The organism is Gardnerella sp. c12Ub_1 (assembly GCF_055804375.1).
Map to the genome: position 1 here is coordinate 1,211,097 of NZ_JANUZC010000001.1, position 230,686 is coordinate 1,441,782.

The 230,686-nt window shown below is 44.2% G+C and carries 199 protein-coding genes, 11 tRNA genes and 1 riboswitch (1 of these 211 running past the window's edge); of the genes, 162 read left to right on the plus strand and 48 right to left on the minus strand.

Annotated features, from left to right (window positions below):
• A protein-coding gene (gene clpB, locus NYP65_RS04710; RefSeq protein WP_473410693.1) for an ATP-dependent chaperone ClpB crosses the window boundary here: on the minus strand, positions 1-2,322 show its 5' portion. 273 nt of this gene lie to the left of the window's left edge; 2,322 of the gene's 2,595 nt are visible here — the first part of the coding sequence; its start codon is at positions 2,320-2,322; the stop codon falls past the left edge of the window.
• 230 nt (positions 2,323-2,552) lie between these two features.
• Here clpB and NYP65_RS04715 point away from each other — a divergent pair, with 230 nt between their 5' ends.
• The gene (locus NYP65_RS04715; protein WP_473410694.1) at positions 2,553-3,368 is read left to right on the plus strand and encodes a fumarylacetoacetate hydrolase family protein; all 816 of its coding nucleotides are present in this window, start codon (positions 2,553-2,555) and stop codon (positions 3,366-3,368) included.
• 38 nt (positions 3,369-3,406) lie between these two features.
• On the opposite strand, the gene NYP65_RS04720 is transcribed toward NYP65_RS04715, so the two are convergent.
• The 3 genes from NYP65_RS04720 to NYP65_RS04730 form a co-directional block, all read right to left on the minus strand.
• Positions 3,407-4,207: a YggS family pyridoxal phosphate-dependent enzyme gene (locus NYP65_RS04720; protein WP_473410695.1), complete on the minus strand. Its 801-nt coding sequence runs from the start codon at positions 4,205-4,207 to the stop codon at positions 3,407-3,409.
• 34 nt (positions 4,208-4,241) lie between these two features.
• A complete protein-coding gene (locus tag NYP65_RS04725; protein WP_473410696.1) occupies positions 4,242-5,291 on the minus strand; it encodes a glutamyl-Q tRNA(Asp) synthetase in 1,050 nt (349 codons plus the stop codon).
• Positions 5,292-5,471: 180 nt separating this feature from the next.
• A complete protein-coding gene (locus NYP65_RS04730; protein ID WP_060785810.1) occupies positions 5,472-6,203 on the minus strand; it encodes an MIP/aquaporin family protein in 732 nt (243 codons plus the stop codon).
• 150 nt (positions 6,204-6,353) lie between these two features.
• Here NYP65_RS04730 and NYP65_RS04735 point away from each other — a divergent pair, with 150 nt between their 5' ends.
• The 3 genes from NYP65_RS04735 to NYP65_RS04745 all read left to right on the plus strand — a co-directional run bounded on the left by NYP65_RS04735 (position 6,354) and on the right by NYP65_RS04745 (position 9,556).
• Positions 6,354-6,527, plus strand: a complete 174-nt coding sequence (locus NYP65_RS04735; protein ID WP_165845223.1) for a hypothetical protein — start codon at positions 6,354-6,356, stop codon at positions 6,525-6,527.
• Positions 6,528-6,809: 282 nt separating this feature from the next.
• Positions 6,810-9,047: an RNA degradosome polyphosphate kinase gene (locus tag NYP65_RS04740; RefSeq protein WP_004131519.1), complete on the plus strand. Its 2,238-nt coding sequence runs from the start codon at positions 6,810-6,812 to the stop codon at positions 9,045-9,047.
• A gap of 326 nt (positions 9,048-9,373) precedes the next feature.
• Positions 9,374-9,556 carry a hypothetical protein gene (locus NYP65_RS04745; RefSeq protein ID WP_004131521.1) on the plus strand — a complete coding sequence of 61 codons (183 nt, stop codon included), beginning with the start codon at positions 9,374-9,376 and terminating at the stop codon, positions 9,554-9,556.
• A 114-nt stretch (positions 9,557-9,670) separates the two neighbouring features.
• Here the strand turns inward: NYP65_RS04745 and NYP65_RS04750 are convergent, their stop codons facing one another.
• Positions 9,671-10,666: an FKBP-type peptidyl-prolyl cis-trans isomerase gene (locus NYP65_RS04750; RefSeq protein WP_415680894.1), complete on the minus strand. Its 996-nt coding sequence runs from the start codon at positions 10,664-10,666 to the stop codon at positions 9,671-9,673.
• A 284-nt stretch (positions 10,667-10,950) separates the two neighbouring features.
• On the opposite strand from NYP65_RS04750, the gene NYP65_RS04755 reads away from it, so the two are divergent.
• The 5 genes from NYP65_RS04755 (at position 10,951) to NYP65_RS04775 (ending at position 15,665) form a co-directional block, all read left to right on the plus strand.
• Complete coding sequence (locus tag NYP65_RS04755; RefSeq protein ID WP_116689298.1) at positions 10,951-12,894, plus strand: hypothetical protein; 1,944 nt, start codon at positions 10,951-10,953, stop codon at positions 12,892-12,894.
• A 21-nt stretch (positions 12,895-12,915) separates the two neighbouring features.
• The gene (locus tag NYP65_RS04760; RefSeq protein ID WP_473410785.1) at positions 12,916-13,935 is read left to right on the plus strand and encodes a DUF8094 domain-containing protein; all 1,020 of its coding nucleotides are present in this window, start codon (positions 12,916-12,918) and stop codon (positions 13,933-13,935) included.
• A gap of 75 nt (positions 13,936-14,010) precedes the next feature.
• Positions 14,011-15,039 carry a tetratricopeptide repeat protein gene (locus NYP65_RS04765; RefSeq protein WP_004132260.1) on the plus strand — a complete coding sequence of 343 codons (1,029 nt, stop codon included), beginning with the start codon at positions 14,011-14,013 and terminating at the stop codon, positions 15,037-15,039.
• A gap of 96 nt (positions 15,040-15,135) precedes the next feature.
• Positions 15,136-15,390, plus strand: a complete 255-nt coding sequence (locus NYP65_RS04770) for a hypothetical protein (protein ID WP_004131529.1) — start codon at positions 15,136-15,138, stop codon at positions 15,388-15,390.
• A 2-nt stretch (positions 15,391-15,392) separates the two neighbouring features.
• A complete protein-coding gene (locus NYP65_RS04775) occupies positions 15,393-15,665 on the plus strand; it encodes a hypothetical protein (protein WP_004131531.1) in 273 nt (90 codons plus the stop codon).
• A 56-nt stretch (positions 15,666-15,721) separates the two neighbouring features.
• Here NYP65_RS04775 and NYP65_RS04780 read toward each other — a convergent pair.
• A tRNA-Met gene (locus tag NYP65_RS04780) sits at positions 15,722-15,795 on the minus strand.
• Between the two features lie 380 nt (positions 15,796-16,175).
• Here NYP65_RS04780 and atpB point away from each other — a divergent pair.
• The 11 genes from atpB to NYP65_RS04835 all read left to right on the plus strand — a co-directional run bounded on the left by atpB (position 16,176) and on the right by NYP65_RS04835 (position 26,540).
• Positions 16,176-17,036 carry a F0F1 ATP synthase subunit A gene (gene atpB, locus NYP65_RS04785; RefSeq protein ID WP_004131532.1) on the plus strand — a complete coding sequence of 287 codons (861 nt, stop codon included), beginning with the start codon at positions 16,176-16,178 and terminating at the stop codon, positions 17,034-17,036.
• A gap of 90 nt (positions 17,037-17,126) precedes the next feature.
• Positions 17,127-17,360 (plus strand): ATP synthase F0 subunit C, encoded by a 234-nt coding sequence (gene atpE / locus NYP65_RS04790; RefSeq protein ID WP_004105752.1) that lies wholly within the window; start codon positions 17,127-17,129, stop codon positions 17,358-17,360.
• A 60-nt stretch (positions 17,361-17,420) separates the two neighbouring features.
• Entirely contained in the window at positions 17,421-17,963 is a 543-nt protein-coding gene (locus tag NYP65_RS04795) for a F0F1 ATP synthase subunit B (RefSeq protein WP_004131533.1), read from the plus strand.
• An 84-nt stretch (positions 17,964-18,047) separates the two neighbouring features.
• On the plus strand, positions 18,048-18,629 hold the full coding sequence (locus NYP65_RS04800) for a F0F1 ATP synthase subunit delta (RefSeq protein WP_004131534.1): 582 nt from the start codon (positions 18,048-18,050) through the stop codon (positions 18,627-18,629).
• A gap of 16 nt (positions 18,630-18,645) precedes the next feature.
• Positions 18,646-20,322, plus strand: a complete 1,677-nt coding sequence (gene atpA / locus NYP65_RS04805; protein ID WP_004131535.1) for a F0F1 ATP synthase subunit alpha — start codon at positions 18,646-18,648, stop codon at positions 20,320-20,322.
• 3 nt (positions 20,323-20,325) lie between these two features.
• On the plus strand, positions 20,326-21,330 hold the full coding sequence (locus NYP65_RS04810; protein ID WP_004131536.1) for a F0F1 ATP synthase subunit gamma: 1,005 nt from the start codon (positions 20,326-20,328) through the stop codon (positions 21,328-21,330).
• Between the two features lie 6 nt (positions 21,331-21,336).
• Positions 21,337-22,824, plus strand: coding sequence for a F0F1 ATP synthase subunit beta (gene atpD, locus NYP65_RS04815; protein ID WP_004133619.1), 1,488 nt, complete (start codon positions 21,337-21,339; stop codon positions 22,822-22,824).
• A gap of 2 nt (positions 22,825-22,826) precedes the next feature.
• Entirely contained in the window at positions 22,827-23,141 is a 315-nt protein-coding gene (locus NYP65_RS04820; RefSeq protein WP_004131539.1) for a F0F1 ATP synthase subunit epsilon, read from the plus strand.
• Between the two features lie 295 nt (positions 23,142-23,436).
• Positions 23,437-25,308, plus strand: coding sequence for a hypothetical protein (locus NYP65_RS04825; protein ID WP_473410697.1), 1,872 nt, complete (start codon positions 23,437-23,439; stop codon positions 25,306-25,308).
• Between the two features lie 342 nt (positions 25,309-25,650).
• Positions 25,651-25,962 carry an Abi family protein gene (locus NYP65_RS04830; RefSeq protein WP_263053128.1) on the plus strand — a complete coding sequence of 104 codons (312 nt, stop codon included), beginning with the start codon at positions 25,651-25,653 and terminating at the stop codon, positions 25,960-25,962.
• Between the two features lie 80 nt (positions 25,963-26,042).
• On the plus strand, positions 26,043-26,540 hold the full coding sequence (locus tag NYP65_RS04835) for an Abi family protein (RefSeq protein WP_257983661.1): 498 nt from the start codon (positions 26,043-26,045) through the stop codon (positions 26,538-26,540).
• Between the two features lie 140 nt (positions 26,541-26,680).
• On the opposite strand, the gene NYP65_RS04840 is transcribed toward NYP65_RS04835, so the two are convergent.
• The gene (locus tag NYP65_RS04840) at positions 26,681-26,983 is read right to left on the minus strand and encodes a HigA family addiction module antitoxin (protein ID WP_473410698.1); all 303 of its coding nucleotides are present in this window, start codon (positions 26,981-26,983) and stop codon (positions 26,681-26,683) included.
• Entirely contained in the window at positions 26,955-27,242 is a 288-nt protein-coding gene (locus NYP65_RS04845) for a type II toxin-antitoxin system RelE/ParE family toxin (RefSeq protein WP_020758781.1), read from the minus strand. The genes NYP65_RS04840 and NYP65_RS04845 overlap by 29 nt, the downstream gene beginning before the upstream one ends.
• Positions 27,243-27,536: 294 nt before the next feature.
• On the opposite strand from NYP65_RS04845, the gene NYP65_RS04850 reads away from it, so the two are divergent.
• The 11 genes from NYP65_RS04850 to NYP65_RS04900 all read left to right on the plus strand — a co-directional run bounded on the left by NYP65_RS04850 (position 27,537) and on the right by NYP65_RS04900 (position 43,372).
• Positions 27,537-28,580, plus strand: a complete 1,044-nt coding sequence (locus tag NYP65_RS04850) for an FAD:protein FMN transferase (protein ID WP_473410699.1) — start codon at positions 27,537-27,539, stop codon at positions 28,578-28,580.
• Positions 28,581-28,824: 244 nt separating this feature from the next.
• Positions 28,825-30,429: a type I restriction-modification system subunit M gene (locus tag NYP65_RS04855; protein WP_473410700.1), complete on the plus strand. Its 1,605-nt coding sequence runs from the start codon at positions 28,825-28,827 to the stop codon at positions 30,427-30,429.
• A complete protein-coding gene (locus NYP65_RS04860) occupies positions 30,426-31,568 on the plus strand; it encodes a restriction endonuclease subunit S (protein ID WP_020758068.1) in 1,143 nt (380 codons plus the stop codon). Before NYP65_RS04855 ends, NYP65_RS04860 begins: the two co-directional genes overlap by 4 nt.
• A gap of 38 nt (positions 31,569-31,606) precedes the next feature.
• Positions 31,607-34,918 (plus strand): type I restriction endonuclease subunit R, encoded by a 3,312-nt coding sequence (locus NYP65_RS04865; RefSeq protein WP_473410701.1) that lies wholly within the window; start codon positions 31,607-31,609, stop codon positions 34,916-34,918.
• A 301-nt stretch (positions 34,919-35,219) separates the two neighbouring features.
• A complete protein-coding gene (locus tag NYP65_RS04870; RefSeq protein ID WP_473410702.1) occupies positions 35,220-36,986 on the plus strand; it encodes an FTR1 family iron permease in 1,767 nt (588 codons plus the stop codon).
• A 74-nt stretch (positions 36,987-37,060) separates the two neighbouring features.
• The gene (locus NYP65_RS04875; protein ID WP_473410703.1) at positions 37,061-37,693 is read left to right on the plus strand and encodes an iron transporter; all 633 of its coding nucleotides are present in this window, start codon (positions 37,061-37,063) and stop codon (positions 37,691-37,693) included.
• Positions 37,694-37,798: 105 nt separating this feature from the next.
• Positions 37,799-39,070 carry a Fe-S-containing protein gene (locus NYP65_RS04880; protein ID WP_473410704.1) on the plus strand — a complete coding sequence of 424 codons (1,272 nt, stop codon included), beginning with the start codon at positions 37,799-37,801 and terminating at the stop codon, positions 39,068-39,070.
• 12 nt (positions 39,071-39,082) lie between these two features.
• A complete protein-coding gene (locus NYP65_RS04885) occupies positions 39,083-40,486 on the plus strand; it encodes an ABC transporter permease (RefSeq protein ID WP_473410705.1) in 1,404 nt (467 codons plus the stop codon).
• Positions 40,476-41,777, plus strand: a complete 1,302-nt coding sequence (locus NYP65_RS04890) for an ABC transporter permease (protein ID WP_473410706.1) — start codon at positions 40,476-40,478, stop codon at positions 41,775-41,777. Before NYP65_RS04885 ends, NYP65_RS04890 begins: the two co-directional genes overlap by 11 nt.
• A 112-nt stretch (positions 41,778-41,889) precedes the next feature.
• Positions 41,890-42,684 carry an ABC transporter ATP-binding protein gene (locus NYP65_RS04895; RefSeq protein WP_473410786.1) on the plus strand — a complete coding sequence of 265 codons (795 nt, stop codon included), beginning with the start codon at positions 41,890-41,892 and terminating at the stop codon, positions 42,682-42,684.
• A gap of 55 nt (positions 42,685-42,739) precedes the next feature.
• Positions 42,740-43,372, plus strand: coding sequence for an FMN-binding protein (locus tag NYP65_RS04900; protein WP_473410707.1), 633 nt, complete (start codon positions 42,740-42,742; stop codon positions 43,370-43,372).
• 128 nt (positions 43,373-43,500) lie between these two features.
• Here NYP65_RS04900 and NYP65_RS04905 read toward each other — a convergent pair whose 3' ends face one another.
• Positions 43,501-46,791: an InlB B-repeat-containing protein gene (locus NYP65_RS04905; RefSeq protein WP_346284182.1), complete on the minus strand. Its 3,291-nt coding sequence runs from the start codon at positions 46,789-46,791 to the stop codon at positions 43,501-43,503.
• A gap of 78 nt (positions 46,792-46,869) precedes the next feature.
• Here NYP65_RS04905 and NYP65_RS04910 point away from each other — a divergent pair, with 78 nt between their 5' ends.
• On the plus strand, positions 46,870-47,247 hold the full coding sequence (locus tag NYP65_RS04910; protein ID WP_308299570.1) for a DUF3800 domain-containing protein: 378 nt from the start codon (positions 46,870-46,872) through the stop codon (positions 47,245-47,247).
• Between the two features lie 128 nt (positions 47,248-47,375).
• Here the strand turns inward: NYP65_RS04910 and NYP65_RS04915 are convergent, their stop codons facing one another.
• Positions 47,376-47,612 carry a hypothetical protein gene (locus tag NYP65_RS04915; RefSeq protein WP_032813307.1) on the minus strand — a complete coding sequence of 79 codons (237 nt, stop codon included), beginning with the start codon at positions 47,610-47,612 and terminating at the stop codon, positions 47,376-47,378.
• Positions 47,613-47,871: 259 nt separating this feature from the next.
• Between NYP65_RS04915 and NYP65_RS04920 the strand changes: the two genes are divergently transcribed.
• Positions 47,872-48,219 (plus strand): hypothetical protein, encoded by a 348-nt coding sequence (locus NYP65_RS04920; protein ID WP_018631966.1) that lies wholly within the window; start codon positions 47,872-47,874, stop codon positions 48,217-48,219.
• A 26-nt stretch (positions 48,220-48,245) separates the two neighbouring features.
• On the opposite strand, the gene NYP65_RS04925 is transcribed toward NYP65_RS04920, so the two are convergent.
• Positions 48,246-48,749, minus strand: coding sequence for a hypothetical protein (locus NYP65_RS04925; protein ID WP_018631968.1), 504 nt, complete (start codon positions 48,747-48,749; stop codon positions 48,246-48,248).
• Positions 48,750-48,941: 192 nt separating this feature from the next.
• On the opposite strand from NYP65_RS04925, the gene NYP65_RS04930 reads away from it, so the two are divergent.
• Positions 48,942-49,682, plus strand: coding sequence for a response regulator transcription factor (locus tag NYP65_RS04930; RefSeq protein WP_020759145.1), 741 nt, complete (start codon positions 48,942-48,944; stop codon positions 49,680-49,682).
• Complete coding sequence (locus tag NYP65_RS04935; protein WP_060785828.1) at positions 49,676-50,908, plus strand: sensor histidine kinase; 1,233 nt, start codon at positions 49,676-49,678, stop codon at positions 50,906-50,908. Before NYP65_RS04930 ends, NYP65_RS04935 begins: the two co-directional genes overlap by 7 nt.
• A 194-nt stretch (positions 50,909-51,102) precedes the next feature.
• Here NYP65_RS04935 and NYP65_RS04940 read toward each other — a convergent pair whose 3' ends face one another.
• The 3 genes from NYP65_RS04940 to NYP65_RS04950 are packed head-to-tail and all read right to left on the minus strand — an operon-like array spanning position 51,103 to position 53,459.
• Positions 51,103-52,275, minus strand: a complete 1,173-nt coding sequence (locus NYP65_RS04940; protein WP_004133576.1) for a sensor histidine kinase — start codon at positions 52,273-52,275, stop codon at positions 51,103-51,105.
• Between the two features lie 34 nt (positions 52,276-52,309).
• Positions 52,310-52,963: a response regulator transcription factor gene (locus tag NYP65_RS04945; protein WP_004131589.1), complete on the minus strand. Its 654-nt coding sequence runs from the start codon at positions 52,961-52,963 to the stop codon at positions 52,310-52,312.
• A 34-nt stretch (positions 52,964-52,997) separates the two neighbouring features.
• Complete coding sequence (locus tag NYP65_RS04950; RefSeq protein WP_004131591.1) at positions 52,998-53,459, minus strand: hypothetical protein; 462 nt, start codon at positions 53,457-53,459, stop codon at positions 52,998-53,000.
• A gap of 415 nt (positions 53,460-53,874) precedes the next feature.
• On the opposite strand from NYP65_RS04950, the gene NYP65_RS04955 reads away from it, so the two are divergent.
• The 3 genes from NYP65_RS04955 to NYP65_RS04965 all read left to right on the plus strand — a co-directional run bounded on the left by NYP65_RS04955 (position 53,875) and on the right by NYP65_RS04965 (position 56,083).
• Positions 53,875-55,326 carry an ATP-binding protein gene (locus NYP65_RS04955; RefSeq protein WP_415691421.1) on the plus strand — a complete coding sequence of 484 codons (1,452 nt, stop codon included), beginning with the start codon at positions 53,875-53,877 and terminating at the stop codon, positions 55,324-55,326.
• A 219-nt stretch (positions 55,327-55,545) separates the two neighbouring features.
• Complete coding sequence (locus tag NYP65_RS04960) at positions 55,546-55,815, plus strand: type II toxin-antitoxin system RelB/DinJ family antitoxin (RefSeq protein ID WP_018631986.1); 270 nt, start codon at positions 55,546-55,548, stop codon at positions 55,813-55,815.
• Positions 55,808-56,083 (plus strand): type II toxin-antitoxin system RelE/ParE family toxin, encoded by a 276-nt coding sequence (locus NYP65_RS04965; RefSeq protein ID WP_012913985.1) that lies wholly within the window; start codon positions 55,808-55,810, stop codon positions 56,081-56,083. The genes NYP65_RS04960 and NYP65_RS04965 overlap by 8 nt, the downstream gene beginning before the upstream one ends.
• Positions 56,084-56,270: 187 nt before the next feature.
• On the opposite strand, the gene nrdF is transcribed toward NYP65_RS04965, so the two are convergent.
• The 4 genes from nrdF to NYP65_RS04985 all read right to left on the minus strand — a co-directional run bounded on the left by nrdF (position 56,271) and on the right by NYP65_RS04985 (position 60,568).
• Positions 56,271-57,350, minus strand: a complete 1,080-nt coding sequence (gene nrdF, locus NYP65_RS04970; RefSeq protein ID WP_473410708.1) for a class 1b ribonucleoside-diphosphate reductase subunit beta — start codon at positions 57,348-57,350, stop codon at positions 56,271-56,273.
• Between the two features lie 82 nt (positions 57,351-57,432).
• Entirely contained in the window at positions 57,433-59,661 is a 2,229-nt protein-coding gene (gene nrdE, locus NYP65_RS04975) for a class 1b ribonucleoside-diphosphate reductase subunit alpha (protein ID WP_473410709.1), read from the minus strand.
• 84 nt (positions 59,662-59,745) lie between these two features.
• The gene (nrdI, locus tag NYP65_RS04980) at positions 59,746-60,246 is read right to left on the minus strand and encodes a class Ib ribonucleoside-diphosphate reductase assembly flavoprotein NrdI (protein ID WP_115794051.1); all 501 of its coding nucleotides are present in this window, start codon (positions 60,244-60,246) and stop codon (positions 59,746-59,748) included.
• A gap of 70 nt (positions 60,247-60,316) precedes the next feature.
• Complete coding sequence (locus tag NYP65_RS04985; RefSeq protein ID WP_004133561.1) at positions 60,317-60,568, minus strand: glutaredoxin family protein; 252 nt, start codon at positions 60,566-60,568, stop codon at positions 60,317-60,319.
• A gap of 426 nt (positions 60,569-60,994) precedes the next feature.
• On the opposite strand from NYP65_RS04985, the gene gndA reads away from it, so the two are divergent.
• Positions 60,995-62,455 (plus strand): NADP-dependent phosphogluconate dehydrogenase, encoded by a 1,461-nt coding sequence (gndA, locus tag NYP65_RS04990; protein ID WP_346284185.1) that lies wholly within the window; start codon positions 60,995-60,997, stop codon positions 62,453-62,455.
• A gap of 71 nt (positions 62,456-62,526) precedes the next feature.
• Here the strand turns inward: gndA and NYP65_RS04995 are convergent, their stop codons facing one another.
• The 5 genes from NYP65_RS04995 to NYP65_RS05015 all read right to left on the minus strand — a co-directional run bounded on the left by NYP65_RS04995 (position 62,527) and on the right by NYP65_RS05015 (position 69,893).
• Complete coding sequence (locus tag NYP65_RS04995; protein ID WP_004131609.1) at positions 62,527-63,864, minus strand: ATP-binding protein; 1,338 nt, start codon at positions 63,862-63,864, stop codon at positions 62,527-62,529.
• A gap of 262 nt (positions 63,865-64,126) precedes the next feature.
• Positions 64,127-64,948 (minus strand): 6-phosphogluconolactonase, encoded by an 822-nt coding sequence (pgl, locus tag NYP65_RS05000; protein ID WP_415702749.1) that lies wholly within the window; start codon positions 64,946-64,948, stop codon positions 64,127-64,129.
• A 42-nt stretch (positions 64,949-64,990) separates the two neighbouring features.
• Positions 64,991-65,977 carry a glucose-6-phosphate dehydrogenase assembly protein OpcA gene (locus NYP65_RS05005; RefSeq protein ID WP_473410710.1) on the minus strand — a complete coding sequence of 329 codons (987 nt, stop codon included), beginning with the start codon at positions 65,975-65,977 and terminating at the stop codon, positions 64,991-64,993.
• Positions 65,974-67,554 (minus strand): glucose-6-phosphate dehydrogenase, encoded by a 1,581-nt coding sequence (zwf, locus tag NYP65_RS05010; protein ID WP_367301896.1) that lies wholly within the window; start codon positions 67,552-67,554, stop codon positions 65,974-65,976. The genes NYP65_RS05005 and zwf overlap by 4 nt, the downstream gene beginning before the upstream one ends.
• Positions 67,555-67,610: 56 nt before the next feature.
• Positions 67,611-69,893 carry an acyltransferase family protein gene (locus NYP65_RS05015; protein ID WP_473410711.1) on the minus strand — a complete coding sequence of 761 codons (2,283 nt, stop codon included), beginning with the start codon at positions 69,891-69,893 and terminating at the stop codon, positions 67,611-67,613.
• Positions 69,894-70,534: 641 nt separating this feature from the next.
• Here NYP65_RS05015 and NYP65_RS05020 point away from each other — a divergent pair.
• On the plus strand, positions 70,535-71,029 hold the full coding sequence (locus NYP65_RS05020; protein ID WP_004105658.1) for an inorganic diphosphatase: 495 nt from the start codon (positions 70,535-70,537) through the stop codon (positions 71,027-71,029).
• Positions 71,030-71,221: 192 nt separating this feature from the next.
• Here NYP65_RS05020 and NYP65_RS05025 read toward each other — a convergent pair whose 3' ends face one another.
• Positions 71,222-71,947, minus strand: coding sequence for a hypothetical protein (locus NYP65_RS05025; RefSeq protein ID WP_020759198.1), 726 nt, complete (start codon positions 71,945-71,947; stop codon positions 71,222-71,224).
• 203 nt (positions 71,948-72,150) lie between these two features.
• On the opposite strand from NYP65_RS05025, the gene NYP65_RS05030 reads away from it, so the two are divergent.
• From NYP65_RS05030 to brnQ, 6 genes are all read left to right on the plus strand, one after another.
• Positions 72,151-72,966, plus strand: coding sequence for a winged helix-turn-helix domain-containing protein (locus NYP65_RS05030; RefSeq protein ID WP_473410712.1), 816 nt, complete (start codon positions 72,151-72,153; stop codon positions 72,964-72,966).
• Positions 72,967-73,060: 94 nt separating this feature from the next.
• Positions 73,061-73,687 carry an endonuclease III gene (nth, locus tag NYP65_RS05035; protein ID WP_128813805.1) on the plus strand — a complete coding sequence of 209 codons (627 nt, stop codon included), beginning with the start codon at positions 73,061-73,063 and terminating at the stop codon, positions 73,685-73,687.
• A gap of 124 nt (positions 73,688-73,811) precedes the next feature.
• A complete protein-coding gene (locus NYP65_RS05040) occupies positions 73,812-75,395 on the plus strand; it encodes an ABC transporter substrate-binding protein (protein ID WP_473410713.1) in 1,584 nt (527 codons plus the stop codon).
• A 69-nt stretch (positions 75,396-75,464) separates the two neighbouring features.
• The gene (gene valS, locus NYP65_RS05045) at positions 75,465-78,239 is read left to right on the plus strand and encodes a valine--tRNA ligase (RefSeq protein WP_473410714.1); all 2,775 of its coding nucleotides are present in this window, start codon (positions 75,465-75,467) and stop codon (positions 78,237-78,239) included.
• 118 nt (positions 78,240-78,357) lie between these two features.
• Positions 78,358-80,154, plus strand: coding sequence for an arginine--tRNA ligase (argS, locus tag NYP65_RS05050; RefSeq protein WP_427898086.1), 1,797 nt, complete (start codon positions 78,358-78,360; stop codon positions 80,152-80,154).
• Between the two features lie 230 nt (positions 80,155-80,384).
• On the plus strand, positions 80,385-81,941 hold the full coding sequence (gene brnQ / locus NYP65_RS05055) for a branched-chain amino acid transport system II carrier protein (protein WP_347343766.1): 1,557 nt from the start codon (positions 80,385-80,387) through the stop codon (positions 81,939-81,941).
• Positions 81,942-82,200: 259 nt separating this feature from the next.
• Here brnQ and NYP65_RS05060 read toward each other — a convergent pair whose 3' ends face one another.
• Positions 82,201-82,548, minus strand: coding sequence for a phenylpyruvate tautomerase MIF-related protein (locus NYP65_RS05060; RefSeq protein ID WP_018620267.1), 348 nt, complete (start codon positions 82,546-82,548; stop codon positions 82,201-82,203).
• Positions 82,549-82,685: 137 nt separating this feature from the next.
• Here NYP65_RS05060 and NYP65_RS05065 point away from each other — a divergent pair, with 137 nt between their 5' ends.
• The 9 genes from NYP65_RS05065 to NYP65_RS05105 all read left to right on the plus strand — a co-directional run bounded on the left by NYP65_RS05065 (position 82,686) and on the right by NYP65_RS05105 (position 92,876).
• Positions 82,686-83,195: a GtrA family protein gene (locus NYP65_RS05065; RefSeq protein WP_018620272.1), complete on the plus strand. Its 510-nt coding sequence runs from the start codon at positions 82,686-82,688 to the stop codon at positions 83,193-83,195.
• A 23-nt stretch (positions 83,196-83,218) separates the two neighbouring features.
• Positions 83,219-83,851 (plus strand): histidine phosphatase family protein, encoded by a 633-nt coding sequence (locus tag NYP65_RS05070; protein WP_115794035.1) that lies wholly within the window; start codon positions 83,219-83,221, stop codon positions 83,849-83,851.
• 91 nt (positions 83,852-83,942) lie between these two features.
• On the plus strand, positions 83,943-84,890 hold the full coding sequence (locus tag NYP65_RS05075; protein WP_473410715.1) for a hypothetical protein: 948 nt from the start codon (positions 83,943-83,945) through the stop codon (positions 84,888-84,890).
• 27 nt (positions 84,891-84,917) lie between these two features.
• Positions 84,918-86,480 carry a glutamate--tRNA ligase gene (gltX, locus tag NYP65_RS05080; protein WP_473410716.1) on the plus strand — a complete coding sequence of 521 codons (1,563 nt, stop codon included), beginning with the start codon at positions 84,918-84,920 and terminating at the stop codon, positions 86,478-86,480.
• A 181-nt stretch (positions 86,481-86,661) separates the two neighbouring features.
• Positions 86,662-86,734: transfer RNA gene (locus NYP65_RS05085), tRNA-Glu, on the plus strand.
• Between the two features lie 40 nt (positions 86,735-86,774).
• Positions 86,775-86,846, plus strand: a tRNA-Gln gene (locus tag NYP65_RS05090).
• Positions 86,847-87,690: 844 nt separating this feature from the next.
• A complete protein-coding gene (locus tag NYP65_RS05095; protein WP_004133527.1) occupies positions 87,691-89,136 on the plus strand; it encodes a metallophosphoesterase family protein in 1,446 nt (481 codons plus the stop codon).
• A gap of 98 nt (positions 89,137-89,234) precedes the next feature.
• Complete coding sequence (gene murA / locus NYP65_RS05100) at positions 89,235-90,593, plus strand: UDP-N-acetylglucosamine 1-carboxyvinyltransferase (RefSeq protein ID WP_004133526.1); 1,359 nt, start codon at positions 89,235-89,237, stop codon at positions 90,591-90,593.
• 189 nt (positions 90,594-90,782) lie between these two features.
• Complete coding sequence (locus tag NYP65_RS05105) at positions 90,783-92,876, plus strand: serine/threonine protein kinase (RefSeq protein WP_473410717.1); 2,094 nt, start codon at positions 90,783-90,785, stop codon at positions 92,874-92,876.
• Positions 92,877-92,926: 50 nt separating this feature from the next.
• Here the strand turns inward: NYP65_RS05105 and NYP65_RS05110 are convergent.
• A tRNA-Ala gene (locus NYP65_RS05110) sits at positions 92,927-92,999 on the minus strand.
• Positions 93,000-93,124: 125 nt separating this feature from the next.
• Positions 93,125-93,820 carry a DedA family protein gene (locus tag NYP65_RS05115; RefSeq protein ID WP_004131648.1) on the minus strand — a complete coding sequence of 232 codons (696 nt, stop codon included), beginning with the start codon at positions 93,818-93,820 and terminating at the stop codon, positions 93,125-93,127.
• A gap of 195 nt (positions 93,821-94,015) precedes the next feature.
• Here NYP65_RS05115 and NYP65_RS05120 point away from each other — a divergent pair, with 195 nt between their 5' ends.
• The 20 genes from NYP65_RS05120 to rplA all read left to right on the plus strand — a co-directional run bounded on the left by NYP65_RS05120 (position 94,016) and on the right by rplA (position 116,260).
• Positions 94,016-94,672, plus strand: coding sequence for a teichoic acid transporter (locus tag NYP65_RS05120; protein WP_473410719.1), 657 nt, complete (start codon positions 94,016-94,018; stop codon positions 94,670-94,672).
• Between the two features lie 120 nt (positions 94,673-94,792).
• A complete protein-coding gene (gene rpsO / locus NYP65_RS05125; protein WP_004131651.1) occupies positions 94,793-95,062 on the plus strand; it encodes a 30S ribosomal protein S15 in 270 nt (89 codons plus the stop codon).
• Between the two features lie 480 nt (positions 95,063-95,542).
• Positions 95,543-98,302: a polyribonucleotide nucleotidyltransferase gene (locus tag NYP65_RS05130; RefSeq protein WP_473410720.1), complete on the plus strand. Its 2,760-nt coding sequence runs from the start codon at positions 95,543-95,545 to the stop codon at positions 98,300-98,302.
• 125 nt (positions 98,303-98,427) lie between these two features.
• Positions 98,428-99,291, plus strand: a complete 864-nt coding sequence (locus tag NYP65_RS05135; protein ID WP_165845225.1) for an aldo/keto reductase — start codon at positions 98,428-98,430, stop codon at positions 99,289-99,291.
• Positions 99,292-99,430: 139 nt separating this feature from the next.
• The gene (locus tag NYP65_RS05140; RefSeq protein ID WP_004133522.1) at positions 99,431-100,396 is read left to right on the plus strand and encodes a purine nucleoside phosphorylase YfiH/LACC1 family protein; all 966 of its coding nucleotides are present in this window, start codon (positions 99,431-99,433) and stop codon (positions 100,394-100,396) included.
• 35 nt (positions 100,397-100,431) lie between these two features.
• Positions 100,432-101,115 (plus strand): pyroglutamyl-peptidase I, encoded by a 684-nt coding sequence (locus NYP65_RS05145; protein WP_004133521.1) that lies wholly within the window; start codon positions 100,432-100,434, stop codon positions 101,113-101,115.
• Between the two features lie 106 nt (positions 101,116-101,221).
• A complete protein-coding gene (locus tag NYP65_RS05150; RefSeq protein WP_004133520.1) occupies positions 101,222-102,613 on the plus strand; it encodes a hypothetical protein in 1,392 nt (463 codons plus the stop codon).
• Between the two features lie 157 nt (positions 102,614-102,770).
• A complete protein-coding gene (locus NYP65_RS05155; RefSeq protein ID WP_004133519.1) occupies positions 102,771-104,105 on the plus strand; it encodes a C1 family peptidase in 1,335 nt (444 codons plus the stop codon).
• A 427-nt stretch (positions 104,106-104,532) separates the two neighbouring features.
• Positions 104,533-105,717 (plus strand): 3-deoxy-7-phosphoheptulonate synthase, encoded by a 1,185-nt coding sequence (locus NYP65_RS05160; protein ID WP_473410721.1) that lies wholly within the window; start codon positions 104,533-104,535, stop codon positions 105,715-105,717.
• Positions 105,718-105,883: 166 nt separating this feature from the next.
• Positions 105,884-106,375, plus strand: a complete 492-nt coding sequence (locus NYP65_RS05165) for a hypothetical protein (RefSeq protein ID WP_060785842.1) — start codon at positions 105,884-105,886, stop codon at positions 106,373-106,375.
• A 40-nt stretch (positions 106,376-106,415) separates the two neighbouring features.
• Positions 106,416-107,117: a 5'-methylthioadenosine/S-adenosylhomocysteine nucleosidase gene (mtnN, locus tag NYP65_RS05170; RefSeq protein WP_346284195.1), complete on the plus strand. Its 702-nt coding sequence runs from the start codon at positions 106,416-106,418 to the stop codon at positions 107,115-107,117.
• A gap of 273 nt (positions 107,118-107,390) precedes the next feature.
• Positions 107,391-108,602: a phosphate ABC transporter substrate-binding protein PstS gene (gene pstS, locus NYP65_RS05175; protein WP_346284237.1), complete on the plus strand. Its 1,212-nt coding sequence runs from the start codon at positions 107,391-107,393 to the stop codon at positions 108,600-108,602.
• A gap of 82 nt (positions 108,603-108,684) precedes the next feature.
• Complete coding sequence (gene pstC / locus NYP65_RS05180) at positions 108,685-109,647, plus strand: phosphate ABC transporter permease subunit PstC (protein ID WP_473410722.1); 963 nt, start codon at positions 108,685-108,687, stop codon at positions 109,645-109,647.
• Positions 109,644-110,669 (plus strand): phosphate ABC transporter permease PstA, encoded by a 1,026-nt coding sequence (gene pstA / locus NYP65_RS05185; RefSeq protein WP_473410723.1) that lies wholly within the window; start codon positions 109,644-109,646, stop codon positions 110,667-110,669. Before pstC ends, pstA begins: the two co-directional genes overlap by 4 nt.
• A gap of 79 nt (positions 110,670-110,748) precedes the next feature.
• A complete protein-coding gene (pstB, locus tag NYP65_RS05190) occupies positions 110,749-111,528 on the plus strand; it encodes a phosphate ABC transporter ATP-binding protein PstB (protein WP_004131665.1) in 780 nt (259 codons plus the stop codon).
• A 294-nt stretch (positions 111,529-111,822) separates the two neighbouring features.
• The gene (locus tag NYP65_RS05195) at positions 111,823-113,217 is read left to right on the plus strand and encodes an NCS2 family permease (protein WP_473410724.1); all 1,395 of its coding nucleotides are present in this window, start codon (positions 111,823-111,825) and stop codon (positions 113,215-113,217) included.
• Between the two features lie 438 nt (positions 113,218-113,655).
• Entirely contained in the window at positions 113,656-114,177 is a 522-nt protein-coding gene (rplJ, locus tag NYP65_RS05200) for a 50S ribosomal protein L10 (protein ID WP_473410725.1), read from the plus strand.
• Between the two features lie 96 nt (positions 114,178-114,273).
• Positions 114,274-114,657 carry a 50S ribosomal protein L7/L12 gene (gene rplL / locus NYP65_RS05205; protein ID WP_004112006.1) on the plus strand — a complete coding sequence of 128 codons (384 nt, stop codon included), beginning with the start codon at positions 114,274-114,276 and terminating at the stop codon, positions 114,655-114,657.
• Positions 114,658-115,117: 460 nt separating this feature from the next.
• Positions 115,118-115,549 carry a 50S ribosomal protein L11 gene (rplK, locus tag NYP65_RS05210; protein WP_004112010.1) on the plus strand — a complete coding sequence of 144 codons (432 nt, stop codon included), beginning with the start codon at positions 115,118-115,120 and terminating at the stop codon, positions 115,547-115,549.
• 15 nt (positions 115,550-115,564) lie between these two features.
• Entirely contained in the window at positions 115,565-116,260 is a 696-nt protein-coding gene (rplA, locus tag NYP65_RS05215) for a 50S ribosomal protein L1 (protein ID WP_004118314.1), read from the plus strand.
• Between the two features lie 85 nt (positions 116,261-116,345).
• Here rplA and NYP65_RS05220 read toward each other — a convergent pair whose 3' ends face one another.
• Together NYP65_RS05220 and NYP65_RS05225 are read right to left on the minus strand one after the other, a co-directional pair.
• A complete protein-coding gene (locus tag NYP65_RS05220) occupies positions 116,346-117,443 on the minus strand; it encodes a helix-turn-helix domain-containing protein (RefSeq protein WP_473410726.1) in 1,098 nt (365 codons plus the stop codon).
• Positions 117,444-117,499: 56 nt separating this feature from the next.
• On the minus strand, positions 117,500-119,491 hold the full coding sequence (locus tag NYP65_RS05225; protein WP_473410727.1) for a DUF6020 family protein: 1,992 nt from the start codon (positions 119,489-119,491) through the stop codon (positions 117,500-117,502).
• A 408-nt stretch (positions 119,492-119,899) separates the two neighbouring features.
• Between NYP65_RS05225 and NYP65_RS05230 the strand changes: the two genes are divergently transcribed.
• From NYP65_RS05230 to NYP65_RS05255, 6 genes are all read left to right on the plus strand, one after another.
• On the plus strand, positions 119,900-122,338 hold the full coding sequence (locus NYP65_RS05230; protein WP_415696554.1) for a hypothetical protein: 2,439 nt from the start codon (positions 119,900-119,902) through the stop codon (positions 122,336-122,338).
• Between the two features lie 272 nt (positions 122,339-122,610).
• Positions 122,611-124,374, plus strand: coding sequence for a SpaH/EbpB family LPXTG-anchored major pilin (locus NYP65_RS05235; RefSeq protein WP_473410728.1), 1,764 nt, complete (start codon positions 122,611-122,613; stop codon positions 124,372-124,374).
• A gap of 369 nt (positions 124,375-124,743) precedes the next feature.
• Complete coding sequence (locus tag NYP65_RS05240) at positions 124,744-125,631, plus strand: class C sortase (protein WP_473410729.1); 888 nt, start codon at positions 124,744-124,746, stop codon at positions 125,629-125,631.
• A 198-nt stretch (positions 125,632-125,829) separates the two neighbouring features.
• On the plus strand, positions 125,830-127,326 hold the full coding sequence (locus NYP65_RS05245) for an FHA domain-containing protein (RefSeq protein WP_473410730.1): 1,497 nt from the start codon (positions 125,830-125,832) through the stop codon (positions 127,324-127,326).
• An 18-nt stretch (positions 127,327-127,344) separates the two neighbouring features.
• Positions 127,345-131,196, plus strand: coding sequence for a helicase (locus tag NYP65_RS05250; protein ID WP_473410731.1), 3,852 nt, complete (start codon positions 127,345-127,347; stop codon positions 131,194-131,196).
• Positions 131,193-131,396 (plus strand): hypothetical protein, encoded by a 204-nt coding sequence (locus tag NYP65_RS05255; protein WP_004131677.1) that lies wholly within the window; start codon positions 131,193-131,195, stop codon positions 131,394-131,396. The genes NYP65_RS05250 and NYP65_RS05255 overlap by 4 nt, the downstream gene beginning before the upstream one ends.
• 39 nt (positions 131,397-131,435) lie before the next feature.
• Here the strand turns inward: NYP65_RS05255 and NYP65_RS05260 are convergent, their stop codons facing one another.
• Entirely contained in the window at positions 131,436-132,164 is a 729-nt protein-coding gene (locus NYP65_RS05260; RefSeq protein WP_004131678.1) for a hypothetical protein, read from the minus strand.
• Positions 132,165-132,522: 358 nt separating this feature from the next.
• Entirely contained in the window at positions 132,523-132,699 is a 177-nt protein-coding gene (locus tag NYP65_RS05265) for an FmdB family zinc ribbon protein (RefSeq protein WP_004131679.1), read from the minus strand.
• 236 nt (positions 132,700-132,935) lie between these two features.
• Between NYP65_RS05265 and NYP65_RS05270 the strand changes: the two genes are divergently transcribed.
• The 10 genes from NYP65_RS05270 to fdxA all read left to right on the plus strand — a co-directional run bounded on the left by NYP65_RS05270 (position 132,936) and on the right by fdxA (position 140,041).
• The gene (locus tag NYP65_RS05270) at positions 132,936-133,961 is read left to right on the plus strand and encodes a hypothetical protein (protein ID WP_473410732.1); all 1,026 of its coding nucleotides are present in this window, start codon (positions 132,936-132,938) and stop codon (positions 133,959-133,961) included.
• A 156-nt stretch (positions 133,962-134,117) separates the two neighbouring features.
• Complete coding sequence (groES, locus tag NYP65_RS05275; protein WP_004131681.1) at positions 134,118-134,411, plus strand: co-chaperone GroES; 294 nt, start codon at positions 134,118-134,120, stop codon at positions 134,409-134,411.
• Between the two features lie 211 nt (positions 134,412-134,622).
• Entirely contained in the window at positions 134,623-135,717 is a 1,095-nt protein-coding gene (gene hisC / locus NYP65_RS05280; protein ID WP_248901379.1) for a histidinol-phosphate transaminase, read from the plus strand.
• A 195-nt stretch (positions 135,718-135,912) separates the two neighbouring features.
• Positions 135,913-135,994 (plus strand) — tRNA-Tyr (locus NYP65_RS05285).
• Between the two features lies 1 nt (position 135,995).
• Positions 135,996-136,067, plus strand: a tRNA-Thr gene (locus NYP65_RS05290).
• A gap of 4 nt (positions 136,068-136,071) precedes the next feature.
• A tRNA-Met gene (locus NYP65_RS05295) sits at positions 136,072-136,145 on the plus strand.
• A 50-nt stretch (positions 136,146-136,195) separates the two neighbouring features.
• Positions 136,196-136,366, plus strand: a complete 171-nt coding sequence (rpmG, locus tag NYP65_RS05300; RefSeq protein WP_004114322.1) for a 50S ribosomal protein L33 — start codon at positions 136,196-136,198, stop codon at positions 136,364-136,366.
• Positions 136,367-136,453: 87 nt separating this feature from the next.
• On the plus strand, positions 136,454-137,737 hold the full coding sequence (locus tag NYP65_RS05305) for an FAD-binding protein (RefSeq protein WP_032839354.1): 1,284 nt from the start codon (positions 136,454-136,456) through the stop codon (positions 137,735-137,737).
• Positions 137,738-137,949: 212 nt separating this feature from the next.
• On the plus strand, positions 137,950-139,581 hold the full coding sequence (locus tag NYP65_RS05310) for an APC family permease (protein ID WP_032839356.1): 1,632 nt from the start codon (positions 137,950-137,952) through the stop codon (positions 139,579-139,581).
• 139 nt (positions 139,582-139,720) lie between these two features.
• Positions 139,721-140,041, plus strand: coding sequence for a ferredoxin (gene fdxA / locus NYP65_RS05315; RefSeq protein WP_004131685.1), 321 nt, complete (start codon positions 139,721-139,723; stop codon positions 140,039-140,041).
• Here the strand turns inward: fdxA and dinB are convergent.
• A complete protein-coding gene (dinB, locus tag NYP65_RS05320) occupies positions 140,038-141,369 on the minus strand; it encodes a DNA polymerase IV (RefSeq protein ID WP_473410733.1) in 1,332 nt (443 codons plus the stop codon). The genes fdxA and dinB overlap by 4 nt on opposite strands.
• Before the next feature lie 114 nt (positions 141,370-141,483).
• Here dinB and NYP65_RS05325 point away from each other — a divergent pair, with 114 nt between their 5' ends.
• From NYP65_RS05325 to NYP65_RS05530, 42 genes are all read left to right on the plus strand, one after another.
• Positions 141,484-142,422 (plus strand): EamA family transporter, encoded by a 939-nt coding sequence (locus NYP65_RS05325; RefSeq protein WP_248901376.1) that lies wholly within the window; start codon positions 141,484-141,486, stop codon positions 142,420-142,422.
• Between the two features lie 119 nt (positions 142,423-142,541).
• Positions 142,542-142,628: transfer RNA gene (locus NYP65_RS05330), tRNA-Ser, on the plus strand.
• 359 nt (positions 142,629-142,987) lie between these two features.
• Positions 142,988-146,521 carry a peptidase gene (locus tag NYP65_RS05335; RefSeq protein WP_473410734.1) on the plus strand — a complete coding sequence of 1,178 codons (3,534 nt, stop codon included), beginning with the start codon at positions 142,988-142,990 and terminating at the stop codon, positions 146,519-146,521.
• A 229-nt stretch (positions 146,522-146,750) separates the two neighbouring features.
• A complete protein-coding gene (locus tag NYP65_RS05340) occupies positions 146,751-147,044 on the plus strand; it encodes a metal-sensitive transcriptional regulator (RefSeq protein WP_004131689.1) in 294 nt (97 codons plus the stop codon).
• Between the two features lie 102 nt (positions 147,045-147,146).
• On the plus strand, positions 147,147-147,788 hold the full coding sequence (locus NYP65_RS05345; protein ID WP_018627602.1) for an IMPACT family protein: 642 nt from the start codon (positions 147,147-147,149) through the stop codon (positions 147,786-147,788).
• Between the two features lie 112 nt (positions 147,789-147,900).
• On the plus strand, positions 147,901-148,602 hold the full coding sequence (locus NYP65_RS05350) for an AbrB family transcriptional regulator (RefSeq protein WP_101889563.1): 702 nt from the start codon (positions 147,901-147,903) through the stop codon (positions 148,600-148,602).
• Between the two features lie 91 nt (positions 148,603-148,693).
• The gene (gene malQ, locus NYP65_RS05355; protein WP_473410787.1) at positions 148,694-150,862 is read left to right on the plus strand and encodes a 4-alpha-glucanotransferase; all 2,169 of its coding nucleotides are present in this window, start codon (positions 148,694-148,696) and stop codon (positions 150,860-150,862) included.
• Between the two features lie 302 nt (positions 150,863-151,164).
• On the plus strand, positions 151,165-151,614 hold the full coding sequence (rplM, locus tag NYP65_RS05360) for a 50S ribosomal protein L13 (protein ID WP_004131693.1): 450 nt from the start codon (positions 151,165-151,167) through the stop codon (positions 151,612-151,614).
• 20 nt (positions 151,615-151,634) lie between these two features.
• Positions 151,635-152,123, plus strand: a complete 489-nt coding sequence (gene rpsI / locus NYP65_RS05365; RefSeq protein WP_004131694.1) for a 30S ribosomal protein S9 — start codon at positions 151,635-151,637, stop codon at positions 152,121-152,123.
• Between the two features lie 376 nt (positions 152,124-152,499).
• On the plus strand, positions 152,500-155,205 hold the full coding sequence (gene adhE / locus NYP65_RS05370; RefSeq protein ID WP_020973232.1) for a bifunctional acetaldehyde-CoA/alcohol dehydrogenase: 2,706 nt from the start codon (positions 152,500-152,502) through the stop codon (positions 155,203-155,205).
• Between the two features lie 380 nt (positions 155,206-155,585).
• Positions 155,586-155,894 (plus strand): 30S ribosomal protein S10, encoded by a 309-nt coding sequence (rpsJ, locus tag NYP65_RS05375; RefSeq protein WP_003808013.1) that lies wholly within the window; start codon positions 155,586-155,588, stop codon positions 155,892-155,894.
• Positions 155,895-155,909: 15 nt separating this feature from the next.
• Positions 155,910-156,560, plus strand: coding sequence for a 50S ribosomal protein L3 (gene rplC / locus NYP65_RS05380; RefSeq protein ID WP_004116043.1), 651 nt, complete (start codon positions 155,910-155,912; stop codon positions 156,558-156,560).
• Between the two features lie 5 nt (positions 156,561-156,565).
• Positions 156,566-157,231, plus strand: coding sequence for a 50S ribosomal protein L4 (gene rplD, locus NYP65_RS05385; protein ID WP_004133440.1), 666 nt, complete (start codon positions 156,566-156,568; stop codon positions 157,229-157,231).
• 5 nt (positions 157,232-157,236) lie between these two features.
• Positions 157,237-157,533, plus strand: a complete 297-nt coding sequence (rplW, locus tag NYP65_RS05390) for a 50S ribosomal protein L23 (protein ID WP_004114354.1) — start codon at positions 157,237-157,239, stop codon at positions 157,531-157,533.
• Positions 157,534-157,567: 34 nt separating this feature from the next.
• A complete protein-coding gene (gene rplB, locus NYP65_RS05395) occupies positions 157,568-158,398 on the plus strand; it encodes a 50S ribosomal protein L2 (RefSeq protein WP_004114355.1) in 831 nt (276 codons plus the stop codon).
• Positions 158,399-158,413: 15 nt separating this feature from the next.
• On the plus strand, positions 158,414-158,692 hold the full coding sequence (gene rpsS, locus NYP65_RS05400) for a 30S ribosomal protein S19 (RefSeq protein ID WP_004114357.1): 279 nt from the start codon (positions 158,414-158,416) through the stop codon (positions 158,690-158,692).
• A 16-nt stretch (positions 158,693-158,708) separates the two neighbouring features.
• Positions 158,709-159,068, plus strand: a complete 360-nt coding sequence (rplV, locus tag NYP65_RS05405) for a 50S ribosomal protein L22 (RefSeq protein WP_004131697.1) — start codon at positions 158,709-158,711, stop codon at positions 159,066-159,068.
• A 2-nt stretch (positions 159,069-159,070) separates the two neighbouring features.
• Entirely contained in the window at positions 159,071-159,886 is an 816-nt protein-coding gene (gene rpsC / locus NYP65_RS05410) for a 30S ribosomal protein S3 (protein WP_004131698.1), read from the plus strand.
• 4 nt (positions 159,887-159,890) lie between these two features.
• Entirely contained in the window at positions 159,891-160,310 is a 420-nt protein-coding gene (gene rplP, locus NYP65_RS05415; RefSeq protein ID WP_004114362.1) for a 50S ribosomal protein L16, read from the plus strand.
• Positions 160,310-160,561 (plus strand): 50S ribosomal protein L29, encoded by a 252-nt coding sequence (rpmC, locus tag NYP65_RS05420; RefSeq protein ID WP_473410735.1) that lies wholly within the window; start codon positions 160,310-160,312, stop codon positions 160,559-160,561. Before rplP ends, rpmC begins: the two co-directional genes overlap by 1 nt.
• 2 nt (positions 160,562-160,563) lie before the next feature.
• On the plus strand, positions 160,564-160,830 hold the full coding sequence (gene rpsQ / locus NYP65_RS05425; RefSeq protein ID WP_004114365.1) for a 30S ribosomal protein S17: 267 nt from the start codon (positions 160,564-160,566) through the stop codon (positions 160,828-160,830).
• 90 nt (positions 160,831-160,920) lie between these two features.
• Complete coding sequence (rplN, locus tag NYP65_RS05430) at positions 160,921-161,289, plus strand: 50S ribosomal protein L14 (protein WP_004114366.1); 369 nt, start codon at positions 160,921-160,923, stop codon at positions 161,287-161,289.
• A 1-nt stretch (position 161,290) separates the two neighbouring features.
• The gene (rplX, locus tag NYP65_RS05435) at positions 161,291-161,626 is read left to right on the plus strand and encodes a 50S ribosomal protein L24 (protein ID WP_004114367.1); all 336 of its coding nucleotides are present in this window, start codon (positions 161,291-161,293) and stop codon (positions 161,624-161,626) included.
• Complete coding sequence (rplE, locus tag NYP65_RS05440) at positions 161,623-162,195, plus strand: 50S ribosomal protein L5 (RefSeq protein WP_004114368.1); 573 nt, start codon at positions 161,623-161,625, stop codon at positions 162,193-162,195. Before rplX ends, rplE begins: the two co-directional genes overlap by 4 nt.
• Before the next feature lies 1 nt (position 162,196).
• On the plus strand, positions 162,197-162,382 hold the full coding sequence (locus NYP65_RS05445; protein ID WP_004114370.1) for a type Z 30S ribosomal protein S14: 186 nt from the start codon (positions 162,197-162,199) through the stop codon (positions 162,380-162,382).
• An 80-nt stretch (positions 162,383-162,462) separates the two neighbouring features.
• Positions 162,463-162,861, plus strand: coding sequence for a 30S ribosomal protein S8 (gene rpsH, locus NYP65_RS05450; protein WP_004131699.1), 399 nt, complete (start codon positions 162,463-162,465; stop codon positions 162,859-162,861).
• A gap of 16 nt (positions 162,862-162,877) precedes the next feature.
• Complete coding sequence (rplF, locus tag NYP65_RS05455) at positions 162,878-163,417, plus strand: 50S ribosomal protein L6 (RefSeq protein ID WP_004133436.1); 540 nt, start codon at positions 162,878-162,880, stop codon at positions 163,415-163,417.
• Position 163,418: 1 nt separating this feature from the next.
• On the plus strand, positions 163,419-163,790 hold the full coding sequence (gene rplR, locus NYP65_RS05460) for a 50S ribosomal protein L18 (protein ID WP_004114376.1): 372 nt from the start codon (positions 163,419-163,421) through the stop codon (positions 163,788-163,790).
• Complete coding sequence (rpsE, locus tag NYP65_RS05465; RefSeq protein WP_004131701.1) at positions 163,787-164,515, plus strand: 30S ribosomal protein S5; 729 nt, start codon at positions 163,787-163,789, stop codon at positions 164,513-164,515. Before rplR ends, rpsE begins: the two co-directional genes overlap by 4 nt.
• Positions 164,515-164,697: a 50S ribosomal protein L30 gene (gene rpmD / locus NYP65_RS05470; protein ID WP_004131702.1), complete on the plus strand. Its 183-nt coding sequence runs from the start codon at positions 164,515-164,517 to the stop codon at positions 164,695-164,697. Before rpsE ends, rpmD begins: the two co-directional genes overlap by 1 nt.
• 2 nt (positions 164,698-164,699) lie before the next feature.
• Complete coding sequence (rplO, locus tag NYP65_RS05475) at positions 164,700-165,155, plus strand: 50S ribosomal protein L15 (protein WP_004131703.1); 456 nt, start codon at positions 164,700-164,702, stop codon at positions 165,153-165,155.
• A 211-nt stretch (positions 165,156-165,366) separates the two neighbouring features.
• The gene (gene secY, locus NYP65_RS05480) at positions 165,367-166,707 is read left to right on the plus strand and encodes a preprotein translocase subunit SecY (protein ID WP_004131704.1); all 1,341 of its coding nucleotides are present in this window, start codon (positions 165,367-165,369) and stop codon (positions 166,705-166,707) included.
• Between the two features lie 66 nt (positions 166,708-166,773).
• A complete protein-coding gene (locus tag NYP65_RS05485; protein WP_004131705.1) occupies positions 166,774-167,334 on the plus strand; it encodes an adenylate kinase in 561 nt (186 codons plus the stop codon).
• Positions 167,335-167,481: 147 nt separating this feature from the next.
• The gene (gene infA, locus NYP65_RS05490; protein WP_004105485.1) at positions 167,482-167,700 is read left to right on the plus strand and encodes a translation initiation factor IF-1; all 219 of its coding nucleotides are present in this window, start codon (positions 167,482-167,484) and stop codon (positions 167,698-167,700) included.
• A 21-nt stretch (positions 167,701-167,721) separates the two neighbouring features.
• Positions 167,722-167,835 carry a 50S ribosomal protein L36 gene (gene rpmJ, locus NYP65_RS05495; RefSeq protein ID WP_003842636.1) on the plus strand — a complete coding sequence of 38 codons (114 nt, stop codon included), beginning with the start codon at positions 167,722-167,724 and terminating at the stop codon, positions 167,833-167,835.
• 144 nt (positions 167,836-167,979) lie between these two features.
• Complete coding sequence (gene rpsM, locus NYP65_RS05500; protein WP_004105472.1) at positions 167,980-168,357, plus strand: 30S ribosomal protein S13; 378 nt, start codon at positions 167,980-167,982, stop codon at positions 168,355-168,357.
• A gap of 79 nt (positions 168,358-168,436) precedes the next feature.
• Positions 168,437-168,835, plus strand: coding sequence for a 30S ribosomal protein S11 (rpsK, locus tag NYP65_RS05505; protein WP_004105468.1), 399 nt, complete (start codon positions 168,437-168,439; stop codon positions 168,833-168,835).
• 79 nt (positions 168,836-168,914) lie between these two features.
• Positions 168,915-169,910 (plus strand): DNA-directed RNA polymerase subunit alpha, encoded by a 996-nt coding sequence (locus tag NYP65_RS05510; RefSeq protein ID WP_004131706.1) that lies wholly within the window; start codon positions 168,915-168,917, stop codon positions 169,908-169,910.
• Between the two features lie 78 nt (positions 169,911-169,988).
• Complete coding sequence (gene rplQ / locus NYP65_RS05515) at positions 169,989-170,423, plus strand: 50S ribosomal protein L17 (RefSeq protein WP_004131707.1); 435 nt, start codon at positions 169,989-169,991, stop codon at positions 170,421-170,423.
• A gap of 151 nt (positions 170,424-170,574) precedes the next feature.
• Positions 170,575-171,876, plus strand: coding sequence for an Mbeg1-like protein (locus NYP65_RS05520; protein ID WP_116692308.1), 1,302 nt, complete (start codon positions 170,575-170,577; stop codon positions 171,874-171,876).
• A gap of 51 nt (positions 171,877-171,927) precedes the next feature.
• Complete coding sequence (gene truA / locus NYP65_RS05525) at positions 171,928-172,839, plus strand: tRNA pseudouridine(38-40) synthase TruA (protein WP_020759423.1); 912 nt, start codon at positions 171,928-171,930, stop codon at positions 172,837-172,839.
• A gap of 103 nt (positions 172,840-172,942) precedes the next feature.
• Positions 172,943-173,028, plus strand: a tRNA-Ser gene (locus NYP65_RS05530).
• A 314-nt stretch (positions 173,029-173,342) separates the two neighbouring features.
• Here NYP65_RS05530 and NYP65_RS05535 read toward each other — a convergent pair.
• Positions 173,343-174,284: a hypothetical protein gene (locus tag NYP65_RS05535; protein ID WP_102704886.1), complete on the minus strand. Its 942-nt coding sequence runs from the start codon at positions 174,282-174,284 to the stop codon at positions 173,343-173,345.
• Positions 174,285-174,540: 256 nt separating this feature from the next.
• On the opposite strand from NYP65_RS05535, the gene nusA reads away from it, so the two are divergent.
• The 5 genes from nusA to ribF all read left to right on the plus strand — a co-directional run bounded on the left by nusA (position 174,541) and on the right by ribF (position 181,917).
• Positions 174,541-175,587, plus strand: a complete 1,047-nt coding sequence (gene nusA, locus NYP65_RS05540) for a transcription termination factor NusA (protein WP_004131711.1) — start codon at positions 174,541-174,543, stop codon at positions 175,585-175,587.
• Between the two features lie 256 nt (positions 175,588-175,843).
• On the plus strand, positions 175,844-178,741 hold the full coding sequence (infB, locus tag NYP65_RS05545) for a translation initiation factor IF-2 (protein WP_427898057.1): 2,898 nt from the start codon (positions 175,844-175,846) through the stop codon (positions 178,739-178,741).
• A gap of 1 nt (position 178,742) precedes the next feature.
• Positions 178,743-179,333, plus strand: a complete 591-nt coding sequence (gene rbfA, locus NYP65_RS05550; RefSeq protein WP_346284216.1) for a 30S ribosome-binding factor RbfA — start codon at positions 178,743-178,745, stop codon at positions 179,331-179,333.
• On the plus strand, positions 179,326-180,549 hold the full coding sequence (gene truB / locus NYP65_RS05555) for a tRNA pseudouridine(55) synthase TruB (protein ID WP_415691448.1): 1,224 nt from the start codon (positions 179,326-179,328) through the stop codon (positions 180,547-180,549). The genes rbfA and truB overlap by 8 nt, the downstream gene beginning before the upstream one ends.
• Positions 180,550-180,654: 105 nt before the next feature.
• Entirely contained in the window at positions 180,655-181,917 is a 1,263-nt protein-coding gene (gene ribF, locus NYP65_RS05560; protein ID WP_172539745.1) for a bifunctional riboflavin kinase/FMN adenylyltransferase, read from the plus strand.
• Here ribF and NYP65_RS05565 read toward each other — a convergent pair.
• The 3 genes from NYP65_RS05565 to NYP65_RS05575 all read right to left on the minus strand — a co-directional run bounded on the left by NYP65_RS05565 (position 181,903) and on the right by NYP65_RS05575 (position 184,723).
• Positions 181,903-182,727, minus strand: coding sequence for an amino acid ABC transporter ATP-binding protein (locus NYP65_RS05565; RefSeq protein ID WP_115794007.1), 825 nt, complete (start codon positions 182,725-182,727; stop codon positions 181,903-181,905). The two genes, ribF and NYP65_RS05565, sit on opposite strands and share 15 nt — an antisense overlap.
• Positions 182,727-183,677, minus strand: coding sequence for an amino acid ABC transporter permease (locus tag NYP65_RS05570; protein ID WP_102704752.1), 951 nt, complete (start codon positions 183,675-183,677; stop codon positions 182,727-182,729). The genes NYP65_RS05565 and NYP65_RS05570 overlap by 1 nt, the downstream gene beginning before the upstream one ends.
• Positions 183,678-183,853: 176 nt before the next feature.
• Positions 183,854-184,723 (minus strand): ABC transporter substrate-binding protein, encoded by an 870-nt coding sequence (locus NYP65_RS05575; RefSeq protein WP_128832008.1) that lies wholly within the window; start codon positions 184,721-184,723, stop codon positions 183,854-183,856.
• A gap of 396 nt (positions 184,724-185,119) precedes the next feature.
• Here NYP65_RS05575 and NYP65_RS05580 point away from each other — a divergent pair, with 396 nt between their 5' ends.
• Positions 185,120-185,971 carry a 5'-methylthioadenosine/S-adenosylhomocysteine nucleosidase family protein gene (locus tag NYP65_RS05580; RefSeq protein WP_004131719.1) on the plus strand — a complete coding sequence of 284 codons (852 nt, stop codon included), beginning with the start codon at positions 185,120-185,122 and terminating at the stop codon, positions 185,969-185,971.
• Between the two features lie 22 nt (positions 185,972-185,993).
• On the opposite strand, the gene NYP65_RS05585 is transcribed toward NYP65_RS05580, so the two are convergent.
• The 4 genes from NYP65_RS05585 to radA all read right to left on the minus strand — a co-directional run bounded on the left by NYP65_RS05585 (position 185,994) and on the right by radA (position 191,116).
• Positions 185,994-186,539 (minus strand): cupin domain-containing protein, encoded by a 546-nt coding sequence (locus NYP65_RS05585; RefSeq protein ID WP_473410736.1) that lies wholly within the window; start codon positions 186,537-186,539, stop codon positions 185,994-185,996.
• Between the two features lie 51 nt (positions 186,540-186,590).
• Entirely contained in the window at positions 186,591-188,012 is a 1,422-nt protein-coding gene (locus NYP65_RS05590; protein ID WP_004131721.1) for an amidohydrolase family protein, read from the minus strand.
• A 91-nt stretch (positions 188,013-188,103) separates the two neighbouring features.
• Positions 188,104-189,645, minus strand: a complete 1,542-nt coding sequence (locus NYP65_RS05595) for an adenosylhomocysteinase (RefSeq protein WP_050543403.1) — start codon at positions 189,643-189,645, stop codon at positions 188,104-188,106.
• A 19-nt stretch (positions 189,646-189,664) separates the two neighbouring features.
• Positions 189,665-191,116 (minus strand): DNA repair protein RadA, encoded by a 1,452-nt coding sequence (radA, locus tag NYP65_RS05600; protein WP_473410737.1) that lies wholly within the window; start codon positions 191,114-191,116, stop codon positions 189,665-189,667.
• 91 nt (positions 191,117-191,207) lie between these two features.
• Here radA and NYP65_RS05605 point away from each other — a divergent pair, with 91 nt between their 5' ends.
• The gene (locus NYP65_RS05605) at positions 191,208-191,840 is read left to right on the plus strand and encodes a hypothetical protein (protein ID WP_004131724.1); all 633 of its coding nucleotides are present in this window, start codon (positions 191,208-191,210) and stop codon (positions 191,838-191,840) included.
• A gap of 170 nt (positions 191,841-192,010) precedes the next feature.
• The gene (locus tag NYP65_RS05610) at positions 192,011-192,100 is read left to right on the plus strand and encodes a 30S ribosomal protein bS22 (protein ID WP_004268639.1); all 90 of its coding nucleotides are present in this window, start codon (positions 192,011-192,013) and stop codon (positions 192,098-192,100) included.
• 200 nt (positions 192,101-192,300) lie between these two features.
• On the opposite strand, the gene rpiA is transcribed toward NYP65_RS05610, so the two are convergent.
• The 4 genes from rpiA to NYP65_RS05630 form a co-directional block, all read right to left on the minus strand.
• Positions 192,301-192,999, minus strand: coding sequence for a ribose-5-phosphate isomerase RpiA (rpiA, locus tag NYP65_RS05615; protein WP_004131725.1), 699 nt, complete (start codon positions 192,997-192,999; stop codon positions 192,301-192,303).
• Between the two features lie 139 nt (positions 193,000-193,138).
• Positions 193,139-194,173 carry a ribonuclease H family protein gene (locus NYP65_RS05620; RefSeq protein ID WP_473410738.1) on the minus strand — a complete coding sequence of 345 codons (1,035 nt, stop codon included), beginning with the start codon at positions 194,171-194,173 and terminating at the stop codon, positions 193,139-193,141.
• Positions 194,174-194,258: 85 nt separating this feature from the next.
• A complete protein-coding gene (gene pgm, locus NYP65_RS05625; protein WP_101896494.1) occupies positions 194,259-195,932 on the minus strand; it encodes a phosphoglucomutase (alpha-D-glucose-1,6-bisphosphate-dependent) in 1,674 nt (557 codons plus the stop codon).
• A 30-nt stretch (positions 195,933-195,962) separates the two neighbouring features.
• Positions 195,963-197,096, minus strand: a complete 1,134-nt coding sequence (locus NYP65_RS05630) for a diacylglycerol/lipid kinase family protein (RefSeq protein WP_004133407.1) — start codon at positions 197,094-197,096, stop codon at positions 195,963-195,965.
• A 301-nt stretch (positions 197,097-197,397) separates the two neighbouring features.
• On the opposite strand from NYP65_RS05630, the gene NYP65_RS05635 reads away from it, so the two are divergent.
• The 5 genes from NYP65_RS05635 to NYP65_RS05655 all read left to right on the plus strand — a co-directional run bounded on the left by NYP65_RS05635 (position 197,398) and on the right by NYP65_RS05655 (position 206,119).
• Positions 197,398-198,918: a L,D-transpeptidase gene (locus NYP65_RS05635; protein WP_004131729.1), complete on the plus strand. Its 1,521-nt coding sequence runs from the start codon at positions 197,398-197,400 to the stop codon at positions 198,916-198,918.
• Entirely contained in the window at positions 198,902-200,212 is a 1,311-nt protein-coding gene (locus NYP65_RS05640) for an App1 family protein (RefSeq protein WP_004131730.1), read from the plus strand. Before NYP65_RS05635 ends, NYP65_RS05640 begins: the two co-directional genes overlap by 17 nt.
• 95 nt (positions 200,213-200,307) lie before the next feature.
• Positions 200,308-202,866 carry a S9 family peptidase gene (locus NYP65_RS05645; protein WP_116689367.1) on the plus strand — a complete coding sequence of 853 codons (2,559 nt, stop codon included), beginning with the start codon at positions 200,308-200,310 and terminating at the stop codon, positions 202,864-202,866.
• A gap of 30 nt (positions 202,867-202,896) precedes the next feature.
• Positions 202,897-203,616 carry a Crp/Fnr family transcriptional regulator gene (locus NYP65_RS05650; protein WP_004131732.1) on the plus strand — a complete coding sequence of 240 codons (720 nt, stop codon included), beginning with the start codon at positions 202,897-202,899 and terminating at the stop codon, positions 203,614-203,616.
• Positions 203,617-203,713: 97 nt separating this feature from the next.
• The gene (locus tag NYP65_RS05655) at positions 203,714-206,119 is read left to right on the plus strand and encodes a transglycosylase domain-containing protein (protein WP_115761525.1); all 2,406 of its coding nucleotides are present in this window, start codon (positions 203,714-203,716) and stop codon (positions 206,117-206,119) included.
• Between the two features lie 38 nt (positions 206,120-206,157).
• On the opposite strand, the gene NYP65_RS05660 is transcribed toward NYP65_RS05655, so the two are convergent.
• Entirely contained in the window at positions 206,158-207,312 is a 1,155-nt protein-coding gene (locus tag NYP65_RS05660) for a quinone-dependent dihydroorotate dehydrogenase (RefSeq protein WP_115761526.1), read from the minus strand.
• A gap of 493 nt (positions 207,313-207,805) precedes the next feature.
• Between NYP65_RS05660 and NYP65_RS05665 the strand changes: the two genes are divergently transcribed.
• The 3 genes from NYP65_RS05665 (at position 207,806) to NYP65_RS05675 (ending at position 211,451) form a co-directional block, all read left to right on the plus strand.
• Entirely contained in the window at positions 207,806-209,851 is a 2,046-nt protein-coding gene (locus NYP65_RS05665) for an ABC-F family ATP-binding cassette domain-containing protein (protein ID WP_473410739.1), read from the plus strand.
• An 87-nt stretch (positions 209,852-209,938) separates the two neighbouring features.
• Positions 209,939-210,703: a ribonuclease PH gene (gene rph, locus NYP65_RS05670; protein ID WP_473410740.1), complete on the plus strand. Its 765-nt coding sequence runs from the start codon at positions 209,939-209,941 to the stop codon at positions 210,701-210,703.
• A gap of 64 nt (positions 210,704-210,767) precedes the next feature.
• Positions 210,768-211,451, plus strand: a complete 684-nt coding sequence (locus NYP65_RS05675) for a non-canonical purine NTP pyrophosphatase (protein WP_004133394.1) — start codon at positions 210,768-210,770, stop codon at positions 211,449-211,451.
• 69 nt (positions 211,452-211,520) lie between these two features.
• Here NYP65_RS05675 and NYP65_RS05680 read toward each other — a convergent pair.
• Positions 211,521-211,601: transfer RNA gene (locus NYP65_RS05680), tRNA-Leu, on the minus strand.
• A 36-nt stretch (positions 211,602-211,637) separates the two neighbouring features.
• Positions 211,638-211,710: transfer RNA gene (locus NYP65_RS05685), tRNA-Thr, on the minus strand.
• Between the two features lie 335 nt (positions 211,711-212,045).
• Here NYP65_RS05685 and pgi point away from each other — a divergent pair.
• From pgi to NYP65_RS05730, 9 genes are all read left to right on the plus strand, one after another.
• Positions 212,046-213,740, plus strand: a complete 1,695-nt coding sequence (gene pgi / locus NYP65_RS05690; RefSeq protein ID WP_060785875.1) for a glucose-6-phosphate isomerase — start codon at positions 212,046-212,048, stop codon at positions 213,738-213,740.
• Positions 213,741-213,905: 165 nt separating this feature from the next.
• Positions 213,906-214,066: riboswitch (M-box (ykoK) riboswitch) on the plus strand.
• A 113-nt stretch (positions 214,067-214,179) separates the two neighbouring features.
• Positions 214,180-214,347: a hypothetical protein gene (locus NYP65_RS05695; protein WP_240612198.1), complete on the plus strand. Its 168-nt coding sequence runs from the start codon at positions 214,180-214,182 to the stop codon at positions 214,345-214,347.
• Positions 214,348-214,463: 116 nt separating this feature from the next.
• The gene (locus NYP65_RS05700) at positions 214,464-216,212 is read left to right on the plus strand and encodes an ABC transporter permease (RefSeq protein ID WP_004131741.1); all 1,749 of its coding nucleotides are present in this window, start codon (positions 214,464-214,466) and stop codon (positions 216,210-216,212) included.
• A gap of 114 nt (positions 216,213-216,326) precedes the next feature.
• A complete protein-coding gene (locus NYP65_RS05705) occupies positions 216,327-217,859 on the plus strand; it encodes an ABC transporter ATP-binding protein (protein ID WP_473410741.1) in 1,533 nt (510 codons plus the stop codon).
• A gap of 257 nt (positions 217,860-218,116) precedes the next feature.
• Positions 218,117-218,485, plus strand: coding sequence for a 50S ribosomal protein L19 (rplS, locus tag NYP65_RS05710; protein WP_004127473.1), 369 nt, complete (start codon positions 218,117-218,119; stop codon positions 218,483-218,485).
• Positions 218,486-218,520: 35 nt separating this feature from the next.
• Positions 218,521-219,474 (plus strand): signal peptidase I, encoded by a 954-nt coding sequence (gene lepB / locus NYP65_RS05715; protein WP_427898037.1) that lies wholly within the window; start codon positions 218,521-218,523, stop codon positions 219,472-219,474.
• Between the two features lie 76 nt (positions 219,475-219,550).
• Positions 219,551-220,234 (plus strand): ribonuclease HII, encoded by a 684-nt coding sequence (locus tag NYP65_RS05720; protein WP_116285552.1) that lies wholly within the window; start codon positions 219,551-219,553, stop codon positions 220,232-220,234.
• A gap of 338 nt (positions 220,235-220,572) precedes the next feature.
• Positions 220,573-223,158: an ABC transporter ATP-binding protein gene (locus tag NYP65_RS05725; protein WP_473410742.1), complete on the plus strand. Its 2,586-nt coding sequence runs from the start codon at positions 220,573-220,575 to the stop codon at positions 223,156-223,158.
• Complete coding sequence (locus tag NYP65_RS05730; RefSeq protein ID WP_415704470.1) at positions 223,142-223,915, plus strand: HNH endonuclease family protein; 774 nt, start codon at positions 223,142-223,144, stop codon at positions 223,913-223,915. The genes NYP65_RS05725 and NYP65_RS05730 overlap by 17 nt, the downstream gene beginning before the upstream one ends.
• A 126-nt stretch (positions 223,916-224,041) precedes the next feature.
• On the opposite strand, the gene serS is transcribed toward NYP65_RS05730, so the two are convergent.
• Positions 224,042-225,328, minus strand: coding sequence for a serine--tRNA ligase (gene serS, locus NYP65_RS05735; protein WP_004131752.1), 1,287 nt, complete (start codon positions 225,326-225,328; stop codon positions 224,042-224,044).
• Between the two features lie 105 nt (positions 225,329-225,433).
• On the opposite strand from serS, the gene trxA reads away from it, so the two are divergent.
• The 4 genes from trxA (at position 225,434) to NYP65_RS05755 (ending at position 230,326) form a co-directional block, all read left to right on the plus strand.
• Entirely contained in the window at positions 225,434-225,793 is a 360-nt protein-coding gene (trxA, locus tag NYP65_RS05740; protein WP_018619632.1) for a thioredoxin, read from the plus strand.
• 179 nt (positions 225,794-225,972) lie between these two features.
• Positions 225,973-226,977 carry an aggregation-promoting factor C-terminal-like domain-containing protein gene (locus NYP65_RS05745; RefSeq protein WP_004131757.1) on the plus strand — a complete coding sequence of 335 codons (1,005 nt, stop codon included), beginning with the start codon at positions 225,973-225,975 and terminating at the stop codon, positions 226,975-226,977.
• Between the two features lie 213 nt (positions 226,978-227,190).
• The gene (locus NYP65_RS05750) at positions 227,191-228,849 is read left to right on the plus strand and encodes an MDR family MFS transporter (RefSeq protein ID WP_415680947.1); all 1,659 of its coding nucleotides are present in this window, start codon (positions 227,191-227,193) and stop codon (positions 228,847-228,849) included.
• A gap of 685 nt (positions 228,850-229,534) precedes the next feature.
• Positions 229,535-230,326 (plus strand): DeoR/GlpR family DNA-binding transcription regulator, encoded by a 792-nt coding sequence (locus NYP65_RS05755; RefSeq protein ID WP_016636371.1) that lies wholly within the window; start codon positions 229,535-229,537, stop codon positions 230,324-230,326.
• The last annotated feature ends 360 nt before the right edge of the window (positions 230,327-230,686 follow it).

Sequence of the window (230,686 nt, forward strand, 5' to 3'; positions counted from 1 at the left end):
CTCTTCGCGGCTCAACGGATGGAACATAACAAGCTCATCCAAACGGTTGATGAACTCTGGCTTAAACTCAGCGTGAACAGCGTTCATAACAGCCTTGCGTTTAGCAGCATCGTCCAAGCCTTCTTGCACAAGGAATTGCGAACCCAAGTTTGATGTCATAATCAAAATCGTATTCGTAAAATCAACCGTTCTACCCTGACCGTCAGTCAAACGACCATCGTCCAAAACCTGCAACAAAACGTCGAATACTTCTGGATGCGCCTTCTCAACTTCGTCAAAAAGCACTACAGAATACGGACGCCTACGCACAGCTTCAGTAAGCTGGCCGCCTTCCTCGTAGCCAATGTATCCAGGAGCAGCACCGATTAGACGAGAAACGGAGGCCTTTTCCATGTACTCGCTCATATCAATGCGAACTATTGCGCGCTCGTCGTCAAACAAAAAGTCAGCAAGAGCCTTTGCAAGCTCCGTCTTACCAACGCCAGTAGGGCCCAAGAACAAGAAGGAACCGGTTGGGCGATTCGGGTCTGCAATTCCAGCACGGCTTCTGCGCACAGCATTCGCTATAGCCTGAATTGCTTCACTTTGACCAACCACACGCTTAGAAAGCTCCTTTTCCATGTTGAGTAGCTTCTCATTTTCGCCTTGCATCAAGCGGCCAACAGGAATGCCAGTCCATTCGCTAACGACTCCAGCAATAGAATCGGCATCAACCTGGTCTGGAACCATCGGCTCTTTCGCTTCACTCTTAGCATTAGCAGCCTCGGACTCCGCTTCTTCCAATGCTTTTTGAATGCTTGGGATTTCGCCATACAAAATACGGCTTGCTTGTTCCAAGTTGCCTTCGCGCGTGAATTTGTCGGCTTCTACGCGCTTAGCGTCGAGTTGCGCTCGCAAATCACCAACCTTATTGTGACCGGCCTTTTCCGCATCCCAACGCGCCTTCAAACCAGCAAGCTTTTCGCGCGAGTTTGCCAATTCTTCTTGCAACTTTTCTAAGCGTTCGCGCGCAGCAGCATCTTCCGCCTTCTTTAATTGCATTTCTTCCATTTCAAGACGCGTAACTTTGCGCTGCAATTCGTCGATTTCTTCTGGCTGAGAATCAAGTTCCATACGCAAGTGAGCTGCCGCTTCATCCACCAAATCAATCGCCTTATCTGGAAGCTGTCTGCCAGTAATATAGCGGTTTGAAAGCGTTGCTGCAGCTACGATTGCATCGTCACTAATCGTCACCTTATGATGCGCTTCGTAACGTTGCTTAAGTCCGCGCAAAATCGTCACCGTATCTTCAACAGATGGCTCGCCAACGAATACTTGCTGGAATCTGCGCTCAAGAGCGGAATCCTTTTCAATATGCTCGCGATACTCGTTAAGCGTAGTTGCACCAACCAAGCGCAGCTCACCTCGCGCAAGCATTGGCTTAAGCATATTGCCAGCATCCATTGAGCCTTCTGCAGATCCTGCTCCAACAACAGTGTGAATCTCGTCAATAAACGTAATAATTTGACCGTCTGATTGTTGAATTTCCTTCAACACTGCCTTTAAGCGTTCCTCAAACTCGCCGCGATACTTCGAACCTGCAACCATCGAAGCCAAGTCGAGACTGATAAGACGCTTGTTTTGCAAAGTTGTAGGCACATCCCCTGCAACGATTCGCTGAGCCAATCCTTCTACAACTGCCGTTTTGCCAACGCCCGGCTCGCCAATTAGCACAGGATTGTTCTTCGTGCGGCGAGAAAGAATCTGAATCACGCGACGAATTTCCTGATCTCGCCCAATCACAGGGTCAAGCTTTCCCTCGCGAGCGCGCGCAGTCATATCAACAGAATATTTTTCAAGCGCTTTGTAGTTGCCTTCCGCGTCTGGGCTTGTAACTTTCGCACCACCGCGTACAGTTGGCACAGCCTTGCGCAACGCATCTGCAGAAACATTGTGCTTTTTGAAAATATCCGCAACAGCATTCGGCGCGCTTGCAACCATGCCAACAAGCATGTGCTCCGTAGAAACGTATTCGTCTCCCATTGCGCGCATCTCTTTTTCTGCCTGGCTTAGCGCAGCCAAAAGCTGACGACTTGCATCTGGCTTAGTCGTAGTTGAGCCAGTAGATGAAGGCAATGCCACTAATGCATTGCGAATTTCAGCACCGATTTGTTGCGCGTCCGCCCCCGCCTGAGCAATAAGCGCGCGTACCACTCCATGCTCTTGGCGAAGTAAGGCATCTGCCAAATGTAACGTATCAACTTGCGCATTGCCAGCTGCCGCCGCGCTTTGCACAGCATCGCTTAATGCATCTTGCGCTAAGGTTGTAAACTTTTGTTCCATATTTACCCCCATTTGCACCGCTATTCTGCGGATTTTAGGTGATTTGCGTGCGATTTTTGCAATTACACTCAAACCACATTCTGTCAATTTCTAAAACTTGAGTCTACTACACTCAAGTTTTGTTTTCAAGATGTTTGTGGCGTTTCCTTATACAACGGTTGCTTGCGACTTTTCCTAAGTATTTTTCTAAGTATTTTCCTAAGTATCAAATATGTCGTAATCTTAAAAATATGAGAATTGCACGTTTTTCCTATAATGAAGTTCCTCAATACGCTTTCGTTCAAAAAGATGAAGCAGACGGCAAGGATTATTTAGTAGCTCTAGAAGGCCATCCACTAAGCCCTCAAGGAGTTAAACCAACAGGTAAGCGCTACGAGTTAGACGCCGACGGCGTGCGTCTGCTTGCACCAGTGATTCCTTCAAAAGTCTACGGATTGGCAAAAAACTACGATACGCGTTCTGCCGAAGAGCGCGCATCTTCTGCTGCGGCCGCGTCGCATACGGCTGCAGACATGGTGATTTTTACAAAGCCGAGCACATCTGTAATAGGACCTGACGATCCGATTGTTATTCCTGCTTTTTCAAACGATATGAATTTTGAGCCAGAAGTGGCTGTTGTTATGAGCAAAATCGCCAAAAATGTGTCGGCAGTTGCTGCAATGGACTACGTTTTTGGCTTTACATGTGTAAACGACGTAACTTTGCGCGATTGCGCAGGTAGCGACCCAATGTTTACGCGCGCAAAGGGCTTCGACACTTCTTGCCCACTTGGTCCATGGATTACAACCGAGCTAAATTGGCGCGATTCCCATATATCCTTTACGCTTAATGGCAAAGATGTGCCAGAGGCGAGCGGCACTACAGCACGATTGATTCATAGCATTCCACAGCAAATCGCTGCAATTTCAAGCTTCTCAACGCTTCTTCCAGGAGATGTTATTTTGACTGGAACGCCGTATCCTGCAGGAACTTTGCACGCTGGCGACGAAGCGATTGTGCACGTAGATGGCATTGGTTCGCTTCGCAATGTGATTATGCATGCGTAACTAAAATCATCAATTTGACTTAAAACTTTGACTTAATACTACACAAATGCGCGCGGGCCAAAGATTGCCGAACCGATTCGAACCATCGTCGAACCTTCGGCAATCGCCCACGCAAAATCGCCGGACATTCCCATTGAAAGCTCTAATTTTGCAGAGTTTCCATCATGATCTTGCGCTAGTTGTTCACTCACGCAATCTCTAATTTCTCGCAATTTTGCGAAACCACTTCTCACTATTTTTTCATCATTCACGCGCGCTCCAAGCGTCATTAATCCGCGCAAATTAAGCGATGGCAAACTAGATATAGCGAGTGCTTCGTCAATCGCACGTTCTGGAGCGCACCCAGATTTCGTAGCTTCTCTCGAAACGTTCACTTCCAGCATAACGTTTGTGCAAAGTCCCAAATTTTGCGCGCGAGCAGATATTTTTTGTGCAAGATCAATGCCATCAACCGACTGAATCCCATTTGCAAGCGGCAAAACTTTGTTTATTTTATTGCTTTGCAGCTGACCAATTAAGTAGAGCGGAATTTCGCCGTTTACACCAACGCTTAAGCCTTCTTTAGCAGCTTCCTTGCGTAAAATCTCGGCTTTTGCAACAATTTCTTGCGGTCGATTTTCCCCAATTACGCGCACTCCAGCTTTAAGCGCCGCCATAATCTCGCCAACATCTCGCGTTTTAGTTGCAGCAAGCAGCGTAACAGACCCAGCTTTGCGCCCGTAACGCGATTCGGCTTGAGCAATGGTGTCTTGCACGATGTGCACGCCGTCGGCAATTTGACGCGTACGAACACAATCAACCTCAGTATTCGCTAAATCTTTTTGCGTCATATATGCCATTTATTGCCCCAATCTATCAGTCTAAATACATAGTTTAGTCGAGGAAGGGCACGGATTTGTCGGCTAGGTTTGCGCGAACAGAATCCCACGGCGTGTCAAAGTTTTCAAACAACGCAAGCGCATCGTTTGCGCTCATATCTACAGGCTGATTTTGACCAGGATTCCTGTATCCCAAAAGATACATGCAATAGCCAATCATGCGCTCGGCACTCCAGCCAGATTCACGAAGCGCACCAACGTCTAGCGAGTGCTTACTTTTTGCGAGTCGCTCGCCTTGAGCGTTATCAATTAGTGGCAAATGCGCAAATCGTGGCTGCACATAATGCACGCCATGAGCCGCAAAAAATCCCGATTTTTCTAACAGCTCACCAATCCAAATTTGAAGCGCCGCCGAACGCAGCAAGTCGCGTCCGCGCACAATATCATTTACTCCGCTCAAAACATCGTCAACAACAACAGCAAGCTGATAAGAAAAAACGCCATCCGCGCGGCGAATCACCATATCTCCCAAATCGCGATTAATGTTAAACGATTGCGCGCCAAAAATCGCGTCTATAAAACTCACATTTGCTTGCGGCGAATCAGCCGATGGAACAGCAAGTCGCAAAGAATGTTGCTGATTATTTTGCAAACGCTTTTCGATTTGCGCCAAGCCTTCCGCGTTTTTGCGAAGATTTCTGCACGTACCCGGGTAGCGTATAAAGCCGTCGCCTTCTTGCGGCGCTGCAATTGCGCGAATATCGGAACGCGAGCAAAAACAAGGGTAAATCAGAGAATTTCCGTCGTCGTCTTGCAAAGATTCTAGCGCCTCAAGAGCTTCTTGGTAGATTTCAGTGCGCTCATGCTGATAAGTCGGCTCTCCAACCCAATCAAGACCAGCCCAATGCAAATCGTCAATAACTCGCGCGCTGGCATCCTTCGGCATTCGCGCAATATCAAGATCTTCCAGACGCAAAATCATGCTTCCACCTTGCGACTTTGCAGAAAGCCAAGCAGCCAACATTGCTACCATATTGCCAATATGCATGCGCCCAGAAGGAGTGGGGGCAAAACGTCCAATTGCAATAGTTGACTTCGAAAACATTATTCCGTCTTTCTTAATACCTTTAATACCTTTTTTAATAAGCACAAGCTTGCAAAACATAAACTTGTAAAATAAGAAGCGCGTAACGCATTCATACTAGCATTACGCGCTTCTTACAACCGCAATTAACCGTAATTAATCGCAATCAACCGCAATCAATAACAGTTAAAAACAACCGTTTTACGCAAATAGCGACTTAAACATAAGTACGCCCAAAATTGCGCCAGCAATAGGAGCAACCACTGGAATCCACGCCTCACCCCAGCGAGAAGAACCCTTGTGTGGAATTGGCAAAATGGCGTGAAGTAAGCGCGGCATAAGGTCTCGAGCAGGATTCAAAGCAGGACCAGTAGGACCGCCCATAGAAGTCACCAATCCCCAAACAACAAAGCCAACTACGATTGAAGCGCCAGCCAAATTCTTCTCTCCCCAAGGAGAAGTTAGGCAGCAAAGAGCTGCCAAAACAAGCACGAGCGTGCCAAAGAATTCGTTTAGGAAGTAGTTAAGCTTGTTATTGTAAGCATCCGTAGTGCAGAAAGTGCCAAGAATCGCCTCTGGCTCTTCTGTCTCGTTGTAATGTGGCAAATAAGTTACGTATACAATAAGCTGACCGACCAATGCACCCAAAAGCTGAGCCACAATATAAGGTGCAACATTTTGCCAAGGGAACATGCCATTTACGGCTTGTGCAATTGTCATAGCAGGATTTATGTGTGCGCCAGAAATTCCGCCAAACATGAGCACTGGGAACATAACGCCAAAACCATAGCCCATAGCAATGTTTAACCAGCCTGCGTGATGACCTTTAGTGTTTTTAAGTTCAACATTGGCAACAGCTCCATTGCCAAAAATCATAAGAATGGCAGTTCCAATAAACTCGGCTGCCAACATTACTGTAAATGAATGTTGCATGGTCCTTCGATCCTTCTTAATTGTTTTGCTGCTACATAATAAATCATTTTCAAAGAAGCTAAGAAAATGAATTTCAACAATATTGTTTCAGCAATTGTTCTTTGATAGTTTCCCCTAAGAGCCAGACAGTGTGAGGAGCATGGTGCGTGCATGCGTGTAGTGGGAGACTTAGCAGACGGCGGCGAACTAAAATCCACATCAAAAGAGGCTCACCACCTTGGCGAGCCTCTTGTTTACAAAAACAATCTTGCGGATTCATCTGCACAACATCCTCGTTGCAACGGTAAAAGTCTTAAGTATCCGTCCAACGTAATTGGAATCTAACATCCATACATTTTTGTGGGTTACCGCTCTTTTAATTTGTTCTTGTGATTATTATTATCACAACTTTTTACTCAAGAGTAAAGTGCAAAATTGCTTTTGTTAACATATTGTAATTAGTGTTCATTCGCACATAAAAAATAGATGGTTTTGCATCATTTTGTGAACATGCAATGGTTGTCATGTTCAAATGCGTTCGCATATTGAAGATATCGGCGTGTCGAGCACTAGCCACCGCCGACACTCAGTCGCGCACATCCCTTACAGCGCATACAATTACGGAGTATGGTACAAATTTTTGACGCTCCCTCAAAGGCGATTTTGCGCGGCCAGATTGCAGAGCACATCGCCGAAGACGAAAAGGCAGAAAAACGTGAAGCTCGTGAGGGCGAGCTACCGTTGCCAAAAGATCGCTTCTTTGACCGCGAGCTTAGCTGGTTAAAGTTCAATCGTCGCGTGCTTGAGTTAGCGCAAAATACCGATTTACCACTTCTTGAACGCGCTAACTTTGCAGCCATCTTTGCCTCCAACCTAGACGAGTTCTTTATGGTTCGAGTTGCAGGCTTAAAGCGCAGAATCGACTCAGGAATCGCAGTAACCGCTGCAAGTGGGCTTAGTCCACGTCAACAATTGCGCGCGATTAGCGAGGTTACGCATCGTCGTCAAGATGAGCATGCGCATTATGTTATTGACCACATTTTGCCAGAGCTTGCTAAGCAGCGCATTGTTATGCTCAGTTGGGATAAGCTTACGCAATCCGAAAAAGATAGGCTTTCAGACTATTATCGCAAGCAGGTTTTCCCAGTATTAACGCCACTTGCGGTGGATCCTGCTCACCCGTTCCCATATATTTCTGGCAAGTCAATCAACTTGGCTGTTATTGTAGAAAATCCAAATTCTGGAAAGTCGCATTTTGCTCGCGTAAAGATTCCAGATAATTTGAATCGTCTTGTTCCAGTTGATGATTTAACAGACGAAGAAGGCCGCGAAGAGCGCTACGGATTCATTACTATGGAAAAGTTGATTGCAGCGCATTTGGAATCGCTTTTCCCAGGCATGATTATTAAGGAAGCTCGCTCATTCCGCGTTACGCGTAACGAAGATATTGACGTTGAGGAAGACGATGCAGAAAACTTGCTCAACGCTATGGAAAAGGAGCTTTTGCGCCGCAGGTTCGGACCGCCTATTCGTCTTGAGATTTCCGACGAAGCTAGCCCATTCTTATCGCAGCTGCTGGCTAATCAATTGCGCGTAAGCCCAGAAGAAGTCTATCGTTTGCCTTCGCCGCTAGATATGACGGTTCTTTTTGAATTGCAAGCGTTGGATCGCCCAGATTTGAAGTATCGTCCGTTTATTCCTACTACAAATCGTCAGATTGCAGAAGTGGAAACTAGCCACGCGCAAGATATTTTCGCTTCGATTCGTGAGCACGACATTTTGTTGCATCATCCTTACGATTCGTTCTCTACGTCTGTTCAAGCGTTCTTGGCGCAGGCGGCGGCGGATCCAAAGGTGCTTGCAATTAAGCAAACGCTGTACCGCACGTCTAGTAATTCGCCGATTATCGACGCTCTCGTAGACGCGGCTCACGCTGGCAAGCAGGTTCTTGCGCTGGTGGAGATTAAGGCGCGATTCGACGAAGATGCCAACATTGCTTGGGCACGTAAGCTTGAGCGTGCAGGCGTTCACGTTGTTTACGGCATTGTTGGATTGAAGACGCATTGCAAGCTTTCGCTTGTGGTTCGCCAAGAAGCCGAAGGATTGCGACGCTATTGCCACGTTGGAACTGGCAACTACAATCCTAAGACGGCTCGCCTTTACACAGATTTGGGCTTGCTTACTTGCGATCCTGTAGTTGGTCAAGATTTGACTCGCTTGTTTAATCAGCTTTCGGGTTATGCTCCAAAGTCTAGCTTCCATCGCTTGCTTGTAGCTCCTCGCACAGTTCGAACTGGCATTATTGAGCGAATCCGCAGGGAAGAGGCGGCGGCTCTTGCTGGAAAAGAAGCGTGGATTAAGATTAAAGTCAATTCTGTTGTTGACGAAAAGACGATTGACGCTTTGTATCGTGCGGCTCAAGCTGGCGTAAAGATTGACATTGTGGAGCGTGGAATTTGCTCGCTAAAGCCTGGCATTGAAGGCTTGAGCGAGAATATTCGCGTTCGCTCTATTCTTGGCAGATTCCTTGAGCACAGCCGAATCTACGCTTTTGCTAATTCTTGCGGTCCGCAAATTGGCGACGGCCCTGCAAGCGGACCAGAAGTGTGGATTGGCTCGGCAGATCTAATGCACCGCAACCTTGATAGGCGCGTTGAAACGCTGGTTCGCATAAGCGCCCCAGACCAGGTGGAAGCGTTGATTCAGTACATTGACTTGCAAATGGCGGATTCAACGGTTTCTTGGTGGATGGATGGCGACGGCACTTACACGTTGCATTCTCGCGATGCAGAAGGCAGGCCATTGGTAGATAGCCAGGAATACTTGATTCGCACGCATACGCGTAAGCCGCGCGGTGTTAATTAGCTTACGATTAGCCAAAAGCCAGGGCATTTAGCTCTGGCTTTTTTGCTTCTACTGCCTTCGCGCTTTGCCCAAGATTTGTTACATTTGTCTCGGCGGTGAGACGTTTGTAACGCTGGCGGTTTCCCGACTTTGTACCAAATTTGGCAAATAGTTCGCGCGTTACAGCGCGCTCACGTCTTCGCCGCGCGTAAAGTCCACTGGACTTTACGTTTGAGCGGCTCAGCGCTCTATTCCTCACGGCTATTAGTAGCCGTTCGGCTGATTTGGCGCATAAAGTCCACTGGACTTTATGCCTTAAGCCAAATCACGCTTTGAAGGAGCTTGAAATGCGTTATGCAATTTTCAAGCTCAGTCAAAGCGCTTTTCGCGCTACGCTCAAAGCGCTCAGGCAGGTCGTGTCGTTCGCGCGTTACAGCGCGCTCACGTCTTCGCTTGCGTTGAAAGCACACCGTGCTTTCAACTTTGAGCAAGCTCAGCGCTCCGAATTACCTTTTCGCGCTACGCTCTAAGCGAAAAGGCAGGTCGGAGCGCGTACAAAAATGCCGCGCAAGATTTATTCAAGCGCGGCATAACATTAATCGCAGTTTAATCGCAAGTTAACTTGCAACTGAATTCGCAACTAATCACGAAGCGTAGAGAATATCTACAACAAAGTAAAGCGTTGAATTTGCAGGAATCGTTACGTTTCCTTTTGCGTCCTTCTTGTCTTCTTTGCCATATCCATCTTCTGGCGGAATTACCAAAAGAACTTGTGATCCAACTTTCTTTCCAGCTAAGCCTTTAGTCCATCCTGGAATAACTTGACCAGCCAGCGAGAAGTCTGCAGGAGTGCCGCGCTTCCATGATGAGTCAAATTGGTACAATTTTCCGTCTTTGTCTGTAGTCCATCCAGTGTAGTGAGCGGTTACTGTGCTTTTTTCGGTAACCACTTTGCCGTTGCCCTCAATCAAAGTTTGAGAAATTAGCTTTCCATTTGGCACGTAGTTATTCTTATCTAATGACGGTGCGCCAGACTTATCAAGAGTTACCTTCGGCAGATTTTGCGGAATATCTTTGACCTTGTTGCCTGTTGCGCGATCAAGAGTTTTCATTGCAGAAACAAGAGTTAACACCATTACGTACGCGTCTTGCTTAGTTTGTGGATTTGCAGGAATTCCAAACGCAATCGTGGAATTAATCTTCCTGCCCTTAAGCAGCGTGTAGTAAGACTTGCTAGTAACACCCTTTTTAACAACAATTGAGCAGTCTGGCTTTCCTTGCTTCCATGTGTTCATAAGCTCTTTGCCGCTTTTAGCGTTGTATACAATGCCATTAGCGCATACGCGACTATTTTCTGGGATTTTAGTGCCATTTCCATCTTGCAAAATGGCGTAAGAATTTGGCTTAACATCTATAGGTGCTGTTAACTCAACCTTTGGCTGCTTTCCTAAAGCTCCGCTAGCCTTAACGCCACTTAAAACGCTCATTCCAGCTGCGTTTGCTTCGCTACTTGCTGCGCCATTGCTTGACTCGCTGTTTGCGCTACAAGATGCTAATCCAAAGCACATGGCAATTGCGCTCGCAGTACAAATTACTCGAGTTATAACTGATTTAGTCAAATTTAATTTGGTTTTTGTCATAAGTTTAAGACTATAACTTGCATGTGATTTTGGTGTGATTTAACTAGCGATTTGTGTGCGATTTTAGTGTGATTTAACTAGCGATTTTAGCGCGATTTAAGAGCGATTTAGTCGCAATTCCAGCGTGATTTATTGCGCAAAACATCAAACCTTATAAAAGATTAGTAAAGATTGTAGAATAGATAGCAGTGGATAAAATATAACGAATTTAGAATTACGTTAATAAGTTTGTGCGCGTGCGGGGTGCCTAATTGGCGGCGTGCCAAGCTTAAGAAAGAGGTTTGATGCAACGTCCTACAAAACGAGCTAGGTTTATGCGAGGAGTAGTGGCCCCAATTTTTGGCCTTCTTGCTGCTCTTAGTATTGTTCTTGGTGTGCTTAACGCAACTGTTTGGAAGCCAAGCTCTATTGTTTCGGCGCATGCAAACGTGTATGGGTCTAGATACATTGTTACAGATCCAGGCGTTTTGAATCTTGTTGACTATAGAGTAAAGATTAGCGTTGCGGCACTAAATAGTCGCAAGCCGATTTGCGTTGCAGTTGGCTTAGCTAAAGATGTTCGTGGATGGACTAAGGGTTATTCCGTTCAGCGAATAACGGGCCTTAATAACTGGAGTAGTCTTTCTACCGATGTTATGAAGGCAGACGATAATGCGCGTGTAGATAGCGCAAAAACGGCCGATTCTAAGGTTTCTAAAGACGTTTCTAAAGATGCTTCTAAAGACGTTGATTTTAAGGATTCCGATTTATGGACTAACGCCACTTGCCAAATGGGTTTGGCAAAGTTGTTTGTAAATGCTGCCGACTTTGAGCAAGTGGGGAATGCGGCGGATTTAGCGTTAAAGCAGGAGTCGCAAGAGCAAAATAGTGCGCAAAGCAATGCTCAAAATGGCGCGCAATCGCAGACTTCTCATCAAAAATTGTCGTCGGAGTTGCAATCAAAAATTGCACGCAGGGTTCTTATAATCGATCTTGGTAAGAATTCTCCCGAAGCTTTTGTTGAATTGCGTTGGCGCAGGCATAATCTTCCTGATTTTGCTACTCCTATGTATTTTGTAGGAGCGTTGTTTATTTTGCTATGTGGCCTTTCGGCTTCTGTGTTTGCAATGGCTCCGCATCGCAGGCGAAACAAGCGACTTGTTGCAAGCAGAACGGGATTGATTAGTGTTGAAAACAATAGCCAAGAAGAAGTTAAGTTCTCGGAGGCTTTGGCTGGAACAATAGCTGGCGTTTTTGGTAGCAATAAAGACAAAAAGTCTAAGCATAAAGTGGGCTCTGGTGCGCATGCGCGTCACGGAGTTCACGCAAGAACGCGTACAACAAAGTCGCAAGCCGCTGGAGATTCTTCTATAAGCGTAAAGTCTGGTCTAAATTCTTCCCCTACTGCGGCTTTAGACGAAACAACTGTTATTTCTAAAGATGATTTGCAAGCTTATTTTGCAAGGCTTGCGAGCGAGTCGGGTTCTGATTTTAAGGGCGATTTTGCAGCAGGGAATAATTCTGCAGGGAATAACGTTGCAGGGAATAACGCTGCGGAGAATAATGCAGCGGAGTCTTTCGACTTGTCTAGCGCGAATCAGTCGGAGCAATCGAAGGATTTGCATGAATCTGCGGAATCTAGCGAATCTAGCGAATTTAGAAATTCGGGAATTGCAGGGAAGTCTGGAAAATCACAAAAATCACAAGGCGCATCTAAATCACAAACTGGGTTTGCAAAAAAGCGCTACAAGAAGGAATCGTATAAGGATCGCAAGAATCGCAACGATTGCAAAGAAAATTTTGCTGACGACTCCAAGAAGACCAATCGCGGTGAACATAAAAATCGAGATGGCATAATGGATGCAGAGTATCGTAAAGACAACGATAATCGTAAGCGCGATAATCGCATTGGCGAAAATCTTGGCAAATCGTCGGAGGCTGGCGATTCGAGTAGCGCAAAGCCTGGTGAAGCAAGGCGCAAGTCGCGCAACCAGTTTAACCAGCGTGACAACAGAAGCCAAAATCGTGGCAAAAATCGCAAGTATAAAGGCTCAGAGAATCGCACGAGTGGCTATGCAAGTGGCGGAAATACCAACGGCAACAAGGTCAGCAATAACGCCAGCAATAATGCCAATCGTGGTGCAAATGGCTCTAATAATGCTAGCCATCAAAATGGCAGCCGCCAAAACGGTCCTCAAAATGGTTCCCAAAGTGGCTCCTCAAAACCTTCAAAAAACCGCAAAAAGTAACGTATTTTGGAAAGTGTGACTATGTTTTATGCGCATAAAATCAAGCACTACGCGCGTTTTGCGTGTGCTTCGGTAATTGCTTCGGCAATGTGCCTTACGCTTTGCGCTTGCGAAGGCCAAGTTCCTAAGGCTGCAGAAGGCTCTAGCGTTAAAGAGCTTCCAGACGTAACTCCAATCAAAGAAAAAGATATACGTTTAAGAGTTTTGCGCTCTTTAGAAAAAGCTAACGAAGAGAAAAACGCAAGTAATCTTGCGGAATACATGAGTGGCCCTTCGGCTCTTGTGCGCGCAAGTGAGCTGGCGATTGCTGCAAAAACGGGCAAGCTAGATGCAAAAACCACTATTCCGCGTGAAGTTGCTCAAACAATTGTGCCAACAAACGCAAGTTGGCCGCGCGATTTAATGACAATTACCACAACAACAAAAGACCAGCAGTCTAAACGTTTGTTGGTGATTCGCCAAGATAGCGCGCGCTCAAATTACAAGCTTTGGGCTGTTGCAAGGCTTTTCCCTGGTGTGCATTTGCCAAAATTCCCAGTTCCTTCAATCGGAGCTTCTATGGGCAAAGCTAATGATTCGGGGCTTGTTATGTCTCCACACGCGGCTGTTACAGCGTATGCGGATGTTTTGCAAAGGGGAGAATCGAGCAAGTTTGCAAAGTATTTTGCTAATGATTATTTGCGATCAAAACTAAGCGAGCTTTCTAAAACAGTTCAAGCTGGAATGGAGCGAAATAAGGGATCTCAAGAACAAGTTTTTACTCCTGTAACAAACCAGATTAGCGTTATGCGCGCAAGCGATGGGAGTGATTTGGTTATTGCTCGCATTGATTCAGTTTGGACTAGAAAAGCTGGAGAAGGCCGCGAATCTAGGCCAGCTTCCGACGAAGAAAAAGCGTTATTTGGGGATTCTAAAGCCACTTCTACAATGCGCGTAACTTATGTGAACGTTGTTGCTATGGTTGTACCTCCTGCTGGCTCGGATGCAAAGATTATTCCTGTTGGGGCGGAGCGTCAGCCTATAAAGGTAGAGGCGTTGTAGAAGCGCCTTAGGCTTTCTGTAATGCGTTTAACGTTTTAGAGATATCTGTAAAGCAATATAAGCAAAAGAGGAAATATGGTTGATTCACAATCTATGGGCATGAATCCAGGCGGATTTTCGCTTGCTGGAGCAGTAGACTTAGAAGGCGTAAAGCGCAAAGCGGAGGCTCTTGCAAAGCGCGAAGCTGCCGAAAAATCTGGCAAACCGCAGTCTAAAATTCCGCTTGCAGGCGGATACGTGATTGATGTTAACGATCAAACTTTCCAGGCAATGGTTCAAACTTCCGTAAGTTTTCCAATTATTTTGCTTGTTTGGCAAAAAAGTGACGAAACTTCTTACGACTTAGCGCAAAAGCTTGCGGATTCTGTTAGCGCCTTAGATGGCAGAATGCAACTTGCGCGAATTGATGCGGATGAAAGCCCATCGATTGCTCAAGCTTTGCGTGCGCAGCAGCTTCCAGCTGTATATGGATTGGTTGGGGGCAGGCCAATGCCTATTTGCCAAGGATTGCCTAGTGAAGATGAGTTGAATCAGATTTGTAGTGCCATTTTGCCGCAATTAGTTAAAGTTGCGGAAAAGTCTGGTGTTGCTGGAACGGCTCCTTATGTTGATTCGGCATATTCTGGTGTAGACGATAATTCTGCGGATTCTGGCGACTCTGCGAATTCTGGCGATTCTGCCAATTCTTCCAGCATTCCACCTGAGCACAAAATTGCACACGATGCAGCTATGAATGGCGATTATGCTCTTGCTGCGCGCGAGTATGAAAAAGTATTGCAAGCTAATCCGAATGACGAATTGGCATCTCGTGAGCGCGCTAAGGCTTTGCTTCTTAGCAGAAATACGAATACAAACGTGGAGGCTGTGCGCAAGGCTGCTGGCGATAATCCTGGCGATGCTTCCGCTCAGCTTGCTGTAGCAGATGTAGATATGATTGACGGCCACATTGACGATGCTTTTGGCAGGCTTCTTGATTTTCTTGCTTCTCACAAAGATTGCGCAGAGGTGATTAAAGACCGCATGCTTGAGTATTTTGCAATGCTTCCAGCTGGCGATGAGCGCTTGAATCGCGCTCGCCGCCGTCTAGCGATTCTCCTTTATTAATACATCAGATATCTTGTATTACTTGAGTAATTTTTTGGTAATACCTCGGTGATAATCTAGTATCAATAGTCTTCGGCTTATGCGAGGTGTTTGTGAATGAGGGTTTATATATTGCCGCGCGTTCATAAGAGGCATCCAGAACTCACTGATGAAGATGTTCTTACAGCATTTCATAGTGTAATGATTGATGCACGCAGAGATAATGAAACCTGGGTATGTATTGGTCTTGATTCTCGTGGTAGAAATGTTGAGATTGTATACAAGCAGATTGGTGAAGATGTGTTGATATATCACGCAATGACTCCGCCAACTAAAAAGATTAAAATTGAGTTAGCTAAAAGAAGGTATTGAAAATGAACGAAGAGAGTCTACTAAGAAAATTTGGAATGACATCCGAGCAAATTGACAAGGATGTTGAGATTTTGGAAGATGAGAACCAAGATGATGGAGTAATAGGACCTGTATATTATGGGCTACATATGGCCTCTGCACAAGATGAACCTTTAGTTAGTATGACAATAAAACTACCTAAAGCGCAGCTTGAAAGCATAACAAAAGCTTCGAAAAGTTACCATATAAGCAGAAGTGAATATGTTCGCAGAAAGCTTGCAGGAGCTGTTAGTTAGTAAAAGAAAAGCCAAGATTCGCATTCGTGAGAAATATGCGATTCCTGGCTTTCTAGTAGCGGGGCATGGATTTGAACCATGGACCTCTGGGTTATGAGCCCAGCGAGCTACCGAGCTGCTCCACCCCGCGTCGGCTACTTTTAGCAGCTCTATCTACGATAGGGGCAAATTTGGATTTGTCAAGTCTTCGGCGTGTTTCTCGCATAATTTTATCGCGCAAGCAGTTTAATTTTAAACAAATGTGGAGTATAATAAACAAGTGACTAAAGCGAGTTATTAAGAATTTGCGTACTTGATATAATCGCAACACTCGTTAATAATCAGCAATATAACTCAAATATAACTCAAATGTACAAACTAAGAGTAGAATCAGCTTTTTAGAGATATATTTTCGTTTCGCACATATGTCAACGAATGAATTTACAGGATTTACGGTTTTACAAACTAGCTTGTGAATAACTTTATACTTAATGCAACTGTATTGTAAAAGAGTCCTACAAGGAGGCACGAATGAGTGGAGCTATCGAAGTTTTAGCGAAAGCTGCGCATATAAATGTTGCGGCGTTGCTAGCTTCAGCAAAGCCAGAGATGCCAAGCATTAATGACTTTTTGCCGCCAGAGATTTTATTCCAAGGCACACCTTTTGCCATGAATCGAATTATTATGGTGCGTCTTATTATGGCCGTAATCGTTATGATTATTTTTGGCATTGGAGCAGCCCGCGCAAAAGTGGTTCCAGGAAGATTCCAAAGCGTGCTAGAAATTCTAATGGACTTTGTGCGATTTAACATTGTGTACGAAATGATTGGCGAAGAGCGCGGAAAGCGTTATGTGCCAATGATTACAACCCTTTTTATAACAATATTCTTCTTTAATCTTTGCTCAGTTATTCCAGGCTTAAATATGGCTGCAACCGCAACTATTACAGGGCCATTAGTGTTTGCTCTTTGGGTTGTGTGCCAATACTTAATCACTGGAATTAGAGAAAAAGGATTCTTAACGTTCTTCCGCGAATCCTTGTTCCCAGCAGGAGTGCCATGGCCGATTTACTTTATTCTTACGCCATTGCAGCTGCTGGAATTATTGATTGTGCGACCACTTTCGCTTACAATCCGTTTGTTTGCGAATATGATTGCTGGCCATTTGCTGGTGGCCACTTGCCTAGTATTCACCAACTTCTTTGTGGTGGATTCCAGCAATAAACTCCTTGCCTTAGGCGGTGCATTATGGCTGCTTGGTGGCATTCTGTTTACAGTATTCGAAATAATAGTCGCAGGCTTGCAGGCGTTTATTTTTACAGTTCTTGCATCTGTGTATATTTCGGAAAGTTACCCCGAGAAAGAAGAAAAATCTGCTGTTGCTGTTGCATAGATAGTTAAAACTAATTAAAGCAAACAAATAAATCAGGTTTAATAATCTTAGGGTTTATAACTGGTTACTGTTCCTAAAGAAAGGAAACCAATGAATAGTATCATCGCTCTCGCAGGATTGACGGGCAACCTTAGCATTCTCGGCTTTGCCGTTGCTACTCTTTCCCCTGCTATCGGAATGGCAATGGTTGTATCCAAGGCTATGGAATCCACTGCACGTCAGCCAGAAGTCGGCAACCGTATTCAGTTGTTCATGTTTATTGGCTTGGCATTCATCGAGGTTCTGGGCTTGCTCGGATTCGTTGCCTACATTATGGGAAGCTGAACCGAACGAAACAACTCGTTCCAACGCATACAAGTGTTGAAAGAATAGAAAGGACAAGCCATGGCATATGCAGCCGAAACTAATAAACTGGCGTTGTTCTTGCCGGAGCCTTACGACGTTATATGGTCGCTGGTTATTTTAGTTGTTCTTGCAGCGTTTTTCTACAAGTTCGTTATGCCTAAATTCCAGGCAATTCTTGATGAGCGCGCAGAAAAAATCGAAGGCGGAATGTCTAAAGCAGCCAACGTGCAGCGTGAAGCTGATGAGCTAAAGAGCCAGATGGAAGAAGAACTCGCCCAAGCTCAAGCAGATGCTGCGAAGACTCGCGAACAGGCTCGTGCACAAGCTTCCAAGATTGTTGATGAAGCAAGACAGCGTGCAGAGAAAGATGCTGCGAAGATTATTAGTGAAGCTCAGCATTCCATTGAAGCTCAGCATAAGCACGCCATGACTAGCCTCCAAGGAGAAGTCTCGGTACTCGCTGCGGCGTTAGCTGGAAAGATTCTTGCTTCTAAGCTAGATGACGATACCGTAGGCTCCAAAATCATTGATCATGTGATTGATGAAGTAGGAGACGTTAAGGATTCGGCGCAAAACAAGTAGTCAAAGCAAGCTTTCACTAAGTCTTAAGTTTTATGTCTTAGTGTTGCTAATGCTACTTAGTTTTGCATAAATGAGGAGGTACGGATGCCAGAAAAGGCATCGCGAGTAAGCGAAAACTTATCGCGTTCTTCGCTTGCGCAAGCCATTTCAGACGCTCATGACGAAGCTCAGCGCATATCTGATGAGCTTTCAACAATGATGGATACGATCGAAAAGTATCCAGAGCTTTCTGATGCCATTACCGATCCAAATAGGTCTTCGGAAGATAAGTCTCGCTTAATCGACGAGCTTATTGGAGGTAAGGCGCATCCCGTTGTTTTGCGCATTATGCACTACCTGGTGGGAACTTGGCACGGTGGCGCAGAAAGTGGCAAGACGGGCAGCTTTGGCGGCGCATGGTCTGGTTTTGAGCGCGAAGCAGGCGAAACTTTGGTTACTGTTACAACCGCTCAGCCTCTTACGGATAAGCAAATCAAGCGTTTGATTGAGATTTACAGCAATAAGTTGGGTCATCGTGCGTACATAAACCCAATCGTAGATCCAAACGTGCTTGGTGGAATGCGTATACGTATTGGCGATCAAGTAACAGACCGCACAATGTTAATGCAGCTTAAGCAGCTGCAGCGTTCTGCGCGCAATGGCGCTTGGACACAGGCAGTGAAGTAATAAATTAAGGAGAATTATGGCGGAACTATCTATTGATCCCGCCCTTATACGCAAGGCACTTGACGGGTTTGTTGACTCGTACAAGCCAGCAGACATGCCAACGCAAGAAGTTGGATATGTTGTTACGGCTGGTGACGGCATTGCGCACGTAGCTGGATTGACTGGCTGCATGGCAAACGAGCTGCTCACCTTTGAGAACGACACCTTGGGCCTAGCGTTTAACCTTGATGCTCACGAAATCGGCGTGGTTATTCTAGGCGATTTTACGGGCATTGAAGAAGGGCAGGAAGTTTACCGCACTGGCGAAGTGTTATCTGTGCCAGTGGGAGACGCCTATCTTGGTCGTACAGTAGACCCATTGGGTAATCCAATTGATGGTCTTGGTGCGATTGAGTGCAAGGAGCGTCGTATTCTTGAAGCCCAGGCTCCAGACGTGATTCATCGTCACCCTGTGGACGAGCCTTTGTCTACTGGCTTAAAGGCCATTGACGCAATGACGCCAATCGGCCGCGGTCAGCGTCAGCTGATTATTGGCGATCGTCAAACTGGTAAAACAGCAATCGCAATCGATACGATTATTAACCAGCGCACAAACTGGGAAAGCGGAGATCCAAAGAAGCAAGTTCGTTGCATTTACGTAGCAATCGGACAAAAGGGTTCAACAATCGCTGCTGTACGTCAAAGCCTCGAAGAAGCAGGCGCTATGAAGTACACAACAATCGTTGCAAGCCCAGCTTCGGATTCTGCAGGTTTTAAGTACATTGCTCCATACACTGGTTCTGCAATTGGACAGCATTGGATGTACAACGGCAAGCATGTTTTGATTGTTTTCGACGACTTGTCTAAGCAAGCAGAAGCATATCGTTCGATTTCTTTGCTTCTTCGTCGCCCACCTGGGCGTGAAGCGTACCCAGGCGACGTGTTCTATCTTCACTCTCGTCTGCTAGAAAGATGCGCAAAGCTTTCCGACGATATGGGCGGCGGCTCAATGACTGGCTTGCCAATTATTGAGACCAAGGCAAACGATGTTTCTGCATACATTCCAACCAACGTGATTTCTATCACCGATGGTCAGATCTTCTTGCAGTCCGATTTGTTCAACGCGGGTCAGCGCCCAGCAGTCGATGTTGGTATTTCCGTGTCTCGTGTTGGTGGTGCTGCTCAGGCTAAGGCTTTGAAGAAGGTCTCTGGCATGCTTAAGATTTCGTTGGCTCGTTACAAGTCTTTGGAATCTTTTGCAATGTTTGCTTCCGATTTGGATGCAGCTTCCAAGGCTCAGCTCACTCGTGGCGCTCGCTTAACCGAGTTGCTTAAGCAGAAGCAGTTCTCGCCTCGTTCCATGGAGCAAGAGGTTGTTTCCGTGTGGGCTGGTACTCATGGAAAGTTAGACGACATTCCTGTAAAAGACGTGCTTCGCTTTGAAAGCGAGATGTTGGATTATCTCGATAAAGGAACCGACATTTTGCAGGTGATTCGCGATACCGAGGACTTTACAAAAGAGACAGAAGCAAAGCTTGATGCAGCAATCGAAGATTTCCGTAAGTCATTTAAGACTTCTGCAGGAAAGCCTTTGATTGTTAAGGATTCTTTGCCTCCTGCTGAAAATCCTGCTCCTGTTGAGAAGGAAAAGCTTGTTGCAAAGCCAAAGTCGGATGGTCGCGATTCAAGCAATAACGAGTCTGAGGGGAAGTAGCGTATGTCTTCCCAACTTGCATTGAAATCGAGAATTATTTCCACACAGTCTTTGGGTAAAATCTTTAAGGCTCAGGAAATGATTGCGTCTTCGCATATTGCAAAAGCGCGAGATATTGCGCTTAATGCTAAGCCATACAGCGACGCAATTTTCGATGCCGTGCAGGCGTTGGTAGCTCATCACGAAGCAAACATTAAGCATCCAATCTTTGGAAAAGAGCGTGCGGGCAATCGCGTAGCCGTGCTGGCGTTGACTTCCGACCGCGGAATGGCGGGCGCGTTTACGTCTTCGATTATTCGAGAAACCGAGGCTCTGCTTACAAAGCTAGATGCCGAAGGAAAGCACGCAGAGTTGTACGTGTATGGTCGCCGAGGTGCAACCTATTACAAGTATCGTAATCGCGACGTTGCAGGCACTTGGGAAGGGTCTACGGATCATCCTGATGTAACAATCGCAGAGCGAATCTCCGATACTTTAATGGACGCGTACATGACTCCCGAAGAAGATGGCGGTGTTAGCGAGCTTTACATTGTGTTCACTGAGTTTATAAACATGGTGAGGCAAAAGGTTCGTACGCTACGCATGCTTCCAGTTGAGCTGGTTCCGTTAAAAGACGGCGAAGAGTTTGCTATGCATAGGCCTGACTACGAGGCGGCTTCTGGCCCTTCTGCTTCGCTTTCGTCTACGGGTGCGGTTTCGGCGCGTGAAGAAGCTGTTAGTCGCAGCAATCCAGATGCTGTGGAATATTGCTTTGAGCCTAGCCCAGACGAGGTTTTGGATGCGGTTTTGCCAAAGTATATTCAGTCGCGTATTCACGAATGCTTGCTTACATCTGCCGCTTCCGAAACAGCTAGTAGGCAAAATGCTATGCACACGGCTACAGACAACGCCCGCAATTTGGTGGATGATTTAACGAGAAAGCTTAATGCTTCTCGCCAGGCTTCCATTACACAAGAACTTACCGAGATTATCGGCAGCGCTGATGCGCTGAATAATGAGGAGGAATAGGAGCATATGGCTGAAAATCAGACCACAGCACCTCCAGAAGATGCAAAGGAAAGCGACCCAACGGCTGGCCGCGTAACCCGTGTTCAGGGTTCCGTGATTGACGTTGAGTTCCCAGTTGGCTATCTTCCAGATATTTACAATGCTCTCAAGGTTGATATCAACACCGTTGGAAACACGGAGGGAGATACCGTCCACGAGATTACATTGGAAGTTGAGCAGCACCTTGGTGATTCAACTGTGCGAGCAGTGGCGCTTAAGCCTACGGACGGTTTGGTTCGCGGCGCTTTAGTTAGGGACACTGGCGGCCCAATTTCTGTGCCTGTTGGAGATGTTACAAAAGGTCACGTTTTTGACGTTACTGGCAATATTTTGAACGCTAAGCCAGGCGAGAATATTGAGGTGACTGAGCGTTGGCCAATCCACCGCAATCCACCTGCTTTCGATCAGCTTGAGTCTAAGACTCAAATGTTTGAAACGGGCATTAAGGTTATAGATTTGCTTACGCCTTACGTTCAGGGCGGAAAGATTGGTCTGTTCGGCGGCGCAGGCGTTGGTAAAACCGTGTTGATTCAGGAGATGATTCAGCGCGTTGCACAGAATCACGGCGGCGTGTCTGTGTTTGCTGGTGTTGGCGAACGTACTCGTGAGGGTAACGATTTGATTGGCGAAATGGCTGAGGCTGGCGTTTTGGAGAAGACGGCGCTTGTCTTTGGTCAGATGGATGAGCCTCCTGGGACTCGTCTTCGCGTGCCTCTTACCGCTTTGACTATGGCTGAATACTTCCGCGATGTGCAGAATCAGGATGTGTTGCTGTTTATCGACAACATCTTCCGCTTTACTCAGGCTGGTTCCGAGGTTTCTACGTTGCTTGGTCGTATGCCTTCTGCAGTTGGTTATCAGCCAAACTTGGCAGACGAGATGGGTGCGTTGCAGGAGCGTATTACTTCTACGCGCGGCCATTCTATTACGTCGCTTCAGGCTATTTACGTGCCTGCAGATGATTACACCGATCCTGCACCTGCAACAACGTTTACGCACTTGGATGCAACTACCGAGCTTTCGCGAGACATTGCAGCTAAGGGTATTTACCCAGCTGTGGATCCTTTGGCTTCTACTTCTAGAATTTTGGATCCTCGTTATGTTGGCCAGGCTCACTACGATTGCGCTAACCGCGTAAAGGCCATTTTGCAGCGTAATAAGGAGCTTCAAGACATCATCGCTTTGATTGGTATTGATGAGCTTGGTGAAGAAGATAAGACCACTGTGAGCCGCGCTCGTAAGATTGAGCAGTTCCTTGGTCAGAACTTCTACGTGGCCGAAAAGTTTACTGGCCGCCCAGGTTCTTATGTTCCAGCAGACGAGACGATTGAAGCGTTTACGCGCATTTGCGATGGCGTTTACGACGAGATCCCTGAGCAGGCGTTCTCTGGCATTGGTGGCATTGACGATCTTGAGCGTCGTTGGCACGATATGCAGCAAGAGTTTGGTGCGTGATTATGGCAGAAAAGCAAGTGAAAACGCTGCACGTTAGTGTGGTTGCAGCCAGGCATCCTGTTTGGGAAGGCGATGCTAAGTTTGTTGTTATTCCTTCTGTGAATGGCACAATGGGTGTTCTTCCTGGGCATGAGGCTGTGCTTGCGTTGATTGATCACGGATTTGTAAAGGTTGACGATTTGCAAGGCGTTCGTCACGTTTTTAAGGTGACTGACGGCTTTTATTCCGTTGACAACGATCACATTACGATTGCTGTTGAGCATAGTTGCAATGTTGATAAAGACGGCAACGTTTTGCCTAATGCAAAAGTTATTTAGCCTGACTCTTACGGTTTTATAAGGCCTAAGTTTCATATATTGCAGGAGTTTGCGATTATTTATCGCGACTCCTGCTTTTGTTTTATCTGTTTTATCTGTTTTAGCGTTTGATCTGTTTTATTTCTGTTTCATCCCTGTTTATCTGTTATGGAAAGGTTATAACAATACATTAGGGGGGTAGGGTATCTGCATACTTTGTAATGATTTAATTTAAGCCTAAATTGAATCACTTATTGTGCTGTTTTAGCAAATAGGCTCTTCGCACGATGATTCGTGATGAGAGGAAAGGAAAAGTATGTTAAGTAAAAAAGCGATTGCCGCATTTGCAGCGGTAGCGACTTTTGTTTCGGGAATTGCGTTTGCAATGCCAGCGTTGGCTAATAGCGCGACTACAGTTCAAACGAATAGCGGTGGAGAATCTGCTAAGCATCCTTCTGTAGCGAAGCTCGAAAACCGTGTAAAAAACTCTGGTCTTCTTAAAAGTGAAATTGCTGAGCTTTTAGATTATGTTAGCAAGAATGCTTCAAAGGTTACTGGTCATGGTGACGGTAATGCTAGTGTTGTTAAGCATGTAGATGACACGATTGTTAAATATCGTGCTAGGCATCTCGACGTTATTGGTTTGCATGATCTTGCTAAGCAGATGCGTGAAGCTGGTGACTTCACGTCGGCGAAGAAAATTTTCTACGGTAGTAAAGATAAGCGCGATAATGCTCAAAGCGCATACGTTAATGGTAAAGCTGCTTTAGTTAAAAAAGCTAAAGATGAGGGTCTTACTTTAGTTGCTAACAAGATTAAAGAGTCTAATTACAGTTCTTTAGCTTCTTTGGAAAATTTGCTTAACGAAGCAGAGAAGTATGCTAAGGAAGACTTAATTAAGCAAGCAAAAGCTAAAGGTTTCAACTTTACTGCTACGCTTATGAGCAAAGCTGCGACTTTTAGTGGCGCTCGTGCTTTATTTAACGAAGCTCAAAAAACAATTACAGATAGTGCAATTAAAGGCATTGTAGACCTAGGGACATCAGAGGAAGATTTTCTTAAGGCTTTAAAAGCAAGTGGTAAAAGTGCTACGCCTTCCCAGATTGAATTCTTTAGAAAAGAATTGCAAAAGCGTCGCGATGGCCAAGAAAAATCTTATACTAATGCCGTTGAATTAGCTCAGCTAGTTAACACGGGAATGTTTACTGCTACTGGTGATGAAAAGACTGCTGTTGCAAAGTTCCTTGGAGTTGTAAATAGTTTTGGCAATAAGACTTTTGCTGACTTTACTACTGCTGAAGCAAATCAAGCTGGTGCTGCTGCCGTAGAATTTAATAATAAGATTTCTGTAAATCTTAAGAACGCTATTAAAAACTATAAGGTAGAAAAGGAAGATCTAGCTAAGCAAGCAGATGATCAAGGTTTCCACTTTATAGCTAATTTGATTCGTAACTCTAAGAAGTCTAGATTGGTTGCTTTAGAGAATCTTCTTGCGGAAGCTAAGAAGAGCAAGAATAGTGCGCGTGAAAAGAATCCAGGAGCTTCTGGTGATGTTCTCCCAGATAAGTCGGAAGATAAGTCTGGTGATAAGCCTGCAGAAAAAGCTCCATCTGCTCCATCTGTTTCCGATTCCAATGCTACTCAAGATTCTTCCACTAAGACTGAGTCTTCTGAGAAGACAGCTCAAGCTAAAGCCGTAGTTCCTGCGGCTCCTAAGAGTGTTAATGATCTTAAGCCAGAATTAAAAGGTACGCTAAAGGTTGGATTCAACAACAGTGTTGTTGCAGGTTCTGTGAACAAGGTTTTTGTGAACGTTAGCAACAAGGCGTTCCTTGATCGCTTGCATAGCGAGGGTTCTGTTAAGGCTTACGCGTTTATGTATTCCACTCCTAAGCTTTTGCGTAGCGTGGATGGTAGTGATTTTGTGACTGTTAAGCTTGGCGCTGATGGTGTTCCTTATTTTGATGCGCAATTCCCTGCTGGTTATTCTGGTAAGCATACTGTTGTTCTTGTGGATGAGCAGGGTAATCAGCTTGCTTGGACGGATATTACTGTTGCAAATAGTACGTCTGGCCAGGGTGATGGTAAGGGTGTTTTGCCTGTTACTGGTGCTGCTGGCGTTTTAGTGGCTTTTGCTGCTTTGATGTTTGCGGCTTCTGGTGCAGTGTTGCGTAAGGTGCGTAGCTAATTAATATTACTGCTACGTGTTAGCGCTAGTGTTTTAGGGCTTTCGCGTGTGTTCGCTTGCTTGTTTTCTTTCTTGCTTGCGTTCACACTCGAAGGCCCTTTTGTATTCTGTTTATTGCGTTCTGTTTATTATGTTTTGCGGCTTATGTGAATATCGTTTCACTTCGCAAAATTAAAAAATTTTCAAATTTGCGAAGTGGGATTTGCTCAGCGTTAAAGTGTGTGTATTTATCTACTTACTTATTCTTCCTGCTTTTCGTGTTCTTTCTTATACTTGAATCATTAAAGAAAAAATAAATAGTTTTATTAATTATTTGAATTATTTTTTGTGGATGGGGGTTTCATGTTAAAGACAGAACAACTTATAGATAAACTAAAAAATAAGGGTGTCACTTTTCAAGAATGTACAGTTGAGGATGCTATTTCATTTTTGAATGAGCATAATTATTATGTTAAAGTTACTGCCTACAAAGCCAATTTTCATAAGCATAATGGTAAATATGTGGGTCTTGATTTTATGGCTCTAAAAGATTTATCTATTATTGATATGTATTTAAGGCGTTGGATAATTGGCGCAAGTCTTAATGTGGAACATTCTTTAAAAGTTAATATATTAAAAAATATACAAGAAAAAATATTGATGAATTCAGTATAGTAAGTGAATATATCGCAGAGTATCCACGCATTACAACAGAGCTTGATAATAGACGTTCTACTGCGTATGTGAAGAATATATTGGGTAAATATACTCACCCTAATTATCCTATATATGTTTTTCTAGAAGTGATTCCATTTGGAGAATTTGTTAATTTTTACAAGTATTATTGTTCAAAGTATCAATACTGTGGATTTAATTGTACATTGCTGGATAGCATAAGAAGTATACGAAATGCTGCAGCTCATAGCAATTGTGTTATTCATGATTTAACGAATAAAGATGGTTTTTATAATAGTTATTTAGCTTCTAGACTTGTTGAATTATTGCCTGATGTAAGAAAAAGGACTATTCAAAATCGGTTGAAAAATAACTGTGTGCAAGATTTTATTTCGCTGCTTATTGCTGTAGATGATGTTATAAAGAGTGAGGATTTGAAGGATCATTGTTTGCAGGAAATCAAGGAATTGTTTGACGGTAGGATGATTAGTAATAAGGACTTGTATAAGTCATCTACATCACTGCAACAGATGTATGCTTTTTGTAAAGAGATTGTATATAATGTACAGCCATCATAGTAATTTATTAAATACGACTTGAAAACGGAAGTTTTGCGGGCGATGCATTTATGCGTCGCCCGATTTTTTTTTTCTGCTTACCCAAAAATTTTCAACCTTGCGAAGTGGTATTTGCTCAGCATTAAAGCGTGTAAATCATGTTACGCCGAAACGAGTGGTGTTATGTTGCCGATGCTGGATTCGTCAAATCGCAAAATGTCGTAGTCTCGTTGAAGATTGAGCCAAAAATCTGGGGTAGTTCTAAAAGCTTTAGATAGCTTGTATGCCATTGCTACACTGATTTCGCGTCTGCCGTTTAAAATTTCTCCAATAGCTGTTTGCGATGTGCCGATAGTGTGAGCAAGCTTGTATGAGCTTATTTTAAGAGGTTCCATAAATTCTTCGCGCAAGATTTCGCCTGGAGTGCTCAAATAGTTATCTGTGGTAGTCGTCGAAGTAGACATCGTAAGCTTCTTTCGTATTATCGTTCCATTTGAAGATTAGTCTGTACTGTTTATTTACTCTTATGCTCCAATACCCAAGTAAATTGCCTTTGAGTGGCTCAAGTTGATTCCCTGGTGGCGCTTTAAGGTCTTGTAAATTGTATGCAGCCTTTAGTATCTGTAGCTTTCTCTTTAGGATTTTTTCTAATCCTGTTGGATAACCTTTGGGGTATGATCCGCCGTATAGGTAATCATTAAGTTCCTTTTCTCTGGTTTCCATAAAACTATGGTAATGCATTGCGTTACTAACGTCAAGCGTTAGTGTTGCTTGAATAGTGGACACGTGATGTTGCCAATGCTTCCGATGTTTCTATAGTGCGTTTTTGCGAAAATGTAGGTATAGATGAGTATTTTTTGCGTGCTATGCCTTCATTTTGCCAAAATGTAGGTATAGAATGCGACTTCCTGTAAACCATGACGACATTTTGCTGTTTTGTGGCTTTTTTGGAGGGGGGGGTATTGTTGTGGTTTTTTATGATTGATAAAGTGTTTGATGTTGGGAGTGAGGCAAGCGATGTTTAGGAACGTTGTGGCGATTGAGCGCGCACTTGGCACGGGGATTATTATCTCTAGCAGCGTGCCGATTTCGCAGCGCGTGCAGAAGCGGATTCGCGATTTTATTGAAGAGTATGAATCGGTGCTTTCGCGCTTTCGTGCGGATTCGCTTGTTTCGCGCATGGCTCGTGCGGAGCATGGCGGCGAGTTTGAGTTTCCAGCATGGGCTGGGCCACTCTTTGCACTTTATAGCGAGTTTTACGATGCCACTCGCGGTGCTTTCGACGCGTGCATCGGCGGGGATCTGCTTGCGCTTGGCTACAATAATTCTGTGCAATTCGTTCCAGAGTCGGCATCTAGCGCGAGTGATGATAGTGACAGTTGGTCTAACTATCGCCGCGCTCTTCCAGTTACGTGGTCGGATATTTCGCAAGATAGCGGCAGTGCAACGCTTTGCACAAATCAGCCAGTGCAGCTTGATTTTGGTGCAGCTGGAAAGGGCTATTTTGTAGATCTCGTAACACAGATTATTAAAGAGGAGCTTGGTAGTGATTCGCCTGCGGATAGCGATTCGCATGCGGATTTTGATTTTCTTGTAAACGCTGGCGGAGATATGCGCGCTTGTTTTAGCGAAGAGAATGATCAAATAAAAGTGGCTCTGGAAAATCCGTTTGACACAACTCAAGCAGTTGGAGTGGCATCAATCGCAAGCGGAGCGTTGTGTGCATCGTCTAGTGCAAGAAAGCGTTGGAAAGTAAAAGAAGCAAGTTGCTTAGGCAAAGATGCAAGTGGCTTTGAGTCTAATTTAATTGCGACTCACTTGATTAATGCGCTTGACGGCATTCCTGCTTTCGATTTATGCGCCAGCTGGGTTTATATTCCTGCTAAAACTTGCGATTTTCCAACAGCTTACGCCGATGCGCTCGCAACGGCATTGTTTGTATCGCAAGAAAGCGATTTGCAAAAAATCGTGCAAACTACCAGTGCTGAGTTTGCTGTAATCTCGCCAAATCATGCGCTTCGCAAAACGCGTGCATTCCCAGTGCACTTTTTTGCCGAATGATGCTGAGTAATGCGGACTAATGCTGAATAATGCCAACTAATGCCCAATAATGACTATGCGAGCTATCTTGCTTGCAAGAATCGAAGCTAGGCTAAGCGATGCGAGTGGCGTTGCTGTTGATTGTGCGCGTTTACAGTAGAATATTAAAGAACGCGTATTTAGTTTATTTAATTATTGCGTTTATTTATATATTGCGCATACGCTTGCACGAATTGCGCGAATTGCACGAATAGGGAGCAGTAAAATGGACACTCGCAAAGAAGAAGAACGCGCGGAATTGCATCGCACGATTTGGAAGATTGCCGACGATTTGCGAGGTTCCGTTGATGGTTGGGACTTCAAAGCATACGTATTGTGCACTATGTTTTATCGCTATATTTCCGAGAATTTATGCGATTACATCAATAAAAACGAGCATGAATCTGAAGGCGGCGATCCAGACTTTGATTATGCAAAAATAAGCGATGAAGATGCCGAGCCTCTTCGCAGTGAGATGATTTCTGCTAAAGGCTTCTTTATACTTCCTAGCGAGCTGTTTTGCAATGTGCTTAAGAATGCTCCTCAAGATAGCAATCTAAACGAAACGTTGAGCCGCGTGTTCCGCAATATTGAAGCTTCTTCTCAAGGAACTGATTCGTCTGACGATTTTAAGGGATTATTCTCCGATTACGATGTGAATAATATTAAGCTTGCAGATACTGTTGAAGGCAGAAATAAGCGTTTTGTTAGGTTATTGCAAGTTATTAGTGAGATGAAGCTTGGTAGTGTAAACAACAACGTGATTGAGGCTTTTGGTGATGCTTACGAGTATTTAATGGGCTTGTACGCTTCTAACGCTGGCAAGTCTGGTGGCGAATACTTTACGCCTGCAGAAGTTTCAATGCTGCTCACGCGCCTTGGAACCATTGGAAAATCAAGCATTTCAGACGTATATGACCCCGCATGCGGTTCTGGCTCGCTTCTTTTAAAAGCCAAAAAAGTGCTAGGCATTGAAAACATTAATGGCGGTTTTTACGGTCAAGAAAAGAACGTTACTAGCTACAACTTGTGCCGCATGAACATGTTTTTGCACGATGTGAATTTTGATAAGTTTACTATTACGTGCGGCGATACTCTTATAAAGCCGAAAAACGAGGATAATAAAAAGTTTGAGCTAGTTGTTTCTAATCCGCCTTATTCTACGAGTTGGGAGGGGGATTCTAATCCGTTGATGATTAACGATCCTCGTTTTGCTCCAGCTGGTGTGCTTGCTCCAAAAAGCAAGGCAGACATGGCGTTTGTGTTGCACTGCTTGGCGTATTTGGCGGAAAACGGTGCTGCTGCTATTGTTTGCTTCCCTGGGATTATGTACCGCGGCGGAGCCGAGCAAAAGATTCGCCAATATTTAGTTGAGCATAATGCTGTTGATTGCGTGATTCAACTTCCGAGCAACTTATTCTTTGGCACTTCGATTGCTACGTGCATTATGGTTTTGCGCAAAAACAAGCGGAATGATACTTCTATATTGTTTGTTGATGCGAGCCGAGAGTTTGTAAAGTCAACGAATAGTAACAAGCTTTCGGACGAGAACATTGAGCAGATTGTTAAGTGGTACACTGCTAGGCAAGATGTGGAGCACATTGCGCACGTAGCGTCTTTGGAAGAAGTGGAATCCAATAAATACAATCTTTCCGTCTCCACTTATGTTGAAGCGGAAGATACTCGCGAGAAGATTGATATTGCGGAGCTTAATGCGCAATTGCAAACTATTTGCGCTCGTGAGCAAGAGTTACGCGAGCAAATTGAGAAGATTGTAAGCGAGATTGAAGCTGGCAGCGTTAACTTTGATAATAGCGAGGTGGCTCAATGACTAGCAAACTTGAGGAATTAATCGCTGAGCTTTGCCCGAATGGTGTGGAGTATAAGGCACTAAGTGATGTGTCTGATATGAAGCGCGGCACGACTGTTACAAAAAAGAGTGTTAATCCTGGTGATATTCCTGTGATTTCTGGCGGTCGCGAACCAGCTTATTATTGTGATATTTCTAATAGGAACGGCGAAACTATCACTGTTGCTGGCAGTGGTGCAGGTGCTGGATTTGTGCAATATTGGGATAAACCTATTTTTGTTTGCGATGCTTTTTCTGTTAAGGGTGTAAATGATTTAACATTAACTAAGTTTTTGTATTATGTTTTGCTTAGTAAGCAGGAAGCTATTTATGCTACGAAAAAAGGCGGCGGCGTACCACATGTGCATATTTCAAGCATAAAAGATTTTGAAATCCCAGTTCCGCCGCTTGAGGTTCAAGCGGAGATTGTGCGGATTTTAGACACGTTCACAGAGCTTACAGCAGAGCTTACAGCAGAGCTTACAGACCGTAAAAAGCAATACGAGTATTATCGCGATACCTTGCTCACTTTTAACGATAATAATCCTCTACACTCGCTTATCTCGCGCTACTGCCCAAACGGTGTGGAGTATAAAAAACTCGGTGATATTGCTTTTATTTCAACTGGCAGTAAATTAAGTGATATTCAAGAATCACCTTCTTTGTATGAATATATTAATGCTGGAACTACTAATTCTGGATATTCATTAGATTGGAATTGTGATGGGGATGTGGTGACAACGCCTTCTAGAGGTCAAGGTGGTATTGGTTATGTTGGGTATCAAAAAAATAAGTTTTGGCTTGGACCTTTATGTTATAAAATCGCTGGAAATGCTGACTTTGTATTAAATAAATATCTGTATTATTGCTTGTCAAATAATTCGTATGCAATATTGTCTCTTAAGAAAGATGGCGGAGTTCCTGCAATTAACAAGTCTGACTTGGAGGAGTTAGTTCTCCCCATCCCGCCTCTAGAAGTACAGAATCAAATCGTACAAATTCTGGATCGCTTTGACGCATTGTGCAATGATCTAACTCAAGGCTTGCCTGCAGAAATCGAAGCTAGACGCAAGCAATACGAGTATTATCGAGATCAACTCCTAACCTTCAAGCGTGCGTAATTAAAAATTCGAGTGTGAGTAGATAAGAAGGAAGCAAAATGAAAATCGTGTTAGAGAATCAAGATAGCACTGTAATGTCTACATTTACGCCGAGCGCGCGCAATAACGGCAACTATCAAAGCGAAGCGCAACTCGAAGAAGAGTTCATTAACATTTTGCAATCCCAAGGCTACGAGTATGCTCACATTCACAACGAGAAAGATCTTATAGCAAATCTTCGCGTGCAAATCGAAAAGCTCAACGACTACCATTTTTCAAATGATGAGTGGGAAAGATTTTTCAAAGAAAATATTGCAAACAGCACTGACGATATAGTTAAGAAAACAGATACTATTCAGCGAGATAACGTTAAAATACTCAAAAAAGATGACGGCACAGATAAGAACATTACTATTATTGACAAAGAAAATATTCACAAGAATATTGTGCAAGTAATCAACCAGTATGCTGTTAACGCAAACGATAGTGCAAACAATAATGCAAACGATAATGATGCAAATGGCCCTGCTCGTAGCAATCGTTACGATGTGACTGTTTTAGTAAACGGCTTGCCAATGGTTCACATTGAGCTAAAGCGCAGAGGTGTGCCTATTAGAGAAGCGTTCAATCAAATTAACCGTTATGCTCGTGACTCATTTTGGGCTGGAAGCGGACTATTTGGATACGTGCAAATTTTCGTAATCTCAAACGGCACTGAAACAAAGTATTACTCCAACTCAACTCGCAATAATGCTTACAACGAGCAGAAAAGCAAAGGATCTAGCAACACAACAACAAGTAACAGTTTTGAATTTACAAACTATTGGTCCGATGCTCAAAACACTATAATCTCCGACTTATGCGATTTTGCTAGAACATTCTTTGCAAAGCACGTAATTCTTAACATTCTTACAAAATATTGCGTTTTTAATGCAGACAAATGCTTGATGGTAATGCGACCATACCAGATTACTGCAGCAGAAAACATAGTGAATCGCGTAAAATACATGTTTGCTAATGCGAGCAAAACGCCAGCATCAGAGCGTCAAAAGGGCGGCTATATTTGGCATACTACTGGATCTGGCAAAACGCTAACTAGCTTCAAAACATCGCAGCTAGTAAAAGCGTTAAAAGACGCAGAAGGCAAGAATCTTGTTGACAAAGTTTTGTTTGTTGTAGACCGTAAAGATCTTGACTATCAAACAATGAGAGAATACGACAGGTTTGAAAAAGGAGCCGCAAATAGTAACACTTCAACATCTGTGCTTACAAAACAGCTAGAAGACAATACGGAAGAATGCAGGCTTATTATAACCACTATTCAAAAGCTTAGTAGGTTTATAAGCAACAACCCAAGCCATGAAATTTACAAAAAGCGCATAGTGTTTATTTTTGACGAATGCCACAGAAGTCAGTTTGGAGGCATGCATGCAGATATTGTAAAACACTTTAAAAATGCTCTGCTTTTTGGGTTTACTGGCACGCCAATTTTTGAAGCGAACGCTGCTGGCTCCGACGCTGCGCATATTTCTACAACCGAGCAAACCTTTGGACCGTGCTTGCACACGTACACAATCATTAACGCGATTAACGATAAAAATGTGTTGCCATTCCGCGTGGAATACGTTGCTACTGTAAAAACGTCGAGCGAGCTGGAAAAAGCAACCGACGAATTGGTTAAAGATATTAATCGATCAGATGTAATTAAGCACCCGGAGCGCGTGCATAATGTTGTTCAATACATTATTGAGCATTTTACTCAAAAAACGTATCGCAACGAGAAAACTTACAAATACAAGCGCATTATTAACGTTAAAGAACTTGCTGCAGATAAGCATAATACTTTAGATGCTAAAAAATCTTCTGAAGCAGTTGACGTAAACGGATTTAATTCAATCTTTGCTGTTGCAGACATTCCTCTTGCAAAAGCGTATTACAACGAGTTCAAAAAGCAGCAGCAAAATCTGCCTCCAAGCGAACGCTTAAAAGTAGCAACTATTTTTAGCTATGCAGTAAACGAGGGTGAGTCAGATTCTTCGGCGTACGCCAACGGCATGGGTTCTCTTGGAGAAGAAAATTCAGAAAGCACGGCAAATCTAGACGCAAATTCGCAAGAATTCTTGGAAAGTGCAATAAAAGACTATAACGAAATGTTTAATACTGCGTATGATGCGTCAAATAACAAATTCCAAAACTATTACAAAGACGTTTCAATTCGCATGAAAAATAAGGAAATTGACGTTTTGATTGTAGTCAACATGTTTCTAACTGGTTTTGATGCAACAACTTTGAACACGCTTTGGGTAGATAAAAATCTTCGCATGCATGGGCTTATTCAAGCGTTTTCGCGCACAAATCGAATCTTAAACTCCGTTAAAACATTCGGAAACATTGTGTGCTTTAGGGATTTGAGTTATAGAGTTGACGAAGCGGTAGCTCTTTTTGGAGATAAAGATGCGCAAGGTATTGTGCTATGCCCTACGTTTGAGCAGATTTATAACGGTTATATTGATGCTAAAGGAATTGAGCGTTGTGGATACAGCGATTTAGTAAATGAGCTTATGGAAAAGTATCCGCTGCAAGGATTCAACATTGTTGGAGAAGAGAATCAGAAAAAGTTTATATCGCTTTTTGGTAATATACTGCGATTGCGTAATATGCTGAAAGCTTTCGATCAATTTGAAGGCAACGAAATAATCAAAGAGCGCGATATGCAAGATTACTTGGGGCATTACCAGGATTTGCATGAAGAGTGGAAGCGCAAAGAGCAAAAAGGCGAGATTGCAGACATTACGGATGACGTTGTGTTTGAGATGGAGCTTGTGCGCCAAGTAGAAGTAAATATTGACTACATTTTGATGTTAGTAGAACATTACCATAGCAAGCATTGTAAAGATAAAAATGTTCTTGCTTCTATTAGGGTGGCGGTTGACTCTAGCCCGCAGTTGCGTAGTAAAAAGAAGCTTATTGAAGGGTTTATTGCGCAGCTTAACGAGAATGAGCTTGGGAATCTTGTGGATTCTGAAGGTAACATTACCGTTTACGATTCTAACGGCAACAAGTTGAGCATTGTTGATTGCTGGAGCGAGTATGTTGAGAAAAAGTATAATCATGATTTGGCGCAACTCGTGCAAAGCGAAGGATTAAACGATGCTTTGACTCGCAAGTTTATGGAGAAATCTTTTAGCGCTGGCGAAGTGAGTGAGCTTGGTACAGATATTAATGATTTAATGCCTAGAATGAGCAGATTTGGCGCTGCGGCTAAGGCGCGCGCTGAGAAGAAAAGTCGCATTGTAGAAAGTATGAGAAACATGTTTAATGAGTTTGTTGGGCTTATTGGCTTTTCTCAATATGATTCGCAAAAAGATTGATAATTATCGTTATCAATATCATTTTTGTAATATTTGCGAGTTTTTTGCTCTGAACTATATCAATCTACTTGATATATCGATATTATGTTGATGGGGTTACTTGCGAGGCGACTTCAAATATAACAAAACAGAACAACCGCGTAGAAATCGCCAAAAAATTTGAACGATTAAAACTGAAGACTAAAAACTGAAGCTAAAACTTAAAGATAAAAGCTGCAGATAAAACTAAAAAATAGGACGAAAATAAAAGAAGTTGGGTGCGCTCGATGGGGATTAGAGCCAAAGGAGATATGGAGACATTATGCACGCGTGTGCAAAAGCGCGCCAAAAAGCACGGCAAGTGTATGCATTTTTACTTGCTATATGCGTTTTTGTAAGTTGCGCAATAGGGTTTGCTGGGTTTGCTGGGTTTGCTGGTGTTGCTGGGCTTGCTGGACTAATCGCAGCTCCAACGCCTGCTTATGCTACGGATGCCAATAAAACATACAACACTTGGTCGGAAGTTTCTTTAGCTATTAAAGATCAGCTAGAACAAGGCAAAAGCGAGTATGCAAACGCAAATATGGCAGGAGCAGCAACCAGGTTTCAAGCTGCATACAACTCTGTTTATGTAGCTTCAAACATGATTACAGTTGTGCGAGATGCGATTAGTCAGAATAAAGTCCAATCGCAAAGTGACCAATTCCAACAGTTACAAACGCTGGTATATCAACAAAATCAGGCCGCGCAAATTAGTGAAGTTGTATCTGCTCTAGAAGCAGACGTTGCGCAAACCGCATCTCAATTAGACTCAAACGCAAATCTAGATAAGCCGAATGTTTATGCATCCAAATTGCGTGCGCAAATCGCAAAAGAACGCAAAAAGCTCGATGCTGCAAAAAAGAAGAATCTTGGACGAAACGGCAGAACTTGGAGTCAAGTAGCGCGAGAAATGAACGTTATACTCGACAAATCTGCATCAACGTATAAAGCAGCAAAAGCAAATAAGCAAGAAGTTGCAAAAGCTGTTGATTTAGTGAACGAAGCCTATTACCAGTATTACGAAAAGCTCGGTTTCGAGAAGAACGTTATGAACGCAATAAGCGGAAGCCGAGTAAGCACTGTTGAATATCAATTCAAAGAGTGCAGGCAAGCTATGAACAATGGCAAATCATTTGCGCAAACAAAAAAGCTGTTTACAGATCTTAAGTCAATGCTTATTGAAGATGCATCTAAGCTAGACGGCGGTGCGGCGGCTAATGCCAATGTGTTTATGCAATTTATAACAAGCTCCTTTGGTCAGGCTTTTATAATTTTGCTTCGCGAAGGGTTGGAAGCTCTGCTAGTTGTTGCTGCAATAATCGCGTATCTTATTAAATCTGGGCACAAGAGCATGGTTAAGTACATTTACATGGGTCTTGTTGCTGGAATTGCGGCATCGCTTGTTGTTGCTGCGCTATTTGGATTGTTATTCAATGGCTCTGGACCGCAGCAAGAGATTACGGAAGGCGTTGTGGCGCTGTTTGCAATGCTTATGCTGCTGTACACAAGTAATTGGATGATTTCAAGATCTTCTGTGCAAGCTTGGAACGAGTATATTCGCAACCAAACAACGGCAGCCGTTTCTAAAGGCAGCCTGATTTCTCTAGCGTTGCTAAGCTTCCTAGCAGTGTTTCGCGAAGGTGCAGAAACCGTAATCTTCTACCAAGCGATTTTTGCTGTATCAAGCGGAGCTGACTCCATGATTTGGGGCGGATTCGTGGCTGCAGCTGCTGTTCTAGTTGTAATCTTCTTACTGATTCGCTTTGCGTCTGTGCGCATACCGATTCGCCCATTCTTTGCAGGAACAAGCGCGCTTATGTGCATTTTAGTGGTGATTTTTGCTGGCGGAGGTGTGCATGCGCTTATAGAGGGCGATGCGCTCGCTGGCGCGTATATTCAAGGCTTGCCAACTAACGATTGGCTTGGATTCTATCCGTACGTTGAAACGATTTCGGCGCAAGTCGTAGCTGCAATCGTAGTTGTTGCGCTGTTGTGTGTGAGTTTTGTGCGCGCGCGAAAATCGCAAGCAACCGTTGGCAACAGTTAACGGATAAGTCAAAACTAAAAATCAAAACTAAAAATCAAGCAATAATAAACAATAACTAATAGAAAAGGTTAGATATGAAGAATAAAAAGATGATGGCAATTGCAGCCTTAGCGCTGGCAGGAATGCTAACACTCACTGGTTGCGGTGCAAACGGAAACGCGGCAAAATCTGCTGCTAAGACACAAGCATCCGAGCAAAAGGCTGACGATAAGGGCGGAGACAAGGGCTTTGAAGAGGTTCCAGTTGGACCTCACCAAGACCAGAACATTGGCCCGCTTACGATTGGCGCTGTGTACTTCCAGCCAGTCGACATGGTTCCAGCAGGCATGGGCTTAAAGGCAAGCGAGGCAAGCTTCCACCTTGAGGCAGATATTCACGCAAACAAGAAAGGTGCACAGCTTGGCTACGGAAAGGGCGAGTTTATTCCAGATTTGACTGTGAATTATCAAATTATTGATAAGGCGAGCGGCGACGCTGTTGTAAAGGGCACGTTTATGCAAATGAACGCTTCCGACGGCCCACACTACGGTGCAAATGTTAAGCTCGATAAGGCTGGAAACTACAAGTTAGTGCTTTCTGTTGAATCGCCAGAAAAGAAGGGCTGGATGCTTCACGTAGATCCTGCTACGGGCGTGACTGGCCGATTCTGGACTGAGCCAATTACCGCTACATTCGACGATTGGAAGTACACTCCACGTCAGTGGTAATTTTGCCAGTGGAATGCATGAGTAATGCATAAATAGTGCAAAATGGCGCATAAATAAAAAACAAAAATAGATAACAAATAACACATAAACAGCAAAGGAGGGAACATGCTCAGGCTGTTCGTTACAGTACTTCCAGGGCTGCTCCCTCTTGCGCTGCTTACAATGGGATTAAGCGCAACGCTAAGCGTTGGCGAGGGACGAGATAAGCCAATCAGCTGCCGCTGGCGACTTTTTGGTTTGATTTTTGGAACAGTTGCGGCTCTTGTTTTTGCATTTTTGCGCGCAAGCGTGGTGATTAATCAGCGCAATTTTGTGAATCTTCCAGCGCTTTGCATTGCTGTTCCGCTAGATATTGCAACAATCGCCTGTGTTGGCGCGTCTGGCAAAACGGTTGCAAAATGGCGCAAAAATCCGCTGCCCTTGCATATAAGTAATGCAATTGGCGCGCTTTGCCTAGCGTTTACAGTGTTTTACGCGCTCCCAGACGTGATTTTGCAGCTTACGATTTTCGTTGACTCCAGCACGCCTCCGTTTACTTCCGATATGCTTCTTCGCGCGCTAGGATTTATTCTTGGCGCGGCTGCTGCGATTTGCATAAGTCTTATGGTGCGATCTTTGCGCACAACCGCGAGTATTGGCGCCTTTAAAATCGCAATTATTCTAAGCTTAATAATTTTGCTAATTCAGCATTTAACATCCCTGCTGCAAATTATGCAAGGAAGTATTTTGCTGTATATAGACGATTTTTCGTTTAGCATTCTTGTTTGGCTTATAAACAACGCTCCGCTTATGATTATTGCGCAAATTTGCGTGTTTTTGATTCCTGCATTCGCTTCTCTTGTAATTGGTTTTAAGACGCCTGTAGATGGAGAAAATCCTGCACAAATCCGCGCAAAGCGAGCGTTTAAGCGCAAGTCTAGAAGGTCCGCGCTTGCGGCGCTAATGGCTGCAATCGTAGTAATACTTACGCTTACTGCTGGCGTGTCTCTTATGAATATTAAGCCAACGCTTACGCCGCCAGAACCGTACGAGCTGCATGATGGCGTAGCAACAATCAACTTTGTGCAAATTAGCGATGGCCACTTGCATAGATTCCAATACAAAGCTAAAGATGGCACTGTTATGCGCTTTATAATCATCAAGAAAAATGGTGGAGCGTATGGTGTGGGCTTGGATGCTTGCGAAAATTGCGGAGACGCAGGTTACTACGAAAAAGACGGCAAGATAATATGCCGAAAATGCGATGTTGCTATAAACTTGGCGACTATTGGTTTTAAGGGCGGATGCAACCCGATTCCATTCCCATACAAGGCTGGTGGCGGCAAAATTACCATTCACACAGCCGATTTAGACGTGCTTAGCTCGCACTTTAAGTAGGAGTGCTTGCAAATGTTTATGATTCGAATGGTTGCGCGATCTCTTGCTAGGCAGATTAAAAAGCGAGTTCTTATAGCGATTGTTGTGTGCTTGAGTGCGTGTGTAAGCGTTGCAATGCTTAGCGTTGTTTACGACGTTGGAGACAAAATTAACGCGGAGCTTAGCTCTTACGGATCCAATATTATTGTTCAGCCTAAGTCGAATGCTGTTGTGAACGACTTGTATGCGTCTCGCACAAAGTCGGACTATAGTAATTCGCAAACTTCTCAAACTTCTCAAACTTTGGCGGATGCGGAAAGCGAAGAATCTACCGCTTTTTTGAAGGAATCGGATGCTGCAAAAATTAAAATGATTTTTTGGGCGTTTAACATAACGAATTTTGCGCCAAAACTAACGATTTATGCAAATCTTAAAGCAAGTTCTTCTGTCGAATCTGCTAATTCTTCTTCTGCTAAATCCACTAATTCCGCTAAATCTGCTAATTCAGTAGTTCCGATTGTTGGCACGTGGTTTAATCGCAAGCTTGCGCTCGCTTCTGGAGAGACAACAGTTGTTGGCGTGCAAGGAATGCGGTCTTGGTGGAAGATGCTTGAAGGCAGATTCCCGCGCGATTTTAAGCGCGAGGCCGCTGTTGGCACAAATCTTGCTAAAAGTCATAATTTAAAAGTTGGTCAGCTAATAAAACTAACTCGTTCTGGCAGGCAAATCTCACTTAAAATTGTTGGCATCTACGATTCTGGAGATAGTGACAATAACGCGATTTACGCGGATTCCAGCCAGGCACAACGCCTTTCAAACAAGCCAAATATGGTTGAGGCGATTGAAGTTAAAGCATTGACTACGCCAGAAAACGATTTAGCGCGTAAAGCGGCGAAGAATCCAGCGGCTCTTAGCCAAGAAGAGTGGGAGACGTGGTATTGCACAGCTTACCCAAGCTCGATTACTTACCAAATTGAAGAAGTGATTCCAGGAGCTGTTGCAAAGCAAGTGCGGCAAGTTTCGGCTATGCAAGGCAGCGTGCTTAACAAAACGCGCGCTGTGATGGTGCTTATGACGGCGCTTAGCTTGGTTGCGGCAGCTGTTGCGGTTGCGAATCTTATGGCGGCTGCGATTTCGGAGCGCTCGGGGGAGCTTGCGCTGCTCAAGGCGCTGGGTGCGCGCGATGGCGCTGTTGCGCGGCTAATGCTTATGGAAACAGCGGTTATTGCGTGCGTTGGTGCGCTTATTGGTATGATTGCAGGCTTTGGCGTTGCGCAAGTGATTGGATTTAGCGTGTTTGGTTCTGCGATTTCGCTTCGACCAATGGTGTTTGTGCTGGTGTTTGTGCTTCTTGCGATTACTGTTCTTGCTGCTGCTGGCTCTTCTATTCGCTCTATTTTGCATGTGCGTCCTGCGGAGGTGCTTCATGGGCGTTAAATCTGGTTCGGGTATGACTTCTAATAGCGCAATGTTTGCGACTATGCTTTTTGGCGCGGTTTTTCGCCGAAAGTCGCGTGCGCTTATGGCAGTAGTTGCCACTCTTGTTGGTGCTGCTACGCTGTTTTGCTTGGCTGCAATCTGCATTGTTGTTCCTCAACAAATGAGTGACGAAATGCGCACGTACGGAGCGAATATTATTGTGACGCCGCTTGCAGGCGAGTGGAAAAATGGCATTGATCGCGCAATGGTTTTGCATACTAACGACATGGTTCTTGCAAAAGGTGCTATGCGATCTGCTACCTACCGTTATGAAAATGTGCGCATTAATGCGGCTCCGTACGTGCTTGCTGGAGTGGATGTTTCCGATGTTAAGTCGCTTAATAAGCATTGGAACGTGGACGGCGCTTGGCCTAGCAGTGGCAACGTTATGGTTGGGCGAGATGTTGCTTCGGCTATGGGATTGAAGATTGGTTCGCGCATTGCAATCGCGTATCGCGCTGGCGATAATTCCTCGGATTCGCACAAGCCCGCGCAAAAGTTGGAAGGTAAGTCGCAAGGTAATCAAGCAGAAAATCAAGCAGATAATCAAGCAGATAAATCTTCCTCAAAAAAGCTTGTTGAAGGCAGAGTTTCCACAGATATTATGGATACTCACGGCACAACTTTCCGCGTTTGCGGCATTTTAGATACGGGAGACGCCGAAGATTCCATGCTTTACGCAACTAACGCGGATTTGCGTGTGCTTACAGGCGTTAAGCGCGGTGCGGACGTGATCGCTTACTCGTCTTCTGCGCCGAACGTAGATGCTGTTGTGCGCAGCATTAACGATATGACTTCTATGCGTGTTCGTGCGCAACAAGTTACTAAAGTTACAGCGGCAGATACTGGCATTATTGCTATGCTTCGCAGCCTATTTTGGATTGTTTCGCTGGTTGTTCTTGCATTGATGATGGTTGGCGTAAGCACTACGATTTCTTCGATTGTGCAACAGCGCCGAAATGAGATTGGCTTGCGCAAAGCTTTGGGTGCGAGCGCTAAAAGCATTGGCATTGAGTTCACTGCAGAATCTGGGCTTTATGGTTTTATTGGCGGAATCGCTGGTACGGCAGTGGGGTATGGATTTGCGCGATTGCTTGCGTCAATGGTGTTTGCGCGAGATTTGAGCGTGAATTGGTGGCTGGTGGCGTTTTCTATTGTGTTTAGCGTTGCAGCGTCTTGCGTTGCTGCGTTGCCGCCTGTTTTGCGCGCTTCAAAAATCGACCCTGCGATTGTGCTTCGAGAAGAATAGCTTTTATAGTGATTTTAGAATGTTTTTAGAATGTTTAGTTAAGGATTTTTAAGGATTTGATATGGCAGATAATGTAGAAAATAGGCAGGAAAATACAGATTCAAAGCCAGAAATGCTGTTGACTTTGGACCATGTTTCCAAGATTTACGGCTCTCTTCGCGCTGTTGACGATTTGTCGCTTACTGTGCCGCAAGGCGAGTGGCTTTCGATTGTTGGCTCGAGCGGCTCTGGCAAAACTACGCTAATGAACATTATTGGGTGCATGGATTCGCCGTCTAAAGGCTCCGTTGCTTTGCAAGGCCGCAAACTCGAGGATTTGAACGCGGGTCAGCTTGCAGACGTTCGTAAAAACGTAATCGGTCTTGTGTTTCAAAAGTTTTATCTTGTGCCACATTTAACAGCCGTAGAAAACGTGATGGTTGCGCAATATTATCATTCAGTTGTAGATGAATCGCAAGCAATGGAAGCCTTGGAACGCGTGGGATTAAAGGACCGCGCACATCATTTACCAAGTCAGCTTTCTGGTGGTGAGCAGCAGCGCGTGTGTGTTGCGCGTGCTCTTATTAACTGCCCGAAGTTGCTTCTTGCGGATGAGCCGACTGGTAATTTGGACGAAAAGAATGAGCAGATTGTACTCGACTTATTTAAGCAGCTTCATTCCCAAGGCACTACGATTATTGTTGTAACGCACGATTCTTTGGTAGCTCAATGCGCGGATCGTGAAATTATGCTCAACCACGGTGTGCTTGTTGGGGAGCGCTGGAATAATGAGGAGGCGCGCAAAGCGTACGAGGTGATTGGTGGCAAGCCTGCGTTTACGAGTGCGCATGTTGATGAAAGCGTTGCGCAATCTTTGCAAAATCATGAGCCTACTAAGTCGCCTAAATTAGCGAATTTAGATGATTAGTTTTTAGATGATTAGTTGTGCATAGTTTTAATTTAAGATTTAAAGGCGATGATTTATGATTTTAGACAATATGTTTCACAATGTTTCACGCTGCGACAATTTGCGTGATGATTTGAAGTCTAAAAAAATTGCAAAAACGGTTGCTGCGATTGCGGTTTTGGCTAGTTCAAGTGCGCTTCTTGCGTCTTGCGGTGAGCCAAGTGCCGTTCCAATGAATGATGAGTTTGCAGGAAACTCTGGTCAAAGCGAAAACGATAGTGGCAATGCTTCGAAGTCTTACGATTCTGGCGCTCAGCAATCGCACGCTTCTGCGCAAAGTGAGGATTCACAAAATCAGCAAAATCAGCAAAATCAGCAAAATTCGCCTAAAACAGACACTGGCAATTACAAAGATGGCGATTACAAAATCAAAGCTAAGTATGGGCCAGTTGCAGAAGATAGCATTGACGTGAATTTAAGCGTTGCAAATGGAAATATTAGCAGTGTGCAAATAACGTCTCACCCGTTTACGCCAATCTCCAAAAAACACATGAGCGCTTTTAGTGAGGCTATTCCAGGAAAAATCGTTGGAAAACCGTTAAAAGATTTGCATATTTCGGTTGTTGCTGGAGCAAGTTGGACTAGTGATGCCTTCAATAAAGCGCTTGACGTTGCTCGTCAAGAGGCTTCAATCGTATCCGCGCAATAATTTACAGCAACCTTAATTTTTAATATACCGTGATTAATATAACCGTGATTATATTGTTGAATATTCGTCTGTAATTAATAGGGGCTAGTGCTGCAGTTGCTTCAGTACTAACCCCTATTATTGTTTATTTATTTTATGCGCTTTAATTTTGCGATTACTACAGCAAGTCCGAATGCTGCAATCGCAGAAAAGGCAGTCAGTAATATTTCGCTTCCTGTTTTTGGAAGTTGGTTATTCTCGTTTTTGTGCTTTTCTACGATTTTATTATTTGGATTTTCTTTTGGTAGTGGCGCAGGTTTTGGCCACGGTGTTGGTTCCGGTTCTGGTGTCGGCTCCGGATCAGGCGTTGGCTCCGGTGTTGGTGGAGTCGGTGGAGTTGGTGGATCATATTCTACGGTGAGAGAAATACCATTAGCACCTGCTGCTGCGTCAGAGTTTTTCCCTTCGCTTGTTTGTGAGCCATTCCAAGTAAAGTCAAATAATTTCGTTGTTTCATTAAATGTTGCAGCTGCGTGGAATGAGCCCGATACGGTTCCAACGATTGTAGCTTTTCCGGAGAAATCTTGGTTTATCTTTATTCCCGGAATAGTGATTTTCATTGTGTCGCCAAGATTTGTTTGTACTGCTGCCTTCAATGCTGCATACGTTGTAATGCCAGATTTCAAATTAATAGTAACTGTTACAGTCTTGCCTTTAACTTTCACATTCTGGATAGCAAAAGTATCTGAGAACCCATCGAGCTTAAGCGTATTTTTTGTGATATTTTTAGGCAGTGTTAAACCGTCTGGAATAGTAAATGTAGCCGTGAAAGAAGATGTCATATCGCTGAGAGCAATATTGCTATAATTTTCCTCTTTCACTGTTTTAAAAGTATTTTCTATCGCTTTCATTTGGTCTTTCACTACTGAAGCTGTGATTGTGCCAGTGAAATCAATAGTTTGTCCTGGTGTAACTTTGTATGCTGTAGTTGCTGTGTTATCGCCAGTTAATAAATCTGCTGGAAGATCAAGAGTCTCCGGTTGTATCTGTTCGACGTTTGAATCAAGCTCCCACTTAAGGTAGAAGGTAAGATCATCGTTCACTTGTGATTTGTCATTAATGTCAGCTTTTTCTGTTCCATCCTTGTCTTTGAACCAGTAGCAGTAATCTGTGCTATACACATAGCCAAAGAATGAGTTTTCTTTTTTCTCATTTATTAAATGATAATATTTGCGCGTGGCAAGATTCGTATAATTTGCATCTGAATCGGAACTTGCTTTGCCGCTAATGCCAGGAGTGTCTATGCTGACACTTTTATCCAAGCTTTTAATAAGATTGATTAGCGTCCTGTTTTCGCTAAATTTTGCTGTTTTCTTCACAACAGCAACATCTCCGCCATCTTCATCTTTAATCTCAAATACTTTTGTATTCGTCTTAAAGATACTGTTATTGGAGAAAGTTCCGCCATTCGCAGAGAATTTTACTGTAAATTCTTTTTCTTCCCAATTAGCATATAAGTCAATTAAGTTTTCACTCTGCGATATAGAAATATTGCTACCTGCTTTTACAGTCTTGCCTTTGCCGTTTTCCTCGGTAGTCCAACCTTTGAAGACCATTCCCTTTCGAGCGAATTTTGCATTATTCTTAATAACTTCATCGAATGAAAGAACTTTGCTGGTGCGTTTTGGACTAGTTTCACTAACAAGGTATGTTGCATCATCTTGAGCGCAATTATGGTAGCGAACAGCATAAGATGAGGGATCTTTTTCCCACTTTGCGTACACTGTTGTGTCGCTTTTAATTATCATTTTTTCAGTAAATTTTTGCTCGCTATTCTGAGCGTTCTTGCAGAACCACCCGAGGAACTTATATCCAGGAGCAATTGGATTTGCTGGTACTTCAGTACTTCCTCCTGCAACTGTTTTTGCAAAGTTTAATGCGTAACCTCGTACGGCAAGGGATTCTTTTGCTTTAGTTGAAAAGTCAGAGAATATAGCTTCTTTAGCTTTTTTAGAATCCTCAGCATTTGTATCATTGAGCTCGAATGTCACTTTTGCTGCTGGAACCCATACGTGCTTTTTGTTATCTTTAGAAGCTTTTTTAACTGAGTATATGTAGGCATTTCCATTTTTGTTAATTGGTTTTATCTCATTTACAGAACTATCAGCAAGAGTAAAGAGACTTAGCCTTTCATTACCGTTTTCTTTACCGTTTACAGGAACAGTGCTTCCCCTGTTGTTGTGATAATCAGGAGCATATGTAACCATGTGCGAGCCTCCAGTAACAACATAGCTATTTCCTGTTCCAGCTCCACCATCTGCATTTTTGATTGCCGGGCTATCTATTAAGCAGTCTTCTCTAAGTTCAATAGATCCGTTTTCCTGAGCTCCAAAAAGCGCTCCACTATTTTTTCCATTGCCTTTGATTGTAGAATCGGAGATAATTACTTTTCCGGTATTTACATTTAAGCCGCCGGCGCCACCATTATTAAATTCAAGAGTAGAGTTGGTAACAGTTAATTTTCCGTTTGATATTCCAACGGAAATGCCTGCTGTAGATCCTGCATTCGCAACAATTCGTGAATTATTGGTAACAGTTGAGTCGCCTTGAATTGTTAAACCAGTTGGGTGCCTCCAACCAATTTTATTAATCACAAACTCCGAATTATCCATGTTTAATTTGTTTACGTAGTATGACATTCCAAAGCCTGCTACAGTAAGTGAAGAATTCTTCAAAGTTAAATCTCTTGCATCAAACCATGTGCGAATTTGTGATTTAACGTTAATAGTAGCGTTTTCGAAAGTAATACCATCAGCATAAAAATTTGTATCATAGTTGTCGTCAGCGGTAATTGTTAATTTATCTTTGCTTGTACCTTTTATTGTTCCCGCAAGGTAGATTCCGTGACTGTCTTCTACTCCGTTATCTTTGAAATTGTATGTGCCGTCCGTAATAAGAGAGCCTTCTTCTGCTGTAAGTGCTACCTTAAATGCAGTCATTTTCAATTCGCCGTCACCGCGAAGTGTGGAACCAGATTTCAGCGTGATTCCATCGTTGGCATTATTCGAGCCTGTTATTGTGGCGCCGGATTTATCGATAGAAAGTGTAATGCCTTGTGGAATTTCTATAGGTGCATTAAGTGAAAAATTGCCTTTAATGTTGATATTTGCAGGTTTTTGTGTGGCTTTTTCAAGAGCTTTTTGAATAGTTTTTAATGGCTTACTTTCAGATCCATCGTTGGAATCTAATCCGTTTGTGCCATCTACAACAAGTTGTGTTTTTGGAGCTGGGTTAGTTACGGTTACTTCTGCTGATGGGGGAGTAATAGCTAATGCACTTATTGGACATACAGAAAGTAGTGACATTGCTGCAATGATAGTTGAAGTAGTAAGTATGCGCATGCTTTTATATTTATTATTTCTTCTCATTGCTAGCTCCATATTATCTGCTGAAGTTTGGCATTAGTTAATGCATTGTATTAGTACAATCTCTACACTATACCCGTAGAAGGTAAAAGTATACTCGTATTTGTATTAAACACAATAGCTCATAAATATTTACATAATCTAATTTACGGAATGATAGTTATTGATGCTCGTAATAGTAAGCAAAATAAGCAACTTGATGATTTCCATTTTGACCTGCTTAATAATCATGACTCACATCGAGCTGATTATAACAATTTAATTGAAGGATTATTTATAGCAGCTTCGCATCACAGCGTAGGTGTACAGTTTGCAGATTTAGTTGCAGGAGCAGTTTATAGAAAATGCTCTAAAAGAGATTCAACTTTTTATAATATGATAAGAAATAACGTTCGTAGAAATAGTCAAGGTAAGGCGGAAGGATTCGGAGTAGTCGCCGTGCCTAATGGTAGCTGCATTATTGAAAATTGAAATAATAAAAATAGACGCCGTGTTGAAGATTAACCTCAAACCTGCAATATGGCGCAGTCACGGCGTAACGAAGTTATATCATAAATTGCTTATTGTTTGCAATATTGCGTTTTAGTACCATATCTACCTTAATCTTTGACTTCAAGAATAGTGCCTTCGTCGCGAATCATCGCCGCTGCCATAGCTCCAGTTGCTGCCATAAATGGAATAATCGCATTTCTGTATTCGTTCATGAACTGTGCAAAATCATGATTCCAAGATATAAGCGCAACGTACAAAAGAAGGAATTCGATTGCTGTAAATATTGCCCACTTAAGAATCCAAATAAGCGTTTTTTTAATAAGTTTTATAGAGTCCTTGCTCATGAGTTGTTTCCCTTCCAATTTGCTGTTTTGTTTGTGAGCATTGTAGCTAATTCATGTACATTGCTTATCGTTCGTATGCATTTTGTATTTCTAGTATAAATGCTGCAAGTCTTCGAGAAATACTATGTACTCAGAACTTAGTACTCAAGATTGCACGGAAAATGTTTGTAATTAGACTTAAAGCAACGCACAAATATATTGAAAATATGTGTTGCGAATATAAGTTGTGAATATATTACAAATACAAGGAGATACAAACATGAGTAGCGCAAATATTGGTAGTGTAAGCATGAGTGATTTTGGCATAAACTCTTGGCAGCCAGAAGATAACGTAAACAAAATAGGAAAAGTTTGCGAAAATAGCATTAATCAAATTCAAAAGCAGGAAGATAACTTTGCGGAAAATAGTAGCGAAGAGCTTTCGCAAGATGAAATTGATGAATTAGCTAAGCAATTAGAAGAATTCTTTACAAAATATATTGTGCTAGAAAATGGCTCTTTTGTTGTAAAAGAGGATGCTATTATTGCAGACGGTTATGGCGATCACATAGAATATTTTCGCAATGCTGCAAAAGGATTAAATCTTTCAATGGAAGATCAGCAATAAGCTTAAATCCTTAAAGTCTTAAATCTTTAAAAATCGCTTTCATCAATAGGGTGACCTTGTGGGCGCTTTATTACTCGCCACAAAATCACCAATGTTAAAACGCCGTTTGCAATTCCGTAGTAATAAATCCAAGGAACGTGAATAAGCCCACAAATAAAGCATGAAATAATATTTATTAAATTATTTGAGTAATTGTTGAGTATTTGCTTATTTTGTGATTCGACTTTTTTGCGTTCTTGCTCAAGCGTAATTATGTAATCTTTGTTGTTCTCTGTATTCTCAACATCACTACTTATGCTGTTAGCGCCATCGCCATCAATCTTAGATATATTATTTTCTATATACGCATTTTTTTCTTTAATAACGCTTTTACGCAAGAAAAAATATGCATAAGAATACAATGCAACAGAAAGAAGTCCTAGAACAAGCCACAAAACGAAAAAGTCAAAGCTACGCATAAAAGCAGCTGTTGAGGCAAGCGCCATCGCAGCTACTTCTGCGGAGTGTAATACTACTAATCGTTTTGTCATATAATCCTGCTGCAATCATTATTGAATATGAATTTCAACGCAACCAAAAGTCACATATTGTTACTTATTATAACCAAATTTGACTTACGTGCATTACTTGTAATCATTTATTACTACACAATTTGCCCTACTTTGCGCGCGTTTATAAAGTAGAATATAAGAAAAGTAGCGTGTGATTGCAAGAAAGCCATTATGCCAAAAACGTATGCAATAGTAGATAACGACCCATTAGTTTTAGCGGTTATGCGAAACGTGCTCAGCAAGCTTTTGCCAAGCGAGTACGTGTGCAAATGGTGCGTAAAATCAGGCGTGCAAGCTTTGAAATATTGCCAAGTAACAAAAACCACTCCGGATTATATTTTGATAGATATGTCAATGAAAGACATGTCTGGAGTAGAGGTAATACGCGCAATTCGTGAACAAAACAACAGCATTGTTTTAATTGGCATGACTTCGTACGATTGTAGATCCTACGCTTCGATGGTTTCGCAAGTTGGTGGGCAAGCTATGGTTGCTAAAGACAATTTCAAAGGACTAGCAGAAGCTTTGCAATATTGCGATAATCAGCACGTGTATGGCTGCCGTTGCGTTAAGAATGTTGCTTACGATTTTGCTACTCCGCAAGAATCTTTTATTAGACTTTCTAAATCAAGGTCGCGCAGCGTTTTGCCGCCTCAAGAACTAAAAATCATGGATTTGCTTGCTAAAGGCTACACAACAAATCAGATTGCGGCTCAACTTGGTCTTATGCCAAACACTATTAACACGCATATTCATAGGATTTACAAAAAATTGCACGTTTCTAACCGCGTGCAAGCAATATCCGCATTTGCTGCAATGCAAAATCGTGAGCAAGCTAGCAATCTGCAATATGCTTATGATTCGACGCAAAATCACCCGAATCCTTCTCAAGAAACGGATAGCGCATGTTAATGAAAACATTTTCGCGTGTTATTGAGTTGGTTAAAAGCTGGAAAATTCAGCGAACTTTATTCATAATATTGGCGATTCTTGTAGTGTCAATGGATGTGCAATCTTGCAATACAGCTTGGTTGTGGCGCAACCCATTACAATCTGCGTGCCAATACATTTGGATGTTTGCAACTTTTCTTATGATTGCTTTTCCGCGTCAAATATCCCTCGTAACTCCGATTTTATATTGCGTAACGTTAGCAGTACCAGGCGTAAATGCAACCTGCGTGTTTTTTGCGCTGCTCGCTAGCATGCTTGTTGCAGGCTTTTATGATTCGTGGAAGTATTTGCTTTGTGCGTACATAGTTTCGCTGAATATTATGTACTTTGCAAAAATGGCGTACATTCCGCTTACTTTCCCTTGTTTTATTCTTATTTCCATGATTTGCGGTTACGCTTTGCGCAAGTATTTGAACATGTTGGAAGAAAATAATCGCGCAAAAATGGATATTGTGCGCAGTGAGTTCCAGTCTTATATTGCTTCTGTTGCATTGCAATTGCACGACGATGTGAACAATGAGATTACGGATATTACATTGCTTGCGACTGATGCTTTGTATGCCGAGAAAAGTGATCATACAAAAGAGTCGCTAGAGCAGATTGTTGAGCATTCTCGTAATGCGCTTTCTAAAACGCGACTTGTTATTAATCTACTTGAGCAAGCTGAGCATAAGTATGATGATTCTTTAGATTCAAATATTGCTAGTATTGCTAGCACGCAGTTCGTTTATGGTTCTAATGGTAATGATTGCATGACTTTGGCTGATTTCTTATGCAATATTCGCGCGCGCTTACAGGCTGAACGTAAGATTTGTGAGCAGCTTGGGTACTATGGCTCTCTAACAGTAAATGATGAAAGTTCGGTAAGTAACGATTTTGCTGCATCTGCAATAGTTGATGCCGAAAAAGCTCAATGTGCTATTCGCATGTGCAGCGAGCTGCTTACTAATATTCGCAAGCATTGCAATACTAGCGTTGATTTTTCTATGAATGTTACGGTTGATGAGCGCGAATGCAAAATAATGTGTATGAATTCGATTTCGACGTTGAATAAGTTTGGTGAAAGGCTTGTTTTTGGCAAAGGGCTACTATTCCACAAAAAATCTGTGGAACGTTTAGGTGGATCTTTAAGCGCGCAAAAAGATGACGACACTTGGCTGGTCAATGTTGTTATTCCACTAAACTAGCATCACTCAAATCATGCGTTATCGTGGCAAAAATCGCAAAATTAGCAAAAACTGCCACGATAACGTGTATAACATAGCAACGAAACAGCATTCTGCATTGCAAATTAACCGCCTACTTGCATCTGCCATGCAGCAGACACGTCCAAATACTCGATTAACGCGCAAGAAAGCACAATAAGTATCTTGCACAATGGCTATTTCTCTACATGAAGCGGAACGTGTACATTAATAATCCACGAATCGCCATCTTCAATAACTTTAAAAGTTCCACCAACGCGTTCCGCAAGCATCTTATGAAAACGCAGTCCATATCCTAATTGCAAGTTAGCAAGAATACCGCGTTGCGCACTATTTATACACGTAATATGACATTCATGGTCATTAAGCATTACATTCATGGCGTATTCTTTAGGCTTTGCAGCATGCTTTTTTACGTTCGCAAGCAGTTCTCGGCAAATATACTCAATTTGAGCACATTCTTCAAAAGGCAAATGCGTTGATTTCGAATCTTCAGCAGCTAAATCACTATTCAAGTCAATGGAACCAATATAGCCAAGCTTCTCAAATGACTTTTGCTCACCATCAAATAAAACGCGTAATCCTGTACAAAAATCTTCATAACATGTAGTCGATTGCATAACATCGCCAGTGCTTGCAGTTGTAGCATTGTCAAGAAGAGAAATGATATTACGTGCTCTATGAACAGTTGTAGTAGCACGTTGAAGAATCTCTCGCGAATTTTCATGCTCTTGGTCATGAGTCGTTTGAGGTTCAATAGATTGTTGAGCCATCATCATAATGCTGGAAAGTTCATTAGTTACTTCATCGTGCATGCGAATTGCGGCAATAGTGGCATATTTTTGAAAAACGTTGTAACGCTGTGCAAATAACTGTTCCTGCTGTTGGTGAATAGTAGAAATATAGTATTTTACGATTGCGCTAGAAATAAGAACGATAAGAAGCCACCACGCTAACACATGAGCGTTTTGAAAATCGCAGATAATAAAGAACCATGAAGATACTCCGCAAGAAGAAAGCACAGTGTACCAAGGCTGAGTGATTACAGCAATTGCCAAACAGATCAATATGGTAAGCATCATAGATGAGTAGTTGATATTTGGCGCAATAATTACCAACGGCATCCAAATGAGCACAATAAAAGATGCTTTACGAGGCCATATTGCAATGCACAAGCATATTACAATCCATACTATTTCAACTGTAATTGCATGCCAATTAGAATAGTAATGAAGATTATTATAAGAACAAATTTCAAGAATCAAAGTACAACTTATGATTACACCAATTCCAATTTTCTGCCAGGCATCATGCGGCAAAAAATTGATCATACGCGTTAATAATTTCATAACTACCTACTTTTACACGTTAATTTCTTACACGTTATATGTCATGCGAATACTTTGCGAGCGCAGCAAGCGCCTGCATTCGACTTCGGACTTGAAGTTTTCCATAAATACGCCGTAAATGCGTGTTTACTGTTGAAACTTTCACATTAAGCTGATCTGCAATCTCTTTCGTAGAATACCCCTGTTTGCACAAGCGCATAATTTCCGATTCTTGAGGAGACAAAACTGAAGTCTTCGGAAGTTGAGAAATCATATTGAATGATTCTTGCGGAGTGTGAAAATAGTCAATATATTGTGGCAATTCTGGACAACCGTAGCTTGTTGCGCGCGATTGGATGGCTGCAACTACGTCTGCTAAATTATCTTTATGCACTAGCGCTTGACCACCCGACTTAGCAACTTGCAATACGTATTCATCTAGCATGTAGGAAGTAATGCCAATTAAAACAATATTGCTATTGCGCTCGCGAATTGCTTTAATTACATCAACACCACTCATTTCTCTCATTGACATATCTACTAAAAGTACGTCAGGAGTATTTTCTGTAACGCAACGATGAATAGCTTGTTTTGCAGAAGAACACATCCATGCACAAACAAAGTTTTCAGGCAAACGACTTTTCAGAAGAAGTTGCATATATCGCAATACAAGCGTGTCGTTATCAACAATTGCGTAAGTAGTGTTCATACAATATATTGTATCTTGTTTTGGAATCCACTTATCAAGAGATGTGCGATTGTATTGTTTTTCTCAAATTATCAAGATTGTACACATTAAAGTGCCATACGCTAGCACTTTCCGTTGGCACACTCCATTCTTCGGTTTTACCATTCGCAGTAAAACGAATTATTTGAGTTGTTGGCTTATTTATAACTTCAAAATTAGTGAGTTGATTCCACGCAATACGACGAAGATACTTATCGTCTAATTTAGCTAGATTACCCGAGCCTAAAATTACATTCGGATTAACAACAATAAACTCATTATTAGTGGCAGCAATAATACGCGCAGCAACGCCTTGCTCTACATAGAATAATTTAGGTAACAAAAATAGTTTGATTAAATCTTTCCACCAAGGGTCGTATTTCATTGTAAATACATACGTCTTATCAACTGAAAGATTGTGATCTTTAAAATACTTGACGATATCTTCTTCTCGTATACCGCGCAAAGGATTAGTCATAATAAGCACCTCCTTGTGATTCTTGTTTTGTAAATTATCAACATACTAACGTGCAGATTTTATCTACACAAATAGGCGTACCTATTTTTAACGATAGTGCTTTTAGAAAACTTTTAAAAAACTTTTACTATTAGCAGTTTGTATGTTCCTAACAATCAACATTTAAGAATATTTCCGTTTTGGAACTATTTTTAAATATCCGCGTACTTACCGAGTTATCGTGGCAGTTTTTGCAATTTTTGTAATTTCTGCCATGACAACGTTCGATTGCCTTGCTTATATTGCAAAATAATATAATTTAGATTATTATAATTATGATTATAATAATCTAAATTATAATAACTTGAGCGCAGATTCAGCAGCTATAAGATGCGCTGAAAAATATTGCAATTATTGACGTAACGGCAGGTGGAATATGGTTTTTGTTGGCAGACAAGACGAGTTACAAGTACTGGAAAAACTGTATGAAAACAGCAAACACTCGTTCCAGATGGCAATAGTTTATGGCCGAAGACGAATAGGAAAAACTTCGCTTATTTCACAATTTTGTAAAAATAAGCGCGCAATACTTTTTACTGCTCGCGAACAAACTAATATTGAGAATTTACGTGATTTCTCGCGCGTTGTGTATGATTTCTTCAATCTTCCACCAACTACAGGATCGTTTAATAATTGGAACAACGCTCTAGATTTTGTTGCGCAACAATCTAACAACGCAAATCAAAGCGCTTCTCAATCTCCACTTATTCTAGTTTTCGACGAATTTCCATACGCAGCTCAAGCAGATAAATCCTTAGCGTCAACATTCCAAGTCGCAATAGATCATAAATTTAAGAATGCTAACATGACTCTTATTTTGTGCGGCAGCAACGAAGGATTCATGGAAAGTGAAGTGCTTGGCAAAAAGAGTCCACTTTACGGAAGACGTACCGCACAGATTCACCTGCAGCCATTCAACCTTTTTGAAGCAGCTGAGCTTATGCCAAATAATGCTACTTGGGAAGATAAAATCAACTATTTTGCATCCCTTGGAGGAACGCCATACTATATTGAACAGTTAGATAATAACTCTTCGTTTGCGGAAAATCTTGAGCAATTATGCTTTAACATTTCGGGAATTTTGTACGCTGAACCAGACATGCTTATGCGCCAGGAATTGCGCGATCCTTCAACATACAATAGTGTGCTAAATGCTCTTGCAACGGGATGCAATACTCCGACTTTGATATCTGATCGTATTGTATTGCCAGCTACATCGGTGAACGTGTATTTGAAAACATTAGAAGGCCTTGGATTAATTGAAAGAAATATTCCATTCGGCATGAATCCACTTCATTGCAAAAAAGGATTATGGCAGATTTGTGACCCATTTTTTGCGTATTGGTATAGGTTTGTAGCACCTAATAAAGGATTGATCGAACGCGGACTTTCACACGCTGCCGCAAGTAGCGTTCTTGGTGGCGAACATGAAGTGTTTAGCACTTTTGTAGGTCAACAGTTTGAGAAAATGTGCGAACAGTGGATCGTGCGCCAATGCAAAATCGGCAGAATGGACTTTTTGCCAACTAAGTTAGGTAAATGGTGGGGTGCGGACCCTATTGCTCGTGAGCAAACCGATATTGATATTGTTGCAGAAGATGATATTAACAAGCAGCTTCTTATTGCAGAATGTAAGTGGCGTAATAATCTTAACGAAGCTGAAGCGGTGAGCAAGTTGTTGCAGCGAGCAACTTTAGTTGAGAATGCAAAAAATCGCGATTATAAGAAAATATTTATGTTGTTTACAAAGTATCCAACTTCTTACAATCCTCGTCATGCCAAAACAAGCATCAACTTTGTTGACGCACAAACAATGTTTTTTAACTGATTACGAGACAATAGTTACGTACTATATCGCGCAGCCGAAATCACGCGCTATCGTGGTAAAAATTGCAAAAATCACAAAAACTGCCACGATAACTTGTGATTTAGTAATAATTGTGTGTACAATGGTGCTACTTTGGTATTACGTTGGGTGCTGTAGGTCTGTTATAATAAAGCAAAACATGAATAACAAATTTATGATTTTGAGCTTAAAGGAAACGATATGACTTCTACAAAAACAGCGAGAACAGGCAGATTAAGTGTAAGAGTTAACCCAGAAATACGAGATAGCGCATCGCAAGTTCTTGAACATTATGGTCTTGATATGAGTTCAGCAGTCAACCTATTTTTGTATCAGATTGTAAATACGCAACGTTTCCCATTTTCACTTGAAAGTTCTCCATGCGAGCACGCTATTGATGAAGCTATGAAAGAAAAACCAATAGCTGCAGGCACTGTAGACGATTTTGCTGAGCTGATGCGCAATGCCTAAACCGCCATTTTATAGTCCAATCTATCTGCGAGATGTTAAGAAATATAAGCAGAAGCATTACGATATTGAGCAAGTAATCAATATTGTAAGACTTATTTGCAATGGTGCAGATTCTCGCGAGCTTGCAACTTATAGAGATCATATTCTTAAAGGCTCATATAAAGGCGTGCATGAATTGCATGTTTCTGCAGATGTTCTACTGTTGTATCAAGTTAAAGAAGATTGCATTATATTTCTACGCTTAGGATCTCATGATGACTTATTCTAACTAGCAAAAATTGCAAAATTAGCAAAAACTGCCAAGATAACTCAGTAAGTACGCGGATATTTAAGAATATTTACAAAATGTAAATATTCTTAAATAATTAAATAAAAAAAAAAGAGGTTGCTTATGAAAAGTACATAAGCAACCTGATTAATTAACTAATTAACGAAGCAATGAAACAACTAAGTGACTAGAAATCCCAATCGTCGTCGTCAGTTTCAACAGACTTGCCCATAATATAGCTGGAACCAGAGCCAGAGAAGAAGTCGTGATTTTCGTCGGCAGCAGGAGAAAGAGCTGCGAGAATTTCTGGGCTTACGTGAGTTTCTTCTTCGCTGTACTTAGCAGGGTAGCCAAGGTTCATCAAAGCCTTGTTAGCGTTATAACGCACGAAGTCAAAAACGTCATCGTGGAAGTCAAATCCTTCATAAATCTGACCAGAATACTCAACTTCCAAATCGTACAAAGTGTCGAGCAAGTTCATAGTGAACTTTTCAAGATTCTTCTTATCGTTCTCGCTTCTAAGCTCCAAGCCGCGCTGGAACTTGTAGCCAGAATAGTAGCCGTGAATTGCCTTATCGCGCAAAATCAAGCGAATCATGTCGGCAGTGTTCATCATCTTACCGCGAGAAGCAAAGTAAAGTGGAAGGTAGAATCCCGCGTAAAGAAGTAGCGAAGAAAGCATAGTCGCTGCTATCTTGCGCTTAAGCGGATCTTCACTCTCGTACTCACAAAGCACGGTGGTAACGCGCTGCTGCAAAACGTCGTTGCCAACAGCCCAACGATAAGCTTCGTCAATCTCTTCGCTAGAGCAAAGAGTAGAGAAAATAGAGGAGTAGGAGCGCGCGTGAATTGACTGCATAAAAGCAATATTCGTGTAAATAGCCTGCTCGTGCTCCGTGCGAGCGTGCTCAATCTGGCAAAGCTCGCCAATAGTTGCCTGGCTGGTATCAAGCAAAGTCAAGCCCGTAAAAACGCGAGTAGTGGTCTTGCGCTCAAGATCGGTGAGGGAACGCCAAGAAGGAATATCATTGCTCAGCGGAACTTTTTCTGGAAGCCAGAAGTTAGCAATAAGACGATTCCAAACGTCCAAATCCTTGTCGTCAATAATATTGTTCCAATTAACTGGGCGCACGCGCGAACCGTGATGATAGCGATACTGAGCTGGTGTGATAGAAGCTGCCATCATAGCATCGTCTGCGATTACGCGGTTCGTGCCGAAAGGCTTATCGAGGCTACTTCTAAGCTCGGTTGGGTCGAGTTCTGTCATAATTACTCCTGATTCTGTGTTTACGTTTTATAAAATTTTTAAGTTTTTGATTTAATTTGCGAAAGATTTACAACCATAAGGTTTACAGCGTGCAGCTTACGCAACCCTCGATTTCTGTACCTTCCAAAGCCTTCTGGCGAATACGAATGTAGTAAAGAGTCTTAATGCCCTTACGCCACGCGTAAATCTGAGCTTTGTTCAAATCGCGAGTAGTCGTAGTGTCTGGGAAGAACAAAGTAAGAGACAATCCCTGATCCACATGCTGAGTTGCCTCCGCGTAAGTGTCAATAATTGCCTTCCATCCAATCTCGTATGCATCCTTAAAGTACTGCATATTGTCATTCGTCATGTATGCAGCAGGATAGTAGACGCGACCAACTTTGCCCTCTTTGCGAATCTCAATGCGAGAAGCAATCGGGTGAATCGAACTCGTGGAATGATTGATGTACGAGATTGAGCCAGTTGGAGGAACAGCTTGCAAATACTCGTTGTAAATGCCGTCGCGCAAAATCTCGTCGCGCAAAGCTTCCCAGTCCGAAACGGTTGGAATTGCAACGTTAAAACGAGCAAACAAATCGCGAACCTTTTGAGTTCTAGGCTCAAGAGAACGGCTGCCATCTGTATACTTATCGAAGTAGTTTCCTTGGCCTGCAGGCTTAGCGTAGGCGCTCATCTTAAAGCTTGCAAAAGCAGTTCCGCGCTCTACAGCCAAAGCGTGAGAAGCCTTATAAGCGTGGTAGGCAACCGTCATAAAGTACATGTCTGTAAAGTCAAGAGCTTCCTCGCTTCCGTACTGCATATGCTCGCGAGCAAGGAAACCGTGCAAATTCATTTGACCCAAGCCAATAGCGTGGCCTTCCGCGTTTCCGCGACGAATCGAAGGCACAGAATCAATCGAAGTGTGCTCCGAGACAGAAGTGAGTGCGCGCACAGCCAAATCAACGCTTGCACCCAAATCGCCGTCCATTGCCTTAGCAATATTAAGAGAGCCAAGATTGCAAGAAATATCGCGGCCAACGTGACTATAAGACAAGTCGGCGTTATATGTACTTGCTTCTTGAGTTTGCAAAATCTCGGAGCACAAGTTGCTCATAGTAATGCGACCCTCAATAGGATTTGTGCGATTTACAGTATCTTCAAACAAAATGTAAGGGTAGCCGGATTCAAACTGAATCTCTGCAAGAGTCATAAAGAATTCGCGAGCGTCGATGTATTTCTTGTGAATGCGAGGATTTGCAACCATCTCATCGTAATGCTCGGTAACGGAGATGTCTGCAAAAGGCTTTCCGTACTCGCGCTCAACGTCGTAAGGGCTAAACAAAGCCATCTTTTCCTTACGCTTAGCGAGCTCAAAAGTAATATCTGGAATTACAACGCCCAAAGAAAGCGACTTAATACGAATCTTCTCGTCTGCGTTCTCTCGCTTAGTATCGAGGAAACGCATAATATCTGGGTGATGCGCGCTAATATACACAGCTCCAGCGCCTTGACGCGCGCCAAGCTGATTAGCGTAAGAGAATGAATCTTCCAAAAGCTTCATAACAGGCACAACGCCACTCGACTGATTCTCAATGCGCTTAATAGGAGCGCCAAGTTCGCGCAAATTCGTAAGCAGAAGAGCCACGCCGCCGCCGCGCTTAGAAAGTTGCAAAGCAGAATTAATTCCGCGCGCAATAGACTCCATGTTGTCTTCCAAACGCACAAGGAAGCAGCTCACAGCTTCGCCGCGCTGAGCTTTGCCAAGATTCAAGAACGTTGGGGTTGCTGGCTGGAAACGGCCTGCAAGCATCTCGTCCAAATAGTTAAGCGCTGCTTTTTCGTCACCATCTGCAAGTTCCAAAGCGACTGCAGCTGCGCGCTGAGCGAAGTTTTCCAAATACTTCTTTCCGTCAAAAGTCTTCAAAGCGTAAGAAGTGTAGAACTTAAAAGCACCCAAGAATGTACCGAAAGTGTGGTGAGCGGCTTCTGCGTGCTCATAGAACTTATCTAGAAACTCGTCGCTATATTTGTGGAAAACGTTGCCGTTGTAGTAGTAATTGTCAATCAAATAGTTCAAGCGCTCGCGAGTGGAAGCAAACTTCATGCTGTGTTCTTGCACGTAACCCGAAACATAAAGCTTTTCTGCTTCCTGATCTTTATCAAACTGAATGCCTTTTTCTGGGTCAAAAAGACCGAGCATAGCGTTAAGAACATGGTAGTCGCGGCTGTTGCGAATGCGTTCGGCAGTTGTGCTGCTGCTGGCAGTGATGGCGTCGTCAGCGTGATCAAGATTAAGCGAAGTAGATTCGCTCATCGGATCCGTGCTATTCATGGGTTTTATTCCTTTCCTCGTGCGTTGTTTTTGCTTTTCAAACGCTGGTTGTTTTTGTTTATATGCTGTATTTGTTGTTTTTGTTTATTTCGTTTCTTCTGCTTCTTTTAATTGCCTTAAAAATCTTGGTATTCCTTGCGCTACTTTTTCTATGTCTTCTTGAGTTCCCGTAAGTTCAAACGAGTACATATTTGGAATCGCGCATTTTCCTGCGATTTGACCGCCTGCAGCGCAATATGCGTCTCCAAAATTCGTGTTTCCAGAAGATATTACGCCGCGAATAAACGAACGATTTTCGCGATTGTTTAGGAATTTGCGCACTTGCATTGGTATTGCTTTCTTAATATTTCCGCCGCCGTAAGTTGGCACAATCAAAACGTATGGTTCGCGCACGTGCAATTCTGGCTCTTTTGGTCGAAGCGGTATGCGATACACGTTCACATTGTTGCTTGGAAAATCGCAATTTTTTACGAATCGTAGTGTATTTTCGGAGACGGAAGAAAAATAGACTACAGCTCCGATTGATTCGCCTTGTGCGCGCGCTTCTGGCTCGCTTGGTTGTGACATATTTTCTTGATCACACATTTTTATGCTTCTTAATTGCTTTGATTATTTTGACTGCTTTGCATATTTTGATTGTTGATTTTTGACTGCTTTAATCGTTTTGATTGTTGTTTTCTAATTGACTTGCGATTTGTGCAATCAAATCTGGACGATATCCGCTCCAAGATGAGTTTGGAGTAATCACCACTGGCGCTTGGCGATATCCTGCAGCGCGCAACTGGTCTAAAGTAGAAGGGCTTTGAGTTAAGTCTACTGTTTCAAAATTCACGCCTAGCTTAGTGAATTGACGCTTTGTGGCATCGCACTGTGGGCAATGTGGCTTGGTGAAAACTGTAATAGTCACGGTTCGTCTCCCTTCGTTATGTGGTGTTTAAGTTTTTGCTTTATGATTATTTAATTTCGTGCTTTTTGGCACGATTTAACAGTCTACTACCACTTAACACTATTTGTAGTGGCGTGTTGTATAGATAATCCCTATATCTAGTGTCTCCAAATTTGAGCCAGCACGCGTGTCTATAAGATTTAAGCGGTATTTATGCTTTCTAAATAGCGATGAATAAAAGTAAAAATGTAATCTTTATCACAAAATTGCCACTATTGCGATAGTGCAAAATTTACGTGTGAGCGCAACAAAAACGCTTGTGCATATAAAACGATAAACTTAAAAAAGTGTGTTTTGATTGGTTAAGTGTTAAAGATAAAACAATCATAAAATAATAAAACGGTTATAAATATTACTGTTATAAATATTAAAAGATAGAGGTGCAAAATGGCGGAAACTCAAGCTAGAGCAAATATTGGTGTTGTTGGCTTGGCAGCTATGGGATCGAATTTGGCGCGAAATCTTGCGCATCACGGCAATACAGTTGCTGTTTATAATCGTCATTATTCGCGCACAGAAACGTTGATGAATCAGCACGGCAGCGAAGGCGATTTTGTGCCTGCAAAAACCGTTGAAGAGTTTGTGGCTTCGCTTAAGCGTCCGCGCACAGCAATTATTATGGTAAAAGCTGGTGCCCCTACAGACGCTGTTATTGAAGAGCTTGCAAATGCTATGGAGCCAGGAGATATTATCGTTGACGGCGGAAACTCCTACTTTGAAGACACGATTCGCCGAGAGAAAAACATTCGCGCGCGCGGTCTTCACTACGTTGGTTGTGGTGTTTCTGGCGGAGAAGAAGGTGCTTTGCGCGGCCCTTCGATGATGCCTGGTGGAACGGAGGAATCTTGGAAGACGCTCGGCCCTATCTTAAAGTCGATTGCGGCTGTTGCAGAAGGCGAGCCTTGCGTAACGCATATTGGCACCGATGGTGCTGGTCACTTTGTAAAAATGGTTCACAACGGCATTGAGTACTCCGATATGCAACTTATTGCCGAAAGCTACGATTTAATGCTTCGCGGTTTGGGCATGAAGTCCGAAGACATTGCAGATGTGTTTAGCGAGTGGAACAAGGGCGAGCTTGATTCTTATTTGATTGAGATTACTGCGGATGTGCTTCGCCAGAAAGACGCTAAGACTGGTAAGCCTTTGGTTGAGATGATGGTGGATCACGCTGGAATGAAGGGCACGGGTACTTGGACTGTGCAATCTGCGCTTTCGCTTGGAATCCCTGTAACGGGTATTGCAGAAGCTGTGTTCGCTCGCGGACTTTCAAGCCAAGTTGTTTTGCGTGAAGCTGCAGAAAACCAGGGATTGACTGGCCCAGATATGCATTTTGATTTGAACGATTCTGAGCGTAAGGCATTTATTGAGGATATTCGCCAAGCTTTGTACGCTTCTAAGATTGTTTCTTATGCGCAAGGCTTTGACGAGATTGCTGCTGCTGCAATTGAGCATGATTGGAAGATTGACCAGGCTGCTGTTGCTCGCATTTGGCGCGGCGGATGCATTATTCGTGCTCAGTTTTTGAACCGCGTTTCCGAGGCTTTTGAATCTGGGCAGGCAAGTGTTTCCTTGCTTTTTGCGCCGTACTTTAAGGATGCTATTGAAAAGTCGCAAGCTGCTTGGCGACGTGTTATTGCGCGTGCAGTTGAGCATGGCGTGCCTGTTCCAGCATTCTCTAGCTTGCTTGCATACTACGATGCCTTGCGTTCTAAGCGTTTGCCAGCATCACTCATTCAAGCTCAGCGCGATTTCTTCGGCGCGCACACATACGGGCGCATTGACGAGCCAGGCGTATTCCACACTTTGTGGGCAGAGCCTAATCGCCCAGAAGTAAAGCAAGATTAAAACTAATATAATATAAAAATAATTCTTGCGTAAGCGTCGCATGTATAGGTTTTGCATGCGACGCCTTGTTTTTACAACACAGAAGCCATGTAGTACGGTAAGTAAAGCAGTTTACCTTCGCGCTTAATTTCTCCATGGTGAAGCACGATTCCTTCGCTGCTGGTTTTACTAAAAGCTTCCATAAAGTTTGTTATTGACTTCACACTTTTACTACTACCAGATTTCACTTCTACTGGAATAATCTTGTTGCTTTTGCGCAAGAGAAAATCTATTTCCATTACTGTCTTTTTGGTATCGATACTTGTTTTTTTGTAAAAATACGCGTTGTGTCCATTTGCTTTTAGACACTGTGAGACAATATTTTCTATTATCATTCCTTCATTAACATGTAGTTTGTCTAGCAGAATTGCCTTATAAAGTTCATTTTCTAAGTAAGGTCTATCTTTGTATGCTAATGAAGTTAACAGTCCTGTATCCATCATGTAGCATTTGAAGGAAGGGTTGATAGTAGATAGATTCAAAGCTACACTTGGGTCTTCAACGCTGTTTGCAATATTTATTATCATTGCTTCTTCTAGCCAACGTATTGGATCCCTATATTCTTTAATACGCGCGTTGGAATCTACGTGGGATAGCACGTAACGCTTGTCGTGTTTGGAAAGCTCTGCAGGAACTCTATCGAAAAAATTAGTTACGTAAGTAGGGTTCTCTTCTTCCTGATCTTGCATATCTTGCTTATAAAGATTGATTATTTGCTGTTTAGCAAAATCAACCTTCGCAAAATCTTTTGTATCAACGTATGCTTGAACAGCTTGTGGCATTCCACCAACCAGCATGTATTCTCTGAAAGATTTCATTATGCTCTGGTGCATACTGCCCATAGGTTTGAGTGATTCAAAGTGACCTTTAATAGTAGGGAAAATCAGGTCGTTATCGTTCGCTGATAAGTATTCTTCATAATCAAGTGGCAGTACTTCTAATGTGTACTCTTCTGAAGGTATGAGAATATCCTTGCTTTTCTTTGTAATAGAAGCAAGCGATCCTGTTTCAATGTAATCGTAACGACCATCTTCAAGTAGAGTTTTTATTGCTTGCCGTGCTTGTGGGAATAATTGTATTTCATCAAGTATTATAAGAGATTCTCGCTTATAAAGTCTGGTATTGTAAGCTAACTGTATCGTGTTAAATAGAGTATCTAAATCTCTTAGACTGTTTATAAAAAGCTGCTTAATATCTTCTTCGGTTTGATCGAAACGAATCAGAATATAAGACTTGTATTCTTCTTTTCCAAGCTTTTCTGCTAACGTTGTTTTACCGACTCGTCTTGCTCCCTTAAGAAAAAGCGCATAATTTGGTGCATATTCATGCTTCCATTTCAGCATTTCTTTGTATATCTTTCTATCAAACATGTGGGTTTTGCGCTCTTTCTTGGAATATAAATTTGTGCTTGATTTGTTCAATTGTTGCAGAGTGTAGTTTTCCTTGATATTTCAATGGTTTTATAAAGATTTTCCCAAATGCGCCATGTTTTGTCAAGCAGATTTTCCCAAATGCGCTATGTTTTTAGGGGCTGTTTTTCCCAAATGCGCTATGTTTTGAAAGCCATATTTTCGCAAATGCGACATCTAGGCTATGTTTATTCAATTTTTAGTTGATTGAATATTATGCATATTATTGGATTGCAGCGCGCAAAGTTTCGGCAGTAGTTAGCCATGCGATTTCTTCAGTTCCGTTAGCAAAAGACGCAGGATAATCTGGGTTATTGTTGCCAGAAAGCGCGTTCATTAAAGCTTTTCCTTTTTGCTCGCCAGCAGTTAAGAACCAAGTGCGGCGGCTATGAGCCAGCACGGGAACGCTAAGCGTTAATCGCATTGGCGGCTGCTTAGGGGAGTGATTCACGCCTAAAACTATGCGATCGCGATTATGAATTTGCGGCAATCCTGGGAAAAGTGAAGCTATATGCGCGTCTGGTCCCATGCCAAGAATCGCCAAATCAAACACTGGCTCTTTGCCAAGTAAGCCTATAATTTCTTCTTCGTATTCGCGTGCAGCAGCGTCTAAAATAGCGTCATTTTCAGCGTCGCTGGCTTTTGCAATTTCCTCCGCATTACGCTCATCTGCAGGCATTTCGTGAATATGAGACTCCTGCAAAACTTTGTGATCGCTAAGTATGTTAAGAAGCAACTCGCGAGCCTTGCGTGCATTACGATCTTCGCTGTTATAAGCTACAAAACGCTCATCTGCCCACCAAATATGCACATTAGACCAGTCGATTGCTGGAAGCAATGGGTTGCTAGCTAACATTTGAAACATGCGAATCGAATCTGTTCCACCTGTTAGCAAAAGATGGAATGGCTTATTAAGATTTTCAACATTGTTTTGCCATTGCATAATCAAAGTCACAAGTTTTTGCGCAGCAACAGCAGCTAAAATATCTTGATTGTCGTAGCCGTACACTGTTGCGTTATGCGCAAATCTAAAATCTTTAGCCATAATGAATCCTTTTATTATTTTTACTTGTTGTATTAGAGTTCGTTATCTTGCAAGTTCGTTACTCTGCATTGTGCAACAATTTGCGTGAATAAGCTGCGCATAAATCTCGTCTGGGTCAATTCTGCGTAATTCTTCACTTAAGCAGTCTTGCAAAGAACGAATCGGCATAGAAATCGGCTGAGAAGCTTGCCCAGGAAGACTTATTATTGCTTGACTACTGCCAGAAGGTCGCGTTAAAGAAAGCTCGCCATCTTGCCTCTTAAGACTTACTTCTGTAATTGCATGCGAGCTTGAATCTTCAACAATTTCTACAGGAACATTAAGTGAGATTTTTAGCCATTGCGCAAGCAAATGCAACGGAACGTAATGCTTAGGGCCGCTAACTTTAACGCTAAGAATCGGTAAGTGCGGCGGCTGATCAAGCATAGAAGCCAGCATTGCGCGCCAAGACGTAATGCGCGTCCAAGAAAGATCCACGTCTTTAGAGGACCAATTTTTGCGCAGATTTTGTACAGTTTCAAGAGTGTTGCTGGCCCGTTGAGCGTCTGTAATTCTGCTGCTTGCCATAGCTCCAAGCAAGTCGTTAGCAGGATTTTCGGGTGCGTTTGTAGGCCACCATGCAACAATCGGCGCGTCTGGAACAAGCAGAGGAATAACAAGCGTATCTGGGTGGCGAACAAGGTCATTATGTGGATAGAGAATAATGATTTCGCCTGCGCCAGCATCTGCTCCAAATCGCACTTGAGCGTCTAAGTTTGGCGTTTCTTCTTCTTGATTTTGATCTTCTTGATTTTGATTATGCAAACTTGGATTAGCGCTTTGCCAATCGCGAACAATCGCAATAACTCTGCAAGGATGCTCGCGACTAGCTGCATTTGCTGCGCCCAGTGCGTTTTCAAGCTCTTTAAGAGTGGTGTCAATAAGAAGAGTGAGCACGCGGCCACTTGCGGATTCGCCTCGTTCTTCGTGAAGCTCGTCGATTTTTGCAGATATTTTAGATGTGTTTGTGTTAGGAAGATTAATAATCATGGCAGCCTCCAATGGCGATTATTACGAGCAAGCATAGCGTCAGCTTCCGCTGGTCCCCAAGTTCCAGCACGGTATGGTTGCGGACGCGTGTTAAGCGAAGCCCAAAAATCTTCAATCGGATCCAAAATCTTCCAACTTAAATCAACTTCTTGCGTTGTTGGGAAGAGTGGCGGCTCGCCAAGTAAAACGTCTAAAATAAGGCGTTCGTATGCTTCTGGAGAGTTTTCTGTAAAAGACCTTCCATAGCTAAAGTCCATAGAAACATCGCGAACTTCCATAGACGTTCCGCCTGGCACTTTTGCGCCAAATCGCATTGTTACGCCTTCGTCTGGCTGAACGCGAATCACAATAGCATTGTTTCCAAGTTCGCGCACAGCAGTAGTCTCAAAAGGCAAGTGTGGGGCGCGCTTAAAAATCACAGCAATCTCTGTAACTCGCTTACCTAAGCGTTTGCCAGTTCGCAAGTAGAATGGCACTCCAGCCCATCGGCGAGTGTCTACGTCTAATCGCACAGCAGCGTATGTTTCTGTAGTGCTATCTGGGCTAATTCCTTGTTCTTGCAAATATCCAATAGCCTTATATGACCCCTGCCAGCCTTCTGCGTATTGGCCTCTTGCAGTGTTTGCAGCTAAATCTTTAGGCAATCGTATAGCCGACAAGACCTTAGTTTTTTCTGCTGTTAAATCGCCAGCGCTAAAGCTTACAGGCTCTTCCATAGCAGTGAGTGCCATTAGTTGCAACAAGTGGTTTTGAATAACATCTCGAGCAGCGCCAATGCCATCGTAATATCCAGCTCTGCCACCTATGCCAATATCTTCTGCCATAGTGATTTGTACGTGGTCAACATAATTAGCATTCCAAATTGGCTCGTACATTGCGTTTGCAAAGCGCAAAGCAAGCAGATTTTGCACAGTTTCTTTGCCTAAATAGTGGTCTATGCGGAACACGGAATTAGGGTCAAAAACCTCGGAAACTACGCGATCCAGCTCTTGTGCGCTTGCTAAATCGTGACCAAAAGGTTTTTCGATTATCACTCGTCTCCATGCGTTTTCGGAGGAGTGCGAAAGCCCAGATGCAGCCAATTGTTGTGCTACAACAGGGAAGCTGGATGGTGGAACAGACATGTAGAACGCGTGATTTCCGCGAGTTCCGCGATCTCTGTCTAACTCGCTTACGGTTTTGCTTAATCGCTCGAAAGCGCTTGCGTCGTCGAATGTTCCGCGAACAAACCGTATGCCTTTTGCAAGATTAATCCAAGTGGATTCGCAAAATGGCGTGCGGCAATGTTGTTGAATATTTTCTCGCACAAAGTTTACAAAATGCTCATCTGTCCAGTCGCGTCTGGCGAATCCCGTAAGGCCAAAGCCAGGTGGCAAAAGTCCGCGATTTGCTAAATCGTATACGGCTGGCATTAGCTTTTTTCTAGCTAAATCGCCCGTGATTCCAAATATAACAAGGCTGCACGGGCCTGCGATTTTGGCTAGTCGCAAGTCGCGCGGGTCTCGCAGAGGATTCTTCCATTCTGCAATCGAATCGCCCTTATTGCTTTGGGAAAATGGGGTTATTAACTCACTCATATGTACCATCGTAATATTTTGACGTGATTTGGGCGGTTTGTTTTGCTATGCGCAAGTCATCCGCCGCACACGGCTAGTCGTATCATTCGTGCGTATTGTGGCCCGCCAATAGGCGTTAAGTGTATTCCGTCGTCTGTTAGAAACTCGCTATGGCCTGCGCTCGTGCCATTCCAGTCAATGATTCCAACGTTCTTGCGCTTTGATGCAAATGCGCGCAATTTTGCGTTCGTCTCGTCTTGCCAAGGTTGAGGCACGCGAGTTGTTACAAAGTACACGGGCTTTCCGCCAGTAATATTCACCATGTTTTGTAAAACTGACTCGTCTCTAGGCGGCTCGTTGGTTCCAAGTTCGTAGATTACAACGCTTCCAGGGTGTTTTTCGGCTATGTCTTTTTGGTAGTCTTCGGCTCCGTGGAAAATCTGCCTGCTAACTTTTCCGTCAATCCAAGCGTTTGGTAGAGCTTTTATAAGGTACGGTTTTGCGCCTTCGGTTACGGAGTCTCCAACCATTGTTATGTCTGCCGTGCAAACGTCTTGTTTTGAGTCAATTTTCCAAGGTTTTGTGTTTATGTTTGCTGGCACTTTTTCTGCGATTGGGTTTAGAACTCTATGCGCGCTTGGCTTTGTTGGAAGCGTTTGTTTTGTTATATTTTGGCGCTTTCCGCCCACTTTTCTTTTTTGATTTTGATTTGATTTGTTGTTTGACTTTGTGTTTGTCTTGTTGTTTGAGTTATTGTTTGACTTTGAGCTTTGGCCTGACTCTGGCTTTTGCTTGCCATTTTGCGAATGAGTTTTATTGTTTTGTTCTTGACTCGTTAGTTCTGGTCTTAATTGTATTGCTCGCGCCTGCGCAATGCTGTTCCAGTTTAATGGCGCAGCAATTAGTACTATGCACGCTATTGCGCACACAGTAGTTGCAACTCTTCGTAGAACAAATGGAAGTCGAATGTTTTTGCTTTTAACGCTTAAAGTATCGCTAGAAAGATCAAGGTTTTTATTTTCATCTATAGAATCATCTATAGGATTATCTTTTGAATCATCCATCGAATTATCTTTTGCATTCTCTGATTTTGTGTTAACACTAAAAGTCATATATTTACTTGCAAATGGCATTTCAAAAATTCTGTAAAATACTTCACCTGCAGCAACAACAATCACGCATTGCAAAATCTGCTCAAATAGCGTTATATGCGTTGTTCTAGTTGCAGGATTTAAGACTTCGAGTATAGGAAAATGAACAAGATAAATCACAAAAGATCTCTTGCCTAAGTAGCTTAACACGCTAGTGCCAAGTATCTTTGCGCAAATGTTGTTTTTTAGCATGCAAGCGTGCATTAAAATTGCGCAAACTATTGCAAAAAGTGCATAACCGCCGTACACAATCCACGTTTTTAGTCCGTCTTGTTTAATAAAGCAGAATAAAATAAATGCTAGTGCAGCAAATCCTACAATGGATTCTAAAATTGGCTGTCTGCCTTTGTTTTTGCCATTTTGCGAATCGTTTTCTTGGTTTTCAATTTGTTCTTTTTCGCTTTTGCTTCCAACAATGTAGCGGCACGCGTCTGAGATGATTTTTATAGCAGATTTTCCACTAAACCACGTGCAATACATTGCTAGAATCGCGCCGATTAAGAATTCACATGCGCGTGTATCTAAAGCGTAGTACACGCGTGCAATGGTTTGCCCTTCTCCATAAAGAATTGTTATTGCAATGTTTGTAAGCGCAGACACAATCGCAAGCGTTGCTGTAACAAGCATTCGCACGAACTTTGATTTAACTATTTTAAGAATTGCGCATAGAATAATAGGCCAGCAAATAAACATTTGCATAATAAGGCCTAAGTACCACAAATGCTTAATAGGAGAAGGCAGCCCCGATTGCTCAAAATACGAGACTTTTCGCAAAACATACGCCATGTTGCTGCTAAATGTTGCTCCGCTTAGAGCATCTGATTGCAACTTTGTTAAAAGGCTTGGCGAAAACAGCCACATAAGTGGTGCGCTTAGTGCAATAATGCCCAGCGTAGAAGGCCATATTCGTTTTATGCGTTTAAGCAAGTACTTAAAGTAGGCAATAAGTTTTGATTTTTTCTTCTGGCTTTCTTGGTTGCCATCTAAATGCGAATTTTTATTGTTATTCTCGCTGAACATTTTTAGCAAAGATACGGTGCTAAAGTATCCTGCCATAACAAGAAACATTGTTACGCCTAAAAAGCCGCCGTTGAATACAATTGGACGCAAGTGGAACGCTACAATTCCAATAATTGCGATCGCGCGCATGCCGTCTATTGCAGCGTTGCGTTTGTTTGCAGCGTTTGTTGCGTTGTTCAATTCTGTCATCTTGCCTACAACTTAATACGTGTTTGTTGTGTTTGTTGTGTTTTTGTATTCAGTTTTGTATTCAGTTTTACAAGTGTTTATGTTCGATTTTTCCCATTAGTATCGCGCCAAAACGTAGTCATATTATCTATGTATTAAGACATTAAAGACGCCTATAGCGTGTCTTAGGTTTTCCTTGATTTTTAGCATATTTTTGCGTAATTAACGAGAGTTTTTTTAATGTGAGCTAAAATATTTTTCAAATGTTTTACTGTTTTTATTAATATTTTTTATTAATATTTTTCATATTTTTCTTTGTGTTTTTCTCATTGGTTAGTCGCCATTTTTCTGTGTTTATCTAAATCGCGCATTATTGCGCTTTGCTTCGATTTGCTTGTGCATATATCGTAAAGCGTATTGCGCACTATTTTTCACATGTCGCAAATATATTACACAAATATGTCTCGCATATATTCCGCATATAGTCTGTATATCTAACTGGTTCTGAATTGCTATCGTGCGCGTAGTGTTTTATATACTCTTTGCTGCGCGCTAAAGTTAGATTGAACAGTCTAAGTTAGATGTACAAACGTTAGATTGATAAACAAATGCTTAAACGTACTAATGTACTTAAGCATTAAGTTTTACGTTAAGGAGTAAAAATGGCAGAAACATTTAACGTTGTGGTAGAGATTCCACGCGGCTCTAAGAATAAGTACGAAGTTGATCACGAAACTGGTCGCGTATTTTTGGATCGTACTCTATTCACTGCAATGGGCTATCCAGATGATTACGGCTACATTGATGGCACTTTGGGCGAAGATGGCGATCCGCTTGACGCTCTTGTTATGATTCCAAATTCCGTATTCCCTGGTTGCGTTGTTGAATGCCGCGCTGTTGGTTTGTACCACATGGTTGACGAAGCTGGCGGAGATGACAAGGTTTTGTGCGTGCCAGCAGATGTTCGCTTTGACGATATTAAAGATATTGATGACGTTAACGAGTATCACAAGGCAGAAATCAAGCACTTCTTTGAGCAATACAAGGCTTTGGAGCCAGGCAAGGAAGTTCTTCCTGGAGACTTCTGGGCTGGAGTTGAGCAAGCAGAGAAGGAAATCGTTGCAGCTCGCAAGCGTTTGGAAGAAAGCGAAAAGTAGTTCTTGCGATTAGTCGCAAAGCTTCCGAACGTTTTAACAACGTATCTATTAGTGTCTAACGCATTTTATGTGTTAGACACTTTTTAATATCTTTAATATCTTAATAAGTAATTGCTATCTATAAAACATTGCTATCTATAAAACATATTGCGTGAAACAACGCGTGAAACAACCAGCATTAACTTTAATCGCTTATGCTACAAGCAACATTGCCAATCCAGCTCCGTAAACAACCATTCCGCACATCATAATTGGAATCAAAGCTGTTCCAATTTGCGGAAAAACTGTTCCAGCATTGTATTGCGCGTCTTTAATCCAAAGGTGAGAAAGGCCAGCCAAAACAATCACAACAAACAATCCAAGAATTGCCACTAACACGCCAAGTTCCAATACGCGCACAGAAAAAGTGAATTTAATAATTGACGGCAAGAAAAGCCATCCAGGCAAGGCTGCGCATGCAATACTTGCAGTAAGGCAATGAGATAGGTTTCGTACAAGATTAGACCTATCTTCTCTAAACATTTGTCTAGCAAAGCTAACAAATGTTGCTGCAACAAGAATTAGCGCAAAGTTTACTGCCCATCGCTCGTATGGTCTAATAGCAGCAACAAATTTGTGAATACTAACTTCTGATTCGCCATCAATCACGCTGCTTGGCAGCCATCCTTTTAAGGCCAACGTTGCGCACCACATAGACGCTACTGATGCAAGAAAAGGAATAGCTTTATCGGCTGTGGAGCCTTTGAGTGGCCAAAAAGTTATTAAAGCAAGAAGAATAAGAATGCAAACCGTTAAAACTGCTTTTGTTGTTGCAAATGGAAGCATTGCAGCAGATGCTAAAAGAACTATAGCAACAAATTGAGTTACAACAATCGTAATGTGATCATACATTTTGTTGCGCTGAATAGTGTTGCTCATTGTACGCTCCTATCGCGTTTACGCAGTATTCAATCTGTGTATTCAATCCGTGTATTTAATTTGTTAATCATGTATTTACATCATTTTATATGCAAGCGTACACTTGCGCTTTTTGATTCTTCTTAAGCATGGATTACAATTCTTTTTTATAACAGCTTGATTTTGAATTTTAATTCAATTCTATGCGCTATGGAGGTGTCAATATGACGGATATTACATTGATGACCTCTTGTGCCGCGCCTGCAAAAGTTTTGCCATCGTTAACGCTTCTTTCGCATCGCGTGCGCGTAGTGCCAATGGAACCTTCTAGCATGCTTAAAATGCCCGAAGATACAATTCTTCTTGTTGATGCTAGAGAAGATTTATCTTTAGCAAAATCGCTGTGTTCTCTTGTGCGCGCGTCTAATTTAACAATGTCTATTATTCTAATTCTTACAGAGGGCGGTTTTACAGTTGTAAACCCATCTTGGGGCGTTAACGACGTTATGTTAACAACCGCTTCTCCTGCAGAAGTAGAAGGAAGATTGCGCTTAGCTGCTAAAAAAGTTGTATCTGCAGATTCTGCTCATGGCTCTACTGTTGCCGATTCCACAAGCGTTGAAGTTAACAGCAACGGTCAAATGTGCTCTGGAGACTTAGTTGTAGATACGCAAAGTTACACAGTTAGCTTGCACGGAAAGCCTATCGATTTAGCGTATAAAGAATTTGAGCTGCTTAAGTATTTTGTTCAGCATCCTCGTAGAGTTTTTACGCGTGCACATTTGCTTCAAGAGGTTTGGGGCTACGATTACTATGGCGGAACGCGAACTGTAGACGTTCATATTCGTAGGCTTCGCGCAAAGTTGGGCGTTGAATATGAGCATGTTATTGGAACAGTTAGAAACGTTGGATATCGTTTCGACCCATTAGAAGCTCAAGTTGACGAAGTTGAAAATGACGATTATGCACAAAACGCTAATCGCGAGGATTCTGGCGATTCGCGTGACAAGGATTCAAGCGTTTCCAACGATTTAGACTAGGCTTATATTGGCTACAAATAACACGAATAAAATAAATAACACAATAGATAACACAAATAAAATCAATGCGGTAAATGTGATAAATAAAAACAAAATGCGCGAAGAATACAGGATTTTATGCGAAGAAATCCCAAATCCAAAATGTGCGCTAAATTTTACGAACCCATTTGAGCTTTTAATCGCAACTGTTCTTAGCGCGCAAACAACAGATAAGCGCGTAAATCTTGTTACGCGTAAGCTTTTTAAGGCATACCCAACGCCAGTTGATTTAGCAAAAGCGCAAATATGCAACGTGCAAGAAATAATTCATTCGCTTGGCTTTTATAGAGTAAAATCGCAACATATTATTGAGCTTTCGCAAAAACTTGTTAAAGATTTTAATGGCGTTGTTCCAAATAATATGGCAGATCTTACAAAGTTGCCAGGCGTAGGAAGAAAAACAGCAAACGTTGTTTTAGGAAACGCTTTTAATATTCCAGGATTTCCAGTAGATACGCATGTTATGCGCGTTACGTCAAGACTTGGCTGGGTGAGTGACTCTAGCGCTAAGGCTAAAGATGCAGCGAAAATCGAGCGAGAAGTCACAGCTTGTTTTGCGCCAGAAGAATGGACGAATCTTTCGCATCGTCTTATTTTGCACGGAAGAATGTTTTGCACTGCTAGAAACCCGCGCTGTGGCGATTGTCCTCTTAGGTTTTTATGCCCTTCTGTTAGATTGTAGAAAATAAATTTGCACAAGATTAATGGCGTCTAGTAAATTTTTTAGAATATTTTTAGGATATTTTTAGACTATTTTGTGTATAAATTCGGCAATCAAATTCAAACGGTGATATAAACTTTTAATCATGCCTGAATTTGAAAGATACTCATCTGCTTCGCATGTGCGTAGTGCAAGATATGCGCATAGAACTAGACGAAGCGCTAAACCATGGGTTGTATTTATTGTTTTAATCGGCATTCTATCTGCAATAATTTGGGGCGGATGGCGGTTTATAGGCGGAAGATCTTTAATACCTACAAACATCTTTCCAGCGACAAGTTCAACTTTAACAATAGGATTACGCACGGCTCCAGCTTCGCTAGATATTAGAACAGACGATAGTGATTCCTTACAACAGGCACTTTTGGAGAACGTTTACGAAACACTTGTAAAACGAGACGAAAACAATGTTTTACACCCAGGGCTTGCGCAATCTTGGAGCGTTTCGAACGATGGATTGAATTATAAATTTAGGCTCCGCAGCGGAATTAAGTTTGCTAACGGAGACCCAATGGACTCAAGTTCCGTTCTTAAATCGCTTCAGCAAGGCATTACAAAGAATTATCCTGGCTACGAAAAGCTAACAAACATAACAAGCGTTTCTAACTCTGGGCCTAGCGTTCTAAACATAACTCTTAAAACTCCAGACCCACTTTTGCCAAGGCGATTAGCTGGAAGAGCTGGAATTGTTTACAACACAAACATTTTTGTTAACTACGCTTCCGACGCTATTGGAACGGGCCCGTTTACAGTAAAGGGATATAACAAGGGTGGGGATCTCGTTCTTGCTAGAAACAACAATTATTGGGCGGGACAAGCTGGATGCCAAAGCATAACGCTTAAGTATTTTAACGATGACACGTCTTTAGCAAACGCTGTTAAAGATGGCAGCGTGCAAATGGCAATTCCATTAGACGGAAATGAAAACAAGCGAATGGCTACAATGCCAAACACTAAGCTGGTAAAGGGAAAAAGCACAAGATTAAGAATGTTTGCTTTTAACACGGGAATGTCATCTATGTTCTGCGATCAGCAAATTCGTAGAGCTGCAAGACACGTGATTGAGCCAAATGTTATCCTTGCTTCCGATCCTTTTGGAGGCCAGCTTGTTGGTGGCCCAATCGACCCTATGTCTCCTGGGTATGAAGATTTTAGTAATACGTATCCTCACGACGTTCAAAAAGCTTACGGTATGTACCACTACTTTGTTGCAGGATATTTGCGCGGAATCACAATGCTTGTTCCAACTGGAATGGCTAGTGTTTGCGATCAAATGGCAAAAAACTTAAGCTATGCAGGTGGATTCCCAGTAAAACTAGAAGAATTAGACCAAAGTGTAATCGATCAGCGAATACGCGAAGGCAAATACGACTTAGCTCTTACTTGGACTAATCACACTTTGGATTCTGGAATGTATGCAGACACTAAGTCTAACTACTTGTTCCAAGATCACGCTTCGCAAAAGTATTTTGCAGACGCAATGAAGTCTACAAGTCCGCAAGAGTACGAAGAAAACATTAAAAAGTACGCTAAAGAATTGTGCGATTACGCGGTTTCGGGATGGTTGTACGCAAGGAATAGCGTTGTTGTTGCAAAGAATAATGTTAGTGGATACCCTACTAACATGACCGATCAGCTGCTTCCTTTGCATGATGTGACTGTTAAATAGTGCTGGCTTAGTGAGTTCTTAGTGCTCTGTTATAGTGCGATGTCTCAGTGAGTTTCTAATATTCAGTTCATGAGTGAACAGGATAACACAGTAAAACACGCACATTTAACACCATTGCCTAATAAGGTTGGTGTTGATGGTCTTGAAGACAAATGGCGTAGTAATTGGGATGAAGCTAAGACTTACGAATTCCACAATTCTCGCGACCGTAAGGCCGTGTATTCAATCGATACGCCGCCTCCAACAGTTAGTGGCCACTTGCACGTTGGTCACGTATTTTCTTACACGCATACGGATGTGATTGCGCGATATAAGCGCATGCAAGGCTTTGACGTGTTCTACCCAATGGGTTGGGACGATAACGGCTTGCCAACAGAGCGCCGCGTGCAAAACTATTACGGCGTGCGCGTAGATACTTCGCTTAAATATGATTCTGATTTTAAGCCTCCATTTGAAGGCACAGAAGGCAAGAAAATTGAGGCAAAAGATCAGGTTCCTGTAAGCAGGCAAAACTTTATTGAGCTTTGCGAGCGCTTGACTTCTCAAGATGAGAAGCTTTTTGAAGCATTGTGGCGCAGGCTCGGTCTTTCTGTAGACTGGTCGCAAACTTATCACACGATTGGCGAGCAGCCTCGCAGAGTTGCGCAAAAAGCATTCTTGCGCAATCTTGCTCGCGGAGAAGCCTACCAAAAGGATGCTCCAGGCTTGTGGGATGTTACATTCCAGACTGCAGTTGCCCAGGCAGAGCTTGAAGCGCGCGAATACCCTGGTTTCTATCATAAGATTGCTTTCCGCTTTGAAGATGGTACGCCAATTTATATTGAGACTACGCGCCCAGAATTGCTTGCTGCTTGCACGTCTTTGATTGCACACCCAGACGATGAGCGTTACAAGAAGTACTTTGGCAAAGAAGTTTACTCGCCGCTGTTTAAGGTGAAAGTGCCGATTTTGGCGCATCCTGCAGCTCAAATGGACAAGGGTGCTGGCATTGCAATGTGCTGCACTTTTGGTGATGTAACAGACGTTGAGTGGTGGCGCGATTTGAGTTTGCCAACTCGACCAATCATTCAGCGAAACGGCCGCATTGTAATGACTACTCCTGATTGGATTACGGATGAATCCGGTCGCGAAATGTTCGAGAAAATTGCCGGCAAAACCACGTTCTCTGCTCGCAAGGAAGTTGTTGAAGCTTTGCAAGCAGCTGGAGATATGGAAGGCGATCCAAAGCCAACAAAGCGTATGACGAACTTCTACGAAAAGGGCGATAAACCTTTGGAAATCGTCACTTCTCGTCAATGGTACTTAAAGAACGGCGGCACGGACGAAAAGTTGAACGCTGAGCTTATTGAGCGCGGCAAGGAGCTTAACTTCCACCCAGACTTTATGCGCGTGCGCTACGAGAATTGGGTTCATGGCTTGAATGGCGACTGGCTTATTTCTCGCCAACGCTTCTTTGGTGTACCATTCCCACTTTGGTATCCAGTAAACGAAAATGGGGAAGTGGATTACGCGCATCCTTTGACTCCTAGCGAAGACCGTTTGCCAATCGACCCAACTATTGACGTGCCAGAAGGATTCGACGAATCTCAGCGAGATCAGCCAAACGGCTTTACTGCTGAGCAAGACATTATGGATACTTGGGCTACATCTTCCTTAACTCCACAAATTGTGACTCGTTGGGAAGAGCCAGGTGAGGAAAATCAAGCTTTGTTTAAGGCTACTTTCCCAATGGATTTGCGTCCACAAGGCCAGGATATTATTCGTACTTGGCTGTTTAGTACGGTTGATCGCGCGCATCTTGAAAACGGCTGCTTGCCTTGGAAGCATGCTGCGCTTTCTGGCTGGATTCTAGACCCAGACCACAAGAAGATGTCTAAATCTAAGGGCAACGTTGTTGTGCCAAATAAGCCAATCGAAGAGTTTGGTGCGGATGCTGTGCGTTACTGGGCAACTTCTGCAAAGCTTGGTTTGGATGCAACTTACGACGAAGGTCAGATGAAGATTGGCCGTCGCCTTGCGATTAAGCTTTTGAACGCTACTAAGTTTGCGCTCGCGATTGGTCGCGAAGATGAGGAACATCAGGTTCTTGAGTCTGCCAGCGCGGATTGGGATTTTGCAGATGTTACGGAAGTTTTGGATCGCTCTGTTATGGCAAAGCTTGCATCCGTTATTCGTACAGCAACTGATGCGCTTGAATCTTATGAGCATTCTAAGGCTTTGGAAGCAATCGAAACCTTCTTCTGGGAATTCTGCGACGATTACATTGAGCTTGCAAAGAATCGTGCTTATGGAACTGCGGAATCCACTGGACGCACTCCAAGTGAATCTGCTGTAAAGTCTGCTCGCACAACTCTTGGTCTTGCACTCGACGCTTTGGCTCGCTTGCTTGCTCCTTACTTGCCTTACGCTACGGAAGAAGTGTGGAGCTGGATGCATGATGGCGAAGGTTCTGTGCATCGCGCAAGCTGGCCATGCGCTAAGGCGTATGAGGCTGCTGCAAACGGTGTTTCTGCAGACACTTTGGCTTACGCGGGCGAGGCTTTGGCTACTTTGCGCAAGATTAAGTCTGAGGCAAAAGTTTCTATGAAGACTCCTATTTTGCAAGTTACTTTGAATGTAGCGCAAAACGCTTATAAGGCTGTTGAGGAGACTTTGGGAGACGTTGCGGAAGCGGGACGCGTTACTGGAGAAGTAAAGCTTAACGCTGTTAAGGCTGCGGATGCTGGAGATTCTTCTGATTCTGATTCTGAATCTGAATCTGAATCTGCGGAATCTGATGCAGCTAATGTAAACGTTTCTGTTGCTCAAAGCGAACTCGGTGAAGCTCCTGCAAAAAAGAAGTAATTGCCAGTAATTGCAAATAGTTAATCGCAAAACAAAAGCGCTGGAAGTCAACCTTCGACCCCAGCGCTTTTTTGTATTTAATAACTAAGCATCGCGCGGTAACGCTAGACTGTAAACCATGAATCCAGAAAGCTTAAGTGAATTAATCGAAAAAATTGCTAAAGATTTAGTAGCAAGTGGTAAAGCTGGCAATCTAACAGAAGATTTGATTCCTGCTGCCGAAAAACTTGCAGTTATGAGGCCAAAAGATCGCGCGCACGGCGATTGGGCAACGAACGTTGCTATGCAGCTCGCTAAAAAAGCTGGTATGAAGCCTCACGATTTAGCTGAACTTTTTGCCGAGCGTTTGCAAGAAGCAGAAGGTATTTCGCTCGTAGAAGTTGCAGGCCCTGGCTTTATTAACATAACGCTTGATTCCGCGTCTGCAGCGGCAGTTGTAGACGAGGTCTTAAATCAGGGTGCTGATTTTGGCAAGAATACGCATTTGAGCGGCAAAACTTTGAATCTTGAGTTTGTTTCCGCAAATCCAACTGGCCCAATCCACATTGGTGGCACACGCTGGGCAGCAGTTGGCGATTCTATGGCTCGAGTTTTGGAAGCGAACGGCGCAAAAGTTGTGCGCGAATACTACTTCAACGATCACGGTGAGCAAATCAACCGTTTTGCAAAGTCTTTAGTTGCTGCAGCTCACGGCGAAGAAACGCCTGCAGACGGCTACAAAGGCGCGTATATTAACGAAATTGCGGACGCTGTTATAAAAGAAGCGAATGCGGACGGCGTTGACGTTCTTTCTTTGCCACGAATTGATCTTGGAAAAGATGAAGAAGGTTTGCCACTTGGCGAAGGTGATTCCGAGCAGCGAGAAGAGTTCCGCAAGCGCGCAGTGCCAATGATGTTTGCGGAAATTCGCAAGTCAATGCGTGATTTTCGTGTTGGTTTTGACGTGTGGTTCCACGAAAACAGCCTGTATGAAGATGGCGAAGTTGAGCGCGCTATTTCGGACTTGCGTGAGCGTGGAGATATTTTTGAAAAAGATGGCGCAACTTGGTTTGAATCCACTAAGCATGGCGACGATAAAGATCGCGTAATTATTAAGTCTGACGGCAATTACGCTTACTTTGCTGCAGATATTGCGTACTATCGTAACAAACGTCATCGCGAACAGAATCCTGCAGACGTAGCAATCTACATGCTTGGCGCGGATCATCACGGCTATATTGGCAGAATGATGGCAATGTGCGCGGCTTTTGGAGATAAGCCAGGCGAAAACATGCAGATTCTTATTGGCCAGATGGTAAATGTTATGAAGGATGGCAAGCCTGTGCGCATGAGCAAGCGCGCTGGAAACGTTATTACGATTGACGATTTAGTTGATGCAATTGGCGTTGACGCTTCGCGCTACTCTCTTGCTCGCACAGATTACAACACAAGCGTTGATATTGATTTGGATTTGCTTGCTTCCCACAGCAACGATAATCCTGTGTACTATGTGCAATATGCTCACGCGCGCAGTTGCAATGTGGCTCGTAACGCGGCAGACGCTGGAATTAGTGCAGATGGAGCCGATTTAAGCTTGCTTAATACTGAGGCAGACGGCGAAGTGTTGGCTGCTTTGGCGCAATGGCCTGCGGCTCTGGCGCAAGCTGGCGATTTGCGCGCTCCGCACCGCGTTGCGCATTATCTTGAGGATTTGGCCGCAAGCTACCACAAGTGGTACAACCTTGAGCGCGTAGTGCCAATGGAGTTGAGCGACCCAGAAAATCGCTTGCCAGAGGCAGAGCGTGAGGCTATTCGCATTGCAAAGTGCCCAGAGCCAGCACGTGCTGCAGCTCGACTTAAGCTTAACGCTGCTGTGCGCACAGTAATCGCCTCTGGCCTTGATTTGCTTGGTGTTTCTGCTCCAGACAAGATGTGATTTAGCGCATTTGCTATTATTGCGCATTTGCTTTTTATTTAGGACGCTAGCTTTTATGTTGGCGTCCTTTTATTTTGATTAGGAGACACGCGCGAAATTGCAAATTTTTGTCTATTAAGTACATGCGATTTATTAATATACCCCCTAATATTATTTTTCGGTTTCAGTTTTGTTATTCAATGCGTTAAATAATATGCTTAAACAATTTTCACCATATAGGAGGTGTAAGCATGAGCGTCACAACACAAAGTGTCAGCACAGACAGTGCCCCGAAAAAAAGGAACTTGACAATTATTGAATCCGCATACGTGGCGGTCATGTTGTTTGGCATGTTCTTTGGCGCTGGAAACCTTATTTTCCCAGTATTCCTTGGTGCTAACGCGGGAAACAATTCTGCTCCTGCAGCATTAGGCTTTATTGTTACTGGCGTTGGTTTGCCATTGTTAGGCGTTACGGCTCTTGCAATGAGTCGCGCAAACGGTCTTTTTGAACTTTCAAGCAAAGCTAGTAAAAAATACGGCATGTTCTTTACATGCGTTCTTTATTTAACAATTGGCCCGTTCTTTGCAATTCCGCGATGCGCAACAACTTCATACACTGTTGGCTTGGAGCGAATTATTCCGCAAGACGGAAATGGGCAATTGTACTTGTTCTTGTTCTCTGTAGTGTTCTTTGCGCTCGCGTTCTTCTTTGCTATGAAACCAAGCGGCATACTAACGTGGGTTGGTAAAGTTCTTACGCCAATCTTCCTTGTGTTCCTAGCGGTTTTGGTATTTACTGCACTATTTTCCCCTATAAGCGGTGCTTCTTCAGATGCTGCTCCTATGGGAAATTACGTTAATAAGTCATTCTTTACGGGATTCTTAGATGGCTACAACACAATGGATGCTTTAGCTAGCTTGGCATTTGGAATTGTGGTTGTTAGCACCATTCGCCAGTTTGGTGTAAAAGATCCTAAAGATGTGGCAGTAAATACTGCTCGCTCTGGATTCTTTAGCTGCTTGCTAATGGCTTTGATTTACGTTGCGATTGTTGTTGTTGGTGTGCGTAGCCGTGCTCTGTTCCCACCTGCGGAAAATGGTGGCGTAACTTTGGCACAAGTTGCACGCTACCATCTTGGAAATGCTGGCTTATTCGTGCTTGCTGCAACAGTAACGCTTGCCTGCTTAAAGACTGCGGTTGGATTAATCGTAAGCTGCTCGGAAACCTTCTCTAAGTTATTCCCTAAGGGTCCTAGCTACCGTGTTTGGGCTGTATTGATTACGCTTGTTTCGTTTGGTCTTGCAAACTTTGGATTGAGCGCAATCATCGAATACGCGGTTCCAGTATTGATGTTCTTGTATCCACTGTCAATCGTATTGATTCTTTTGGCTTTGTGTGGTCGACTTTTTGGAAATTCCAAGGTCGTGTATGCTTGGACACTTGGTTTTACTGGTGTTGCAGCTGTATTTGACTTTTTGAATAGTTTGCCAACAGCTTTGCGCAACGCATTGCATATGAACGATATGTTGATTGTTGCTCAAAACTGGTTGCCGTTCTCGGAATTTGGAATGGCTTGGGTTTGCCCTGCTGTTGTTGGATTTGTTGTTGGCTATGTTCGCATGGTTATATGTGACAACAAAGGTATGGAAGAAGTGGCTCGCGTAGCTGCTGGCCCAGATCTTGAAGGCAGCGTTGCTAGTAGTGATGACTATTCTTCAAGCAGCTCTGAGTTTGACGAGTCGGATGCGTTAGCTGTATCTGCTGAGTCTACTGTTGACGAGCCTAATTTTGGCAATCGATCCTAGTGACTATTGGTATTGTGTAAAAGCGCATAACATATAAGAAAAAATTCAGTTGTCGACATTTTGTCGACAACTGAATTACATCGTCTGACGGGAAAAATATGAGACAGACGCCGCTGATATGCAAGGAATTTTGCGCATTATCCAATCAATACCATCTTCAAAAGCTGGATTATTAAATCAAAAGCCTACGGCACGTTTTCACGTGCTGTAGGCTTTGTCTTTAAGTTATTTGATGGCGATTTTTGTATAAAACTTGCGACTAGAAGTTGCCGCCGTTCCAACCCCAGTCAGTTGTTGCAGTGTAGCGAATATAAGTGCGATCCTGTGGAATTCCAAGCTCGCGATTCAAAGCTGCCATAATCTGCTCTGTCAACTTTTCCCAAGTCGAGCCTGGAACGCTAGAACCAAACACGTTCACTTCAACGTAAGCTGCAGGTTTAGTATTATCTCCTGCAAAATAAATTGGCATGTTGTCTTCAAATGGGCACATAAGCCAATGTTCGCTTTTGCCTGGAACTGCGCTAATCGCCTTGCCGTACGCTGCTTTTAAGGCATCGCGCTGAGCAGGTGTAGTGCTTACAGAAACGTGAGTGTGAATAACTGGCATAATCGCTCCTTTGCTAAATTTTATAAATTTGCTAAGTTTTATAAACTTGTGTTACGCAACTTGTGTTACGCAATAATAAACTTGCGCTACGCAATAATTATAGTGAATTGTTAACCTCCGCGTGTTTAATTGAATGTATGAAAAAACTTATTGAACAGGTTGTTAAATTTGGAATCGTAGGCATCATTGCGCTGATTATTGACGTAGCGTTGCTAAATCTGCTTCTTCTTGTGCATCTTAATAACGTTGTTGCTGGAACAATATCTTTTATAATCTCACTTATTTTTAACTACATTGCCAGCATGAAGTACGTGTTTAAGCACCGCGAAGACATGGCTCGTTGGATGGAATTGCTAATTTTTGTTATTTCTGCAGTTATTGGTTTGCTTATTAACGATGCGATTATTTGGCTTAGCACGCTTGGAATGGTTGAAGCTTTGCGTGGTACTGCGATTTACATGCTTCGCACAAACATTGGCAAGCTTATTGCAACAGTTGTTGTAGCTGTGTGGAATTTTGTTATTAGAAAATGGCTTTTAGATGATACAAAGTCGCAAAAACCTGGTTATGATGCCGCTAAAGACAATACTTTTGCTCACAAGTTGGGCGAGTGGTCGTTAAGCAACACTCCAAAAGGCTGGAAGTAGGTTTGGAAGTAGGTTTAGAAAATATGCCAGCTACGACTATTCATTTTGTGCGCCACGGAGAAGTGGAAAATCCAAATCACGTGCTTTACGAGAGACTCCCAGGATTTCACTTATCTAATCGCGGCTTAGAAATGGCTCGCGCTACAGCAAAATATATTGCTACTGTTCCACAAATGCGCGGAATTAGTGCGATTTACTCGTCTCCTTTGGAGCGCACGCAAGAAACGGCGCAACAAATCGCAAACGCTTTGCAAATTGGCCCGATTATTTTAGACAATCGTCTAATCGAAGCGGAAAACAATTTTCGCGGAAAAAGAATCGGCTACGGCGAAGGCGCTTTGTGGAAAAACAACAATTGGAAGCTTGTATCTAACTTGTGGAAGCCGAGTTGGGGAGAATCCTACAAAAGCATCGCAGCTCGCGTTGGCGATTTTGCGCGCGAACAAGTGAAAAATCACCCAGGAGAACAAATCGTAGCTGTAACGCATGAATCGCCAATATGGTCTTATCGTCATCTGCTAGAAACGGGTCACGCGGAGCACAATATGCTTTTGCGCAAGACGGCTTTGGCGTCGATTACGTCGATTACATACGATTGCACAAATATGAATGTGCTTTCCATCACATATGTGGATCCTGCGGCGCGTGTGCAGTAGAACGTGTGGAATAATAAGCAGTAGACTTTAAATATGCATAAAAGATGCGTAGAAACCGTGTTTTTTACGGCTAATGCGAAGGAGCGTTATTATGGGTGATTCTGTAGAAAAGTTGGATTCAAAGGCTTTAGATTTGCTTGAGTCTGCTGCAAAGAAGGCCGCGGATTTAACTAAATTGTGGCCTTTAAGCGAAGCACGCCATTTAGATAATGACGCAAAATATGCGGAAAATCTTGAGGTAAGGGCGATTCGCGCTATTGCACGAATTATTACGGATTTAGACGTTACTGTTCCAGATGCAGAGTTTGTGTATGAAGGTGCGGATGTGATTCCAGGGCGCCCACAAGAGATAGTTGACGCGCTTTTGGCAGCAGCAAACGCTTACGACGATATGGATTTATGCTACGACCCAGACTATAGCGAAGCGCAAGAAGAGCTAGAAAATAACACGAATGATGTTAGCGCTATTTTTAACAAGCTTGAGTCCAATCTTTCTAACGATGTTAACGCAATCAACGGTGCTGCAGATTCTCTAAGCGTTGCAGGGAATTGGAGCGTTGAGAGCTTGCAAGATGCGTTTAGATGCGCAAAACAAGAGTGTGATTTTTGCGGGATTAATCCTGTAGAATCGCAAAAAATTACGGCAATACTTTCTATTCTTAAAAGTCTTATTGAAAAAACCAGTAACATTTACGAAACTTTGCCTATATTCCTATATATTAACGAAGTTTGTGAGTGTGCTGGAGTTCCGCGAATGATGTTTAAATGCGATCAGTGGCGTGCGCTTGTTGATTGCGTAAAAAGTGGCGATGATGGCGAAAATAGCGAAAATAGTAAAAATAGTATGAGCGCGCTGGTTGAATTTGCGGCTCCATTGCTTGAGCGTGAATGGTCAAAGCATAAGGAAGACGTTCTTTGGGACCCAGAAGAGGCTAAGAAGCTTGCAAAAGAAGAAGACGATAGAAAGTCTCGCGAAGCTCTTGCTGCTAAGTTTGCGCATGTGGAAGGTAATAAGGAATCAACGCAAGCTCTTGACTAGATTGGCACGTCCGTAACGCGCGGCACAATGGAACCTATGACTGATACAGAGGAAACTCAAGAAGTTGCTAATAATGCAACAAAATCCACAAAGCCTGAACTTCCAAAGAATGTTCGCGTGCGTTTTTGCCCTTCGCCAACTGGTACGCCTCACGTAGGTATGGTTCGTACCGCTCTGTTTAACTGGGCGGAGGCTCGCCACACGCATGGCAAGTTGCTTTTCCGCATTGAAGACACGGACAACGAGCGAGATAGCGAGGAAAGCTATCAGCAGATTATTGAGGCTCTTCGTTGGCTCAATATTGATTGGGACGAGGGCATTGATGTTGGCGGAGAAAATGGCCCATACCGCCAGTCTCAACGTATGGAGATTTATAAAGACGTAGCGAAAAAGCTTTTTGAAGCAGGATACGCTTATGAATCCTTCTCTACTCCAGAAGAGATTAAAGAGCGCAATATTGCTGCAGGTCGACCAGCTGAGTTTGGCTATGATGGCTACGATCGCAACCTTACTGAGGAGCAGAAGCAAGCTTTCCGCGATGAAGGTCGCAAGCCTGCGCTTCGCTTAAAGATGCCAAATGAAGACATTACTTTTAATGATTTGATTCGTGGCGAAATCACTTTTAAGGCGGGTTCTGTTCCTGATTATGTGATTGTTCGACCAAATGGCGATCCGCTTTACACGCTTACAAACCCTGTTGACGATGCATTGATGGATGTAAACGTGGTTTTGCGTGGCGAAGATATTCTTAGCTCCACACCTCGTCAGATTGTGCTTTACCGCTATTTGATGGAGATGGGTATTGCTAAGGAAACTCCGCTTTACGGCCACATGCCTTATGTTATGGGCGAAGGTAAGAAGAAGCTTTCTAAGAGAGACCCTGAGTCTAACTTGTTCTTGCATAGAGATAACGGCTTTATTCCAGAAGGCTTGTTGAACTACTTGGCTTTGCTTGGATGGTCGATTGCGCCTGATCGCGATGTGTTCTCTATGGACGAGATGATTGAAAAGTTCGATGTGCGCGACGTTAAAGCAAACCCTGCACACTTCGACTTAGACAAAGCAATTTCCATTAACGCTGAGCATATTCGTATGCTTGAGCCTCAAGATTTTTTGAATCGTTCTGTGCCTTACTTGCATAAGGATGGCGTAGTTAGTGCGGACAATTGGGATGCGTTGACTAGTCGCGAGCGCGGGGTGCTTAGCGCTGCCGCTCCTCTTGTTCAGCCTCGCGTGCGATTGCTTGGTGAAGTTGCTGGCATGGTTTCTAGCCTGTTAAGCGAAGATGGCTACATTGAGCCAGATGATGATGCTCGTAAGCAGCTTAAGGAATCTGCTGGCGATGTGCTCGATGCGGCTATTGCTGCTTTGCAAAGTGTTGATGAGTCTGATTGGCATACAGATTCTTTGCACGAGCTTTTGAACAAGAAGCTTGTTGAGGAAGCTGGTTACAAGCCGCGATTGGCGTTTGGCCCTGTGCGAGTGGCTCTTTCTGGCCGCCGCGTTTCTCCGCCACTGTTTGAGTCCATGGAAATCGTGGGCAAAGACGTGACTTTGGCTCGTTTAGCTGGATTGCGTGAGCATTTGTAAAAATGATTAAGCTTTAACACGATTTGCCCCCAATGCTTGTTGATTTTGTTTGCTTGGGGGCATTTTTGTAGCTGATTTATGGTCGATTTGGATGTAGCGCGACACGCCGCTAGTTGCATATACTTGCGTTATGTTGTAAAGTCGACATTTGTTGCGTCTAGAGGCGTAGCAAATAAATTAAGCCCCCGTCGTCTAGCGGCCTAGGACTACGCCCTCTCACGGCGCCAACACCGGTTCAAATCCGGTCGGGGGTACAAAGACGGAACGGTTCCAAGAGCCGCGAAGCCTGCCAATTGGGGTATGGTGTAATTGGCAACACAGGTGATTCTGGTTCATCCATTCTTGGTTCGAGTCCAGGTACCCCAGCGAATAGCTCTCGTAATCGCGGGGGCTTTTTTTGTTCGCGAATCGACTTGCATGGGCGCTTTGACTGAGCTTGAAATTGCATAATGCATTTCAAGCTCCTTCAAAGCGTGATTTGGCTCAAATGTAAAGTCCAGTGGACTTTACATGCCAAATCAGCCGAGCGGCTACTAATAGCCGTGAGGAATAGCGTAGCGTGCGAATGCAATTCGGAGCGCTGAGCTTGCTCAAGGTTGAAAGCACGGTGTGCTTTCAACGCAAGCGAGGACGTTCGCGCGCTTAGACCGCGTGCGAGTCGACGATTTCGAGCTGCATAATGCGTGAGAAATCACCTCGACTCGCTGAGCCGCTCAAGGCAGAAGCACTGCTTCTGCGCGGCGAGGACGTTCGCGCAACTAATCCGCGCGAACGATGTGACGGGTTTTGTACCAAATTTGGCCTAAATCACGTACAAAGTGCGTCAATTGGTTTCTGTTTTGCTGCTTACGCGCCTCTTGTGCGAATATTCATCAGCTTAGCTTTACACACTTTTTGGCCTATAACCCTACGAAAATCCCACTCAAATCCCACGCAAAACAAAACCCCGAGTGATTGGCTCGGGGTTTGAAAGAAGAGAAGAAGAGAGGTTCAGTTATTAGTTCTAAATCACTGATTATTGTGATTTATTCCGTCTATGCTTTATATCTAACCACTCTTTTCTTAATGCGAATAGGTTATTAGCTTAAAGTTATCTTAAAATATTGTAAAAAAACGCTATTTTTGCGGCGTTTTGCGGCCTTCTGCCGTGTTTTTCTGTGTTTTTCCGTGTTTTGTTGATACGCCAGATGCTGTGCCGTATGCTTGAACTATGTTAGAAATTGCAGAATCTGATAAAAGCGACTCTAAGATTTTGGAAAGTAGTCTAAACGGGCAGGCGACTTCTCCAAACGCTAAGTCGTCAAGTTTTGCTAAGTCATCTAATGTGTCTAAGTCATCTAATGCATATGATTCGTCAAAGCTACCAACATCCGTCTCTGCAAGATTAGGTAAGTTGCAATTTCATCTTTCGGGAAAATTCCGTGTTTTACAGTTTGCAGATGTTCAAGATGCGCCAAAAATCAGCAAAGACACGATTAAGCTTATAGAGTCTGCTTGCGATGCAGTTAGGCCAGATATTGTGATTTTTAGTGGCAATCAAATTGCAGGATATGCTAAAGATTTTGCGAACACATTTGTGCGAAGACGCTGGGATGAGTCGCAAGATAACCGTGGAGTAGGTGCGCGTGGAGTAGATGCGCGCAAGTCGCATGAAAAAGATTTGCAAAATACGCGCAAAAAAGTCTTAGATCATATTAAATGCATGGTAAAGCCTTTAGAAGAACGCTCAATTCCTTGGGCGCTAACGTACGGGAATCACGATTTTCAGTGCGGATTAAGCAACGCGGAGCTGGATTCTTTGTATCAAGAGTTTTCGGGATGCTTGAATCGCCAGCAAACCGATGGAGAATTTTCTAGCGGATCCGCCATGTCTCTTCCAAAAAGCATTTTGCCAAATCAAATCATATTTCCTTGTAAAGCAGGAACATTCGCTTTGCCTGTTATGGACGTAAATCAAGAAAAAGTCGTATTTTCTATTGTTCTTGTAGATTCTGGCGATTACGAAAAGCGCGGCGGCTACGGAAGTCCTTCTAGCAAGGCACTTGACTTTTTAGCGGATTTGCCAAACTTTTTGCCGCCAAAATTCTGCGTTTTTCAGCATTTTCCGCTTCCGCAATACTACGATTTACTGCGCGAAGTTGCTAAAGATTGCGCTGCTAAAGAAAACGCTATCGAAGGATATAGGCGTTTTGCTGGAAAATACTACGCTTTAGACGATAATTGCGTTTTGCCAGATGGGTATCTTGGAGAAGGCGTGAGCTGCCCAGATAAAGACAGTGGGGAATACAATATTTTGCAAAAGATTGGTGCTTTTGCTTTTTGCGCAGGGCACGATCACAGAAACGCGTTTGCGGGCAGGTGCAAGGATTCTGGCATGCTTCTAATGGCCACTGCAACGTGCGGTTTTGCATCTTATGGGCCAGTGGCTTCTAAATGCGGAGCAAGGCTTCTTGAGTTCGACATTCGTCACCCTTACGAGCCTAGAACGCAAATGCTGGAATTTGGCGATTTAGTTGGCAAAGCATCGTCTAAAAAAGCGTACACATATGGATTAAACGCGGATTGTAGCCACGATTTGCCAGAAGTCGATTTATTGCAAAAGCCTTCACTTTTTGCAAGGATTTTAAGAAGATGGCGGTCTATAGTTGCAAAATAGCACGCGATTATTGTGCGATTGCAACGTCGTTTACATGCGATTGGCACGCGTATCGGTATTATAGTTATTAGTTTTAGTTGCAAACGAAAGAGGTAAATGTGTCTGCGCAAAACACGGCTGAACATAACGAAAGTGGCATCGACGCTGCAGACGTTTTACATGTAGAAGGTGGCAAGCCGCTTAACGGAACGATTAAAGTTCGTGGCGCAAAAAACTTTGTTAGCAAGGCGATGGTTGCAGCGCTGCTTGCTCCTGGAAAATCCGTGTTAAAAAATGTTCCAGAGATTAGAGATGTTCACGTTGTTTCGGATTTGCTTCGATTGCACGGTGTAAATGTAAGCGTTGATGGTGCTGCAGGCGTTGTTAGCATTGACGCAAGCAATGTTCAACTTGCAGACGTTGCCGACGTAGACACGTTATCGGGGTCTTCTCGCATTCCGATTCTGTTTTCTGGCCCGCTTCTTCACAGGCTTGGCGAGGCTTTTATTCCAGCGCTTGGTGGGTGCAATATTGGTGGGCGTCCTATAGACTTCCATCTTGAAACTTTGCGCAAGCTCGGCGCAAATGTAAATAAAGACCACGAAGACGGTATTCACATTACTGCTCCAAACGGTTTGCACGGAACTAAAATCCATCTTCCTTACCCTTCGGTTGGTGCCACTGAGCAAACTCTTCTTGCTGCTGTTCTTGCAGAAGGAAAAACGGAGCTTTCGGGTGCAGCAATCGAGCCAGAGATTATGGATTTGGTGGCTGTTTTGCAAAAAATGGGCGCAATCATCTCTGTAGACGTTGATCGCACATTTAGGATTGAGGGCGTTGATAAGCTTCAAGGTTACAATCACACTGCTTTAACAGATAGGATTGAGGCGGCATCTTGGGCTTCGGCGGCGCTTGCGACTCACGGAGATGTGTTTATTAAAGGCGCAACTCAGCCAGAAATGATGACGTTCTTAAACGTGTTCCGCAAAGTTGGCGGCCAATTTGACGTTGCAGATAACGGTATTCGATTCTGGCATCCAGGTGGAGACTTGCATCCAGTTGCTATTGAAACTGACGTTCACCCTGGTTTTATGACAGATTGGCAGCAGCCGCTTGTTGTTGCTTTAACGCAAGCTAAAGGCTTGAGCATTGTGCATGAAACAGTGTATGAGAATCGTTTTGGCTTCACGAAGCCGCTTGTGCAAATGGGCGCAATGATTCAGCTGTATCGCGAGTGCTTAGGTTCGCTTCCTTGCCGATTCCAGCAGCGCAATTACAAGCATTCTGCTGTGATTTTTGGGCCAACGCCTCTTACTGGTCAAGATATTGATGTTCCAGATTTGCGTGGCGGTTTTAGTCATCTTATTGCCGCTCTTACAGCTAAGGGGCCATCTAACGTTAAGGGCATTTCGCTTATTGACCGCGGTTATGCTGACTTTAGAGGCAAGCTCACTGCTCTTGGCGCAGACATTGATTAGTGTGATTAATGCTAGCAACTATAACAACGCAAGCAACGATAGCAATGTGGATAACTTTTCCCTTATTTTTCTAGGGCTTTTATGGCTTTGGTACACATTTTCCATTAAGTCTTTTCTTTGCATGAATTAGTGCATAGAGTTTAGCGCACAGGATTATTATCGGTTTGATTTTATGAAAGTGCGGTAAATATGGTTTGTGTAGGTGGAAAATATCAGCTTTTGGGAAAGCTTGGTTCGGGCGGAACTTCTAGCGTTTATCTTGCTGTAGACAATGTTTTACACAAAAAATGGGCTGTTAAAGAAACGTCTGATGAGCATCTAGATAGTGATAAAAAAGCTTTGATTTTGCAATCGCTTCGAGCAGAAGTCGAGGTTTTGAATCATTGCAATCATCCTTGTATTCCTAGAATCGTTGATTTTTTTGAGGAAAATGGCAGAGCGTACGCAGTTCGCGACTATGTTGAGGGAAGTTCGCTAAAAACGATTATTACGCAAAGCGGAGTTATTGCTCCTAGTCAGGTATGCGCTTTAGGAATCCAGCTATGCGAATTATTGCAATATCTTCACTCGTTAAATCCAGCTGTTGTTTATTGCGACTTAAAGCCTTCTAACGTTATGATTTCTAATGATTCTAGTGTGCATCTAATTGATTTTGGCTCTGCATTAGAGCTTAAAGGCGAAGATGGTGTTTTGGTGCAACCAAGTCGATTTAAGCAAGATGCGCGTTTTGCAACATGTGGATTTGCAGCTCCCGAGCTTTTTGAGCAGGATGCTAAAATCGGCGTTTTTACAGACGTTTATGCGCTTGGAGCAACGTTGTTTTACGCGCTTACGGGTACATGCTATTGCGAGAGTTCCAATCATTCCGATTCCTCTTTAAGTTTTAACAATTCCGATTTTTCTAGTTTTTCTAGTAATCAGACTTTAGATTTTAAGGATTCTAATAAATCTCATCCGCTTACTAACTTCGATTTGAGCTGCGACGATTGCGATAGTGGTGTGCGCTATGTGTTAATGCGCGCATTGGCGCATAATCCAAAGGACCGATACGAAGATTGTGCGGAGTTTTCTCAAGCGTTAAAAGATTGTTTAGAAGATTTAGAATTTGGCGAAAAAGTTGAGTCAAATATGGGAGAATCTGGTCTTGTTTTGCGCAATAAAGAACGTGCGAGAGGTGCGCAAACTCGCAAAAAATATGATGCAAGTCGTAGCAGCCATGCTCTCTCGCGATTGCGCGTAGAAAGTGGTAATCAAAATATTGGCAAAAGACACAAGAAAAATGGTGTTAAAAATGGTGTTAAAAATGGCAAGAAAAATATTTTTAAGATTGTTTGTTGCGCCTTAATGGCATTTATTGGATGTATTGTTTTTGCATTTGCTTGTAAATCCGTAATAACAAACGCAAGTAGAGCAAAAGTAAGCGAACTGCGCTCATATGTAAAAAGCGGCAATATCCCTACAAAAAACAAGAACGCTAGCAACATAACAAGCAGTGTACAAGAATATAAAAAGTACATGTCTAAGGCTGCAAAATCAACAGATTCTAAGCAAATTGTTGAATATGTTAACAAAGCTATGTCTTTACAAGTAAAGCTTTTTAATGCAAATGTTCAGCCTATATCCATTCAGCCAGCGTTGCGACTTTTAGTAAACCAGATTGAAGATTTTCGATGGAGTGCAAGCGAAAGAGAAGATTTTACGTCGTTTGTTAATAAGTACAAGTCGGATCTTAAAAAATCCGAAGATTGGTATGAATTATGCTTATCTGTTGGAAAAGCGTATTGGTATTACGGTGTTAAAGATAAAGAAGAATCAAGTAGTGCGAATAGAAAGGAACGTATTGAACAGTCTGCAAAGTGGTTTGAAGAGGCGCTAAAGGGTGTTAAGGCAAAGGATTATGAGTCAGCGTTAATGTATTCCACGCTTGGCAAAGGCTACTTAGATCTTACAAACTATTCACAAGCTAAGCCAAAGCCTAAAGTGCGAGAGTATGCTGGAAAGTTGCGCGCTTTTGTTGAAAATGCAAAGAAAAACGAAAATGAGATTGTAAAAATAGATGCAAGTGAGATTGTGTTTGAGTCCCTGAACTCTTGGAGTGCGCAATTTAAGGCAGATGGCGTAAATCAAGATATTGTTGAAAAGATTTTTGACGATGCGTTGGATTTAGCGCGGTCTTTGAAGTCGCAAAATAAAAACGTTGATAACAGAGTTAAGAGCATAATGAGCCAGGCAGATCCGCTAATCGATTCGATTGAAAACGCATTCGATAACAGCGGTGCTTAGGATTTGCAAAGAAAAAGCCCACTGCGGTGGAATGAATGCAGTGGGCTTAGTGGAGCTAATGGTAATCGAAACCACGACCTCTTCGATGCGAACGAAGCGCTCTACCAACTGAGCTATAGCCCCAATGTTTTACACAACTCTGCACACTGTACTACAAAATGCGTAAAAGTACAACGCTAGAAGTGATGGAGTGTTGTAAAACACGATTAATTTTGCTTAAGTTATTTTGCTTAAGTTATTTTGTTAAGCTAATTCTGGTGCGCTTCGTTTTCTAAGCGTTTTTTGGCTTTGTTGGCAGCGTGAGCTTTGTAAAGCCCAATAAAAGTTGGAACAAGAGAAATAAGCAAAATCGCCACTATAACAAGCTCAAAATTCTTTTGAACAAAAGGAATATTGCCAAAGAAGTAGCCGAGAAGAGTAAAAAGCGATGACCACACTATTCCGCCAAGAACAGAAAAAGGAGTAAAACGAGTCCAGCGCATGCCAGAAATGCCAGAAATAAATGGCATAAATGTGCGTATAAATGGGAAGAATCTGCCTAAGAACACGGCAATTGGTCCCCACTTATCAATCATTTGCTCTGTTTTAGCAATGCGTTCTGGTGTTAAGGCCTTAACTTTGCCTGATTCAACGATTCGCCTGCCAAAAAAGTGGCCAATAAAGTAGTTGCATTGGTCACCAATAATGGGCGCAATCCAAACAACGGCGAGCAAAATCGCAAGTGGAAGCGAGCTTTTACCTGTTTGTGCATCTGGTGCTGCAAAGAATCCAGCAGCAAAAAGCAAGGAATCGCCAGGCAAGAATGGGAAGAACACAACGCCTGTTTCAATAAAGATGATTAGAAAAATCAATCCTAGTGCGGGTGCAGTTCCCATAGCAATCCAGCCAGCTATAGCAGAGCGCGGATCTTTAAGAAGGTTAAGAATAAAATGAATAAAACCCATGTGTGTACCTAAATCTGTTTGTGATTGCGCATTTTGTTGCAATCGCGTGGAGTATCATTATATTGCACGCTTTAGATAGGGGAATGTGGCTGGTAAGGTATTCACTAAGATTTGCCGTTACTAGATTTGTTGTAACAAATTTAATCTAGTCTAATCAGCACTAAGAGTTTAGCACGTTAAAGGAGAGTGCAAGAGATGGATCAGCGTAAAGCAAACGCTAATGCTGCTAATGCTAACGCAGATGAAACCCTTGAGTCGCCTGGCGAATTGGAGTCGGAGCTTTCTATAGCAGATATCTCCAAGCGCCACTCAAATCCTAAGCGTTGGGTGCTTTATTTTGCGATTCTTCTTGTAGCGGTTGTTGTTCCTTATTGGGCAGGTAGAACTTTGGCAGTTCAACACACTGCTTGGGTTGTTAAGAATTTTTCTGGATTATCTGCGCAGGGAGTTGTGTTTATTGCTTGGGTTACAACAGTTGCAACCGCTACAGCTTTGGCAATGGCGCTAATTGAGTCTAGTAGATGGCTTTGGCGATTCTTGCTTGTTGTTTTTCTAACGATTGAACAATTTATTAGCGGATTATGCTTGTTGCGCTTAAGTTTTTGGTATTCAACATACGTTGTTTATGGGTCAGCAAGTGGACTTGCAAATGCTGCAAATCTTGGAATAATCTCTGCTGGATTTGGCGTTGCTGTTTATGCGATTTTATTTGTTGGATTGCTTGTAATGGTTCCTAAAAAGTCGCGATTAAACGTTTTGACTTGCAGCTGGGCTTCGTTAATAATGTTTTACGCTATTGAAGTTCTTGCGATTCTTGTTGTGATTTTTGGTGGATTTATTACTGCTATGTAGGCTTTATAAGCTTGTTTGGGCATAGTTGTAACATTGAAACTCGGCGTGTAACGCCCGCGGATTTGCAAGCGCTGTATTAAAGGATGCGGCACCGCGCAGTAACTACATAAGGAGGACGCCGTGGCATTAACGGCTGAAGATAAGAAGAACATTATCAACGAATACGCAACGCACGAGGGTGACACGGGTTCCCCAGAGGTTCAGGTTGCTTTGCTCAGCAAGCGCATCTCCGACCTTACCGATCACTTGAAGGAACACAAGCATGATCACCACTCTCGTCGTGGTATGATGCTCATGATTGGTGACCGTCGTCGTCTTCTTGATTACTTGAAGCGCGTAGACATTAATCGCTATCGTTCTTTGATTGATCGACTCGGATTGCGTCGATAAGTCTTTTTGCCCGAGCGTAAGCTCGGGCTTTTGTATTTATGCATCTGTATTTATGCGTATTGTTTATGCAATTCTAGTGAATTTAGTGTGTTTGAAGTAGAATTAAAAAGCTTGATTAAATGGCTGAATTTGAGGTTTGAAGATTTAAGTTTGAAGATTTAAGATTAACGATTTAGATTCTAAGCTAAATAATTTAAGAATAATTGATTTAAGGTTAAATGATTTAGTATTTAAGCGATTTAAGATTTAAGATTTAAGCGATTTAGTTTTAGCAAGTTCTTAAGTTTGCAGGATTTATAACTGAAGAATAAAGCATAATTGAATATGGATGATTGAAGTAACCGAAACAAAAAACTACGAAATGTTGGTTATGCATTTTGCAAAGATTCGCGCGGATGTTAGGTAAAGGTAACAAAAAAGCGAGTCTGCCAATGACGACGCATGTTGGTTGATTAGGTAAGTTAAGAAAAGGAGGAACCCGTGGAGGGTCCCGAAATTAAGGCTGTAGAAGCCGTTATTGATAATGGTTCATTTGGAAAGCGTACGCTACGCTTTGAAACTGGTCGCCTCGCTCAGCAGGCTGACGGTGCTGTTGCCGCATACTTGGATGATGATTCCATGATTTTGTCGACGACGACTGCAGGATCTAGTCCAAAAGAAAACTACGATTTCTTCCCACTGACTGTGGATGTGGAAGAAAAAATGTACGCTGCTGGTAAGATTCCAGGATCTTTCTTCCGCAGAGAAGGACGCCCGTCAAATGAGGCAACGCTTGCGTGCCGTATTATTGACCGCCCATTGCGCCCGCTTTTCCCACACACTTTGCGTAACGAAGTGCAAGTTGTAGAAACGATTTTGGCAATTAATCCAGATGATGCTTACGACGTTATTGCTTTGAACGCTGCATCTGCTTCTACTATGATTTCTGGTTTGCCATTTGAAGGTCCAGTTTCTGGTGTGCGTTTGGCTTTGATTGATGGCCAGTGGGTTGCATTCCCTCGTTGGAGTGAGCGTGAGCGTGCTGTATTTGAGATTGTTGTTGCTGGTCGCGTTATTGAAAATGGCGATGTTGCGATTGCAATGATTGAAGCTGGCGCTGGTAAGAATGCTTGGAATTTGATTTATAATGAGGGTCAAATTAAGCCAGATGAGGAAGTTGTAGCTGGAGGCTTAGAAGCCGCAAAGCCGTTCATTAAGGTTATTTGCGAAGCGCAAAATGAGTTGAAGCGAATTGCGTCTAAGGAAACCAAGGAATTCCAGCTGTTCCCAGAGTATACGGATGAGCTTTATGCAAGAATCGATGAGATTGCTCATGCTGATTTGAACGAGGCTCTTTCTATTGCAGAAAAGCTTCCACGCCAAGACCGCATTGCGGAAATTAAAGAAGGCGTGCGCGAGGCGATTGCGCAAGAGTTTACTGATATGGACGAAGCCGAGAAAGAAAAGGAACTCGGCAATGCGTTCAAGGAGTTGCAGCGCCAGATTGTTCGTCGTCGTATTTTGACGGAAGATTACCGTATTGACGGCCGCGGCTTGCGCGATATTCGTACGCTTAGTGCAGAAGTTGATATTGTTCCTCGCGTTCATGGTTCTGCGCTCTTCCAGCGCGGCGAAACCCAGATTTTGGGCGTAACTACTTTGAACATGCTTAAGATGGAGCAGCAAGTGGATGCGCTTTCTGGCCCACAAACCAAGCGCTACATGCACAACTACGAGATGCCTCCATACTCCACTGGCGAAACGGGTCGCGTTGGTTCTCCAAAGCGCCGCGAGATTGGTCATGGTGCTTTGGCAGAGAAGGCTTTGGTGCCAGTTTTGCCAAGTCGCGAAGAGTTCCCATATGCTATTCGTCAAGTATCGGAAGCTATTGGTTCCAACGGTTCTACGTCTATGGGCTCCGTGTGCGCTTCTACGCTTTCTTTGCTCGCTGCTGGCGTTCCTTTGAAGGCTCCAGTTGCTGGCATTGCTATGGGCTTGGTTTCCGGAGACGTTGATGGCAAGCACATCTTTAAGACTTTGACCGATATTCTTGGCGCAGAAGATGCGTTTGGAGATATGGACTTTAAGGTTGCTGGTACGTCTGAATTTATTACTGCTTTGCAGCTTGATACTAAGCTTGATGGCATTCCAGCAGACATTTTGGCTGCTGCTTTGCAACAGGCTCACGAGGCGCGCACGACTATTCTTGAAGTGATTAACGAGTGCATTGATTGCCCAGCAGATATGAGCCCATTTGCTCCACGCATTATTACAACTACGATTCCGGTAGATAAGATTGGTGAAGTGATTGGCCCTAAGGGCAAGATGATTAACCAGATTCAAGAAGAAACTGGTGCAGAGATTGCTATTGAAGATGATGGTACTGTGTACATCTCTTCCGAAGGCGGCGAAGCTGCTCAGAAGGCAAAGGAAATCATCGATTCTATTGCAAATCCGCGCATTCCAAAGGCTGGTGAGACTTTTACTGGCAAGGTTGTTAAGACTACGAGCTTTGGTGCTTTCGTAAACTTGACTCCTGGAAGCGACGGCTTGTTGCATATTTCCCAGATTCGTAATCTTGCTAACGGTGAGCGCATTGACACTGTTGAAGATGTGCTTAAAGAGGGAGATACCGTAGAAGTAATCGTGCAAAGCGTAGATGAGCGCGGTAAGATTTCTTTGGCAATTCCAGGTTTTGAAAATCAAGAGTCTTCGGCGCCAGCGCCTCGTGAAAATCGTGGTCGTGGATCTCGCGAAGATCGTGAAGATAGGGATGATCGCAGAAGTGACCGTAGGCGTGCTCCACGCGACGATAGGGATGATAGAGGAGATAGAGGAGATAGGGACGAGCGTCCTCGCCGCCGTAGCGTTCGCGATGATCGCGATTCGCGCTATGACGATAGGGAAAATCGTTCTGATCGTTCCAGCCGTTACGATGAACGCTCTTCTAGAAGGGATGATCGCAGAAGCGATCGCTACGATAACAACGATTATGACGAGCGTCCTCGCCGCCGTAGCGTTCGCGACGATCGCTATGACGACCGAGATGATAGCTCAAGCGAGCGCGCAGAGCGTTCCGATCGTTCCGACGACCGCGCAGAGCGTCCTCGTCGCGGATCGGATCGCAGAGTGAGCGACCGCAATTTGCGCTACGCTGCAGACGACGATCACTACGATGAGTACCGCGCTGCTCGCGAGGAGCGCTCTGAGCGCCCTCGTCGCAGAATCCGCCGCGATTTTGACCCATTTGACGAGGATTAATCGCAAGATAAAGACGCAAGCGCATAAGCGCCTAGTCATATAAAATAAAAAATCTAAATGCCTTCAAGTTGCTTTTTGCGCTTGGGGGCATTTTGAAACATTTGAAGTATTTGAACAGGAGCAAAATGGCCATGAATCGCACTATAGGATCGTTTAACACTACAGCTATCGGCTTTGGTGAGATGCCATTAACGATTGAAAACAATCTTGGACACAGTATGGGCATTGAAACAATCCATGCGGCTCTAAACGCTGGATGCACGCATATAGATACGGCATGGGCGTATTATTGCTCGGGCGGCGAGGAGCAAACTGGCGAAAAGCTTGTGCGCGAGGCATTGGATAGCTGGAATGGAGACAAGTCTTCGATTCTTGTTGCAACAAAAGTCGGTCACTTCCGCAACTTTACAGATGGCAAGCCAACGTGGGGTAAAGATGGAAAGCCAGAGCATTTAATTGCGCACGCTAAAGAGTCTGCAATGGCTCTTGGCGTAGATACGATTGATTTGCTTTACTTCCACAGGCCAGATCCAGAAGTTCCATACAACGAGTCGATTGAAGCAATGCAACAGCTGCTTGATGAGGGAGTCGCGCGAGAAATCGGCATTTCTAACGCATCTGTTGAGCAGATTGACATTGCGCGTGAGATTTTGGGAGAAAATCTTGTTGCTGTTCAAAATCAGTATTCTCCAGTGCATCTAGAAAACGAAGACACGTTGCAATATTGCAAGAAGCTTGGAATTGCGTTTGTTTGCTGGAGTCCGCTTGGAGGGTTCCGTCACCCGTACGACGAGCATCTTTTTGACCCATTCCGCAAAGTTGCAAATGATCACAACGTTAGCTATCAACAGGTTGTTTTGGCTTGGGAGCTTGCTAAGGGAAACAATGTTTTTGTTATTCCAGGCGCGCATAGGCCAGCTACGATTTTAGATAGCTTAAAGGCTGCAGATTTGCAATTAAGCGATGAAGAATTAGCTTATTTGGGTTAGTTTAATTTTGATTAACTTTTACATAAAATAAGTTGTTACATCAAATAAGACAAAACGAATAAGACAAAACGAATAAGACAAAACGAATAAGACAAAACGAATAAGACAAAACGAATAAGACAAAACGAAAGCGAATAATATGCAAGAAACTAGCGTAGCAGGAATGCCACTTGCGCATGAAGACGAAGATGGCTTGCCAATTCCAGTGACAATTCCAGTGCCACTTGGAGCACGCGCTCATGCTGTTTTTACAACGCGATTAGGTGGAATTTCCGAAGGTGCGTTTGCTTCGCTTAATTTAGGAGGCAAAGCTGGCGATGATGCTAAATCTGTGTTTAGCAACCGTTGCGCTTTGCAACGCGCGCTTAAATCTGACTTGTGCCTTGTTAGCCAAGTTCACGGAAATAGTGTTTTTGATGCAGATTCAATAGTTGATTCGTGGAATACTCCGTATGGATTTGATGCTACAGGTTTTGCAGATTCACACGCTAAAATCGAAGCGGACGCGCAAGTTTCAACTGCTTGCTCGCTTGCTTTAGGAATGTTTGCTGCAGATTGCTTGCCAGTTTTGCTTGCAGATAGTGAATCTGGCGTAATTGCTGCAGCGCATTGTGGCAGAAAAGGCTTAATGGCTGGCGTGCTTGATTCTGTTATTGAAGCAATGTGCGAAAAGGGAGCCGAACGCTCGAATATAACAGCTGTTTTAGGGCCATGCATTTGTGGTGATTGCTACGAAGTTGGCGAAGAAATCGCGCGCGACTTTGAACGCCGATACCCACAAACTGTAACGCAAACGCGTTTTGGTGGACTTGGAATTGATATTGCAGAAGCTGCTCGCATTGATTTAGCGCTTGCAGGAGTTGCAAACATTGTCGACGCTTTGCCGCGTGTTACTGCTGCCACACAATATTTGGCTAAAGATGAAGAGTTGCAAACGATTTGTAAGGTAGACGGCGAAGGCGAAGCGCTGGAAAGTCGCCTTAAGGCGTTGCAAAACCCAATGTGTACGCTGGAAAATCCATTATGGTATTCTCACAGGCGCGCTGGTCTTGCAGGAAAATCTCACGAAGGACGATTGCTTGCGCTTGTAGTTAAAGACAAGTAAAAGCTATTGTTAGAAAGCTATAGAAAGCTATTGTTATGAATCAAATTAACGTAGTGATTTCTGGGTTTGGGCCATACGAGGATTTAAGCATAAATCCTTCGCACGAAGTGCCGCTAGTTCTTGAACACGCCAAAAATGGCGATTTGCTTGCGGATTTTGATCTTCCAGAAGATGTTAGCGTAAAAATCACGTCTGTAATGTTGCCAATCAGCTTTGCAAATGCTTGGCCGCATCTTTTAGAAACGATTAACGCGCAAGACGCGGATATTGTAATTGCAACAGGCGTAAAGCACGCGGCTCGTGGAGTGCAACTAGAACGATGCGCTACAAACATAATGGATGCAAATAAGCCAGACGTAGATAACCACACTCCTCAAAGCGTATCAATCGTTGAAAATGGGCCTGCTGCGTACTGGACTAGGCTGCCGCTAAGAATGATTCTAAACGATTTTGCTCATAGTGGGATTGCGTCTACGCTAAGCTCGGATGCAGGAACATATGTTTGCAATTCGCTGTTTTATAGATTGCTAGATTGGGCGTCGAATAATTCTAAAAAGCGCATAATCGCAGGGTTTGTAAGTTTTCCGCCAGTGGTTGCGTTGCATGATGCACGCCACGGGCTGCCATTAGACGCGCAAATAAAAGCTGGAAAAAGCATAATTTGCGAAGCTGTAAATTACTATATGAAACCTTCGTCTTCGGGAATATTGCTCAAGTAATTCGCGCGACACGCTCGAGTGTTTTAGCAACTAAAGTGATAGCGTTATTGCTGATGGAGTGTGCACGATAAGTAGAGTCGTGCGGGGGTTTGTGAAAGGAATAAACATGGTGCCAGATCGTTTCCCAACTGCTTTGCGAGGGTACGACAAAGATAAAGTCAACGAAGCCTTTACCAACTATGAGCGCACAATATCGCGGTTGCGTGAACAAGTGCGATCTAGTGACGAGTCAATTTTGCAATTGCAAGCACAATTGCAAGAAGAAAAAAATAATGTAAAACGTGCAAAAAGCGGAAATACTTTTGCATCTTTGGGCGCAAATGCGCAACAATTACTTGCTTCGGCAGAGCAAACTAGTGCGCAATTAATTGAGCGTGCAAAGCAAGACGCTGCGTCTATTAAAAAGACGGCTCAAGCTCAGGCAGGAACTTTACTGAATAATGCAAAATTAGACGCGGAACATTTGCTTCAAGAAGCGCAAACTAAGGCAGATACGCTGCTTTCTACGGCAAGCAATAAGGCAAATCAGATGACAAGCGCTGCGAAAGAGGATTCAGAGCGTTTGCGCGAAACAACGAGTAAAGATGTTAATGCACAAAAAGATGCTGCAACGCTAGAAATCAACAATGCGCGTGAAGAGCACACGAAGCGAATGGCATCCGAAAAATCCGAGCAAGAACGCGCAATTGCACAGCTAAAGGCGGATGCAGCGCAAAAAATCGCGGAACAAAGGTCGGCTGCAAACGCGGAAATCGCACATGCTAAAGCAGAAACGAATGATCAAATTGAATCGGCTTTAGCAGAAGCAAATAAGAAGCTTGCAGATATGCAAGAGCGCGCAACAAAGATGATGGCGGATGCTCAGCGCAAGGCTGGAGAAATCACGGATGCTGCAGCTGCAAAAGCCCAAGAGATTGCAGACGAAGCGCAAGTTGAGCGCACGCGTACTCTTAGCCAAGTTAGTGCAGAAGTTGAGCAAATTAGAAACGATATTGCCGCTCAGCAAGAAGAGGCCACAAAAAAGGTGAACGAGCTTATTTCTGGTCTAAAAGAGCGTGAGCGTGCTGCGCAAGAAGAGGCGGATGCGCTTGTTGCGCGAGCGAAAACAGTGCATCAAGATGCGGATGATTATGCTGCTCAAGCGCATAAGGATGCGGATGCTCAGGCTGCGCAAATCGTTCGCAAAGCTATGCAAGATGCTACGGCTCAGGTGGAAGAGCGTAGGGCTGCGGCTCAGAAGGAGCTGGACGGCATGACGGCGCGCTTAACGCAGTTGCAGCATAGGGAAGCGCAAATCACGCAGCGCGTTACTGAGCTTAGGTCGCTTTTTGCAAACGCGTTCTCGGGATTTGACTTTGGAGATGCTGCTTCTGGACAGGGGCATTCTGGCGATTCTGCAGGTGATGTTGCTTCGGAGCGTAGAGATGCGGATGCTCAAAAGCAGGCTAGAAAAGATGCACAAGCTCAAGTTGAAGAGGCAATTGCGCAGGAGTCGTGAGTTCAAGAGTCGTGAATTTCTGGCGTAGATGCGCGCGGCGTGATTTGGATGCGTGATTTGCGCGGAAAAATCGCAAGCAGACGCAAGATTTGCGAAAAAAGCTAAAATAAACTATAAAAAATAAACATAAAACAAGAAAAACAAGAAAGGTTATACAGTGACTGAGATCTGTGAATTAAGTGCCGAAGCTTTGCAAGGTTTGCGTGACGATTTTGACGCAAATCCATTGAATCGTTTGGCAATGAACGGCGTTACGGCTGCAGGAATCGAAAAAGTGGCGCGAAATTACGACCGCGCTCGCTTGCTGCAGCGCCGATTCTCAACGGTTGTGGATAATGGCGACGCAAGGCATCAAGATCATTCTGGTCGCTGCTGGCTATTTAGCTCTTTGAATGTTGCGCGATTTGTTGCTAAAAAATCGCTTAAAGTTAAAGATTTTGAGTTTTCGCAAAATTACGCAATGTACTTCGACAAGCTTGAGCGAATCAACTACTTCTTAAAGGATGTTGCGGCTCTTGTTCGCTCTGGAGAGCCTTCCGATTCTCGTTTATTGCAGCATTTGCTCAGTGACGTTATGGGTGACGGCGGTCAGTGGACTATGGCTATGAACGTCTACAAGAAGTATGGTGCTGTTCCTAAGGATTTGTATCCAGAAACCGAGTCTTCTAAAGACACTGGCGATATGAATACTCAGCTTAAAAAGCTTTTGCACACGGCTGTGGCTCATATGTATGCCAACGCTGCCGACATTGACAATATTATTGAGACGACTATGGCTGCGGGTCATAGGATTCTTACAATCCACTTGGGTGAGCCGCCAAAGAGCTTCGATTGGGAGTGGACAGACGAGGACGGAAAGTTCCATCGCGATGGCGAAATTACGCCAGTTGAGTTTTGGAAGAAGTACGTTACTGCTGGTTTGGAAGACTATGTTTGCTTGGTGGACGATCCACGTGCGGAGCATCCAAAGGGCAAGAAGATTGCGATTGAGCATTTGGGCAATGTTGCTGGCGGAGATGCTACGGAATATTTGAACGTGCCAAACCAGTTTATGAAGGATTGCGTGCGTAAGATTCTTGTTGAGCAGGGTATTCCAGTTTGGTTTGGTGCGGATTGCCACCCTATGATGGATCGAGATAATGGCGCGTGGGCTACGGATTTGTTTGAGTACGATCGCGTTTATGGCGTTGATTTTGATTTGAACAAGGAGCAGCGAGTGCGTTTTGCTGATTCGGCTATGAATCATGCTATGGCGTTTGCTGGAGTTGATGTTGCGGATGACGGCACGACTACTCGCCGCTGGCGTGTTGAGAACTCTTGGGGGCCAGAGATTGCCGACAAGGGTTACTTTACTATGAGCGACGATTGGTTTACTGAGTACGTGTACGAGGTTGCTGTGCCTAAGGCTCTTTTGCCAGAAGAATATAAGAAAGCACTAGAAGAACCAGCAATTGTTTTACCGGCGTGGGACCCAATGGGCGCGCTCGCCTAGGCTAATTTCACTAGGAAATTAGCCTACTCGAGCGCGCCCGAGCTTGCTCAGGTTGAAAGTCCAGTGGACTTTCAACGCAAGCGAGGACATTCGCGCGCGTAGACCGCGCGAATGCAGTGGCTTAGCTTAAGCGCATTGGGCGCTTAAGCTACTCCAAAGCGCCCGAGCCGCTTAAGGCAGAAGCATTGCTTCTGCGCACGCGCTTTGACTGATGACTTTGCGAAGTACCCCTATAAAGCATTGCAATTGCTTCTGCGCTGCGAAGACGTTAGCGCGCTTAGACCGCGCTAACGACAGGATCTGCCTTTTTCGCTTAGAGCGTAACGCACAAAGGCAGGTCGGAGCGACTACATAAACTTGTAGTGCTTTTGTAATTACGTCAAACGCTTCCACATTTAGCGCAGCTTATTTTATAGGATGGTGACAAATGGAATCTACGCCTGATCAGCGCATTTCAAGCGCAGTCAAGCAAGCTGTTGAAAACGGCATGAATCCGCTTGACTCGTCTAAATTCGAGCGCTGGGAAGACCAGGTTGGCGTAGATCGCATAATCAACCGTCGCGTGTTGGAGTTGGAGCCGCTTCCCACTCCTGCTCAAGTTCTTGGCGAGTTGCCACTTTCTCCGTATGCGCAAGATATTGTTGCCGAGTCACGCGATGAGATTCGCGGATGCCTTAACGGAGACGACGACCGCTTGCTTGTAATCGTTGGACCTTGCTCGGTTCACGACCCCGCTGCGGCTCTTGACTACGCGTCTCGTTTGGCTGATTTGCGCGCAAAGCTCGAAGGCGAGCTTTTGATTGTTATGCGCGTTTACTTTGAAAAGCCGCGCACAACAGTTGGCTGGAAGGGCTTGATTAACGACCCAGATATTGACGGCACGCACGATATTCACAAGGGTTTGCTTTTGGCGCGTCGCACGCTTCTTGGCGTTTTGGACGCTGGTTTGGCTGCAGCAACCGAGTTTTTGGAGCCGACTAGCCCGCAGTTTATTGCGGATGCGGTTAGCTGGGGGGCGATTGGCGCGCGCAACACGGAATCGCAGATTCACCGCCAGCTTGCTAGTGGTCTTTCTATGCCAGTTGGATTTAAGAACGCTACAGATGGCTCTGTTACTGCCGCCGTCAATGGCTGCCTAGCTGCTAGCCAGCATCACACTTTCTTTGGAATTGACCATCTTGGACGCGCTTGCGCTGTACAAACGCTTGGAAACCCTGATTGTCATGTTGTTTTGCGCGGCTCTAGCAAGGGGCCAAACTACGATGCATCTTCTGTTGCAGCTGCCGTTGCTTCAGTTCGATTGAGGCTTGGAGCGAATTGCGTAGCGTCTAATGGCGTTGTAATCGACTGCTCGCACGGGAATTCTGGCAAAGATGAACATCGCCAGATTCAAGTTGTGCAAGATATTGCGGATCGTTTTGCGCACGGCGAAAAGGGCATTAAAGGCGTTATGATGGAAAGCTTCTTGCAAGGCGGAAACCAAGATCCTGCACCTTTGAGCGAGCTTGAATACGGAAAGTCGATTACGGATCGATGCATTTCTTGGGAAGATACTGCGCGATTGCTTAACACTCTTGCACAGTCTGTTTCTTCTCACAGACTTAAGTCTTGATTTTGCCGATTTTGTTGCTTTAATCGGCGTGTCGAGCTACAAAAAGCGGAAAATTGTTCACGCGCTTAGACCGCGCTAACGGCGCGACACGCCGTGTTTTTTTTTAGTTACAAACTATTACAATAAATCCTCAAATAGTCAGCATTTTTGAACAAAGGAGTGCAAAATGTGTGAATCGCCAGCCACAAATCGCAACAGTCTTCCTAAAGATAAAGATGGCGCTTTAAGCCGCGCTCTTCCAATTGCACGATATGCGATTTTTGCGCTTTTGCTTGCTGGCGCATTTCTTCTGGCGTTTGCGTGGTATCGCGGCACTCACAGCAAAGGCTACACAGTTGTTGCCTGTTCCGCACTATGGTTTAGCGTTATTGTTCCGTTTATTACGTTGATTGTGCTTTGCGTTTTTGTGCGCGGATGGCGTCTTGTTGTTGGCTCTACGATTTGCGTTTTGCTAATAGCGTCTTTCTTTGGGTTTATTGCGCTTCAAAATCAAATCATGGAGTTTTTGAATGTTCCAGCTACAAATCCTTGGTTTGAATTCACGTGCAGTGCTTTGCTAAAAATTGCAACCGCGTCTTTTGTTATTATGTGTTGTGTAAGCGTATTTTTGATTAGACGCAATGCAACGCGCGAGATTAAATACAACGCGCGTGATTAAATGCAACACATAAGATTAAGACTAAAGGATGATTTGACGAATGCCTAAGTTTACAAAAATTGCCATTATTGGCGCTATGGAAGAAGAAGTTGTGCACATTGCCGCTTCTCTTAGCAATGTTAAGCATAATAAGGCAGCCAGCTTAGATGTATCTTGTGGCGTGCTTGAATGCGAAGATGGCGGAAAAATCGAAGTGGCTGCAACGGTTGGCGGAATGGGACTTGTAAATGCCGCTGCAACTGCACAGTATTTAATTGATACGTACAAGCCGCAGGCCGTAATCTTTTCGGGAATTGCGGGAAATCTTAATAAAAATTTGCATACAAATGATGTTGTTCTTGGAAAAACATTAAGATATTTAGACACCGACATGCGCATGATTAATCAGTGGAAGCCGTTTACAAACGAATATCATTCAGATGATTATCTTCTTAAAACTGCAGACAGCGTTTTAACAAAGATGGGCATTAACCACATTTTGGGAACAATCGCATCTGGCGGATATTTTGTAGACACGCCCGAAAAAGTGGCGGAAGTTATTGAGGCGACTCAAGCGGATGCTGTAGAAATGGAAGGCGCTGCGATTCTTCACGTTGCTGCAAGAAACGACGTTCCAGCGCTAGTTGTGCGCGCAATGAGCGACAATGCAGACACAAAATACGAGGAGTTTCACACTTTCGACATATCCGAATACGCGGATACTGCTGCAAAAATGACGGTAAATATTGTTAGGAATTTGTAGAGTTCAACACGCCGATGTGGTCGCCGACGCGCAGCATCGCCAAACAAAAGGCGAGTAGCGCTAAATGCCGCCATTTTCTGAGTGCAATCAGATTTTGGCGGCAAGGTTTTTACCCCCCTCTTAATATTGGCATCGTTAATAGAAGAAAAAGGTAATAAGAAATAAAAGATGCCAGTTTTGAACATTAGTTTAATTAATTTAAGAGGAAAATTTGCAGTAGGTTATACGAGAAACGCAGATTGGCTGGCATAATGGCAATTCTTCTTGAAAGGAATGAAGAATATGCGTAAAAATGCAGTAAAAAATGCAGTAAAAAATAATGCAGTAGAAAATCGATCAATCAAATTAAACACAAAGTGGAATATGCGCGCGATTGCAGCAGGATTGTTAGCATCAGCAACTTTAGTAAGCTTTGCGGCTTGTGGCGACAATATTCCTGCAAGCAGTTCGCAACCGTCCGCAAATTCTTCCGCAAAAATCGTAGGAAACTTCCAAGGCTCGGGTGCGTCTTCCCAGCAGGTTGCTGTAGAAGCGTGGATTGCAGGATTCCAATCCAAAAATCCTGGCGCAAAAATAGCATATAATCCAACTGGCTCAGGCGCAGGAGTTACAACATTTATGACGGGTGCAACAGCTTGGGCTGGATCCGATAAATCGCTAAGCGGCGACGAAGTTGAAAAATCAAAGTCGGTTTGTGCTAATGGCACTACGGCTTTCGACGTTCCAGTATACGTTTCTCCAATCGCAGTAATCTTTAATCTAAAAGGCGTTTCGGATGCTGGAAAACACATAAATATGGACGCTTCTACAATCGCAAAAATCTTCGACGGCAAGATTACGCGTTGGAATGATGATGCTATTAAATCGCAAAATCCAAAGCTAAAGCTTCCAGATAAGCCGATTACAGTTGTTCACAGGTCCGATAAGTCTGGCACAACGCAGAACTTCTTAAGCTACATAAAAGATGTTGCTCCAAGCGATTGGGCGTACGATCTTAGCGAAAATTGGCCAAATAGCGTAGGCCAGGGCGCAAAAGGCACGTCTGGCGTTGTTTCCACAATTCGCATGGCAGACGGAGCGATTGGATACGCGGACTTCTCGCAAGTTGGAAAGCTTGGAACTGTTGCAGTAAAAGTGGGAGATTCTTACAACCAGATTAGCCCAGAAGGTGGCTCTATAACCGTTAACGATTCAAAGGTTGACGAAGATGCTGCAGCAAAATCAAAGCACCGCGTTGTTGTTAAAATAAACCACAAAACAGAAGAAAAAGGTGCTTATCCGATTGTGCTAGTTTCTTACGATATTGTGTGCGGTGCTTACAAAGATGCTGCAACAGCGCGATTCGCAAAGTCGTGGCTTAGCTACGTTACTAGCAAAGATGGTCAGGCTGCGGCTCAAGGTGCTGCTGGAACTGCGCCTTTGCCAGAAAAGCTTATGGGCAGGATTAACAAGTCGATTCAGTCGATTCAGTCGATTGGCAAGTAAAAATAGCATTTTGCAAAGATTTTAGAGTAGTCAATATATTGCTGCTGATAGCATTTATATAATGACTACAAAAGGAGCATGAGTGAGTTCTAAACAAAGAACTGAAATCAGTAAGGACGCGAACAAAAGCGGCCATTTTGCCGACCGCGTGTTCAAAAACGTGGCTCTTTTATGCGGATTGCTGATTTTAATGGTGCTTACAGCTGTGGCGCTGTTCTTGCTGTTTCAAGCGTGGCCGATTCTAGGCGCAAACAAAAGCCAAGTAAGTCAAGTATTTTTGGACTTTACTGGCGGCAAAGCGCACGATTTTCTTAGCTACGTAGCTCCGATGGTTTTTGGAACTGTTCTTATGTCTGCGCTCGCTCTGCTCTTTGCATTCTTTGTTTCGATTGGAATCGCGCTGTTTATAAGCCACTATGCTCCGCAAAAAATCGTGCCACTTTTAAGCGGTGTTGTTGATTTGCTTGCTGCAATTCCGTCCGTAATCTACGGTCTTTGGGGCGGATTGGTGCTCGTGCCATCTATATACCCGTTCTGGAAGTTTATTTCGCACATCTTTGGCTGGATTCCGCTTTTTGCAGGCCCTGCGGCAAGTCCTTCGCGTAGCGCTGCAACCGTTAGTATTGTTCTTGCTGTTATGATTTTGCCGATTATAACTTCTATGGCGCGAGACATTTTCCAGCAAGCTCCGCGATTGCAACAAGAAGGCGCACTTGCGCTTGGTGCCACAAAGTGGGAGATGATAAAGCTAGCGGTTTTGCCGTTTGCAAAGTCGGGAATTGTTTCCGCATCTATGCTTGGTCTTGGTCGCGCTTTGGGCGAAACAATGGCAGTTCTTATGATTTTGTCTCCAGGATTCACCTTTAAATTCAACATTTTGCAAGCTTCGCAAAACCAAACAATTGCAGCAAACATAGCAGCGCAATACCCAGAAGCCAACGGATTGGGCGTTAGTGCGCTTATTGCTACAGGTTTGGTGCTGTTTGTTATTTCATTCGCTGTAAACCTTATTGCTCGCAAAATCACGGGAAAGGCGAGTGCATGATGCAAAATTCGCAATCATTACAAGCTGGGGTTGTTGAGGTTAATCAGACTATTGAAGATAGCTGTGAATCCCCAAAAATCGACTTTAACAAGTTCCGCCCAACGCGCTCTAGAATCGCAAGTCGCAAGCGAAAAGACGCGTTTATGCGCGTTCTAATCTTCCTGTCTTTTATAGTTGCACTAATTCCGCTTCTTTCTTTGCTTTTAACGACTATTGTAAATGGCATTAAGCGATTAAACCTTGACTTTTTAACGCATAATATGACTTATGTTGTTGGCGGCGCTGCTACTGGTACGGGCGGCTACGGTGGTATTTTGCACGCCATTATTGGAACGTTGGAGATTACGCTTGGAGCAATGGCAATTTCGATTCCGATTGGAATTATGTGCTCCGTGTATTTGATTGAGTACGCGCGAGGCAGCCGCTTAGCTAGGGTGATTAATCTTGTTGTAGACGTTATGAGCGGAATTCCTTCGATTGTGGCTGGCTTGTTTGCGTTTTCTAGCTTTACGATTTTTGTAGGACCTGGAACAATCAATGGTTTTGAAGGGTCGGTTGCGCTTTCGCTGCTTATGCTGCCAACTGTTGTTAAGTCATGTCAAGAAATGTTAAAAATTGTGCCGAACGATCTGCGTGAAGCGGCGCTTGCTCTAGGCGTTACAAAGCAGCGCATGATTACAAAAATCGTATTGCGAACCGCGTTGCCTGGCATTGTTTCTGGCTGTATTCTTGCGGTTGCGCGCGTGGTTGGAGAGACGGCTCCGCTTTTAATGGCAGCTGGGTTTATTGCATCCACGAATTTCAATCTTTTTGACGGGCAAATGACTACTTTGCCAGTGTACGTTTACCAGGAATATTCCAAGCTTTCGGCGAATTGCCCAGCTAACGCGCTATCTTCGTGCGTTACTACGATTCCGATGGAGCGCGCGTGGGCGGCGGCGCTTGCTTTGATTGTGGTTGTTTTGCTGCTGAATATTATTGGGCGAGTTGTAGCGCGCGTGTTCTCAGTAAAGGCGAAATAGAGCGAAGTAAATCAAGGTAAATCAAAGTAAAGCGAAGTAATGCAAAGTAAAGCGAAGGATTTTAGAAAGTGAGGCGCAAATGGGTCAGCGCATTGATGTTAAGCATTTGAACATTTACTATGGTGATTTTCTAGCAGTAGAAGACGTTAACATAAGCATTGAGCCAAATAAGGTTACGGCTTTTATAGGGCCTTCGGGATGTGGAAAATCAACGGTTTTGCGCACTCTAGACCGCATGCACGAGATTACTCCAGGCGCTCGCGTAGAAGGTCAAGTGTTGCTTGAAGGCCGCGATTTGTATGGCAAAGATGTGGACCCTGTGGCCGTTCGCCGAGATGTTGGAATGGTGTTCCAGCGCCCAAATCCTTTCCCAACAATGTCTATTCGAGAAAACGTTCTTGCAGGAGTTCGCTTAAACAATCGCCATATTTCAAAGCAAGACGCCGACGACCTAGTTGAGTGGGCTTTGCGTGGCGCGAATTTGTGGAACGAGGTTAAAGATAGACTCGATAAGCCAGGAATCGGGCTTTCTGGCGGCCAGCAGCAACGACTTTGTATTGCGCGAGCCGTGGCTGTGCATCCGCAAGTGCTTCTTATGGACGAGCCGTGCTCTGCTCTTGACCCTATCTCTACTCTTGCTGTAGAAGATTTGATTAACGAACTTAAGCGCGATTACACGATTGTGATTGTAACGCACAACATGCAACAGGCGGCGCGCGTTGCCGACTACACTGCGTTCTTTAACCTTAAGGCGGTTGGAAAACCAGGGCATCTTGAGTATTTTGCAGATACCACCACTATGTTCAACAATCCGCGCAATGCGGAGGCGGAGCGCTACATTTCTGGCCGCTTTGGGTGATTTTTGCATTCGTGCGATCCACTACACGTTTTCTTTGCATGGTTCTTTACATGATTTTCTTTGGTCAGCACGTGCGCGTAAGGTCGAACCTGTTCGGTTGTTCAAAGTTCTATAAGTCGTTTCTAATTCTCGCGAGTTTTCTAGCGTGTTTATTCGGCTTGTGCTTTGCGCGCCGAGCGAGTCGCAGTAACCTCTGCGTGAATGCCCAAATGTAATTGCGTCCGCGATTGCTCAAGTGCTATCGCCACGCTTTTTATGGTCTTTTGCGCTGTAAAACCAAGGAACAGAGAGTTTATGGAAAAGTTCTTCCATCTCAAAGAAAACGGCACGAATGTATCAACGGAGATCACTGCAGGTCTCACTACATTCTTTGCAATGTCGTACATTATTGTTGTAAACCCAATGATTTTAAGCCAAACTGGCATGCCTAAGGGTGGCGTTTTCCTCGCTACAATCATCGCAGCAATTATTGGCACGCTTGTTATGGGCTTGTTTGCTAACGTGCCTTACGCTCAAGCTGCTGGCATGGGTCTTAACGCATTCTTCACATACACAGTGTGCTTTGGCTTGCATTTTACGTGGCAAGAAGCCATGTGTATGGTGTTCTTGTGCGGTTTAATTAACATTATTATTACCGTTACTAAGATTCGTAAGATGATTATTCGTGCCATCCCAACTTCGTTGCAACACGCGATTGGTGGTGGCATTGGTTTATTCGTTGCATACGTTGGTATGATGAGCGTTGGCTTAATCACCTTTACTTCCAAAGATCCTGCAGCCGCCGCTAAGAGTAAGCCAACCGCTGCTATTCCAGGTCTTGCGGTTATGAACAATCCTATTTTGTGGCTATTCCTTATTGGACTTGTTTTGGCTATTGTTCTTACTGTTCTTAAGGTTCGCGCAAGCTTGCTTATTACGATTATTGTAACCTCTTTGATTGGTATTCCGCTTGGCTTAACTTCGCTAAATAATGCCGTTTCTGTTACGGATGCTTTTGCCCAGCTTCCAACCACCTTTGGTGCTATTTTTGGCCCGCAAGGTTTCCCTGCTCTCTTCTCTAATCCAGCACGCATTCCGCTTGTTTTGGTAACTATTTTCGCCTTCTCTATGTCGGATACTTTCGACACTTTGGGAACGTTTATTGGAACAGGCCGCAGAACTGGCATTTTCTCGGAGGCAGATGAGAAGGCTTTGGAAAACGGCTCTGGCTTTAGCTCCAAGATGGATCGTGCGCTGTTTGCTGATTCGATTGCAACTTCGGTTGGCGCAATTTGCGGTACTTCTAACACAACTACTTACGTTGAGTCTGCTGCTGGTATTGGTGCTGGTGGCCGCACTGGTTTGACTTCTGTAGTTGTTTCCGTGTGCTTTGCGCTTTCGATTGTTCTTGCGCCATTTGCTAGCGCTGTTCCTGCTGCTGCTACGGCTGGCGTGCTTGTAGTTGTAGGCTGCATGATGGCAAGCTCGTTAAAGGAGATTGCTTGGGACGATATTTCCGAAGCTATTCCTGCGTTCTTCGCTGCCGTGTTTATGGCGTTCTCTTACTCGATTTCTTACGGCATTGCCGCTGGATTCATCATGTACTGCTTAGTTATGACTTGCAAGAAGCGTGCTAAAGACGTTCATCCAATGCTTTGGATTGTTTCGCTTTTGTTCATTCTTGACTTTGTTGCTAACGCAGTTTTGTAAATCGAATAGTTAGATATTAGTTAAGTTAGATATTAGTTAGATATTAATTTAATTAATTATTTTAAGAGCGTATTTGATGCGTACGGTTGCTTGCGATTTTTCCGCGTGAGTTTGTGATAAGTCGCCAGCAACCGCGCGTGTTGAGTACGCTCTTAAATAATCCTAAATAAAAATAAATTATAAAGTTTGCGAAAAAATATTGACATTGTCGCGCGTGGGTATTAAACTTGCCCAACGTAAACCACAGACCGTTGGTGGAGTCGCAAGATTCCTGAAAATGATGTGTCATGCCAGCACAGGTTGAGCAGTGATTGTTGCGATTTATTTGCGATTTTTCACAAACTTTTTAACACTATGTGTTTTTTGGATGCTCTGCCGTGCGCAGGGCTTTTTTGATATGTTATTTCCATTCCAGCGGCCAATTTAGGAAGGAACGCCATGAAGAGGCTCGAAAAGGAAGCGGTAGTTGCAGAGCTTACGGATTTGTTCCGTAACGCCGACGCTGTCTACCTTACCGAGTACCGCGGGCTTACAGTTCCGCAGATTTCTTCTCTGCGCGAAAAGCTAGGCCGCGATACTTCCTACTCTGTGGCTAAGAATACGCTTGCTCGCATTGCCGCTAAGGAAGCGGGCATTGAAGGTCTTGATGAGCTTCTTGCTGGCCCAACTGCAATCACCTTTGTAAAGGGTGATTTCATTGAGGCTGCTAAGACCTTGCGTGATTTTGCCAAAGAGAATAAGACCCTCGTCATTAAGGGCGGTTTCGCAGATGGAACCGTTTACGATGCCGAAGGCGCCAAGCAGCTGGCAGACCTCAAGTCTCGCCCAGAATTGCTTTCCGAGATGGCTGGCGCGCTCAAGGGCACCATGTCCAAGGCCGCCTACCTGTTCAACGCTTTGCCAACCAAGGCAGTGCGTACTATCGACGCTTTGCGCGAGAAGCAGGAAAAGGCCGCTTGATTCCCTTGCAGCTTGCTGCATGAGACCAAAAAATAATAAAAATGTTATGGCTCTAAGGCACAAGGTGTGTCTGGCCAAGTAAGAAAGGAAGCCATTATGGCTAAGCTCACTAGCGAAGAGCTTCTTGAAGCTTTCGGTGAAATGACCCTCGTCGAGCTTTCTGAGTTCGTCAAGGCCTTTGAAGAGAAGTTCGATGTTGAGGCTGCTGCTCCTGTAGCTGCTGTTGCTGCTGCTCCAGCCGCTGCTGCTGGCGCTGCTGAGGAAGAGAAGGACGAGTTTGACGTTGTCCTCGCTTCTGCAGGCGCTCAGAAGGTTGCCGTCATCAAGGCTGTTAAGGCTTTGACTGGCCTCGGCTTGAAGGAAGCTAAGGACATTGTTGACAATGCTCCAAAGCCAGTCCTCGAGAAGGCTAAGAAGGAAGATGCCGACAAGGCTAAGGCTGCTCTTGAAGAAGCCGGCGCAACTGTTGAACTTAAGTAGTTCTAGGCTCTTTTGTTAACGCGAGCGGCTGGTTGCTAGCGTGATTTGTTAATGCGCTAGTCGCGAATGCGTTTTGAATGCGGCAAGGTTTTTGTGGTTATCACGAATTCCTTGCCGCTTTTCGCTTCGACCTGCTTTTTCGCTTAAAGCGTAGCGCGAAAAAGCAATTCGGAGCGCTGAGCCGCTCAAACGTAAAGTCCAGTGGACTTTACGTGCGGCGAAGACGTTAGCGCGCTTAGACCGCGCTAACGACAAAAACACCAAAATTCAGTACAATCACACTACATCTTGTGTCACCAAATCGTCGCGGCAAAGTGGCATAATAGGAAAGCTTGTGACTGGAGGAGTAATCCGCTAGCACAGCACAGCAATATAAGTTGCGGGAGGATCCTTAAAACGGCTTAATATCAACGTTTTAGGGCGCCGATTTAACCGCTTCAAAAGAAAGAAGAACCATATTATGGCTCCAAAAAAGAAAGTCTCTGCGCTTATTAAGCTCGAGATTCAGGCTGGTAAAGCAAATCCAGCCCCACCACTGGGTCCTGCATTAGGCTCCCACGGCGTAAACATCATGGACTTCTGCAAGGCCTATAACGACCAGACGAAGGACAAGATGGGTCAGATCGTTCCAGTAGAAATTACTGTTTACGAAGATCGTTCCTTTACATTTATTCTTAAGACTCCACCAGCTGCTGCTTTGTTGCTTAAGGCTGCTGGCATTCCTAAGGGCACCGAGAACCCATTGACCCACAAGGTTGGTTCTGTAACCAAGGCTCAGGTGCGCGAAATCGCCGAAATCAAGATGCCAGATCTTTCTGCACGAGATGTTGAAGCTGGTATGAAGATTATCGCGGGCACTGCTCGCTCGATGGGTATTACCGTTACCGACTGAAAGTGAGTGGAAAAAATGGTGAAGCGTTCTAAGAAGTATCGTGAAGCGGCTGAGAAGATTGACCGCAACAACCTTTACACCCCAGCTGAGGCTATTGCTTTGCTTAAGAGCATGCCAAAGCACGCTTTCGACGAGTCTGCTGAGGCTGTTATGCGCCTTAATGTGGATCCTCGCAAGGCGGATCAGTTGGTTCGTGGCGTTGTGAACTTGCCTAATGGCACTGGTAAAACCGCTAAGGTTTTGGTGTTTGCTCGTGGCCCAAAGGCTACTGAGGCTCAAGAAGCTGGCGCAGACATTGTTGGCGATGACGAGCTTATCGAGAAGGTTGCCGGTGGCTTCCTTGACTTCGATGCCGTTGTTGCAACCCCAGACATGATGGGCAAGGTTGGTCGCCTTGGTCGTGTGCTTGGTCCTCGTAGCTTGATGCCAAATCCTAAGACTGGCACCGTTACAATGGATGTTGCAAAGGCTGTTGCCGATATTAAGGGCGGTAAGATTGAGTTCCGCGTTGATCGTCAGGGCAATCTTTCCTTCCTGTTTGGCAAGCTTTCCTTCGACGATAAGGCTCTTGAAGAGAACTTCAAGGCTGTTGCCGATGAGATTCGCCGCTTGAAGCCTACAACCATCAAGGGTCGTTACATCACTAAGGTAACGATTACCTCTACAATGGCTCCTGGCGTTCCGGTGGATATTGCAAGCATTGCTGCGTGATTTTAGCCAAGCATAGCTGAGTAATTTTTTAGCGCTGAAAATAGTGTGTTCTTTTTTAGAGCACATTGTTTTCGGCGCTTTTGCTTTAGAGCGCAGAATCGCGTATTCGCCCAATCGTAATCGCAGTTTGTAAAACGTACGCCTCTCTAGGGTCAGTGGCATCCCAGCCTGTTGTTTGCGCAACTTTGCGCAAGCGGTATCGTATTGTGTTTGGATGCACGTTAAGATTGTGCGAAGTTTGATCCAGCGCGCCGCCAAATCGCAAGAAAGCGTCGACTGTTTGCAAAGTCGGGTCGTCTGGGTTGTACGGCGCCAAGCTTTGATACACCTTAGTGTATAAGGTTTCTACGGCGGTTTCATCGCCTATAAGTGCGCGCTCTGGAAGAACGTCGTCGCAGCGGATTATTTGCGGCAAATGTGTTACAGACGGCGCAACGGCAAGCGCTGCAAGTGTTGCTGTGATTTCTTTGCATATTTTTTGCGCGCCGACTACAACTTCGCTTATGCAAACGGGTTTTCCCGACTTTTCAAACACTTCGCACATCTTGTTTAATGCTGTTGGATTTGGGTTTTCTCTTAGCGCAAGAATGATTATGTGCGAAGGCGCTGCATCTTTGCGCGAGACGCTTCCCCCCGATTTTCCGCCGATTTTCCACGTTTTTGCACGCGCGCTAATGGCGTCTAGCTGCACTCTGTCAACTATTGCATCGTATGCGCCGCATGCGCCAAGTTGCGTCCATATTGCGCGTCTTAAAGAGTCTGTGTTGTTCTGCGCCGCATGCGCGCCTGCGTTTTGCGGTGTTGGATTTGGGTTGTCGTCGTTTGCGTTCAATTCCGTTTTATACGTGCCTGCAATCGCCACGAATCGCGTATTTTCTTGCCATTGCAAGAGGTGCATTAGCGCGCTTACGCGGCTGTCGTAGATTCCGTTCATAAGGCACGTTCCGATTAGCGCGTGTAATCGCAAGCGTGTTGATGCGTCAAAAATTTTGCCGTCTCGAATGTCAAAAATTCCGAGTGCATCTTCGCTTTTTGGAGCGCATGGCATTGTCGTAAAGTTTGGTGTGGAACTTGGTGTAAAGCCTTGTGCGCTAGATTCTTCGGCAGATTCGCATGCTTCACTGCGTTCGTCATCTGGCTTTACGCTTGTAAGAATTGTAAGAAAGTCAGCGTTTTCGTCCATTCACTCCCTCAATTCTTGTGCGAATCCTCGTGTGTCTTGTAGTGTGTATTGTTGTGCTAATCCTCGCGCGTACTATCATGCACCAAATCGCAATTTATTTTATCACTTTGACGGCATGTATTACGGCATGAGATGCAAACGCTATCCCTTATAAACATTAGAACCGTAAAGAAGAACACAAACGCAATCGGCAGCATGTGTCGCTCAAAATTGTTTGCAGGAGCCAACACCATTACGCCCATCAAAAGCGCAAGAGGCGCGTGCAAAACCAGCGTTTTCCACCTGCGCAATGCTATTTCGGCAACGCCAATAAGCAACGTTGCAACAACATACAAGTTTCCGTGAATAATCCACCCAAGAATCGGCGTATTGCTCCACGCTTCCGCGCTGCTTGATACAGCGCCACGCCACTCGGGCAGCCAGTAGCGAATCCACTCGGAATTCTTTATATTCTCGGTGTTTACGTAGTATTCTGGGCCAACATAAGGCATGTCTAGAATGTCGAAGTAGCCGTACGACTTTGCTAGCAGCGCATCCGTTGCAACAATCGGGCTGTGCGTAATCATAAGCAACCATGCGTGGTTAAACTTTTTCATGTCGTCTTTTGTAATATAACGCCAACGGTAGCTCACTTTTTTAGATTGCAAGCCAGAAGATTTTACAGGATCCGCGTCTTGAGGAGTGTACGCTTCTGCAGTTTGACTAAGATTAAAAATTGGCGATATTGCGCGCTTTGCTGCATGCGGTATGCTTTTTGGATCTAGCTTTGCGATTCTTGCGATTTGCTGAAGTTGCACTCCGCGGCTTTCGATTGGGTCTCCATTTATAATCGCGCCGCTAGAAATGGCAAGCATAATTGCGCCATGTATAAGAATTGTTGGGAGCAGAATGCACAAAACCCATATTTTCCAACGTTTTCTGCTAGATATAATCATCAACACAAATTGAATCGCAAGAATGTACCACGCGTATTTTGCAGCAATCAGCATAATGCACACGCTGATTATTAATTCGACGATTGTGTGTGCGGCTGGCTTTTGCTTGAAATCAAGGCAATTAAGCTCGTACATTATTCCAAACCACCACACAAACGCAAACGCGAACAGTGGCGATTTTGTAAGCGAAATCGTTGAAAATACTACAAGTGGACTGAATAAAAATGTGATTATTACGGCTGCGCGCAAGGCGATTGGCGTTGTTGTGATTGGTGTTGATGTGATTGATGTGTAGCCAGCTTGCGATTCGCCTGTTTTAGATTTAGCCCACGGCGTGTTTAAGAATCGGTTTGCGGTTGCAGCGCAACAAAATGCCGCGAGCACAAATTGCATAACGGCAAGCAGCACGATTCCTGCATCGTTCGATTCGGTAAAATATCGCGATATTGCGGCTGTAGCGCCGTAAATGAGCGTTAAAACAATGTTGTGTTGGTCGCTTAAATACGTTGGTTTTGCAGGCCAAAGATAGTGTGCTGTTGGGTAGATGTCTGCTGGAACAAAGCTAAAGAAGCCAATGTATGGCTGTTTTAGGCCAGTTACTTGATTCCACGCCCAGCTGTATTCTCGGATTTGTGAGCAAATGTCGGCTCCGTATGCGGCGAGCAGCGTTACGGGCGCCCATAGCCAGCCGATAATCAGCGTTAGAAAAATGTTTCGTTTGCGGCAGGTTGAGTGGTAAAAACACCACTTTAGGGCGCGTTTTGCGTTAAAAAATGCGGCGCGTAGGGTTGTTGCGGTTTTTGATTTCGATTGTTTTGTTTTTGATTTTTCTGGCGATAATTCTAGCGATGATTCTGCGCGCATAAATCTTACGATTTTTGGCATAACTCCGTTTTTGCCAAAATAAATAAGAACCCTCAAAATTGCGTAATATGCGCAAAATGCGACTATAAAAATCAGCGCATTTAGCCAATTAAAATCTGTTAAAGATCCTTGTGCGCGGTAGATTACGCCCAGACTTGTGCAGGTTGCAAGGAAGATACATGTAAAAACGATTAGCGAGTTTGCGGCGATTTTGCTTGCCGCTTTTGTGCTCGTGTTAATGCGTTTCATGTTCCACCTAATGCTTGTGTTTTGTTTGGTCTGTGTTTTTCTTGCACTCTAATTATACCCGTTATGCTTCGCTCCGACCTGCCTTCGCGCAAACGCTGGAAAAGTTGACGGTGTTTGTACCAAATTTGGCTTAAATCGCGTACAAAGTCGGGAAAATAACTCCGCATTTTGTACCATATTTGACCTAATTCACGTACAAAATGCGGGAAAGCTGACGGGTTCTGTATTGAGTTTACGGTGTGTTGCGCGTGGATCGCACTTGATGTTTTCATAGGGGGGGGGGTATATTATTAATGGCTTATAATAAGTGCCCATTTACTGGCCGTAGTTAGCAGATGATTATTTAATCTGTAAGTTTTGCATTTTGATTTGCAAGCTTAGTAAATACGCGGAGAGGGAGGTGTGCCGATGCGTAATTTACATTGCGGTGGCCATTTCCTTCGATTATTGCGCTCAATTTGCGCTAAAACTGCGTATGCTCGCCGCGCGATTGTTGCGCTTTTTGTTGTTGTTGCTACTATTCTTTCTACTTTTATGATTATGCCATCCTCCTCTATGGGCGCTAGCTCGCAAAATGAATCTAATCAGGAGCAAACTCAAGCCGAAAAGACTGAGAATAAGACTGCGGCGGATGTTAATACAGCTGAAAACAAAGCTGATGCAAAAGGCGGGGCTTCTGCAAGCGGCGAAAATGGTGAGTATAAATCTGCCGACCTAAGAGCTGTGGAGTCTGTAAATCCGCAACTTTCTACCAATCCAGATGCCCCTAATGCAGACCACGCCCAAAACGTTGATTCAGAGAAAAAGCAAGGCGCTGCCAAGGAAGGCGCAAACAAGAACCCTAATCAAGACGTTAAAAAATACGCTGCTGAACGCGCCAAAAAAGAAGAATCTGCAAAGAAATTGCGTCGGCAAAGGCGTGAGCTGGGCAACACTCGCGCTGCCGCTGGCAAAGTTGAGCTTCCAGCAGAGTGCATAGACAAAGGGAAAAATACCTTATCTTCATGTTATAAGATTGAATACTATAATAGTCGGTCTATTGTTAAAAGTAATAATCCTATTGAAGTAAAACGTGGTAGTGATATAACTATTACTCCAGAATTCAAATTCAGGTTTGGTAAAAAACAAAAAACCACTGTGCCAGAAAACGTGTGGTTTACGTTGGAAAAAGATGGTGAAGATCCTGTACCAAGTTGGGCGAATTTTGAAAAAGATAGTGGTGCCACTAAAGTTCAGGATACTGAAAATCAAAAAGATTTTAGCGGTTCTGTTACGTTGCGCCCAGGCAAATGGGATCGAGGTAGTCATAAATTCAAAATTGGCATATACCACCCTGCTGATATAAAAGGTAAAAAAATTTATGTAAATGTAAAAATTGCCAGATCTGTTAGTGGTGATTTAACACTTAATGTTTACAATCATGAGGATTCTGATTCAACGCGTTCAGAAATAAACGATAAAACTGGAATAACTTTTGAATCAGGCGAAGATGGCAAATATAGCGAAATTACACCTATCTTTATTGATTCTCAATCCAAAAAAGAGCCTGGTTTTATTTATCACCATATGATTTGCCATAAAGATGGTAGTGATGGTAGTGGTGATTCTAATGAAAATTACACGGTAGATAAAGTTAACGGCTTGAGCTTAAGCGCTAAAAATAGCAACTCAGGCATACAGACTCAGTTCAAGCATGTGGAAAATAATAAGCCTTCAACTGGTGCAGATGCTTACGCTGTGTATGAAAAAGGGGATGACAGTATTACTGAGCGTTCCCAAAGCTGGATTACTGGCAAGCCGCAGGCACAAAGTGATGGAACTTTTGAGTGCAAAGTGTTTGCTGTTAAGGATACTAAGTTAATTCACATCAGGAATCAATACGTACCTAAGGAAGTAAAAGATTCTTCGGTGTCAGACGAATTCAGCAGTAAAATTAAAGATAAAAAATCTATTGCGCAATTGTTTGCTAATCCAGAAAGCAATATGGTTGATAGTAGTTTGTGGACTAATAGCAACGATATTACAAAAACCATCGACTGGGATTATAAGACCATTAAGATTGTTTTTAAGTCGAAGAAAAAGAAGCAGCTTGAGGTTAAAGATGGAGATCTTAAGCTGAACGTGTATCCGTTTAAGAGCAATAATTCTGGCTCTGGTGGCGCTTCTTCGGCGTTGGCGGATGGTGACACTGTTTCTGTTATGAAGGGAATAGAGCTTAAGCCGTTTATTGAAGCTACGTCTAAGGCGGATTCCACAAAACAAATTAAGCTTAAAATGTTGTGCTCGAAGGGTGAGAAGCCGCAAAAAACTAACGCATGCGCTGCAGGCGGCGCAAGTAACGCATCCAAAACAGGCGCTGCAGATTTTGAGTATACAAAATGGGTAGATCCAAGCAACCTTGGCTTTAGTTTCCCAGATGACAAGGCTCAAAAACCATGTACTTCAAACGAAGGCGAGCAGTCTTGCACGCCTGATGGATCCACTACCAAGTTTGCTGCTAGAACTAACGCAAGCGCTACGTTTATGTCAACGGAAGATGGCTATTACAGGTGCGTTGTGTATGCGCTTAAGCCAGATGCGCTTACTAAATTCAATGCAGTTACTACAGCAACGCCAGACACATTATCCACTGCCTTTGCGGGTCTAAAAGCCGACAAAGACTATGCGCAATCAGCCGTTTACATTCACGTGACCAAAGATTTTACTTTGCCGCAGACGGGCGGTCAGAATTGGAACTTGCAGCTGGGCGCTGTAGCTGCCGTTATGGTGAGCGTGCTCGCTGCTGGATTTGTTATAAGTCAAAGTGAAGCATGCAGAAAGCTGCTTTACGAAAGGCGGCGATGCTAATGTGAAAGCTGCCTACGTAATCAAGTTGTGCGCGCGTATTAGTGCAGTGCGCGTAGCAAAAATAAAAACATAATTAGATTAACTAAACCAAGATATTTCAACAAGATATTCCAGGTAGTCAAAAAACAAAACAAACACACAAACACAAACAAGTATCGAGTAAGTACGTAAACAAGTGCTAAATCGGTACTCAAACAAACACACAGTAACAAACACAAAAACAAAACAACTTAACTCAACTGCTTTTAGAAGCATAGAGTAAAGGAGATAATATGAATAAACTAACAAAAAAGTGCGTTGCGGCGATTGCGTCGCTCGCGATGGCTGGCACGCTGTGCGTTGCTGGCGCTGTGACTATGGCCAGCGTTGCGTGGGGTGTTCCACATCCTGGGGTGCCCCAACCACATGCCGATAACTCTCCGTGGGGTACGAAACAAGATAAAACAGGTACATTAACGATTAACAAGTTTAAGTACGCAGATACTGTAGATGGCGAGGGTCACCACAAGGGCGCTGCTCTTACTGGCGCAACGTTTACTCTTAAAAAGGTTACCAAGATTGATAACGTTGATCTTAAATACGATGAGTTTAGCACTTGGTCCAAGATTGCTGGCATAGTCGGTGCGCTGAATCGTGGTGATGAGGCTAGCGCAAATCTTACATTTGACGATAATACAAGTCCTACGTCTACTGTAAGTGAAAACGTTACAACTTTCTCAAAACTCCCAGAGGGCTTGTACAAGGTTGTTGAAACGCCTCCTGCAGGCTATGGTGCTGCGGATATGACCGAGTTCTACATAACAATGCCTTTGATTGAGACGAAGGTTGAGAATGGCGCTACGACCACCACTTACAACTGGAATCCAACAATCAACCCAAAGAACAAGGATATTTCTAAGACGTTTACCAAGAAGCTAGACGACGGTAAAGATCACAACTCTGTTCTTGCAAAAGATAAGACGCTTTACTACACGATTAGCGCTTCTGTAAACCGTACCAAGTCTGGCACTTTGAGCGCAGATGATCTTAATGGATTTGCTGTGTTTGATGATTTTCCTACTGCTGCATTTGCGTCACCAACGGATGCCAGCAGCGCTGTTGAGTCTGTGAAGATTGGCGATGGTGATAGTGCTACTGAACTAACTAAGAATACTGACTACAACGTTTCTATCGTGAAAGCTAGCTCTGAAGCCGACGGCAAGAATCTTAAATCTGGTCGAAATCGCATCTTAGTTAAGTTCACCGACGCTGGTTTGAAGAAAATTGCTGAAAAGCTGAATGACGTTACCAACGGCCAAGACCCTAAGGTAAACGTTGCTATTAAGCTCGATCTTAGTGATACTTACCAGAACGGTAATGCTCCTACCGACACAACTTCAACAGAGCAAAACGGCAAGAACGAAGTCGTAAATAAGTCTGGTTACTTCCAAGCAAGTCCTAAGGGCACACCAGATGCAAATAAGCCAGACCCAATCGTGTCTGGCGATGATGACGGCGGTACTTCTAAAGTCAAGTATGGCTGGTTCGACGTGTTCAAGTACGATGCTGCAGACGAAGACAAGCAAACCAAGACTGGCCTTAAGGGTGCTGAGTTCAGACTTTTCAACACTGAAGAGAAAGCGAACGCTTGCGCTAAGAAACTTGTTGATGCAAGTAAGACTGCAGATGATGTCACCGAATGCAGCGCTGCTTCTTCTACGTTTAAGGGCGAAGAGGCTACAACTCAAGAAACTACTGGTAAATTGAAGGCGGCTGTTAAGGTTCAAGCTGGCACAAACATTTACCTTGTTGAGGTTAAAGCTCCAAATGACTACATGCGCTTGCCAGAAGTTAAGGCTGTGAATGTAGAAGAAGGCAAGCTCAAGATTGTTGACTTCTCTAACACAAAGAAGAACACATTTGGTACATGGTTCAACCTTCCTGCAACTGGTGCTACTGGCGTGATTATTTTCGCGCTTGCTGGCATGGGCTTGATTGCAGCTAGCGTGTTCCTCTACATGCGCAATCGCAAGGAAGAGGAGCAGGCAAAAGCCTGATGCGCTTAGATAACCAGCGTTGATTAAACGTTCGGTTTAGCGTTAAAAAGATTTAGGCACTTTGTACCAGAAGACACGCCGCAGCGTTTGAAACAAAATGCATTGAGTATTTTGTTTCTACGCTGGCGTGTCCTGGTACAAAGTGCTCTAATCTTTTTGCCCGCTATGCAGATTGCGCAAATACGCCAAACTAGGTAGAGATTCGAGATTTTTCGCCGCTATCGAGGCGTATCGTTAGCGCGGTCTAAGCGCGCTAACGTCTTCGCCACGCAGAAGCAGTGCTTCTGCCTTGAGTGGCTCAGCGAATCGAAGTGCATTCGCGCGCCACGCTTTAAGCGCTCATGCAAGTCGATTCGCATTGGAGGAGGAATGAAGGCTAAGAAAAAGAAAAGCCCTTTGCGTCGAGCGCTAGAGCCAGTGGTCTTGGCAGTCGCCGCAATCCTATGTTTTACGTACCCAGTGGCATCTACTCTTTGGAACAATCATGCTTCGAAGCAGCTTTCTGCAATTTACGACAAGCTTAGTCGCGAGCAGCCTAAAGATGCGCGTGCAATTAGCTTAGAAAAGGCTCGCCGCTATAACGCGCATCGCAGCGCGATTTTTACGGCGGATCCGTATAACGGAACGGAAGATTTTAAGAAAACGCCCGAGTATAAAAAGTACAGTAGCGTGCTGGATGAGCCAATGGGCATTATGGGAATCGTAAAAATCCCAAAGATTGGCGTTAAGCTGCCGATTTATCACGGCAGTTCGCAGGATGTTTTAGCGTACGGAGCTGGTCACTTGTATGGCACGGATTTGCCAGTAGGCGGCAAAAACAGGCATTCGGTTATTACGGCGCACACGGGCTTGCCACATGCCACTATGTTTGACGACTTAATTTATCTTAAAAAAGGCGATTTTTTCTATTTGGATATTCAAGGCGAAACCTTAAGATACAAGGTGTTTCGCATTAGCGTTGTAGAACCTAACGACATCAGCTTGTTGCAGCGAGAAAAAGGGCGCGATTTGGTTACTTTGCTTACTTGCACGCCGTACGGTGTGAACTCGCAAAGGCTGCTGGTAACGGGGTATCGCGTGCTGCCAGATCTTGTTAAGGCGCCAGACGACAAGTTGCAGTGGCCGCTTTGGATGACGCTGTTTGTTATTGCGCTTGTTGGGTGCGCGGTGATTCTTGCGACTATGGTTGTTGCAGATGCTAAAAGAAAGCGCGGAAAGCTTGATTTACACGCTAAGCATTTATCGATTCTTGCTTAAATCTGCTTTATTTTCCGCTTTTTGTACCATATTTGACCCAAATCACGTACAAAAAGCGGAAATAGTCGACGCATTTTGTACCATATTTTACCCAAATCACGTACATTTTCGGGAAAGATTGCGCAATCGCCATTAGCGCAATATACACAAAGCATGACACAATAGTGTGTAGTGTGTTTTTTGAAGGGAGCAGGTTCCGTGAGTGTTCAACAAACCTTGCAGCGCTGGATGATTACGGTAGGTGGAGTGGAGCAGGCACGCGTTGGTGCGGGTCGGTCTGTAGAAATTGGCAGGAAGCCTATACGCCCTTTGCGTGAAGATGGTTTTATGCGTGTAGACGTTGTAGACAATAAGCGCTCTATGTCTAAAAGGCACGCGCTTTTTATTGTTGATGCGAGCGGCGCGGCTACTATTCGCGATTTAAACTCTACAAACGGAACTTACTTGGTTAGCGAAAGCGGTGATTTGCTGCGACTAGACCCAGGCGTTGATTTTCACATGCCAGACAGCATTGTTCGCATGCAATTTGGCGACGTTCCAGTTGATTTTGTGCGCATTGAAGAAAAAGCGCCGCAAGGAAGCGATGCGAGTGCGCAGCCAGTGCGCGATTTATTCTCTTATGCTCCAGATAATGATATTAAGGAGCCAGATGCGGCGGATTTGTCGGTAGATGATATTCTTGACATTCGCGCTGGTGAGCCAACGGGCGTGTTTCATGCGCAGTCGGTTTCTAGGCCTGATTTGGTTTGGGATAGTCAAAAGCGGCTTAATGATGCTGCTGCTGCAGATGATCTTGGTAGTGCTTCGGCGGCGGATGCTGGTGCTGATTCGGATGATAATTCAACTTCGGCTGCGACTTCTGCTGTAACTGCCGCTGAGTCTTCAAGTGTTGAGCCTTCAAGCGTTGCGGATGTTGCAAATGTTGCGGATGGTGCAAGCGTTCTAGATGTTGCAAGCGTTGTAGAAAGCGTTGCAGAGCAAATTAAGCCTGTTATTGCAGGTCAAGTTGTTTTGCCTGTTGTTAGAGATGAGTTTGCTTCCCCTGTGGAACTGCGCAATTTATTTGACGATGCTGCTAATAATGATGCTGTAAACACTGATGCTGCTAGCGATTCGTATAATAATGATTTGTCGAATAGCGATTTGTCGAATAGCAACTATGCAACAAATAGTCAAAATGTAGAATCTCAAGCGGATTCTAAAGAAGATTATAAAGAGGATTTGCAAGCAAGCGTTCAATCAGATCTGCAAGATGTTGCTCAAGATCAAAGTGTTGCTCAAAATTATGCCCAAGAAGAAGTGCAATACAATGATTCTGCAGATGCTGTTAATAGCGTTAATGATGCAAACGATGTAAGTGATGCAAGCGCTACCATAGCAAACGATTCCGCACAATTTACACCAGCTTTTGAGCCAGGATCTGTGTTTGAAAAAGTCTCAAATGGCGAATTTAGCGCTCGCAAAGAAGTTGTTTCCGCTGGAGGATTTACATCGGAAGAAGCGCAAAAAACAGACGATTTTGCTGAGCAATTTGAAATGGCAAAGTACCAAGAGTTGCTGCCATTCTTGGCAATGAACACAAATTTGTACGACGATTTGTACGCGTGGCTTTCGGCTCAAGGGAATGCAGACGTGGATCAAGCGTTGGCGCAAAATAGCGGATACAGCGCGTATCGCAATGCAATCGGCTTGTAAACAAGGGAGTTGAGTAGTATGAGCGATAATCAAAATGACTTTATGCACAGCCAGCAAGGCAAGGCAAGTCAGTTAAGCCAGCAAAATCAGCAAAATCTTTCAGATAAGCCAGATAAGCCAGATAAGCCAGGCCAGGCTGCGCCTAGCCAATCTGCACAATCTTTGCGCGCCGAGAAACTCGAGCGCATGAACAAATGGCATGAAAAATACAAGTCGCAGCTTGCTCCTTCTCCGCTAGAAGACATAACAAAACTTTGTGCGCAACTAGAGTTAACTCACGCGCATCCTTCGGGAATCGCCCAGCTTTTTGCCAGTGGAAAGGCCGCTCTTCAAGCGCTTTTCCGCGATTCGGGAATGCTGCGCGCGGCAGGTAGAAGGCTAGACAGAGTTTTTGAAGACAGAGACAACAAGGCGCACGAAAATGGCGTTTCGGAGCTTTCGCTTGTTGTTGGAGTTGCGTCTTGGAGCGGAAATCATGTGCCAGTTTTAACATACCCAGTACGCGTTTTGCGAGAAGCTGGAAAAGACGAGACGGCTGCAACGATTTACTTTTCGGGAAACGTTCGCCTAAACCACGCTCTTGTTCTTAGATTGCAAGAAAGAGGCGTACACCTTAGCGAAGAAGCGCTTTTTGATGGCTCAAACTACCAGAGCGGCACGCCAGAAACATCCGCAGTTTTTGACGCGATTTGTGCTGCTGCGCAAAGAGTCTTCCCAGATTTCGACATTGAGCGAGATATTGTGCTCGGTTGTTTTACGGACTCGGGATCTAGATTCTTAGCAGAAAGCGGCCAGATTTTGCGCGCGCTTAAGCTGGGGAACGTTGGAAATACAATGATTGACGCGATTGCGGGAGATGATATTGCCGTTGAATCGCTGGGTGCAAAAGCTACTTCCGACTATTCTCCACTAGATGCAGACCCACACTACGAATACGAAGTTGGCGACGTTAGTAACGCTGTGCGATACGCTGCAGGAATGGCGGCAAATGGCGCTTCTTTGGCAATAGACGCAGACGCTGGATGCGATTCCGCTTTAATCGCAGCTGCAATTTCTTCGCGCTGCGTTCTTGCAGGAAAGTCCGTTTTGTACGTTCCAAACGTTATGGAGCAGCAGCGCCGATTCCGCCACGCTCTTAGCGCAAACGAGATTTCTTCTCTTTCTCTAGACGTTTCGGATTCGCATCTTGCAAAGCACGTTGATGCGCAGCTTATAGCGGCAGTTGGGTCTCGCCAAAGCGTTGCTTCTAGCCGATTTGAGCAAGTTTGCGACGAGCTTGTTGGTGTTAAAACGCGATTAAACCGCTACTTGGGAGATTTGCACGGAGTAAACGAGCGATGGGGTGTCTCCGCTTATCAGACTATGCAAAATCTTGCAGGAATCGCCATGCTGCCTACTCATCCTTGCACGCATGTTCGTCTTAGTGTAGATGCTGCGCGCTCGCTTTCTGGTCATTTAGACGAGTGGGCGCAAAAGCTGCACGAGGCAGATTCTCTTGGTGAATTTACTACTAATGCCGAAGATACGCCGTGGTTTGGTGCTTCGCTGTTTAGCGAGAACGAGGCTGTAACAGTGTATCAGCGCGTTGTAGACGTTCTTACAAAGCTTTTGCCAGCCGCGCGCGAGCACGTTAAGTCAACTGTGCAAAATTGCGGTTTCCCTATTCCTTCTACGGCGCGAGAATGGGGTAGGCAGGTTACGGTTCTAAAGAATCTTCGCCGCGTTTTAGACGTTTTCCAGCCAGATATTTTTGAGCGCGATCTTAACGCAATGATTGAAGCGAGCAAGCCGAAGGCTGTTCGCAAGCGCGAAGGCACACCAATGGGCTTTTGGGAGCGCAGGCATCATATTAAAGAAGCGCGCAGCCTTTTGCGTGTTGGTGCAAAGGTAGACGATCTTCACGAAGCGTTAAAGATTGTTGCCGCGCAAGCTGCGCAATGGCGTACTTTTGTGCCTCATGGCGGTTGGCCAGTATTGCCTCCTAAGCTAGACGAAATCGTTAGCACGCAGGAGCTTTTAGATCGTAATCTTGTAGCGCTTAACGCTGTGCTTTCCACAACGCGACTTGGTGCAGACCTTGAAAACATTGAGTTTACTAAGCTTGACGAGCGCTTACAAGCTTTGCACGATAGTCGCGAATCCTTAGATACGCTACCAGGTAGGTGTGTTATTGAGCGTGAATTGCGCGGCGTTGGTTTAGAAGATCTTGTTTGCGACTTGCGTAGGCGTAAAGTTACGGGCCAGGCCTTAGATGGCGAGCTTCATCTAGCTTGGTGGACTACCGTTTTTGAAGATATTGTTAATTCTTCCGAGATTATATCTAATCAAGACGGTTCCGCGTTGCAAGACGCTTCTGATCGTTTTGTTCAAGTAGACACAGAGCATGTGCGTTCTGTAGGACCAATGGTTCAGCAAGAAGCACTTAAAAAGCTTTGCGACTTGCTTTTTGCGCGTTCTCAAGAGGCAAATCAGCTTCACACTGCTCTTGCAAGCAATGGTTCGGGTGTAACTTTTGCTAAGTTGATGAACTCTTACCCAGATTTGCTGCTTGCTGCTAAGCCGATTCTGGTTGCAATGCCGTCTACTTTAACTATGATGACTGAGTTTAAGCCGATTGTAGACGTTGTAATCATTGATTCTGCAGAGCATATTAACAACATTGAGCTGCTTAGCATTCTTGCGCGCGCACGCCAAGCCGTTGTTATTGCGCACAAGCAAACTGTTAGCTCGCAAAGCGTAAGTGACCTTATTAGTGTTTTGCCTACTATTTGCGTTAAGTCGCGAGCAACCAGGCGATCCACGTATCTTGCTGATTTCCTTGAAAATCATGGCTACGGATTGCTTAGACACGATGTTCCTGTAGAAAAAATGCAAGGCAAGGTTAAGCTTCATCAAGTAGAAGCCGCTGGCGTTCCAGTTATGGCAACGGGTCTTATTGAAAGCAGCCAGCGCGAGATTGATGAAGTTGTGTCTTTGATTAAGCAGCGCGCTAAGACTTTTAGCATTGTTCCTTCTAGCTACGTGCTTGCAGTTGTGACTCTTACAAGCGTGTTTAGAAACAGGCTTGGTGCGGAGCTTAAGGCGTTGGCTGTTAAAGACGAAAATATGGGTAGATTCCTTAGGCATGTTCGACTTGTAAGCGTAAATGAGGCTGTTGGAGCAGCTGCAACGGATGTTATTCTTTCGCTTTGCTATGCAAAAACTTCTCATGGCAGACTTTTGCAACAATTTGGCGTTTTGGAAGAAGAAGGCGGAAAGTCCATGCTTCTTGACTCCTTGGCTTTGGCTCGCAGAAATCTGGACATTGTTTGCGCATTTAAGTCTAGCGATATGGAAGATGATCGTTTGCATCAAGACGGACCTAAGCTTCTTAAGGATTTGCTTATTTGGGCAGAGGCTTTGGGCGATAATCCAGTAGATGCAGTAGATGCAGCGGCTGCTGGCGATTCTAGCGATGCTGGAGATGCTGGAGACGAGGGTAGCGAGGTCGAGCCTACTAAATCGCAAGCTGCTGGCGATTTTTCCGCAAACGGCTTTAGCAACGTTTTGTTTGCTGATCTGGCAGAACGAATTCGCTCTCGCGGCCTTAATGTTGCAGTGAACTACGGTTTTAGTGAAGATCATAGCATTCCTCTTGTTGTTGGCTTGCCAAATAAGCCGTTTGCTTTGGCTGTTCTAACAGACGATGCGCGTTTTATGAGCATTGAGTCCACTCGTGAGCGCAATCGCGTACTAGCTCAAGATTTGGAATATCTTGGCTGGTCGGTTATGAACGTTTGGAGCGTTGGAGCATTCGTTAATCCCGAAAAAGAAGTTGAGCGGATTGTTTCTAGAATTGGCGAGCTTTATAAAAGCGGCGAGCAGCAATGAGTGAATACAACGCTAATCGCAGGTGTTCTAGGGGTCATTCGCGCGTGGTTCGTAAAGGTTCGGAGCTTTTCGACGCGGATGGCGTAAAACAAGAGCCAGGTGATGCTCAAACGATTGAGCAGCGCGCAAAAGACGACGATAATCGTATTCTTGGCGAGCTTCCTCCGCATTGGGCGGTTTTTAGCGAACGAGGTAGATAAACTTTGCATAGTTGCTGGCATGCGTTTATTTATTGCTTGCTAGTTTTGTACAGCTATTACCGCAAGGTTTGGAATAATCGCTTGCGTGTTTATGATTTGCAACGCGTTTTCTGCTGGCATTGCTAGCAGTGCGCTTTGTGCAGAATTGTTTACGTTAACAACGATTACGTTGTGAACAAGCGAAACGTTTTTGTCTTGCAAAGTAATGTTATCGGAAAAACTGGCGTCGCTAGATGTTTCTATTTGTGTTGGATTTGTTGAATGGTTGGCTGTATTTAAGCTGTTTGGAACTTTGCTAAACGCTATAGAAATAACGTCTCCTGGCGCAAGGCTGGCGCTACTGCTTGCAAGATTAACCGAAATCGTTGTAAAGCCAGGCGGAATTTTTGTTTGCTTTGTAACTTGATTGCTAAAAATCGGCGTTCCGTATTTAATGTTGCACGCAGCAATAATAGCGTTTTTAGAGGAATTGTTTATAGAAGTTTGGTTAAGAACATTGTTAAAAACGCTGCTTTTAGGCACGTTAACGTAATGCAGGTCACTTTGTTTAATCACGCTGCCTTTTGCTATGTTTCTAATGGCTACTGGCACGCTTTGAGTAGCTTGAAACGTTGAAATAAGGTGTATTGAAAACAATGTTGCAACACTTATAAAAAATATTGAAAGCATGTTTAAGGTTTGCGCCCTTTTTCTGCGCTTTATAAGCTCTACTGGCATTTTGTTTTCTGCTTTGTAGCCAACTGTTTTTAGTAAAAATGATGTACTCATATAAGCATCATTTATCACGCGTAGCGCTTTTGCAAGCTTTTTTGTGCAATGTGGTTAAAGGCTAGCTTAGATGGGGATTTTACAAGGATTTTACGCACATATAAACATTTTTGATGAATCTTAATAGTCACTTATACACATATTCACATAAATGGCCATTTTTGATTGGTGTTAATCCACATATCAACATAAGTGATTACTAACATACGCACACATGCGTAGCAAAATAAACGCCACTTACGCACATAAGCACATAAGTGGCGTTATAAAGTTTCAATTTATTCACATGCACACATAAGTAGCGTCATATTTTTTCACTTATGCACATATGCACAAATTTTAATGGGTTATTTGCACGTTACTTATCGGTGCGATAAAATCCGCTACCTTTAAAGCTGATTGGTGGTGCGCTAAAAACCTTACGAACTTCTTGCTTTCCGCACTTTGGGCACACGGTAATTGGCTCATCTTCAAACGATTGATGTTGTGAAAAATCATATCCGCATTGCTTGCAACGGTAATGATAAGTAGGCAACGGTTCCTCCAATCTATAATTCCATCACATATCCTAGCTCATAATATCGCCTCGTTAAAGCTGTTAATCGCTAATCGTAAACGCTTTTTCGTTTGTAAAATTTTGCGAAACAATCGCAAAAAATCCGACACGCCGACTTATTTTTAGCCTTTACATCCTTAATGCACTTTATATTTGTACGTATGGGTTATGAATCGGTGAGCGCGTTAACAGTATTGATCATCATCGTAGCCTTAATGTTTGGTTGGTTGCCTAAACGCACTGAAAACAGCATGAAGTCAATGCTGGAACACAGCGAAGATAGGTATTCACCTTCGTTGCACATTGTGGATTATAGCAGTGATTCGCTTTTCCACGCGTGTAGCGGCACGATGGCGAAAGGGGTTGGCATGCAGCCGTCGAAGATGCAAGCGAATACAAAGCCTAATAATGGCAAGTCCAGTCGCAATAGCGTGAATGCTAATAAACATAAGTGCGCTAAGCAGTTTAATGGTGTTTTTACGCCTGAACATGTTGCTCGTATTCGCGCGCTTCGCCGTGCAGCAATCCGCCGTCGCCGTGCGTTGGTGCTTTCTCTAACGTTTTTAACTCTTGTTGTGTTTGTTGCTGGTCTTTCTGGCCTTTATAGTGCGTGGTTTGCAATCCTTCCTCTTGCTGCTGTTTGCACTATTCTCTACTTTGGTTCTATGGCTGCTAAGCAAGCGCGTAAGTGGGAAGCAAAAGTTGCTTTGTATAACAAGCGTTCTGCAGCTTTTAATGATTCTGTTGTGGAGCCAATTTTTGACGCTGCCGTAAACTCAGTTGTTGAGCATGTTGAGAATTCAGACAATTCCAGCAATCCAGACAACACAGAGACTTCAGTTATGCAACAACGAGATATAAGCATGGCTTTAGCAGGAGCAAATAGGCAAGAGGCGGCAAAAAGCGCGGTTGCTGGCGATTTTTCCGCTGCTAATGATGCGCGCTCGCAAGTCGATATCTCCAACTCTAACCAAGATCTTATATCGTTCTCGTTTGGCGATGATTCCAGCGATTGCAAAATAAACGCCAATGATCCGCAAAGCTTAGAAATAAAGTCTACAAAGCAAGTTACTAAAGCGATTGCAGCAGGCGATTCAAACGAATTGGCGGCGGCTTTCGATTCAAGCAATCCAAACTCCGCGAGCGATTCAACCGAAGTTACTGTAGAACCTCCAGTTAGCACGGAAGATTCGCTTGGTAAAGCCGATTTAAGGGATGTTTTGGCTCGCCGCGCTGCTTAAAGTTTGTAAAAATTTTCTAAAATTTTAGCACTCTAGTTGGTAGAGTGCTAAAAACGCGCTATTATAAGGTTCAGTGCTCGATAGTTTTGACGTGATCGTCAGCCTCGTCAACATTATTCGCGCAAAGGTTACATTTCTCTAGAAAGAGGTACCGAAGTGTCGATTAAGCTCACACCTTTGGAAGATAAGATTATTGTTAAGCAAGCTCAAGCAGAAACTCAAACTGCTTCTGGCTTGTACATTCCAGATAATGCTAAGGAAAAGCCACAGCAGGGAGAGGTTTTGGCTGTTGGCCCAGGCCGCAGAGACGATAAGGGCGAGCGCATTCCTATGGATGTTAAGCCTGGAGACAAGATTCTTTACTCCAAGTATGGTGGCACAGAAGTTCATTACGAAGGCGAAGATTACTTAATCGTTTCGTCTCGTGACGTTCTTGCAATCCTTGGCTGATTTTATTACTCGCTTGGTTAATTAACTTGTATTAGTCAAGTAATAAAAGCTATTTATATAAAGCTATTTAGCGCTGAAAATGACGGTTTACCGCTGTTTTCAGCGTTTTTGTTTAATTTGTATAGCTTTGTTTATTTTGTATAGCTTTGTTTAATTTACTTATTTTGTCTAATTTTTCTTAATTTGTTTAAGACGCGACTATTATAAAATCATGGATTACAAACATCGCAGTATTTTAGATACTTTGCCAAATTATAAGCAAGGTAAACCAGCGCCCGCATTAGATGGCATTCGCGCATATAAGATTTCTAGCAACGAAAACCCATTTGAGCCGTTAGAAAGCGTGAAAAGCGCCATTTCTAGCCGTGCGCTTGGGGTTATTAATCGTTATCCAAACATGCGCGGAACAGAAGTCGTAGAAGAGTTAGCTAAAAAGTTTAACGTTACTCCAGATGAGGTTGTTCTTGGATGCGGCTCTACAGAGGTTATTACGCAACTTGTAAATCTTGTTGCAGGCCCTGGAGACGAAGTCATATACCCGTGGAGAAGCTTTGAAGCGTACCCGATTATTGTTACAGGTGCTGGCGCTACAAGCGTTAAAATCCCTAATCGCGCAGATGGGTCGCACGATGTAGACGCAATGATTGATGCGATTAATGAGCGCACGCGTCTTGTTATTTTGAACAATCCAAACAATCCTACATCTGCATCGCTTTCAGACGAGGAAGCTAGACGAGTGCTGGATGCTGTTCCAAGCAATGTTTTGGTGCTTATTGACGAAGCTTACGTGCAATTTAACAACGCAAAGGGTACGGCGGATGGCATGCAACTTTACCGCGAATATCCAAACGTTGTTGTTGCACAAACATTCTCTAAGGCTTACGGTTTGGCTGGTTTGCGTATTGGATACGCTATTGCTGCTGCAGATGTTGTAGAAGGCATGCGAAAAGTGGCTGTTCCGTTTGGTGTAAGCCAAATTGCACAAGTGGCTGCTCTTGCGTCTTTGGAGAATGAAGCGCTTGTAGAAATGCGAAATCGCGTAGATGCGCTTGTTAAGGAGCGTGCGCGCGTTGTAAGCGGTTTGCGTGAGCAAGGGTGGAATGTTGCCGAACCATACGCAAACTTCTTCTGGATGCCGTTTGGTGAAGATACAGAGCGAGCTAATCAACGTTTTGTTGATGCAGGTCTTTCTGTGCGCGCGTTTGCTGGAGAAGGTATTCGCATTACGATTGCGGAGACTGAGGCAAATGATCGCGTGCTTAAAGTGTGCGAGTCTTTAAAGAAAGATGGTTTTTCGCTTAAATAATTGCTTAATAATCGCTAAATAATTGCTTAAATGGCATATAAATAGCGGATAAATAGCATATAAATAATCGCATTTTTTAGATGCATTTAGATGTGATTTTTGCTTTCGGCGTGTCTTGAACTTGCATTAGTCGCGCGTTCGTGGCAAAATAACAAAGTTGCCGTTTGGAGATGTTCTTCTCCGCGCGGTTACGTTGGCGGGTTACCAGAGCGGCCAAATGGGACTGACTGTAAATCAGTTGCTTCGTGCTTCAGTGGTTCAAATCCACTACCCGCCACGCCTCGATAGCTCAGTGGTAGAGCACTTCCTTGGTAAGGAAGAGGTCGTGAGTCCGATTCTCACTCGAGGCTCTCTGGCGGGGTAGCTCAGCTGGCTAGAGCGTACGACTCATAATCGTAAGGTCAAGAGTTCGAGTCTCTTCCTCGCTACAATGGCCAGCAGGAGTTGGTCAACATACAATATTCTAGAGGTGAACAAAATGGCAAGTAAGAGCGCAGACATCCGTCCAGGCATTACGCTTGCATGCACGGAGTGCAAGGAGCGTAATTACATCACGACGAAGAATCGTCGTAATACGCCTGATCGCCTTGAGTTGAGCAAGTTCTGCCCACGCTGCGGCAAGCACACTCTCCATCGCGAGACTCGCTAAAAGCGTGAACTTCGGCGAAGTTTTATAGCTTTATTACCCCGCGTTTTGCGGGGTTTTTTGTTATTTATTGCTGTTAGGATTAGTCGTATGAGTATGCAATCATCCTTATTGGAATCTGATAATCCAACTTTTGCAAATCTTACAACAATCGGCGTTGGAGGCTCTATTGCTCGTTTTGTAGAGCCTACTAGCAGAGTGGCTGTTATTGAAGCTGTAGAAGATGCAGATTGCGCAGGATTGCCTCTTTGCGTTATTGGCGGCGGATCTAACATGCTTGTAAGCGATGAACCGTTTAACGGAGTAGTTGTGCGTGATGCTCGGCGTGAGATTTGCGTTTTAGATGAGGCAGCTCCTGGCATAGATGGTGTTGATAAAACTAGCGGAGATTTTTTGGTTCACGTTAGTGCAGAGGCTGGCTGCAATTGGGATGATTTTGTGTCTCACACTATTGAGCTTGGATTGCAAGGCGTAGAAGCGCTATCTGGGATTCCTGGAACCGTTGGAGCGTCTGTTGTACAAAACATTGGCGCATACGGTGCAGAAGTGGCGCAAAGCGTTGAATCTGTAGAGGTTTGGGATCGTAAAGATAAAACCACTTTTTATATGAATCTTGCAGATCTTAAATTTGGCTACCGCACTTCTGTTCTCAAAAAAAGCATGTATAAGGCGCCTGGTGTTGCTGCTGACTGCTTCTTCCCAACGCCTAGATACGTTGTTTTGTCTGTTACTTTTTGCTTAAAGCATTCAAAAACAGGTGTTGTGGCTCATTCGCAGCTTGCTCACGCGCTTGGCGTACAAGTTGGAGATAGGATGGAAACATCTAAGATTCGTCGCGAAGTTCTGCGCGTTAGAGCGTCTAAGGGCATGCTTGAAGATGCTATGCGCTACGCAAATAAGTGGATGTGCTACGCAAAAAGCGAAAATGGTGTTGAGTATTCGATTAGGCTTCAAAATGAAGACTATTCTGCTGGAGATTTGTTAGAAGGCGATTCTAAGTATGCTGATCGCCATAGTTGCGGAAGCTTCTTTATGAACCCGATTTTGACTAAAGCTCAAGCAGATTTGCTGCCAGAAGACGCTCCGCGCTTTGACGCCACTTTGCCAGATGGCTCTAAAGGAGTTAAGACTTCTGCAGCTTGGCTTATTGACCATGCTGGATTCCACAAGGGATTTAGACTTACGCAAAGTGATGGCGAAAAGAGTAAAGCTGGATTATCTTCTTTACACACTTTGGCGTTGACTAATCGCAGTTGTGCAAAATGCAAGGATATTGTTGATTTGGCGCGCAAAATCATAGATGGTGTTTACGATTCGTTTGGTGTAAAACTTGTTCCAGAACCTGTTTTAATCGGCGTTAGTGCGGATTGTTAAGACAATTGTTAACACAAATTTAGCATAATTTAACATAATAAATTGCGATTTGTGTTGTGATTTTCCGCTAGACAAAGTACTATGCTCTTTTAATATCGTAAAAATTATTGTTTGATGACGATTAATGCGAGTTGAACCGTATTTTTTGCGATTTATAACATATATACCCTTATATGGAATGTTTTAGACGTAGTTTTAGAGAAGGTTGGATTATGCAAATATGGAGAAAAAAGTCTGTTGAACAGACTATTGCAGAAACAATGGATGGTGATCGCCATCTTAAGCGTACATTAAATGCTTGGGATTTGGCAGTTATGGGCGTAGCTGTTGCTGTTGGCGCTGGAATCTTCTCCGTTGGCGCTCAAGCAGCAGCATTCCACGCAGGTCCTGCAGTGATTATTAGCTTTATTATTGCTGGAATCGTTTGCGGAACGGCTGCAATGTGCTACGCGGAGTTTGCTTCGATGATTCCTGTTGCAGGATCTGCATACACCTTTACGTATACAACAGTCGGCGAGCTTGTTGCTTGGATTATTGGCTGGGATATGATTCTGGAAATGCTTATGGCAGGATCTGTTATAGCCAAATATTGGGGCGTTTATCTTAACGATTTAATGCACTTGTTTGGTCTTAACGTATCTACTTCGGTAAATATTGGCGGTTTTACTTTTGATCTTGCTCCAGTAGTTATTGTTGCGTTCTTTACGATTATGCTTGTTGTTGGAACAAAGCTTTCTGCTCGTTTTGACGGTGCTTTAACAATCTTGAAGATTGGTATTGTTCTGTTTGTTGTTGTTGTTGGATTCTTCTACATTAAGGCGTCTAACTTCACTCCATTTGTTCCACCTGCAACAGACGTTGCTAGCGTTAAGGGTATTCACGTTTCTGGCACTATGAGCCAGCCGCTCTGGCAGTGGATTACTGGCATGCAGCCAGCTGTTTACGGCGTTACGGGTATTCTTTCTGGCGCAGCACTTGTATTCTTTGCATTCATTGGATTCGACGTTGTTGCAACTACGGCAGAAGAAACTAAAGACCCACACAAGAACATTCCTAGGGGCATTGGTCTTGGTCTTTTGATTGTGACTGTTCTTTACATTCTTGTTGCTGTTGTTACAACTGGTATGGTCTCTTACAAGGATTTGGCTAAGCAAGACGCTCCTTCGCTTTCTACGAGCTTTGAGCTTGTAGGCGCAACTTGGGCTGCTAAGATTATTTCCCTTGGAATTGTAATCGGCTTAACAACTGTTGTTATGGTTCTTCTTTTGGGCCTTACACGTATTGTGTTTGCTGTTAGCCGAGATGGCCTGCTTCCACGTAGCTTCTCTAAGGTTAGCAAGCGCGGAATTCCTGCACGTATTCAGATTGTTTCTGGCATTGTTGTGGCAATAATCGCTTCTACATTAGATATTGGAATTCTTTCCGATATGGTGAATATTGGTACGCTTTCTGCGTTCTTGCTTGTTTCTGCAGGCGTTCCGATTATGCGTATGCGTAGGCCTGATTTGCATCGATCCTTTATGGTTCCTTGGAATCCAGTTTTGCCTATTTTTGCCGCGCTTTCTACGTTCTGGCTTATGTTAAACCTTTCTGTGCTTACATGGATTCGTTTTGCAATCTGGCTTGCAATCGGCTTTACTGTGTACTTTGGCTATTCCTACCGTAATTCTTTGCTTGGAAGACAAATTCGTAAAGCTAAGAAGCTTGGTGTTCCAGTAGAAACCTTGTTTGCACAAGATGCTGCTGCAGCCGAAAAAGTTGCGGAAGGCGAGTCGGAAGACCAAGCGCGAGCTGAAGCTGCTCAAGAGGCGGCCGTTGGGTCTGCTCAAGAATCTGCTCAATAGGCTTTGCCTTTGAGATGTTGATTTGATTGTATTGAGTCGGTGTGCGATTACGTATGCCGACTCAATGCGTTTTGCACTCGTAACGTGAACTATAATAGAAGAGTTAGTTTATTTTTGAGCGTGAAAGGGTGCGTTTGTTATGCCTTACGTTATTGCAGAGCCATGCGTTGACGTTAAAGATAAAGCGTGTGTTGACGAGTGCCCTGTTGATTGCATTTACGAAGGCGATCGCACGCTTTACATAAACCCTAACGAATGCGTTGATTGTGGCGCATGCGAGCCTGCATGCCCCGTAGAAGCCATTTTTTACGAAGACGATGTTCCAGAAGAGTGGGAATGGTATAAAGACGCTGCTGTTGAATACTTTAACAAACTTGGCGATTTAGGCGGAGCGCAAGAAGCTGGTCCATCTGGCTGGGATGAAGATCGCGTAGCTGCTCTTCCTAAAAAAGATGCTTAAATGCCAATTTGAGCGGCATCTTTACCATACTTTTTTCTTACTTCATCTAATACGTGCTCTGCGTGACTTATTCTTGCATGCGTATTTTTTATTGCGTTTTGCGCAATTTCTGTTGAATTTTTACGCATACCACTTATGGTGTTTTCTCTTTCGTTCTCTTCTAAGATGTCGCTAATTGTAGGCTGAACAAGCGCTTTGCTTTTATCTACAAGATTGCTTACGCTAACGCCAGCAAGCCTAACGGAGCTTAGTAAACAAATATGACTTCCGCCTAATTTATGGTCATGAACTGTTGGATTTACTGATTCTAGTAAATCGCAAGCTTGCTTATAAATCTCTGGAGCGCAATCGGTTACATTCCTTAATGTTTTGCATCTTGTTGCATAGTGCAAATCGCTAAATCGCAATTTTAACGTTATTGTTTTTGCCATTGTGTTGTGATTGCGTAATTCTTGTGCCACTTCGTTGCAGCAGTGCCTGATCAGGTTTTTCACTGCTGCAATATCCGTGGTGTCTTTATCAAGAGTACTTTCTGTACCAATGGATTTTTCTGGAACGTGGGGCGTTACTTGCCGTGCGTCAATTCCTCGCGAAGTGTTGTAAAGCATTCGCGCAAGAACTTTAGACCCAGCAACTCGTTCCAGAGTCTTCTCATCTACACTTCTAAGCATCTCAATGCTGTTTATTCCCCACGTAGCTAGTTTTTTAGCAAGCGCGGGTCCAATTCCTGGTATTGCTCGTAATGGCATTATTGAAACAAAGTCAGCATTGCGATTTTGGGGGATAATCAGCATTCCGTCTGGCTTTGCGTTCGTTGACGCCATTTTTGCGATTAACTTATTTGATGCAATCCCCACAGAGCAAGTGATATGAAACTTGCGCGCGACTTCGCTTCTTATCCACTCGCCTATGGCGATGGGCGTTTTCCAGCGCAACAACGCTGAGCTAACGTCCATGTAACACTCGTCTACAGAAACCTGCTCAACTTTATCTGTGATCTTTGAAAAGACCTCCTTAAAAATCCTAGATGAAATGGAAACGTAATATGGCATATCTACCGGCAGGAAAATGCCATTAGGGCACAAGCTTCGTGCTCGCGCTGTAGGCATGGCTGAATTCACGCCATACTTACGTGCTTCGTAGCTGGCTGCCGAAACTACGGAGCGCGAGCCTGTGCCAATAATCACAGGTTTGCCAAGTAACCTAGGATTACGCGCCGCTTCGAGCGATGCATAAAATGCATCCATATCGATATGAAGTATTGTGCAGCCAGACGCATTGCGCCCCCAATCGCGTTTAGCTGCATTAACTCGCGGTGCTGTGCTCATGAATTTATAGTAGAACAAACGTTCGATTTTGTACAATAGTGTGTCGCAATAAATTTTACGAAAAATCAGTGTAAAAATATGCAAATATAACTACTGCCGTGTAGGGTATGCTGTATGAAACAAATCATAGTAAACGCGCTAAATCGCATGCCTGTTTTGCTAATCGTTGTTGCAGAAGCTGCAATGGTCTATCTAGCAACGTCTATAGCAAAAGTCGCGTTTAGCCAGCTCGATCCGCTATATTCTGTGTGGTATCGCGTTGGGTTTATGTCTTTGTTTTTGCTTGCTTGGAGAAGGCCTTTTTCGCGTAAAAAGCGCGCTCGCAACTCTCTTCCTAAAACGTTAAAAGAATGGGCAATTGTTGTTGCTGTAGGCATTTCTGTTGTTCTTATGAACACAATGTTTTATTTAGCTATTAGTTGCATGGCTGTTGGAGTGGCTGTAACTATTGAGTTTGTAGGGCCTTTAATGGTTGCTGTTATAACGGGTAAAACATGGCGTGAGCGCGTTGGAATTGTTATTGCGGCTTGCGGAATAGTGCTTCTTGCAAGCGCATCGATGGGGTCTAACGAAAGCCCGCATTTTCTTGTTGGATTAGTGGCAATTCTTATTGGCGGATCAATGTGGGGAATGTACATCGTATCGGGGCGAATGCTTGCAAGAGGGTCTAATGCAATTGACCGAGTTAGTGTAGCTATTTTGATTGGTTGGCTTTTGCAATCGAGTGTTCTTGGAATCCCTGCAATTTTGCATGTTGTGCATCCTAAATCGAGTGCAACGTGGGCTGCTCAGCCCTATGGTTCTTTGAAACTTATTGGATTAATGGTTGTTATTGCGATTTGCGCGTCTTTTATTCCAACGCTTTTAGACCAGGTTTTGCTAAAGCGTGTGTCTTCTGCAAGATATTCAGTTATGCAAGCGCTTTATCCTGCGATTGCGGCGCTTGTTGGCATGGGATTTGGTGAAATGCCAACGTTGATTGACGTTTGCGGAATGGCTTTAGTTATGTTGGCTGTTGTGATTACATTTTCGGGAGATCACAATCCCGCATAAATCTTGCTGTTTTGCTATTAAATGCACTTTTGCGCGTTTGGTGTGTCGCTTAAGCATTGTGCACGTCCTCAAGAGGTGATATAGTCTGAATCTGTTGCTATCTTGAATAGTTACAAAGTGGAGTCATGCCTGAGTGGCCGATAGGGGCACCCTGCTAAGGTGTTAGTCGCGTAAGCGGCTCGAGAGTTCGAATCTCTCTGACTCCGCGATTCTAGCTCTAAATCGTTGAAAAATCAGCGGTTTAGAGCTTTTTTGTTTTGATTTTGTAAATAGCACCATGGTTGCTATTTTTGGCCTATAACCCCTGTTTTTCTGATTGCAACATATTCCTATAACCCTATAAACGCGAATCGCCAGCAACCACCACTACTGTGTGTAATTGTGCACAATTGTGTATAACAATGTGGATAACTACCCTCTAAAATAGCCTTTAACCACATTGAAAGTTTTTTATTTACAGATTGAAATTCCTAAATCATAGTTAGAGCATGAGCGAATTTTTCGTTCATCGTGGCTAGCAAAAACGTTTGTCACGTTAGAGAAAACAACGTTTTAAGGAGTTGATATGGGAAAACATGGATGTAAAGGGATTCCAATCTTTTTACGCAATAAGCGCACGCGAATGTTCTCTTTACTGACAGCGTTGCTGGCGACTATTGCAATTGTTGTTGGGAATGGCGCAATAAATGCTGCTTCTGCAGATATTTTTGCTCAATACTATACGTATAGTGATGCCTGTTCAAAAGTGAGTCCGAGCAGAAAAATTGTAAAAAAAGATGAAGATGGTAATTACGTATTTTGCATTAATACGGGATCAACTGTAAAAGCTGATTCCGATTGGAGAGATATTCCGCTTGATGTTAACAATATTAATGAAATCACAGCAAGAATAGCTAAGTCTTCTATTGAAAATGATTTTACATCCCAAATGGAGGCTGCAGCATATTTAATTCATGAACATTATGATGAAGATAAACGCGGGTGGGAAGAAGCGAAGCGTAGGGGATTTGATGGTGCGCCCAACTTAAAGGAAAATGCCGAAAAACTGTGGAATGAAGTAACCCAAAAAACGACTAAGGGTATGGGATTCAAAATACTTGACCCTTATGCTACCTACTATGCAAGGAGTGGAAGGGTAGTTATTGATGCGCAGGGTGTTGATGGAAGAAATGTTACATACGGCAGCGAAAATACAGAATTTAAAGTTACTGCAGTAGGCGATAAGTTGCGTTTTATAAAAGATAAGAAACAGGTTAAAGAGGTTAAAGAATCAATTAATTCTTATAACTTGACGTATGGAATTGATTGGGTTGCAACAGGAGAAGGCGAAGCAGAAATTAAGGGTGAATACTACATTCCATATTTGCAAAGAAAAGATATAGGAAATGGGGCAGCTTTAATACGAGTAGCAAAAGATGAAAAAGTCAAAGAATTTACAAATGTATTAACAGAGAGAGCGCACAGAAAGTTCCAGCCTTCGCTTTCTTCTAAGTCGACTGTAAAAGAGTTAAAAGTAGGCGATTCTGTAGAAGATACTGTTACTTCGGCGCTAAAGAATCCAACTGAAGATGAGTGGGTAAGTGGTAAAGACGTTCGTGCTCGCGGATACTACTTTGTTGGTTCTTATAACGATATTATGAAAAAACGCGAAAATAAAAAAGACAAAGTAGAAGAGTATATAAAGGAACTACGAGAAGATAAGAATATTCGTCAAGTTGCTGCAGCCGATGTTTATTTTTCGGGAGAAAATCAAGAAGTTAAAGCGGTTGCTCACGAAGCAAAAGGTGACTTATCTAAAGATGAACTTGCTAGCGCAAAAGTTTATAAAGTGAACAAAGATGATGCAGGATTATTTGGAACGTGGGTTTGGTTTATTGATCCTGGAAATCAAAAAGACGACGTTAGAGAGTTTATTCCAGAAAAGTTTGTTGAAGAATTTGGAAACGTAAATTCAACAGTTTCGCATAAGGCAAAAATATCGATTGAACATGTTAAGAATCTAAAAAATAAAGATACAAATGACGTTTCGGATGCGATAGTTGTTAGTGGTGTTCCAAAAGACTACGGAAAATTTGATGGAAATACCGATTATGGGTTTAGTAAAGATGCAAAGATGAATATTCGTCTTTGGTGGGTTGGAAACAAAGATGGTTCAATGAGCAACGAAAATATGGTAAAGCTTGTTTCCAGCTCTGTAGAAGAGCCTAAAGAAGACGAAAATCATAAGAAAATAGATTCATGGGATGTTCCATTGCGCAATGGAACTTACACACTTGGGAACGGCAAGATAATTCTTACTCATAACGAGTCTAATAGTAAAGAAGCTGGCAAAGATGGCGATAGTGAAGATAACAAGGGCAGTGAAGATAACAAAGAGAACAGAAGTGTTGAGAATAAAAAAGAAAAGTTTGAAAAAGTTGGAGATATGATCGACCTTTTAGACGGCAATGCGGCTAAAAGTGGAATGTATGTTTTTGTTTATGAATTCCCAGGTTCTTCTAGAGCGCAAGAGTTTAAGACGTCGTTTAATAACGAAGATAGTAGAAGCTTCTTTGATAGAAATAAGCCTGTTACTGTGACTGTTAATAAGGCGGAGAATGCTAGTGGTAAGGGCGAGCCTGGAAAGGGTGAGCAGCCTGGTGGTTCTAGTGAAAAGCCTGGTAATCAGAAGCAGCCTGGGACTGGTGAGGTTGGAAAGGGTGAGTCTGGAAAAGGTGAGCAGCCTGGTAAGAGTGAGCCTGGTAAGCAGGATAATCCTGGAGGTTCTAGCGAAAAGCCTAGTAAACAAGATCCAGGTAAGAGCGAGCCTGTTGGTAGTGGAAATGTTACGGGTAGTGAAGTTGATCCAAAGACGTCTCCTAGTGGTGGCGTTGTAGATAATATTATTTCAAAGCAGAATCCGCAGAATCCGCAGAATCCGCAAGGTTCTGGTAAGCAAGATAATCCAGGTAAGCAAAATCTGAGTAAACAAGAGCCTGGAAAACAAGATAATCCTGTAAAAGATCAGCCTGGTGTGCAAAAGCCAGGTGATTCTAACGAAAAGCCTAGCGGTTTGCAGCCTGGCGGAACGCAGAATAATGGCAGCGCAAGTAGCAGCCAAAATGGTGGTGCAAGCGATGTTAAGAATGGTAGCCAAAGTGGAGAGTCATCGGGTGAGCCTGCTGGTAGTGGAAATGTTACGGGTAGTGAAGTTGATCCAAAGACGTCTTCTAGTGGTGGCGTTGTAGATAATATTATTTCAAAGCAGAATCCGCAGAATCCGCAGAATCCGCAGAATCCTCAGAATCCGCAAGGTTCTGGTGTGCAAGCTGGCAATAATAATCAGTCTGGTAGCACACAGAGTTCTGGGAAAAACGATCCTGGTAAGCAAGATCCTGGTAAGCAAGATCCTGGTAAGCAGGATAATCCTGGAGGTTCTAGCGAGCAGCCTGGTGGTACACAAGGTTCTAGTGCGCAGAATGAAGTTGCTGGCACACAGTCTGGCAGAGCGCAAGTTGGCAACAATGCGCAATCTGGTGTAAACGCTGGAGCGAATAATAATACGCTCGGTGCGCAAGTAGATGCTGGAACCAATAATACAGTTCATCAAAATGCAGATGCGACTGGCGATAGTAATCCTAAGAGTAATCCTAAGAGTAATGCTAATAACGATAAAATTAATGAAAAAAACAATAAAAAAGATGATCAAAGTAATGTTAAGACGGATTCTCAGCATAAATCTGAGCATATTGCAAGTAAGGAAGATAGCAAGGAAGGTAAATATACAGCTACTAAATCAGGTACTATTCAGAGAGGTGATTCTAAGAAGGTTGATACTTACCAAAGTGCTACTCAGCAGGGAGATTCTAAACAGGGAGATTCTCAGTATGGAGGTAATCAACAAGTAAGCGACTCTAATGTAGAGCAGAATTCGCAGTCAAATAATCAATATGCAAGTGGAACAAAGAATTCAAAACGACGCCATGCTCGTCTAGGTGCTAATGTTGGGCATCTAGTAACAACTGGCGTAAAAGTTGAAACAACATTAATGTTCTCTCTGGCTATATTGCTTATTGCAGGATCTGTGATTTTGGCAAAACGCGTAAGTTACATTGCATAAAATCTCTCATAAAATATTTGATTCATATGTGCATAAATTTGTAAAACATGTATGTTGAGATATATTAATTGGGATATATTTAAAACAGATAAGAATAGTTGCGTTGTATAATATGCATAATTTATTCTATAAACATAGCTTTTTGGCGCTTATAGTTTTGCGTACTATACAACGCACAATTATTATGTAAATAGTATATAAAAGCACTGTTTTCAAATGAGGTTTTTTTATGAGTGACTACAACATAGATAAAGAAAAGATGTTGGTTCGCTTGCATAGAGTATGTGGGCAAGTTCACGCTGTTGAAAATATGGTTGAAAAAGGGGAAGACTACAACAACATTCTTATGCAACTTTCTGCATCTACGGCAGCTCTTAGGGCAGTTGCGCTTATAGTTGCTCATCAAGAAATATCAAAGGCATTAGAAGAAGCGCAAGACGCTGGAAATAAAAAGGTTACAGATAAGAAAGTTGCAGAGCTTGTAGACGTTGTAGATCACTTAATGCGTTACGATAAGTCGTGATTTGTGATTCTAGCGGTTGCATATAATCTTTTTGTAGCTTTAAGACTGTTTGAATTGAAAACGATTTGAATGTCGAATATCGAATAATATTAAATATCGAATATGAAGAATATGCGAACCGTAACTGATTTATGTGAGAATCCTGCGCACTTTGCTTTTGTGGAAAAGAAGTCAGAGTTTATTTCGGACGCGTGCCACATTTCTAGTGCTGAAGAAGCGCTTGAGTTTGTAGAGTCAATTAGGATGATTCACCCCAAAGCAAGGCACGTTGCGTACGCTGCGATTTACGCAGATAAAAATGGCAGATTGTGCGAGCGTATGAGCGATGACGGCGAGCCATCTGGAACTGCAGGCAAACCAATTTTAGATGTTATTAGGTCTTCTAATGTTGTAGACGCAGTTGTAACAGTTACGCGTTATTTTGGTGGGATTTTGCTTGGCTCTGGTGGATTAATACGAGCGTATTCTGCTGCGGCTGCAGGTGCTGTTAAGTCTAGTAAAATAGCGGATATTGTAGAGTGTAATTGTTTTTCTTGCAAAGTTGAGTACGCGCATTTAAGAATGTTTAAGCATTTATTATTAAAAAACAATGCGGAAGTTATAAGTGAAGAATACGGCGTTTCTATTGAATTAAAAGTATGTGTGCCACGTGAAGAGTCAGATAGATTCCTTGAAGCAGTAAAAAATACGTTTTCTGGAGTAATAATTCCAGATTTTTGCGGTGTTTGCACTAGAATTTGCTGATTTTTATTTTTAGTGATTCTTGTTTGGCACTTGTTTGATTCTTGGTTTTAAGATTTGTGTTGCAAAGCTGATAGATTAGATAAGTGACTAAGCAAAGGTTGGTGAGTCTCTTATGAATGATGCGCAAAAGCTTAATGGCGTTGAGAAAAACGAAGATTTAGGCAATAGTGCAAGCCATGATTTATCTAATGAGTCTAATGAATCTAATAATTCCAATGCTTCATACGAGCCATTAACCGCTGTTTACGAGCATTTAAGGCATTCCAGTGATTCTAAAGAATTGCATGAATTTGCTATAAAAGAGTTGCCAGATAGGTCGGATCAGGCAGGATTTTCTAGAGCGACTGCACTTTTGGAAGCTGTAGCAGGCAATTCAAATACTCCAGAAGAAGATCGCGTTCGATTAGCAACAGTAATGCCATTTCCGAATATCTTGGTTAAGCTTTCTCAAGACGAATCAAGTAATGTTCGTTTAGCTGTTGCAAAGAACGAAAATGCTAAGAATTGGCTAGTTGGAAGGCTTACTAAAGATTCTTGCGCGCAAGTTAGAGATGCTGCTTTGTGTAATCCGCGAACATCTTGGAAAATGCGATTAGAAGGTGCGCAGACAAATGGTGTTAGCGCAAAAACGTTGGATTACTTGGCTTCTCTTGGTGCAAGCGAAGAAAGTGACGATTCTCCTGTGCTCTCTGCAATGGTAAGAAGAGCAGTGGCTCTTAATCCTGGTGTGTCGCAGCCAACTTTGATTGCTTTGTCTAAAGATAAGGACTCGGATGTCTCGCTTGCTGCGTCAGAAGTCTTGAATAAGTATTAAATATAAAAATAAGTCTTGAGTATAAAAGTAAAATGAATAATAATTGCATACGTTTGCATTAAAACCCCACAAATAGACTACGATGGAAACTATGAACACTAAAAATGAAGAAACAGTGCAACCAACAAGTCCGTTAAGGCGATTGGCTGAACTAATGGGCGTTCGTTCCAAATTCGTTGGATCGGATGGCGTAGAGCATCAAATCGCCGATAGCGTGCTTGTAAAAGTATTGCAATCACTATGCGTAGAAGCTCAAAACGATAAACAAATCGAAGAAGCAACTCAAAAAATCCTTAATGAGCGTCACACTCGCTTAGTTGCTCCAACAGTTTTGCACACTGTTGGTAAAGAAAGCGAAGTAAGCGTAAACACTGGGATTTTGGAGTATCCTACAGCAACACTTATTTTGGAAGATGGCAGTGAATACAAGGGTGATTTGCAAATTTCTCCTTCTAAAAACGATGTTGCAATTCCCGTAGACGGAAAGTTTGTAGCAACGTCTTTGCTTAAGATTCCTGCAGACGTTCCAATGGGCTATCATACTTTGCGCGTTAGTGTTGCCGACCGCGTAGAAGAGGCCACTCTTATTAGCGCGCCAGAAAGCATTGATACTATTGAGAAACTAGAAAAAGATGGCAAGCAAATTTGGGGTTGGATGGCTCAGCTTTATTCAATCCGCTCCTCTAAGTCTTGGGGAGTTGGCGATTATGCAGATCTGGCGGATTTGCTTGTTAAAGCTAAAGAAAAGTCGGGAGCGGACTTTGTTCTTATAAATCCGCTTCATGCTGGAGAGCCAGTTGCTCCGTTAACGCCTTCGCCATATTTGCCTGTTGCTAGGTCTATGGTAAACGTCACTTATATTCGCCCAGAAAGCATTCCAGAATATAATCTTCTTAGCGAGCAAGATCGCAAAAGCGTTGACGATTTGCATAATCAAGTAGAGCCGCTTAATAATGATGTGCAAATTATTGATCGAGACGCAATGTGGCGCGTAAAAATGCACGCTTTGTGGATTATTTTTAAGTCGGGCATGTCAGATAAGCGCGCGCAAAAGTTTGAAGCATTTAAGAAAGATATGGGAGACACGCTTGAATCCTACGCAACTTGGTGCCTTTGCTACGACAAGTGGGGTGCGCCTAATGGCGATGACTGCTGGGAGAAGCATCTTACTAAAGATTCCGATGAGATTAGCGCTTTAGCAAAGCAATTCCCAGACACGCTAGAGTTTTATCGTTGGCTTGAGTGGGTTGCGTTCGGCCAGTTGCACGACGCGCAAATGGCAGCTAAAAAAGCAGGAATGCGCATTGGAATTATGTCGGATATGGCTGTTGGCGTGCATCCTGCAGGCTCCGAAGTTTGGTGGAATCCAGAGCGATTCGCCAATGGCGCTTGCGTTGGTGCGCCTCCTGATTATTTCAATCAGCAAGGTCAAAACTGGTCTCAGCCTCCGCTTAATCCATTTGAGCTTGAGCGCACAGGTTTTAAGACATACAGAGATATGGTTCATGGCATGTTTGCTTCCGCTGGAGCTGTGCGAATTGACCATATTCTTGGGCTTTTCCGCCTTTGGTGGATTCCAGAAGGATCTACTCCAGTAGACGGAGCTTACGTTTACTACGATGCAAACGTTATGCTTGGCATTCTTGCGATTGAAGCCACGCGCGCAAATGGCGTTGTAGTTGGAGAAGACCTTGGCGTTGTGCCAGCTGAAGCTCTAGAAGTTTTGGCTAAGAATAAGGTTCTTGGATGCACGGTTGAGTGGTTTGAACAGAGGGATGGCGCATTCCGCGAGCCTAAGAAGTGGCGCGAAATGACGCTTGCTTCTGTAAATACTCACGATTTGCCACCTGCTGCAGGATACTTAAACTACGAGCACGTTAATATTCGCGAGCGTTTGAATCTTCTTTCGGGCTCCGTAGAAGAGTTCCGCGCTGATGCTGTTAAAGAGCATAATGCAATGCTTAAGATGCTTGTTTCTGGCGGATTCTTAAGCGAAAGTGCGCTAGAAGACGAGTCGCAGCATGAGCAAGAGATTGTAGAAGCGTTGTATAAAGCGCTTAAAGCTGCGCCTTCTAAGTTGCTTGCTGCGTCGATTGTTGACGCCACTGGCGAGCGTAGAGCACAAAATCAGCCTGGAACTAACGACGAATATCCAAATTGGCGTATTCCTTTGGCAGATGCCGATTGCAATCCCGTTCTTTTGGATGATTTGTTTGACTTGCCTAGAGTTAAGTCTTTAGCGCAAATCATGAATAAATAGAGGTATATGCGTGATTAATTGCGGGCTGCAGCGTTTGTTTTTGACTTGCGAGCGTTGTAGTCCGCATTTGCATAACGTTGTAGTATGCGTTGTAGTCCGCGTTGTATGTAAAATAGAAGTTTGCAAATAGTCGTCATGTGGCGATATACTTGCAGATTGTTGTGTTTCCCTAAGGGGTCCTTCAAAGCGCTTTTCCCACTCGCCATCGAGGACTTTCAGGGAGCCCACGGATTATGAGTAGAGTATCTTCTATAAACCAAGAAGATATAAAGCTCGAAACACAATAGAGAAAAGGTACGATTGTGAAGACTTTCACACCGAAACCAGCAGATTTAACTCATGACTGGTACATTATCGACGCCACTGATGTGGTGCTTGGTCGCTTGGCTTCCCAGGTAGCTATTTTGCTTCGTGGCAAGAATAAGCCAACGTATGCTCCTCACGCCGATTCTGGCAATCACGTTATTATTATTAACGCAGATAAGATTGCTTTGACTGGCAATAAGTTGAGCAAGGAATTGTATTCCCACTCTGGCCGTCCAGGCGGACTTCGCCGCGATAGCTATGCTGAGCTTTTGGAGAAGAATCCAAAGCGCATCATTGTTTCCGCTGTTAGGGGAATGCTTCCAAAGAATCGTCTTGCTAAGGTTCAGCTTGATCGCCTTCGTGTGTTCACTGGCGCTGAGCATCCTCATATTTCGCAAAAGCCACAGGTCTTCGAGATCTCTCAGGTTAGCCAGCAGGCTAAGTGAATCGTAAGGAGAATATGATTATGGTAGATAACAACAACTCCGCGGTTCTTGAGAACGAAGAAGAACTGACTAGCTACACCACCGAAACCAACGCTGGTGCAGGCACTGGTACTTCCGCTATCGCTCCAGGCTATGGCACTGGTCGTCGTAAGGAAGCCGTTGCTCGCGTTCGCTTGGTTCCAGGTTCTGGTAAGTGGACTATTAATGGCCGCACTCTTGAGGAATACTTCCCATCTCGCTTATTGCAGCGTGAAGTTAATTCCCCAATCGTGCTTCTAAAGCTTGAAGGTAAGTTCGACGTTGTCGTTTTGGTAGACGGCGGCGGCACCACTGGTCAGGCTGGCGCAATTCGCTTGGGCGTTGCCCGCGCTTTGAACGCTATTGACCGCGATGCAAACCGTGCTTCCTTGAAGAAGGCTGGCTTCTTGACCCGCGACGCTCGCGTTGTGGAACGCAAGAAGGCTGGTTTGCACAAGGCACGTCGTGCACCTCAGTTCTCGAAGCGTTAAGCTGCGAAGAATTACAACTTCAATGGCTCCCGGCTTATGCTGGGAGCCATTTTTTGTTCATGTGTAATCGAGAATTAAGTTAAATGTTATTAATCGTTTGTAAGTAACATCTAAATCTAACATTCTAGAAAATTTTTCAGCAAATCGCACATAAATCATTACAAATAAGAACAAATAACGAACATTAGGGGATAAACCTCGCTCATAAATAGCGCAACTCGCTGCAAACTCAAAATAGTACAGTAATCCAAGTAAATTGTGAAATGTATCACATACCAGCATTATGATGCGTCTTTCATAGAAGATTATGCATGTAAATGTTGATGTGCCAAAAGCGTAGAAGTACGTAAGGAATCTAAAGATCAAGGAGGACCAAATGGCGCAAGCGCAAGAAACAGCGCAAGAAAATGTGCTCGATGAAAAAGAGCAAGCGGCATTAGTTGCAAAGCAAGAAGTTGACGAGTTAGCTAAAAAAGCAAAAGTCGCTTTAGATGAATTTGAAAAGTTAAATCAAACTCAAGTAGACCGAATCGTAGCAAAAGCATCGATTGCAGCTCTAAACAAGCATTTAGTCTTAGCAAAAATGGCTGTTGAAGAAACAGGCAGAGGATTAGTCGAAGATAAAGCTACAAAAAACATCTTTGCGTGCGAACATATTACGCATTATCTTGCAGGCCAGCGCACAGTAGGCATTATTAGAGAAGACGACGTTCTTGGAATCGACGAAATCGCTGAGCCAGTTGGCATTGTAGCAGGTGTTACACCAGTCACAAATCCAACGTCTACAGCCATTTTTAAGTCGCTAATCGCACTGAAAACTCGTTGCCCAATTATTTTTGGCTTCCACCCATTTGCCCAAAAGTGCTCTGCGGAGGCGGCAAGAATTGTGCGCGATGCTGCAATAGAAGCAGGAGCGCCAGAAAATTGCATTCAGTGGATTGAGCATCCATCAATCGAAGCTACGGGAGCTTTAATGAAGCACCCAGATGTTGCAACAATTCTTGCAACGGGTGGTCCTGGAATGGTTAAAGCTGCTTATTCTTCGGGTAAGCCAGCATTGGGCGTTGGTGCAGGAAACGCTCCAGCATATGTTGATGCAGACGTAGATGTTGAGCGCGCTGCAAACGATTTAGTGCTTTCAAAGCATTTTGACTACGGCATGATTTGTGCAACAGAGCAGGCGATTATTGCACATAAAGACGTGTATGATCCTTTGAAGCTCGAATTAAAGCGCCGTAAAGCTTACTTTGTAAACGAAGAAGAAAAAGCAAAGCTTGAGCAATACATGTTTGGTTGCACGTCTTATAGTGGCCAAACTCCAAAGCTTAATTCTGTTGTTCCTGGAAAGTCTCCTCAATTTATTGCTCAACAGGCTGGATTTGAGATTCCAGAAGATGCTGTGATTCTTATTGCTGAGTGCAAAGAAGTTGGCGAGATGGAGCCTCTAACAATGGAAAAGTTGGCTCCTGTTCACGCTTTACTGCGCGCAGATAACAAGGAACAAGGCTTTGAAATGTGCGAGAAGATGCTTGTGCACGGAGCTGGTCATACTGCTGTGATTCACACCAATAATCAGCAGCTTGCTCGTGAATATGGCAGCCGCATGCATGCTTGCCGAATCATTTGGAACTCCCCAGGATCTTTGGGTGGCGTTGGAGACATCTACAACGCAATCGCGCCTTCTTTAACTTTGGGATGCGGTTCTTATGGTGGAAACTCTGTTTCTGGAAACGTTCAAGCGGTAAATCTTATTAATATAAAGCGCATAGCGCGAAGGAATAACAATATGCAATGGTTCAAGATTCCGGCCAAAACGTATTTTGAGCCGAATGCTGTTCGCTATTTGCGAGACATGTATGGCATTGAGCGCGCAGTTATTGTGTGCGATAAAGTGATGGAACAGCTTGGCATTATAGACAAGGTGATTGATCAGCTTCGTGCTAGAGACAATCGCGTAACGTTTAGGATTATTGACTACGTTGAGCCAGAGCCAAGCGTTGAAACTGTTGAGCGCGGCGCGGAAATGATGCGCGAAGAGTTCCAGCCAGACACGATTATTGCTGTTGGCGGCGGATCTCCTATGGATGCTGCAAAAATTATGTGGCTTCTTTACGAGCATCCAGAAATTTCCTTCGCTGATTTGCGCGAAAAGTTCTTCGATATTAGAAAGCGCGCGTTTAAGATTCCGCCTCTTGGCAAAAAAGCTTGCTTGATTTGCGTACCAACGTCTTCTGGAACAGGATCGGAAGTTACTCCGTTTGCTGTTATTACAGACCATAAGACTGGCTATAAGTACCCGATTACGGATTACGCGATTACGCCTTCGGTTGCAATCGTGGATCCAGTTTTGGCGCGTACGCAGCCTAGAAAGCTTGCTTGCGATTCTGGTTTTGACGCTTTGACGCACTCTATGGAAGCTTTTGCTTCTGTTTATGCTAACGACTTTACGGACGCAATGGCATTGCATGCAGCAAAGTTGATTTGGGAGAATCTTAACGATTCTGTGAACGCTAATGACCCTGAGCGCAAGATTCAAGCTCAAGAGAAGATGCATAATGCAGCTACGATGGCTGGAATGGCGTTTGGCTCGGCGTTCCTTGGAATGTGCCACGCAATGGCACATACAATCGGGGCTTTGTGCCACGTTGCGCACGGCCACACAAATGCGATTTTGCTTCCATATGTAATTCGCTACAATGGTCAAATTCCACAAGAGCCTACAAGCTGGCCAAAGTACAATCGCTATATCGCTCCAGAGCGCTACCAGCAGCTTGCTAAGAATCTTGGTGTAAATCCTGGTAAAACTCCTCAAGAGGGCGTAGAGAATTTGGCGCGCGCTGTTGAAAATTATAGGGATAATCTTCTTAGCATGGATGCTTCGTTTAAGGCGTGCGGTGTGGACGAAGAATACTACTGGTCTTTGTTGGATCAGATTGGTATGCGTGCTTACGAAGATCAGTGCGCTCCTGCAAATCCGCGTATTCCTCAAATCGAAGATATGAAGGATATTGCGATTGCAGCGTATTATGGTGTCTCTCAAGAAGAAGGACATCGTATGCGCCTACAGCGCGAATCGAAGTAGAATTTAAGTAAAATTTATTGCATGATTATTTGAGTGGTTATCTAAGTGATTATCTAGGTAATTATTGAATGATTATTGCATATTTAGTTACAAATGGCAGAGGCTGCACTAGCTGTAGTTTCTGCCATTTTTCGTTGGAAAATAGCCGACACGCCCGATTTTTGTTAATCCAAGGTTGATGGTTTAATTACTTAGTTGCCTGTTTTTAAGGCTCGCATATTGTAATTCAAAAAAGCGAGCGCAGAAACAGAAATCGCAGTTTTTTGTTGATTTTTGTAGGCTGCGCACTGATGTGGAATGGCCTTTAGTGTCTATTCTCCCGGTGCCCTTTGATACAGGTTGGTAAACAGTAAACGAATCGCTAGAAAGGGCGGACGGCAATGGCGGGACAGAAAATCCGCATCAGGCTTAAGTCCTATGACCATGAGGTCATCGACCAATCGGCGAAGAAAATCGTCGAGACGGTGACGAACGCGGGCGCCACAGTAGTGGGTCCGGTTCCTCTGCCGACCGAGAAGAACGTGTTTGTTGTTATCCGTTCTCCTCATAAATATAAGGATTCTCGCGAGCATTTCGAGATGCGCACTCATAAGCGCCTCATTGACATCGTTGATCCAACGCCAAAGGCTGTGGATTCTTTGATGCACATTGACCTGCCTGCGGATGTAAATATCGAGATTAAGCTGTAGGAAGGGGGGTAAATAATGTCGCAAAATAAGAATCGCACTGCTTTGCTCGGCCGTAAGCTGGGCATGAGCCAGGTTTGGGATGAAAACGGCCTTTTTGTCCCCGTAACTCTGGTTGAGGTTGCTACCAACGTAGTTACCGCTGTTAAGACCGAAGAAACTGACGGTTATTGCGCCGTACAGCTCGGTTATGGCCAGATTGATCCTACCAAGGTTACCAAGCCATTGGCTGGTCACTTTGCAAAGGCTGGCGTGACTCCTCGTCGTCACCTCGCTGAGGTGCGCACTGAAAATGCAGCAGATTACAAGCCAGGTCAGGAATTGACCGCTGAAGTATTTGCTGAAGGTGCAGAAGTTGACGTAACGGGTACTACAAAGGGTAAAGGCTTTGCTGGCACAATCAAGCGTTGGGGCTTCAAGTCTTACCGTCGTACTCACGGCTCGCACAAGAATGAACGTCGTCCAGGTTCTGTGGGCGCATGTGCAACTCCAAGCCGCATTTTGAAGGGCAAGCGTATGGCTGGTCGCATGGGTCATGTGACTTCTACTGCGCTCAACCTCACAATCGTTTCTTCGGATGTTGAGAACGGTATTTTAGCTATCAAGGGTGCTATTCCAGGACCTAAGGGTGCTATCGTTCTAGTCCGTTCGGCAGTGAAGGGAGCCTGATTTAAATGGCAAACGTAACTCTGAACGTAACTGACACCAAGGGTAATGCAAACGGTACTGTTGAAGCTCCTGCCGAGATTTTCGGCATCTCCAACGAAGACGTTTTGGCTCACGGCCCATTGGTTCATCAGGTCGTTATTGCTCAGCTTGCTGCTGCTCGCCAGGGTACTCACGCGGTTAAGAATCGCGCTAACGTATCTGGTGGCGGTAAGAAGCCATGGAAGCAAAAGGGCACTGGTCGTGCTCGTCAAGGCTCCATTCGTGCTCCACAGTGGGTACATGGTGGCGTTGTACACGGTCCAGTTCCTCGCAAGTACGATCAGCGTACTCCAAAGAAGATGAAGGCAGCTGCTCTTCGTTATGCTCTTTCGGATCGTGCAAATGCTGGTCGCATTGCAATTGTGGACTTTGGCATTAAGGATGTTCCATCCACAAAGGCAGCTGTTGCAGCACTTACACCAGTAACTAAGGATCAGTTCACCACTGTTGTTCTCTCTCGCGAGAACATCAACGAGTGGATGTCTGTTCGTAACATTCCTACGGTGCATGTGATCTTCGCTGATCAGCTCAACACCTACGATGTCATCACCGCTCAGTACGTCGTCTTCTCCAAGGAAGGTTTCGAAGCCTTCGTTGCAGCTAAGACCGAGCCTGAAGTTAAGGAGGCCTGATTCAAATGGTCGCAGTCCATAACCCAGCACATGACATCATCTTAAAGCCAGTTGTTTCTGAAAAAAGCTATGCAGCTTCCGATCGTGGCCAGTACACCTTCGTCGTAGCTCCAAACGCTAACAAGGTTCAGATCAAGCAGGCTATCGAAGAAATCTTCAAAGTCAAGGTAACGAATGTTAACACCTTGAATCGCGCTGGCAAGCTCAAGCGCTCTCGCACCGGCTTCGGTCGTCGTGTGAATCAAAAGCGCGCTATTGTCACCGTGGCACAAGGCCAGACAATCGATATCTTTGGTAACTGAAGGCTAGCCGAGAAAAGTAAAGGAATACTATATTATGGCTATCCGCGTTTATAAGCCTACGACTGCAGGACGTCGTAACGCTTCGGTTTCGGACTTCTCCGAGATTACGCGTTCTACTCCTGAAAAGTCGTTGGTACGCAAACTCAGCAAAACTGGCGGTCGTAACTCTTACGGTCGCATGACTTCCCGCCATCGCGGCGGCGGACACAAGCGTCAGTATCGTCTCATCGATTTTAAGCGTTGGGACAAGGATGGCGTGCCAGCAAAGGTCGCTCATATTGAGTATGACCCTAATCGTTCCGCTCGCATCGCATTGTTGCATTATGCAGATGGTGAGAAGCGCTACATTATCGCTCCTGAAGGCATTTCCCAGGGAGATGTTATTGAGACTGGCGCCCAGGCTGATATTAAGCCAGGCAACAACTTGCCTCTTAAGAACATCCCAACTGGTACCGTGGTTCACGCAATCGAGCTTCGTCCACTTGGTGGCGCAAAGATTGCACGCTCCGCAGGTGCTGCCGTTCAGCTCGTAGCTAAGGATGGTGCTTACGCTCAGTTGCGTATGCCATCTGGCGAAATTCGTAACGTGGACGCTCGTTGCCGCGCTACAATCGGCGAGGTTGGCAACTCCGACCACGCTAATATCGAGCTTGGTAAGGCAGGTCGTGCTCGTTGGCTTGGTCGCAGGCCAATCACCCGAGGCGAATCTATGAACCCTGTTGATCACCCTCATGGTGGTCGTACCCGTGGTGGTAAACCACCTGTTTCTCCATGGGGCAAGGGCGAGGTTCGTACCCGCCGTCCGAAGAAGGCTTCGAACAAGATGATTGTTCGTCGTCGTCCGAATGGTAAGAACCGCAAGTAAGGGAGTGTCGAACAGATGACTCGTAGCATCAAGAAGGGCCCTTTCGTCGACGCCCACTTACAGAAGAAAGTCGATGAACAAAACGACAAGGGCACGCATAACGTCATCAAGACGTGGTCGCGTCGTTCGATGATCACTCCTGATTTCATTGGACACACCTTTGCCGTACACGATGGCCGCAAGCATGTGCCGGTATTCGTTACCGAAGCAATGGTTGGTCATAAGCTCGGTGAATTCGCCCCAACCAAGACCTTCAAGGGTCATGTGAAGGACGACAAGAAAGCACGCCGCTAAAGGAGAGTTAGGACACATGGAAGCTAAAGCAATCGCTCGTCACGTACGTGTGACGCCGCGCAAGGCTCGCCGCATGGTCGACCTCATCCGAGGCAAGCGTGCAAGCGAAGCTATTACCATTTTGAAGTTTGCTCCTCAAGACGCATCGTTGCCGGTGCGCAAGGTTCTTGAAAGCGCGATCGCTAATGCTCGCGTTAAGGCTGAGAAAGCTGGAGAACCATTCCGCGAGCAAAACTTGGTCATCAAGGAAACTTATGTGGATGAGGGTGTAACGCTTAAGCGTTTCCGCGCTCGTGCACAGGGTCGCGCTGCGCGCATTAACAAGCGCACAAGCCATATCACTGTTATCGTCTCGCTTAAGGAAGGGGATCGCTAAAGATGGGTCAGAAGATCAATCCTTTCGGCTATCGCCTGGGCATTACCGAGAATCATCGCTCTAGGTGGTTCTCCGATTCTACTAAAGCCGGCGAGCGTTACCGTGACTTCGTCCTTGAGGATGACAAGATTCGCAAGGAAATGAGCCATGACCTCGAACGTGCAGGCGTATCCCGCATTGTTATCGAGCGTACCCGTGACCGCGTTCGTGTGGATATTCACACCGCTCGTCCAGGTATTATTATCGGTCGTCGTGGCGCAGAAGCCGAGCGTGTTCGTGCAAAGCTTGAGAAGCTCACTGGTAAGCAAGTACAGCTCAACATCTTTGAAGTAAAGAACGCTGCACTTGACGCTCAATTAGTTGCTCAGGGAATTGCGGAACAGTTGACTAACCGCGTTACATTCCGTCGTGCTATGCGTAAGGCACAGCAAGACGCAATGCGTGCAGGTGCCAAGGGTATCCGTATTAAGCTCTCTGGTCGCCTTGGTGGCGCCGAAATGAGCCGTTCTGAGTTCTACCGCGAAGGTCGCGTTCCACTGCAGACCTTGCGCGCCCTTATTGATTACGGCTTCTTTGAGGCCAAGACCACTTACGGCCGTATTGGCGTAAAGGTTTGGATTTACAAGGGCGATATGACTGAGCGTGAGTTTGAAGAGCAGCAGGCTCAGCAGGGTAAGCGTGAAGGTCGCCGTGGCGATCGTCGTCCACGTCGTGGAGCACGCTCTGCCAATCAGCAGAAGGCTACCGAGGCACAGGCTGAAAAGCCAGCCGAGGCTGTAGCTGCTGAAGCTCCTGCCGCAACGGAAACGAAGGAGTGAGCAGATGCTTATCCCAAAAAGGACTAAATATCGCAAGCAGCACCGTCCTACCCGTAGCGGCATGTCTAAGGGTGGAACCGCTATCGCTTTCGGCGATTTCGGTATTCAGGCGCTGGCTCCGGCGTACATCACTAACCGTCAGATCGAGGCAGCCCGTATCGCAATGACCCGCTATATTAAGCGTGGTGGTCGCGTGTGGATTACGGTTTTCCCTGATCGTCCATTAACCAAGCACCCGCTTGGTGCACGAATGGGTTCCGGTAAAGGTGCTCCAGAATTCTGGATTGCCAACATTCACCCAGGTCGTGTAATGTTCGAGATCGGTGGTGTTTCTGAGGACGTCGCTCGCGAGGCTTTGCGCCGCGCTATCGACAAGCTCCCAATGAAATGCCGTGTTATTGCGCGTGAAGGCGGTGACATCTGATGCCAGTCGGAACTGCAGACTACACCATCAAGAATTTAAACGAGAAGACTAATGCTGAAATCGAAGGCTTCTTAAAGAAGTCTAAGGAAGAGCTTTTTAACTTGCGCTTCCAGGCAGCAACTAGTCAACTTGAAAACAGCGCTCGCCTCAAGGCGGTCAAGCACGACATAGCCAGGATGTATACTATCCTGCGTGAGCGTGAACTCGGCATCAGCCAAGAGCCTGGCGCCACTGAGGTCAAGGAGAAGTAAGCATGGCTGAGAACCAAGAGCGCAACTTCCGCAAGGTTCGTCGCGGCTACGTCGTGTCCGAGGCCATGGACAAGACGATTGCCGTGGAGCTGGAGCAGCGTTCGACACACCCACTTTACGGTAAAGTCGTCCGCTCCACCCGCAAGGTCAAGGCCCATGATGAACACAATGAGGCGCATATTGGCGACCTCGTGAGTATTATGGAAACTCGGCCTTTGAGCAAGACCAAGCGTTGGCGTCTCGACTCGATTATCGAGCGCGCCAAGTAAACAAGTTCAGCAAGGCTCCGCGCTTCACCTGTGCTGCTTATTTGAGCGGTACGGGTGAGCGGGGAGAACCAGCTCGACTAAGGAGAATCAATGATTCAGCAGGAAACGCGGCTTCATGTCGCCGACAACACGGGTGCTAAGGAATTACTTGCCATCCGCGTGCTCGGTGGATCGAAGCGACGCTATGCCGGCATCGGCGACATTATCGTCGCCTCCGTTAAGGATGCTATTCCTGGCGGGTCGGTCAAGAAAGGCGACGTAGTTAAGGCTGTCGTCGTCCGTACTGTCAAGGAACATCGTCGTGTTGATGGTTCCTATATTAAGTTCGACGAGAACGCCGCTGTTATTCTCGGCTCCGGCCGTGAACCAAAGGGCACTCGTATCTTTGGACCAGTCGGTCGTGAATTGCGCGATAAGCGCTTCATGAAGATTGTGTCCCTCGCCCCGGAGGTGATCTGAGATGGTAGCCAAGATTAAGTCCGGCGACCAGGTAAAGGTTATCCGCGGCAAGGATCGCGGTAAGGAAGGCAAAGTACTTCGTGTACTCGCCGAAGACCGTTTGATCGTCGAGGGTGTTCAGGTTGTTAAGAAGCATGTGCGTGCTACCCAGCAGGGTCAGCAGGCAGGCATCGTCTCTGTTGAGGCTCCAATTCACCGTTCTAACGTTATGGTGATTGACCCAGAGACAAAGCAGCCAACCCGCGTGGGCGTGATTGTTAAGCAAGAAGCTCGCGACGGCAAAGTAAAGACCGTGCGCGTGCGTGTAGCTAAGAAGTCCGGAAAGGAGCTGGCATGACCGATACTACAGTTGAGGCGCCGGCAACTCCGCGCTTAAAGCAGCAATACAATGATCAAATCGTTCCAGCTTTGGAAAAGGAATTTGGCCACACTAATCCTATGCAGGTGGCTCGTTTGCAGAAGGTCGTCGTCTCTATGGGCGTTGGTGCTGCAGCTCGCGATTCCAAGCTCATCGAAGGTGCGATTAAGGATCTCACTTTGATCACTGGTCAGAAGCCAAAGGTTACTAAGGCTAAGAAGTCTGTTGCGCAGTTCCATTTGCGCGAAGGCCAGGCTATTGGCGCTTACGTAACTCTTCGTGGCGATCGTATGTGGGAATTCTTGGATCGTTTGCTCACTCTGGCTTTGCCACGTATCCGCGATTTCCGTGGTATTAATGGCAACCAGTTCGACGGTCAGGGTAATTACAACTTCGGTCTTACGGAGCAATCAATGTTCCACGAGATTGATCCTGATTCGATTGATCATCAGCGTGGTATGGACATCACCGTGGTGACCACCACCAAGGACGATGTGGAAGCGAAGTCGCTACTTAAGCACCTCGGTTTCCCATTCAAGGAGAACTGATATGGCAAAAACCGCTCTGAAAAACAAGGCGGCCGCTAAGCCGAAGTTCAAGGTGCGCGCTTATACGCGTTGCCAGGTTTGTGGTCGTCCTCACTCCGTGTATCGCAAGTTCGGTCTGTGCCGTGTATGCCTTCGTGAAAAGGCACATCGCGGTGAGTTGCCGGGTGTTACGAAGTCCAGTTGGTAAATATCGACGCTGAAGGTCCACTGCTTTATAAATAACAAACAGGCGGTGGAAACCACGGCGAGAAAGGGCGTTAGCCCAACATGACAATGACAGATCCTATCGCAGACATGTTGACACGTCTGCGTAATGCGAGCGCGGCAAAGCACGATATCGTGGAAATGCCGTACTCCAAATTCAAGGCGAATATCGCCGAGATTCTTAAGCGCGAAGGCTACATTAAAGACTTTGCTGCTAAAGAAGCTAAGGTTGGACAGACTTTGGAAGTTACGTTAAAGTACGGCTCCAATGGTCAGCGTTCCATCCAGGGCATTAAGCGCATCTCTAAGCCAGGCTTGCGTCGTTACGCAAAGTCTGATTCTTTGCCTATGCCTCTTGGCGGTCTCGGTATCGCTATTATCTCGACCAGCTCGGGATTGTTGACTCAGAAGGAATGCCTCGATCGAGGCATTGGCGGCGAAATCGTCGCCTACGTATGGTGAGAAAGGAGAGCTGAAAATGGCATCGCATATTGGTAAGCTCCCCGTCGACATTCCTGCAGGCGTGGAAGTTAAGATTGAAGGTCAGTCCTTTAGCGCTAAGGGTGCTAAGGGCTCTGATTCCTATGTAATTCCAGAAGGTATTACCGCTGAAGTTGCTGATGGCAAGATCGTTTTGACCCCAGTTGACGATTTGCGTCCAACTCGTGCAAAGCACGGCTTGGCTCGCGCAATCGTGGCGTCTATGGTTAAGGGTGTGCACGAAGGCTACGCCAAGACTCTAGACATTGTTGGAACTGGTTATCGTGCTGTAATGAAGGGCAAGGGCATTGAGTTCTCGCTCGGCTATTCGCACACTATTACCGTTCAGCCACCTGAGGGCATTGAGTTTGAATTGCCAAACGCAAATCAGGTAATCGTCAAGGGTACTGACAAGCAGGCCGTTGGTCAGGCTGCCGCTAACATTCGCAAGCTTCGTGCTCCAGAACCTTATAAGGGCAAGGGCATTAAGTACAGCGATGAGCGTATTTTGCGCAAGGCTGGAAAGGCTGGTAAGTGATATGAGCGTTAAGATTTTCGGTAAGGGTACCAAAGTCGCACGTTTGCGTCGTCACGCCCGCCTTCGTAAGCGCATCTCTGGCACTCCAGAGCGCCCACGTTTGGTAGTTTCTCGTTCTAACCGTCACATGGTTGCTCAGATTGTGGATGACACTAAGGGTCTTACCCTTGTAAGCGCTTCCACCTTGACTTCTGACTTCGCTGGTTTTACTGGTACGAAGACTGAAGCTGCTACCAAGGTTGGCGAGTTAATCGCAGCCAAGGCGAAGGAAGCGGGAATCACCGCTGTTATCTTCGATCGTGGCGGTAATAAGTATCATGGTCGCGTCGCAGCCGTAGCTGAAGGCGCCCGTCAGGGAGGTCTAGCACTGTGAGCGATAACGAAAAGGAAACCCAAGTGGCTGAAGAAACTCAGAACACTCAGGCATCCGCTGAGGAGCGTACCGACGATCGTCGTTCCCGTCGTTCTAAGGGCGAAGGTAAGCGTAGCGAACGTCGTAGCCGTCGTGAAGAAAACCGCGGCGAAGAGCTTTTGGATCGCGTAGTTACTATTAACCGTGTTTCCAAGACCCACAAGGGTGGCCGTACCTTTAGCTTTGCAGCACTTGTTGTTGTTGGCGACGGTAAGGGCACTGTTGGTGTTGGTTACGGTAAGTCTCGCGAAGTTCCAGCAGCTATCGCTAAGGGTCAGCTTGACGCTAAGAAGCATATGTTTACTGTTCCACGCATTCGTGGTACCGTGACTCACCCTGTGTTGGGTCACGATGCTGCTGGTACAGTTTTGCTTCGTCCAGCTGCTCCAGGTACTGGTGTAATCGCTGGTGGCGCTGTGCGTGCTGTTATGGAGTGCGCTGGCATTACCGATATCCTCACCAAGTCCATGGGCTCCGCAACCGCTGTTAACGTGGTTCGCGCTACTGTGGATGCTTTGAAGAAGCTTGAAGAGCCAGAAGAAATTTGCGCTCGTCGTGGACTTTCCCTCGAGGAAGTTGCACCAGACGCATTGCTTCGTGAGCGCGCTGCTGGCATTGCCGAAGCACGCAAGGCTCGTGAAGAAGCTCAGGCTGCTAAGGCTGCCCAGGCAAAGGATGGTGAGTGATGGCTAACTTAAAGATCACTCTGGTGCACGGTTTGGTTCATTCCACCGAGCGTCAGCGCGCTAACGTTAAGACTCTTGGCCTTCACAAGATTGGTCAAAGCGTTGTTCGCGAGGACAATTCAGTCAATCGTGGCTTGGTTATGGCCGTTCGCCACTTGCTGAGCGTTGAGGAGGTTGACTGATTATGGCTAATGAAGAACCAATGTTGCACATGCACACGTTGCGTCCAGCTCCAGGAGCTAAGAAGGATCGCATCCGCGTGGGTCGTGGTGAAGGCTCTAAGGGTAAGACTTCGGGTCGTGGAGACAAAGGTACAAAGAAGCGTTACCAAGTTCGTCCAGGCTTTGAAGGCGGCCAGCTTCCACTTTACATGCGCTTGCCTAAGCTTCGTGGCTTTAAGAGCCCATTCAAGAAGGAGTTCCAGGTTGTTAATGTTGCAGCCCTTGCAGAACTCTTCCCAAAGGGTGGCGAAGTCACTGTTGCTGATTTGGTAGTTAAGGGCGCTGTGCGTGATGGTTACCCAGTTAAGGTTTTGGGCGATGGCGATCTTAAGGTTGCTTTGACTCTTAAGGGAGTTAAGGCTTCTGCATCCGCTAAAGCCAAGATCGAAGCTGCTGGTGGCTCTGTTAGCGAAGAGTAGTAATAAGTAGTAATACTTAAGCTAGTAATGCTAATTAACGCAGTGATTTAACTGTTTAATAATCCCCCTAGTTTGCACTGGGGGGATTATTTTATTGCAAAACTCACTCAATTATTGTTTCAGTATGTACCGTGATATAAACTATTGCCTCAGAGTTTGTTTTTTTACTGGTGCGCCTAGATCGTAGCGCAAAAAAGGGAGGAAGACCCAGGTGAAAACGTTAATCCAGGCCTTCAAGACGAAGGAGTTGAGGAATAAGATCCTCTTCGTCTTCGCAATGATTATTATCTACCGAATCGGCTCATTTATTCCGATTCCTGGAGTTGACTACAAAGTTATTCGAGCTTGCACCGCTAAGCTGGCTTCTTCTAGCGAGAACTTTATTGGGTTGGTGAATCTGTTCTCTGGCGGTTCTCTTTTGCAGCTTTCGATTTTTGCATTAGGCGTTATGCCATACATTACGGCGTCCATTGTTATTCAGTTGCTTAGAGTTGTGATTCCACGCTTTGAGGCTCTTCACAAAGAAGGTCAGTCTGGAGAAACGAAACTTACTCAGTACACCCGTTACTTAACCATCGGTTTGGCTGTTTTGCAATCAACTACCATTTTGGTTACGGCTCGTTCTGGCGCGCTATTTAACTATCAATGCGGCCAGGTTATTCCAGACGGTTCTATGTGGAGCCTTATTGTAATGGTCTTAATCATGACTGGTGGCACTGGCCTCATAATGTGGATGGCAGAGCTTATTACAGATAAGGGTATTGGCCAGGGTATGTCTGTATTAATCTTTATGTCTATTTGCTCTGGATTCCTTCCAAAGTTGTGGGAAATCGGTTGGGGTACGAATGGCCTTAATGGAGATTGGACTAAGTTCTCCATTGTTGCTGGCGTTTTCCTTGTGATTCTTATTTTCGTTGACTTTGTGGAGCTTGCTCAGCGTAGAATCCCTGTTCAGTACACGCGTCGAATGATTGGCCGCAAAATGTACGGCGGCTCTTCCACATACTTGCCTCTTAAGGTGAATATGAGTGGCGTTATTCCACCAATCTTTGCGTCTTCGATTCTTGCTATTCCAACACTTCTTGCTCAATTTGGAGATAGTCGTAAGGATTGGGTGCGTTGGATTAATGCCAATTTAGCAAACTCTACTTCTGTTTGGTACATAGCGTTGTACACCGTTATGATCGTGTTCTTCTGCTTCTTCTACACCGAGATTACTTTTAATCCAGATGAGACTGCAGACAACATGAAGGAATACGGCGGATTTATTCCTGGTATTCGCGCTGGTAGCGCTACAAGCCGTTATCTTAGCTACGTTATGAATAGGCTTAACACAGTTGGTGCTATTTACTTGCTGTTTGTGGCTTTGATTCCAACGGTTTTGATTATGTCTTTGCATCTTAATATGAAGCTTCCATTTGGTGGTACAACAATTCTGATTATTGCTGGTGTTGGCTTGGATACTTTGCGTCAAGCTAAGGCTCAAACTGAGCAATTCCAGTATGCTGGATTCCTGTTTGATCACAGCAATAATAAGCAGGTTGCTAAGTAGTATTTCAGATAGGTTTTGTTTAATATTTGTATTGGATTTGCATTGGCATAAAACTAGGAGATTAATATGCGATTGTTAATTATGGGTCCGCAAGGAGTAGGTAAAGGCACTCAAGCCGCTTTGCTTGCAGAGCATTACAATATTCCTGCTATTTCTACTGGCGACATTTTCCGTTATAACTTAAAGAATAAAACGGAACTTGGCAAGAAGGTTCAAGGTTATCTCGATAAGGGAGAGCTTGTTCCAGATGAATTGACAAATAGCATTGTTAAAGATCGTCTTGCTCAAGATGATGCAAAGAATGGCTGGATTCTAGATGGCTATCCTCGCAACGCTTCTCAAGTTCAGGCTCTTGATCGCATGTTGGAAGAGCTTGGTACTCCACTAGATCATGTTGTTGCTTTAGAGGCGGAGCGTGAGGTTTTGCTTGAGCGCATGCAAAAGCGTGCTGTAGAGCAGGGTCGTTCCGACGATACTCCAGAAGTTATTGCTAAGCGTTTGGAAACTTACGAGAAGGAAACAGCTCCTTTGCTGGATATTTATGAAAGCCGCGGTCAGCTTGTTGAAGTTGATGGCGTTGGAGATATTGCCGAAATCAACAATCGCATAGTTGAATCCTTGGTATGAGATTTATTTAAGATTTAGATTTTCTCATATTTGTAATGCGCCCTTGCGACACGCCGAGTGTTGTATTGGGCGCATTTACTGTATCATAGAAGATTGGCGTGTCTTCGGATGCGCAAAGTAGTATATCCAAGGAACGGAACGAGGCTCATGGCAAAAGACGGTGTGATTGAAGTCGAAGGCACGGTAGTAGAAGCACTACCTAACGCGATGTTTCGCGTTCAGCTTGAGAACGAGCACATTGTACTGGCTACGATTTCGGGAAAAATGCGTAAGAATTACATTCGCATTCTTCCGCAAGATCGTGTTGTGCTGGAGATGAGTCCTTACGATTTGAACCGCGGACGTATTACGTACCGTTATAAGTAAAGGTACAAGCAAAGGAAAACCATGAAGGTCAGCCCTAGCGTGAAGAGGATCTGCGAAAACTGCCGCGTGATCCGCCGTCACGGTCGCGTCATGGTGATTTGCATCAACCCACGTCATAAGCAGCGTCAGGGCTGAGTGGATCTCCACCGCGAATATAAAGGAATAAGGCGCTAAGTCGCAGCTTAAGCTGAACCCTGGGTGCGCAGGCCCAGGCCGCAAATAATCGATATTATTGCGGGAGACTTGGTGCACGACCTGCGTAATAGTAAAGGAATTACAATGGCACGTCTTGCCGGAGTAGATATTCCCAATGAGAAGCGCATTGAGATTGCCCTCACCTATATTTTTGGTGTAGGTCGTACTCGCGCTAAGGAAACGCTTGCCGCGACCGGTGTTAATCCGGATACCCGCGTCAAGGATCTTACGGATGAACAGTTAATCACTTTGCGTGATTATCTTGAGGCCAACTATAAGATTGAAGGCGATTTGCGTCGTGAAATCGACGCCGACATCCGTCGTAAGATTCAGATCAACTGCTATCAAGGCCAGCGTCATCGCAAGGGTCTTCCTGTGCGTGGTCAGCGTACTAAGACTAATGCTCGTACTCGTAAGGGTCCAAAGCGTACTGTCGCCGGGAAGAAGAAGGCCACCCGATAGTCGGTGGTCGGCTCTAGGCCACGAGTTAATTCTCATCGCCTAGACATACCAACTAATTCGTCATAGGAAACGAGGGTCAATGGCAGCTGCAAAGCAAGCCTCGCGCAAGCCGCGTCGCCGGGACCGCAAGTCGGTACCGGTTGGGCAGGCGCATATTAAATCAACATTCAATAACACGATTATTTCCATCACCGATCCATCGGGTGCAGTCCTCTCTTGGGCTTCTGGTGGCGATGTCGGCTTTAAGGGTTCCCGTAAGTCGACTCCTTACGCTGCAGGTATGGCCGCTGAGTCTGCTGCTCGTAAGGCAATGGAACATGGCCTTAAAAAGGTCGACGTGTTTGTTAAGGGTCCAGGTTCCGGTCGCGAAACCGCTATCCGTTCCCTTCAGTCCGCGGGTCTTGAGGTCGGTTCTATTACCGACGTCACCCCACAAGCGCATAACGGCGTTCGCCCACCAAAGCGTCGCCGCGTCTGAGCACTCTTACGAATCCATCCATCCAACCCGCTTATGGGCGGCGAGTGCACCACCGACCAGAAGCTGAAAGGATACAAAAGTGCTTATCGCACAGCGTCCAACACTTACCGAGGAATCACTGAATCCCCAGCGTTCTCGCTTTACTATTGAGCCGTTGGAACCAGGTTTCGGATACACGCTCGGCAATTCGCTGCGTCGTACCTTGTTGAGCTCCATTCCAGGTGCGGCCGTTACTTCGGTACGCATCTCTGGTGCTTTACATGAGTTCACGACTCTGCCAGGTGTTGAAGAGGATGTCACTGAAATCCTGCTGAACATCAAGGGCATCGTACTTACAAGTGAGTATGACGAGCCAGTAGTGATGTATCTACGCAAGAGCGGCAAGGGTGAGGCAACAGCTGGAGATATTACTCCTCCTGCTGGCGTCACTATTGCCAACCCACAGATGCATATCGCTACACTTGCTGAAGATGGCGAGCTCGAAATTGAGTTCACTGTGGAGCGTGGTCGTGGCTACGTGCCTGCTCAAATGAATAAGCAGGAAAACAGCGAAATCGGTCGCATTCCAGTGGATTCGATCTACTCGCCAGTTTTGAAGGTGAGCTATAAGGTCGAAGCTACCCGCGTGGAACAGCGCACGGACTTCGATAAGCTTATCCTGGATGTGGAAACTAAGCCAGCTATTACACCACGAGACGCAGTTGCGTCCGCAGGTTCGACTTTGGTTGAGCTTTTCGGTCTTTGCCGTGAGCTTAACGTCGATGCTGAAGGTGTTGAAGTTGGTCCAGCTCCAGTCATGGCGGAAGCTGATTCCCAAATGGCCACTCCAATTGAGGATTTGAACCTAACGCAGCGCAGCTACAACTGCTTGAAGCGTGAAGGAATCCACACAGTTGGTGAGCTGGTAGTTCACACTGAGCAGGATTTGCTCGATATTCGTAATTTCGGCATGAAATCCATCGATGAGGTTAAAGAAAAGTTGCAATCCATGGGATTGTCTCTTAAGCCTTCACCGCTTGGCTTTGACGCCAATAATCTCGAAGGTGGCACATTCTTCTCGCCAGAAGACGAGTAAACAACCACCGCAAATCGTCGCGGTTTTTGGATGTTCGGGTTTTTGCCCACCTGAATTCCGCGGCAATAAGGAGTAATAATGCCTACACCGAAACAAGGGCCTCGTCTGGCTTCTAGCCCAGCGCATGAGCGCCTGATGCTGGCCAATATGGCTACAAGCCTCTTCCAGCACGGTCGTATTGTGACTACTTTGCCAAAGGCAAAGCGTCTTCGTCCACTTGCTGAGCGTTTGGTAACATTCGCTAAGCGTGGCGATTTGCATTCGCGCCGCCGCGTGTTGCGCGTAATTCGCAATAAGTCCGTTGTTCACATGCTTTTCACTCAGATTGCTGAGCAGATGAAGCAGCGTGAAGGTGGCTATACTCGCATCGTTAAGATGGCCCCTCGTCGTGGTGATACTGCTCCACAGGCTATTATCGAGCTTGTTGTTGAGCCAGTAAGCCCAAAGAAGGCTGTTGTTAAGGAAGCTGAGTCCGCTACTAAGGTTGCTGCTAAAGAAGAAGCAGCCGAGTAGTTGAGATTAGCATCTTGATGCATCGGTAAGTAAATCTTTTTGCGATTAATCGCAAGTATAAAGGTTTATTAAACGGGTTGAAGATATCTCCAGCCCGTTTTTCTATATCTGACATATATTTTCTATATCTGGTATCAATTATTATTGAACTATGTCAAATATTCTCGATTTACTGAATAATGATTTTACTAATTTTAAAGAGCGAAAATTCAACGCCGTAGATTCGCTTATTTTATGCGAGTTGGCGTATATTTGCATGCCTGAATCGATTCCAAAATATAATGACGATTCTAACTCACTAGCAACCGTTCCTTTAAGCGAATTGCTTCGCGGTGAGGATTTTTCTTCAATGTTTAGCTCTGGTTCTACTAAGGTAGATGAGTTTCGCAAGAATCTACTTTTGGCTGTTGAGTCTAGCCCGCGTTATAGGGGCATGCGTGTTGGTGAGGTTCTTGAACGTTTTGATGAGTCGAATATTGATGACTCTTGCGAACAGCAATTTGCGGCTGTTACTTTTGATTTAACAGATTGCATTGGGTCTAGCTGCTTTGTTGTTGCTTTTAGAGGAACAGATAACACGCTTGTTGGCTGGAAGGAAGACTTTAACATGGCATTTCGCTGCCCAGTGCCAGCGCAGGAGTCGGCGGCGGAGTATTTGCTCTCTATATCTAGGCGCGCATGTAAAGATTCTTGCAAAAGTGGCGGTATTCGTGGGATTTTTAGCAGTGTTGGTGATTATTTTGCGAATTTGTTTAATAAGAAGAGTGATTTTAAGAATAGTGATTTAGATAAGAGCAATCTAGAAAATAGCAATGATTGCGATTTAAATGATTGCGATCTAAGTGATAATCCTAAAATATTTGTTGTGGGCCATTCAAAAGGCGGGAATATGGCTGCATACGCGGCAATGCGATTAGACGCGCAAGATCGAAGCCTTGGAAATCATATTAGTAAAATCTATTCAATGGACGGCCCTAGTTTTGGCTCGGATGTTGTTGATCCAAAGGTTTTTTCTCGCGTTGTTTCCAGAATCGAAAAAGTTGTTCCGCAATCTGCCTTTATTGGATTGATTATGGATACGGGAGTGCCGTATAAGGTTACAGCTGCCGATTCAATTGGATTAATGCAACATCTTGGCATATATTGGCAAGTTAAAGATGGTGATTTTGACTACTGCGATTGTGTAACTCCGCGCGCTCTAGCAGTTTCTAAAGCTGCAAACGAGTGGATGATGAGTTTGCCATTTGAAGAGCGAAAACGCAGAATTGATAGTGTTTACAGCATGTTTAGCAGTTTAGGGTACTCGAATTTCGACGAGATGTCTTCGCATTGGTCGGAGGTTGTTCCTGCATTATTGAAGATTGCAATGCATATGGATTCAAAAACATATGAGTTGATTCGTAGCGTTATGAGTGCTTTTGCGCTCGCTGGCGGTTCAGATAAGAAAAACTAGTGGAAGTCTGTTTGGAAAGTCTGTTTGTAAGTCTGTTTGGAAAGGTTTTGAATGCGTCTTCGTTTGGATTTAGCGTATGATGGCGGCGATTTTTATGGTTGGGCAAAGCAACCTACTTTGCGCACCGTTCAAGGTGTTTTAGAAGACGCATTGCACAAGGTTTTGCGCGTGAATAAAAGCGATGCTAGCGAACCTTTGCGCCTTAGCGTTGCTGGCCGCACAGATACGGGCGTTCACGCATCTTACCAAGTTTGCCATTTAGACGTTTCGGAATCCGTTTTGCAAAATTGCGTCGGTCACACAAATCTGACTCCAGTAAAAGCCTTGGAATATAGGCTTTGTGGCGTTTTGCCTAAAGACATTTCGATTCACAGCGTAAGCATTGCGCCAAGCGGTTTTGATGCGCGTTTTTCTGCGTTGGATCGCACATACGTGTATAGGATTAGTGATGCTGCGAATCGCGCGAATTTGGATCCGCGCATGCGTGGCTTTGTGTTGCAGCTTGACTACGACTTAAACGTTGATGCCATGAATCAGGCGGCGTCTTTGATTGTTGGTTTGCACGATTTTGGCTCTTTTGCGCGGCCAAATCCTGGTGGAACTACGATTCGCTGCGTTAAAAAGGCTGTTTGGAATCGCGTTTGCGTGGGGAGCTGTTTATCTAAATCAACTGGAAAAATTCCTTGCATTGAGAACGGTTTGCTTGAGTTTACTATTGTTGCAGACGCGTTTGCGCATAACATGGTTCGTTCGCTTGTTGGGGCGTGCGTGCAAGTTGGGTGTGCAAAGCGTTCTGTTGATTGGTTCAAAAATAAGATTGAAAATCCGATTCGAGAAGGCTCTACTGGGCCGATTGCAGCTAACGGTTTGACTTTGGAATATGTTGAATACCCTAAAGACGAGGAGCTTGGTGTGCGAGCAAACGCGATTCGTGCTAAGCGCACGATCGAGGAGCTTGGGTGAGTGTCAACGCGCCATGCGTCTTATATATTCTAGGGTTGTTTTACAATTGAAAAGTTGCGTTTCTTTTTGCATTTGCGTTTTGCGTATTTGCGATTGGCGCAAAGGATGAATGTCCGAGCGGTCTAAGGAGCACGCCTCGAAAGCGTGTGAGGGCTACACCCTCCGCGAGTTCAAATCTCGCTTCATCCGCAAGCAGGGTTTCTGGCGATTAGCCAGAAGCCCTTTTTGCTTACACAAGCGCTTTCCTTATTTGTCGTTGCGCGAGGTTTGAGTATTTCTCTCCTCGCAAGTCCCGTCGCTACGCTCCTCTTTTATTGCTCGTAGAGAAATACATCAAACCTTCTGGATATCTAGAACTTTTTCGTATCTTTCATCACCGAGATTCTCGATTTTTCTTCTTCATTCGATGAATCACCACCTTCGGCGCTGAGGTTCATCTCATTCAGTGCGAAAAATCTCGAATCTCTACTTTATTTGGCGTACATATGCAATCATGCAGTGTGCTATTGCTCAAAAATCGCGGAAGAATCGCTAGGGTATCCATACGCGTACGCGCTCATAATATGCGAAATAGCAATGTTTGCAAGAATCTCAATAAACTCTTGATTTGTGTTGCTAGAAAGTGCGCTATGATTTACGCTACCGTCTTTGTTTGTAGGGAAAATAGCTTGATTTAGCGCGTCTAGTTCTCCGCGCGCGCAATCCATATACGCTATTGCAACTATTGGCAAGTCTTTTGCGCTAGCTTCGTCTTTTGCAACGCCAGAGTCCAGATTCTTTTGCGGTATTTCGTATACTTTTTGTCGCAAGTCGCTTCCGCTTGAAGCAAAGTGCATAAGCATGTTAGCAATCGTAGCTGTAATATCGCTTTGTCTTAAGGAAACATTATCAACATCTTTTGCAGCTAAAGTTTGTAACATAAAAGCTAGTTTGTCTTGTTCTAATGCCGCTTTTGCAAGTGGGTCGTGATTCCAATACAAGTTACTAGTACTATTTGCAAAGTCATACAATTTTTTGTAAACGCTTGATTCCATTTGATTTGCGATTTTAGGGGCGTTTGCTGCTCCACTTTCGTTGCCTTGACTTAAGTTGGCCAATCTCCAGGTGTTTTGCGCGCTAAAAACAACGCCTTGAGCAAATCGTGCGTTGCATTGTATTGCAACGTTTTTCCAAGAATTCGCAGCATTTTGCAAGTTGTTTCTAGTTACGTTTGCTTCTTGTTGATCTACGATTTTTTGATTGTGCTTTGCGCTTTGTAGAACTTGGTAGCACTCATTATTGCTTTTAGATGAACGAACCGCAGTGTTGTTAACGTTATTAAATTGCCCTGATCCCGAGCAAGCGCTAGAAGCCATTAATACAGCAATAAGTGATGCAAATACTAGAACAAACTTTTTTTTGTGCATTGGAACACCTTTTGCTACGCGTTTGATAATATTTTGCACGCCTTGCAAGGCTTTAGAACAAAACAAAACGTGTCTGCATAATCTACTAAAATAGTCCGTGACTGTGACCAATGTTGGCTTGCTTTGTGTCTAACATTTTATGCTTAACATTTTTAATCATAGTCATAAAATTTTGCGCTTTACATACTTGTTAAAATTAGATTTTAGCGTTTTGTTATGCGTAAAACGTATAAAAGAAGAATAAGTTAATTTTATAAGTGAAAATTTATAAATGAATCACAGGAGGACGTGCACGATGGAATTGGATTTGGCGGGAATGCATCAGCTTGCGGCTCAGCAGGGGATTAATGCCGACGAGCTGGACGAGGCACTCGCCGAGGCTTTGCGTCTTGCATACATGAAGACTTCCCACCCAGCAAGGCATGCTCGAGTTGAGCTAGATGAGCGTGCTGGTTGCTTTACTGTATGGGCACGAGATGAGATTCCAGGTGTTCCTACAGAAGATAATCCTCACCCAGCATTTACTTTGGGCGAGGAGTATGACGATACGCCTAGAGATTTTGGACGTCTTGCTGCAGCAACAGCTCGCCAAGTTATTACTCAACTTTTCCGCAAAGTGGAAGATGACCGCGTATTTGGAGCTTTTTCGGGTCAAAAAGGAAAGCTTATTAACGGCATTGTGCAGCAGGATTCTAAAGATCCTTCTAATATTCACGTTGCTGTTGGAGATGTTGAAGCCATTTTGCCTAGAAGAGAGCAAGTTCCTGGCGAAAGGTATCGTCACGGCGAGCGTATTCGCGTTTATGTTGTAAACGTTGCTCGCGGCTTGCGCGGACCAGAAATAGTTGTTTCTAGGTCTCACCCAGATCTTGTTCGCAGACTTTTTGAGCGAGAAGTTCCAGAACTTGTTTCGGGAGCTGTTTCGATTATGGCAATTGCTCGAGAAGCTGGCGCTCGTACTAAGATTGCTGTTCGCGCTAACACAGATGGCGTTAATCCAAAGGGTGCTTTGATTGGTCCTGGTGGTTCGCGCGTTCGTGCTGTATTGGAAAATCTTGGTCAAGAAAAAATCGATATTGTTGATTGGTCGCAAGATCCAGCACAGTTTGTTTCCGCTGCATTGTCTCCAGCAGTAGTAACTGAAGTTCATGTTGTTAGTGAGAAAAGTCAGACTGCTGTTGCTTTTATTCACGATTCTCAGCTTTCGCTTGCAATTGGCAAGGAGGGACAGAACGCGCGACTTGCAGCAAAGTTGACTGGTTGGAAGATTGGAATTGAGTCTGCGGAAGAGCATGCTAAAAAGCAAGAAGCTATGAACGCTGATTCTAATTCGGCGGAATAAGATTTTTGCTAGTATTTAGCAAACTTGCGACACTCCCGAGAATCCAACGTTTCGAGTAAGCTGAAAGCTGCAATCTGGGCTTATTAGCAGCTTTTTGCCTAGGGAACGAGGTACAAAATCATGGTTGAAATCATGGTTACACGATGAGATATCGCATTATGAGATATCTAAATAAAAAGCATAAGAGTAAGAATCTTATAACAATATAAAGTGGTTGCGTTCGTTTTACGCTGCCACAGACTGAGGAGAACACTGAGTGGTAAAAAAGCGCGTATACGAACTGGCCAAAGAATTTGGTGTAGATAGTAAAACCGTATTGGAACGTTTGAAGAGTATGGGCGAATTCGTAAAGTCCGCTTCTTCAACTGTTGAAGCTCCTGTAGTGCGTCGTCTAAAGACGGAATTTGTGCCTGCGGATTCTGCTGCAAAGAGCGAATCGAAGCCTTCTGCGTCTAAGAATGTTGATCATGCGTCTAATAAATCTGCGGATTCTGCGTCTAATAGCAAGCCAGAATCTCATGGTCAAAATGCAGAAAAGAAGGCTAATCAAAAGCCAGAACAAAAGTCTTTTGCAAAGCAGAATTCTGCGCAAAAAGTGCATGAAAATCACGAATCTAAGACTTCTAATGCGCATGCTGCTAACAATGCAACTCCTAAGCCTTCGGCTGGAAACGCAAAGCCTAATAATGCTTCTAGGTCTGGCGATTCAAAGCGCAACGCAGAAAAGCGCAGTGGTGCAGAATCTAAATCTGCTAAGCAAGAGCGTTCTGCGCAAATGCCTCCACGCCCTAGACCACACCAAGGCTCTGGCTCGGGAACCGCTCCTCGACCAGGAAACAATCCGTTTAGTCGAAAGCAGGGTATGCGCGCGCCTACACCTGGAGACATTCCACGCCCACATCCAATGTCGCGGCCAGGCGCTGCTGCAGAGAATGCTCGTGGCTCAAAACCAGGATCTGGTAATGGTAATGGCGGCAACGGCGGTGGTCGCGGTCGCGGTGGTCGCGGCGGAAACCGTCAAGGCGGCGGCAATGGCAACGGCGGCAACGGAGCAAATCGTTCCCAATGGCAAGGTTCGCATCGTTCAGGCGGCGGCAATGGTGGCGCAGGATCGCGCCCATCGGCAGAGTCGCGCTTTAACGCAAACCAAGCTGCAAGCTTCCAAGCAGCGGCTGCAGGTGCTCCAAATGCAGGCCCATCCAGGGGTGGTCGTGGTCGCGCAGGAGCTGCAGGTGCATTCGGTCGCCAAGGTGGAAAGTCCTCTAAGGCTCGCAAGAATCGTCTTGCAAAGCGCAGGGAATACGAAGAGCTTAAAGCACCAGTTATTGGCGGCGTGCGTATTCCTTCGGGTAACGGCGCTACGATTCGCCTTCGTCAGGGAGCAACGCTTTCGGATTTGGCAGAAAAGATTGATGTAAATCCAGCAGCTTTGGTTACTGTTTTGTTCCATCTTGGAGAGATGGCAACAGCTACGCAGTCTTTGGATGAAACAACATTCCAGATTCTTGGCGAAGAAATCGGCTGGAATATTAGCCTTGTTTCTGCAGAAGAGGAAGATAAAGAGCTTCTTCAGCAGTTCGATATTGACTTAGACGAAGAAGAGCTTCAAGAAGACGATAATCTTGTAACTCGCCCTCCAGTTGTTACTGTTATGGGCCACGTTGATCACGGTAAAACTCGCTTGCTCGATACAATCCGTAAGTCGAATGTTGTAGCGCGCGAAGCTGGCGGCATTACGCAGCGCATCGGCGCTTACCAAGTTACAGTCACCTTAGACGGCGACAAGCGCAAGATTACGTTCTTGGATACACCAGGCCACGAAGCGTTTACAGCTATGCGTGCTCGTGGTGCGGAGCTTACAGACGTTGCAATTCTTGTTGTTGCAGCAGACGACGGCGTTATGCCTCAGACTGTTGAAGCAATCAACCACGCACAGGCTGCTCACGTGCCTATTGTTGTTGCAGTAAACAAGATTGATGTTGCTGGAGCAAACCCAGATAAGGTTCGCGGTCAGCTTACAGAGTACGGTCTTGTGCCAGAAGAATACGGCGGCGACACCATGTTTGTGAATATTTCCGCAAAGCAGGGGACCAACGTAGATAAGCTTCTTGAGGCTGTTCTTTTGACTACAGATGCGGAGCTTGATCCTAAGGCGAATCCAAACATGGACGCTCGTGGCGCAACTGTTGAAGCTCGCTTGGATAAGGGTCGCGGTGCTGTTGCAACCGTTCTTGTTCAGCAAGGTACGCTTAAAGTCGGAGATTCCATTGTTGCAGGCACGTCTTATGGTCGCGTTCGCGCAATGCTCGACGAAAATGGCAACCACTTGCAAGAGGCAGGTCCTTCCACGCCAGTTCAGGTGCTTGGTTTGACTTCTGTTCCAACTGCAGGCGACTTGTTCTTGGTTACTTCCGACGATCGTTCTGCTCGCCAAATTGCCGAAAAGCGTCAGGCTACAGAGCGCGCGGCTCAGCTTGCAAAGCGTCGTAAGGTTGTGTCTCTTGAAAGCCTTAAGGAACAGTTTGCTAAGTCCGAAGTGGATATGCTTAACATTGTTATTAAGGGTGATTCTTCTGGCTCCGTTGAAGCTTTGGAAGACTCCTTAATGAAGATTGAGGTTTCCGACGAAGTTGGAATTCAGGTTATTCACCGCGGCGTTGGCGCGATTACTCAAAACGATGTGAACCTTGCAACTGTTGATAAGGCCGTTATTATTGGCTTTAACGTGCGTCCAAATCGCCAGGTTGCAGACTTGGCAGATCGCGAAGGCGTGGAAGTTAAGTACTACTCTGTTATTTACAAAGCAATCGAAGATATTGAAGCTGCTTTGAAGGGTATGCTTAAGCCAGAGTTTGAAGAGGTTGTTACATCTCATTCCGAGATTCGCGAAATCTTCCGCTCGTCCAAGTTTGGCAATATTGCTGGCGTTATGGTTCAAGATGGTGAGGTTAAGCGCGGAACCAAGTGCCGTATTTTGCGTAACGGTGTTGCAACTGTTAACGATCTTGAAATCTCCACTTTGCGTAGGTTTAAGGATGATGTGCAATCCGTTAGCGAAGGCTACGAAGCAGGCATTAATCTTGGCAGCTTTAACGACATTGAGCTTGGCGACGTAATCGAAACATTTGAAATGAAGCAGATTGAGCGCAAGTAATATGGCTGGAACAAACCCTAGAGCCGCGCGAATTGCGGCTTTGATTCACAGAGTGATTGCGTCCAATATGGAATCGCATTTGCACGATAAGCGACTTGCTAACGTAACGATTACAGAAGTGAGAGTTACTAACGATTTGCAAATAGCTAAAGTGTATTGGACGCAGCTTGGCACTGCTGGAAAAGAGCAGGGCGAGCGTATGCGCGCAAACCAGGCTTTGCAACAGGCTAAGGGACGCTTACGCACTTTAGTTGGAGCTAAAGCAGGCTTGCGATTAACGCCTCAAATCCAATTTGTTTACGATGAAGTTCCTAGCGAAGCTCACGAGATTGAAGACATTTTGGTTGCGGCTCGCAAGCGTGACGAGGAGCTAGCTAAAGCGCGAGAAACAGCGCAATATGCTGGGGAAGCGGATCCGTATAAAAAGCCTCGTGAAGATGAGGATTTTGACGACGAGGATTTTGACGAAGACAGCGACTTTGAAGACGACAACTTTGCGGATTCTAGCGACTCTGCGGATTCTGGCGATTTTGCGGATTCTAGCGACTTTGATAGTGATGTAACTAGCGACTTTAGAGAGGGCAATGAGTAGTCCTGAATTACCATCTTCTAGCAAAGTACCATCTTCTGGAATTTTGCTAGTAGATAAGCCAAAAGGCGTTACCAGTCACGATGTTGTATCTTTTGCACGCGGCTTGTTGCACACTAAACGAGTGGGTCATGCTGGAACTTTAGACCCAATGGCAACAGGCTTGCTGATTCTTGGCTTTGGTAACGCCACGCGCTTGCTCAACTATTTGCTTGGTCACAATAAAACGTACGAAGCTGTGATTCGTCTTGGCGAGTCAACTAACACAGACGACGCGGATGGTAATGTTGTTTCAAGCGTGGATGATGAAAATGGCATTATAAACTTTGCAAATATTGATGAAATTCTTAAAGAATTGCGCGTTGTAATAGCAAAGAATTTTACTGGCTCGATTATGCAAACGCCAACATCTTTTTCTGCTATAAAAGTAAATGGCGTTCGCGCTTACGACTTAGCGCGTGAAGGTAAAGATGTTCATTTAGAGTCTAGAGAAGTTTTTATTTACGATTTTTCTTTGCTGGATGCGCATTTTAGTGTGGGCGTAAGCGGCGCAAAGGTTATTGACGTGCGCGCAAGCGTTTCTTGCTCTAGTGGCACATATATTCGCGCTCTAGCTCGCGATTTGGGGCGTGTTCTTGGAGTTGGAGGACACTTAGTTAGCCTTAGAAGAACGCGTATTGGCGATTTTTCTATAGAAGATAGTCGCGTGCTTAAGCTTAAAAGTGTTATTCGCACATTTACAAACAAAAATGGCGTGACTCAAACTCGCGCGAAGGCTGTTTTAGACGATTTATACTATTCGCAAGGTTCATGCGATTCGCTGGTTTCTGGCGATTCGTCATCTGCTTTGCCAGCCTCATCGCCTTTAGAAAACACTCTTAATCAACACTTGCTAAGCATGTTTGAATCTGCAAAATTAACAATGCAAACAGTAGAAGTAAGCGAAAATCAAGCTAAAGACTTGCGATTTGGCAGAAAAATCACAATTCCTACGATTAGCGCAAAAAACGCGATTGCATACGTAAAAGCCGCAAAAGATGAGAAAAACGACGTTGTTGCAGTTCTAGAGGTTGCACAAAAGTCGCAAGCTTCTACGCGCGAAAGTATTACGTTCTATAAGTCACAAGAGAATAACGAGAATAACGAAAAAATCGAGAATAACGAAAAAAATACAAATCAAATAGAAGCTAAACCAATTGTAGTATTTGTACAAAGCTAGTTTGCTGGTAAAATAGATATTAGTGTGAAAATGGGGTTGCGGCAAAGTGGCGTCTAAAATAAAGCGATACCAATATTTGCGGCTCTTGCGAACAGTAAGGATATGATGAAGGTCATCGACATTCGACCAGATGCCAACGGTATGATTAGTTGGCCAACGTTGAGCGCTCAACGTAAGTCAGTTGTTACAATAGGTGTATTCGACGGAATGCATCTTGGGCATCGTAAAGTTATTGAGCGAACAGTGGAGATTGCGCGCAAAAACAACGCGTTCTCGGTTGTTATAATGTTTGACCCTCGTCCAAGCGTTGTGCACGAAAATCCAGATTTATTCGACGATTTTGGCGATGACGCGCAAATTCCAGTAGATTCGCAAGCGCTAACAAGCGTTCGCCAGCGGCTTAGAGTTTTACAGCAGTTAGACGTTGATCACGTTATTATAGTTCGATATAGCCTTGCTTTTGCGGCAAAATCGTACAGATTCTTCCTTGGGCAGCTGGTTGGTAAGCTAGGTATGCGCGCGCTTGTTTTGGGGTCGGATGCAGCTTTGGGCGCTAAAAGAGCTGGAAACGTTCATGCTATTAAAGAGCTTGCGCAAGCTACAGGCGTTTTTAATCTTGTTGTTGTAGATGATTTTGGGCCAGGAGACGTTCGCGTTCCAGACCCGATTGTTCCAGAGGTTCCTTTAGAAGGCGGAGAGCCAAAAGATCCTGCAAGTGGCATGAATAAGGCGGAATATCGTGCTTGGAGCAAGGGCATGCCGAATAAAAAGGTTCGTGCTTGGAGCTCTACAAATGTGCGATGGATGCTTGCAAATGGCAGGGTTCGAGATGCTGGAGATATTCTTGGACAGCCGCATAGAGTAGAAGGCACTGTTATTCACGGAGCTGGTCGCGGTCATCAAATTGGCTTCCCAACTGTAAATCTTGGTGAGCGAATTGACGGATATATTCCTGTTGATGGCGTGTATGCTGGCTGGATTATTGATTTAGATGCAGACGAGCAAAATGGCGCTTCTTCTGGCAGAAACATTCCTAGCGTAGGTGTTTTGCGTAAAGATGAGCTTCATCTTGGATTGCATTCGCCTTGGCGTTGGGCTGCTGCAATTTCAGTTGGCACTAATCCTACTTTTGAAGATGACGCGGCAAATCGCGCGGATGCTTACGACGATACTCTAGAAGAGCAATCGTCTAATCGAACTGTTGAAGCATATGCGTTAACAGATAAGATTCAAGACTTATACGGGCATAGGGTTTGCATTGAGTTTGCGCGCTTCTTGCGCCCGCAGCAAGCATTTGACTCGCAAGAGCAGCTTAAGGACGCTATTAGCAAAGACGTTGAGCAAACGCGCGCGCTAGTGTCGGAATGATTTAAAGAAGTTTTGCGTTTCTGGGTCGCTGCAAGCATCCATAACTTCGTACGGCGTGCCGTTTTCTGCAACAACGCCGTTTCTAAGCAAAACTACTCTGTCGGCAGCTTCGTGCGCAAAATGCATCTCGTGAGTGGCCATTAAAATGGTTGTTCCTTGCTGCTTTAGCTCCGCAACCATGTCTAGAACTTCGCCAACAAGCATTGGGTCTAGCGCGGAAGTAATCTCGTCTAAAAGCAGGAGTTGTGGGCTTGTCATAAGCGCGCGAGCAATCGCCACTCGCTGCTGCTGTCCGCCCGAAAGCTGATCTGGGTAGGATTTTGCTTTATTTTCTAGCTTAATCCTAGATAGAAGCTCCATTGCGCGGCTTTCTGCGCGATCTTTGCTCCAATGATGAACTTTTCGCGCAGCAAGAGTCACGTTATCTAAAACACTCATATGCGTAAAAAGATTGAATTGCTGGAACACAACTCCGATTTGAGATCTAATTTGATCTTGATTTATGCGTGGATCTGTAATATCTGTGTTTCCAAGCCAAACTTGGCCGTCGTCTACTCGCTCAAGCAAATTAATGCACTTCATAAGAGTAGATTTGCCGCTTCCAGAAGGCCCTAAAAGAGCCACCACTTCGTGAGGCGCAATATCAAAAGAAATACCCTTAAGAACAGGTGTTGAGTTATACGATTTTCTAATATTGCTTAAGCGCAAAACTGGGGTTGAATCCGTGTTATTGCTTGTATTCGTTTGATCACTTGTGTTCGTGTAATCACTCATTTGTTGATTTACCTTTTGATTTGTTACGTTATTCATCACACAGTTCCTCCGTTTAGCTCGCGCTTGCGAAGTCTTGCTGTATACCAATCGTTTAGAACAATAAACGGAATGCTTAGCGCTATAAACACAACGCTTGCTACAACGTATGGAGTGAAGTTATAAGAAGTTGCAACAGATATTTGAGCGGCTCGAACTGCGTCTACAGCTCCCAAAACAGATATAAGCCCTGCGTCTTTTTGCATAGATATAAAGTCGTTCATTAATGCAGGAGCCACTTTTCTTAAGCCAAGAGGAATTACCACTAATCGCACAGTTTGACCAGATGTTAAGCCAAGTGACCTTGCAGATGCTCGCATTGACGGATGCACGTCTTCAAATCCTGCGCGCAATACCTCTCCAACGTATGCTGAGTAGCTCATAACAATGGCGATTGTGCCGAGTATTGCTGGTGGAATGCGCCCAAAAAGCTGTAATCCTGGTATGCCAAAGCCGATTAAGTAAAGCACAACAAGCATTGGTATGCCGCGCATAATAGTTGTGTAGAATTGCGCTATAGCGCGCAATGGGAAAAGCATTGGGCTTACGCTTGTGCGAATAACTGCGATTAAAGTTCCAAGTATTGCAACTCCTATTACAGCAAACACAAGCACTTGCAAATTAAGCATTAAGCCTTGCAAAACAGATGGCAAAGATAGAATAAAGTATTTGCCAGAAAAGAACGTTTCGCGCACTCTTGGCCAACCAGGGCTCATTGCAAGCGCCGCAATGCACACGCCAAGCAATACTAAAGTGCTTATTATGCTTGTTAAAACAGATTTAAGATTCTGTTTTTTGCGTATTGCTCTGCGCTCAAGCTCGATATTGCTTAAAGCGCACGTTCCTTCATCTAATGCCGTATTAGCGCTAGATAGTGACGACGCATTAGTGAGTAACTTATTTGATTCGTTGCTTGCAGAATCTGTTGTACTGCCGTTAAGTACTGTCATTGGCGGTAGCCTGAGCCTTTCGACATAATGAATGATACGCACTATTGTAAGCACTTTTATGTGACGATTGGGTTACAAATTGCTTACAATAATGCGTATTGGTAATGACGTTGGTACGATTTTTATTTATTTTGATCTATTTTTAATCTATTTTGTTTGATTTAATTTAGATCAATTTACTTAAGAACTGGCACATCAGTTGTGTACTCTGCAAGCCACTTTTCTTGAAGCTTCTTCAAAGTGCCATCTTTTTCTAGAGCATTCACAGCCTTAGTAACGTCTGCAGTAAGCTTAGATCCTTTTGGAAGAACAAGGCCAGTTCCTTCCTTATCTTCCGATCCTGCAATCTGTCCAAGAACAACGCCATCTTTAACCTGCTTGCTGCGTACAATATTTACAGAAGATGGAGTATCTATAACAAGTGCGTCAATTTGCTTAGAGTCAAGAGCCTGAACCAAAGCGTCGTTATCGTTAAAGGTTTGAATATCGCTCTTAATCTTGTCTTTAGCAAAGCTGTAGCTTGTTGTTCCAACCATTGCGCCAATCTGCGCGGTTTTAAGATCTGCTAAAGTCTTTGCGCTGGCAAACTTGCTATCTTTTTTAACAACAACGCCTTGAGTTGCGTTGTAGTAGCTTGGCGAAAAGTCTACTGCCTTCTTGCGTTCCTCGGTAATAGAGAACTGCTGAAGGTTAAAATCAAAGTCCTTTGGGCCTGGAGTTACTGCGGAGTCGAAGGTTGTGCGAACCCACTTAACCTTGTCTTTGCCGTAGCCAAGTTTCTTTGCAACAGCGTATGCTACTGCGGATTCGTATCCCTTGCCGTTTTCTGGCTTGTTATCGTACATCCAAGGTGTGTAAGTTGGCTGAGCTGTGCCGATTGTCAAAACGCCTGGAGTGATCGTCTTTTGATTTGGATCTTGTGCGTTTTGGCTTCCGCATGCCGCTGTGCTAACCATTGATGCAACGGCTAATGCTGCTGCAGCGATTTTAGTAGCTGCGATTGCTACGCGGTTAGTGTGCAAGTTGTTATGTACGAAAATAGCCATTTTTTCTCCTTGTTTTTGCTAAAACCTTAAATTTTTTCGCTTATTCGTTTTTTAAGCGATTTAAGTAGGTTTTGCGGCCGTACATTTGATAGTTTATAAGACGATAGATGCATTTAAGGCTTAATTGTTACAGAATTGTTATCGTGATTGTTTATAACGTGCTATATTTTGTTGATTTAATGGCGTAAATTTGCTCTACTTATGTTCAATTTTGTAAATGTTAAGTAACGGTTACAATCGGTGTGTTGCGGCGTGTTGTGTTGTTGCAGCGTGTCTTTACGATTTTAGAATCATAAGTATTTGACTGTATTTGGTTGTATTTGATTATGTTTGACTATATTTGATTTTGTTAGATTTTATTAGATTAGACTTATCGAACTTATTTTAGGGGAGACTATGCAAAAGGAATTTTCAATCGGTAATTCTGGCGATTTTAGTAATCTTTCAAAACTTGCGATTATAGTGGCACTTCAAAAAGAGGCTCAGCCTATTTTGCAAGCGTTTAGTGGCGAATATAAGTCTTGGCAAGATTACGGTGTTACTTTTATTCAAGGTAAAATCGCGTCTAATAACAAATGCAATAAAGCAGTTCTTACAATATGCATTGCTGGAATGGGAAAGTGTGCTGCAGCTGCAGCAGCTCAGGCTCTTATAATCGAAGCTAAGCCACAAGTGTTGATTTTTAGCGGAATCGCAGGCGCATTAAATCCGCGTCTTAATGTTGGAGACATTGTTATAGGCAAGAATCTTCACTATCTAGAAACAAATACACAAATTATTGCAGATTGTGCTCCATACAAAGAAGTTTTTGAATCGGACTCAAAGTTATGCGATTTAGCGGCAAATCAAGCGAAGTTATTAGGCTTTAGGCTTGAAAAGTCTTTGCAAGAATCATCTTCGGCTGCTTGCGATTTTTCCGCGGAATCTAAGCAAAGCGCGTCTAATAAGAGCGAAAATGGCGTTGCATACGTTTGCGGAAACATAGCAACAAGCGACCAATTTAACACAGATCCAAAGGTTCTAGATGCAGTTCGCGAAGAGGTTTTTGGCGATTGCGAAGAGATGGAAGGCGCTGCAGTAGCGCATATTGCAGCTAAAAATAGCGTGCCGTTCCTTGCGATTCGCGCAATGAGTAATCGTTGCGGAGAATCTTACGAATCGCTTGATGCGCATAAAGACGATTTAGTTCTTGCTGCAAATCGCGCTGGAAGCTTGACTTTGAGCGTTTTGAACGCGCTTGTTAAATAGCTTACGCCTTCAAAGTAGCATACTAGTTTTTAGACGCTAAATTAAATCCGCTAAAAGTAAAGCCAGGGCTTACAACGCAAGACACCAATACATCTGCGTTGCTAGGTACAGTTCGCTGCCATGTTCCAGCAGGAATCACAAGATGACCGCGCGTAAGTAAATCGTTACCATCTTTAGTGTTTCCCAGAGTAAAACGTTGCAAATCAGCCTCTGCGCAAGGATTTTGGCTGCATCCGCCAAGTTCAATCGTAAGATTTGCTGGGCCATGCCAAAACCAAATCTCGTCTGCATCAACTTTATGCCACGCGCTTGAATCGCCAGCTGGTAAAAGAAAATAAATAAGCGATGCTAGTGGTCTTGGAGCGCTGGCTGCGGAGTTTTCGTCAACTTGTGTATTAGTCGCGTTTGCGCTCGCGTCTGCGCTCGCGTCTGTGCTGTTATTTGCGCTATATAACTGTGCTGTTTGCCAATCGCGAGCGTACCATCCGCCTTCTGGGTGTGCTTCTAAGTGCAATTCTTTAACAAGATTTTTTGCGTAATCGCTCATATCTTCTAATTTAATGCTCATAATATCTCCTGATATTTTCTGATTTATTTTGCGAGACTTATTAGTCAAGACTTATTGCGCAAAAGCGCCATTATTGTACACAAGATTTCCAGATATTACAGTTGCTTTTGCGCTTCCTGCGCCGTGACGAACAAAATTGTGCAAAGTCTCTTCAACTCCTTGCGGCGAGCTTGTGTCTGTTGGAATGTTAAAGAACGCCAGGTCTGCTGTTGCACCAGCATTAATTTGGCCAATTCTGTGCGGCCCTACGTGCAAGCCCATAACGCTTGCGCCGCCTAAAGTAAGCATGCGGATAATTCGATGTGTTAAATCATCTTTTCTATATCCTTGTGCTGTTGCTAGGTCGTAGATTTTTGCAGCATCGTCTAAAACGTCTAAAGATGGGGAAGAAGATAGGGAATCTGTACCAATTGCAAGTAAGTTTCCTTCTTCCATGTAATCGCGAATCGGCGCGTCTCGCTCTGTAACAGTAATGCGATTGGACCTTGGGCAAAGTGCCACTCCAACTCCGCGCTGGCGTAAAATCCTGCGGTCTTCGCCGTCCGCCCAAACGCCGTGCGCAATATGCACGTCTGGCCCTAAAGATCCAAGCTGATCCAAAAACTGAATTGCAGATGCAGTCATTCCGTGCGATTTAAGTTCGCTATAGCTTTCCCAAACATTGCTATTCCAATCTGGCGCAGAATACGTAGTTAGCGTATCTGCGTGATTTCCTGCTTCCATTGGCGTTTCGGCCAAGTGTATGTGCAAGCGCATGTTTAGCTGGCGCGCAATGTCTGGCAAATCCACAAACGGCTCTGTTTCTAGACTATAAGGCGCATGTGGGCTAATACCTATGCTCGGTATGCTGCCGTTGTTCATCATTTGCCCAAGCATTTCTAGCAGCTTAGCGTAGCCTTCTTCCTTCCAATCAACGTTTTTCCAGCCCATTACCTCCCAATAGGCAATTCCGTGCATTCCCTGGCTTGCAAGCGCTCCAACCGCTTCAATATCGGTTACAATATCGGCAGCTGCGCTAGTGCCAGCTTCCACCATCATTCTTGCGCCTTGGTATGCAGAAGTCTTCCAAGTTGTTAGCGATGGATTTTTTTGTTTATCTTCTTGCAACTTGTCGTAAACAACGTTAAATCCTTGCTCCCAATCGTGGAAATTTCTATATTCTCCGCGTCCTACGCTTGCCATATTTGTGTATTGCAAATGCGTATGTGCGTTTATAAGACCTGGTGTCATAAGGCCGTGCCAATGTTTCTCATTTCTAAACATTTGCATATAAGAATCGCTTGGCATCTCGTCTTTTAGAATATTAAGAACCCATTGACGTGTTCCAACGTGAACAACGTGTCCGTTAGATACAGCAACGGCACCTTCGGGGATTATTGGCCCCGTTACTGGAATAACCATTGATGCACTGTATAGTGTGACTTCGCTAAGTGGTGTTGGGTGTGCAAGTTTGCGTATTGGGTCTGTAAGCATTGTGTTCCTTAAGGAATTACGTTGTACTACTTTTTGCTTTATTTATTCTATTATTGCTTAGATTTATTATGATTTGGTTAATTGATTTATGCTAACTATTTGCTTCTTCCGCAAATCGCGTTAAATCCCACTTGTAGCCGTTGTTTTTATTGGATTCGCTTGCGCTATATCCGCGTTTTGCTAGTGCGATTCTTGCTATTTGATTATCGGAGCTTTCTGGCAATTGGTAGATTCCAGAATCAAGGCGATTATCGTTATTTTTATTGCCATTTTTATTGCCGTCTTTATTGCCATTGTGCTCTAGCAAATACGCAACCGCGCTTACTTGAACAGCAAAACTAAAGTCCATAATCTCAATAGGATTTCCGCCGCCTGTAGTGTAATTTGTGCCGTCTCCTTCGCTTATTAGCGTAATTTGAGGACCGCGCGGAACTTGGATTTTTCTTTGTGCTGTTCCAACAACTGGCTTAAAATCAGGGATTTCGTCTAGTGCAATCTCGTTTGCAATTCCACCAATAACAGCCAAAATTGCGTTTTCTTGCATGTTTTGCATATTTTGCAATGTAATAGTGTGACGAACTCCAGTCGCAGAAACAATTATATTGCTTTCTTTAACAGCGCATTCAAGATTTTTAGCTTCAAATCCATCGAAAACTGCGCGTAAGGATTGAACAGGATTTGTATCGCAAATCGTAACTTTTGCACCCAATGCGCGTATTCTTAATGCAAATCCGCGGCCAACTGGTCCATATCCAACAACAGTTACTTTAGCGTTTTCAAAGCATTCGCTTCCAAGAATTTGTTGCATTGTTGTAACGCATGTTTCGCCAGTTCCATGACGATTGTCAAAATCAGTTTTTAGAGCGCTATTATTTACTGCGATTACGGGGTAGTGCAAGTGCCCAGCTTTTTGCATTGCTTCAAAAGCTCGCACTCCACTTGTTGTTTCTTCGGCAACGCCTATTAGATTTGCTGCGATTTGTGGGCGTTCTAGGCTTGCTAGTCGCGCAAAACTTGCACCATCGTCGATTATTATGTCTGGCTGTATTTCGTCTAGAAGTTTTAGAGCGCCTTCGTGCGTTTGCTCAGGAGACCAATCGCGGTTTGCTTGCACTAAAATGCCCTCTTTTTTAAGTTGATCTGCCACTCTCTGGTCAGTTTCGTCTGGGCCGCAAAATACGCCAACAATCGCTCCGTGAGCGTGTAGCTCCCTTAGTAGTACGGCTGTTTTTGGCTCTAGCACAAGGCAAACAGCTATTCTAACGCCTTCTAAATTAAGACCATTTTCTTGTAAATTGTTAAGTAGCGTGCGCATTACTGGCATGTGGTTTTGCGCGTAGTCAATGGCATCTTTTCCGCTTAAATTAGGCGCGTCTACAGTGGTCTCTAGGTTTTTTGCACATATTTTTACGCAAAAATCAGCGTCTTCCTTAGAATTTACGGGAATTATTCCCCAAGATTGCGCGTTTTGCAGGAATTTTTGCACATTGCTATTGTTGCTATTGTTGCCGCTGTTGATGTTATTGCTGTTGTTGTTTTCTTTATTTTCATCTTCAATAAACACTCGCGAACCTGCAAGCGAGCGATTAGTTTTTTGCGATGTAAAAGCAGCCCATTTACTAAAGTCAACCATATTAATCTCCATTAATCTCCTACAATCCCAGCGCTTTCAACGCTTCTTTAAGATTATTTACTTCAACTACATCAATTCCTGCAACGTGAATCTTTTTTTGCAAATGGCAAACAATCGCACGTTTATAGCCAATTCTTGCAGCTTCTTTAAGTCTAGTTTCCATTCTAGAAGCCGATCGAACTTGGCCAGTCAAGCTAATCTCGCCAATTGCGCACGTAAAAGGCAAAACTGGCTTATTTTTTGCAGCGCTTGCAAGAGATGCCACTATTGCTAAATCGCAAGAAGGCTCTTTTGCTTTAGCGCCAGCAATCGTAGAAACGTAAATGTCTTTAGCAAGAAGATTCAATCCGCCATGCCTATATAAAACTGCCGTAAGCATAGCAATTCTGTTTGCATCTACTCCCGAAACCGCACGTCTAGGAGCAGGTAGAACAGAGTCTGTAACAAGCGCTTGAACCTCAATAGCAAGGCTTCGATTGCCCTCTAAAGTAAGCGTTACGCATGTGCCTTCGTTTTTGCAATCCTCGTTAGAAGACAAAAACAGGCCAGAAGGGTCGGGGACTTCTTCAATACCACATCCGCTCATATCGAAGCAGCCAACTTCGTCTGTAGGTCCAAAACGATTTTTAACAGCACGAAGCATGCGCAATGCAGTTTGACTATCTCCTTCAAATTGGCAAACCGTGTCTACAAGATGCTCAAGCGTGCGCGGGCCTGCAATCGAGCCGTCTTTTGTAACGTGACCAACTAAAAGCACTGGAATATTACAAGTTTTAGCAACGTCAATAAGCGCGCTAGCTACTTCTCTAACTTGAGTGGAGCCTCCTGTAATGCCATCAACATCGCTAGAAACAATAGTTTGTGCCGAATCAACAATTGCAAGTGTTGGCTTATACTTTTCGATTAGTGCTAAAGCTGTGTTTAAGTCTGTTGTGCTAGCAAGAAGAAGATTTTGACTTATAGCGTTTATGCGTGATGCGCGCAATTTTACTTGCGATTTTGATTCTTCGCCAGAAATGTATAAGACTAAATTTGTTGCAGACTCGCTGCTTTGACTAGATTCGCCGTCATTTTTTGCTACTTTTCCAGCGGTTTCTAAAAGCAGAGTAGACTTTCCGATTCCTGGCTCGCCTGCTATAAGCGTTACGGACCCTGGAACAAGCCCTCCTCCTAAAACGCGGTCAAATTCGCTAAATCCTGTGTGTATTCTAATTCCATTATCTGCTTGGATGCTGCTAATCGGCTGTGCGTCTACGCTGGAATCGATGTTTAACGCGGCAATCGCATTTGTTTTTGCGCTTCTTGAATTTCTAGACGATCTTAAAGCTTTAGAAACGCCACTTTGCAACTTTGGCTCGCTAAACTCGCTTAGTGTACCCCATTCGCCGCATTCTGGGCAGCGGCCGTACCATTTTGACCCACTCCAACCACATTCGGAGCACAAGTAATAAGTAGAAGATTTTGCAGCCATGATTTGACGCTAGCTGCATTTATAGACATTTTGCCGTCATACTTTTGTGAGATAATCCAAGTATGTTTAACAGTGTTATGTGGGGTAAAAAATGAATTCTTATACAAATAATTCTTCTACTTCTTCGCAAGGATTTTCTGCGTCTCATAACAATTTACGAAAAGTGCTTATTGTTGCATTAATAGTTGTTGTTTTGGCAATTGTTTCCGCGTTTGTTTGGCCAGGTTGGGCGTTAAATCACCAGCAAAATGCGCAATCTGCTAAAACGCATGTGCCTTCTGCAAAAACGCCATCTATTAAGGCTAAAGATTTGCCTAGCACTTCTACTGCTCTGTTAAAAGCTATGCCAGATACTGTTCTTGATTTTGCTCGTGTTGATGCTTCTGCTAGTGCAAAATGGTCTTCGGCTTCTCCTTTAGAAGAATACACAGTTAAGTATTCAACAGGAGAATCTGGAAGCGATGTTTCGCTTGTTGTTGCTCAATGGAGCAGTCGCGACCTAGCGAATAAGCAATATGAGCTTTTGCTAGATGGATTAAGTGGGGTAGATGTTGCTTCTGGAAAAATTCAAGTTTCTGGGAAAACCACTGGCAGCTATGTGTTAAAGACTGAGTCGGGCAATAAAGCTAAAGCTAGTGCCATTTGGCAAAACGACACAGCTGTGTTTGAGTTAACTGGATCAAAGCAATCTGTTGAAAGATTCTATAAGCAATTCCCAATGTAAACTTTGCAAAATATAAGCTGTTTTGTATGTGTTTTGTATGTGTTTAACGTATGGTTTTGCGCATGTTTTGCATGTGTTTTTGTAAAACTTTGCTTTAGGATTTTCCAAAGTCGTCAAAACGGTGTAACATTAGGCAAGTTGCACACTTTACATATGAATGGAGGCTTCAGATGGGTTCTGTCATCAAGAAGCGCCGCAAGCGGATGAGCAAGAAGAAGCACCGCAAACTGCTGCGTAAGACTCGTCATCAGCGTAAGTAATGCTGTTTGGCGCGCCTGCCCGTTTGGGCACGTAACACTTTTGAAAGCGTTGGATTTTCCAGCGCTTTTTTTATTTCGATTGACTTATTGCGATTGAAGATTGTAAAAAATTTCCCGAAAACGTATGCAAATTAACTAATTTTACATACATTCTCGGGAAATGATTGGTTAAATATTAGATTATGACTGGATTATGCAGCTTACTTATTTGGATTTGTAAGCGTGCGAGGACCGTTTGGATCTCCAACAATCACAGTATCAACCATGTTCAAGAACAGGCCGTGTTCAACAACGCCAACAGTTTCAATCAAGTCTTTAGCAAGCTCTTGTGGGTGGTCAATGCGCTCCAAATGCAAGTCAACAACAAAGTTGTTCTCGTCTGTGCGCACTTCTTTGCCGTTTGCATCCAAGCGCAAAACTGGCTTGTATCCGCGCTTCTCGAACTTGCGAATCACTTGAGCAGAACCAAATGGAATCACTTCAACAGGCAGTGGGAACTTGCCGATTGTGTCTACAACCTTGCTTGCGTCTACAATCCACACAATGCGATCGGAGTTGATTGCAACAATCTTTTCCCAAAGAAGAGCCGCGCCGCCGCCCTTAATGCCGTTAAAGTTCTTATCAACTTCGTCTGATCCGTCAATCGTAACGTCAATATGGTCAACATCGTTAATGTCAAGAATCTTAATGCCGTAGCCTTCTGCCTGCTCTTGCGTGCGGCGAGAAGTTGTAACTCCAGTAAAGCTTAAGCCTTCTTCCTTAACTCTGCGACCAAGCTCGTCTACCAAGAATCGCACTGTAGAGCCAGTTCCAAGTCCAACCATCATGCCATTTTGTACGATTTTTGCGGCCTCAATGCCAGCTGCTTTCTTTAGCGCGTCTTGTTGTGCTTTATCCATGTGTGCCTACTTTCTTGCTTTTGCAGGTTGTTACCGCGTTGTTTTGCGCGATTATGTGCGATTTTTAGTGATTGCTAATCGCATCTGTTTCATACATATTACATATTACATATTAGTCTGCTTTAAGAATTTTGTTCTGTTATTTCTTAGCATTTGTTTGCATATAAAATTCAGTTGGTTCTAAGTTAAAAGTGCCATCTGGCATAACGTATCCGCTTAACTGTATTGTGCCTGTTATAAATCGTGGATTTCCGTTAAAACTTGGGCTTGTGTTTGGAGCAGGCGTAAATTGCAATGTTCCGCATACGCGCAATCCTGGAACTGCTTTATATTTTTGCTCTGATTTATTTTGGGATTCGCTATTTTTGGATTCGTTATTTTCATGCGAATCTTCATCGGCTTTCGATTCATCATTTGCTGGCGATTCATCATTTGTATTAATGATTTGCGTAGATGAGTCGCAAGCAGCGTTGTTATTTGCGTATTTAGCGGTATCGCTAAATGTTTCACGCTCTGTTTCACGCGTATTATCGCCATTAAAATCAGGATTAATATCTTCTCCAACGCATCTGCCAATGTGGTATTCGCTACTAGAAATTTTTCCATCCAATAGCATTTTTGCGTCTTGCGGAACGTCAACGCCATCTGAATATGAGGAAGAAATCAACGATTTCCACCCTTCTAGTGGCAAATATCCATCCTTCAATTTGCTGCGGCAATCTTCGGCATAAGTTCTAGCAAGCTCGTCAACTTTCTCGTTTCCAGCGTTTCCAGCATGACCCTTAACCCAAACGAACTTAACGGAGCCTTTGCGCTTGCAAATCTCCGAATCGATTGCGCGAATAAGTTCTGCATTTTTTACAGGCTCTTTTTTGGAGTTTTTCCAACCGTTCTTTTTCCAACCATGAATCCAAGTTGTTGCACAATTAATCGCATATTGCGAGTCGCTTTCGATTGTTAAAGGCTCGCTTCCAGGATGTGCTCGCAAAGCTTCTAGAACTGCGCATAATTCGCCTATTTGATTCGTGCCGTTAGTAGCTCCGCCTGCATCCGCGTTACCAGTGTGATTGTGCTCGTGAGCGTTGCCCGCTTCGTCTATGTGGTCTGCCCAAGCCCAGCCCATTGATCCGTTTGGATTTCCTAGAGCAGATCCGTCTGTAGAAACAACAATCATTGCAAAACCTTTCAAAAATGCGCTGGCAGCATCAGCAACCAGCGCATATAGAAGCTGTTAACTTTAACTAATCGCAATTAAAGCGTTACGCTAAAGCCTTGTCAACTACAGCAGTAGCTTCCTCAAGCACCTTATCTAGCGCTTCTGGAGAAACGAAGGACTCAGCGTAAACCTTGTAAATGTTCTCGGTACCAGATGGGCGAGCAGCGAACCAATTGTTCTTAGTTGTAACCTTCAAGCCGCCAATCTTAGCGCCGTTTCCAGGAGCCTCAGTGAGCTTTGCAGTAATATCTTCGCCAGCAAGCTTAGTCGCTTCAACGTCGTTTCCGCTTAGAGCTGCAAACTTTTGCTTTTGCTCAAGAGTGGTTGGAGTATCTACGCGCTTGTACCAGCTTTCGCCAAAGCGAGCAACCTGGTCTTGATGAAGCTGAGCAGGATTCTTGCCAGTCTTTGCAGTGATTTCTGCAGCGAGCAAATCAGGAATCAAGCCATCCTTATCGGTTGTCCACACGCGGCCATCCTTGCGCAAGAAGCTCATGCCAGAGCTTTCCTCGCCGCCGAAAGCAACTTCGCCACTAAAGAGTGGGTCAACAAACCACTTAAAGCCAACAGGAACTTCCACAAGCTTAGCGTTAATAGAAGCAGCTACGCGGTCAATCAAAGAAGAAGACACAAGCGTCTTGCCGATAGCAGTATTCTTTGGCCAATCTGGGCGAGCGCCGCCGAACAAGTACTCCACGCACACTGCAATGTAGTGGTTCGGGTTCATAACTCCCCAGTTAGGGCACACAATTCCGTGGCGGTCAGCATCTGGATCGGTGCCGCCAACTAAATCGTACTTATCCCAAGCGCCAGCGTTAAGCTGATCAACTAAGCCCTTCATTGCATAAGGGGAGCTTGGATCCATACGAATCTTGCCATCGTGGTCAATTGTCATGAATCGCCAAGTTGGGTCAACATCTGGGCGCACAACGCCAATGTTTAAGCCGTACTTTTCGTTCATAAGTGGCCAGTAGTTTACGCTTGCGCCGCCGAGTGGGTCAATTCCCAAGCGCACACCGCTAGAGCGAATTACATCGAAGTCAATAACGTTTGCTAAATCGCTAACGTAGTGTTCGCGGTAATCGAAGCCTTCAACCAAATCAGACTTGATTGCTTCCTCGAAAGGCACGCGCTTAACGGACTTGTAATTGTCGAGCAATTCGTTTGCGCGGTTTGCAATCGCATTAGTTACGTCTGCTGGGGCAGGGCCGCCAGTTACAGGGTCGTACTTAAAACCGCCGTCGGTTGGAGGATTGTGTGAAGGAGTTACTACGATGCCATCTGCCAAACCTTCGCCGCTAAAACGCTGAGTGCCATCAGCTGCGCGATTATGCGTCAAAATAGCTTGCGACACAACAGGCGTTGGAACAAAGTCGCCGCGCGAGTCCACACGAACGTGAACGCCGTTAGCAACCAAAACCTCAATAGCGGTTTTTTGAGCAGGCTCGGAAAGAGCGTGCGTATCTCTACCAATATAAAGTGGGCCAGTTACGCCAGCCTTCTTGCGATATTCGGCAATGGCTTGTGTGATTGCAACAATGTGAGCTTCGTTAAACGAAGTTTTTAACGCAGAACCACGGTGACCAGACGTGCCGAAAATAACGCGCTGTTCTGGAATATTGGAATTTGGAACTTCATCGTAGTAAGCGCCAATCAAAGCGTCAACGTCTACTAGATCTTCTGGGGTGGCGGGCATTCCCGCATTTTTTGCTACCATAATTTTTTATTTTGCCACGGCGACGGTATTTTAATGTAAGTCGGCGGTATTTTGGGTTAAAGAAGATTGCAAACTCTCTGGCACACGCACGCATAATGCTCTTTTATCTACGCTAAAACGCAAGTGTTTTGTGTAGCCTAAAATATCTCCATCAACCTGCACAGGAGCAGGCCGTTCTAGCTTAACTTCGGCTTCAATACCCTGCGATTGGTCAATCTTGGAGTTTGTAGAAAGTGGGCTTTGTTGCGCTTTTCCTGTAACGGTTTGGTGCACAACATCTCCAAACAAGTTAGCCCATCCGATTAATCCGCCAGAAGTGTCAATAATCTCAAAGTCGAGTATGCCATCGTCGTAAGCAGCATTTGGCATAAGTGAAAACATTGGAATCTGGCCGCAATTTCCAGCCATAAGCGTGCGGAAAGATATTGCACTAGATGTGTAATCCGTTCCATCTTTGCGCGTAAAAGTAACGTCTCCGCGGTATTTTGGCGCAAACAAGTGCTTAACGCCTGCAACAAAGTACGCAAGCCAGCTTATGTTCTTTTTAAGTGCAGGATTAGTGTCGTCTATCATAAGCGCGTCGAATCCAATTCCCGCAATAATCAAGAACGCATGACCGTGGTCTTCGTACGGCTTATCGAGTATAAAAACGCGACCAACGTCAACAAACCTAGATCCATGGCTAGTGGCCACTTTTAGCGCGGCTTGAACATTGTCTACAGGAATCCCCATGTTTCGCGCAAACAAATTTCCCGTTCCAATTGGAATTATTCCCATTGCGTGGTCTGTTCCGCTAACTGCGCTCGCAACTGTTCTAACAGTACCATCTCCGCCAACAGCAACAACAACATTTGCGCCATTTTTCAAAGCTTCTAGCGCGCATTCGCGCCCGTCTTTATTAAGCTGCGTATCTATTATTTCGTACGTAAAATCGTTAGAAGCACAGTAATCTTTAATGCTTTTTCGGTATTCTTCGGCTTGCGGTTTAGAAGGATTTATTATAAAAGCGTAGTGAACGCTGTCTCCATGCCTTTCTGCCAGTTTTTCTGCTAAATGATGCTTCTTCAGGGTACGCGTAACTATCATGATGACGAATGGCGCAAAAACTAGCGCAAAAACAATCACCATTAACGCAATTGTTGCTTGAATTGGCATATCTGGCATATTTATTATTCTTGCACACATCTTTAAGATATGGACATTATTTTGACAATATTTATAAAATTTGATTATTTCTTTACATTTTCATCACTTATTGCGTTATTTTACGCATTGCGGCATTTGATTAGAGCTTGATTGCGGCATTTGATTAGCGCATTGATTATGAGCTTGATTATGCGCTTAATTACATTTTGACGTTGGCATGTTTGCTTAGTTAGTGCCATTTATATGATTTTTATATGCTAAGCAAGTGATAAGCTTGCACCATGCGTTTTGCGCGTAGAACTAGCAGGGGTTTAAAGTTATGTCTGAATCGCAAGAAAATAATATGAGCGTTTTTGAATCCGACGATACTGAACAATTTGAAGTATCGAAAAAACGTGTTAAAGGCAATAAGTCTGCGCTTGTATTGCTTTACTCGTTTATTATTTTCTTAATACTTGTAGTTGCGGCTTTTGTAGGGTCGCAAGCATACTTCCATAACCGTGTTGCTCCTGGAGTGCATTTTGCTGGCAGCAGTGAAGTTTCGGGCGCGCAGATTGAAAAAGTCACAGATGCTGTAAATAGGGCGATTGAAAACACAAAGATTGAGATTAAAGACGATTCTGGAAAAAGCTCTGTTGAAACACTTAAAGACTTATCGGTAAGTGTAGATAAAAGCGCAACTGTGCAAAACGTTATGCGCGCAAAGCACAATAACGTGTTTACAATGCTTATGCCTTGGTTGCAAGAAAACGTTGGGCTTAAAGCCAAGTTAGACAACGAAAGCATGGACGCGTACATTGTTAAAAAGTTTGTTAGCGAAAAAGATAGGGCAATGCCGTATACAGCTAAGTTCGATTCTTCTTCTAACTCTTATGTTGTAGAAGATGGTGTTCCAGGCCGTACGATTATAACTTTGCCAGTTCGTGAGGCAATTAAGCGCGTTCTAGAAAATCCTGGTAAAACAGTAAAAGTTACGGTTGGCTCTCGTAAGGTAGAAGCTCCAATTAAGCGTGATGTAGCGCAGAAAACTGTTGATCAACTCAATAATTTGCTATCTAAAAAAATTACGTTAGATAATGGCGATTCAAAAGATTTTACGCTTTCAAAGGCTGTTTTAGCATCTTGGATTAAGATTGATGCAGATTGTGCAAAAAAGAAGATTTCGTACAAGGTTGATTCGTCTGCTGCCAACGCATGGCTTTCTAAAGAGCTTGCTAAGAATCTTAATCAACAAAAAGTAGACCAAGAAGATACATACAACAAGCAAGGAAAGTTTATATTAACAACGCTTAAGGGTGAAAACGGCATAGAAGTTAAGTATTCTAAAGACTTTGCAAATAAAGTTGTTCAAGCTGTAGAAAAGTCGGCAGATGCAAAGCTTAGTGTTCCAACAAACGTTGTTAAGTTTGGAATCGAAAAAAAGACTGTTGACATGCGCGTTGTTGTTAACAAGTCAAACCAAACAATAAGCGTTTACAAAGACGATCAGCTTCTTAAAACATTCCCAGTTTGCAGTGGCTCAAACGGTTATTACGAAACGCCAAACGGAACGTACTTTATTTACTTGCGCTACCGAGTGCAAGATATGCGCGGATTTAACCGAAACGGCTCTAGGTATTTCTTGCCTGGAATTACTTGGGTTAGCTACTTTAACGGCGGAATCTCATTCCATACAGCTCTTTGGAACAATGTTGGTATATCTCAAGGATATCCTGCAAAGTACGGTTCTCATGGGTGCATAAACATGTATGAGCAAGATGCAAAGTGGGTGTTTGAAAACTGCCCTCGCGGAACAGTTGTGGAAGTTGTTGGAGAACAACCAGATGGACCAGTACGCTAATAAAGCAGCAAATTTGAAGGGCGATTTGCCTGCTGCATCTAGAAGAGTTAGTAGCACTCCGATTCAGGTTCGTGTTACAGAAACGCTGTTTGATGCTCCTTCTAGCGAAGAGCGCTTAGATAAAAAACCTCCGATTGTTCAATTTGCTAGAAAGTTTGCAACGTCTAGCTTTGGACTTTGGGTGCGCATAAGTGGCAAAATCGCTCGGCATTTTGGATGGTTTCCTAGCGTTGAGCCATACATTGGTTACGGTACAGATCGCTACGCGCGCTTGATTTGCCGAACTGTTCTAGCGCCTAAAGCTGGTCATCATTCCGCTTTAAAGCGCGGTATTTACGCGATGCTTGTTGTTCCTGCAATTCGTGTTAAGGTTGCTCTAAGTATTGATAACGTTGCTGTTGAATGGGCGCAAGTTGGCGATTCTTCCGTGTACGATAAGCCAGATTCTGCGTATAACAGTAGCGCAGAATATTGCGTTTCGGATTGTTCGGGTTACTTGGATTTGGTTACCGAAAGGTCGCTTTTGCCAGGCGAACACAAGGTTTCGTACACGGTTGATAATCGCAATGCTGTTGAAGCAAGCATGTTTGTTATATCGGAGCAAACGCCTTTAGGTATTATTTCCGACGTTGACGATACTATTATGGTCACTCAAGCGCCTTCTCCTCTTAGAGCTGCTTACAATTTGCTTATTATGAATCCTGAACATAGGCATGCTGTTGATGGAATGAGTCACTTTTTTAGGCGTATTAAGGATTCAATTCCTAGCACCCCTTTCTTCTACCTTTCCAATTCTCCTTGGAATGTGGAAGCTTCAATTCGACACTTTATTTTGCGCGAAGGTTTTCCTGCAGGACCTCTTCTTCTTAGGGATTTAGACCCGCGTCCTAAGACTTTTGTTCCAACTGGACCACAGCACAAGCTCGAGTTTGCTCAACAGCTTATGGATGATTTTCCAGACATGCGATTTGTTCTTATTGGAGATGACGGTCAAAAAGACCCTTCGACTTATGCAAAAATCATTGAAAAATTCCCCAATCGCGTTCTTGCTGTTGGCATACGTCAGCTTAAAAAAGACGCAACTTTGGTTGATTTCAGGCGAAACATGTCTAAGAATTTTGGTGTGACTCTTGCATCTTCTAGAGTTGCTAAAACTTGCAATGATATTTTTGTTGAAGCTAAGGGTGCAGCTGGTACTTTTGAAGGTGTTCCATTCTTTGCTGCTCAAAATGGCAATTTGCTAGAAGATATTATGATTCCGTTTATTATGGATTCTGTTAATTACAAAGAATGATTTTAATCAAAGACTGATTTTAAGTGTTCTAAGTGTTGTAAGTGTTGTAAGTATTTTAAGTGTTGTAAAGATCATAAAGATTGTAAAGGTTATAAATGGAAGATAGTTCGCTAAAAGTTAGTGATTTTAATACTGTTAAAAAGCCACTTCTTGCAAAACGAGTTGACTACGTTCGTAAGTTTCATAACGATGTATTCGTAGACGAATATGCATGGATGAGTAACACTAAATCCAAGGAGTTGCGCGAGTATATTGATGCTCAAAATGAGTACACTAGCAAACGCGTTTCTAGTTTAGAGACTTTACGTAAACATTTGTTTAGTGAGTTAAAGAGCCGTATTCAAGAAACAGATATGTCGGTTCCAACGCGCATGGACGGCTATTGGTATTACGTTAGAACAGAAGAAGGCAAACAATATGGCGTTCAATGCCGTATGAAAATTAAAAGCGAAGATGATTGGAATCCACCTGTTATAGATGAGCACGCTCATGCTGGTCAAACGCCATGCGAAGAGGTTATTTTTGACGCAAATATAGAAGCTAACCGTTTTAATGGCGGATTCTTTCAGCTTGGTGGAATGGATATTAGCTTAGATGGTAAGCGAATGCTGTTTGGAGTTGACTCTAAGGGCGATGAAAGATTTGACTTTTATATTCGCGATTTTTGCGCGGAGAAAAGTGGCGATTTTGATTGCAAAAATGGCGAAAATATCGAAGAAAATGGTAGCGAAAGTGCCGATTACATCACTCGCTATAACAGTAGTTTTGTAACACTTTCGGATTGCATAAAAGGCATATCTTCTGCGCTTTTAACGCCAGATGGAAAATGGGTTTTCTACGTAACTTTAGATAGTGCTTGGAGGCCATACCAAGTGTTTAGGCATAAGGTTGGAACAAGTGTAGAAAATGACGTTAAAGTTTTTGAAGATTTAGACGAACGCTTTTTTGTTAGCGTGTACGAAAGCTTCGACGAGCGAAGTGTTATTATAAACAGCAGTTCTAAAACCACTTCACGCGTGTTAATGCTGCCTCTAAGCACTCCAGAAGGCGATTTTAGAATGGTTCTTAAGCCTATAGAAAACGTAGAATACGACGTTTCGTTTGCGTGCTTTGAAAATGCTGGGCAAGATGGCAAAGATATTCCACTAATGTTTGTAAGCCACAATCTTAAAAATCCTAATTTTCAAATTGATGTTATAGATTTGCGGAAGCACTCTGCGGATTCAATGCCATTTAACATTGGCGAAGGCATCTGCGTTGCGCAAGGGTCTCCATACGGATGCCAAAATGGCGATTTAATAGAAAAAGGCGCGAGTAAAAAGGCCATTAGTGCGCCGTATTACAACAGCAAAAATCCTAAGATTTTGCAAGGATTGCGCGGCTTGAGCGTAGATGGTTTAAGCGTTTATAAAAATTACGTTGCTCTTTCTTTCCGCGCGAATGGCTTGCCTCAGCTTGCTGTTATGACTAAAAGCAATGCTGTTGAAGATTTTAAGGCAGGCTGCCCATGGAGATTCCGCCTTGTAAAAGAAGACGGGTTTGTAGAAGATTCTTGCGAGTCTGCGGCTTCTTGCGATTCGTTAGTTTCTTGCGATTCTTGCGCAAAAGTCGCAAGCTTCCGTTCCACTAGCGCTCGCAAAGAATTGTCTAAAATAAGTCTTGAACAAGCAAAAAATAGTCGAATCAGCCTTATTGGAGCAACGGGAAATCCGTGTTATGAAGCGCCAAAAATACGTTATTCTTGCTCAAGTTACGCAACTCTTGGAGCGTTAAAAGAACTAGACCCAGCAACAGGTAAAAGTGTTTTACTTAAGCGCGGGAAAATTTTAGGCGATTTTAACGAAAACGACTACGCAGAAAAACGAGTGTGGGTTAAAGTTCGAGACGGCGAGAGCGTGCCAGTTTCGCTAGTTTGGAAAAAAGACGCTGTTGCAAAAACGAACGCAATGTTTATAACCGCTTACGGAGCGTACGAGATTAGCAGCGATCCGTATTTTTCTGTTGCGCGTTTAAGCATGCTAGACAGAGGCGTGCTTTTTGCGCAAGTTCATGTGCGAGGCGGCGGAGAAATGGGTCGCGCGTGGTATGAGAATGGCAGACGGCGCAATAAAAAACACACTTTTGAAGATTTTGTAGATGTTACGCGCGCTTTGCAACAAGCAGGTTATGCTGATGCGAATCAGACTGTTGCAAATGGTGGTTCCGCAGGCGGCCTTCTTATGGGAGCTGTGGCAAATATGGCTCCGCAATGCTACGCAGGAATCGAAGCGGACGTTCCTTTTGTAGACGCGCTTACATCTATGTTAGACGAATCGCTGCCGCTTACTGTTACCGAGTGGGACGAGTGGGGAGATCCGTTGCACAATGCGCAAGATTACGCGTATCTAAAGTCGTATACGCCTTACGAGAATGTGCCTGAGCATATTGAGCAAGGAGATTTTCCAAAGATTCTTATAACGTCTTCGATTAACGACACTCGCGTTCTTGTTACGGAGCCGCTTAAGTGGCTTGCGCGATTGCAAGCGGCTGGAGCGGATGCGATTGCGCGCATTGAAACAGAAGGTGGCCACGGCGGAGGCTCTGGCAGATATAAAAAGTGGGAAGAAGTTTGCTACGAAAACGCGTGGTGTTTAGATGCCATGGGTATTTCGTAGAATATCCTTAAAACACATTGGAGGCTGATTGTGGTAAGAATTAAGCCAGATAAGCCCTATGCGGAAGACCTTCCGTTAACGCATACAGCGTTATTTAAGCAAGTGCCACTAGATCAAGCGAGGGAGCTGCTAGAACACTTGCATGAGTCGGTTTTTTCTAAGGGGCAGGCGATTTTTAACGAAGGAGATACGGATCGCCGCATGTATCTTTTGGAGCGCGGACGCGTTAAGCTTGTTCGTCATTCTAGAGATAATCGTGTGCAATTGCTTAGCATTCACACGCATGGAGAAATTCTTGGGGAGATTCCTGTTTTTGACCCGTATGGTGGGCCGCGCACGGCATCTGCGATTGCTATTACAGATAAAACTCGCGTGCTGTGGCTAGAAAATGAAGTACTTTTTAACTGGTTAGGTCATCATCCGCGAGTTGCTGTAGATATGCTTCAAGTTTTAGCTGCTCGCTTAAGAGCAAACAACGAGCATATTTCTGATCTTGTTTTTATGGACGTTCCAGCAAGATTAGCAAAAACGCTTTTGAACCTTGCTTCTAGATTTGGAGAGCCTGTTAGAGAAGGCGTGCTTGTTCCTCACGATTTAACTCAAGAAGAGCTTGCGCAATTGGTTGGATCTTCTAGAGAAACAGTTAATAAAGCGTTGATGGATTTTGCGCAAAGAGGTTGGATTAAAAGGCACGGAAGGTCGATTATTATTTACGAGCCTGGAATGTTGATTCGCCGAGCAGAAAGATAAATCGTGCAAATCATGCAAATCGTGCAAATCGCGTAAATCTTGTAAATCGCGATTTTTGCGTGCCGCAACGTAGAGGCAAGCCTCTAGAATAGTACGCATGCCTAAAAAGAAATCCCTAACAACTCGTAGAGTACTCGCACTGTTTCTTACGTACATCACTTTGTGTGTTGCAGGTGGTGTAGCTTCTAGTATTCTATTTGTTCCAGGGGTAATGAGCATAAACAGCGTTGTTAAGTCTGTTGTGCCTTCTCTTAGGGTAGATGGTATTGATTTTGACGTTACTGCTTTGCCTCAAAAATCGCGATTATACGCTTCCGATGGCAAAACTGTTATTGCCACTTTTTATGCTCAAAACCGCACTGTTGTGCCGCTTAGGCGAATATCGCAATATATGCAACAAGCAATGGTTGCTCGAGAAGATCGACGATTCTTTGAACATTCTGGCGTAGATGTTCAAGGCGTTATGCGTGCGTTTGTGCAAACGTTTATTAAAAAGTCAGATATGCAAGGTGGTTCTTCCTTAACGCAGCAGTACGTTAAAAACGTTCTTATGATTAAAGCTAGGGAAGATAACGATCCTATATCGGAATATCATGCTGCAGAAAGTACTGTTGCTAGAAAATTGCGAGAAATGCTAATCGCAATTCAAATGGAGAAAAAATACTCAAAGTTAGAGATTTTGCAGGGTTACTTAAACGTTGCGCAATTCGGTAGTAATAATCTTTATGGTGTAGAAACAGCTGCAAAGCGCTACTTTAACACTACTGCAGCAAAGCTTAATCTTGTTCAAGCGGCAACGATTGCATCAATCACAAAAAATCCTTCTAGGTATGATCCTTCTATAGAAGAAAATTGGCCAGAATCGCAAAAGCAAAGGAATATTGTTCTTGATTTAATGCTTAGGCAGAATTTTATAAGCCAAAAAGAGCATGATGATGCTGCAAAAATTCCAATTAAAGATACGCTTAATATTCAGCATGAAGTTGCAAATGTTGGATGCCAAGCTGCTGGAGACGCTGCATTCTTCTGCGATTACGTTACTAAAAAAATATTGAATTCTCGCGAGTTTGGTAAAACCACTGTTGCGCGTCAAAAGCTTCTTAACGAAGGCGGATTAGACATTTACACAACAATGGATATTCTTGCAAACTCTTCTGCAATGGACACAGCTAGGGCTACTGTTCCAATCAACGATCCAAGCGGTTTTGAAGTTTCGATTGCTGCGATTAAGCCTGGAACTGGAGAAGTACTTGGATTTGGAAGCAACCGTATTTACGATGCTACAGATGCAGCAAAATCAGACCCTACGCACACTGCGATTAACTACGCTGTAGACGAGCGAGACGGCGGCGGCTTAGGCTGGCAGATTGGTTCTACGTGGAAGCCAATTAACATTGTTGCTTGGTTGCTTGCTGGAAAGTCGATTAATCAGCCTCTAAGAACAAGCATGCTTTATAACAACACTGATTTTTCTTGTGCAAGGTATCGTGGAATTGGTCGCTGGTCTGTTCAAAACTCTGGTGGCGGTAGTGTTAGCCCAGAAACGCCTTTAATGGGTCTTGTTCATTCTCATAACACTATTCAGGCAGCAATGGGAACCCAGCTTAAGCTTTGTGCTGTTGCGGAGGCAGCTAAAACGTTGGGGTATCACAATTCGCCATTGGGTCAAGAAGATGTGTTTTCTAAGAACTCGTTCAATCCTCCTATGCTGATTGGTGCTGTGCAAGCTTCGCCGCTTACAATGGCAAATGTTTATGCAACAATCGCAGCTGATGGCGTTCAATGCGATCCTATAGCCATTAAGCGTGTAGTAGACAAGAATGGTAAGCGTTTGCGTGTTCCTAGCGCTAATTGCCATCAAGCAATACCAAAGAAGGTTGCTCAAACGGCAGCATACGCTATTAATCAAGGCGTTGTTCAGCCAACTGGTGTTGCGCATATGGCTCAGCTAGAAGGTGGACGAAAAACGTTTACTAAAACTGGTACTAACGAAGAGTTTTACATGGCAACAGCTGGATTTGTGCCAAACAAGGTATCTGCGTTTATTGCGGTTGGAAATGCGGAAGTTCAAAAAAGCTTTAACAACATGCGCATTAATGGCGTCTACCACAGCACATGGTATGGTACCTACATTGCTATGCCTGCTTGGAAAAAGTTTATGGATACGTACCTAAAGGCATCTAACACGCCTATGGATAACGATTACGGAAAGCCAGATCCAAAGTATATGGCTGGCGGAAAAATGCCGTTGACTAGCGAGCAGATGCGCAGGCAATATGAGTTGCAACAACAGCGCGATAGGGAAGAAGAAGCGCGCAGGCAGGCAGCTCAAGAGCAAAGCCAGGGTTCGCAAAGCGATCAGAGTGCGCAAGGTGATCAAAACTCGCAACAAGATGCTGCTACAAACGGACGCTACGCAACGGGCGACGGAAGGCAAGACCAATATTCTGGTGACTCCAGCAGTGGAGATACCTCCAGCTCGTATTCTGGCGGAACTCGTTAGTGTGTTGTTGCTAGTGTGATGTCACTAGTGTGACTCGACTAGAGCGCGTCTACTCCAACAGCATCCTTAACACTATTAAAGCCGTCTTTTCTAAGCATCTTTGCAAGACCGCGCTTTAGCGTTGTAATTTGTTGAGGGCCTCTGTACATAAGAGAAGAAACGAACATAACTAAGTCGGCGCCGTTTCTAATCTTTTGATATGCTTGTTCAGCGGTAAATACTCCGCCGATTCCAGCAATTGCAAAGCGGGATCCAAACTCGCTTCTAGTGCGCTTAATAAGCTCATTGCTTGCGGCAAATGTTGGAGCCCCTGAGATTCCACCTTTCCAATCTGCTGGAATATCTAGTCCATCTCGATTCTTGCGCAAATTTGCAATGCTCACGCCATCAACCTTATGTGCGCTTAAAACGTCTAACAAAGACTTAAATTGAGGCCATCCGCCCTTTAAGTTCAAAGGCATTTTTACAAGAGTTGGCTGAGGTCTGCTTACTTTATCTAAAACACTAAAAAGCTTATCTAAAGCATCTGGATTACTAAAAGGTTCGCCAGCCATAGTGTTTGGGCAAGAAATATTAACCTCAATCATCGAGCTTTTGCCACTTGCGCGCTCCATAGATATGCGATAATCTTCAATGCCTTCGTCTAAATCGCCAACAAGATTATCGTTAGTTCGCGCAATGCTTATAGAAATTTGCATGCTTTTAGCATTCGTCCATGCTTTTTCTACTCTAGGAATCACAAATTCGCTGCCATCGTTTGCAAGACCTGCATGAACAAGAAGTGAATCATATTGCGGAAGCCTATGATACCAAGGTTTAGCGTTTCCTGCACATGGACGAGCGGTTGTGGAGCCAACTGTTTCAAATCCAAAACCAGCGTTGTCTAGAACTGTGCACAAATCGCAGTTTTTATCGAGTCCTGCGCTTAAGCCAAATGGATTCGCAAAATCTACTCCCATAACTTGCGTTTGTAAAATTGGATCTGTGTAGTCAAGCATTTGTCGCAAAAGCCACATTAATCCAGGAATGCGCTCGCTTATTTTGCAAAATGCAATCATGCGGTCGTGTGCTTCGTCTGGCGGAATGTTAAACACTAAGTGCGGCTTAATAATGTGCTTGTAGCTAAAAGTAAAGAGGTCTGTTGCAGCAAGATTCACAGCATTGTGTAAAGAATTTTCAGATACGTAACTCATGATTCAATACTATACGACATTAAGCATTTTGCAATTTTTGGTGCAAAGCGAATCATATAGATAGCGAGCTTATACAGCGCTAACGATTTTCCTATTTGGTATTGCGCGAGGTTTGAGTATTTCTCTCCTCGCAAGTCCCGTCTCTACGCTCCTCTTTTATTGCTCGTAGAGAAATACATCAAACCTTCTGAATATCTAGAACAATTGCGTGTCTTTAATCACCGAGATTCTCGATTTTTCTTGCTGCTTCAGCGAATCACCATTTCATGCTGAGGTTCGCTTCATCCGCTGCGAAAAATCTCGAATCTCTACCTAGCTTGCGCGCCAACCTGCCCGAGCGCTTAAAGCGTAGCGCGCGAAGGCAATTTGGCGCGCTGAGCAGCTCAGCGCAGAAGCACTGCTTCTGCGCTGCGGAGACGTTCGCACGGCTAATCCGTGCGAACGACGACCTGCATTCGCGAATGGTATAGCAGCACAGCTATATTTGTGAGTTATGCCTACTTATGATTTGGGACTAGAACATGTTTCCCTTGAATTTGCAACAAAAACGATTTTCAAAGACGTAACTCAAGGCGTTTTTGAAGGCGACCGCATAGGAATCGTAGGCAAAAACGGAGACGGAAAGTCCACTCTTCTAAAGCTTCTTCAAGGCGCGATTGACCCAGATTCGGGAAGAGTTACGCGCAGAAATGGCCTAACATTTGGCATTTTAAGCCAGCGAGACCCGCTAGACGATAATGCTACGGTTCGCCAAGCTGCATTGGAGAATCGCCAGGATTACGAGTGGGCTGCAGATTCAAAGCAGCGAGAAATTGTGGAGTCTCTTTTGGGCGGAATCAACCTTGAAGCTAAGGTTGGCACGCTTTCTGGAGGACAGCGCAGGCGTGCGGATTTGGCAAGGCTTCTGCTGCATGATTGGGATATTTTGGCTTTGGACGAGCCTACGAATCATCTTGATGTTCTTACAATTCATTGGCTTGCGGAGCATCTTTTGCATAGGTGGCAAGATGGGCAGGGCGCTCTTTTGCTTGTTACACACGATAGATGGTTTTTAGACGAAGTTTGCTCTTCTATGTGGGAAGTTCACGATGGCGCAATCGACCCGTTTGAAGGCGGCTACAGTGCGTACATGATGCAGCGAGTTGAGCGCGAACGCCAGGCGGATGTTCGCGAGGAGCGCAGGCGGAATTTGGCTCGTAAAGAGCTTGCGTGGCTTTCTAGAGGTGCTCGAGCGCGTTCTACAAAGCAAAAATTCCACGTTAAGCAAGCTCGCGAGCTTATAGCAGACGTTCCGCCAATGCGAGATACTCTTGAGCTAAAAAGAATGGCAACTTCTCGTCTTGGTAAGCAAGTTGTTGATTTGATTGACGTTACGCAAATTTTTGAGGATTCATCAAGTCCTGCTGCATCCGATGCGGATATTGTAAAATCGCCATTTTCACAGCCTACGCATGATGGTAGCGTTACGATTTCTGTAGAAGAATCGCAAGTGGAATCGCAAGAATCGCCATTATCGCAAGAAGAATCGCCATTAAAAGAAACATGTGCAGCATTGCAAAAAACGATTAGCGGCCGCATGATTTTAGACAATCAAACGTGGTTAATAGGGCCAGGAGACCGATTCGGCATAGTCGGAGCCAATGGTGCTGGAAAATCAACACTTTTAGGCATAATCGACGGCTCTTTGCATCCGACTAAAGGTCACGTAAATATTGGCAAAACTGTAAAATTTGCCGTTCTATCTCAGCGCTTAGAAGAGCTGGAAAAGCTTGGGAAATATAAGGTAAAAGAGGTTTTGAGCCGATACAAGCCAAGCTACATAATTGACGGCAAAGAAGTGACTCCTGGTCAGCTTATGGAGAGGCTTGGTTTTAAGCCAGAGCAGCTTATGACGCCGATTGCAGACCTTTCGGGTGGTCAAAAGCGCCGCATGCAATTGCTTTTAATTCTTCTAAACGAGCCAAATGTGTTGATAATGGACGAGCCTGGAAACGACTTAGATACAGACATGCTTGCCGTTATGGAAGATTTACTAGACACTTGGCCAGGAACTTTGATTGTTGTGTCTCACGATAGATACTTGCTTGAGCGAGTGACTGATCAGCAATTTGCGTTGATTGACGGCAAGATTCGCCATCTTCCAGGCGGAGTTGATGAGTATTTAAAGATTATGGAAGACTACGAGCGTGCAAATATGCAAGAGTCTAAGGCAGATTTTGCGGCGGAATCTGGGAGTAAGTCGGAGTCAAAGTCGGAGTCTGCAGAAGGTGTTGGATTAGATTCAAATCAAAAGTCAAATCAAAAAGCTGAAGCAAAATTAAGCGGAAAAGCGTATTACGATGCTACAAGAAGAGTTGCGGCAATAGAGCGCAAGCTAGAAAAGCTTGAGGAAGAAAAAAGTGCGATTGAGCAAAAAATGGCAAGCCACGATCCTAGCGATTTTGTTGGCTTGCAAGAGCTTAACGAGAAGTTGCAGGCGAATCAAAGCGAATCTAGCGCGTTAGAAGAAGAGTGGCTTGAGCTTAGCGAGCAGATTTGAATCAAAAGCACCACACTTTTTGCATCGCGATTTTGCTCAAGATTAATGCCACGTGCTAGTTAATGCCGCGTGCTAAATTGTTGAATTATGGCTCAAATTAAGGATATGTTGGAATCTGTAAAACCTATTCGCTTTGATGGCAGAGACGTGGATGAGTTGCGACCAGTAAAAATCACACGCAATTTTACAAACGTGCCAGAAGGCTCCGTTCTTATTGAGTGCGGAAATACGCGCGTTATGTGCACTGCCACTTTTACTATTGGAGTTCCGCGCTGGAGGAGAGACACTGGTTTAGGTTGGGTTACAGCCGAGTACTCAATGCTTCCAAGAGCCACTGCCGAGCGCACTGATCGCGAGTCTGTTAAGGGCAAAATCGGCGGACGCACGCACGAGATTAGTCGCCTTATTGGTCGCTGCCTTAGGGGCGTTATAGACATGAAGGCAATGGGTGAGTGCCTTATTCAAATCGATTGCGATGTTCTTCAAGCAGATGGCGGCACGCGTACAGCTTCGATTACAGGTGCGTATGTTGCTCTTGTAGATGCGCTAAATTGGGCCGAAAAGCACAAGCATATTCGCAGCGCTAAAAACGTTCTTAAAGACTCTGTTTCTGCTGTTTCTGTAGGCGTGATTAATGGCACTCCAATGCTTGATTTGCCTTATGTAGAAGATAGTCAAGCTATGACAGATATGAACGTTGCTATGACTGGTTCGGGCAATTTTATTGAGATTCAAGGCACAGCGGAGCATCGTCCGTTTAATCGCGATGAGCTTAACGTCTTGCTTGATTTGGCATCTAAGGGGAATCGCGAGCTTCAAGCGGCTCAGCGTGCAGTTTTAAGCCAAAATTAAGTTAAGCCAAAATTAAATAAAATTTATGTCTGTTTATTCGATAAATTACTAAGGAGTGGCGAGCGTGAAACTTGTTGTGGCAACGCATAATGAGGGTAAACTCGTTGAAATTAAGCGGATTCTTAACGAAGAGTTTGCGGAAATATCGGAGCATATTGAGCTTGTTACTGCTGGCTCTTTGGGGCTTCCAGACCCAGTGGAAACAGGCGTGACTTTTGAGCAAAACGCGCTAATCAAGGCTAGAGACGTTGCGCAAAGAACTGGATTACCTGCGGTTGCTGACGATTCTGGCTTGATTGTAGACGTTTTGGGCGCGGCTCCAGGAATATTGTCTGCGCGCTGGAGCGGGGTTCATGGAGACGATAATGCCAATAACGCGCTTTTGCTTAAGCAGCTTGAGGATATTCCAGACGAATGCCGAACGGCGCGATTTAGATGCGCGGCGGCTCTTGCTGTTCCTAAAGACTGCGTTGATGCGGATCTGGAAAACGCTATGTGGAAAAACAACGGTTTTGAGACTGTTCGCGTTGGAGAAATGGTTGGGCGCTTGATTCGTGAGCCTAGAGGTTGCAAGGGTTTTGGCTACGATCCGCTTTTTGTGCCAAATAATCAGCCCGTTAGGGATGGTGTTCAAATGCACGATTTAACTAGCGCGCAACTTAATCAGCAAGAAAAAAATGCGATTTCTCATCGCGGCAACGCTTTGAGGGCACTTTTGCCTGAATTAAAAGCTATGTTTATTGAGTAGTTGCGATTTAATTTGCGATTATAGTTGCGATAAACTAACGACTTCAGCTTGCGATTAAACTACAAAATGTGCGCGAGATGGGACTTGAACCCACACGTCGTAAGACACAGGAACCTAAATCCTGCGCGTCTACCATTCCGCCACTCGCGCAAAATCGCCTAAACAGGCAAAAAATGGGTTTTTAAGAGCCACTTGACAGAATCGAACTGTCGACCTTCTCATTACGAGTGAGACGCTCTACCGACTGAGCTAAAGTGGCAACTGCCCGAGAAGCATTCGCGACTCGCGCACAAATCAAATACTATATATGAATATTTCGATTTTGTCTAGTGCGCCGCGCCGTAATGTTCGCATGTGTTCTAGTCAAAGTGTATTTCTGTCCGCTTTTGTGAGTATCTTGGCAATTGGAAGATGTGATGCAAGCACCTTGCTTAAGCTCATTTTTACACTTGTTTACATTATGATTTTTGCTTACGATTCATGATGATTCTGCATTGTGTTTAAGTGTGCCAAAGATTGTGCTTAGACTTAAAACATTTATATAAAACATTTATAAATCATCACATCACTTAATAAAGATGAAAGGACCTAGAAATGGCCATCAATCCACCAGTTGACGCCGTTAAGACCCCAGAATGGGCTGCATTGCAAAAGCACTATGATGAGTTGCAATCCGAAGGCGTGAGCCTGAAGAAGTGGTTTGCCGAAGATGCAAATCGCGTGGATAAGTTGAGCTTCGAAGCTGGAGACCTCCACTTCGATCTTTCTAAGAATTTGATTAAGCCAGAAACGCTTAAGCTTTTCGCAAACCTTGCTAAGGCTGTAAAGCTCGACGAGCGCACTAAGGCAATGTACACTGGCGTGCACATTAACAACACCGAAGATCGCGCAGTATTGCACACCGCTTTGCGTCGCCCAGCAGAAGACGCTGGCAAGTTCATTGTTGACGGTCAAGATACTGTTGCCGACGTTCGCGAAGTTTTGGGTCGCATCTACGACTTTGCAAATAAGGTTCGCTCGGGAGAGTGGAAGGGTGTTACTGGCAAGAACATTAAGACCGTTGTAAACATTGGTATTGGCGGATCTGACTTGGGTCCAGTCATGGTTTACGAAGCCTTAAAGCCATACGCAGATGCTGGCATTAATGCTCGCTACGTTTCCAACATTGATCCAAACGATATGGCAGAAAAGACCAAGGATTTGGATCCAGAAACCACGCTTTTCATTATTGTTTCTAAGACTTTCACCACTTTGGAGACTTTGACTAACGCTCGTAGCGCTCGCACATGGTTGCTTAACAAGCTTCAGGAGAGTGGTGCTATTGACGGCAGCGATGCAAAGAAGGCAGAAGCTGTTGCAAAGCACTTCGTAGCTGTTTCCACCAACCTCGAGAAGGTTGAAGAGTTCGGCATTAACCCAACCAACGCTTTTGGATTCTGGAACTGGGTTGGCGGCCGCTACTCTGTGGATTCCGCTGTTGGCACCTCTTTGGCTGTTGTTTTAGGACCTGAGCGCTTTGAGGAGTTCTTGAAGGGCTTCCACGCAATCGATACCTACTTTGCTGAGACTCCATTCGAGAAGAATGTTGTTGTTCTTCTTGGTATGCTCAACGTTTGGTACCGCAACTTCTACAAGGTTGCTTCCCATGCTGTTCTTCCATACGATCAGTACTTGCATCGCTTCCCAGCGTATTTGCAGCAGCTCACTATGGAATCCAACGGCAAGTCGGTTCGCTGGGATGGCACTCCTGTAACCAGCGAAACTGGCGAAATCTTCTGGGGCGAGCCAGGCACCAATGGCCAGCACGCTTTCTACCAGTTGATTCACCAGGGCACTCAGCTTATTCCAGCTGATTTTATTGCTTTTGTGAACACTCCAAATCCTACTAAGGATGGCGATCAAGATGTTCACGAGCTGTTCTTGGGCAACTATCTTGCACAGACTAAGGCTCTTGCTTTCGGCAAGACTGCAGACGAAGTTCGCGCTGAAGGTACTCCAGAAGAGATTGTTCCAGCTCGCGTATTTAGCGGCAACCGTCCAACCACCTCTATCTTTGGCGATGCTTTGACTCCATTTAGCTTGGGCGAGTTGATTGCTCTCTACGAGCACATCACCTTTGTTGAAGGCACTGTTTGGGGCTTGGATTCCTACGATCAGTGGGGTGTGGAGCTTGGCAAGCAGCTTGCAAAGCAGATTACTCCTGCAATTTCTAAGGATGATAGCGCTTTGGCAGCTCAGGATGCTTCTACGCAGAGCTTGATTCGCTTCTACCGCGCTCATCGCAAGTAAGCGAGCGAGTAGCAATCTTATTTGATTGTTGATTTAAAGCCTCTTGTTGATTAAATTCTTCAAGAGGCTTTTTTATTTTTTGCTCCAACCTGCCTTGCGCTTAAAGCGTAGCGCGAAAAGTCAATTCAAAAATAGGTTGACTTAAGAGTGGTGATAATTTATAATAAGCACGGTCGGTAGGTAAGGCTACCACGGGGATACGGGTTGCTGCCGCAACACAGTGGAGACACTGCAAGTTGGTCAACAGTCGTTGTCGATTTCAAGGCTTCGACTAATGCAACGCCATCGCCCTGCGAAGCTGAAGCTTGAACGACAAGATTAATGTTGATTTCTTTTGATTTGTAAATCACATTGTGTCTTCTTGCTTGCCGTCCGATTCAATGACGATGCGATAGTACGGTTTTGCGTTGGCGCGCACAAGCTGGAGGAGGTGATTGCTGTGAAACATGACAGTACGGGTTGTAATCAAAGTTCTAATACTGCTAATACTGTTAACGCTGTTAGTGACGATTCAGACAGTGTTAGTAGTAGTACGGACGTTCCTCCTGAATATAAAAAGCCAGCAATCGCCGCCAAAATACTTGCGTTTAGTGATTTAGTGATTTAGTGATTTAGCTGATTAGGCTTACTAGCTTTATTGGGCTTATTAGCCTTATTAGTATTACGCAAAATAGTGGTGATAAGCGGCTCTCAAAGAAAATACGCGTTACCAGAGGACTTATCATGACAATATTTACAACATCTGGAAAAAGTAGTGCCAGCGCGCAAGTAGACGAAAACACTCGTTTTTGGTCCGACATTATTGTGTGCGTTGGCATAATCGCGCTTTTTGGAGTAAGCGCTTTCCTTTTGCAGCGCATTAACCAGCCGATTGGACCTAGTGGCATACCTTCCGCGGTTTCAACAGACCTTATTAATTTGCCTTACTACACGCTTAGATCCGTGTTCCGCATGATGCTTGCGCTTATAGCATCGCTGATTTTTACGATTATTTACGGATCTCTTGCAGCGCGCAGCCGTCGCTTAGGCAAGGTTCTTATTCCGCTGCTAGATATTTTGCAATCCGTTCCAATTCTTGGCTTCCTTTCGGCTACAGTAACGATTTGGCTTGTTATTTTCCCAGGATCGATGATGGGCGTTGAAGCCGCTTCGATTTTTGCGATTTTTACAAGCCAGGCTTGGAATATGACTTTCTCGTTCCACCGTTCGCTTTTAAGTGAGCCTAAGGAGTTAGACGAGGCAGTGCGCAGCTTGCAACTTACGCATTGGCAGAGATTCTGGGTGCTGGATATGCCAAACGCAATGATTCCGCTGCTTTGGAATTGCATGATGAGCGTTGGTGGCGGATGGTTCTTCCTTACTGCTTCCGAGATGATTTCCGTAAATAATCACACTTACGCGCTTCCTGGAGTTGGTAGCTTTGTTGCGCAATCTGCTGCAGAAAACAAGCTTGGAAATATTTGGTGGGCAATTTTATCCATGATTATTGTTGTGCTTGCAATCGACTTCTTCCTTTGGAAGCCTCTTACCGCGTGGGCAGAACGATTCCGCATAACGCAAAGCGCATCCGACGAAGAGCGAAAGAGCGCGATTTTAACGCTGATTCGTCATTCGCATGCCGACGAAGTTATTAGCAAGCTGTTTTCGCCTATTCGCGAGTGGCTGGAATTGGCTACGCGCCCATTTGGCCGCACGGGTGCAAAATGGCCTCGTAAAGCGTCTGCTCGCAAGCTTGGCGATTTAGTTTTTAACGTTGTAATGATTGTTCTAATTATTGCTGCGGCTGCACAAATGCTTTACTTTGTAGCAACTCGCACAGGTTTGCAAGAGTTTGTTACAGCTGGAGCGTTAGGCGCTTTGACTTTTGCGCGCGTTGCTGTGTTGATTTTTGTAAGCTCGCTAATTTGGGTGCCAGTAGGCGTGTACATTGGCATGAATCCTAAGATTTCTCGCATTATGCAGCCTGTTGTGCAAATCTTGGCTAGCTTCCCAGCAAACTTTGTGTTCCCATTTGCAATGATGTGGTTTATGGCTTGGCACATTGACCTTGGCTGGGGAAGTATTATTTTGATGGCGCTTGGCACACAATGGTACATTCTGTTTAACGTTATTGCAGGCGCTAGTGCGATTCCAGACGACTTAAAAGAGATGACAAGAAGCTTTAGATTAAATCGTGTGCTTAAGTGGAAGACTCTTGTTTTGCCTTCGATTTTTGGATCTTGGTGCACTGGCGGAATTACGGCCGCTGGTGGCGCTTGGAACGCTTCGATTGTTGCAGAGATTGTGGAATACGGCAAGAATCACATGGCAACTCAAGGTTTGGGCGCGTATATTACGAATGCAACAACCGTTGGTGACTCTGTAAAAACGCTTGTGGGAGTAACGGTTATGAGCTTAATAGTTGTGTTAAGTAATCGACTGTTCTGGTCGCCTTTGCAAAGGTATTCGGCAAAAAGATTCGTGTTGAATTAAGTGATTGATTAATCAATTGATTAATCGACTAATCAATCGACTAATCAATCGAATAAATCTATTAAACTACGGAAAATTAAACTTTTTAACTTTATAAAACAGATTGGCAAAATTATGAACACTTTGAACAAAAACGCGCAAAAGGCTGCGCAGTCTTCAATTACAAGCGACATTATTGACGCAAAGCACATAAGTCAAAGCTTTACGTCCGATAGCGGCACTACTCAGCACGTGCTTCACGACATATCGTTTACGCTGCGCGAGGGAGAGATCGTAGCAATTCTAGGGCGTTCTGGCGCTGGAAAGTCAACCTTCTTGCGAACAATGGCAGGCTTAATTCAGCCAACAGAGGGAACAGTTACGTATCGCGGCCGCGAGCTTACAGGGCCAAACCCAGGTGTTGCAATTGTTTTCCAAACATTCGCACTTATGCCGTGGCTTACTGTTCAAGACAATGTGGAGCTTGGTTTGCGCGCTAGAGGAGTTAGCAAAGAAAAGCGTACGGAGCTTGCGCTTGCTGCAATCGACGCAATCGGCTTGGACGGCTTCGAAACAGCGTATCCAAAGGAGCTTTCTGGCGGTATGCGTCAGCGCGTAGGCATTGCCCGCGCGCTTGTTTTGCGCCCAGACGCACTGTTTATGGACGAGCCTTTCTCTGCTCTTGACGTTCTTACTGCAGAAAATCTTCGCCAAGAAGTTCTTAAGCTTTGGTCTAGCGAAGAGCGCGATATTAAGTCCGTGCTAATCGTTACGCACAATATTGAAGAAGCTGTGCAAATGGCAGATCGCGTGGTGGTTTTGGGATCTCATCCAGGTCATTTGATTGCAGACGTGCAAGTTGATTTGCCTCGACCAAGAGACAAGCATAGTGCCGAATTTGAGGCGATGGTAGATAATCTTTATGCGATTTTGACTGGCTCTAACCCAGAAAGCGATCTTGAATCGCAAAATGCGGATTCGACGGAAGCTTCCGATTCGCCTAGTGCGGCTGCCGACTCTTTGCCAGCGGAGCAAACGGATGCGGAAGAAACTGAGGCTGCTGCAATCGCCGATATGCTTATTCAAAAGCATCACGATGCAGAGGTGGAAGCTAAGCAAAACGAAGAGCAAGCGGAATCTGGTGATCCTAAGCCAGAGCCAGTTGCTGTGCACTTGTTGCCGAACGCAACGCCAGGAGGCATGGCTGGTTTGCTAGACGTTATATCGGAAGAGCCGGATGGCATTGATTTGGCTGATTTGGCCGCGGATTTGTCGTTTGAAATCGATGATTTGTTCCCACTTGTGGATGCTGGAACAATGCTTGATTTGCTTACAGCAGAAAATGGTCATATTACGATTACGCAAGCGGGTCAAGAGTGGCATAATGCCGACATTTTGCACAGCAAGCAGGTGTTTGCGCGACTTGCGATTGAGCATGCGCCTCTTGTTCACGCGATTGATCAGGCTTTGAGCCGAAACCGCAACGGCAAGCTTCGCGGTGAGTTGATTTTGGATTTGCTTCGCAGTAAGCATACGGACGCTTTGGCTCGTCAGCAATTTGATATTGCGATTAGCTGGGGTCGTTATGGTGAGCTTTTTGACTACGATGCCGACGACGACGAGTTAACGCGTACTGTTGAAACAGCGCCGCTTAATGGCGTTGCGTGATAAAATAGTGCGAAATAGTGCTAAATAATGTCCATTATTGAGCATAAATTTATGTTCGTATGCTTTCAATAAGCGGATGCCGCATAGTCTGCTTATTAGTAGTCTAGCCAGCTTTTGAAGATTGGCGGATGGAAGCCCCAAAAAGCAAACTTTTTGGGAAAGATTATTCAAAATAAAGTTAAAAAGTCAAAATTAAAATTAGACAATTTACTTTGATAAAACTTGCGCTGATATGCGGCGGCGATGGAGGAATTATTATGGTGAATGCTGTAGAAGCATTTGATGCTAAGCATCTTAAGGCTGCCGAAGAAATCCCAGCTTTCCGTCCTGGAGATACTGTTGACGTTAACGTTAAGATTCAGGAAGGCAACAACACTCGTATTCAGACTTTTACTGGCGTAGTTATTGCTCGTAAGGGTGCTGGCGTTCGCGAGACTTTTGTTGTTCGTAAGGTTAGCTTTGGTACTGGTGTTGAGCGTCGCTTCCCACTTCATTCTCCAGCTATCGATTCGATTAAGCTGGTTCGTAGTGGTCGCGTTCGTCGCGCTAAGCTTTACTACTTGCGCGCTTTGCGTGGCAAGGCTGCTCGTATTGCCGAGCGTCGTGACAACAGCGCTGCTAAGTAAATTTATTTAGGTTAAGGATTTACATAAGGATTAATATGCATTCCGAAGACTTGCAAAATAGCGATAATCATATTGTTAATGTAGCAGGTCACGGCTTGAATCCTTCTCCTGTTCCACCCGAGCCAGAAGTCAAGCGTAATCTTGCTTCTGGCTTTGGTGTTATGAGTGTTTTTAATTTTGGCTCTAAGAGTGCTGGGGCTGGTACGCACTCTAAACATTGCAAAATCAGGGGAAATCACATTTCTGGTAATTGCGTGAATAATCGCGATTATACGAATTACGCTTTGCGTGGGAATAATTCGGAGCAAAATAATCGTCAAAATTCTCAAGAGCAAAATGGCTCTAAAGCAAGAACAGTAAAGCTTTTCAAAACTTCTTGGAAAGAGCTTATTGCTTGGTATCTTGTTCCTATTATTGTTGTGATTTTTTTGCGTATTTTTATTCTTGGCGTGTATTTTATACCGTCGGGATCTATGCTAGACACAATTCATATAGGCGATTACGTTGTTACATCTAAACTAACTCCTAGGGTTTTTCCGCTAAATCGTGGGGATATTGTTGTTTTTGAAGATCCAGCTAATTGGCTAAGTGGAGAAAGCAGCAGTGGTGGCATTCTTGCAGGCAAAGATTTAATTAAGCGTCTTATTGGTCTTCCTGGAGATACAGTTGAGTGCAAGGGAGATGGCGACCCGATTTTGGTTAATGGCGTTCCAGTTCTTGAATCTGCTTACATTAGACCAGGCGTAAGTCCGAGCGCGTTTGCGTTTAAGGTAAAAGTTAAGCCAGGTCACGTTTTTGTTCTTGGAGATAATCGCGCTAATTCCGCGGATTCTAGGTATCATAAGAACGATGGAGACGACGGTTTAGTGCCAATTTCTAAAATTGAAGGCGTTGCGTTTATGCGTTTTTGGCCACTTAATCGTATGGGTATTTTTGAAAATCACAGCGATGCTTTTGACGATGTAAAAGCCAAATCTGCAAATAAGTAGACGTAAGTAGACGTAATTAAGCATAAGTAGATATCGCAAATAAGTAGTGCAAATAAGTAGTTAAGAGTAGGCAAATTTGGCAATTATTCCATCTTTTGACTTTGAGCAAAACCTTATAAGCAGCGGATTTGACTGGGTTATTGGCTTAGACGAAGTTGGCCGCGGTAGTCTTGCTGGTCCTGTTATGGTTGGTGCAGCGCTTTTTAGTGCGCAAAAGATTAAATCGGGTAGTTTTCCGCAAGGTTTAGCGGATTCTAAGCTTCTTAATGCGCATAAGCGAGAGGGTCTACTGGATCCGATTGAAAATTGGTGCGATGCTTTTGCTGTTGGCTCTTGTACAAATCGTCAAATTGACGAGTGGGGTATTAGCTACGCTCTTGGTGTTGCTGCGATTAATGCAATTAACGATGTTCAAAATCGCATGCGCTCTAGCCTTAAAGATGCGCGGATTGCTGCGATTTTGGACGGTCCGTTCAATTACGTTGGCAAAGCTTTAGGTACTTTTGATGCGCCTAGTATGCAATTTTCTGTAAAAGTTCACACTTTAGTTAAGGCAGATCAAAAGTGTGCTAGTGTTTCTGCGGCTTCTGTTATTGCAAAGGTGACTCGAGATTCGTTGATGATTGATTTAGCGCAAAATCCAAAATATGCTGTTTACGATTGGGCGCATAACAAGGGCTATGGTTCTAAAGCGCATAGGGATGCGATTCTTGAGCACGGCGCTAGCGATTTGCACCGTTTGAGTTGGCATTTGGGGTAGTGCGCATTTTGTGTAGCTAGCAATCTACAATTCGGCGTGTTGATGCCTGGCGTTTAGCGTAATCTTATGTGTTGTAATAGGTAGCGAATCTGTGTGTTAGAGAGTGCTTGTAAAAGTGCATTTTACGGGTTTGAAAAGTGATTTATAGTGCTTTAAGAGTTTAGATGTTAGATGTGCTGTGAGTATTAGATTTGTTTGATGTTTGATGTTTAGATATTTAGATATTTAGATGTTTGGCTGCTTTTGTGTTTGTTTGCACTGGTTAAATGTGTTCGCTCTTATGCATAATATAACTACGTTGATTTTGTAGGTTTTATGAACAAGAAAAGGATAGTTAAATGATTAGTCGTTTCTTTGCTTTTGTTCCAGGTGTTAAACATCTGGTTGCCTTAAGAGCGGCGTGTCTTGCTATATCTTCTCTTGCAAACATCGGTTTTGTGTATGTTTGTGTTGGTATTCTTTCGCCTATTTTGATTCCAGCAAAATATACTGGTAAATCTTTGCTTAGCTCCGTTGAGTTAACGTCTTATTTGATTTCGCTTGTTGGTATTTTGATTATAAAATACATTGCTTTCCATCAATCTTGTATTTTTTCTACCGAGATTGGCACTCGCGTAGCTATGAAGCTTCGACCGAAGATGTTGCGATCTATGATTTCGCTCAGTTCGGCTAATCGTACTGATTCTGTTGAGTATTCTTCGATTTGCGTAAATGAAGATATTGCTTGGGTTCAGCGTTGGGCTGGTTTGCTTTTGCCGCAAATTTTTGCAGCTTTTCCTATGCCTTTTGCTGTTAGCATTGCGTTGTTCTCAATCAACACTTATCTAGCGAGTATTTGCCTCGTTGCGGCCGTTTTTTCTGCTTTAGCTCTTTGTACTGCGCTTTATAACGTTCGTGTTTTGTTGCGTTGTTTATGCGCTTTTTTGACGTATTTTATGGTTGCTGTTGCTGTTGTTTGCACGGTTTGGCTTCTTTCGGTTAGGTCTGTTGGTCTTCCTGCAGCAATGCTAACTTTGCCGCTGCTTATGTTAAGTGTGGATCCAATTCGCCGAGTTGCTAATTGCATGCATATTAAAAATCGTGCTGTTTTGGGGCTAAATAATATTGGCGATTTGTTCAAAAGTGTTGCTGCTAATGGTGGTTCTTCCAATAATTCATCTACTTTAGATTCCGATTTGGATTCCGATTTGGATTCCGAATATTCACAATCCGTGCTAGAAAAAATAGACAATAAGTCGTCTTTGAGTATTCCAGATGGCGCTAGCAACGTTTCTCTTCATGTTCGTTGTAATTTTGTTAAGAATAATCGTCCTTTGCGAGCATCCTTTAATGTTTCTAGTGGAAAACTGAATGTAATGCCAAGCGAGTATTACGATCTGGTTGCGCATAACGTTATTAATGGCGTTACTTTTAGCTCTAAATCAAACGTTGCGCTATCTTACAGTGATAGTTATGCTTTGCCTGATTTAGGTGTGGATTCGCCATTTGTGGCATCTGATTTTGGCGATATTGCTGGAAATCCTTCTTATATAACTCTAAATAATGTAGATCCTGGTGCGTTGGCAGATCTTGTAACGATTGTTCGCAAGAATAGTCACCTGTTTTCTGCCACTTTGCGAGAAAACTTATTGATGGCGTCTAAAAATGCTACTACAACGTCTATGTGGCAGGCACTTGGAGCCGCTCGTGCGGATGGTGTTGTTTACGCAGATTACAACGGTTTAGACTTGCGAGTAGAAAATATTCATGCCGAAAATAAGCAAGACATTCTTAGGCGACTTGTTATGGCACGCGCGTTGATTCGCCGCACGCCTGTATACATTTTTGACTATTCTTCCAAAGATATTAGCGCTAAAGAAGCTAAAAACTTATGCGATATTTTGCGCAAAATTGCCAAAAAAGCAACTATTCTTGTGTTTCTTCCAAGCGATAGCTACGCCACTAGTGCAGACAATTTAGTTAAAGTTAGTGTGTTTAGTGATTCGCGTGCGCGAGCTGCATCTGTAGGCGCACTAAGTGATGATTCAAATGGCGATTTGCGCGTGCAAAGTGGCGATGCAAGTAGCAATGAGCATGAAAATGAGCATGAAAATATTGCGCATAATAGTGGCAAAAAATCAAAAGTATCTTACTTAAAGAAAGCATTATTTGCCATTCTCAGTGCCTTCTCGACTGTAATAAATATTGTTTGCGCTTTGTTGATTCCTGTTTGCGCAATTGCAGCAATGTTTGCTATAGCAAGCAGACCGCTTTTTGGCTTAGGTGTTAAAGACTATGTTCTTGTTTTAGTTGTTTGTGCATGCTTAAGATGCTTAACGCTTGTTGCGTCTTTTGCAGGACTAGACCTTCATCACGCGCACTTACACAAGGCAGGTCTTAGTATGAGCGTTGGAATGATTCTTTCGATTATTCCAGCAATCGTTTTGCTAAGCTACTTTAGTGTTCAAATCGCGATTTTTGCGTCTGTGATTTGTTTGCTAATCGTGTTTGTAATCCCAGGATTGTTTAGCTTGAGCCTTAAAAGCTTTATTAATAAAGTTCATTTAGATCAAAAAATGGTTGAACTAGAAGTAGACGATGTAGAGCTTGGTTTGCAAGAAGTATTGGCCTTCCGTCAAGGAGATTATTGCGTTAAGCGAGTTGTTGACTCAATGCGAAAATTGGCTCAGCAACGCGTAAGATTATCGCGCAAAGTCGGCAGAATGCAAGCGATTCTTATGTCGGTTTCTCTTATTGGAATCGCAAACGCAATAATGCTTGTTTCTAGCACAATCCACCCGCTTGTAACTAAGAATCCGCAATGGAACGTTGTGTACGCAGTTATGGCAATCATTATTCTTATTAGCATTATTCAGCAAGTGCTCAACATTGTTATACGTCGTATTCCTTGGGTTGTAGATATTAATCATGCTGCGCAATCGTAGTAATCGTAGCGGTCGTAGTAACCGTAGAGTAGGTGATGCGCGCTATAGCAACGCTCCAATCTCTAGGAGCGTAACGTCTTTTATATGGCTTATTGCGCTCGCGATTCTTGTAGGCATTGTTATTGGCTTAGTTTTGCCTAAACTCAACCAAGATGTTGGGAATATTACTGGAGAATACGTTGCCAGTGGAGATGCTGCAGAAAAGCTTAGCAAGCTAAAAGTAGATAAGTCGCATGCTTCTGGATATAACAGAAGCGTTTTTGGGTATAGAACTACAGACGATGATAAAAACGGTTGTGATGTTCGAGAAGACGTTCTTGCGCGCGATTTAACGCATGTTCGCTTTAAGTACGCGGGATCTTGCAAAGTAGCGTCTGGGCTTTTACACGACCCATATACAGGATTAGATATTAACTTTGTACGAGGCAGAAAAACTAGCGCGCTTGTTCAAATTGACCACGTTGTGGCTTTAGAAAACGCTTGGCAATCAGGTGCTTGGAAGTGGAATCGCGCTAAGCGACTTAAGTTTGGTAACGATATGCTTAACCTTCTTGCTGTGCAAGGAGCAGCAAATCAAGAAAAAGGCTCTGCTTCTGCGGCCTATTGGCTTCCATCTAATAAGTCTTTTAGATGCGATTATGTAGCTAGGCAGATTGCTGTTAAATATAAGTACGATCTTAGTGTTACAAGCGCCGAAAAGCAGAGTATGGCTTCGACTTTGCACGGGTGTTCTGCGCAAGAGCTGCCTACAAAGTAGGGCTTTGAGCGGCGTTGTGTTGTTGCGCTGTGCAAATAAAAAAAGTGTGCAAACCAAAACTGATTTGCACACTTATTAGTCAACGTTAATATTAAAGGCTTAAAGCTATGTTAGGCTTCTAGGCTTCTAGGCTTCCCACTTAGTAGGCTCAATAACTTCTTTGCCACCCATATATGCTTGCATAGCTTTTGGAATGTCAATCGAACCATCTTCGTGCTGATGATTTTCCAAAATAGCAACAAGCCAGCGAGTAGTAGCCAAAGTGCCATTAAGCGTGCTAACTGGGCGAGTTCCGCCATCTTCTATGCGCTCGCGAACATTCAAGCGACGAGCCTGATACTCAGTGCAATTAGAAGTAGAAGTAAGCTCGCGGTAGCGACCCTGAGTTGGAACCCAAGCTTCGCAATCAAACTTGCGCGCAGCAGAAGAGCCAAGGTCGCCAGCAGCGGTGTCAATAATGCGGTAAGGCACTTCCACCTTAGCGAGCATCTCTTGCTCCATTCCAAGCAACTTTTGATGTTCTGCGCGAGAATCTTCCTGCTTGCAATAAACAAACATCTCTACTTTATCGAATTGATGCACGCGAATAATGCCAGAAGTATCTTTTCCAGCAGCACCAGCTTCTCGGCGGTAGCAGCTCGACCAGCCACAGTAGCGCAAAGCGCCATTACTTAAGTCAAGGATTTCATCCTCATGCATGCCTGCAAGAGCAACTTCGGATGTGCCAACTAGGTATTGGTCATCTGGTTCGCGAAGGCGATAAATCTCGTCTGCGTGAGAATTCAAGAAGCCAGTTCCGCGCATAACTTCTGGTCGCACAAGCGTTGGCGTAATCGCAAGCGTAAAACCATGCTCTTCTGCTTGGTCTACAGCCATTGTAAGCATTGCGATTTGCAAGCGTGCTACAGCTCCGCGCAAGAAGTAGAAGCGCGATCCTGCAACCTTTACGCCTCTGCGCATATCGATTCCAGCAACGCCAGTTCCAAGAGTTAAGTGATCCTTTGGCTCAAAGCCTTCTGCTGCAAAGTCGCGAGGTGTGCCAACCTTCTTAACAACAACGTAGTCGTCTTCTCCGCCTTCTGGAGCTTCGTCTTCTACAATGTTAGAAAGCTTCCACATTGCTGTTGTGTAGTCGGCAGTAGCTTGCTCGGATTGAGCCTTAAACTGTGCAACTTTTTGCGCTAACTCTTTTGTTTGTGCAATAAGTTCGGCTTTTTGATCTGCACTTGCGGCTGCTACCTTTTTGCCGATTGCTTTTTGATCGGCTCTAGCTGCCTCAAATGCCTTTAAGCTTGTGCGGCGCAAATCATCTGCGCGAAGCACTTCATCGACAAGTTCTACGGACTCGCCACGCTTGCGTTGCGACTCCTTAACTACGTCGGCATGTTCACGAATAAATTGGATATCAAGCATGTTTTCTAGCCTAGTGCCGCAAGGCGACAGATGATGCTAATAACTATAGTGCAAATGAGTACGTGTTCGTGTAAAATTTATTAAATCTTGTTTTAAGGAGTAAAAATGGCACTTATTCACGCTACTCAAGAAGATTTTGAGAAGATTGCAAGCACCAACGAGGTAGTTGTTGTTGATTTTTGGGCCACTTGGTGCGGTCCTTGCCGCGCTTTTGGGCCGATTTTTGAGCAAGTAAGCGCAAAATTTGAAGATGTTCCGTTTGTTAAAGTAGATATTGATCAGTCTCCAGATTTGGCGAGTGCAGCTGCGATTAAAGCGGTTCCAACAGTTATGGTTATTAAGCGCGGAGATGTTATTTATCGTCAAGCTGGCGCTTTGCTTCCAGCTGATTTAGAAGATTTAGTTAATCAAGCTAAGGCTTATGATCCTAGTAAAGATAATGAAGGTGATTCTGTAAACGAGTAAAGCGAATTTAATAAGAGTGTGAAATAATCGCAAGAACCTTGATTTTTAGCGCTTCTCTTTACGTAAGACTACAATTATATATACTTTGTGCAAAAAGTCGTATGACTAAAAGTTATATAACGAAAAGTCGTATAACGTTTTAGATTTACACTTTGCACTAACTTCTATCAAGGAGAGTTATGACAAGTCACAGAAAGAAAACTGTTACGCTTACTTCATTGAGCATGCGTCAATGGGCAAGAGTTGCAGTGATTTTCGTTAGTATTGTGGCTGTTGTAGTTCTTGGAGTTGTTTCTCGAAACTTTTATTCTGGTTCCAAATCAAATTCCGCAAAGTCTTATGTAACTGCCTATTCGGCTACAGATAGCGAAAATCAGGTTTCTCGTGGAGCATACAGAAACTCGCTCAACCCATCTAAAAAAGGCGCAACTTCTTATATTACTGTAAATATAAATGGCCATCATCGCGCGGTTTTTGGAACAGATTTTACAAACGTTAAGTCCGTTTTAGAAGCGGGAGACATAACTTTGGATTCGCACGACGTTGTTACGCCGTCTCTTGATTCAAAGGTTAGCGAATCTACAGTTATAACTATTAAGCGCGCTGGTGCAAAGCTTGAAACTTCCGACGAGCCTATTGCTTTTAATACGGTTAAAAAAGAGACATCGGCTCTTCCAAAAGGTACAGAAAAGGTTAAAGATCAAGGTGCGCCTGGCGTTATGGAAACGAGCAAAATCGTTACGCGTGCAGGTAAGAAGATTGTGTCTTCCAACGTTTTTGTGTCTTTTGTTAAGCAAGCTCCAAAAGATAGGGTTGTTCTTGTTGGAACTGGCGGCGCTAGTGTAGATTCTGCTTCTGCTGAGTCTATTGGAACCACAGTTCCAGCTGGCGAGATGCAAGAGTGGGCGCATTCGTGGCTGCTTTCGAATGGATACAGCGAGGCTGATTTTACTGCTACTGTGTTTATTATCTCGCATGAATCGGGTTGGCGCGTAAACGCTATGAATCCTTCTGGCGCGTATGGCTTGCCTCAAGCTTTGCCTGGAAGAAAGATGTCTTCTATGGGAGCCGATTGGGCAACTAATTATCAAACTCAGCTTCGTTGGTTCTGGAATTATTGCAATGGTCGTTATGGCTCTATTCAAGGCGCCTACAGGCATTGGCTATCGCACAGAAGCTACTGATTTGACTTGTAATTATTTTTTCGAGAATCGTTGGGTTATAGAGAATCGTGGGTTTTTAGTTTTGTAAACAACATAGTTTTGTAAACAACAAACTCACGGAGTAGTCTTATAGCTTGTTTTAAGGCGATTATTGTAGAGTCGAGTATATTTCTTGATTTTGCAATAATCGCTGATTATTTTATGCGTGTTTTGCAAATATGGAAGGAAGTTTAAGTGACAATATTGCCTAGAAAATCATGGTTTAATAAGAGTAGTGACTCTGTTAGCAAGTCTTATAAATGCAAGCCTTTTGGGAATTTGCGTGAACTTAGCCATGCTCTTGTTGGTGAGCAGGCGTATAAGAACAATCGTCTTACTCGAGCAGCCTTGGTTTCTTTGGCAATTCTAACTTTTATAACGTTTATTGGTAATTTTGCGCAATTGCAACTTACGGCCGCGCTGCCAACTATTGTGCACGAATTTAACATTAGTGTTACTACAGGTCAGTGGCTTACGTCTATTTTTCAGCTGATTATGGCCATTATGGTGCCGCTTACTGCGTTTTTAACTAGACGATTTTCCACGCGTCAAATCGTTATATCGTCTATGATTCTTTTTACGCTCGGCTCGATTATGGCATGGCTTAGCAATGACTTTATTATGGCGCTTGTTGGTCGAACTTTAGAGGCGATCGGCACGGGCGTTATGTGGCCAGTGTTGCAAATCACCGTGTTTTCCGTGTACCCAGTAACACGGCGAGGAATGGCAATGGGCAGCGTTGGAATGGCTATGAGCATTGCGCCTGCAATCGGACCAACTGTTGGAGGCATGCAAACCGATTTTAATGGGTGGCGTTCAATTTTCTTGTCGCTTAGTATTATTGGCGTAATTTCTATTGTTCTTTCTGCGTTCTTCTTGCACAATTTTGGCGAGCAAGATCGCAGCGCCAAAGCCGACTTTTTCTCCGTTGGGCTTTCGATTATTGGCTTCGGTGGCGTTATGTTTGGCTTTACAAATATTGAAGCGTACGGAATTGCTAGCGCGTTTTCTTGGGCGCCTATGCTTGTTGGTGCGTGCGGAGTGGCGTGGTTTGTTGTGCGACAATTGCGCGCGCATGCGAGCGGTAAGCAACCGTTACTTGGCATTAACGTTTTGAAAAATCGCTATTTTACAGTTGGAACGGCTTGCGCATGCTTAACGTTCTTTGCGTTTAGCTCGATTATGGTTGTTATTCCGCTTTATATTCAGTCTGATCGCGGTTTTTCTGCCACTATGAGCGGCCTTGTGCTTTTGCCTGGCGCGTTTGGAATGGCCATTTCGCAATACTTTGGCGGGCGCATGCTGGATCGTTTTGGCGTGCGGCCAGTGGCAATGGCTGGCTCGTTGATTTTGCTTTTTGGCACAGTCATGATGAGTCTTATAGACATGCACACGTGGATTTGGTGGATTTCTATTTGGCAATTTACGCGTCAAATCGGCATGGGTTTCTTGCTTATGCCTGTTACAACTTGGTCATTAAACTGTTTGCAACAAAGCGAGCTTGGAGACGGGTCGGCTGTGACTAACACAATGCGCCAGCTTTGGGGTGCGATTGGTGCGCCTGTGCTTGTTGTAACAATGGCCACTTTTACGCAATGGCATCACTTGCTTACGGGAGTCGGAAGTGCGGATAACGTTGCAGCTAGTATTTTTGGCGTTCAATGGACTTTGAGAATTAGCGCGATTATTACGGCTATTATGGCTTTGATTGTTATTTTTGGCGTTAAAGGAGAAGGCGCTGGTTCGGCGCATCAGCTTGCGCGCAGGGCGATTGACCGTATGCGCGTTTTGCACATTCCGCACGCATCGGAGCATAAAGACGTTATGCACGATCATACGCATCATCAATACTGATATCTTTGCGCGCGCTTAGACCGCGTGCGAGTCGACGATTTCGAGCTGCATAATGCGCGGGCGCGACGACCTGCCTTTTCGCTTAAAGCGTAGCGCGAATCGACGATTTCGAACTGCATAATGCGCGAGAAATCACCTCGATTCGCTGAGCCGCTCAAAACAGAAGCATTGCTTCTGCGCTGCGAAGGCGTGAGCGCGCTGTAACGCGCGAACGACATTCTCTGCTTGGTGTTGTAGGAGGGCTGGCTAATTCTTGTCTCACAACGCTCCGCCTCTTACGTGTTGTCTTGTGTTGCGGTTGTTCCGTTTTGGCTTTGATTTTGTTTTTTGTGTTGAGGTTTGTTTGTAGGGTTAGTCATTGGATTATTTGGTATCGGCTGCCGCTCTTATACTGTTCGACCAAGAATCACCCAGACCTCTTGCATGCTTAAACTTTTGCGTGGTTTTTATCACCGAGATTCTCGATTTTTCTTCTTCATTCGATGAATCACCATTTCATGCTGAGGTTCATCTCATTCAGGGCGAAAAATCTCGAATCTCTACAGTGCTTGGTAACGCGCACTTTTTACAAGCATTTGTTCGTTTTGCCAGATTTTATGTGATTTTTGTTAAATACATAACGTTTTGAGCCTAGAAACGCTCATCTGCGTTTGTTTTTTGCGTTTACTTGTGCGATAATGTTCACATGATTTCTTCACAGCGTCAACAATTGATTTTGAGCCGCCTTCGCACCAGGGGGGCCGTGCGTATTACCGCTCTTTCTAAGGAACTCGCCGTTTCTGCAATGACAATTCGCAGGGATATTGCGGAGCTTTCGGATCGCGGTCTTCTAAAACGCGTGCACGGTGGTGCTGTTACAACTAACACGCTTCTTTCAGAGCCGCTGTTTTCCGTAAAGTCGCAGATGGATATGGGTCTTAAGGATGCAATCGCCACTAAGGCGGTGGATTATGTTCAGCCAGGGGATGTGATTGCAATAGGTGGCGGCACAACCGCATACGTATTTGCACAGCATCTTCTTGAGTCTCGCAGGGCGTCTGGAATCACGATTTTAACAAATTCGATTCCAGTTGCGGAGCTTGTTCAAGCGCTTGAATCTAAAGATATTGAGGTTATTGTTACTGGCGGTGTGATTACGCGTTCCAACTCGTTGGTTGGGCCTATTGCCGATAAAGTTGTTTCGTCTTTGCGCGTAAACACAGTATTTTTGGGCACGCATTCCGTTAGTTTGCCGCGTGGATTCCTTATGCCGAATTCGTTGGAAGCTGCTACCGATATGGCTTTGATGGATATTGCGGATCGCACGATTATATTAACGGATCACACAAAGTGGACTTGCACATCGCTTTCGCTTTTTGCGCGATTTGACCAAGTTGACACGGTTATTACAGACGATTGCTTAGATGCTGATTCGCAGCTTCGCACTCGCGAGTTGGTTAAGAATCTAGTTCTTGCGCCAACAGTTACTGGTGAATAGCTTGCGCGACGACCTGCCTTTTCGCTTAGAGCGTAGCGCGGTTTCCTTGCTTGGTGTTGCGCGAGGTTTGAGTATTTCTCTCCTCGCAAGTCCCGTCGCTACGCTCCTCTTTTATTGCTCGTATAGAAATACATCAAACCTTCTGAATGTCTAGAACAATTGCGTAGCTTTCATCACCGAGATTCTCGATTTTTCTTGCTACTTCAGCGAATCACCATTTCATGCTCCTTCAAAGCGTGATTTGGCTTAAGGCATAAAGTCCAGTGGACTTTACATGCCAAATCAGCCGAACGGCTACTAATAGCCGTGAGGAATAGCGCGCTTAGACCGCGCGAACGAAACGCTTCATCCGCGGCGAAA

Bases quoted from the DNA above. Each gene is read 5' to 3' on its own strand.
- truB (WP_415691448.1), top strand. From the start codon at position 179,326: ATGAGTAGTCCTGAATTACCATCTTCTAGCAAAGTACCATCTTCTGGA.
- NYP65_RS05060 (WP_018620267.1), bottom strand. From the start codon at position 82,548: ATGCCAGTTATTCACACTCACGTTTCTGTAAGCACTACACCTGCTCAG.
- NYP65_RS05065 (WP_018620272.1), top strand. From the start codon at position 82,686: ATGAAAAAACTTATTGAACAGGTTGTTAAATTTGGAATCGTAGGCATC.
- NYP65_RS04775 (WP_004131531.1), top strand. From the start codon at position 15,393: ATGAACGAAGAGAGTCTACTAAGAAAATTTGGAATGACATCCGAGCAA.
- NYP65_RS05635 (WP_004131729.1), top strand. From the start codon at position 197,398: ATGTCTGAATCGCAAGAAAATAATATGAGCGTTTTTGAATCCGACGAT.
- atpB (WP_004131532.1), top strand. From the start codon at position 16,176: ATGAGTGGAGCTATCGAAGTTTTAGCGAAAGCTGCGCATATAAATGTT.
- rpsI (WP_004131694.1), top strand. From the start codon at position 151,635: ATGGTAGATAACAACAACTCCGCGGTTCTTGAGAACGAAGAAGAACTG.
- NYP65_RS04900 (WP_473410707.1), top strand. From the start codon at position 42,740: ATGATTTTAGACAATATGTTTCACAATGTTTCACGCTGCGACAATTTG.
- NYP65_RS04755 (WP_116689298.1), top strand. From the start codon at position 10,951: ATGCAACGTCCTACAAAACGAGCTAGGTTTATGCGAGGAGTAGTGGCC.
- NYP65_RS05325 (WP_248901376.1), top strand. From the start codon at position 141,484: ATGAAACAAATCATAGTAAACGCGCTAAATCGCATGCCTGTTTTGCTA.
- NYP65_RS04825 (WP_473410697.1), top strand. From the start codon at position 23,437: ATGTTAAGTAAAAAAGCGATTGCCGCATTTGCAGCGGTAGCGACTTTT.
- atpE (WP_004105752.1), top strand. From the start codon at position 17,127: ATGAATAGTATCATCGCTCTCGCAGGATTGACGGGCAACCTTAGCATT.
- rplF (WP_004133436.1), top strand. From the start codon at position 162,878: ATGGCATCGCATATTGGTAAGCTCCCCGTCGACATTCCTGCAGGCGTG.
- truA (WP_020759423.1), top strand. From the start codon at position 171,928: ATGCGTCTTCGTTTGGATTTAGCGTATGATGGCGGCGATTTTTATGGT.
- rpsC (WP_004131698.1), top strand. From the start codon at position 159,071: ATGGGTCAGAAGATCAATCCTTTCGGCTATCGCCTGGGCATTACCGAG.
- rplR (WP_004114376.1), top strand. From the start codon at position 163,419: ATGAGCGTTAAGATTTTCGGTAAGGGTACCAAAGTCGCACGTTTGCGT.
- NYP65_RS04895 (WP_473410786.1), top strand. From the start codon at position 41,890: ATGCTGTTGACTTTGGACCATGTTTCCAAGATTTACGGCTCTCTTCGC.
- rplB (WP_004114355.1), top strand. From the start codon at position 157,568: ATGGCTATCCGCGTTTATAAGCCTACGACTGCAGGACGTCGTAACGCT.
- NYP65_RS05590 (WP_004131721.1), bottom strand. From the start codon at position 188,012: ATGCTTACAGACCCAATACGCAAACTTGCACACCCAACACCACTTAGC.
- rpmD (WP_004131702.1), top strand. From the start codon at position 164,515: ATGGCTAACTTAAAGATCACTCTGGTGCACGGTTTGGTTCATTCCACC.
- rplP (WP_004114362.1), top strand. From the start codon at position 159,891: ATGCTTATCCCAAAAAGGACTAAATATCGCAAGCAGCACCGTCCTACC.
- NYP65_RS04750 (WP_415680894.1), bottom strand. From the start codon at position 10,666: ATGACAAAAACCAAATTAAATTTGACTAAATCAGTTATAACTCGAGTA.
- NYP65_RS04720 (WP_473410695.1), bottom strand. From the start codon at position 4,207: ATGGCATATATGACGCAAAAAGATTTAGCGAATACTGAGGTTGATTGT.
- NYP65_RS05220 (WP_473410726.1), bottom strand. From the start codon at position 117,443: ATGGACGAAAACGCTGACTTTCTTACAATTCTTACAAGCGTAAAGCCA.
- NYP65_RS04745 (WP_004131521.1), top strand. From the start codon at position 9,374: ATGCGTTATGCAATTTTCAAGCTCAGTCAAAGCGCTTTTCGCGCTACG.
- NYP65_RS05725 (WP_473410742.1), top strand. From the start codon at position 220,573: ATGATTAGTCGTTTCTTTGCTTTTGTTCCAGGTGTTAAACATCTGGTT.
- rpsK (WP_004105468.1), top strand. From the start codon at position 168,437: ATGGCAGCTGCAAAGCAAGCCTCGCGCAAGCCGCGTCGCCGGGACCGC.
- malQ (WP_473410787.1), top strand. From the start codon at position 148,694: ATGAACACTAAAAATGAAGAAACAGTGCAACCAACAAGTCCGTTAAGG.
- infA (WP_004105485.1), top strand. From the start codon at position 167,482: ATGGCAAAAGACGGTGTGATTGAAGTCGAAGGCACGGTAGTAGAAGCA.
- NYP65_RS04770 (WP_004131529.1), top strand. From the start codon at position 15,136: ATGAGGGTTTATATATTGCCGCGCGTTCATAAGAGGCATCCAGAACTC.
- NYP65_RS05095 (WP_004133527.1), top strand. From the start codon at position 87,691: ATGTTAGAAATTGCAGAATCTGATAAAAGCGACTCTAAGATTTTGGAA.
- NYP65_RS05630 (WP_004133407.1), bottom strand. From the start codon at position 197,096: ATGCCAGATATGCCAATTCAAGCAACAATTGCGTTAATGGTGATTGTT.
- NYP65_RS05250 (WP_473410731.1), top strand. From the start codon at position 127,345: ATGAGCGATAATCAAAATGACTTTATGCACAGCCAGCAAGGCAAGGCA.
- NYP65_RS05705 (WP_473410741.1), top strand. From the start codon at position 216,327: ATGAACACTTTGAACAAAAACGCGCAAAAGGCTGCGCAGTCTTCAATT.
- NYP65_RS04840 (WP_473410698.1), bottom strand. From the start codon at position 26,983: ATGTCTACTTCGACGACTACCACAGATAACTATTTGAGCACTCCAGGC.
- NYP65_RS05165 (WP_060785842.1), top strand. From the start codon at position 105,884: ATGTGTGAATCGCCAGCCACAAATCGCAACAGTCTTCCTAAAGATAAA.
- rpsS (WP_004114357.1), top strand. From the start codon at position 158,414: ATGACTCGTAGCATCAAGAAGGGCCCTTTCGTCGACGCCCACTTACAG.
- NYP65_RS04740 (WP_004131519.1), top strand. From the start codon at position 6,810: ATGGTACAAATTTTTGACGCTCCCTCAAAGGCGATTTTGCGCGGCCAG.
- NYP65_RS05195 (WP_473410724.1), top strand. From the start codon at position 111,823: ATGGAAAAGTTCTTCCATCTCAAAGAAAACGGCACGAATGTATCAACG.
- NYP65_RS05520 (WP_116692308.1), top strand. From the start codon at position 170,575: ATGTCAAATATTCTCGATTTACTGAATAATGATTTTACTAATTTTAAA.
- NYP65_RS04725 (WP_473410696.1), bottom strand. From the start codon at position 5,291: ATGTTTTCGAAGTCAACTATTGCAATTGGACGTTTTGCCCCCACTCCT.
- gltX (WP_473410716.1), top strand. From the start codon at position 84,918: ATGGAACCTATGACTGATACAGAGGAAACTCAAGAAGTTGCTAATAAT.
- NYP65_RS05070 (WP_115794035.1), top strand. From the start codon at position 83,219: ATGCCAGCTACGACTATTCATTTTGTGCGCCACGGAGAAGTGGAAAAT.
- brnQ (WP_347343766.1), top strand. From the start codon at position 80,385: ATGAGCGTCACAACACAAAGTGTCAGCACAGACAGTGCCCCGAAAAAA.
- rpmC (WP_473410735.1), top strand. From the start codon at position 160,310: ATGCCAGTCGGAACTGCAGACTACACCATCAAGAATTTAAACGAGAAG.
- rpmG (WP_004114322.1), top strand. From the start codon at position 136,196: ATGGCAAGTAAGAGCGCAGACATCCGTCCAGGCATTACGCTTGCATGC.
- rplA (WP_004118314.1), top strand. From the start codon at position 115,565: ATGGTGAAGCGTTCTAAGAAGTATCGTGAAGCGGCTGAGAAGATTGAC.
- NYP65_RS05730 (WP_415704470.1), top strand. From the start codon at position 223,142: ATGCTGCGCAATCGTAGTAATCGTAGCGGTCGTAGTAACCGTAGAGTA.
- rplL (WP_004112006.1), top strand. From the start codon at position 114,274: ATGGCTAAGCTCACTAGCGAAGAGCTTCTTGAAGCTTTCGGTGAAATG.
- NYP65_RS05005 (WP_473410710.1), bottom strand. From the start codon at position 65,977: ATGATTATTAATCTTCCTAACACAAACACATCTAAAATATCTGCAAAA.
- NYP65_RS04955 (WP_415691421.1), top strand. From the start codon at position 53,875: ATGGTTTTTGTTGGCAGACAAGACGAGTTACAAGTACTGGAAAAACTG.
- NYP65_RS05160 (WP_473410721.1), top strand. From the start codon at position 104,533: ATGGAATCTACGCCTGATCAGCGCATTTCAAGCGCAGTCAAGCAAGCT.
- NYP65_RS05230 (WP_415696554.1), top strand. From the start codon at position 119,900: ATGCGTAATTTACATTGCGGTGGCCATTTCCTTCGATTATTGCGCTCA.
- NYP65_RS04920 (WP_018631966.1), top strand. From the start codon at position 47,872: ATGAGTAGCGCAAATATTGGTAGTGTAAGCATGAGTGATTTTGGCATA.
- NYP65_RS04810 (WP_004131536.1), top strand. From the start codon at position 20,326: ATGTCTTCCCAACTTGCATTGAAATCGAGAATTATTTCCACACAGTCT.
- NYP65_RS04830 (WP_263053128.1), top strand. From the start codon at position 25,651: ATGTTAAAGACAGAACAACTTATAGATAAACTAAAAAATAAGGGTGTC.
- NYP65_RS05645 (WP_116689367.1), top strand. From the start codon at position 200,308: ATGGAAGATAGTTCGCTAAAAGTTAGTGATTTTAATACTGTTAAAAAG.
- rplS (WP_004127473.1), top strand. From the start codon at position 218,117: ATGGTGAATGCTGTAGAAGCATTTGATGCTAAGCATCTTAAGGCTGCC.
- NYP65_RS04885 (WP_473410705.1), top strand. From the start codon at position 39,083: ATGTTTATGATTCGAATGGTTGCGCGATCTCTTGCTAGGCAGATTAAA.
- NYP65_RS04850 (WP_473410699.1), top strand. From the start codon at position 27,537: ATGTTTAGGAACGTTGTGGCGATTGAGCGCGCACTTGGCACGGGGATT.
- NYP65_RS04960 (WP_018631986.1), top strand. From the start codon at position 55,546: ATGACTTCTACAAAAACAGCGAGAACAGGCAGATTAAGTGTAAGAGTT.
- rph (WP_473410740.1), top strand. From the start codon at position 209,939: ATGGCTCAAATTAAGGATATGTTGGAATCTGTAAAACCTATTCGCTTT.
- atpA (WP_004131535.1), top strand. From the start codon at position 18,646: ATGGCGGAACTATCTATTGATCCCGCCCTTATACGCAAGGCACTTGAC.
- NYP65_RS05485 (WP_004131705.1), top strand. From the start codon at position 166,774: ATGCGATTGTTAATTATGGGTCCGCAAGGAGTAGGTAAAGGCACTCAA.
- rplN (WP_004114366.1), top strand. From the start codon at position 160,921: ATGATTCAGCAGGAAACGCGGCTTCATGTCGCCGACAACACGGGTGCT.
- NYP65_RS05105 (WP_473410717.1), top strand. From the start codon at position 90,783: ATGGTTTGTGTAGGTGGAAAATATCAGCTTTTGGGAAAGCTTGGTTCG.
- nusA (WP_004131711.1), top strand. From the start codon at position 174,541: ATGGAATTGGATTTGGCGGGAATGCATCAGCTTGCGGCTCAGCAGGGG.
- atpD (WP_004133619.1), top strand. From the start codon at position 21,337: ATGGCTGAAAATCAGACCACAGCACCTCCAGAAGATGCAAAGGAAAGC.
- rplJ (WP_473410725.1), top strand. From the start codon at position 113,656: ATGAAGAGGCTCGAAAAGGAAGCGGTAGTTGCAGAGCTTACGGATTTG.
- NYP65_RS05580 (WP_004131719.1), top strand. From the start codon at position 185,120: ATGCAAAAGGAATTTTCAATCGGTAATTCTGGCGATTTTAGTAATCTT.
- NYP65_RS05575 (WP_128832008.1), bottom strand. From the start codon at position 184,723: ATGGCTATTTTCGTACATAACAACTTGCACACTAACCGCGTAGCAATC.
- gndA (WP_346284185.1), top strand. From the start codon at position 60,995: ATGGCGGAAACTCAAGCTAGAGCAAATATTGGTGTTGTTGGCTTGGCA.
- rplC (WP_004116043.1), top strand. From the start codon at position 155,910: ATGTCGCAAAATAAGAATCGCACTGCTTTGCTCGGCCGTAAGCTGGGC.
- rplK (WP_004112010.1), top strand. From the start codon at position 115,118: ATGGCTCCAAAAAAGAAAGTCTCTGCGCTTATTAAGCTCGAGATTCAG.
- rbfA (WP_346284216.1), top strand. From the start codon at position 178,743: ATGGCTGGAACAAACCCTAGAGCCGCGCGAATTGCGGCTTTGATTCAC.
- NYP65_RS04890 (WP_473410706.1), top strand. From the start codon at position 40,476: ATGGGCGTTAAATCTGGTTCGGGTATGACTTCTAATAGCGCAATGTTT.
- radA (WP_473410737.1), bottom strand. From the start codon at position 191,116: ATGGCTGCAAAATCTTCTACTTATTACTTGTGCTCCGAATGTGGTTGG.
- NYP65_RS05240 (WP_473410729.1), top strand. From the start codon at position 124,744: ATGAAGGCTAAGAAAAAGAAAAGCCCTTTGCGTCGAGCGCTAGAGCCA.
- NYP65_RS05135 (WP_165845225.1), top strand. From the start codon at position 98,428: ATGGCCATGAATCGCACTATAGGATCGTTTAACACTACAGCTATCGGC.
- NYP65_RS05335 (WP_473410734.1), top strand. From the start codon at position 142,988: ATGGGAAAACATGGATGTAAAGGGATTCCAATCTTTTTACGCAATAAG.
- pstB (WP_004131665.1), top strand. From the start codon at position 110,749: ATGGGTCAGCGCATTGATGTTAAGCATTTGAACATTTACTATGGTGAT.
- NYP65_RS04735 (WP_165845223.1), top strand. From the start codon at position 6,354: ATGCGTGTAGTGGGAGACTTAGCAGACGGCGGCGAACTAAAATCCACA.
- NYP65_RS05235 (WP_473410728.1), top strand. From the start codon at position 122,611: ATGAATAAACTAACAAAAAAGTGCGTTGCGGCGATTGCGTCGCTCGCG.
- NYP65_RS04730 (WP_060785810.1), bottom strand. From the start codon at position 6,203: ATGCAACATTCATTTACAGTAATGTTGGCAGCCGAGTTTATTGGAACT.
- NYP65_RS04760 (WP_473410785.1), top strand. From the start codon at position 12,916: ATGTTTTATGCGCATAAAATCAAGCACTACGCGCGTTTTGCGTGTGCT.
- pstS (WP_346284237.1), top strand. From the start codon at position 107,391: ATGAAGAATATGCGTAAAAATGCAGTAAAAAATGCAGTAAAAAATAAT.
- NYP65_RS05040 (WP_473410713.1), top strand. From the start codon at position 73,812: ATGCCTGAATTTGAAAGATACTCATCTGCTTCGCATGTGCGTAGTGCA.
- rpsM (WP_004105472.1), top strand. From the start codon at position 167,980: ATGGCACGTCTTGCCGGAGTAGATATTCCCAATGAGAAGCGCATTGAG.
- NYP65_RS05075 (WP_473410715.1), top strand. From the start codon at position 83,943: ATGGGTGATTCTGTAGAAAAGTTGGATTCAAAGGCTTTAGATTTGCTT.
- rplO (WP_004131703.1), top strand. From the start codon at position 164,700: ATGGCTAATGAAGAACCAATGTTGCACATGCACACGTTGCGTCCAGCT.
- mtnN (WP_346284195.1), top strand. From the start codon at position 106,416: ATGCCTAAGTTTACAAAAATTGCCATTATTGGCGCTATGGAAGAAGAA.
- rplX (WP_004114367.1), top strand. From the start codon at position 161,291: ATGGTAGCCAAGATTAAGTCCGGCGACCAGGTAAAGGTTATCCGCGGC.
- NYP65_RS05640 (WP_004131730.1), top strand. From the start codon at position 198,902: ATGGACCAGTACGCTAATAAAGCAGCAAATTTGAAGGGCGATTTGCCT.
- NYP65_RS05565 (WP_115794007.1), bottom strand. From the start codon at position 182,727: ATGAATAACGTAACAAATCAAAAGGTAAATCAACAAATGAGTGATTAC.
- NYP65_RS05260 (WP_004131678.1), bottom strand. From the start codon at position 132,164: ATGAGTACATCATTTTTACTAAAAACAGTTGGCTACAAAGCAGAAAAC.
- NYP65_RS05115 (WP_004131648.1), bottom strand. From the start codon at position 93,820: ATGGGTTTTATTCATTTTATTCTTAACCTTCTTAAAGATCCGCGCTCT.
- NYP65_RS05610 (WP_004268639.1), top strand. From the start codon at position 192,011: ATGGGTTCTGTCATCAAGAAGCGCCGCAAGCGGATGAGCAAGAAGAAG.
- NYP65_RS04940 (WP_004133576.1), bottom strand. From the start codon at position 52,275: ATGAAATTATTAACGCGTATGATCAATTTTTTGCCGCATGATGCCTGG.
- NYP65_RS04945 (WP_004131589.1), bottom strand. From the start codon at position 52,963: ATGAACACTACTTACGCAATTGTTGATAACGACACGCTTGTATTGCGA.
- NYP65_RS04995 (WP_004131609.1), bottom strand. From the start codon at position 63,864: ATGTTTGATAGAAAGATATACAAAGAAATGCTGAAATGGAAGCATGAA.
- hisC (WP_248901379.1), top strand. From the start codon at position 134,623: ATGGATTACAAACATCGCAGTATTTTAGATACTTTGCCAAATTATAAG.
- NYP65_RS05255 (WP_004131677.1), top strand. From the start codon at position 131,193: ATGAGTGAATACAACGCTAATCGCAGGTGTTCTAGGGGTCATTCGCGC.
- ribF (WP_172539745.1), top strand. From the start codon at position 180,655: ATGAAGGTCATCGACATTCGACCAGATGCCAACGGTATGATTAGTTGG.
- rpsQ (WP_004114365.1), top strand. From the start codon at position 160,564: ATGGCTGAGAACCAAGAGCGCAACTTCCGCAAGGTTCGTCGCGGCTAC.
- NYP65_RS04765 (WP_004132260.1), top strand. From the start codon at position 14,011: ATGGTTGATTCACAATCTATGGGCATGAATCCAGGCGGATTTTCGCTT.
- NYP65_RS05340 (WP_004131689.1), top strand. From the start codon at position 146,751: ATGAGTGACTACAACATAGATAAAGAAAAGATGTTGGTTCGCTTGCAT.
- pgi (WP_060785875.1), top strand. From the start codon at position 212,046: ATGGCCATCAATCCACCAGTTGACGCCGTTAAGACCCCAGAATGGGCT.
- NYP65_RS04845 (WP_020758781.1), bottom strand. From the start codon at position 27,242: ATGGAAACCAGAGAAAAGGAACTTAATGATTACCTATACGGCGGATCA.
- NYP65_RS05700 (WP_004131741.1), top strand. From the start codon at position 214,464: ATGACAATATTTACAACATCTGGAAAAAGTAGTGCCAGCGCGCAAGTA.
- lepB (WP_427898037.1), top strand. From the start codon at position 218,521: ATGCATTCCGAAGACTTGCAAAATAGCGATAATCATATTGTTAATGTA.
- NYP65_RS05660 (WP_115761526.1), bottom strand. From the start codon at position 207,312: ATGAGTTACGTATCTGAAAATTCTTTACACAATGCTGTGAATCTTGCT.
- NYP65_RS05665 (WP_473410739.1), top strand. From the start codon at position 207,806: ATGCCTACTTATGATTTGGGACTAGAACATGTTTCCCTTGAATTTGCA.
- NYP65_RS04935 (WP_060785828.1), top strand. From the start codon at position 49,676: ATGTTAATGAAAACATTTTCGCGTGTTATTGAGTTGGTTAAAAGCTGG.
- NYP65_RS05595 (WP_050543403.1), bottom strand. From the start codon at position 189,645: ATGGTTGACTTTAGTAAATGGGCTGCTTTTACATCGCAAAAAACTAAT.
- rplV (WP_004131697.1), top strand. From the start codon at position 158,709: ATGGAAGCTAAAGCAATCGCTCGTCACGTACGTGTGACGCCGCGCAAG.
- NYP65_RS05605 (WP_004131724.1), top strand. From the start codon at position 191,208: ATGAATTCTTATACAAATAATTCTTCTACTTCTTCGCAAGGATTTTCT.
- NYP65_RS05140 (WP_004133522.1), top strand. From the start codon at position 99,431: ATGCAAGAAACTAGCGTAGCAGGAATGCCACTTGCGCATGAAGACGAA.
- adhE (WP_020973232.1), top strand. From the start codon at position 152,500: ATGGCGCAAGCGCAAGAAACAGCGCAAGAAAATGTGCTCGATGAAAAA.
- NYP65_RS05020 (WP_004105658.1), top strand. From the start codon at position 70,535: ATGGCAGAAACATTTAACGTTGTGGTAGAGATTCCACGCGGCTCTAAG.
- NYP65_RS05585 (WP_473410736.1), bottom strand. From the start codon at position 186,539: ATGAGCATTAAATTAGAAGATATGAGCGATTACGCAAAAAATCTTGTT.
- nth (WP_128813805.1), top strand. From the start codon at position 73,061: ATGCGCGAAGAATACAGGATTTTATGCGAAGAAATCCCAAATCCAAAA.
- NYP65_RS05120 (WP_473410719.1), top strand. From the start codon at position 94,016: ATGGATCAGCGTAAAGCAAACGCTAATGCTGCTAATGCTAACGCAGAT.
- NYP65_RS04950 (WP_004131591.1), bottom strand. From the start codon at position 53,459: ATGACTAATCCTTTGCGCGGTATACGAGAAGAAGATATCGTCAAGTAT.
- NYP65_RS05620 (WP_473410738.1), bottom strand. From the start codon at position 194,173: ATGATTGTTGTTTCTACAGACGGATCTGCTCTAGGAAATCCAAACGGA.
- rpmJ (WP_003842636.1), top strand. From the start codon at position 167,722: ATGAAGGTCAGCCCTAGCGTGAAGAGGATCTGCGAAAACTGCCGCGTG.
- pgm (WP_101896494.1), bottom strand. From the start codon at position 195,932: ATGGTAGCAAAAAATGCGGGAATGCCCGCCACCCCAGAAGATCTAGTA.
- NYP65_RS04820 (WP_004131539.1), top strand. From the start codon at position 22,827: ATGGCAGAAAAGCAAGTGAAAACGCTGCACGTTAGTGTGGTTGCAGCC.
- NYP65_RS04875 (WP_473410703.1), top strand. From the start codon at position 37,061: ATGAAGAATAAAAAGATGATGGCAATTGCAGCCTTAGCGCTGGCAGGA.
- NYP65_RS04880 (WP_473410704.1), top strand. From the start codon at position 37,799: ATGCTCAGGCTGTTCGTTACAGTACTTCCAGGGCTGCTCCCTCTTGCG.
- NYP65_RS04905 (WP_346284182.1), bottom strand. From the start codon at position 46,791: ATGGAGCTAGCAATGAGAAGAAATAATAAATATAAAAGCATGCGCATA.
- pgl (WP_415702749.1), bottom strand. From the start codon at position 64,948: ATGGCTAAAGATTTTAGATTTGCGCATAACGCAACAGTGTACGGCTAC.
- nrdF (WP_473410708.1), bottom strand. From the start codon at position 57,350: ATGACAGAACTCGACCCAACCGAGCTTAGAAGTAGCCTCGATAAGCCT.
- NYP65_RS05305 (WP_032839354.1), top strand. From the start codon at position 136,454: ATGAGTATGCAATCATCCTTATTGGAATCTGATAATCCAACTTTTGCA.
- NYP65_RS05655 (WP_115761525.1), top strand. From the start codon at position 203,714: ATGCCTAAAAAGAAATCCCTAACAACTCGTAGAGTACTCGCACTGTTT.
- NYP65_RS04795 (WP_004131533.1), top strand. From the start codon at position 17,421: ATGGCATATGCAGCCGAAACTAATAAACTGGCGTTGTTCTTGCCGGAG.
- nrdE (WP_473410709.1), bottom strand. From the start codon at position 59,661: ATGAATAGCACGGATCCGATGAGCGAATCTACTTCGCTTAATCTTGAT.
- rplD (WP_004133440.1), top strand. From the start codon at position 156,566: ATGGCAAACGTAACTCTGAACGTAACTGACACCAAGGGTAATGCAAAC.
- valS (WP_473410714.1), top strand. From the start codon at position 75,465: ATGAGTGAACAGGATAACACAGTAAAACACGCACATTTAACACCATTG.
- NYP65_RS04800 (WP_004131534.1), top strand. From the start codon at position 18,048: ATGCCAGAAAAGGCATCGCGAGTAAGCGAAAACTTATCGCGTTCTTCG.
- rpsH (WP_004131699.1), top strand. From the start codon at position 162,463: ATGACAATGACAGATCCTATCGCAGACATGTTGACACGTCTGCGTAAT.
- NYP65_RS05350 (WP_101889563.1), top strand. From the start codon at position 147,901: ATGAATGATGCGCAAAAGCTTAATGGCGTTGAGAAAAACGAAGATTTA.
- NYP65_RS04915 (WP_032813307.1), bottom strand. From the start codon at position 47,612: ATGAGCAAGGACTCTATAAAACTTATTAAAAAAACGCTTATTTGGATT.
- NYP65_RS04855 (WP_473410700.1), top strand. From the start codon at position 28,825: ATGGACACTCGCAAAGAAGAAGAACGCGCGGAATTGCATCGCACGATT.
- NYP65_RS05745 (WP_004131757.1), top strand. From the start codon at position 225,973: ATGACAAGTCACAGAAAGAAAACTGTTACGCTTACTTCATTGAGCATG.
- NYP65_RS05225 (WP_473410727.1), bottom strand. From the start codon at position 119,491: ATGAAACGCATTAACACGAGCACAAAAGCGGCAAGCAAAATCGCCGCA.
- dinB (WP_473410733.1), bottom strand. From the start codon at position 141,369: ATGAGCACAGCACCGCGAGTTAATGCAGCTAAACGCGATTGGGGGCGC.
- NYP65_RS05570 (WP_102704752.1), bottom strand. From the start codon at position 183,677: ATGACAGTACTTAACGGCAGTACAACAGATTCTGCAAGCAACGAATCA.
- rpiA (WP_004131725.1), bottom strand. From the start codon at position 192,999: ATGGATAAAGCACAACAAGACGCGCTAAAGAAAGCAGCTGGCATTGAG.
- trxA (WP_018619632.1), top strand. From the start codon at position 225,434: ATGGCACTTATTCACGCTACTCAAGAAGATTTTGAGAAGATTGCAAGC.
- NYP65_RS04925 (WP_018631968.1), bottom strand. From the start codon at position 48,749: ATGACAAAACGATTAGTAGTATTACACTCCGCAGAAGTAGCTGCGATG.
- NYP65_RS05150 (WP_004133520.1), top strand. From the start codon at position 101,222: ATGGTGCCAGATCGTTTCCCAACTGCTTTGCGAGGGTACGACAAAGAT.
- NYP65_RS04865 (WP_473410701.1), top strand. From the start codon at position 31,607: ATGAAAATCGTGTTAGAGAATCAAGATAGCACTGTAATGTCTACATTT.
- rplQ (WP_004131707.1), top strand. From the start codon at position 169,989: ATGCCTACACCGAAACAAGGGCCTCGTCTGGCTTCTAGCCCAGCGCAT.
- NYP65_RS05345 (WP_018627602.1), top strand. From the start codon at position 147,147: ATGAAGAATATGCGAACCGTAACTGATTTATGTGAGAATCCTGCGCAC.
- NYP65_RS04715 (WP_473410694.1), top strand. From the start codon at position 2,553: ATGAGAATTGCACGTTTTTCCTATAATGAAGTTCCTCAATACGCTTTC.
- NYP65_RS04965 (WP_012913985.1), top strand. From the start codon at position 55,808: ATGCCTAAACCGCCATTTTATAGTCCAATCTATCTGCGAGATGTTAAG.
- NYP65_RS05025 (WP_020759198.1), bottom strand. From the start codon at position 71,947: ATGAGCAACACTATTCAGCGCAACAAAATGTATGATCACATTACGATT.
- rplE (WP_004114368.1), top strand. From the start codon at position 161,623: ATGACCGATACTACAGTTGAGGCGCCGGCAACTCCGCGCTTAAAGCAG.
- zwf (WP_367301896.1), bottom strand. From the start codon at position 67,554: ATGAGTGAGTTAATAACCCCATTTTCCCAAAGCAATAAGGGCGATTCG.
- argS (WP_427898086.1), top strand. From the start codon at position 78,358: ATGAATCCAGAAAGCTTAAGTGAATTAATCGAAAAAATTGCTAAAGAT.
- serS (WP_004131752.1), bottom strand. From the start codon at position 225,328: ATGCTTGATATCCAATTTATTCGTGAACATGCCGACGTAGTTAAGGAG.
- NYP65_RS05445 (WP_004114370.1), top strand. From the start codon at position 162,197: ATGGCAAAAACCGCTCTGAAAAACAAGGCGGCCGCTAAGCCGAAGTTC.
- NYP65_RS05270 (WP_473410732.1), top strand. From the start codon at position 132,936: ATGTTTGGTTGGTTGCCTAAACGCACTGAAAACAGCATGAAGTCAATG.
- NYP65_RS04930 (WP_020759145.1), top strand. From the start codon at position 48,942: ATGCCAAAAACGTATGCAATAGTAGATAACGACCCATTAGTTTTAGCG.
- fdxA (WP_004131685.1), top strand. From the start codon at position 139,721: ATGCCTTACGTTATTGCAGAGCCATGCGTTGACGTTAAAGATAAAGCG.
- NYP65_RS05755 (WP_016636371.1), top strand. From the start codon at position 229,535: ATGATTTCTTCACAGCGTCAACAATTGATTTTGAGCCGCCTTCGCACC.
- NYP65_RS05030 (WP_473410712.1), top strand. From the start codon at position 72,151: ATGACGGATATTACATTGATGACCTCTTGTGCCGCGCCTGCAAAAGTT.
- NYP65_RS05145 (WP_004133521.1), top strand. From the start codon at position 100,432: ATGAATCAAATTAACGTAGTGATTTCTGGGTTTGGGCCATACGAGGAT.
- NYP65_RS04860 (WP_020758068.1), top strand. From the start codon at position 30,426: ATGACTAGCAAACTTGAGGAATTAATCGCTGAGCTTTGCCCGAATGGT.
- NYP65_RS04870 (WP_473410702.1), top strand. From the start codon at position 35,220: ATGCACGCGTGTGCAAAAGCGCGCCAAAAAGCACGGCAAGTGTATGCA.
- pstA (WP_473410723.1), top strand. From the start codon at position 109,644: ATGATGCAAAATTCGCAATCATTACAAGCTGGGGTTGTTGAGGTTAAT.
- NYP65_RS05015 (WP_473410711.1), bottom strand. From the start codon at position 69,893: ATGACAGAATTGAACAACGCAACAAACGCTGCAAACAAACGCAACGCT.
- rplW (WP_004114354.1), top strand. From the start codon at position 157,237: ATGGTCGCAGTCCATAACCCAGCACATGACATCATCTTAAAGCCAGTT.
- rpsJ (WP_003808013.1), top strand. From the start codon at position 155,586: ATGGCGGGACAGAAAATCCGCATCAGGCTTAAGTCCTATGACCATGAG.
- nrdI (WP_115794051.1), bottom strand. From the start codon at position 60,246: ATGTGTGATCAAGAAAATATGTCACAACCAAGCGAGCCAGAAGCGCGC.
- NYP65_RS05310 (WP_032839356.1), top strand. From the start codon at position 137,950: ATGCAAATATGGAGAAAAAAGTCTGTTGAACAGACTATTGCAGAAACA.